This is a genomic window from Nocardia blacklockiae (assembly GCF_015477355.1).
Taxonomy (GTDB): Bacteria; Actinomycetota; Actinomycetes; order Mycobacteriales; family Mycobacteriaceae; genus Nocardia; species Nocardia blacklockiae.
Genome location: NZ_JADLRJ010000001.1, coordinates 919,188 through 1,146,854, shown reverse-complemented (window position 1 = coordinate 1,146,854; position 227,667 = coordinate 919,188). Strand labels below are relative to the sequence as shown.

Below are 227,667 nucleotides of genomic sequence, written 5' to 3'. Positions count from 1 at the left end.
TGCTGCCCAGGTACCACAGCACGAAAACCAGCACGGCCACATAGGGAATCAGCGTCCAGGTCCATCCCGCCACCGCCACCACGCCGCCCACGACCAGCGCGCCGCCCACCGTCACGCGGGTCATCGACTCGGCGAACGACAGCGGCAGGCCCAGGGCCAGCACCGAGGTGTTGATGCCGTGCTCGGTGTCCTCGGGCACGTCCTCGGCGGTGTTGACCGAGAAGATGCCCGTCAGGGTCAGTCCGAGGCCGAGAATGGCCAGCAGCGCGGGGATTTCGATGGGCCGGTCGTACATCCGCACCACCACCAGGCCGGGGAACACCATGGTCCCGATGTAGGTCCACGGGATCTGCCAGAACCCGCCGGACTTGAAGTGCCACGGCGGCAGCGAATACTGCAACAGCAGGAAGGTGCCCAGCGGGACGATCAGCAGCAGATCGTAATGCCCTGTCGCCCAGGCGATGTAGACCCCGCCGAGCAGGATGAAGGCCGTGGTCAGATAGATCTGCCACGCCACGAACCGCACACCCAGATCGCGCACCATGCGCGCGAACTTCGACTTGTACTCCATGTCCACCCAGCGGTCGGCCAGGCAGTTGGCGACATGCAGCAGCTGGATGGCCGCGGCGAGGATCAGCGCCGCGACCAACATCGGAACATTCCAGATCTCCGCGCCTGCGTGGGCGCTGAACAAGACGTCGGCCACCATCACCGCGCCGGACATGGGCGCGATCTCGGGGCGGGTGAGCCAGAGCGCGTAGTTGAACTTCGTGGGCAGCGGCAGCGGCCTGCCCTCCTCGCCGGGACCGGCGGTGAAGACGCGCCGCAACTGCCCACGTAGCGTGGCGTCGTCGCTCCGGGTGGTGGCCATAGGCGATTCCTAACCGTCGTTCGCGAATTCGGGTGCGGCCGTGGCCGACACACCGAGCAGCACCGCAGTGTAGTGATCCGGCGCGGTCCCCGTGCCGGAATGCCGACCGGTCTCCATCACGCGACCCGGTCGGCGACGATGAGCAGGTACTGGAAGCTGCCCTCGCGGTAGGCGGTGAGGAACGGCTCCTCCACCCCGGTCGCCAGTTCCGAATGCGTGCGCAGCTCCCAGTACGGGATGGTGGCCGCGGTCAGGTCGGTGACGCGCACCGGCACCAGCTTGTTGGCGGCCAGCGCCTTGAAGTACTCGCCGCGCGGGTGGATGTTGCAGGTGTAGTGGGCGTCGATCGCGCTCACCGCCGAGGACCGGCCGCCGATGACGTCGTTGGAGCAGCCGGTGATGCACACGTAGCGCCCGCCCGGCCGCAACACGCGGGCGAATTCGGCGTACAGGTCGTACAGGTCGACGTACATCGTGGTCTCGTTGGTCCACACCCCGCGCATCGACCCCGCCTCGAAACCGGTGTCGAGCATGTTGCGCAGGTGGAAGCGGACCCGGTCGGCGACGCCGCGTTCGGTGGCCTGGTCGTTGGCGAAGCCCACCTGGTATTCCGAGATCGAGACGCCGTCGACGCGGCAGCCGAACCGGGCGTGGGCCATGATGCTGGTGCCGCCGCGCCCCGAGCCGGCGTCGAGCAGCCGATCCTCGGGCCGCACCGTGCCGAATTGGTCCAGCAAATAATCGGCCTGCGCCGTTTCCAGCCGGTGTAATTCGTCGACCAGCCGCTGCTGTCGGGTTTCCGCCGGGCCCTCCAATACCTGCGGATCGTAATCGCCGATGCCGTAATGGTGGTGGTACAGTCCGTCGACCTCGCCCAGCCGCACATTGATTCGGTCGTCGTTGGGATTGTTGTTCCAGTAGTCGGCCACTGCGCGCTGATAGGGAGTGCGCAAGACATTATCGGTCGCCGAGTCCAGCATCGACATCGCCGCCGTCCTTTCCACTGTTCTCGCTGGCGGGAATTGCTTGTATTATGCGCGTGGTACCGGATCGTTGTACGGGGGTTTGGAGAATTCGATGACCGTGAGTTCTGTCGCCGAGTTCCGGCGGGTATTTTCGGCCGACCGGGCGGAAAGCACACGAAAATTGTCGTTCGCGCGCGCGTTCCGGCTCGCGCGGACCGTGCACCGGGTGGAGGTGATGCCGCTCGGTGCGGGAGTGATGACGGCGTCGGTAGTGGTCAGCGCGCATTCCTGGAGCGAGGTGCGCTCGGTGCGGATGCTCGTCACGATCGTCGTCCTCACCTCCTACGTGCTGCTCACCAATGTGGTGAACTGCCTGGCCGATCGCTGGCTCGACACCGATTTCAAATCGCGGCTGTCGCGGGCGGTGACCGAACTCGGCGTGCGGCGCGTGCGGGCGTGGGTCTTCGCCTGGGTCGCCGTCATCGCGGCGGGCGTGGCCTGGCTCGTTTTCGAGACCGGGCACTTCGATCTCGTGCTGATCATGGGTATCGGGGTCGTCTTCTCCTTTCAGTACTCGCTGCCGCCGCTGCATTTCAAAGGCGCCGGGATATGGCAGATCCCCGCGGTTCTCGTGATGGTGACCCTCCTTCCCGGAATCGCTCTGGTGCGCACCTACGACCGGCCTCTGGAATGGCCGGTACTCGCCGCGCTGCTCGGGCTCGCCCTGACGGTGAATTCGGTATTCATCGTGAATGCCGCGGAGGACGTTCCCGAGGATGCCGAACACGCCATCGTCACTGCGCCGCGCGCGCTCGGCTTGTTTCCGGCATTCGTCGTCGGGCTCGCGCAACTCGTGCTCGGCGCGGCCGTGTTCGTGGCGGCGACCGTGCCGTCGGCCGGATATTCCTGGACATATATTCCGTACCTCGCGGCGGTGGCCGTCGGCGCGGTATATCTCGGGCGGCTCGTCGCCGGTGTGCGCGGCAAGACGCCGGAGGCGGCGATCGAGATCGTGCGCCGCGCGACCTCGTTCGCCGTGCTCGCGATGCTCCTCTCCTGGGCGGCGGTGCTGCCCGCCGCCGCGGTCTTCGCGAATCGGTGAAAGCCCATGTCCCCGCCCCCCGCAATGCTCAGATGGTGGTTTTCTCCGCGTGCCGCCGTGCCCGGGCGATATTGCGGCGGAAGAACGGCCGCATGAAATCCTCGGGCAGATTGGCCCAGCGCAGCAGAAAGGCGGTCAGCGTGTCGGTGGTGATGTGGGTGCGGCCCCGCTCCATGCCGCGAACCGCCGCCTCACCCACCTTCTCGGCCGGCAGCGGCTTGATGGTGCCGGTGATGGCCTTGGTCTCCGGCGGCTTGCGCAGGTTCTCCCGCGCCAGCCCCGGGGTGTCGGTGTCGGCCGGATAGAGGATCGACACCGCCACCCCGGCCGGCTCGACCTCGTAGCGCAGGCACAGGCCGAGCTGGCGGATGCTCGCCTTGGTCGGCGCGTACGCGCCGTAGCCGGGGATGCCGAGGAACGCCGAGGTCGAACTCAGCAGCAGCACATGGCCGCTGCCGCGGTCGAGCATGCCCGGCAGCACGCTGCGCACGGCGTGCACCGCGCCGAGGTAGTTGGCGTCGGCCTGCACGGCGAACTCGTCGTCGTCCAGCTCGGTGAACAGCCCCGGCAGCGTGAGACCCGCGCAGCAGGCCAGCACGGCGCAGCCGCCGTGGCGTTCCTCGAGTTCCGCGATCGCCGCCGCCAGGCCCGCCCGGTCGGTCACGTCGGCGGCGCGGTGGTCGGCGCCGAGCCGTTCCGCGGTCTGCCGCAACGGTTCCGGACGCCGGGCGATGATCGACACCCGCGCGCCGCGGCGGGCGAACGCGGCGGCCACGGCGGCGCCGATGCCCTCGGAGCCGCCGGTGACGATGACGTGCTCGCCCGCCCAGCGCGAGCCGCTCATGCCGGTGCCGCGAGCACGCCGAGGCGGTCGCGCCAGGCTTGGTAGGCGGCGGCGGTGCCGTCCTGCAGTACCTCGGCGAAGGCCTTGTCGATCAGCGCCGCGGCCTCGTCGATGGTGCGGCCGGTGTAGGCGCGCACGGCCGCGTGGGTGTGCGGGATGGCGCTGTCGGCCTGCTGCCGGATCTTGGCGACCATGGCCGCCCCGGCCGCCAGCGGCTCGCGGAACTGCGGCACCCGGGCCAGGATCGCCTCCAGATCGCTCACCTCGACACCGCCCGCGAAGGTGGTCGCGATGCCGATGCCGCTCCACAGATCCGCGTGTCGGCTCGCGTCGAACTCCTCGACGAGCTTGGCCACCCCCTCGGGCGAACCGCCGCTGACGAACCACAGCGCCCGCCCGATGCCCTGGTCGGCGGCGCGCCGCAGCGGCGCGTGGTCACCCATCCAGCGCGGGTACCGGTCGTCCACGTAGTGGCGGCCGATGTACTTCTCGGTGCGGAAGAAGGCGTTGTAGAAGCCGTACCCGTCGATCGCCAGCCAGCGATACGACGGATGCTTCGGAAACACCTTGCGCCAGAACGGCCTCGGGATGCGGCCCAGGGCCAGCCCGACACCCACGTACATCGTCAGGTCGTGTTTGGCGGCGGGCCCGGCGATCAGGTCGTGCGCGCGCCGGCCGAACGGCGTGATCGAATCGACCGCCGCCAGCCCGGTGGCCGCGCCCTCGAACGCGAAGCCGTGGTACTGCGACGGCAGGGTCTCGATGTGCGCGATGAGTTCGTCGTTGTTCTTGCTGCGGACGGCGACGTCGATGCTGCTCGCCAGATGCGTGGCGACGCGCTCCAGCTCGGCCTTGGTCGCCGGGCTCGGCGCGGCGAACCCGGGCCGGCCCAGCGGCGGCACGTCGGCGCCGGTGCCCAGCAGCACCGACCGTATCGGTCCGATCATCGATGGCATGGGATCCTCGATTCTGTTGCTGCGGTGCGGGATCGGTCAGGAGGGCGCCGCCGCCGGTTCCAGCGGGGCGGGTTCGGCGGCCGGCGGCGCCGCCGCCGGGGCGGGTGCGCGCTGGGCCAGCCATTCGCGGATATTGCGCGACCACCAGAAGAGGCCGCGGCTCGCGCACACGATCACCAAAGCGAAGAACAACCCGAAGGAGACGTTGAGCGCCATCAGGATGCCGTACACGATGCCCACCGACGCGCCGAAGACGATCTGGTCGCGCTTGGCGAACGGCGAGGTCGCGGGGTCGGTGATCATGTAGTTGGTGTAGAGCACGAACGCGATGCCGGTGATCGGCAGCAGCGCCGCGATGATCGAGATGTCCGGGTCGAGCGCCCCGCGCACCACGGCCTGCAGCACGAACGCGCCCAGCCAGGCCATGATCAGCGGCGTCTTCTTGGTGAGTTTGGCGTTGAGCATGGTGCCCGCCATCAGCAGGCCGATGACCAGCAGCGCGTCCGCCGCGCCCTGCACGTTCTCCACGAAGTGGTACGGGCCGACCACCGCGATCTCCGGGAACACCAGCAGCGCCACCACGATCCCGAAGTTCGACGGGTTCATGAAGTGCTTGACCTTGCCGTTGATCTTCGCGCGCAGCACCCACTTGGTGCCGACCGCGACGGTGATGCCGAACATGATCGGCAGCCACTGGTCGGCGGCGTACATCAGGAAGTTGAACGCGACGCCGGTGATGTGAGCCGGCATCAGGAACACGAACAAACCGCGGAACCCGTTGCCGCGGTAGCCCGCCGGCCGCCGGTAGGCCCACGCCGCCAGCGTCTCGAGGATCAACTCCACGGTGTAGGCGGTCAGCGCGGCCAGGATCGGCCACAGCCACGGCTGCTCGAAACCCAGCCACAGGAAGCCGATGACGTTGAAGAACGTCAGCGACGCCGCGAAGTTGCGCAACGCCAGATAGCGCGGATCGCGGCCTTCCTTGTTCACGCCCAGCCACTTTCGCCGCCAGGCCTGGAATCCGGTCGGCGGCGTTTCGGCGGGCGCGGCGCCGTTGCCGTTGGTCTCGGCGGCGACCACGGCCGTGCCGTCGCCGCTGCCGTTGCCGTCGGAATGATGGCCGTTGCCTTGGACACTCATCAGTGCACCTCCCGGGCATCGGTGTCGAGGACGAGGGTGTGGGCGCCCGGCTGGAGCCGCAGCTCCTGGGTGTGCACGGCGCCGTGGTTGTCACGCCAGCTCAGCCGCACCGGGAGCGGGGTCGCGGGGTCGATGTCGCCGAGCCCGAGATGGATGTCGGTAGCACGCTTTCCGGCGTGCCCGCTGCCGCCGTCGAGCTGGGCGATGTGCGGCTTGCCGTCCGGGGTGGTCACGGTGACCTGTGCGCCGACGGCCGGGGAGCCCAGGATCGGCTTGCCCGCGAGGGTGGTGTCACCGGGCGCCGCGTTCGTGGGCGGGGTGAACAGCCGCAGGCCCATGTACCGGCCCGTGTCCGGAGAATCGTTGCGGTAGTACACCGGCGTGTCCCACTGGCGGGCGACGGCGAAGCTGAGCTTGCCGGTGCCCGTGGAATCGCCGATCGCGATGCCCCGGGTCGGGACCGCCGCGAAGATGTCGAGCGCGGGGGAGATGTTGGTGAACTTGCCGCTGTCGTCCTGGGCGAAGAACGCCATCCGGTTGTTGCCGGCCAGATCGCCCTTCGCGGTGAAATTCGGCCAGGCCCACGGGTATCGGGACAGCAGGTCGTTCATGGTGGCCATTTCCTGCACCTGCGGCCAGCGGGTGGTGTCGCCCTTGAACATGCCGTTGCTCTGCACGATCTGCGGGCGGCCGCTGTTGTCGAAGTCGGCGATCTTGGTGTCCCAGCACCAGCCGCTCCACGCCAGGCCCTGTTCGACGGCTCGGTTCTCGAACGGTGCCACGCCCGAGTTCAGCTGTGCGGCCGCGTCTTCCGTGTCCTTCGCGGTGTTGTAGAAGGCCAGGTTGCCCTCGATGATGCCCCAGCGCTGGGCGATGTTGCTGACGAACATGTCCGGCATGCCGCGCCCGGTGAGATCACCGAAGTCCACGCCCATGCCCTTGAACGAATCGTGCCCCAGCACGAAGGATTTGGGGTCGGTCGGGCCGCGCTGCCCCTCGGCCAGATCGAACTTGAAATGCCCGGGGGTGGACTTGTTGACGAACAACCGGTCCGGGCCCATGTCGTTGGCGACGTAGAGTTCGGGCAGCTGGTCGCCGGTGAGGTCCTGCGGCGCGGAGGCGATGGTCCAGCCGTTCTTCGCGTGCTCGGGGAAGGCGTCGAACACCTCCCGGAAGTCGGCGGTCGGTTCGCCGCCGCCGGTGCTGCGCTGCAGCGAGAGCAGGTGCGCGCCACCGGCATTGGTGGCCTTGGAGAACGATTCGTTGAGCGTGAGACTGTGCTCGCCGGTCGTGCCGATGAAGTCGCTGTCGGGGAAGTAGTTGCCGATGAAGATGTCGGGGTTGCCGTCACCGTCGAAGTCGGCGACCGAGGAGGCCAGGGTGAACCAGCGCGCGCCCTGGTAGCTGCCGTCGGGCGTGGCCGGCGGCTGCACCGTCTCCACCGGCCGGAAGGCTGCGTTGGTCAGCTGCTTGGCGCCCGCGCGGGGCAGGAACACGATCGGGGTGCGGCCACCGTAGTAGACCATCAGCCCCATCCGCCCGGAGTGGTCGAAATCGCCGGGGATGCAGCCGGTCGGGGCCATCTCGTCGTCGGTGGGCAGCGGGGCCGGGTCGAGCACGAAGGGCTGGTAGCGGCTGGTGTCGCTGTCCGGCGCGGGCGTCACGATCACGCTGTCGGAACGGGAGTCGACCAGGCACAGGTCGTCGTCTTTGCCGTTGCCGTCGATGTCGTTGATCGCCACCGCCGAGTTCACCGACGACATCCAGGCCACCACGTGCTCGTAGCGAGGCTCGATATTGCGGATCTTGCGTTCGGGCAGGCCCGGCGGCAGCGCGATCGGCATCTCGGTGAACTTGAACCTGCTCGCCAGCGGGGAGTTGGCGTCCTTCTCCACCGGCGCGACCATCGTCGAGTGCGCGGGGACGAACAGCGCGAGCATCATCGCCAGTGCCGCCAAGGGCACCAGCGCTTTTCGCAAGAGATGGGGTGGTAGCTTCACGACTGGCGCCCTTCTTCCGTCTGCATGCCGTCGAACACCCGCCGCACGGTGTCCAACGCCTGATCGAGCTGTTGTTCGGTGTGCCGGCAGTTGATGAAGAACCGCAGCCGGGCTTCGCCGGCCGGCACCACGGGATGTCCGATGGCGTTGGCCATCACGTTGTGTTCCAGCAGGTCCATCGAGGCGCGGACGGCGGGCTCGTCGGCGCCGGTGATGATCGGGGTGATCGGCGTGCCCTGCCCGTTGCCGGTGTCGAAGCCCAGCTCACCGGCCCGCCGATGGAAGTACCGCGCGTTGTGCCGCAGTGCGGCAACGCGTTCGGGCTCGTCGTGCAGCACCGCGAGGCCCTCGAGCGCGGCGGCGGCCGCCGACGGCGCGGGGGAGGCGGTGTACATGCTCAGACCGGACGCGGAGTACTTGAATCCGTCGACCAGCTCGCGGTTGGCGGCCAGGTAGCCGCCGACGCTGCCCAGCGCCTTGGACAGGGTGCCCATCCAGACGTCGACCGCGTCGCCGGGCAGGTCGAAATGCTCGCGCACGCCCAGGCCGCGCTCGCCGAGCACGCCGAACGAGTGCGCCTCGTCGATCATGATCGAACAGTCGTATTTCCTTGCCACCTCGATGATCTCGGGCAGCCGCACGATGTCGCCGTCCATGCTGTAGACGCCCTCGACGAGCACCATCGCCCGCTCGAAGCTGCGCCGCGACATCGACAGGATCGCCTCGAGCGACTCGGGATCGTTGTGGCGGAAGGTCACCCGCTTGCAGCCGGCCCACTCGGTGCCCGAGACGATGCTGTTGTGGATCAGCGAATCGCACACGGCGAGATCGCGTTTGCCGAGCAGGAACGCCACCGCGGCGGCATTGGTGAGGAATCCGCTGGAGGTCACGATGGCGGAGTCGGTGTCGTAGATGCGGGCGATCTCCGCTTCCAGCTCCCCGTACAGCGGCAGCTCGCCCGCGACCAGCCGCACCGCGGCGGCCGAGGTGCCGTAGCGGCCGATGGCCTCGGCCGCGGCGGCGTGCACGCGCGGCTCGGCGGCCAGGTCCAGGTAGCCGAAACTGCTGAAGTTCAGCATGTCCCGGCCCGCGAACCGGGTGACCGCGCCGCTGACGCCCTCGTGCGGCAGGTAGTAGGGATTCACGACGCCCGCGCCGCGCGCCCAGGTGTCGAAGCGCGCCCACTTCTCGGTGGCCTCCACCACGCCCGGGTGGTCGCGGAAGTCGGTGCGCGGGGTCGGTCTCGCGGTCGCCGGCGCCTCGGCCGTCGCGGTGGGCGCGGCGGCGGTGGCGGTCCCGTTGCCGCCGGGGTCGTGCTTGGACATCAGGGAGCGCGCCAGCGCGCGCGCATCGGTCGTCATGGGCGATTCCTCACGGTGCCGTCGGTTCGGTCGTTGCTTCTTCCTGGGCGATCTGCGCGGCGATCTTGGCGCCGAGCCCGCCCAGCGACAGTCCGGCGCCGATGGAGAGCACCGACATCTTCACCCCGAGGCTCTTCACCACCCGGGCGCCGAATTCCATCGCCATCAGCGAATCCAGGCCGAGTTCGCTGGTCGGGGTGTCGAGGTCCACGGTGTCGGCGTCGACGCCGAGCACGATCGCGAGCTGTTCGGCGAGCAGCCACGCCACCACCTCGCCGCGCTGGTCGGCGTCGATGGTGAGGATCTCCGCGCGCAGCGCCGCGGTGCCGCCCGCGCCGCCGCCGGCCGCGGCGACCAGTTCGGCGAAGCGCGGGGCCCGCGCCGAGGAGCGGTGCGCCAGCGCCCACTGCGCCCAGTCGATGTCGAGCACCGCGCACTGCGCGACGTCCAGCCGCAGCGCCTCCCACAGCAGCACGGTCGCGAAATCCATGTCCAGCGAGCCGTATCCGGTCATCTCCGCGTACCGCGATACCGCCCGCGAGTCGGCCATGCCGCCGTCGCCGCGCATGAAGCCCCAGTCAACCGACACCGCGCGGCGGCCCTGCGCGCGCCGCGTCCAGGCCAGCGCGTCGAGCACGGAATTGGCCGAGGCGTAACCCAATTGGGGCGACAGGCCCGCGATGCCGCTGGCCGAGGCGTACAGCACGAACAGGTCCGGTTCGATGCCGGCCGCGGTCAGCGCGCGATCGAGGTTCACCGCGCCCTGCACCTTGGGGTCGAAGATCTCCCGCAGCGACTCGGTGGTGATCTCGGGGATCTCGGTGTTGTTCACCACCCCGGCGGCGTGGATGACCCCGCGCAGCGGTGCGCCGCCGGCCTGGACGCGGGCGATCAGCGCGGCCACCGCGTCGTAGTCGGCGACGTCCACGCGTTCCTGGCGCACATCCACGCCCGCGCAGGTGAATTCGGTGAGTTGGGCGCGGGCGGCGTCGGTGGTGGCGCCGCGGCGACCGGCCAGCACCAGGTGCCGCGCGCCCCGGCGGACCAGGTGCCGCGCGGTGGCGAGACCGAACGCGCCGAACCCGCCGGTGACGAGATAGCTTGCGTCCGGGTCGATCTCGACCTCGGCGGGAATGCGGCGCACGGGCGGCCGCTCGTCGCGCAGATCCAGTACCACGCGCCCGACCTGCGCCGAGCGGGCCACCGTCTCGAACGCCTCGGTGAGCCGGTCGAGCCCGAACACGGTGTTGGGCAGCGGCGTGTACTCGCCGTGGTACATCGCGTCGACCACCCGCCGGGCGGCGTGGCGGACCTGTTCGGGCCGGTGCGCCAGGATGCGGTCGATGTCGACGGCGAAGAACGACAGGTTGCGGTCGAAGGGCCGCAGATCGATCGCTCCCGCGCCGTAGATGTCGGCCTTGCCGATATCGACGATGCGCCCGAATTCGCCTGCGACACGGAAGTTCTGCTGCAGGATCTCGCCCGGCGCGGAGCTGTAGACGACGTCGACGCCCCGCCCGTCGGTGAGCCGCAGCACCTCCTCGACGAAGCTGACCGAACGCGAGTTCAGCACCTCGTGCGCACCGAGTTCTTTCACCCGCGCGCGCCGCTCGGGGGTGCCGGCGGTGGCGATCACCCGCGCCCCCATCCGCAGCGCCACCTGCACCGCGGCCATGCCCATGCCGCCGGCCGCGCCGTGCACCAGCACCGTCTCGCCCGCCCGCACCCGGGCCAGTTCGCCCAGCCCGATCTCGGCGGTGAACAGCGGCATCACCGACGTGCAGTGCAGCGGGTCGAAGGTGCCGGGCGGGAAGATGTCCATGGCGGTGGTGGCGCCGGTGTCGGGGCGCAGTGTCACGAAGCGCCGCACGATTCCCGGTGCGACGACGGAGATCTCGTCGCCGGGCGCGATGCCGGTGACCGCGCTGCCGACGCGTTCGACCACGCCGTAGCCGTCCATGCCGATCTCGGTGCCGAAGAACGTGCCCGCGAGCTCCTTGTCGGTGAGCACGCCCAGCACCTTCAGCGTGTCCTTGTAGTTGAGGCCGACCGCCTGCATCCGGATCTCGATCTCCTCGGGACCGGGCGCGACTCGTTCGGTGGTGCGCAGCGCCAGCTCCGGCAGCAGCCGCGAGCGCGGAATGTCGAGCCGGTAGGACTGTTCGGGATCGGTGAGCGCGACGGGCTCGGCCCAGCGGGCGAGGTGGCCGCCGAGGGTGTGCCGCCAGCGGATCGTCCAGCACGCCCCGGCCCGCAGCGCCACCTCGTCGACGAGGGTGTCGGCGTAGACCTGTTCGAGCACGTCCGCGGCGGCGGCGGCCGGTTCGGTGTCGACGAGCCGCCATTGCCCGGCGGGCAGTTCGTTGAGCAGCTCGCGGCGGCCACCGGCGAGCGCGGCGTGCTCGAGGCGGGCGAACCGGTCGATGGGCAGGCACAGCGCGTTCTCGGTGACGACGACGCCGCGGATCTCGGCGACCACGCCGCTCGCCGCTTCGGTGCTCGAATCGTCCAGCGACAGTGCCTGTTTGACCGCCTGGGCGACGCGTGCCAGCGCGTCGACGTTGTGCATGCCGTCCAGGTCGGTGCCGGCGACCACCACCAGGCGCAGCCGTTCGACGTCGGAGCGGGTGAGCTTGCCGCGCAGCAGGTCGAGCAGTTGCGGGGCGGTCAGCGCCGTGTCGTGTTCGCCGACCGTCACCAGGTCGCTGGTGCGGGTGCTGGCGATCTCCTTGGCGCGCTGGGAGATCTCCGCGCCGAGGTTGATCACCACCAGCGCCTCGGTGTCGGTGGCCGGTGCGGGCGCGGGGTCGGCGGCGTCGGAGACGATCTCCCACACCGGCTCGTAGTACAGCTCGTCGAGCTGCTCGGACAGCGGGCGGCGCGGCGTGAGGGTGCGGAACTGCACGCCGGTCAGGCTCAGTGCGACCGCGCCCGCGACGGAGGCGAGACGGATGTCGGCGCGCAGCGGGTCGGACGCGTCCCGGGTGACCACGACCATCGGGTCGGCGGGCAGCGGACCGGTCCACCGCACCCGCCCGATCGCGGCCGGGACGACGACGTCGGGCTCGGCCGAATCTTGCTGCGCCGCGGTCGCGGCGTACAGGGCGGCGAAACACTGCAGCGCGGCGTCGATCACCGCGGGGTGGGCCAGGTGCCGGTGGGCGGGGTCCGCCGGCGGTGAATCGAGTTGCGCGACAACGCCGTCCGGTCCGACTCGCACCGTGCGCAGCAGCCGGAAGGCGGGTCCGTAGGTGAGTCCGTGCTCGGCCATGTTCTCGTACAGTGCGTCCGCGGCCACCTCGGCGGAGTGCGCGGGCGGGGTCAGGTCCACGGTCGCGGCGTCCACGTCGGCCTCGACCAGGCGGCCGTGGGCGTTGACCGTCCAGTCCTGGCCGCCCGCCGGTTTCGACCGGATCGTGAACCGGCGCGTCGTCTCCTCCACGGCGATGCGCAGCACGGGCACGTCGTGCTCGTCCACCACCAGCGGGCTCACGAATTCGACCGATTCCAGGCCGAACGCGTCGCGTCCGGTCCGGGCGGCGACGGCGCTGAGCGCCGCGTCCAGGTAGGCGGCGCCCGGCAGCACGACCGCGCCGGCGACCACGTGGTCGCGCAGCCACGGCAGATTCGCCACCGACAGCGACACCTCCCACTCCGGCGCGGCCGCGGCGAGCCGGTCGCCGAGCATGGCGTAGCCGTCCGGGGTGCCGAGCCGGTCCAGCCGAGTCTCCGGTTCCTGGGTCCACACGTGCCGGCGCTGCCACGGGTAGCGGGGCAGCGCGGCGTGCGGCGGGGCCGGGTCGAGCGGGCGGGGCAGCCGCTCGGCGTCGAGCGAGCCCGCGCGATACAACTCGGCGACGGCGGCGCGCAGGTTCTCCCGATCGTCGCCGCCGCGCGCCAGGGTCGGTATCACCGCGCCCGAAAGTCCTTGCTGGAGCAGGATTTCCCGGATGCTGCCGCCCAGCACCGGATGCGGCCCGACCTCGAGGAACACCCGGTGCCCGTCGTCGAGCAGGGCGGCGACGGTGTCGGCGAAGCGCACCGAGTCGCGCACGTTGTGGCACCAGTACCGCGCGTCCCAGTCCCGCTCGGTCGCCGGTGCGGCGGTCACGGTCGAGTACACCGGGACGGTGGTGTCGCGGGCGCGCAGCGCCGAAAGGGCCGTGCGCAGCTCGCCGAGGATGGGATCCATCAGACGGCTGTGGTAGGGCACCTCGACGCGCAGCGTGCGCGCGAAAACGCCGTCGGCCGTAAGCTTTTCGGCGATCGCGGCGAGTGCTTCCGCCGGTCCGGCCAGGGTCACCGCCGAGGGGCTGTTGATCGCGGCGACGTCGACGCCGTCGGCCTCGCTCAGCAGCTCGCGCGCCTCCGCCTCGGGCAGGCCCACGGCGAGCATCGCGCCGCTGCCGGCGGTGGTGGCCTGCAGCCGCGAGCGGTGATAGCTGACGGTCACCGCCTCGGTGAGCGTCAGCGCGCCCGAGACGTAGGCCGCCGTCACCTCGCCGACGCTGTGGCCGACCACCACCGCGGGCCGGATGCCGTGCTCGGCGAGTTCCGCGGTGAGCGCGGCCTGCAGCAGGAAGTTGGCGGGCTGGGCGATCTCGGTGCGGGTGACGCGGGAGTCGTCCTCCTCGCGCAGCAGCTCCGCCAGCACCGACCAGCCCGCGAGTTTCTCGAATTCCCGGTCGATCTCACGGGCCAGCGCCGCGCCGGGGCCGTCGGCGCGCAGCAGCTCGCGTCCCATGCCCCACCACTGCGGACCCATCCCGCTGTAGACGAACACCGGGTCGGTGCTGCCCTCGGCCACCGCCCGCGCCGGGGCCTGCCCGCCCCCGGCCGCGAATTCGGCCAGCTGCGCGCGCAGGTCGTCGCCGTCGGCGTAGCGGAACGCGGCGCGCAGCGGATGGTGCGCCCGGCGCACCCACGCCGCGGCGGTGAGCCGGTCGACCGGCTCCGTCCCGACCGCGAGCTCCGCGGCCAGCGACCGCAACGCGGTCTCGCTACGCGCGGACAGCGGGAAGATCGGCAACCCGCCCGCAGCACCCGCGGTGTCGCGCCGCGGGTCCCGGTCGGTAGCAGCGGACGTTTCCGCCCGCGCCGTGAAAGCCGGTGCGGGACCGATCAGTACGTGCGCGTTGGTGCCGCCGTAGCCGAAGCTGTTGACCGCCACCAGCGGCCGCCGCAGCGGCTCGGCGGCCATCGGCACCCGCAGCCGCAGGCCCTCGAAGTCGATCTCCGGATTCGGGTTGTCCAGGCGCACCTGGGGCGCGACGGTGCCGTGGTACACCGTGAGCGCCGCCTTGATCACCCCGGCCACGCCCGCGGCCGCCTCGGTGTGCCCGATGTTGTTCTTCACCGAGCCCACCGGCAGCGGCTCGGTGCGCCCGGCCACCGCGCCGTAGACGTGCCCCAGCGCCGTCAGCTCGATGGGGTCGCCGACCGGGGTGCCGGTCCCGTGCGCCTCGACGTAGCCGATCTCCTCCGGCGCGATCCCGGCCAGGGTGTGCACCCGGCGCGCGAGTTGTTCCTGCGCTTGCGGATTGGGCACCGGGATGGCCAGGGTGCGGCCGTCCTGGTTGACGCCGCTGCCGCGCACCACCGCGTAGATGCGGTCGCCGTCGCGCACCGCGGCGTCCAGCGGCTTGAGCAGCACCGCGCCCGCGCCCTCGCCGCGCCCGTAGCCGTCGGCCGCGGCGTCGAAGGACTTGCAGTGCCCGTCGACCGCCAGGAACCGGCCCTTGCACATCGAGATGAACGTCTCCGGCTGCAGCATGGCGTTGGTGCCGCCGACGATCGCCGACTCGCACTCGCCGTCGGCCAGCGCCCGCACGGCCTGGTGCAATGCCACCAGCGACGAGGAGCACGCCGTGTCGATCGTCATGGTCGGGCCGCGCAGGTCCAGCAGGAACGCGATGCGCGCCGAGAGCAGGGTGTGCGAGGAGCTGGTCGGGGTGTGGCTATTGATCGCGTGCCGGACCACGTTGCGGCCCACCGCGTTGTCCATCATGAAGCCGCCGACGAACACGCCGACATCACGCCCGCCGACCCGGCCGGCCGCCCCGCCGTCGTCGAGCGCCTCCCACGCCACCTCCAGCAGCAGCCGCTGCTGCGGGTCCAGGATCGAGGCCTCGCGCTGGGAGATCCCGAAGAAGTCGGCGTCGAACTCCCACAGCGACTGGGTGAGGAACCCGCCGTGCCGGGTGTACATGCGGCCCGGCGCCTCCGGGTCGGGATCGTAGAACTTGTCCAGGCTCCAACGGTCCGGCGGGACCTCGACGATGCCGTCACCCTGTCGGATCAGGAAATCCCAGAAGGTGCCCGGACCGTCGATGCCGCCGGGAAAGCGGCAGCCGATCCCGACGATTGCTGCATCGGACATTGCGCGGTCCTCTGAATATCTGCACCCGATCGGGGCGCGGCCGTACGACTGAGCAAAATAATGTTCGGAACGATAGGTCAGCATAGATTCGAAGATCGGAGAAATGGGCCAACTTCGGCGAAAGAGCTTGTCCGACATGGCAAGTAGGCATGACAACGGCCGATCACGGTGTTATTCGACAGGGCCGTGACACTGTTATTCGCAGGTGACATCGTTATATGTCCACCCACTGCCGGGAAGTCGCGGCCGCCGATTTCGCCGATAACAGCGTCATTGCTGCTCATTACATTGTTATCGCACCGATGACATTGTTATGGGGGTACTTTCGCGGCCATGCACTCCGGTGAATTCACCCTCGACCCGGCCGCCGAGCCCATCGCCGGCCCGGAGTGGTTGCGCGCCTTCGTCGATCGCTACATCGCCGGGTGGAACAGCGCCGACCCGGCGGCCGTCGCGGCCTGCGTCACCACCGACACCCGCTGGCTGGACCCGTCCGAGGAACACCTCATCGTCGGCCGCGACGGCGTGGCGAAATTCGTCGCGGACACCGTCCGGTCCTTCCCGGACGTGTCCTACGACCTGGTGTTCGAGCCCACCGTCACCGCCGACGCCCGCGCGGCGATCGTGCCCTGGCGGATGACCGGCACCCACCTCGGGCCCATCGACCCGCCCGGATTCGCCGCCACCGGAAAGAAGTTCGACCTCATGGTGGTCGACATCTGGCAGTTCCGCGACGCACTGATCTGGCGCAGCAAGGCCACCTGGGACCTCAACGAGCTGCTGCTGCAGCTGGAACTGCTGCCCAAGCGCAACGGCTTCGCCGAGCGCTTCCTGGCCAGGATGCAGCGCACCGGCGCCCGGCTGCGGCGCTCCCGCTGAGCGCCTACGTCAGCGGCATCGGGTCCGGCGCGGGCGCGAGCACGCGCTGCGCGACCCGGGCCACGGACTGCTGCACGCGAGCCGGATCGGCGCCCATCCCGATCAGGATGTTGACGATGGAGGGCAACAGCACTTCGCTCAGGCCCTCGTCGCCGTACAGCCCGGCCATGTCGAGCTGGATGAAGCCGTAGAGGCCCGTCCAGAACTGCGCGGCGGCCGTGCGGGCGTTCGTCGCCCGGATGAGCCCCGCGTCGAGGGCGCGCTGGGTCGCGCGCACCACGTGGTCGAAGCTCTCCGCGAAGTTCTCGAAATCGGAGTCGCCGGAACCGGACAGGATGTTGCCCCGGTTGAGCTTGACCTCCGCCTTGGGCGACTCGGTGGCATACATCAGCCGGAACAGCTCCGGCTTGCGCAGCGCCTCGTCGCGGAAGATGAAGCCCAGCATCAGGATGTCGGTGATCGGGTCGTCGCTGATCGCGCACTCCGACAGCCGCGTGTTGAGTTGAGCGAAGCCCACCGAGCCGACCGCGCGCAGCAGTCCGGGCATGCCACTGAAGTTCGAATAGATCGCCATGGTCGATACGTCACATATCCGCGAGACCCGCCGCACCGTCAGCGCGGGGAGTCCCTCCGTCGAGAGGAGTTGGATGGTTGCTTCTATCAAGCGTTCTCGTAGCGACGACACCGTGAGGGATGCCGTCCGTGTTCCGGTCATGCTGCCACCTGCAATTCGTCGGCGGTGATGTCCTTCCAGCGAGCGGCGCCACCGCGCTGTATCACCGAACCCTCATCCACAAATCCAACCCGTCTACCTGTTACCGGTCGGTAGCGTACGAGATAGCGGACCGGGGGAAGGTCGATTTCGCGCGAATCACCCGATTGATTCGGTTAATAGGGGTAACGGTTACCGCTCAGCGCGCGGCGTCGAGCAGCCAGTGCCGCAACCACGCGGTGGCCGTGGTGCCGCCGCCGTCGACCACGTAGGACGGATACTCCTGGTGCACGCGGGAGCTGTAGAACTCCTCGAGCTCCTGCTGGCGCTCCTCGTTCGCGGGATCGCTGAACTGGCTCTGCAGCATCGGGATTCCGCCCGCGGCCATCAGATCGTCGATGATCGACTGCGCTTCCAGCTGGTAGCGGCTCGCCAGGTCCAGGTCCGGCGCGGACAGCTGCGCGAAGAACCCGGCGATGCGCGTGGCGAAATCGTCCGGGGGAGTGGAGCAGTAGAGGTCGCCGACCGCGCAGATGCTGCGCACCCGCGGTGTCAGCCAGCCGAATCCGCCGATGCGCGGACCGCCCGCGCCGGCCCCGGCGACGGGTGGGCCGACCGTCGGATCGGTCGGCGAGCGTCGCGGATCGGCCAGCAGCCCCACCGCCGCGACCCGGTCCGGCGGCACGACGCTCAGGCCGGTGCCGATCTGCGCCGCCAGATCGCCCGCGGCGTCCGCGCCCTGGCTGTAGCCGATCAGCGCGATCTTGGTGGCTCCGCAGGCGCGCGACATGTCGGCCACCAGGCCGCGCGCGTTGTCGACCGCCTCCTGCTTGGAGCGGCCGTAGACCTCGCCCTCCCAGGGCAGTGCGGTCGCCGCGTAACTGACGTAATCGGTGCGCACCGTATCGGGCAGGCCGTCTGTGACGGTGGCCAGCATGCCCTTGCGCGGCTCCTCGCGGGAGGTCTCCCAGGTGCCGGGCACCGCCACCACGTAGAGATTCGGGCACTCGCCCGGCGCGGCCTGCGCCGCGGGCGTCCCGGTGGCCGACACGAGCGTCGCCGTGATCGCCGCCGCCGACGCGAGGGCACCGCAGCTTTTTCGAAGAGACACCGCCGAACTCCTTGTGTCGCAGAACCTTTCACGGCGAGACGGGTGTCGAGCGCGCGGTGTCCGCAGTGCGCGAACGCCTGCCGGGACGTGCTCGCGAAATCCCCTGCCGCCTCGACGGTAACCGAGAGCACCGCCGCCCGGGGCCGGGTTCACCGAGATGTCACGAACCGTTGCCGGGCCCCTACCGTCGTCCGAGACGGCCGCCGCGGCGCTCAGGCGGTGGCGGCGGCCTGCGCCGCGCCCGCGCCCATGGCCTGTTCGAAGTGCGTCACCACGCGCTCGTGGAACATGCCGAACAGATCCTCGAACAGCGCCACCTGCGCATCCGACGGGCCGGACGCCGAATCCCACACCGCCGCCAGCGCCCGCCACATCAGCACGTGCAGATCCGGGCCCACCGCGTAGTACGCCGCGATGGCCGCGGGCACCTCGAGGATCATCTCGCCGATGGAGTTGAGCACCGCGCGCTGCATGCTGTGGCCCAGCGCCGAGAGCAGCGTGCGCACCAGGGCCAGCTCCCCGGCCAGCAGCGCGGGCAGATTCGGGGTCGCCTGGCGGGCAAGCGCTTCCAGGTCGTCGATGGACCGCTCGAGCACCGCGGGATCGACGCCGTGCGGCGCGGCGGTGTAGGTGAGCAGCGCGTCCATCACGATCTGCCGCTGCATGGTGACGATGTCGCGGAACATCTCGACGGCGAGTTCGGGGCGGGGCAGCGACAGCCGGAACAGCCTGCGGTACACCTCGACACCGCCCTCTTCGCGCACGTCGCGGATGGTGAAACCCTTGCCGCGGTGCGCCTCGACGAATCCGTGCGACTCGAGCCGGCCCAGAATCAGTTGCGCGGTCGCGCGATTCATCGCGAATTCCTCGGCAACCTGGCGAACGGAGGGCATCAGGTCGCCGGGGGTGTACTCGCCCACAGCAACCCGGCGCGCCAACTCGTCGGCGACATCGGCGACGACCGTCTGCGCTCCCATTGATCTCTCAGCCCTTTCGATGTGGTCGGCCCCGAACACTTTTGGGTTACGTCCCAGACAGTCTAAGCTGTGCTGTGCCGAACTGCACGTGCGTAGCTGCGGGCTGCGTGCACAATGGGGTGATCGATGTCTTTTCGTCGCGTCGGCGACCGGCCTGAGAACGAGCGCGCGGGTGCCGGTCGCGGCTGGAGCCGCGCGTCCCGGCCGGATGGTAATCCGCCGGGGCACCGGATGATTCGCAGCGCCAAGCTGGCGTCGCTGCCGGTGGCCTTCGCGGGCCGCCGGGCGGCCGGGCTCGGCAAACGCGCGCTCGGGCGCTCGGCCGCGGAGATCGAGCGAGATATCCAGTTGCGCACCGCCCAGCACATCTTCGAGGTGCTCGGCGAATTGAAGGGCTGCGCGGCGAAACTGGGGCAGATCCTGGCCATCTACGAACTGGCGCTGCCGCCCGCACTCGCCGAGCCGTACCGCACCGCGCTGAGCCGGCTGCAGGATTCGGCGCCGCCGATGCTGCCGCGCACTGTGCACGGCGCCATGGCGGAAGCCTTGGGCGCGGACTGGCGCGACCGGTTCCTGGAGTTCGACGATCGCCGCGCCGCGTCGGCCAGCATCGGCCAGGTGCACCGGGCGGTGTGGCACGACGGCCGCCCGGTGGCGGTGAAGGTGATGTACCCCGGCGCGCGGGCGGCGGTGCGCAGCGACCTCGACGAGTTGCGCCGGATCTCCGCGCTGGCCTCGGTTTTCGCGCCGGGCGCCGACATCGCGTCGCTGACCGAGGCGCTGGCGGCGTCGGTGCACGCCGAACTGGACTACGCGGCGGAGGCCGACCACCAGCGGCTGTTCGCCGCCGCCTACGCCGACGAGCCGGATTTCGTGGTCCCGCGGGTGGTGGCCCAGCAGGGCGACGTGGTCGTCTCGGAATGGCTCGACGGCGAACCGCTGCCCCGGCTGATCGCCACGGGCCGCCAGGCCGAGCGCGACCGGGTGGGCATGCTGGTGCTGCGCTTCGTGCTCTCGTCGTGGCAGCGCACCGGACTCCTGTACTGCGACCCGCACCCCGGCAACTTCCGGGTGCTGCCCGACGGGCGGCTCGGCGTGGTGGATTTCGGTGCGTGCTCGCCGTTTCCGCCGCCGGGGTTCCGCGAGGCCGTCTCGGGGATCGGCGAGGCGCTGGTCAACGGCGGCATCCCGGAGCTGGAGGCCGCGATCCGCGACCACGGCTTCATCGACCCGGGCCGCGAATTCGACGTCGCCGCCCTCGCCGCGCAGCTCGAGCCCATCGTGGAACCGTTGCTGCGCCCCACTTTCCGGCTGTCGACGCGCTGGCTGCGCAAGCGCACGCTGCGCGCCCTGGACCTGCGCCTGACCAATGTCAACCGCGAACTGACCATGCCCGCGGACTACACCCCGTTCGCGCGCTGCGTGCTCACCGCGGTCGGGCTGCTGTGCCAGCTGCACGTCGAGGGACCCATCAGCGCCGAAATCCTCACGTGGTCACCGGAATTGGCCGATGTGATGGACCGCTATCGGGCCCGCACACCCGCCCCGGTGAACCTCGACGAGGAACGCCGGCGGCGGAAGCGGGCGGCCTCGGCGGAGGCCACCGGCTGAGCGCGGGTGCGCGGCGGCTCAGTACTTGCCGAACAGCACGGCCGCGTTGTGCCCGCCGAAGCCGAACGAATTGTTCATCGCGAACTCGACATTGGTGTAGCGGGGCTTGTCGCGCACCACGTCGAGTTCCACCTCGGGGTCCTGGTTCTCCAGGTTGAGCGTCGGCGGCACGACCTGGTCGCGCAGCGACAGCACCGAGATCACGGCCTCCAGCGCGCCGACCGCGCCCACCGAATGACCCAGCGCCGACTTGGGCGCGTACACCGAGGGATGCGTGCCGATCGCGGCCGCGATGCCCTTGGCCTCGGCGAGGTCGCCGATCGAGGTGCCGGTGGCGTGCGCGTTGACGTGGTCGATGTCGGCGGGGGTGACCCCGGCGGTCTCGATCGCCCGGCGCATCGCGCGGGCGCAGCCCAGGCCCTCCGGATCCGGCGCGACCATGTGGTAGCCGTCGGCGGTCAGGCCGGCGCCGAGCAGCCGGGCCAGCGGCTTCGCCCCGCGTGCCAGCGCGTGCTCCTCGGTCTCGAGGACCAGCAGCGCCGCCGCCTCGCCGAAGACGAAACCGTCGCGGTCGCGGTCGAACGGCCGCGAGGCGCGCTCGGGCTCGTCGATGCGCGAACTCAGCGCGCGCGCCATCGTGAACCCGGCGATCGCCATCGGATTGATATAGCCCTCGACGCCGCCCGCGACGATCATGTCGGCCTCGCCCAGCACGATGGTGCGCCAGGCGTGCACCAGCGCCTCGTTGCCCGACGCGCAGGCCGAGACCGGGGTGACCACGCAGGCGCGGGCGCCGATGTCCAGCCCGACCACGCCGGAGACGCCGTTGGGCATGCTCATCGGCACCGCGAACGGCGACACCTTGCGGTAGCCGCCCGCGCGCATGGCGTCGTTGGCGTCGACGATGGTGTCGGCGCCGCCCAGACCGGTGCCGATGCACACGCCGAGCCGGTCCTTGTCGACCTCCGGCTCACCCGCGGTGGCCCACACGCGCTTGCCCATGGCGTACGCCATCTGCTGCACGTAGCACATGCGCCGCTTGCGGACCCGGTCCAGATCGGTGGTCGGGTCGTGGACGAGTTTGCCGCCGATGGTGCTCGGTAGGCCGGCCTCGGTGATCTCGGGGTCCGTGAGCGCCCGGATGCCGCTGGCCCCCGAAAGTAGGCCCTGCCAGCTGCTTTCGGTGTCGGCGCCGATGGACGTCGTGATCTCCACCGCCGTGACCACGACATCGCGGAAACCCCCGGAGCGGGTGGAGAAGTTCTCGAGCTTGCCCACGTTCTGCTAGTCCTCACTGTCGGTCCCTGCAAGCGCGAATACGGCAGCATCGGCGGACGCGACGACCTCGTTGTCGATGGCGTACTACACCGGCGCCCAATCCGCCGGTGCAGGAGAACGGATCGCGTGCCCGGTCAGCCTACAGCCTGCGGTCCCGTCCCTCCGCCCGGCGAAACGCGGGCGCGCTGGGCCGTCTCCGGCGCGTCCCCGGCGGGTCGCGATGCTGGAGGTTTGCCCCGGCCGCGACGTGGAATCCCGCCGATACCACCGGGCCGGTGACGGTCCGCACGGGCCAGGGGAAGGGCGTGCCCGAGATGGTGACGACCGCGATGTCGGAGCTGTTCCACAGCCAGATGGAGAATCCACACCCCGAGGCGCCGCCCGGGTCGGGTATTCCGGCCGCGCTGTTGCGGCACCTTGTCTGGCTGCATCTGGCGGCCACCGCGATCGCGATCGTGTGCTGGGTGCAGATGGTGCGCAAACGCGGCGGCGGCCGGGTCCGCACGGTCCACGTCGTGATACTCGCCCTGCTGCTCGGCCTGTCCTCCGCGGGCGCGGGCCTGCTGCTCGGCGCGGCGCTCGAGTAGCGGGCCTCAGTCCATGGCCGCCCGGACGGTGCGCAGGTCGGCGAGGAATTCGGCGTAGGCGGCGTCGCGGTCGGGGGAGCGCAGCACCGCGGAGGGATGCACCGTCGCGACCGCGCGGCGCGCGCCGAGGGGAAGCACCTGCCCGCGCTGCTTGGTCACGCGGAACGACGGATCGATGACCGCCTGCGCCGCGATCGCCCCGAGGCACACCACCAGATCGGGTGCGATGCGGTCGAGTTCGGCCTCCAGCCACGGTCGGCACGCGGTGACCTCGGTGCGGCCGGGCTGCTGGTGGATGCGCCGCTTCCCGCGCTCGGTGAACTTGAAGTGCTTGACCGCGTTGGTCAGATACACCGCGTCGCGCTCGATGCCCGCCTCGGCCAGCGCCCGGTCCAGCAGGCGGCCCGCGGGCCCGACGAACGGACTGCCCGCCACGTCCTCCCGGTCGCCGGGCTGCTCGCCGACGAGGACGACGCTCGCGGTCTCCGGCCCGGCCCCGAAGACGGTCTGGGTGGCGTGGCGGTAGAGGTCGCAGCCGCGGCACTCGCACGATGCCCGGCGCAGGGTCGCCAGATCGGCGCCCTCGGGGATGTAGTCGCTGGCGGTCATGGCCGGGTCCTCCCTTGTCGGCTGCCGTCGCGAATACCCGGGCCGATGCCAGGGAAACGGGGGGAGACGTAACCGTTCCGTGGCCGCGGGGCAGCTAGACGTAACCTTCGATAACACGTAACCTGCGGGTAGGCCCGGTCACAGCCGTCCGGGCCGGGGATCACACGAAACGAGTACCTCAATGGCGCGGCATGTCGACGTACTGATCATCGGCGCGGGCCTGTCCGGCATCGGAATGGCCTGCCACCTGACCCGCGAGCGGACCGGGCGCAGCTACGCGATCCTGGAGCGGCGCACCGCCGTCGGCGGGACCTGGGACCTGTTCCGCTATCCGGGCATCCGGTCGGATTCCGACATGCTGACCTTCGGCTACGGCTTCCGGCCCTGGCACGGCACCAAGGTGCTCGCCGACGGCCCGCACATCCGCCGCTACATCGCCGAGACCGCCGACGAGTACGGCGTCACCCCGCACATCCGGTTCGGCCGCAAGGTCACGCGGGCGAATTGGTCGGAGGCCGAAGGCATCTGGACGGTGACCGCCCTGGACGAGCGGACCGGCCACACCGAGACCTACACCAGCAACTTCCTCGTCGGCTGCACCGGTTACTACGACTACGACAACGGCTACCGCCCGGAGTTCCCCGGCGAGGAGGACTTCGGCGGCCCCATCGTGCACCCGCAGCACTGGCCCGAGGACCTGGACTACCGCGGCAAGCGCGTCGTGGTCATCGGCAGCGGCGCCACCGCCATCACCCTGGTCCCGGCGATGAGTGCGGACGCCGCGCACGTCACCATGCTGCAGCGTTCGCCCACCTACATCACCGCGCTGCCCGCCGACGACCCGGTGGCGGTCGGCCTGAACTTCGCGAAGGTGCCCGCCGCCGTCGCCTACAAGCTGGGCCGCGCGCGCAATATCGCCCTGCAGCGCGCCAGCTTCCAGCTCTCCCGCAAGAACCCGGCGCTGTCGCGCAAACTGCTGCTGGCCGCGGTCCGCGCCCAGGTCGGCCCGGGAATCGACATGCGGCACTTCAGCCCCAGCTACGACCCGTGGGACCAGCGGCTGTGCGTGGTGCCCAACGGCGACCTGTTCAAGGTGCTGCGCAGCGGCCGCGCCGACATCGTCACCGACCGCATCGCGACCTTCACCGAGACCGGCATCCGGCTGGAGTCGGGCGCGGAACTGCCCGCCGACATCGTCATCAGCGCCACCGGCCTGCGCGTGCAGATGCTGGGCGGCGCGACGCTGGAACTGGACGGCGAGCCGGTGTCGGTGCGCGACCTGGTCGCCTACAAGGGCACGCTGCTCGGCGGAATCCCCAACGCGATGATGGTCATCGGCTACACCAACGCCTCGTGGACGCTGAAGGCGGACCTGGCGGCCGAGTACTTCTGCCGCCTGCTCAACCACCTGCGCGACCACGGGCTGTCCCGCTTCGTCGCGGTCCCCGAACCCGCTGACATCTCCCGCGACTCGCTCATGGGCGGCGCGCTGACCTCGGGCTACATCGCGCGCGGCGACGCGGTGATGCCGCGGCAGGGCACCCGCGGGCCCTGGCGGGTGATCAACAACTACTTCCGCGACCGGGCGCTGCTGCGCAAGGGCGCGCTCGACGACGGCGTGCTGCGCTTCTCCCGCACGGCCGCGGCGCCCGAGACGGTCGCGCGGACCCGCTCGGCCTGACCGGGATCCTCCAGGTCGAGGGCCATGGGCCCTAGCGACCGGCGCCGACGCGGCGCACCGTGAGAGCGGGTGCCCGTGTCTCCGGCGACTGGAGGAAGTCATGAACACCCTGGAGCGACAACTGCTTTCGTGCCTCGACGCGCTGCGCGAACTGCCCAGCCCCGGCAACGTCCGCAGCGTGCGCCGGGCCGTACTCGCGCTGCGCGGGGCCGCCGACGAGCTGGACCCCGCGCAGCCCTACGAGCAGGGCGTCCGGCAACTCTACGAGTATGTCGACAGCTCGAGCCGGGAGGCGGTCGCCGACCGGATGCGCTGGCTGTCCGGGGCGCGCGCGGAGTACGAGAACGCGCTCGCGGCGGAGCTGGCGGCGGCCCGGCGGGGCGGCTCGGTGTACGCGCTGTCGTGCCGCCGCGACGCACTCGGCCGTCTCGGCGCGGACCTCGAGCAGCTGCCGCCGGAACAACGAGAACCGTTGCGCGCCTTGCTGTCCTACGTCTACATGAAGAACCGGGAGGCCTTGGACCTCGCGGTGTGCAGCGACTGGGGCGCGCCCGCGCTGCGCTACCGACTGGAGCGCGGACACCCGGACCGGACCGATCCCGAACGCTCCGGTCAGATCGTCGGTATCTCGCCGCGGTCCGAGGTGAAGTGACCCGCGCGCAGTTTCGAGGCGAACACCGCGGCTTGGGTGCGGCGTTCCATGCCGAGTTTGGCGAGCAGGCGGGAGACGTAGTTCTTGACGGTTTTCTCGGCGAGGAACATGCGTTCGGCGATTTGGCGGTTGGTGAGTCCTTCGCCGAGCAGGTCGAGGAGTTTGCGTTCCTGGTCGGTGAGGGCGGCGAGGGGGCCGTCGGGTTCGGTGCTGCGCCGCAGCCGCTCCATCAGGGCCGCCGCGGCCCGGTTGTCGAGCAGTGAACGGCCCGAACCGACCGCTTTCACGGCGGCGGCGAGGTCCATTCCTTTGATGTCCTTGACGACGTAGCCGCTGGCCCCGGCGAGGATGGCGTCGAGCATCGCTTGTTCGTCGGTGAACGAGGTCAGGATGAGGCAGCGCAGGTCGTCGAGTCGGGAGAGCAGGTCGCGGCACAGTTCGATGCCGTTGCCGTCGGGCAGGCGGACGTCGAGGACGGCGACGTCGGGGCGTAGTGCGGGGATGCGGGCCAGGGCGTGCGCGACATCGCCGGCCTCGCCGACGACCCTGAGTTCCGGGTCCTCCTCGAGCAGGTCGATGAGGCCGCGCCGGACGATCTCGTGGTCGTCGACCAGGAACACCTTGATCATGGTGCGTTCCAATCCCGTTGCAGTGGACCAGCTCACGATAGAACGCGCGGGCGCGACGGGATAAGGCCGAAGGTCACCTGATGACCGATTCGCCCGGGGGGTGAACCGCCGCGTAGACGTGGCAGGCGGGGCAGGCGTTCCGGCCTGGCACCCGGCGGCTTCACCACCTCGGGCAGAATGCCGGGGGGCAGCCCGACCCGTCCAGCATCCTCCGCGGCCACGGCGTGGCGGGCGGGCCGAATGTCGGCAGTCGGGGAGCCGAAGGTCCCTGCGGTCTACCGCGGCACGGTCACCGGATCGGTGCAGCTCCCGGGGGTGTCGACCAGCGAACAGGCGCCGGGGCCGCGGGTGGGGCGGTAGTCGGCGGGCACCCCGCCCGCGCGGGTGAGGGCGGCGTAGGCGGCCACGGCGTCGGTGGGCCGGCGGGTCAGGCTCGGGTCGGTCAGCACGTCGACGGTGTAGAGGCCGAAACGCGGTGTGTAGCTGCCCCATTCGTAGTTGTCGGTGATGCTCCAGTAGTTGTAGCCCATGACGTTCATGCCGTCGGCCTTCGCGCGCTGCAGCCAGTACACGGTGTCGCGCAGGTCGTCGGCGCGGGTGTAGCCGTCGGCGCGCGGCGCGCCGTTCTGGGTGGGGATGCCGTTCTCGACGATGTACAGCGGTTTGCCGGGGAAGCGGTGCGCGTAGTGCTCCAGCGCGTAGTAGATGCCCTCCGGTTGCAGCGGCATCGTCCACAGCGCCTCGGGGTCGGGCACGTTCGCCAGCAGCGTCTGCGGGGTGAAGCCGTAGTAGTAGTCGATGCCGATGTAGTCGAGCCGGTCGGCGATGGGCTCGACGATCTGCCCGTTGACCACACCCTCCGCCACCCCGGCGACGTAGGCCACGTTGCTGGTCACCTGCGCGCCCGGCTGCACCCGGTGGATGTGGTCGTAGATCCCGTTGTGCGCGGCGATCAGGGCCTGCTGCATGCCCGGGAGGCCGGCCGGGTCCAGGCCGCCGTTGCGGGTCTCGTTGACGAGATAGAACGTCGGCTCGTTGAAGGTGACCCACAGCGGATCGCGGGAGGCGTAGCGGTCCACCACTTTTCGCGCGTTGGCCAGCCAGTCGTCGAGCATGGCCGGATGGCCCCAGCCGCCCCGGTCGGCGGCCCAGCCGGGATACACCCAGTGGTCGAGGGTGAGCATCGGGCGCAGGCCGGCCGCGGCCATGGTGTCCAGGACGCTGTCGTAGAAGGCGAAACCGTCCTCGGACCACTCGCCCGGCCGAGGCTGCACCCGCGCCCACTCGACGCTGATCCGGTACACGCCGACACCGAGTTCCGCGGCCAGGCCGATGTCGGCGGGGTAGCGGTGGTAGAAGTCGACGGCGTCGTGATAGCGGTCGTAGTCCGGGTGCGCGTCCACGTAGCGCCGCCAATTGCTGTCCGGCGCAGTGCCTTCGCACTGGAATCCGGCGCTGGCCACGCCCCACAGGAACTCCGGCCCGAGCGGCGGCACGGTCGCCGGCGGGGCCGGGCGGGCGGCGGCCGACGGTGCCGGGCCGGCGAGCGCGGCGGCGGTGCCGGCCGCGAACAGACCCAGCGCGTGACGGCGGCTGAACGGGCGCATCGGACTCCTCTGCGTTGCTGTGCGGACGGGATCGTCCGGCAACGCTAACCGGATCCCCGTGCCGACCGGGTGACCACTCGGGAAGTGTCGCCATTCCGAACCGTAACTGGTCGCATGTCCATCTGTTGCCGCCCGGGTGGGACCGACGTGTCGGTACGCCGGGCTACGGTGGAGCCCATGACGACGCATCTGACGCACTGGGGAGCGTTCGAGGCCGCCGGCGACGGGGAGCGGCTGACCGAGGTGCGGCCGTGGCGCGGCGACCCGGAGCCGATGCCCCTGATCGAGAACGTCGCCTCCGCGCAGCACCACCCCACCCGCATCGATCGTCCCCATGTGCGCCAGGGCTGGCTCGAGCACGGGCCGGGCGCGCCCCGGCGCGGCGCCGAGCCGTTCGTGCCGGTGTCGTGGGAGCGGGCGTTCGAGCTGCTGTCGGGCGAATTGCGCCGGGTGTACGGCGAATTCGGCCCGGAGTCGGTGTACGCGGGCTCCTACGGCTGGGCCAGCGCCGGGCGCTTCCACCACGCCCAGAGTCAGGTGCACCGGTTCCTCAACTGCCTCGGCGGCTACGTGCGCCACGTCAACAGTTACAGCCTCGGCACCTCCACGGTGCTGCTGCCCTACATTCTGGGCGACATGTACACCCTGCTCGGGCACACCACGGCCAAGTCGGTGCTGGCCGAGCACACCGAGCTGGTGGTCGCGTTCGGCGGCCTGTCGCCGAAGAACGCCGCGGTCGGTCCCGGCGGGGTGTCGCGGCACAACGCGCGCGCCTGGGTCACGGCGGCGCGGGCCCGCGGCTGCTGCTTCGTCACGGTCGCCCCGCTGCGCGACGACACGGCGAGCGAGGCGCAGGCGGAATGGCTTGCGCCCCGGCCGAATTCCGACGCCGCGCTGATGCTGGCGCTGGCCCAGGTGCTGGACGCGGAGGACCTGGCCGACACCGCCTTCCTGGACCGGTACACCGTCGGCTACGACCGCTTCGCGCGGTATCTGCGCGGCGAGACCGACGGCGTCGTGAAGGACCCGGCATGGGCGCAAACGCTCACGGGCATCCCGGCGGACCGAATCCGCGCGCTCGCGCGCGAGATGGCGGGCGCGCGCACCCTGATCACGGTCAGCTGGTCGCTGCAACGGGCCCGCTACGGCGAGCAGCCGCTGTGGCTGGGCGTCGTGCTCGCGGCCATGCTCGGCCAGATCGGCTTGCCGGGCGGGGGTTTCGGCCACGGGTACGGGTCGGCGGCCAATGTCGGGGAGCCCACCCGGCAGCTGCGGGTGCCGCACCTGCCCCAGGGGCACAACGGCGTGGCGACGTTCATCCCGGTGGCGCGCATCGCCGACATGCTGCTGAATCCTGGTGCGCCCTACCGGTACAACGGTCAGGATCTGGTCTACCCGGACATCCGGCTGGTCTACTGGGCGGGCGGCAACCCGTTCCACCACCACCAGGACCTGGCCCGGCTGCGCGAGGCGTTCACCCGCCCGGAGACGGTGATCGTGCACGACCCGTTCTGGACCGCGACCGCCCGGCACGCCGACATCGTGCTCCCGGCCACCATGACCATCGAGCGCGACGATTTCGGCGCCGGCGACAACGACCGGATGTTCTTCCCGATGCCCGCGCCCACCCGCCCGCACGGCGAGGCCCGCGACGACTACGCCGTCTTCGCCGAACTGTCCGAACGGCTCGGCGTCGGCAAGGAATTCACCGAGGGCCGCACCACGGGCGAGTGGCTGCGGCACCTGTACGAGCAGTGGCACGCCGAGCTGGGCGAGCGCGGCCGCGGGCTGCCGGATTTCGACGAGTTCTGGGCGGGCGAGGGGCTGGAGCTGCCGGTGGCCGACCCGGCGCAGGTCGTCTTCGCCGACTTCCGCGCCGACCCCGAGGCGCACCCGCTGACCACGCCTACCGGCCGCATCGAGATCTTCTCCGACACCATCGCCGGCTACGGCTACCCGGACTGCCCGGGGCACCCGGTCTGGCTCGAGCCGGAGGAATGGCTCGGCTCGCCCGCGGCGGCCCGGTTCCCGATCCAGCTCGTCGCCAACCAGCCGCGCACCAAACTGCACAGTCAGCTCGACGTCGGCGCGCACAGCCTGTCGGTGAAAATCGCGGGCCGCGAACCGGTTCGGCTGCATCCGGACGAGGCGGCGGCGCGGGGACTGTGCGACGGCGACATCGTCCGCCTGTTCAACGACCGCGGGTCCTGCCTGGCCGGGCTGGTGATCGACGCCGCCGTGCGGCCGGGCGTGGCGCAATTGTCCACCGGCGCCTGGTACGACCCCGACCCGAACGACCCGAGCTTCTGCCGGCACGGCAACCCGAATGTGCTGACCGCCGACCGGCCTTCGTCCACGCTGAGCCACGGCTCCACCGGGCAGCTGGCGCTGATCCAGATCGAGGCGTTTCGCGGGGAGCTGCCGGAACTCGCGGTGCTCACGCCCCCGGCCGTCGCAGGGCGCGGGTGATCACCGTGGCGCACAACGAGAATCCCGATCGCCGCACCGTCACTCAGATAGCGGTCGAGGCCACCCTGGACGACCTGCAGGCCCGCTACGACCGGTCGGTCGGCACGCTGCGCGCGGCGGTGAAGGACTTCGTCGACACCGGCGCCGTCCCCGCCGCCGAGGTCCGGGCCGCGGGCGCGTTCGTCTACCCGGAACTGCGGATCAGCTGGGACGGCCGGGCGGAACCGAAGAACCGTTCGCGGGCCTGGGGCCGGCTCACCCGCCCGGGCGTCTACCGGACCACCATCACCCGCCCGGCCCTGCTGCGCCGCTACCTCACCGAACAGCTCACGGTGATCGCCGAGGACTACGACATCCACATCGAGGTCGGTCCCTCGCAGCAGGAGATCCCGTTCCCGTACGTGATCGATGCCGCCGCGCTCGGGCTGGACAGGTCCATGAGCGCCGATCTGGCCCGCTACTTCCCGACCACCGACCTGGCCGAGGTGGGCGACGAGATCGCCGACGGCCTGATCGACACCAGCGGCCCGCTGCCGCTGAGCCATTTCGACGCGCTGCGCACCGACTTCTCGCTGGCCCGGCTGCGGCACTACACCGGCACGCCGCCGGAGCACTTCCAGCCGTTCGTGCTGTTCACCAACTACACCCGTTACGTCGACGAATTCGTGCGCTGGGCAAGGGATCTCATCGCCGATCCGGCCACGCCGTTCGAGGCGCTGTCCTGTGCGGGCGGCGCGCTCGTCACCGCCGAGACCGGTGACCGGGACGCGATGGTGGACGACGAGGCCTGGAAGAAACACCAGATGCCGGCCTGGCACCTGATGTCGTCCACCGGGCAGGGCATCACGCTGGTGAACATCGGCGTCGGCCCGGCCAACGCCAAGAACATGTGCGACCACCTGGCCGTGCTGCGGCCGCACGCCTGGCTGATGATCGGCCACTGCGGCGGGCTGCGGGAGAGCCAGGAGATCGGCGACTACGTCCTGGCCCACGCCTACCTGCGCGACGATCACGTGCTGGATCCCGTACTGCCGCCCGACATTCCGATCCCCAGCATCGCCGAGGTGCAGCGCGCCCTCTACGACGCGACCAAGCAGGTGAGCGGCATGCCCGGCGAGGCGGTGAAGCAGCGCCTGCGCACCGGCACCGTCGTCACCACCGACGACCGCAACTGGGAGCTGCGGTATTCCGCGTCGGCGCTGCGTTTCAACCTGAGCCGCGCGGTCGCCGTCGACATGGAGAGCGCCACCATCGCCGCGCAGGGCTACCGCTTCCGTGTTCCCTACGGCACCCTGCTCTGCGTCTCGGACAAGCCGCTGCACGGCGAGATCAAACTTCCCGGCCAGGCCAACCGCTTCTACGAGGGCACCGTCTCCGAGCACCTCCAGATCGGCATCCGCGCCGTGGAACTCCTGCGCGCCGAAGGCGACCGCCTGCACTCCCGCAAACTACGCACCTTCAACGAGCCGCCGTTCCGCTGACCCGGGCCGTGGACTCCGGCGCCCGGAAGCCGCCGAGCTTCTCCTCGAGCAGTTCGGCCAGCCGCAGCGGGGTGCGGTCCTCGAACATCGGACCGATGAGCTGCACTCCCACCGGCAGCCCCTCGGGCGAAAGTCCCGCCGGAACGGCGGTCGCGGGCAGGCCGGGCATGGTGGCCGTACCCGCCCACACGACCTGGTCGAAGTACGGGTACTCGACGCCGTCGATGTCGACGCTCCGGTCCTCGAGATCGCCGTTGTGGTTGTGCGGATAGGCGGGAGTGGGCGTGACGGGGCAGACCACGGCATCGAACTCGGCGAAGAGCCGCCGCCAGGCCCGGCGGTGGAGTTCGCGGCCGTGGTCGGCCTCGACCCAGCCGCGGTGGCTGAGCACCATGCCCCGCAGCCGCGCCGCCGCGAGGCTCCGGTCGTCGGCGGGCAGGGCGGCGGCCCGGGTCCGCAGCTGTTCGTATTCGTCGAAGGGAAGACTCGCGGCGGCGGTCGACAACATGAGCCGCATGTAGAGCGTCGCCGCCTCGGCCTGGTCGGGCAGCAGCGGGCTGTGCCGTTCGACGCGGGCGCCCGCCTCGGCGAGCGCCTCGGCGACCCGGTGCACGCCCGCCCGCACCGCCGCACCGGTCGGAATGAGCGGATGTTCCTCGACGACCAGCACCCGGAAATCGGCCGGCCGATCGTGGCGCGCGGGCGGCAGCGCGAGGTTGTAGGCGAGGCCGTGGGTGAGCGGGTCCGGGCCGGCCATCACGTCGAGCAGCAGCGTGAGGTCGCGGGCGGTGCGCGCCATCGGACCGACGACGGCGAGGTCGGGATCGACCGGCAAGGCCGGCCCGGGCGGCGCGACCATGCCGCGAGACGCCACCAGACCCACTGTCGGTTTGTGCGCGTAGATGCCGCAGAAATGCGCGGGCGTGCGCAACGACCCGGCGAGGTCGGAGCCGAGCGACAGCGCACCGAATCCGGCCGCCAGCGCCGCCGCCGAGCCACCGGACGACCCACCCGGCGTACGCGTGAGATCCCACGGATTGTTGGTGGTGCCGTAGATGTCGTTGAAGCTCTGGATATCTCGCAGCGTCACCGGCACATTGGTCTTGCCGAGCACCACCGCACCGGCCGCCTTCACCCGCGCCACCTGCACCGCGTCCTCGGCCGGCACGTAGTCCCGGAACCGCGGTATGCCCCACGTCGTGGGCAGCCCGGCGATGTCGTAGCACTCCTTGACCGTGATCGGCACCCCGAGCAGCGGCCGGTCCTCCCCCTGGGCACGCGCCCGGTCGGCGGCGCGCGCGGCGGCCCGGGCATTCTCGAAGTCCGGCACACAGATCGCGTTGATCGCCTCGTCGTCGCGCTCGATGCGAGCGATCGCCTCGTCGGTCAACTCCGCCGAGCTCACCACACCGGCCCGCAGGGCGGCCACGATTTCCTCGGCCGATCGAAAGTTCCATTCCATGTCTGCGAAGGTATTGGCACGCGCCCGGGGGCATAAAATGTTTCTTCACGCAAAGGGGAAATGCGAACGAAGCGGTCGTCGGCTCGAATCAGCGAATTCTTTCCACATCACCCCAGGTAGCAGGCCTGAAGGTGTCGAAATTGACCAGCGCTAGCCACGAAATGCCATTTCGCACAACGGGACACATGTCACAACCGATTTCCCGAAATCCCTCACAACCCGAGTTTCGTGACAGCGTTGTCCTCCAGCGGATTGGCCGTGCGGATGTAGCCGTGCACGGTGCGAGGATTGGACCAGCGACCCTGCCGCATGATCTCGCGGTCGCTGGCCCCACCGAGAGCGGCCTGGGTCGCGAACCCGGCGCGCAGCGAGTGCCCGGAGAACAGATCCGGGTTCAGCCCCGCGCGCGCGGCATAGCGCTTCACCAGCTCGGCGACGGCCCGCCCGGACATGGCCTCGGAACCGATCCCGCCGTGCCGCGAAATCGTCGGGAACAGCGGCAGATCCGGGTCGGTGAGGGTGGTGCCGGTGAAGGCGTGACAGCGGTGGATGGCGCCGTCCGCGGGCGCGGCCTCGGCGAGCCACGTCCGCAGGCCGTCGGTGCCGCGCTGGAAGTGATTCTCGCGCAAGCGCATCCAGTCGGCGAAGGCGCACACCGGGCAGGTGCGCGGCCGATGCCCCCGGGGCAGGGCGACGCGCTGGCCCGCGGCGCCGGTCGGATCGGTCTTGGTGGCGGGCAGCTGGATCAGCAGGATCGGCTCGCCGGTGGCGTGGTCGAGGTCGACCCGGACGTCGGCGATCCGCAGTCCGGCGATCTCGCTGCGGCGCAACGCTCCCGCGAAACCGACCAGCAGCACCAGCGCGTCGCGGCGGCGGGCCGGTTCGGTCGGCCAGCCGGGCGTCGGCAGACCGGCGAGCAGCTGCTCCAGGGTGTGCAGCAGTACCGGGCGCTTGCGATTGGGCTGCGTCCGGCGGGTCCGGCGGATACCGCGCAGTGTCAGCCGGACGACGTCGGTCCGGGTGGGGGAGGGCAGCCCGTTGGCGGCGTGCACGGCGGCGATGGCGGCGCTCTTGCGTTCCAGGGTCGCCGCGCTGAACGCCCATTCGCCGCCCGCCTTGCGGGTGTCGGCGGCGGCCGCGAGATACACCGCGACATCCAGCGGGTCGGCGGGCAGCGCCTGTCGCCCCTCCGCCGCGCACCACGCCGACCACGCGATCCAGTCGGACCGGTACGCGCGCACCGTGTTCGGCGACTGCGAGGCCTCGAGATACCGCCGCAGCGCGCCCGCCTGGTCGTCGTCGAACCGCTCCCGCACCAGCCGCAACGCCGCCGCGTCCACGAGCACACTGCGCACGCCGCGCCGCAACTCGGTGTGCACGACCTCGGGCACGGCACTGCTCCCGCCTTCGCCGGCGGCCGGTTCCGCTGACATACTCATCGCCCGCGACAGTACCGCGACTGCGGCGTCGCACGCTGAAACCACGCGCGGGACAGCCGATTCCGATTCGCGCACCCCTAGTGGGAGCGCGCTCGCGGCCGTGCGGTCCGTCCGCCGGTGCGGCGCGACAGGGCGACTCCGACGAGGCACACGGTCCCGCCGAGCAATCCCCACGCCGTCGGAATCTCACCGAGCAGCGCCCAGGACAGCAGAATCGAGATCGCCGGGACGGCATAGGTGCTCGCGGTGAGACGACCCGCGTCGGTGCGATGCAGCGCGTAGGACCAGGCGGTGAAACCCAGTGCGGTGGGGAGCAATCCGAGATAGACGCCGTCGGCGACGACCCGTCCGGGCGCGGCCGACAACTCGGCGACCAGTTGCCCCGCCCAGGGCAGCAGCGCGACCGTGCCGATGAGGCAGCCGAGCCAGATCGCGGTCAGCGCGTCCACATACCGCAGCGCCGGCTTCTGCACCAGCACGCCCGCCGCGTACAGCACCGCGGCGACCACACACAGCAGCACCCCGAGCCCGTCGCGGTGACCGGCCCCGCTGGACACCGCGATGATCGCGACACCGGCCAGCGACAGCACCGCCCCGATCAGCAGCGAACGCGTCAGCCGCTCCCGGAACAACACGGCCGCGCCGAACGCGACCAGCAGCGGCGCGAGATTCACCAGCAGCGCCGCCGTCCCAGCGTCCACGTGCAACTCCGCGGTATTCAGCGCCACGGTGTAACCGGCCAGCCACAGCACCGCGTACGCCGCGACGAGCAGCAACGCCCGCGGCGACCGCGGCACGCGGCGCGCCACGCCCCGCCGCGCCAGCACCGGGATCGTCAACGCCACGGCGGCCACCGCGAGCCGCAGCAGCGCCATCGGCGCGGGCGAAAGATGCGGCCCCGCATCGCGAATCGCGACGAATGCCGACGCCCACAGGACCACCGCCACCAGCGCGGCCCCCGCACTGCCGAGATCGGGGCGGCCACGCCGGGACGCGGGTTCGGACAACGAGTCGGCCACCTGGGTCACGCCAGTGATCGTCGTCGCCGACCCGGGAACGCGACAAGCGAATTTCGGACTCGTCGTTCCATGTGCGGACGGGGAAGCGGTATCGGTACGAGCTGCGAAGGTCACCACGCCATCGTCACGCGAGGCATCGGACAGCACAAGCGATCATAACGACGCATCTGTTAAGCACAGCTGTACGATCGACGTATGCTCGACCTCACCAGACTGCGGTTGCTGCGCACCGTCGTCGCCACCGGTTCCGTGCGCGCCAGTGCCGCGGCGCTCGGGTACACGCCCTCGGCCGCCAGCCAGCAACTCGCCGCGCTCCAGCGGCAGACCGGGCTGTGCCTCGTCGAGAAGTCCGGCCGCGGTATCGAACCCACTCCTGCCGGGCGCGCCCTCGCGGCGGCGTCGGACCGGCTGTTCGAGGAACTGAGCCGCCTCGACGGTGTCGTCGGCGACCTGCGCGCCGGACGGGTGGGCAGCCTGTCGATCGGCTACGTCGCCTCGGTGGGCGCGACCTGGCTGCCGCCCGTCGTGGAGGCGCTGCGCGGCGAGTTCCCGGATCTGCGACTGGAACTCCGGCTGGCCGAGGCCGGTGCCGGGCGATGCGACATCGAGATATTCATCGAGGACGAGACCGTGAAACCGCCTGCGGGCGTCCAGGTTCGACGTTTGCTCGCGGATCCGTACGTGCTGGCGGTGCGCGCCGACGACCCGCTCGCCGCGCGCCCGGACGTGCCGCTGGGCGAACTCGCCGACCGCTCGTGGATCGACAACGAGCCCGCCGACGGCCCGTGCCGGCGCATCCTGCTCGACGCCTGCGCGCACGCGGGCGTCACCCCGCGCTTCCAGGTGCAGACTCCCGACTACGGCACAGCGTTGCCGATGGTCGCCACCGGCATCGGCATCACGGCGTTACCCCGGCTCGCGGCGCGGGACCTGCCCGGCGGAGTCGTCGCCGTCCCGCTCACCGCACCGACGCCGGTTCGGTTCGTCGGTATCTCGGTGCGGGACTTCGTCGCCCAGCACCCGGCGGCCCAGCGCACCCTCGCCCTGCTCGCCGAACTCGCCGAGCGCTCGGGCCGGGATTGACTCCGCGACGGGTCGGGATCAGGTGGCGGCCAGCAGGATCTGCTCGGACTCGGCAGGACGGAGGCCGTCGGCCCGGTCGGCGAAGTAGCGGGCGGTCAGCTCCGCCGACGAGATGTGCTGCGCCGTGGCGAAACCGGCCGCCGTGGCCAGCGCCACCATCTCCTCGGGGGTGAAGAAGCTGACGAACGGGGTGCCGGAGGATCGGGCGCCGTCCTCGGCGAAGCGGCGCAGGCGCTGCTCGTCCGGGCCGACGAGATCGATCGGCAGCATGAAGGTGGTAGCCAGTGTCGAGCCGGGCGCGAGCGCCGAGATCTGCCGCAGCGTCGCGATATTCGCCTCCCGGGTGAGGTACATGGACACCCCGGTCGAGGCGACGACGGCCGGGCGATGCGGATCGAACCCGGTCGCCGCGAGCCGCTCCCACCACGAGTCCACCTCGAAATCCACCGGCACCAGCCGCAGCCACGGCGGCACACCGAACCCCAGCTCCGCCAACCGCTGCCGCTTCCACGCCTGCGGACCCGGCTGATCGACCTCGAACACCGTGAGCCGCGCGGCGAGGTCGGGACGCCGCTGCGCGAAGGTGTCCAGCCCCGCGCCGAGGATCACGTACTGGTCGACGCCGCGCGCCGCCTGCTCGGCCACCAGGTCCTCGATGAATCGGGCACGGGCGAGCACCCCCGCGCGCATCGGACCGGTGGTGACCGGGTCCATATCCGGCCGCCGCTGCCAGTCGTCCTCGGGATCGGCCAGCCGCAGCCCCACCTCGTCCTCGAAAACGTAAGGCGCGGAATCGTTCCGCAGGTGCACGGCACGCCACAGCGCCACCCGCACCGCGGTGTGCTCCGGCCCGACCTGCAAGTCCTCGGCCACGAAGATCACTCCTTCCCGGGCGCCTGCAGGCTCCACAGTCGCCCGTCCGGATCGCGGACGGTCATCTCCTGGGTGCCGTAGTGGGTCTGCTCGAAGTCGCTGACGATCTCGACGTCCGCGCCCGGCCGCTGGTCCGTGCCGGCGACCTTCAACACCAGCTGCGTGCGCGGCTCCTGCGTGGGTGCCACCTCGGCCACGAACACGTAGGGACCGTCACTGTTACGAAACTGCCCCGAGTTGTGGTCCGTCTCGAACTCGACCTCATACCCCAATCCCTGCAGGAATCTGGCCGTTTTGCCCCAGTTGTGGGTCTCCAGGAACACGGCCTCGATGCCCTCGGTCGTCATATCAGTCCTTTCCGCTGTCGGTCTGCCGCTGTGCGTCGTCGAGGTAGTCCCGCAGCGCCGCGGCGACCAGTGCCGACAGCGACATGCCCGATTCGATCGCCTGCAGCTTCACCTGCTTGATCAGCCCGATCGGCAAGTAGACGTTGAACTGCTTCACTTCCTCGTCCGCCACACGCAGAGGCTAGCATGCTAGCAAGCTAGCGCGCGAGTGGACATCGAGAAGACCTACGGACCGAATCGGTACGGCTGTACTACCGAGCCCAGTTTTTGTCGACTTTCGTAGTTGTTCCGTAGCGTTGGATGCGACCAAACGTAAACGAAATATTCGCGACGTCATTCATGAAAGAGGGAGGAGCTAACCTCTGATAAGGTTCACTTATCGGAGGTCAGGCCACAACCAGACCGCAAGCGCCCCACCGCGTTTCGTTTCGTGTCGTTACGTTGGATTCGACGAAACCAACGCTACGATTCCCCGGTGTCGAACGTATGCAGCTACCCGGGATGCTCGCGATCCATCACACGCAACGGCGGACCCGGCCGGCCGTCGGAATACTGCGACCACCCGGACCACACCCGATGGCGGGCCTGGCGGGAACGACAGCGCCGCCAGCAGGAGGCCGAGACACCGGCCGCGAACGTCACTGTGACGCAACAGGGTCCGGTGACGACCGCGCGCCTGCGAGCCGACGAACTGCTCACACAGTTCCGCTCCCTGGCCGATCAACTGGGTGGCACGCTGCAGGCCGCGGTCGCGGAACTGTCCACCCTGGCCGACCCCGCGGTGGCGGAAGCGCAGGTCCAGGCGGTGCAGGCGGACGCGGCGCGGCGCATCGCGGAGGCCGAGATGGCCACCGTCGCCGCCGAGCAGGCCCGCCGCGAGGCCGAAGCGGCCAGGGACGCGGCCGAATCCGCCGCCGAGGACGCCGCCACCGCCGCCGAGCAGGCGGAGGCCCGCATCGCCGAGGCCCTGGCCGCCCGCGACGACGCCCTCGCCGAGGTCGGTCGTGTCACCAAGCAGGCGGCCGACGACGTGTTCGCCGCCCGCACCGAGGCCGAAGCGGAGGTCCGGACCGCGCGCCGGGAGGCCGCCGAGGACGTGGACCGCGCCCGGGAGCAGGCGGCCGAGGAGATCGCGCTGGCCCGGCAGAAGGCGGCGGCGGATATCGAGCGAGCCAAACGCGAAGCGGCACAGCAGGTCACCGCGTCGGCCGCGGAACGGGACCTGGCCGTGCAGCGGGCCGCCGACGCCGAACGCGCCATCGAACGCGCCGAGGCGGCCGTCGCCGAACGCACCGAGGCCCTGACCGAGACCCGCGCGGAACTGAACCGGGTCCGCGACGAACTCGCCACGGTCCGCGCCGAACTGGCCGACACCCGCCGCCTCGCCGCCGCCGACCTCGCGACCCTGCGCACCGAACACGCGACGGCGTTGGAGAAGGCCCGCGCCGAAACGGCGGAACGCCTGGCGGCCCTGGACGACGCCCGCGCCCACATCCTCGCCCGCGCCGAACGCGCCGAACGGCAATTGGACGAGCTGCTCTCGACCACCGCACGACAGTCGGCCGCCACTGCCGTGGAGACATAGCGTAAACCCCACGCGCGCAGTGCCTTCGGTCCTCGAACCGCCGCATTCGAGCTGCGCGGCCGCCGCCGACCGGGTTGACTGTCACCATGACCTCGGCACACCGGAACAGCAGTTCGGAACGATCGTCGGAGGCGGGGGAGGTGCGCTCGCCGCACGAGTTGATCGTGGTCACCCGCGGCGCCACCGCGCCGATCGATTTCGTCGCGCTGGACGCCACGCGTTCGGCCGAGGACCGCTTGGCCGCGCTGCTGCCGGACGATCTGGCACTCGTCCGGATCTTCGGCGCCGGGGACCGGTTGCAGCACACGCTGTACGGGACGCCCGCCGAATCCTCCGGTGCCCGCTTCCTGAACTACTTCGTGGTGCGCGGCGCCGACCGGACCCCGGCCGCGGATCTGACGGCGCTGGCCGCCCGGCTGCGCGCCGACGACGCGGTGGCGGCCGCCTACGTGAAACCACCCGCGGAACCGCCGATCGACTCCCGCGTCGCGGTGATCCGCTCACAGGCGGTCGCGCCGCCGGTGACGCCCGAATTCACGGTCCGCCAGGGCTATCTCGACGCCGCGCCGAACGGGATCGACGCGCGCTGGGCGTGGACACAACCGGGCGGCCACGGCACCGGCGTGCGCGTGGTCGACGTCGAGGGCGCGTGGCGATTCACCCACGAGGACCTGCGCGAGAACCAAGGCGGGGTGATCGGCGGCGTTCCGTCCCCCGACCTGGGCTGGCGCGACCACGGCACCGCGGTGGCCGGGGTGATCAGCGGCGACGTCAACACCTTCGGCATCACCGGGATCGCGCCGGAGGCGAGCATTCGCGCCGTGTCCATCTTCGGCCCGGGCTCGGCCTCGGCCATCCGGACCGCGGCCGACGCCCTGGGCCCCGGCGACATCATCCTGCTCGAACTACACCGTCCCGGACCGCGTTTCGACTACGCCAACCGCCCGGATCAGCGCGGCTACATCGCCGTCGAATGGTGGCCCGACGACTGGGCGGCGATCCGCTACGCCGTCGACCGGGGCATGATCGTGGTCGAGGCCGGCGGCAACGGCGGCGAGAACCTCGACGACCCGCTGTACGACACCCGGCCCGCGGAATTCCCGGCCTCCTGGACCAACCCGTTCCAGGGCGGCCCGGCGGACTCCGGCGCGGTGCTGGTCGGCGCGGGCGCGCCGCCGCCGGGAACGCACGGCCGCGACCACGGCCCGGCCCGCTCGCGGCTGGCGTTCTCCAACTACGGCACCCGGCTCGACACGCACGGCTGGGGCCGCGAGGTGACCACCACCGGCTATGGCGACCTCCAGGGCGGCCAGAACGAAGACTATTGGTACACCGACGTTTTCAGTGGCACGTCGAGCGCCTCGCCGGTCGTGGTGGGCGCGGTCGCGAGCTGCCAGGGCGCGGCCGCCGCGAGCGGGACCCGGCTCACCCCCGACCAGATCCGCACCCGGCTGCGCGCGTCCGGCTCACCGCAGACCGACGCACCCGGCCGCCCCGCCACCCAGCGCATCGGGGCCCTGCCGAATCTCCGCGATCTCCTCGGCGGCACACCGTAATCGGGCTCGCCGTCAACGAATAGCGAGCGCGACGAGCTGCGTGATCTGCTCGTCGGAGAAGTTGTTGTCGCTGACCAGGACGAGCGTCCGTTCGCCCGAGGGCAGGTTCGGTCCCCACGTCATGCCCTCGACATTGTCGACCTTAGGCACTCCGACATCGGCGAGGTCGACCAGCAGCCGCTTGGTCACCGGCCGCGCCTGCCCCAGCGGCGCGTCGAGAATGTTGGTGGCGCCGGTGAGGTCGGCTTCGTAGACCCGGACCCGGTTCCCGGCCCCCTCGACGTAAGCGCGTTCCAGCACCAGGTATCTCGCCGGATCGAAGGGCGTGGACGCGAGCACGGCCGCGATGCCATTGGAGCCGTCGCCCTCGGCGAAGACGGGGTCGAGGGGATAGGCGTACTGCCCGAGTAGCTGACCGGACCGGGCCTGCACGGTGATCCGGGTCAACCCGCCCGCGGTGGGCGTGGGAGTCGGCCCGTCCTGCAGCAGCGGCTCTTCGACGGTACTCACCAGCAGCATGCCGCCGGCGGCGAAGGTCGCGCCCTCGAGCGCGGAGTTGCGGCGCGGGCCCGAATCCGGGCGCATGCGTTCGTTGTCGGGTATCGGCAACTCGCCGCCGAACGAGCCGTCGGGGTGGGCGATGCGGATCGAGGGGTCCGCGAGCACGCCGTCGCCGCGCTCACCCTCCTGCGTCCAGACGTAGTCACCGGTCCACGGATCGACGCGCAGATCCTCGGGATCGACACCGTTCGCCGGGTACGTCCCGCCGTCCGCGGTGAGCAGCGGTTGCGTGCCGGTGAATTCGACCGGTTCGACACCGTTGTCGTTCACCGGGATTCGCGCCGTATAGAACCGGGCCGGATTCTTCGCCGAGCGGTCGTCGCTGATGAGCACGTACTCGCCGGTGCCGTGGGAGTAGTCGATACCGGACAGCCCGCCGACGGTGGTGCCCGCGAAGCTCAGCCCGTACGGCACGATCTGCTCCCCGAGCAGCCGCACGGGCGGCGTCACCGGCTCGGCCCGCGCCGGAATGGCAGTGGATGCCAAGGCGCACAACGTGAACAACAGCGTGTGACCGGACCTGCCCATGCCCGACAACATATCCGCATCGCCGCCGCCGCGCCCGCCGAGACCTCACCCGCCCGGCGCGGTGATCCGGCGCAGGCCCGCGGCCAGGTCCCGCCCGGTCGGCGCCCGGTCGGGATCGATGAGGTATTGCGCGGCGACGCCGGTGAGCAAGGCCTGATACAGCGCGCCGACACCGCGTGTGGCGTCGGCGTCACCCTCGTCCGCACCGGCGAGAAGCCGGGCGAGACCGGACCGCGCCTCGTCGAGATTGGCCGCCAACTGTGTCCGGACATCGGGATCGGCGAGCGCGTCGAAAGTGGCCGTCCACATCCCGCGGTGCGTGGCGATGGTCGCCAGCACCACGTCCCAGCGCGCGGCGAAGCGCTCCCACGGATCGCCTCCGGCGTCACCTAGTCGCGCGAGCGCGTGCTCGAGATCCACCCCCCATTCGCGGGTCGCCTCCGCCAGCGCGGCGGTGAGCAGCGCCTCCTTGGTGCCGAAGTGGTAGCCGATGGCCGCCATGCTCACCCCGGCGGCCGTCGAGATATCGCGCACCGTCGTTCGCGCATAACCCTTCTCGACCAGACACCGGCGCGCACCGGCCAGCAGATCCTCGCGATTGCCCATGCGACACAGGGTAGCGCATACGCCTCAGACAAATGTCTTGCGCGTTTGCCCAAATCGGTTGTACGGTTCTGGGCATGCGGCAGAGCACCAACCGAAACGTCCTGATCTCCGGCGCCAGCATCGCCGGTCCCGCCCTGGCCTTCTGGCTGCGGCGCTACGGATTCACCCCGACGATCGTCGAGAAGTCACCGGCCCTGCGCGAGGGCGGGCAGGCCATCGATGTGCTCGGCACCGCCACCGAGGTGGTGCGGCGCATGGGCCTGCTCGACCGGGTGCACGAGCTGAGCACCGGCAAGCGCGGCACCTCCTACGTCGACGCCGACGGCCGGGTGCGGGCCAGCGTCAGCAGCGAGACCTTCAACGGCGTCGGCGCGCACGGCGACACCGAGATCCAGCGCGGCGACCTGGCCCGCGTGCTCTACGAGGCCACCCGCGACGACGTGGAATACCTCTTCGGCGACTCGATCACCGCCCTGGCGCAGGACGAGCACGGCGTGCGAGTGACCTTCGACCACGCTGAGCCCCGCACCTTCGACCTGGTCGTCGGGGCCGACGGCGTCCACTCCCACACGCGCGCACTGGTTTTCGGCCCGGAGTCGCGGTTCCTCCGGCACATGGGCTACTACATCAGCATCTTCACGGTCCCGAACTTCCTCGAACTCGACCACTGGGAGCTGGACTACAACACCCCCGGCAAGATCGCCGGCGCCTACAGCGCCCGCGAGAACACCGAGGCCAAGGCGATCTTCGCGTGGGCCTCGGACCCGATCGACTACGACTACCGCGACGCCGCGCAGCAGCGGCGCCTCGTCGCCGACACCTTCGCCGGCCAGGGCTGGCAGGTCCCGCGCCTGCTCGACCACCTCGACACCACTCCCGACTTCTATTTCGACGCGATGGCGCAGATCCGCATGGACACGTGGAGCGAAGGCCGCGTCGCCTTGGTCGGCGACGCCGGCTACTGCGCCTCCCCGCTCTCGGGCCAGGGCGCGGACCTGTCCCTGGTCGGCGCGTACACCCTCGCCGGCGAATTGGCCGCCGCCGCAGGCGATCACACGGTGGCCTTCACCCGCTACGAGCAGCGGATGCGGCCGATGGTCGACGCCTGCCAGAAGTTCGCCGAGGGTGTCGGCGCCTGGTACGCGCCCGCGAGCAACGCGATGATCCGCTTCCGCAATCTCAACGTGCGACTGCTGCCGTACCTGCCCTGGCGCGGCCTGATCGGCGGCGCGCCGCAGAAGGTCGCGCGCACCATCCCCGCCGCCGACTACGCCTGAATCCGGTCGGCGCCGCCCGCTGTGGCAGGCTCGGCGCATGGTGCCGCAGCGGCGTGGAGTATTGGTGACGGGGGCATCGCGGGGGATCGGGCGGGCGATCGCGACGGCGTTCGCCGAGAGCGGCGACCGTGTGGCCGTGCACTACTCGTCGCGGCGCGCGGACGCCGAGCGAACGCTCGCGGACCTGCCGGGCGACGGCCATGTGCTGGTCGGCGGCGACGTGGGAACCCCGGCCGGTGCCGAGGCGGTCGTCCGCACGTCCGTCGACGCGCTCGGCACGCTCCACGTCCTGGTGAACAACGCGGCGATCAACCTGCCGCACCCGTTGCCGGACACCGACTTCGAGGAGTGGCAGCGGGTGTGGCGGCAGACCGTCGACGTCAACCTGCTCGGCACCGCGCACGTGTCGTACTGCGCGGCGCGGCACATGATCGACCGGGGCGTGGCGGGCCGCATCGTGAACGTCGGGTCGCGCGGCGCGTTCCGCGGCGAGCCGGACCATCCGGCCTACGGCGCCACCAAGGCGGCGGTGCAGGCACTCGGCCAGTCGCTGGCGGTCGCGCTGGCTCCGCACGGCATCGCCGTCGCGTCGGTGGCTCCCGGATTCGTCGCCACCGAGCGGGTCGCGCACCGTGTCACCGACGCCGTCAAGGCGCAGAGCCCGTTCGGCCGGGTCGCCGAACCGTCCGAAATCGCCGCCGCCGTGCGCTATCTCGCGTCTGCGGAGGCGACCTGGAGTTCGGGGGCCGTCCTGGATGTCAACGGTGCTTCCTACCTGCGCTGAGATACGTCGTCGGCCGTCAGCACGACCGGCGCGCCGCCGGCCGGCACATTGGTGATGTTGCGGATGCGCCCGTGCTCGCCGCTCACCCCGGGCGGCAGCGACAGCCGATACCGCGACAGCACCTCGCGCAGCACGGCCGTGCCCTCCATGAGCGAGAATCCCGCGCCGATGCACCGGCGCACGCCGCCGCCGAACGGCAGCCAGGTGTGGGCGGCGACGCTGCCGTCGAGGAAGCGCTCGGGCCGGAAGCTGTCCGCGTCGGGATAGTTGTCGGGCCGCTGGTGCGCGAGCACGATCGAGGTGGAGACGACGGTGCCGCGCGGCAGGTCGAGTCCGCCGATGGTCAAGTCGCGGGTGAGCCGCCGCACCGCGCCGCCGATGACCGGACGCCGCCGCATCGCCTCCTTCAGCACCGCCTCGAGGTATTTGTCGTCGCCCTCGGCGGCCGCCCGGCGGGCCCGGTCCTGCACCTCGGCGTCGGCGGCGAGTTCGTGGCACGCCCACGACAGTGCCGACGCGGTGGTCTCGTGCCCGGCGAGCAGCAGGGTGATGAGCTGGTCGCGCAGTTCCGCGTCGGTGAGCGGCGTGTCGGCCGGGTCGTCGCCGGAGCCGACGGCCAGCAGCCGCGACAGGACGTCGGCGCGCTGATCCAGGTCCGGGTGGCTGCGGCGGCGGGCGATCTCGGCGTAGAGCAGGGCGTCGATGGCGTTCTGGTTGTCGCGGAAGCGTTTCCACGGGCCGTACCGCTGCAGCCGCGGATACTTCCAGCCGAAGAACACGATCGGGTTGATGTCGATGATGGTGCGCAGCAGCGGCGCGAGTTCGTCGCGGCGGTGCTGGTCGGTCATGCCGAACACCACCTGCATGATCACCTCGAGGGTGAGCTCGTTCATCCGGTCGAGGGTGGGCAGCGTGGCGCCGGTGGGCCAGGCGTCGACCTGCGCCTTGGCGATCGCCTCGACCAGCGCCCGATAGCCGCGCAGCGCCGATCCGGTGAAGGCGGGCATCAGCAGCCGGCGGGCGCGGGCGTGCTCGGCCTCGTCGGTCAGCAGCAGCGAATGCTCGCCCATGATCGCGCCCAGCACCCGATTGCCCTCGCCCGCATGCAGATCCGCCGGATCACCGGCGAAGATTTCGCGGATGTGCTCGGGCCGCGAGAACACGACCAGCGTCTCGGCGTACGGCGGGACCATGCGCACGGTGAACACGTCGCCGTAGCGGCGCGCCAGCGCGCTGACGTAGCGACCCCGCCACCGCGTGTACAGCACGGTCTGGATCACCCTGGGAAGCCGGGGCCCCGGCGGATACACGCTGCTCACGAGCCGTCCTTCCGATCTGCCGCCGCGATGCGGCACAGCGCGGCGAAACGCTGTGCCTACCACGGTAACCCGTCGGTCAGGGGCACAGCGCGTGTCCCAGGATGCGATCGGTGTCCACCTTCGACTCCGCGACGCTACCGGTCATCGACACCGTCGCCGCGCGACCCTCGGCGGTGGCCGCGGAGATCGCGAGGAATCCGTGGATGCCGCCGAAGTGGCCGACGAACTGTGCGCCGCACGGCAATCGGCCGTACATCAGGCCCAGGCCGTAGTTCTGCACCCCGGCACCGGCGGGCCCGCCGTCGAGCATCTCCCGCAGCCGCTGCGGCGGCACCACCCGCCCGTCGAGCAGCGCCGAATAGAACCGGTCGAGGTCCGCGCCGGTGGACACCAGCCCGCCCGCGGCCCACGGCACCGACGGCTCGATGCGCGAGGCCTCGACGCGGCGGCCGTCGACGTCGGCGTACCCGGACGGGTGCGGATCGCGCAGGTCCAGCTCGCCCGCGGTGGGCAGGTAGGTGTTCCGCAGTTCCAGCGGCACGAGAATCCGGTCCCGCAGTTCGTCGACATAGGGTCGTCCGGTGATCTGCTCGACCAGCATGGCGGCGACGATGTAGTTGGTGTTGGTGTACTCGTATCGGCTGCCGGGCGGGAATTTGGCGGGGAGCCGCAGGGCGAGAGCGACTTCCTCGGCTGGGGTGAAGGTCCGCCCGGCCTGCGCGGCGCGGTTCTCGTCGACCTCCGGATCGTCGGTCAGTTCGGGCAGCCCGCTGCGATGTGACAGCAACTGCCGCACCGTGATGACCCGCCCGTCGACACCGTCGCCGGTGAGCAGCCCGGGCAGATAGGTGTCGACCGGCGCGTCGAGCGCGACCTTCCCGGCATCGACCAGCTGCATCACGAGCACGGCGACGAAGGACTTGGAGATGCTGCCGACCCGCACGTACTGCGGCGGATCGACCGGAATCGGTTGTCCGGTCCCGACATTCGCCACGCCCGCCGTGACGGTCACCGGACGCCCGCCGTCGGAGAGCGTGGCCAGCGCGCCGACCGCCCCGGCGCGCAACAGCTCGTCCAGATCGCCGCGCACCGTCTCCACCCGCGTGACGGGTGCGGGATCGGAGGTGGGGCCGGTGGTCTCGCCGGCACACCCGGCGACGGCGAGCGCCGCCACGGCGCACAGCAGGAAACTGGAACGCATGGACCGACGGTAGAGACATCGCCGCCGCGGCACATCCGGCAGAACCCCGAATTTCACCCCGATCCGCGCGCGATATTCCGGTCTGCGGCTTCCCGCGTCGGTGACCCGACGATAATGCCGCAAATTTTCGGTTATCTACCGATTCGAGTCATATCATTGTGCTATGCCTACACTCCGAATTGCCGGGCGCACCGACGTGTTCGCCGGTGACTCGTGGCTGTCGGCGCTCGCGATCGGCACGGCGTCGGCGGCGCTAGGGGTGCTGATCATCTTCTGGCCCGACAAATCCGTGCCGGTCGCGGGCGCGCTGTTCGGGGCCTGCCTGCTGCTGTCGGCGCTGTGGCAGCTGACCGTCGCGTTCCGGGCGCGCATCGCCACCGGCCTGCGCGTCCTCGAATTCGGCACCGCGCTGCTCGCGCTGCTGCTGGCGATCTGGTGCCTGCAGAGCGGTGATTGGGCGGCGGTGCTGGCGCTGGGCATCGGCGTGGGGTGGGCGATGCACGGCATCGTGCAGGCCATCGTGGCGGTGTGGACCGACCGACTGCCGCACGGCGGCCGTTACGAGGCCTACGGCCTGCTGCTGGTGCTGGCGGGTGTGCTGCTGGTGACCTGGCCGATCGAGACGCTCGCGGGCCTGTCGGTCCCGGTGGGCCTGGGCCAGATCCTGCTGGGCGGCACGGAGATTCGGATGGCGGTCCGCTTCGACCGGGCCCTCGCCCGGAACGAGGCGGTCGGCATTCACGGGCTGCTGCGCACCCAGCCCAAGACGGGCTGATTACCGGCATTCGCCGCGAATTCGCATTCCGCAAATACCGCGCGAACACGATTGCCGCGGGTAACGTTCGGGAGGTTCGTGCGATTGGTGTCCGATCGCGCGCCCCTACGGCGTCGCCGGTCGGCAGTCCGCCGAGGAGGCGTGCGCATGGTGCAAATGGACGGCGAACTCACCGACGCGCTGATCCGCACGCGCCGGTTCTTCACCCGCACCGAGGTGTCACCGGACCAGCGGACGCTGTATCAGGTGGGCGGCCGGCAAGCCGACGAGTTCTACCGCGACCGGTGGTCGCACGACAAGGTGGTGCGCTCCACGCACGGAGTCAACTGCACCGGATCGTGTTCGTGGAAGGTGTATGTCAAGGATGGCATCATCACCTGGGAGACCCAGCAGACCGACTATCCGTCGGTCGGCCCGGACCGCCCGGAGTACGAGCCGCGCGGCTGCCCGCGCGGCGCGGCGTTCTCCTGGTACACCTACTCGCCGACCCGCGTGCGCTACCCCTACATTCGCGGCGTACTTCTCGAGATGTACCGGGAAGCCAAGGCGCGCACCGGGAATCCCGTGGCGGCGTGGGCGTCGATCGTCGAGGACCCGGAGGCGGCGCGGCGCTACAAGAGCCTGCGCGGGCGCGGCGGACTGGTCCGCACCACCTGGTCGGAGGCCACCGAACTCGTCGCCGCCGCCCACGTGCACACCATCAAGGCCTACGGGCCGGACCGGATCGCGGGCTTCTCGCCCATCCCGGCGATGTCGATGGTGTCGTTCGCGGCGGGCTCGCGGTTCGTGTCGCTGCTGGGCGGGGTGATGCTGTCGTTCTACGACTGGTACGCCGACCTGCCGGTGGCCTCGCCGCAGGTGTTCGGCGACCAGACCGACGTGCCCGAGTCCGGGGACTGGTGGGACGCCGGCTATCTGATCATGTGGGGCTCGAACGTCCCGGTGACCCGGACCCCGGACGCGCACTGGATGGCCGAGGCGCGCTATCGCGGGCAGAAGGTGATCGCGGTCGCGCCCGACTACGCCGACAACGTGAAGTTCGCCGACGAGTGGCTCGCCCCGCACCCCGGCACGGACGGCGCGCTGGCCCTGGCGATGGGCCACGTCATCCTGCGCGAATTCTTCGTCGACCGCGCCGAACCGTACTTCCGCGACTACGTGAAGCAGTACACCGACCTGCCGTTCCTGATCCGGCTCGACCGCGACGGCGAGCAGTACCGGCCCGGAAAGTTCCTCACCGCAGCCGATCTCGCCGACTCCGCCGGGCAAGAGCACGCCGAGTTCAAGCCGGTCCTGCTCGACGCCGACGGAGAACCCGTGGTGCCCAACGGTTCCCTCGGCTTCCGCTACGGCGACGAGGGCGCCGGGCGATGGAATCTCGAACTGGGAGACAGTGATCCGCTGCTCACCGTGTACGGCGGGGACGCCGTGGCGGTGCGCCTGTCCCGCTTCGACACCGCCGACGGCTCCGCGCGCCCGCTGTCGCGTGGAGTGCCGGTCCGCACGGTCGGCGGCCACCTGGTGACCACGGTCTACGACCTGATGCTCGCCCAGTACGGCGTGCACCGCCCCGGCCTGCCGGGGGAGTGGCCGACCGGATACGACGACGCGGCCCAGCCGGGCACACCGGCCTGGCAGGAGACGATCACCGGTGTCAAGGCCGCGGTCGCCGCGCGCATCGGCCGCGAATTCGCCGCCAACGCCGCCGAATCGCGCGGTCGCTCGATGATCATCCTCGGCGCGGGCACCAACCACTGGTTCCACTCCGACACCATCTACCGCACCTTCCTGGCGCTCACCACGCTCACCGGCTGCCAGGGCGTGAACGGCGGCGGCTGGGCGCATTACGTCGGCCAGGAGAAGTGCCGGCCGGTGACCGGCTGGGCGCAAATCGCGAACGCGCTGGACTGGTCGCGCCCGCCGCGGCAGATGATCCAGACCGCCTACTGGTACCTGCACACCGACCAGTTCCGCTACGACCCGTTCGCCGCCGACACCTTGGCGGGCGCGGCGGCGGGCGGGCGGCTCGCGGGCAAGACCACCGCCGACCTGATCGCGCTGTCGGCGCGGCTGGGCTGGATGCCCTCGTACCCGACCTTCGACCGCAATCCACTGGAGCTCGCCGACGAGGCCGAGGCGGCGGGCGTGCCGGTCGCCGACCACGTCGTCGCGGAGCTGAAGAGCGGCCGCCTGCGCTTCGCCTGCGAGGATCCCGATGCGCCGCAGAACTTTCCGCGCGTGCTGAGCGTGTGGCGGTCGAACCTGCTGGGTTCCTCCGCCAAGGGCGACGAATACTTCCTGAAACACCTGCTGGGCGCGAATTCGTCGCTGCGCGCGGAGCAAGCGCCCCCGGAAGCCCGCCCGCGCGAGGTGACCTGGCACGACGAGGCCCCGGTCGGAAAGCTGGATCTGCTCCTGACCCTGGACTTTCGGATGACCAGCACCACCCTCTACTCCGACGTGGTGCTGCCCGCGGCGACCTGGTACGAGAAATACGACCTGTCGACCACCGACATGCACCCGTTCGTGCACTCGTTCTCCCCGGCGATCGCCCCGCCGTGGCAGGCCCGCACCGACTGGGACGCCTTCCAGGGCATCGGAAAGGCGTTCAGCCGCTTGGCCTTCGACCATCTCGGCAAGCGCACCGACGTGGTGGCCGCGCCGCTGCAGCACGACACCCCGGACGAACTGGCCAACCCGCACGGCGTGGTGCGGGATTGGCGGGCCGGGGAGTGCGAGCCGATCCCGGGCCGCACCATGCCGAAACTCGTTGCGGTGGAACGCGACTACCCGGCCGTCGCGGCGAAGATGGCGGCCCTGGGCCCGCTGCTGGACTCGCTCGGCGCCACCACCAAGGGCGTCACCTTCGACGTGCGGCGCGAGATCGAGTATCTGGCCGACAAGAACGGCACCGTCCGCACCGGCCCCGCCGCCGGGCGTCCCGCTCTGGTCCGCGACGTCGACGCGGGCGAGGCGATCCTGGCGCTGTCCGGCACCACCAACGGCCATCTCGCGACGCAGGGCTTCCGAACCCTGGAGCAACGCACCGGCACCCGGCTCGCCGACCTGGCCGCCGAGCACGAGGGCAAGCAGATCACCTTCGCCGACACCCAATCCTCGCCGGTGCCGGTGATCACCTCGCCGGAATGGTCCGGCTCGGAGTCCGGGGGCCGCCGGTATTCGCCGTTCACGCTGAACGTGGAGCGGCACAAACCCTGGCACACACTCACCGGGCGGCAGCATTTCTACCTCGACCACGACTGGATGGCCGAGGTCGGGGAGCAGCTGCCGGTGTTCCGGCCGCCGCTGAACATGACCGCGCTGTTCGCCGAACCCACCCTGGGCTCGACCGGCGAGCACGGCCTCACGCTGCGCTATCTGACCCCGCACTCGAAGTGGTCGATCCACTCCGAGTACCAGGACAACCTGTTCATGCTGAGCCTGTCGCGCGGCGGGCCGACGATCTGGCTGTCCGACCGCGACGCCGCGAAAATCGGTGTCGCCGACAATGATTGGATCGAGGCGGTGAACCGCAACGGGGTCGTGGTGGCGCGGGCGGTGGTGTCGCACCGCATGCCCGAGGGCACCGTGTACATGCACCACGCCCAGGACCGCGTGGTGGACGTGCCGATCGCCGAGACCTCGGGGCAGCGCGGCGGCATCCACAATTCGCTGACCCGGCTGCTGATCAAACCCACCCATCTGATCGGCGGCTACGCCCAATTGTCCTATGCCTTCAACTATCTCGGCCCGACCGGCAACCAGCGCGACGAGATCACCGTGATCCGCCGCCGCGGCCAGGAGGTGCGCTACCGATGAAACCCATGGCGCAGCTGGCGATGGTGATGAACCTCGACAAGTGCATCGGCTGCCACACCTGCTCGGTGACCTGCAAACAGACCTGGACCAACCGCGCGGGCGTCGAGTACGTCTGGTTCAACAACGTGGAAACCCGTCCGGGACAGGGGTATCCGCGCACCTACGAGGATCAGCGGCGCTGGCGCGGTGGTTGGACCCTGGACCGGCGCGGGCGGCTGAAACTGCGCGGCGGCGGGCGGCTGCGCAAGCTGCTCACCATCTTCGACAACCCGATCCTGCCCGAACTCGCCGACTACTACGAGCCGTGGACCTACGACTACGACACCCTCACCAGCGCGCCCGTGCAGCAGCACCCGCCGGTGGCGCGCCCCAAGTCGCTGATCACCGGCAAGGACACCAAGGTCACCTGGTCGGCCAACTGGGACGACAACCTCGGCGGCGCACCGGAACTCGCGCGGCGCGACCCGCTGCTGGCGAACCTGAGCGAGAAGGTGCGCTTCGAGTTCGAGCACACCTTCATGTTCTACCTGCCGCGCATCTGCGAACACTGCCTCAACCCGTCGTGCGTGGCGTCGTGCCCGTCCGGCGCGATCTACAAGCGCAGCGAGGACGGCATCGTGCTCGTCGACCAGGATCGCTGCCGCGGCTGGCGGATGTGCGTGTCCGGCTGCCCGTACAAGAAGGTGTACTTCAACCACCGCACCGGCAAGGCCGAGAAGTGCACGTTCTGCTTTCCGCGGGTGGAGGTCGGGCTGCCGACGGTGTGCGCGGAGACCTGTGTCGGGCGGCTGCGCTACATCGGCCTGATGCTCTACGACGCCGACAAGGTGCTCGACGTCGCCGCGACGCCCGACGAGCGCGACCTCTACGCCGCGCAGCGCGACGCGTTCCTCGACCCGAACGACCCGGAGGTGGTGGCGGCGTGCGAGCGCGCCGGCATTCCGCAGGACTGGATTCTGGCCGCGCAGCGCTCACCGGTGTACGCGCTGATCAACACCTATCGGGTGGCGCTGCCGCTGCATCCGGAATACCGGACGGTGCCGATGGTGTGGTACATCCCGCCGCTGTCGCCGGTGGTGGACGTGCTGCGCGACACCGGCCACGACGCCGAGGACGACGGCAACCTGTTCGCCGCGATCGAGGCGCTGCGGATCCCGGTCGAATACCTGGCGGAGCTGTTCACCGCCGGTGACGTCGCGCCGGTGGAGGCGGTGTTGCGGCGGCTGGCGGCCATGCGCAGCTATCTGCGCGACATCAATCTGGGCCGGGAGACGCGCCCGGAGATCGCCGAGCGGGTCGGCCTGAGCGCCGAGCAGCTCTACGACATGTACCGGCTGCTCGCGCTGGCGAAATACGAAGAGCGCTATGTCATTCCGCCCGCGCACGCCGAACAGGGACACGACCTCGAGGAACTCGCCACCGGGTGCAGCCTGGACTACGACGGCGGCCCGGGGATGGAGGGGTGGGGGCCGTTCGGTGAGAGCTCCGGCGGCGTGACGCCGGTCGCGGTGGAGAACTTCCGGATGCTGCGCGACCGGCAGACCAGCGACACCGACGCCGCGCCCGTCGGCAAGGCCGCCCGGATCAACCTGCTGAACTGGGACGGCCGCGGCACCCCGGAGGGCCTGCTGCCGCCCAGAACCGAAGGGAGGCACCGCAAATGACCCTCGACGACACCCGGCGCGCCGCCGCCTGGCAGGCCCAGTCGCTGCTGCTGGGCTATCCGGATCGCACGCTGCTGGATCGCCGTCCGCTGCTGCGGCGGGTGGCGCAATCCCTGCCCGCCGCGGTCGGCACCCCGCTGGGTTCGGTGCTGGACCACCTCGACGCCACCCCGCCGCTCGCGCTGGCCACCGACTACGTCGACACCTTCGACCACCGCAAACGGTTCAGCCCGTACCTGACCTACTTCCTCTACGGCGACACCCGCAAACGCGGCATGGCGCTGCTGCGGTTCAAGCAGGCCTACCGGGCGGCCGGACTGGTGCTCGACGACGGGGAGCTGCCCGACCATCTCGCCGTGGTGCTGGAATTCGCTGCCGCGCACGCCGAGTCGGGCCACCGGCTGCTGATCGAATACCGGGCGGGGGTGGAGTTGATGCGGCTCGGCCTGCGTGACGCGGGGTCGGCGTGGGCGGGCGTGCTCGATTCGGTTGTCGCGACGCTGCCGCCGCTGCCCGGCGGCGACCGGGACGCGGTCGCCCGCCTGATCGCCGAGGGCCCGCCGGGCGAGGAGGTCGGTCTGGAACCGTTCGCGCCGCCATCGTACATGCCCGAGCCGATCGGAGGACGCCGATGACGCTGAGCGCCGCGGACATTCTGCTGTGGGTCGCCGTGCCGTACGCGGCGCTCGGGATCTGCGTGGTCGGCCACGTGTGGCGGTATCGCTACGACAAGTTCGGCTGGACCACCCGCTCGTCGCAGCTGTACGAGAACCGGCTGCTGCGGCTGGGCAGCCCGCTGTTCCACTACGGGATCGTGCTCGTGGTCCTCGGGCACGTGCTGGGCCTGGTGCTGCCGGAGTCGTGGACCGACGCGGTCGGGGTGAGCGAAAGCACGTATCACATAGTGTCTTTCACGCTGGGCACCGTCGCCGGTGTGGCGACCGTGCTCGGCCTGGCCATCCTGATCTACCGGCGGCGCACGGTCGGCCCGGTGTTCTCGGCGACCACCCGCAACGACAAGATCATGTACGTGCTGCTGGGCGTGACCCTGGCGCTGGGCCTGGGCACGACGCTGTACTACACGCTCACCGACCAGGTGCACGACTACCGGCAGGACGTCGCTCCCTGGTTCCGTTCGCTGTTCTACTTCCGTCCCGAACCCGAACTGATGACCGACGCCCCGCTGGGCTTCCGCCTGCACGCGTTGGCGGCCTGCGCCCTCTTCGCCTTCTGGCCCTTCAGCCGGTTGGTGCACGTCTGGTCTGCTCCGGTCGGCTACCTCACCCGCCCCTACATCGTGTACCGGAGCAGGGACGAGGCGTTGGGCACCCACCGACCGCCGCGCGGCTGGGAACGCGTGGGGCAGTAAATATCTCGGTTGCGTTCAAGCGTCTGTCAGCGGAAGCTGTCGGCGTGCGCGGCGGCCCAGTCGGCGAAGGTGCGGGGCGGGCGGCCGGTGACTCGTTCGACGGTGTCGCGGACCACGGACTCGTCGATCGCGCCGTCGACGTAGAAATCGAAGAAGGCGTCGACGTACTCCGGCGAGGTGGTCGCCAGCATTTCGGCGCGCGTCTCGTCGTTGCTCAGTTCCACGCACGTCAGCGGGCGCGACAGCACCTGGCCGAGGATGGCGATCTGCTCGGCGGGCCGCAGCGCCTGCGGTCCGGTGGGCCACAGGATCTCGCCGCGGTGGTGGTCGGTCGTCAGCGCTCGCGCCGCGACGGCGGCCAGGTCGGCGGGATCGAGCACGGCGATCGGGACGGTCGGGAACTGCGCCCGGACCACATCACCGGCACGCAACTGCGGCAGCCAGCGCAACGCGTTCGACATGAACGCCGACGGCCGCAGGATCGTCCAGGACAGCCCGGAGTCGGTCACTTCCTGCTCGGAGGCGGCCATGTAGCGGGTGACGGCGTTGCTGTCGTGACCGGTGCCCGCCGACGTCCCCGACAGCAGCACGATGTGCCGCACACCCGACTTCGCCGCCGCAGCAACGACTCCGGGGTAGCCCGGCAGGACGAACGCGGCCCGCACACCGTCGAACGCGTCGGCCAGGGACTCAGGGGCGGTGAGATCCCCGGCTACCGCGTCCACACCGGACGGCAGGGCCGCTCGCGCCGGATCGCGCACCAAGGCGCGCACGGACTCACCCGCCTCGGCGAGGTTCGCGACGAGTGCGGAGCCGATATTGCCGGTCGCGCCGGTCACCAGAAACATTGCCGTACCTGTCTTTTCACTTGTCATGCCGGGTGTCTGCTATTGCTGCGGCCACTGCGGAGGCGGCTGCTGCTGGCCGGGGAACCCGGCGGGTGGCTGCCCGCCCATCGGGGGTTGCGGCCAAACGTTCGGGGGCGGGGGCGGTTGCTGTGGCCACCCGCCCGCACCGGGCGGCTGGGCGCTCGCAGGTCCGGAGGCCGAGGCGAAGACGAGCGCGCCGATGGCGGCGAGGGCGGCGAGCGCTGCGGGAATCAGCAGCCACGCACCGTGATTCAGCAACGCGTCGATATCGCTGACGTCGATGATGTTGAAGAGGTAACCGAAGCTCGGAGCGGCGATCATGCCCGCCCCGACCGCGGCGATCACCCGCCCGGTCGGCGGCCGCGCTCCGGAGAGCAGCACGATCCCACCCGCTCCGGCAACGATCACGGAGAGGAAGGAGATCACATCAGACCAGAAGAAATGCCCGAGACCGATCATCCACCAGATGGTGCGCACCAGGAACAGGAACGCCGCCACCAACACCGCCACGGCCGCCAGCATGTCGGTGGAGCTGCGCGTGCCGCTCGGGCGCTGTGGCCCCCACCCGGGCGTCGGCTGCCACCCCGGCCCTCCACCAGCCGCGCCCCATCCCTGGCCGGGCGGCCCCGCCGGGTTGTTCGGCGGCGGTCCGGGCGGGAACGGTTGGCCCATGCGTAGCACTCCCTCGTTGAACGGCGACTCGAAGCAGACTATGCGATCCCGGCGGCCGAGGCGGCGTGAGCGCGACGAATCGCGGTAGGCGTTACGATCGCGCTGTGCTCCAGGTATGCCTGAACGGCGCGCGCCGGCGAGCGGACTGCCCCGGCCTTCCGGTCACCGCGGCGGAACTGGCCGTCGCGGCCCGCGCCGCCGTGGACGCCGGAGCCGAGGATATTCATCTGCACCCCAAGGATTCCCACGGCCGCGACACCCTCAACGCGGCCGCGGTCGCCCAGGTGCTCGACGCGGTGCGAACCGCGGTCCCGGGCATCCCGGTCGGCGTCACCACCGGCGCCTGGGCCGAACCGGATCCCCACCGCCGCGCCGAAGCCGTCCGCGCCTGGACCGTCCTCCCCGACCACGCCTCGGTGAACTGGCACGAACCCGGCGCGGACCTGGTCGCCGCCGCCCTCCTGGATATGGGCGTAGCCATCGAGGCCGGCCTGTACTCCGGCACCGACGGCCCGGACCACTTCCGCCGCTCCCCGCACGCCCCCCACGTCCTGCGCATCCTCGCCGAGGTCGTCGACACCGACCCCGCCACCGCCGAACCCGCCGCCCGAGCCCTCCTCGCCCAACTGGGCGCCGACCTCCCCGCCCCCGTCCTCCTCCACGGCGAAAACGAAAGCGCCTGGCCCGTCCTCCGCCTGGCCGCCCGCCTCAACCTCGACACCCGCATCGGCCTCGAGGACGTCCTCCACGACGAGGACGGAAAACCCGTGCAGGACAACGCAACCCTCGTCCAAGCCGCCCGCGCGGTAATCACCACGCACACCTAACGGTCCGGCCACCACACCGCCCACAGCAGCACCAGCCCCGGAACAGCGACCACAACGACAAACCCCACTGTCATCACGAGCGAATCGCCCAACGCGTGAAAGACATTCGCGGCGAGACGATCTCCACATCGGCGGCGTGCATCACCGCGTTCAGCATGAGAACGCTCAAATGCTCCGGGGATGGCGTGATCACGGCGTCGACATCGGCCGACCGTACCTGATCGACGATCGGGATGAAGGACGGCTCCGGCCAGACCACGGAGTAGCCGAGATGTCGCGCCAGTCTCTGGACCTGGGCGCGGTCCCACGCAAGTGACCTGCTGACATCCGGATCGACATGCCCTAGCGCGGTTGGTCGCGGCCGCATCGGCGCTCCTTCGTGAGTGTGGTCGGGAGAAGCCACTACTCGGATGCAGATGCGGAAATGTCGATGTTCCGGTTGTGGCTGCACCAATGCTTCTCGCAGTTGGCGTTCCGCTCCACGGGAGTCAAGGAGAACCTATGATGCGTTCATGCGACGGGACAGACTCATCGAAGTTCGGAAGTCCGTTGGCAAGAACCAAGAGCAGATCGCGGAAGCTGTGCGGGTCGACCGCACTACAGTCGGAAAATGGGAGCGGGGCGAGAGCACGCCGCAACCGAACCAGCGCGCGGCGTACGCTGAGGCGTTGGGCATCACCGTTCAAGAGTTGAGCGCGATGCTGACGAGCATCCCACAGGGAGAAGGCGAGATGCCCGCCTGGTTGTCGACCTATCTGGGAATGGAACAGAGCTCCACCCGTATCCGGGCATATGAGCCTCGGTGCGTGTACGGCCTCCTGCAGATCACGCCGTATATCGAGGACATCGTGAGTCACGTCAGCTACGACGGGGTGTCGCCTTCGTACATTCAGCGCACTGTAGAGACGCGGCACAACAGGCAGAAGCGTGTCCTCAGTGGCGAAGTCGAGTTGGATCTGGTGCAGCCGGAGTCGGCGCTCAGGCTCCGAATCGGAACTCCGGCGGTCATGCAGGAGCAGCTACAGACGATGGTCGAACTGTCAGAACTTCCGAACGTCACACTTCGAGTGACGACGTTCGATGCCGGGCAGTACGAAGCGCGAAGGCTCGGCGGGTTCGGCATCTTGTACCACCCTTGGGGGACTCCTCAGGTGCATATAGAGGGCTACGGGGGCGGCAGATTCATCAACGATGCCGAGGAAGTGAACTACTTCCAGGGCGTGTTCGAACACGCGACGCGCGTGGCGCTGACTCCGACTGCCACCCGGAAGTTCATCGCCGGTTTGGCGAAGGAATGGAGAGAAAAGTGAACGCAGAAAATCTCGAATGGCGAGTATCGAGCTTCTCGGACAACGGAACTTGCGTAGAGGTGGCAGGCTTGCCCGACGGCGGCGTGCTGATCCGCAACTCCAATGCCCGTGATGTCGGGACGCTCGCGTTCACGCGGGCAGAGTTTTCCGCCTGGATCAGGGGGTGCGCCACCGGAGAGTTCGACGACCTGGTGTAATCGGCGAGCTCACGCTGAAACTCCTGTGGCGGAGCTCAATCCAGATCATCTTCGCCGACGGAGGCGCGGAGACAGCCCTGTCAGCGTTCGGAGCCTGCCTGCACCGGCACCTCGGCCGCGGAGAGGCTGCGCAGGTCCCGGAAGGCCCCGGAGAGATGCGCGTCCAGACCGTCCGCGGGTTCGTCGAGCCAGGCTTGGACCGCGTGTTGATAGGCGGCCCAGCCGGTCCGGGCGGCCAGGCCGGCCGGACCCGCATCGATGCCGCGCTGTCGCAGCGCCTCCGCCACGGCATCGGTGAGCCATGCGTGCTTGGCCAGCTCGCGTTCGCGCAGTGCCGGGGTGACCGCGATGACTTTCCATCGGGGATCGGAGAACGGGCGGTTGCGTTCCAGATTCCGAGCGGTCTTCCGGAAGGCGCACAGCAGCACCTCGAAAGGGCTCAGTCCCTGGGGCGCTTCGGCAATCGCCTGCATCAGCGCGGTCCGTAGGTCGGCTTCGCCGTCGAAGAGCACCTCGCGTTTGTCGGGGAAGTGCCGGAAGAAGGTGCGCTCGTTGACTCCGGCCCGGGCCGCGATCTCCGCCGCCGTGGTCTGGTCGAACCCTTGTATCCGGTACAGCTCCAGGGCCGCCTGTTGCAGGCGGCGACGCACCTCTGCTCCGCTTCGTGGCATTCTCCGAGCCTACCGCGATGTGTCAGTGACTGGCGTCACGTTGCGTCAGCGACTGGCGCTACGGGTAGTGTCAGTCACTGGCACTACTTGATGCCAGTGAATGGCATAAAACGGAGGTTCCATGCACGTCTTCGTCACCGGCGGCTCCGGCCAGACCGGACCCGCCGTCGTCACCGAACTCATCCAGGCCGGCCACACCGTGACCGCGCTGGCTCGCTCCGACTCCGCCGCTGCCCGGCTGGAATCGTTGGGCGCGACACCGCATCGTGGCTCGCTGGACGACCTCGACAGCCTGCGTCGCGGCGCGGCAGCCTCCGACGGCGTCCTACATATGGCCTATGGGGGCGACTACGCTGATCCCGATGACCTCATCCGCCGCGACTGCGCCGCGATCGAGGCGCTCGGGCAGCCGCTGGCCGGGTCCGGTAAGCCGCTCGTCAGCACCTCGGGCACCTTGGTCACCAGGGCCGGACGGGTCAGCACCGAGCAGGAGGCACCGGACCCCGATTCGGTCGCCGCGTTCCGCATCGCGGGCGAGCGGACCTGCCTGAGCCTCGCCCGGACGGGTGTGCGAGCCAACGTTGTGCGACTCGCGCCGACCGTGCACGGACCCGGCGACTACGGATTCATCCCGGCTCTCATTGCGGCCGCGCGCAGAGCGGGCGTCTCGGCCTACATCGGCGACGGCGCCAATCGGTGGCCGGCGGTCCACCGCGCGGACGCCTCGGTCTTGTTCCGGCTGGCGCTGGAGAAGGCTCCCGCCGGCAGCGTGCTCCACGGCGTCGGCGAAAGCGCGGTCACGATCAGAAGCATCGCGGAGCAGATCGCGCACATGCTCGACATCCCCACCGTGTCGCTGACCCTCGAACAGGCCGCCACGCATCTCGGAAACCCGTTCCTGGCCCGATTCTTCTCCCTCGACGTCCCGGTCTCCAGCGCACACACCCGCGGGCTGCTGGGGTGGACGCCCGAACACGCGACATTGCTCGACGACATGCGGACCGGCGACTACTTCACTCCACAGGCCAGCATCCGGGCCGACCAGGTATGGCTGCCGCACGGCTCGCACGAGCGCTGAAAGCCCTTATGGCGGAGCTCCATCCAGGTCGTAGGCGGTGGGGTGGTGGGGTTGGTACAAACCGATCTCACCCGCGCCGGGGACTCTCAGGGTGGTGACGGTGCCCCAGCCTGCCTCGGTGATCTCGCCCGTGAATTCGACGCCCGCAGCGGTGAGTTCAGCGATCGTCGCGGGGAGGTCGTCGCACATCAGGTACAGGTCGAGGCGGCCGCTGCCGGGTTCGTCGGAGGGGTGTACGGCCAATTCGGCGGGTGGGGAGCGGAAGATGAGCCAGCCGTGGCCGGCGTCGACGTTCGGGAGGCCGAGGACGTCGCGGAAGAAGGCTCGGGCCCGGTCGGGGTCGGTGGCGTGGATGATGGTGTGCGCACCGGTGATCATGGGTTCAGGCTACTGCTCACGGCCTGAATGTCGTGCTGTGCGGGCAGCGCGGCGCGGCACCGGTCGCTCAGCGCGCGAACGGCTTCGACGAGTTCCGGCGGCTCGTGGACGGTGAAGTCGACGTCCAGTGAGGTGATCATCCAGGTCAGCGACCACGGCGAGTCGGCGCCCACGTGCAGCAGGCAGGAGGTGTCGTCGACTGCCTCGAGGACGCCCATGCCTGGCCAGATCCGGTCGGTGAGTTCGGCGGCCGGGCGGTGCAGCGTGACCGTCGCCCGCCACGTCCACGCCTCCTCGGACAGCCGCCGCGACAGGTAGGCGACGACGTCGCCGCCGGGCAGCTCGCGCGGCGTGAAGCGCGGACCGGTCGGCGTCTTCGGCCGCAGCCGGTCCACCCGGAACGAGCGCCAGTCCGCCCGTGCCACATCCCACGCGACCAGATACCAATGCCGCCTGACATTGACCACCGCGACCGGCTCGGTGTCCCGGATCGTTTGCCGCCCAGCGTGATCGGTGTAGTCGAAGCGCAGCCGCTCGCGCCGGTCACAGGCCTCGGACAGGGCGATCAAGGTCTCGGGATCGACCCGCGGCGCGTCGTCGCCCACCCGCACCAGCGAACGCTGCAACGTGGCGAGCCGGTGCCGCAGCCGCGACGGCAGCAATTGCTCGAGCTTCGCCAGCGACCGCAGGGACGCCTGCTCGATCCCGGCGACGGTGCCACCGGCGACCGTGCGCAGCCCGACCGCGACGGCCAGCGCCTCCTCGTCGTCGAGCAACAGCGGCGGCACCGCCGACCCCGCACCCAGCCGATATCCGGCGGTGCCCTGCTCGGCGTGCACCGGATAACCCAGCGCCCGCAGCCGTTCGACGTCGCGGCGCACGGTCCGGGCGCTGACGCCGAGCCGTTCGGCGAGGTCCGTACCCGAACGGTCGCGCTGTTCCTGCAGCAGCGACAACAGTCGCAACAGACGAGCGGAGGTCTCGAGCATGACCCCAGCATGCCGCACACTTAGGACCGATACCGGCCTAACCGCCCGTTAGCGTGCCGGTATGACCGCTCTCCAGCCCTTCCGCATCGCCGTCCCGCAACCCGCTCTCGACGACCTCGCCGCCCGCCTCGCCGCCGCCCGCTGGCCCGCGGAACTGCCCGGCGTCGGCTGGGAGTACGGCATTCCGACGAGCTACGTCCGCGAACTCGCCGAGTACTGGCGCGACGGCTTCGATTGGCGACGACAGGAGGAAGCCCTCAACGCGCACCCCCAGTTCGTCACCGAAATCGACGGGCAGCGAATGCATTTCACGCACGTCCGCTCGGCGCAGCCGGACGCGCTGCCCCTGGTGCTCGTGCACGGCTGGCCCTTCGCCGACTTCCGGAACCTGATCGGCCCGCTCACCGACCCCACCGCGCACGGGGGAACCGCCGCCGATGCGTTCGACGTGGTGATCCCGACTTTGCCCGGCTTCGGTTTCTCCGGCCCGACGCGAGCGCCGGGGGAGGCCGCGACGGAACGCTCCGCCGAACTGATCGCGCAACTCATGGCGCGACTGGACTACCCGCGCTACGGCATCCAGGGCGGCGACGCCGGATCCTTCATCGCCCCGCAGGTGGGCCGCATCGACACCGAACACGTAGCCGGCGTCCACCTCAACGACCCGATCACCATCCCCGCCTGGGACGACGACGGCTCGGACTACAGCGCCGAAGACCGGGAGACCCTGGCCGAACTCCAGAACTGGAACAGCTCGCAGACCTCCGGCTACGCGAGCATGCACGCCACCCGCCCGCAAACACTCGCTCCCGCGCTCAACGACTCACCCGCGGGCCTGCTCGCCTGGGTCCTCGACGTCGTACACACCTACATGGACCCGTCCAAGAGCCTCCCCGACGAGGCCATCGACCGCGACCTGCTCCTCACCGACCTCAGTATCCTCTGGTTCACCGAAACGATCGGCTCCTCGATGCTGCTGTACAAGGAATCCCAGCAGTGGGGCGCCGACCTCCCGAGTTCCGGCGTCCCCACCGGTGCCGCGGTCTTCCCGAGCGCCCGCACCCTCCGCGGCCTCGCCGAGAAGCAGCACAACATCGTGCACTGGTCGACCTTCGACCGCGGCGGTCACTTCGCCCCCATGGAAACCCCGGACCTGCTCCTGCAAGACCTGCGCACGTTCTTCCGCGAACTGCGCTGAGCAGGACTCCGTGCTCAGGCCGACGCGGGGAGATCCCACTGCCCGGTGGCGGTGAAGCGTTCCAGCGCCGCCCGCGGCTCCCGCAGGTCCCAGCCCTGCGCGGACACCCAGCCGTCGTCGAAGTAGGTGTCCGCATAGGGCGAGCCCGAATCACCCTGTACGACAACTATCGTGCCGCGCTGCCCGGCTTCGCGCAGGCGCGCGGCCAGGTGCAAGGCCCCGTACAGGCAGGTGCCGGTGGACGGCCCGGCGGCGCGCCCGGTGACCGCACGCAGATATCGCATGGTCGCGACGCTCGCCGGGTCGGCGACGGGAATGACCAGATCGATCACGTCGGGATCGAACGCGGGCTCGATGCGCGGCCGCCCGATGCCTTCGATCCTCGACGGCATCCCGGTGGCGAAGTCGGGACAGTCGGCGACCCAGCCGGGGAAATACGCCGAATGCTCCGGGTCCACGACGGCTAGGCGCGTGGCATGTCCGTGCTTGCGCAGATAGCGCCCGATCGCCCGGGAGGTCGCTCCGGTCCCGACGCCGACCACGATCCAGGTGGGGACCGGGTGCCCGCCGCGTTCGCAGTCGCGCAGGATCTCCGGCGCGAGGCCCGGCTCGCCGCGGTCGACCGCGGCACCCGACGCACGCAGATGGTCGATGTAGTAGCCGCCGGTCTCGGCCGCCAGTTCGGCCGCCTTCTCGTACACGGCCAGCGGCGGCTCCACCAGGTGACACGTCCCGCCCTGGTCTCGAATCCGGGCCAGCTTCGCCGGCGCGGTCCGACGCGGGACGACCGCCGTGAAGGACAGCCCGAGCAGCGCGGCGAAATGTGCTTCGGACACAGCCAGATTGCCGCTCGTCGCGTCGATCAGCGCGGTGCCCGCGCTGATCCGTCCGCGTCGAAGCCCGTCGGTGATGAGGCTGCGCGCGAGACCGTACTTCAAGCTTCCGGTCGGCCGCCGCGACTCGTCCTTGATCAGCAACGAGACCGCGCCGTCCCCCGGAAGCGGGAACCGATACATCGGAGTGGGCTGCTCGGCCGCGCGAGTGCGCGAGAGGGCGGACAATGCCGATCGCGCCCACGCGCCCGGGCCGGGCCCCGACTCGAGCTCGCTCACCACGACGGCAGTGTATCGGGCGGCGTCACCGGGCGACCCGCCTCAGCGCACGAAAACCGTTGCGCGGTCGGCCATGTCGAGCAGGGGCTGGGGCAGGATGCCGAGGACGAAGGTCGCGGCGGCGGAAACGGTGATGACCGCGGTGGTCACCGGCGGGGTGACGATCCGCGGCGCGTCGGCGGGCGGGTCGGTGAAGAACATCAGCACGATCACGCGGATGTAGAAGAACGCCGCGATCGCGCTGGCGATGACACCCACGATCACCAGCGCGGTCGCGCCGCCGGTGGCCGCGGCGGAGAACACGGCGAACTTGCTGACGAAACCACTGGTGAGCGGGATGCCGGCCATCGACAGCAGGAACAGCGCGACGATCGTCGCCAGCCAGGGGGAGCGGCGGCCCAGTCCCGCCCACGCGGACAGCGCGGTGGCCTCGTCACCGTCGGCGTCGCGCACCAGGGTCACCGCGGCGAACGCGCCGACCGTCGTGATGCCGTAGGCGGCGAGATAGAACAGCACCGACGACGTGCCCGCGGAGTTGGCGGCCACCAGCGCGGTGAGCAGGAAACCGGCATGGGCCACAGACGAATACGCCAGGATGCGCTTCATGTCGGTCTGCGTCACCGCCATGATCGCGCCGATCAGCATCGTGGCCAGCGAGATCGCCGCGAGGATGGGCCGCCAGTCGTCGCGCAGGCCCGGCACCGCGACCTGCAACAGCCGCAGCAGGGCACCGACCGCCGCGATCTTCGTGGCCGCCGCCATCAGCGCCGTCACCGGGGTCGGCGCCCCCTCGTACACGTCGGGCACCCAGGACTGGAACGGCACCGCGCCGATCTTGAACAGCAGCCCGACCGCCAGCATCGCCACGCCCAGCAAGGCCAGTGTCTGCGAGCCGGTGTCGCGGGCCGCCACGTCGGCGATCCCGGCGAAGTTCACGGTGCCCGCGTACCCGTACAGCAGCGCCATGCCGTAGAGGAAGAACGCCGAGGAGAACGCGCCGAGCAGGAAGTACTTCAGCGCCGCCTCCTGCGACAGCAGCCGCCGCCGGCGCGCCAGCCCGCACAGCAGATACAGCGGCAGCGACAGCACCTCGAGCGCCACGAACATGGTCAGCAGATCGTTGGCGGCGGGAAACAGCAGCAGCCCGCCGACGGCGAACAGCGCCAGCGGAAACACCTCGGTGGTGGTGATTCCCGCACGCGCCGCGGCGATCTCGTCGGAGCTGCCCGGCACCGCGGCCGCCTGCGGGGTGAACGCGTCGACCGGCACGGTGGCACCGGCGGCTTGGGCCGCGGCCCGGCTCCACGTCCCCGGCCCCTCCCGGCGGACCCGCCGCAGCAGCGGATCGATGCCGCGCTCGGCCACCAGCAGCAGGCCCAGGATCGACACCACCAGGATGGCGCCCTGCAGGAACAGCGCCGCGTTGTCCACGGCCACCGCGCCGACGACGGCGGTCGTGCTCGTTCCGGCCAGGCCGATCACCGCGCCCAGCGCCACCCCGAGCCCGGCGAAGGCGAGCACCAGTTGCAGCCAGTACCGCCAGGAGCGCGGTGCGAACGCCTCCACGATCACCCCGGCGACGGCGGCGGCGAACACGATCAGCATCGGCGACAATTCGCTGTATTCGATCGACGGCGCCGAAACCGTCGCGGCGAGAACCTGATTCACTGGTCAGTACCTCCGCGGAGAGGGGTGCGGGCGAAAATCATTTGTGCGCACCGCCGTTCGGCGCGACGGCGGCCTCCTGCCGGGGCAGCGTCGGCGCCGGGTCGTGCTTGCCGATGGTGGTGAGCGTGGTCGCCACGGCCGGATTGATGCGGTCCAGCACCGGTTTCGGGTAGGCACCCAGGAACAGCAGCGCCACGATCAGCGGCGCGACCACCACCAGTTCCCGCGGCAGCAGGTCGGTGAGCCGTTCGTTGCCCTCCTTGACCGGCCCGGTCATCATCCGCTGGTACAGCCACAGCACGTAGAGCGCCGCCAGCACCAGCGCGGCGGTCGCGAAGATCGCCGCCACCGGGTAGCGGGTGAAAGTGCCCACCAGCACCAGGAATTCGCTGACGAACGGCGCGAGCCCCGGCAGCGACAGCGTCGCGAGCCCGGCGATCAGGAAGGTCCCGGCCAGGATCGGCGCCACCTTCTGCACCCCGCCGAACGCGGCGATGGCGCGGGTTCCCCTGCGCGACACCAGGAATCCGGCGAGCAGGAACAGCGCGGCGGTGGAGATGCCGTGGTTGACCATGTAGAGGGTGGCGCCCGCGCCGCCCTGGTTGGTCATGGCGAAGATGCCGAGGATGATGAACCCGAAGTGCGAGATCGAGGTGTAGGCGATCAGCCGCATGACGTCGGTCTGCCCGATCGCCAGCAGCGCCCCGTACACGATGCCGATCACCGCGAGCGTGCTGATCAGCGGCGCGTAGGTGGTCGACGCCGACGGGAACAGCAGCAGGCAGTAGCGCAGCATGCCGAAGGTGCCGACCTTGTCCACCACCGCCATCATGAGCACCGCGCTGGCCGGGGTGGCCGAGACCGCGGCGCCGGGCAGCCAGGTGTGCAGCGGCCACAGCGGCGCCTTCACGGCGAACGCGAACATGAACCCGAGGAAGATCGCGTTGAGCACCGCCGGGCCCGCGCCGAGTTCGCCGGAGTTCGCGGCGGCCATGACGGCCCGGAAGTCGAAGGTCCCGCCGCCGTCGACGCCGAGGTTCTCCCGCGCGGTGAGCATGTACAGCCCGATCACCGCGGCCAGCATGATGAGCCCGCCGAACAGGTTGTACAGCAGGAACTTCACGGCCGCGCGGGCCCGCTGCTGCCGCAGCGCCGCGTCGTCGGTGCGGGGTCCGAAGCCGCCGATGAGGAAGTACATCGGGATCAGCATCACCTCGAAGAACACGTAGAACAGCAGAATGTCCAGCGAGGTGAACGAGATCAGCACCATGGCCTCGACGATCAGCGTGAGCGCCACGTAGACGTGCGCGACCCGCTGCCCGGTGCCGACCTCGCGGTCGTCGCGCCACCCGGCCAGGATCAGCAGCGGCACCAGGGCGGCGGTCAGCAGCACCAGCACCAGCGCGATGCCGTCGACGCCGAGGGTGTACCCGGCCCCGAAAGCCGGTATCCAGCGGTGCGATTCGACGAGCTGGAACTGCGCCCCGCCCGGTTCGAACCGCACCGCCACCACGATCCCCACCACCAGGGTGGCGACCGCGACCGCCAGCCCGGCCGACCGCGCCGCGGTCCGCCACGCGGCGGGCAGCACGAGCACCAGCACCGCGCCCGCCATGGGCAGCACCCACAGCGTCGTGAGCCACGGGAAAGAGTTCACAGCAACCTCACCGCCAGCAGGGCGGCGACCACCAGGGCCGCGCCGGTGAACATGGACAGGGCGTAGGACCGGACGAAACCGGTTTGCACGCGCCGGATTCGGGCCGACAGCCCGCCGATCACGGCGGCGGTCGTGTTGACCAGGCCGTCGATGCCGCGGTTGTCGACGAACACCAGCGACCGGGTCAGGTGCCGCCCGGGCCGCATGAACGCCGCCTCGTTGACGGCGTCGCCGTAGAGGTCGCGGCGAGCGGCGCGGGTGAGCGCCGACCCCTCCGGCGCGGTCTCGGGCACGGTCCGCGCGTACCGGGAGTAGGCCACCCCGACCCCCGCGGCGACCACCGCCAGCGCGAGCACGGTGATCGCCCACGCGGGAATCGCCGCCTCGCCGTGGTGGACGCCGACCACCGGCTCCAGCCAGTTCTGCAGCGAGGATCCCAGCACCAGCAGCCCGCCCGCGCCGACGGACCCGAAGGCCAGCAGGATCATCGGGCCGGTCATGACGGCGGGCGATTCGTGCGGGTGCGCGTCCTCGTGCCAGCGCCGCTCGCCGAAGAAGGTCAGCAGCATCACCCGCGTCATGTAGAACGCGGTGATGCCCGCGCCGAGCAGCGCCGCGATCCCGGTCACGACGCCGCCGACGCCCCCGAAGGCGAAGGCGGACTCGATGATCCGGTCCTTGGAGAAGAACCCGGAGAACGGCGGCACCCCGATGATCGCGAGGTAGCCGAGCCCGAAGGTGACGTAGGTGATCGGCATGACCTTGCGCAGCCCGCCGTAGCGGCGCATATCGGTCTCGTCGTTCATCCCGTGCATCACCGAGCCCGCGCCGAGGAACAGCCCGGCCTTGAAGAAGCCGTGCGTGAGCAGGTGCATGATGGCCGCCGCGTAGCCGATCGGCCCGAGCCCGGCCGCGAGCACCATGTATCCGATCTGGCTCATGGTGGAGGCGGCGAGTGCCTTCTTGATGTCGTCCTTGGCGCAGCCGATGATCGCGCCGAACAGCAGCGTCACCGCGCCGACCGTCATCACCGCCGCCCGCGCGCCGGGCGCGAGGTCGAAGATCGGTCCCGAGCGCGCGATCAGGTACACGCCGGCGGTCACCATGGTGGCGGCGTGGATGAGCGCCGACACCGGCGTCGGGCCCTCCATCGCGTCCCCGAGCCAGGACTGCAGCGGCACCTGCGCGGACTTGCCGCACGCGCCGAGCAGCAACAGCAGCCCGAGGGCGGTGAGCGTGCCCTCGCTCGCCTGCGGCGCCCCGGCGAACACCTGCCCGAAGTCCACCGACCCGAAGGTCGCGAACATGACGAACAGCGCGATCGCCAGCCCCATGTCGCCGACCCGGTTGACCACGAACGCTTTCTTGGCCGCCGTTGCGGCGGAAGGCTTCTCGTGCCAGAAGCCGATCAGCAGGTAGGACGCCAGGCCGACGCCCTCCCAGCCCAGATACAGCACCAGGTAGTTGTCGGCGAGGACCAGCACCAGCATGGCCGCCAGGAACAGGTTGAGGTAGGCGAAGAACCGGCGGCGCCCCGGATCGTGGCTCATGTAGCCGACCGAGTAGAGGTGGATCAGCGACCCGACCCCGGTGATCAGCAGCGCGAAGCACATCGACAGCTGATCGAGCCGCAGCGCGAAGTCGGCCTGCAACCCGGCCACCGGCACCCAGCCGAAGAAGCTGTGCGCGACGGGCCGGTCCGCGGCGGCGCGGCCGAGCATGTCGAAGAACGCCCAGCCCGCCACGGCGAACGAGGCGAGCGCCGTCGCGCAGCCGAGCCAGTGCCCCCAGGTATTGCTCGCGCGCCCGGCCAGCAGCAGGATCACCGCTCCGGCCAGCGGCAGGGCCGGCAGCAACCAGAGCGTCAGTGTGGTACCCACGTCAGTACTTCAGCAGGTTGGCGTCGTCGACCGAGGTCGAGCGGCGGGCGCGGAAGATGGTCATGATGATCGCCAGGCCGACGACGACCTCGGCGGCGGCGACCACCATCGTGAAGAAGGCGTACACCTGCCCGTCCAGGTTGGCCCGCTCGCGGGCGAAGGTGACGAAGGCCAGATTGACCGCGTTGAGCATCAGTTCGATGCACATGAACACCACGATCGCGTTGCGCCGCACCAGCACACCGGCCGCGCCGATGGTGAACAGCAGCGCGGACAGATACAGGTAGTTGTCCGGATTCACCGCAGAGCCTCTCTCTCAGCCGTGCGTGGGGTTGTCGTCGGAACCGTTGTCGCCGTTGCCGTTACCGCCCACGCCGAGCGCGGCCGCCTCGGTGTGGGCGCGGCGGCGGCGGTGGCGCAGGATGGTGCTGACCGACAGTTCGGCGAACGAGCCGTCCGGCAGCCGGGCCGGCACGTCGACCGCGTTGTGCCGCGCGTACACGCCGGGCACGGGCAGCGGCGTGACCTGCTTGCCCTCGCGCACCCGGCGTTTCGACAGCTCCCGCTGATCGGTGCGGGGGCCGAAGCGCTCGCGGTGCGCCAGCACCATGGCGCCGAGGGTGGCGGTGATCAGCAGCGCGCCGGTCAGCTCGAAGGCCCACACGTAGCGCACGAAGATCAGCTCGGCGAGCGCCGCGATGGTGTCGCGGCCGAAGCCCGGCCCGACCGGCGCGGCCGCGTCGTCGTGCACGCCACGGGCGATGCCGGCGATCAGCAGCGCCCCGAAGCCCAGCCCCGCCACCACGGCCGCGACGCGGTGCCCGCGCAGCGTCTCCCGCAGCGACTCCGCAGAATCCACGCCGACGAGCATCAGCACGAACAGGAACAGCATCATCACCGCGCCGGTGTAGACGACGATCTGCACCACGCCCAGGAACAGCGCGTTCTGGGCGATGTAGAAGACCGAAAGCGTGATCATGGTGGCCGCCAGGCACAGCGCCGAGTGCACGGCCTTGCGGGCGCACACCATGCCCAGCGCGCCCGCGACGGCGACGACCGCGAGCACCCAGAACGTCACGGCCTCTCCGGTGGTGGTGCGCGTGACCGCGTCGGCGGCAAAGGAATTCATCGTGACGCTCCTTCCGGGACCGTCGGCATGCCGAGGTCGGTCCGGCGCAGCCCGGTGTCCTGCGGCGTGCCCGGCGCGGCCGGGACGTTGCCGAGGTAGTAGTCCTCGTCGGTCGCGCCCGGGTACGCCGGATGCGGCGCGGACTGCATGCCCGCCTCCAGCGGGGCGAGCAGGCGGTCCTTCTCGTAGATGAGATCGGCGCGGCTGTCGTCGGCCAGTTCGTACTCGTTGGTCATGGTCAGCGCGCGGGTGGGACACGCCTCGATGCACAGCCCGCAGCCGATGCAGCGCAGGTAGTTGATCTGATAGACCCGCCCGTACCGCTCGCCGGGGGAGAAGCGTTCCGCCTCGGTGTTGTCGGCGCCCTCGACGTAGATGGCGTCGGCGGGGCAGGCCCAGGCGCACAGCTCGCAGCCGATGCACTTCTCCAGCCCGTCCGGGTGGCGATTGAGCTGGTGGCGGCCGTGGTAGCGGGGCGCGGTCGGTACCTTCTCCTCGGGATAGAACTCGGTGTTCTTCTCCTTGAACATGGTCCCGAAGGTGACCGCGAATCCGGCCAGCGGCTCCAGCAGGCCCGGCTTGGGGGTCGCCCGCTCGGGCTGCGGCGGGATCGGCGGCACCGGGAATCCCGCGTAGGGCTCGGCGGCGGGTTCGGCCTCCGCGCGGCGGTCGTCGCCCTTGTGCCCGGCGCGCAGCATGACGCCGATCAGCAGCAGCGACAGCACGATCCCGCCGATCACCAGCCCCGCGGTCTGGATATGAACCCCATTGTCCTGCAAGACCTTCAGCGACGCGACCACCATCACCCACAGCAGCGACACCGGGATCAGCAGCTTCCAGCCGAGGTTCATGAACTGGTCGTAGCGCAACCGCGGCAGCGTGCCGCGCAGCCAGATGAACACGAACAGGAACAGCCAGATCTTCGCGGTGAACCACAGCAGCGGCCACCAGCCGGAATTGGCGCCGGCCCACAGGCTCAGCGGGAACGGCGCGTGCCAGCCGCCGAAGAACATCGTGGTCGCCAGCGCCGACACCGTGCCCATATTGATGTACTCGGCCATCATGAACATGGCGAACTTCAGCGACGAGTACTCGGTGTGGAAGCCGCCGACCAGCTCGCCCTCGGCCTCGGGCAGATCGAACGGCGCGCGGTTGGTCTCGCCGACCATCGACACCGCGTAGATCAGGAACGACGGCAGCAGCAGGAAGACGTTCCAGGTGCCCCACTGACCCGCCACGATGCCCGAGGTCGACATGGTGCCGGCCAGCAGGAACACCGCGGCGAAGCAGGCGGCCATGGCGATCTCGTAGGAGATCACTTGCGCGGTCGAGCGCAGCCCGCCCAGCAGCGGGTAGGTCGAGCCCGACGCCCAGCCGGCGAGCACGATGCCGTACACGCCCACCGACGCCATCGCCAGGATGTAGAGCACGCCGACCGGCATGTCGGTGAGCTGCAACGGAGTTCGCGTCCCGAAGATCGAGACCTCCGGGCCGAGCGGGATCACCGCGAACGCCATCACCGACGGGATGAGCGCGATGATCGGGGCCATGATGTAGATGGGTTTGTCCACGATGGCCGGGATGATGTCCTCTTTGAGGAGCATCTTCGCGCCGTCGGCCAGCGATTGCAGCGTGCCGCGCGGCCCGACCCGGTTGGGGCCGACGCGCATCTGCATCCAGGCGACCACCTTGCGCTCGATCAGTACGCCGAGCAGCGGGATGGTCAGCAGGAACACGAAGATCCCGACGGACTTCAGCAGAATCAGCCACCAGGGGTCGTGACCGAACGAACTCAAATCACTCACGGTGGTCCTCCCGTCGGATGCGCACGAGGTGGCCGGGGGTGGCGGCGAGCTGCCGGTGCACCGCGGACCCGGGCGAATTGAGTGGCAGCCACGCGACCCGGTCGGGCATCTCGGTGATGGCCAGCGGCAGCGTGACATGCCCGTGGTCGGTGCTCACCCGCACGGGATCGCCGGTGGCGGCGCCGATCTCGTCGGCGGTGGCGCGCGACAGGCGCACGACCGGCGGGCGCGCGGTGCCGGCCAGATTCGGCTCCCCGTCCTGCAATCGGCCCTCGTCCAGCAGCATTCGCCAGCCCGCCAGGACCGCGGTGCCCGGCGCGGTGTGCGGCGGGGCCTCGGGTTCGCGCGCGGGCGCGGGATTCGGCTCCCCGTCCCAGGCGCCCAGCTCGGCGAGTTCGGTTCGGGCCGAGGCGATGTCGGGCAGGCGGAGCGGGGCGCCCATCTCCTCGGCGATCGCGTGCAGCACGCGGTGATCGGCGAGCTGCGCGGCGGTGCGGCGCACGGTGGGGTCGGCGAGCGCGACGTCGAACGGCCGGGTGCGGCCCTCCCAGGTGAGGAAGGTGCCCGCCTTCTCCATCGTCGAGGCCACGGGGAACACCACGTCGGCGCGTTCGGTGACCTCGCTGTGCCGCAACTCGAGACTGACCACGAAGCGGGCGGCGTCGAGGGCGGCGCGCGCGGCCGGCGGGTCGGGCAGGTCGGCGATCTCGACACCACCGACCACCAGAGCGCCGAGATGCGCTGCGGCCGCGAGGATCTCGCTCGTGTCGCGCCCGGGCTCGGCGGGCAGGTCGTCGACATTCCAGGCCGCCCGGAGCTGCTGGCGCGCCCGGGAATCGGCGACCGGCCGGCCGCCGGGCAGCAGTCCGGGCAGCGCGCCCGCCTCGAGCGCCCCGCGTTCCCCGGCGCGGCGCGGAATCCAGGCCAGCGCCGCGCCCGTCTCCTCGGCCAGGCGCACCGCGGCCGACAGCGCACCGGGTGCGGCGGCCAGCCGCTCGCCGACCAGGATCACCGCGCCCGGACGACGCAGCGACTCCGCGAGATCGGACGTCCCGCCCGTGGTCTCGGGCTCGCGCGAGGCTCGCAGCGATTCGAGCACGTGCGCCTCGCGCCCGGGGGCGGCGGACACCAGCGTCCCCGACATCCGCTCCAAACCCCTTGTCGCATAAGGCGCGACGGAATACACCCGCAGCCCGCGCCGGCGCGCCGCCTTCCGCAGCCGCAGATAGACGATCGGCGACTCCTCCTCGGGCTCGAACCCCACCAGCAACACCGCCGGTGCCGCCTCGAGCGCCGCGTAGTCGACGGTCATGCCCTGGCCCGCCACCCGCGCGGCGAGGAATTCCGCCTCCTCCGCCGAATGCGCCCGCGCCCGGAAGTCGATGTCGTTGGTACCCAAGGCGACTCGCGCGAACTTGGTGTAGGCGTAGGCGTCCTCGAGCGTGACGCGCCCGCCGACCAGCACGCCCGCGTTGCCGCGCGCGGCGGCCAAACCCTCCGCCGCCCGCGCCAGCGCCTCGGACCAGGAGGCCGGTGCCAGCGTGCCGTTCCAGTCGCGGACCAGCGGTGTCGTCAGCCGATCGGCCTCGGTGGCGTAGTTGAACGCCCACCGGCCCTTGTCGCAGTTCCACTCCTCGTTGACCTGCGGGTCGTCACCGGCCAAGCGCCGCAGCACTTTTCCGCGGCGGTGGTCGGTGCGTTGCGCGCAGCCCGACGCGCAGTGCTCGCACACCGCGGGCGAGGACACCAGGTCGAACGGCCGCGCGCGGAACCGGTAGGCGGTGCCGGTGAGCGCGCCGACCGGGCAGATCTGCACGGTGTTGCCGGAGAAGTAGGAGTTCATCGGCTCGCCGTCGGCGATGCCGACCTGTTCCAGCGCGCCGCGATCCATCAGCTCGATGAACGGGTCGCCCGCCACCTGCTGGGAGAACCGGGTGCAGCGCGCGCACAGCACGCAGCGTTCGCGGTCCAGCAGCACGGCCGCGGACAGCGGAATCGGTTTGGGGTAGGTGCGTTTCACGCCCTCGAAGCGGGATTCGGGGCGGCCGTTGGACATCGCCTGGTTCTGCAGCGGGCATTCGCCGCCCTTGTCGCACACCGGGCAGTCCAGCGGGTGATTGATCAGCAGCAGCTCCATCACCCCCTCCTGCGCCTTGTCGGCGGCGGGGGAGGTGAGCTGGGTCCGCACGACCATGCCGTCGGCGACGGCCATGGTGCAGGAGGCGACCGGCTTGCGCTGGCCCTCCACCTCGACCAGGCACTGCCGGCAGGCGCCGACGGGGTCGAGCAGCGGATGGTCGCAGAAGCGGGGGATCTGGATGCCGACGAGTTCGGCGGCGCGGATCAGCAGCGTGCCGGCGGGCACGCTGACGGTGGTGCCGTCGATGGTGACACTCACCAGATCCTGTGGCACCACGTCGTTGTCGTCGGTACGGACGGTGGCAGTCATCGGGCTCCTTCGGCCGTCTCCGCCCACGCGGTGCAGCGGGCCGGATCGAACGGGCAGCCGCCGAGCCGCAGGTGCTCCTCGTACTCGGCGCGGAAGTATTTGAGCGAGGACACGATCGGGCTCGCCGCGCCGTCGCCGAGTGCGCAGAACGACTTGCCGTTGATGTTGTCGGCGATGTCGAGCAGCTTGTCCAGATCGGACTCGGTGCCCTGGCCGTTCTCCAGGCGCTGCAGCAATTGCACCAGCCAGTAGGTGCCCTCGCGGCACGGCGTGCACTTGCCGCACGACTCGTGGGCGTAGAACTCGGTCCAGCGCAGCACCGCCCGCACCACGCAGGTGGTGTCGTCGAAGATCTGTAATGCCTTGGTGCCCAGCATGGATCCGGCCGCCGCCACGTTCTCGTAGTCCAGCGGCACGTCGAGGTGCTCGTCGGTGAACAGCGGCGTGGACGATCCGCCGGGCGTCCAGAACTTCAGCCGATGCCCGGCCCGCACACCGCCGGCGTAGCCGAGCAGTTCGCGCAGGGTGACCCCGAGCGGCGCCTCGTACTGGCCCGGCCGGGCCACGTGCCCCGACAGCGAATACAGCGTGAAGCCGGGCGATTTCTCGCTGCCCATGGACCGGAACCAGTCGATGCCGTTCACCAGGATCGGCGGCACGCTGGCAATGGATTCCACGTTGTTGACCACCGTCGGGCAGGCGTAGAGCCCGGCGACCGCCGGGAACGGCGGGCGCAGCCGGGGCTGGCCGCGACGGCCCTCCAGCGAATCGAGCAGCGCGGTCTCCTCGCCGCAGATGTAGGCGCCCGCGCCGGCGTGCACGATCAGTTCCAGGTCGTAGCCGGAGCCGAGGATGTCGTGGCCGAGATAGCCGGCGTCGTAGGCCTCCCGCACGGCCTCCCGCAGCCGCCGCAGCACCGGCACCACCTCGCCGCGCACGTAGATGAACGCGTGCGAGGCCCGGATGGCGTAGGCCGCGATGACCACGCCCTCGACCAGCACGTGCGGCGTGGCCAGCATGAGCGGAATGTCCTTGCAGGTACCGGGTTCCGACTCGTCGGCGTTGACCACCAGGTAGTGCGGCTTGGTCACCCCGTTCGGGCCCGGGCCCTGCGGGATGAAACCCCACTTCATGCCGGTGGGGAAACCCGCGCCGCCGCGGCCGCGCAAACCCGCGTCTTTTACAGTGGCGATCACCTCGTCCGGCTGCATCCGCAGGGCCGCGGCCAGCCCCCGGTAGCCGTCGTGGCGGCGATAGGTCTCCAGCGTCCAGGACCGCGGCTCGTCCCAGTATCGGGTCAGAACGGGTGCGAGAGTCATTGCGCCCCTCCGGATTCGTCGGCGTCCCGCGCGCTGCGCAGTCCCGCGAGGGTGGCCGCGCCGGGTTCGCCGTCGTTGGCCCCCGGCCGCTCGTCGGGGAAGCCCGCGAGCAGGCGGGCGGTCTCCCGGAAGGTGCACAGCGGCGCGCCGCTGCGGGCGGCGGTGACCTGCTCGCCCCGGCGCAGCGCGTCGACCAGGGCGCGGGCCGACTCCGGGGTCTGGTTGTCGAAGAACTCCCAGTTGACCATCACCACGGGGGCGTAGTCGCAGGCGGCGTTGCATTCGATGTGCTCGAGGGTGACCGCGCCGTCGGTGGTGGTCTCCCCGTGCTGAATGCCCAAGTGCCGCTTCAGTTCCGCGAAGATCTCGTCGCCGCCCATGACCGCGCACAGCGTGTTGGTGCACACGCCGACGTGGTAGTCGCCGGTCGGGGTGCGGCGGTACATGGAGTAGAAGGTGGACACCGCGGTCACCTCGGCCTCGGTCAGGCCGAGTTGTTCGGCGCAGAAACCGATCCCGGTGCCGGAGACGTAGCCCTCCACGCTCTGCACCAGGTGCAGCAGCGGCAGCAGCGCCGAGCGCGGCTGCGGATAGCAGTCGATGATCGACTTGGCCTCCACCTCGAGCCGGTCGTGCACCTCCTTGGGATACGGGACCGGGCGCGTGGTCAGGCGCAACAGGACTTCGGTCATCGATCGACACCACCCATCACCGGGTCGATGCTGGCGACCGCCGCGATCACGTCGGCGACCATGCCGCCTTCGCACATCGCCGCCACCGCCTGCAGATTCGTGAACGAGGGATCTCGGAAGTGCACCCGGAACGGGCGGGTGCCGCCGTCGGAGACCATGTGCACGCCGAGCTCGCCGCGCGGCGACTCCACCGCCGTGTACACCTGGCCGGGTGGCACCCGCATGCCCTCGGTGACGAGCTTGAAGTGGTGGATCAGCGCCTCCATGGAGGTGCCCATGATCTTGCCGATGTGCTCGGGGGAGTTGCCCAGGCCGTCCGGCCCGAGTTTCAGGTCGGCGGGCCAGGCGATCTTCTTGTCGTCCACCATGACCGGGCCGGGCCGCAGCTTGTCCAGGCACTGCTCGACGATCTTCACCGACTCCTTCATCTCGTTCACCCGGATGAGGTAGCGGCCGTAGCAGTCCGCGCCGGTGTCGGTCATGACGTCGAATTCGTAGTTCTCGTAGCCGCAGTAGGGCTGGGACTTGCGCAGGTCGTGCGGCAGGCCGGTGGAGCGCAGCACCGGGCCGGTGATCCCGAGCGCCATGCAGCCCGCCAGGTCGAGATAGCCGACGCCGCGGGTGCGGGCCTTCCAGATCGGGTTCTCGTTGAGCAGCAATTCCATGTCGCGCAAGCGTTTCGGCAGCAGCGACACCAGCTCGCGGACCTTCTGGACCCCGTTGTCGGGCAGGTCCTGGGCGACGCCACCGGGCCGGATGTAGGCGTGGTTCATGCGCAGCCCGGTGATGGTCTCGAACACGTCGAGGATCAGCTCGCGCTCGCGGAACCCGAACAGCATCGGGGTCAGCGCGCCCAGTTCCATGCCGCCGGTGGCCAGCGCCACCAGGTGCGAGGAGATCCGGTTGAGTTCCATCAGCAGCACTCGGATCACGGTGGCGCGCTCGGGAATCGCGTCGGTGATGTCGAGCAGTTTCTCCACGCTCAGGCAGTAGGCGGTCTCGTTGAAGAACGGCGAGAGGTAGTCCATCCGGGTGACGAAGGTGACGCCCTGCACCCAGTTGCGGAATTCGAGGTTCTTCTCGATGCCGGTGTGCAGGTAGCCGATGCCGCAGCGGGCCTCGGTCACCGTCTCGCCCTCGATCTCGAGGATCAGCCGCAGCACGCCGTGCGTGGAGGGGTGCTGCGGGCCCATGTTGACGACGATGCGTTCCTCGGCGGCGCCGCCCAGTGCCGCGCGCACGTCGTCCCAGTCCTGGCCCGCGAGCGTCACGACGCGTTCCGGCGGCGCGGAATCGCCGGGGGCGGAACCGGTCCGGTCGCGCTTGGTGTCGATGTCGTTCATCAGCTGTACGCCCTCCGCTGGTCCGGCGCCGGGATGCGGGCGCCCTTGTACTCGACCGGGATGCCGCCGAGTGGGTAGTCCTTGCGCTGGGGGTGGCCGCGCCAGTCGTCGGGCATCGTGATCCGGGTGAGCGCGGGGTGGCCGTCGAACAGGATGCCGAAGAAGTCGTAGGTCTCCCGCTCGTGCCAGTCGGTGGTGGGGTACACCGAGAACAGCGAGGGGATGTGCGGGTCGGCGTCGGGCGCCGCGACCTCGAGCCGCAGCCGCCGGTTGTGGGTGATCGAGACGAGCGGATACACCGCGTGCAGTTCGCGGTCGGTGTCGTCGGGGTAGTGCACGCCGCTGACGCCGAGACACAGCTCGAAGCGCAGCGCGGCCTCGTCGCGCAGCGCCTGGGCGACGCGGGGTAGGTGCTCGCGCCGCACGTGCAGGGTGAGTTCGCCGCGGAACACCACGATCTTCTCGATCGACTCGGCGAAGACGGTGTCGGACAGCGCTTCTCGCAGCGCGGCGACCAGTTCGTCGAAGTAGCCGCCGTACGGTGCGGGGGTGCCGCCCGGCATGCTCACCGAGCGCACCAGGCGGCCGTAGCCGGAGGTGTCGCCGGTGCCGCGCACGCCGAACATGCCGCGGCGCACGCCGATCACCTCGTCGCCGGGTTCGGCGCGCTGATCCTGTTCGGCGCGCTGCGCCTCGTCCTCGGCCGTCATCGCAGCAGTCCCGTCATCTGGATGGTCGGGGTGGCGGCGAGAGCCGCCTGCTCGGCCGCGCGCACGGCCTCCTCGCGGTTCACCCCGAGCGGCATCTCCTGGATCTTCTCGTGCAGTTTCAGGATCGCGTGCAGCAGCATCTCCGGCCGGGGCGGGCAGCCGGGCAGGTAGATGTCCACGGGCACAACGTGATCCACGCCCTGCACGATGGCGTAGTTGTTGAACATGCCGCCGGAGGAGGCGCACACGCCCATCGCGAGCACCCACTTCGGCTCGGTCATCTGGTCGTAGACCTGCCGCAGGACAGGGGCCATCTTCTGGCTCACCCGGCCGGCGACGATCATCAGATCCGCCTGGCGCGGCGAGGCGCGGAACACCTCCATGCCGAAGCGGGCGCTGTCGAAGCGCCCGCCACCGGTGGCCATCATCTCGATCGCGCAGCAGGCCAGTCCGAACGTCGCGGGCCACAGCGAGCCCTTGCGCATGAAACCGGCGAACTGTTCGACCGTGCTCAGCAGGAACCCGCTGGGCAACTTCTCCTCGAGACCCATTTCGGACTGACTCGCTTCCGTGCTGGTCCCGGGTCCCGGTCGGCCGGGACGGCGGGATGACTGCTTCGGGGGCTGTGCGACGGGGGCGTGGCGGCGGCTAGTCCCAGCTCAATCCGCCCCGCCGCCACTCGTAGGCGTAGGCGACCGAGACGTTGAACAGGAACAGCGCCATCGCGGCGAGACCGAACACCCCGAGGGCGTCGAAGTGCACCGCCCACGGATACAGGAACACGATCTCGATGTCGAAGATGATGAACAGCATCGCGGTGAGGTAGTACTTCACCGGAAAGCGCTGTCCCGCAGCGTTTCCCGGACCGCCGGCGACGGCGTGCGGCGTCGGCTCGATACCGCACTCGTAGGCCTCGAGTTTGGCCCGGTTGTGGCGCTTGGGGCCGATGACGGCCGCCAGCAGCACGGAGATCACCGCGAACGCCGCCGCGATCGCGCCCAGCACAAGGGTCGGAACCTCGGTATTCACAACTGCACTACCCCTCTCCCTTGCGGACACAGACGGCAGCTGCCGAGGCGGGCTGACATCGTCGTCTGCCGGGCCAGTCGCACCCCAGGGCAATGCTCAGCGGGGGTGCGGACGACGGGGGAACCGAACGGACGGGTTCATATCCTCGCCCGCACTTGTGTGAGCTAGGGCACAGCCTACAACCGATCTTTCTGAATGCATGCCGTTTGCGGGCGGCGTTTGATCGAATTCGGAACTATCACTTATGACCGAATCGACGGAATACCGTCGTCACATGACGGCAGGCAGCGCGGGTGCGGGCGCGTTCGCGGTGTCGGCGAGCGTGCGGGCGAAAGCGTGGATGCGGCCGCTGTCCCGATCGCGGTGCCAGATCAGCGCGACGCGGGAATCCGGGATGCCGTGCACCGGAACGCAGGTGGTGTCCGGCCGCTTGTGGTAGGCGGCGGTGGTGTCGCACAGCAGCAGCCCGCCGCGCCCGGCCGCCACCGCGGCGATCGCCTCCTGCGTGGTGGAGACCGCCGGTCCGGCCGGGATCTCGCGGCCGTCGGGGGTGCGGCGCGGGGCGTGCGCGTCGCGCCAGTATCGCGGTGCGGTGTCGGCGATTCCGATGAGCGGGCAGTCGGCGAGGTCGGCGGCCGCGAGCGCGTCGCGGGTCGCGAGCGGGTGCCCGATCGGCAGCACCAGCACCTGCCGCCGGGCCGGCAGGACGGGCCCGACGATCAGGTCCGGCTCCGCGATCGGCAGCAGCGCGAGGGCGGCGTCGACGTCGTGGCGGCGCACCGGCCCGAAGGGGTCGGCGTACGGGATCTCGATCAACTCGACCGTGCAGTCGGGATGCCGCTCGCGAAAGGCCGTGACGGCGGCGAGGATCCGCTCGTCCGCGCTGCCCTGGAAGCCGACCCGCAGCACCCCGCGCACTCCGCGGGCGGTCGCACACGCCGAGTCCAGGGTCGCGCGCAGCCGGTCGTAGGCGGCGCGCAACTCGGGAAACAGCTGCTCGCCGAGCGGGGTCAGGGCGACCCGGCGGCTGGTCCGCTCGACCAGCCGCCCGCCGATGCGGTGTTCGAGGGACCGCAGCAACTGCGAGACCCGGCTCTGTGACACGTACAGCCGGGCCCCGGCGCGGCCGAAGTGCAACTCCTCGGCCACCGCCAGGAAGGCTTCCAGTTCCCGCAGTTCCATGCCGCTTCCGCGTCCTTCCTCGGTCGATGAGTCCGACTAATAGAAGGATGAGGACATCGCCGTTGTTCCGGGCGGTCGCCGCGGGTTGGCTGGCGATATGACGGAAACAGCCACGGTGGGAGTCGAAACAACTGCCCCACAACATCTTTCGCTACGCGGCCGGGCCGCGGTGGCGGTGCTCGCGGTGGGCACCTTCACGGTCGTCACCTCGGAGATGCTGCCGGTCGGCCTGCTGACGCCGATGAGTGACGCGCTGGGCGTCTCGGGCGGCCTGACCGGGCTGGCGCTGACCATCACCGGAGTGCTGGCGATGACCGCGCCGCTGCTGATGGCCGCACTGGGCGACCTGGATCGGCGACCGCTGCTGCCGGTGTTGCTGCTCGTCGTCGCCCTCGGCAACGCGTTGTGCGCGGTGGCGCCGAACTTCGCGGTGCTGGTCGCGGGCCGCGTCCTGGTCGGGACGGGCATGGGCGGGGTGTGGGCGATCTCGGGCAGCCTGGCCGTGCGGCTCGTACCGCCGCGCGCGGTCGGCCCGGCCACGTCGGTGATCTTCAGCGGCATCGCGATCGCGTCGGTGCTGGGCGTTCCCGCCGGCACCTATCTCGGCGCGCTGATCGGCTGGCGCTACGCCTTCGCGGCGGCCGCGGCGCTGGCCGCGCTCGTCGCCGTGGCAGCGTATGCGTTGTTGCCCGCGCTGCGGCCCGAACGCGGGGTGGCCCTGGCGGAACTGCCGCGCCTGCTGGCCGAGCCGCGGCTGCGCACCGGCATGCTCGTGGTGGTCCTGCTCGTCGGCGGCCACTTCGCCGCCTACACCTACATCCGCCCGGTGCTCGAGCAGCGGACGAACGCGAGCGCGGGCACGATCAGCGCACTGCTGCTGAGCTACGGAATCGCCGGAGTCCTGGGAACTTTCCTCTTCGGCACGATTGCATCGCGGGCACCTCGGCGGGCGGTGCTGATCATCTGCGCCGGACTGGCGGCAGCGGTCGCCGCGCTCGTCCCGGCGGGCGGCTCGCTGGTAGCGTCCGCCCTCCTGCTCATCCTTTGGGGAGTGACCTACGGCGGAGTGTCGGTCAGCACTCAGACATGGACGCTCGCCGCCGCACCGAACTCGAGGGAACCAGCCTCGGCCATTCTCGTCGCGGTCTTCAACGGCTCCATCGCCCTCGGCGCCCTGTGCGGCGGCCGCGCGGTCGACGGATCGGGCCCGGCCGCGGCGCTGCTACTCGGCGCGGTACTCGTAGTGGGAGCGGCGATCACAGCCCTGGCAGGCGCAGCGCCCCGCGGGCTTCACACCCGACCCTGAAACACGGCAACACAGTTCCCGGCTCACGCCACCGCGCGGTCGCGCAGCAGACCGGTCACCGCCTCGGTCAGCTGGAACGGATCGATCGGATGCGAGACCGCCGCCTCGGCCCGGGACCAGTTCGCCAGCCAGGCGTCGTCGGCGCGACCGGTGAGCACCACGACGGGCGGGCAGTGGTCGAGTTCGTCCTTCAACTGCTTGGCCAGGCCCAGCCCGCCCGTCGGGGCCGCCTCGCCGTCGAGGATCGCCAGGTCGATGCCGCCGGCGTCCATCTGCTCGACGAGCACGGGCGCGGTGGCGACCTCGAGATACTCGAACGGCGGCAGGTCGGGTCGGGGCTGCTTGCCCAGCGCCAGCATCACCTGCTGGCGGGTGTCGGATTCGCTCGAGTACACGAGCACCCGCAGCACGGCGGGACGGTTCGCTTCGGCCACTTCCGCATGCTACGTCCGCGGCGGTCACCGGCGCGGCAGGTTCGCCGACTGCGGTCGCGCGCGTCGGAAGACCTGACCGTCAGGTTGATCGTTCGGGCCGCATTCTTTGCTGGTCGCCGTCGCCGAAACGCGAGATCCTGATAACCATCCAAGGGCACGGACGGGCGGTGGCAACCTATGCGAATCTCGGAAATCCTGCGCAAGAAGGGCAGCGACGTGGTGACCATCGCGCCGGACGCACCGGTGCGCGCACTGCTGGCGCTGCTCGCCGAACGCAATGTGGGCGCGGTGGTGGTGTCGGCGGACGGCCGCGCCTTGGACGGCATCGTCTCCGAGCGCGACGTCGTTCGCCGGTTGCACACGATCGGCGCGGACCTGCTGGACCGTCCGGTCGCCGACATCATGACCACGGTGGTGCACACCTGCTCACCCGACGACCGGGTGGAGACGTTGCGCACCACCATGACCGAGCACCGCATCCGGCACCTGCCGGTCCTGCGGCGCGGCCGGATGGTCGGCATCGTCAGCATCGGCGACGTGGTGAAGAGCGCCCTGTCCGAGTTGCAGCACGAGCGCGAACATCTCGAGCAGTATTTGCTCGGCTGAACCGGCGCGCGCCGCCCGGATGCGGCAGGATGGGAACGCGGACAAAGTTCCCGCGCAGCCGTTTTCGGACATCGTTCCCGGAAACGAGCGACTTGTTTCCGGATGGCGACCATGGTGGATCTCAGGCTGACCGAGCGCTTCCTGGCCGCCGCACGGGCCGGTGGGGGCGGTGCCGCGGGCGCGTGCACGGCGTGCGTGCGGGTGCTGCCGGTGCAGCGGGCCGCGATCGTCATCGACGAGTACCACGCCGGTGTGCAGCCGTGGTGGACCAGTGACGAGGTGGCCGCCGGGGTGGAGGCGGTGCAGGCGACCGTCGGCGAGGGCCCGGCGGTGGAGGCGCTGGCGACGGGCCTGCCGGTGCCGGTGGCGGATCTGTCCGCCGGCTGCGAGCGGTGGCCGGTCTTCGCCGACGCGCTGGCGCGCACCCGCGCGTCCGGGTCGATGATCGCGATGCCGTTGCGGCTGGGCACGATTCGCTTCGGCGCGCTGGATCTGTACCGCGCGAGCCCCGGCGGGCTGGACCCGCCGACGGTGTCGGCCGGGCTGCACGTGGCCCGCCTGATCACCACGCAGGTGGCGCTGGCCCGGGCGGCCGCGGCGCCCGGCGGCGACGCGCGGTGGCTGGAGCAGCCGCTGTCCAGTCGCGCCATTCACCAGGCGGCCGGCATGGTGGTCGCGCAGCGCGGCGTCCCCGTGCCCGACGCCTACGCGCACCTGCGGGCCCACGCCTTCGCGCACGGGCAGTCGCTGGCGGAGGTCGCCGCCGCGGTGGTCGCGCGGCGCATTCGCTTCGATCCCGAGTGAGGCGGCTCAGGACAGGATCTCGTCGGTGTCCACGGTGCCGTCCACGACCGCGGCCGCGAGTTCGGCCAGCCGCCCGCCGTTTTCGAGCGCGTGGGCGCGCAGCCGCCGGAACGCCTCGGCCATCTCGAGGCCGCCGCGCTCGGCCAGCACCCCCTTGGCCTGTTCGATGACGATGCGCGCGGAGAGCGCCGCGGGCAGCCGCGCCGGGAGCGGTTGCGGCGCCACGGCGTGCTGGGTGATGCCGATGCCCGCCACGTCGGCCAGCGCCTGCCCGGCGCGCAATCCGGCCGTGTCGAGCGCGCCGGGCGCCGCGGCGAGGACGGTCAGCGCGCCCGCCTCGCGGCTGCGGCAGCGCAGTGGCAGCGCGCAGGCCGACAGGTAGCCGAAATCCACGGCCCGCTGGCAGAATTCGGGAAACCGGCGCCGGGTGTCGCGCAGATCGGGCACGCTGGTGGGCAACCCGGTGCGGAAGGTGCGCCGGGCGGGGCCGTGCAAGGCCTCGACCTGCAACAGCTCCAGCAGCTCGGGCCCCTCGCTGGTGGAGGCGAGCAGGTGCAGGTCACCGCGATGGTCGGCGAGGAACAGCCCCGCGTCGGCGGCGCCGGTCACGCCCGGGCACGCGTCGACCAATTGCTGGGACAGCTCGATCACGTCGAAGTCGCCGGCCAGCTGGCCGACGGCGGACACGAGCGTGACCAGCAGGGCGTGTTCGTCGTCGAGTACCGACCCCATCAGGCCTCCCGGGCTGAGCGCAGCGGCCGAGTCGAGCAAGACCAGGCTCACCGCCGCCCGCGTGGGTGGCGCAGCGGAGCCACGAATTCCATGGTTGCATCCCGAGGCCACCGTTGTCGACCGTCGTTGACAGCGAAAGGGCACGAATTGTCCAGGGATTCGGGGTAATTCGGCTACCGGAGCGGTCGTAGGATCGATGGGCCCGGCTGACGCGAGATCCGACCGGCCCGACGGACGCCGCGGCGTCCGCGATGCGGGGGTGATGCAGGGATGTCCGACGGCGACGCGCTGGTCCCGGCGTTGGGGCGCTTGGTATCGCGGTTACCCGAGGCGCCGAACCGCTCGGACGCGCTGTCGGAACTGATGGGCACGGCCACCGACGTGCTGGCCCTGTCGGGGGCCGCGGTCACGCTGGTCGAGGACGGCCGGTGCGAGGTGGCCGGAGCCCTGCCGGGCGAACTGATGGAAGTCGCGGCGGCACAGCAGGATTGCGCGCGCGGCCCCGGACTCGACGCCTTGCGCCAGGGCACGCCGGTGGCGGTGCCCGATGTGCACCGGCACCGGGAGCGCTGGCCCGAGTACACCGGCGCCGCCGTGCGGCACGGCGTGTCCGCGGTGGTGGAACTGCCCCTGCAGCTGGGTGCGGTGCGCCTCGGCGTGCTGGGCCTGTACGCGCCCGCGCCCCGGGAGTGGACGGCGGCGGACCTCTCGCTCGGCGCCCTGCTGGCGGGCCTGGCCGCCAACCATCTGCTCACCACCGACCGCCTGCGCCGCCAGCAGCAGCTGACCGATCAGCTACAGCACGCGTTGGATTCGCGCATCGTGGTGGAACAGGCCAAGGGCGTCATCGCGGGCGCGCGCCGCATCGGCCCGGACGCCGCCTACGATCTGATCCGCACGCACGCGCGCCGGCACCGGATCGGCGTCCACGAGGTGGCCCGCGGCATCGTCGAACTCGGCCTGCGGCTGTAAGGGGACCGGTAGACTGGGCCGCGGCTCCCGAATCCCCTGCCCCCGGACGGGAGTTCCTTCCCGGCACGCGTCCATGACCTCGACGGCGGGATCCGACACCGTCTCACGTGTGGGGGCAATCGTGGCCGTTCTCGTACCCTGTCGCGCCGCCGTCCCGGACCTCGATGCCGAACTGGTGCGCCGCGTCGGCAGCGGCGACCGGGAGGCCTTCGACCAGCTGTACCGCCGCACCCGCCCGATGGTGTTCCGGCGGGTGCTCGCGGTGGTGCGCGACCCGGGCTACGCCGAGGAGACCTGTCAGGACGTGTTCATCCAGGTGTGGCGCAGCGCCGCCGGATTCGACGAGCGGCGCGGTTCGGCGGCGACCTGGCTGCGCACGCTGGCGCACCGGCAGGCGGTGGACCGGGTGCGGCACGAGCGCGCCAGCTCCGAGCACGATCACGCCTGGGGCGTCAGCGACTACCGCCCGCCGGTGGACTCGGTCGTGGAGGAGACCCTGCGCCGCCACGAACTGCGTTGTGTGCGAACGGGTCTGGGCGCGCTGACACCGCTGCAACGGGAGTCGCTGGTGCTGGCGTTCTATTTCGGTTTCAGCTATCCGCAGGTGGCCGACCGGCTCGGCGTCCAGGTGTCGACGGTGAAATCGCGCATCCGGGCCGCGCTGGCCCGGCTGGAATCGGCACTGGCGGAAACAACGGTCCGGTAGCTACCGCAACGCGGGGATATCGGATTTTCATCAGGTCGTAACAGCGAAAACCGCTGCCGACCGGAAGTTTCGGAGGCACAATTTCGTCGGGCGGATCATCCGATTCCACCGGCTCGCGGTCGATAGCACCGCTGATCGGGTGGGGTCCGAGATGCGCTGCGGCCCTCGGACCTCACCGCCCGGCATCGGCTGCCGGGTCGGGTTGGTCCGCCGACCACGGGCTGCGCACCGGACCGGCCGGGTCCGGTTGCGGCAGCGAGTAAATGCGTCGGTAAAAGGCTGGTGTGGTGTAATTCAGGCCGCCCCGCGGAATTTACGTCATATAGGCCGGAAAAATCCCGAGCCGACCGGAAAATATCTGATCGCGACTTTCACCGGTGCCGTTTCGGCGCGGCTGTCGCGGGCCGCCGCCGGACCCCGTGCGGTCCCGCGGCGGCGACTCGTATTAGGGTGCGTGGCGCAGCTCGAGGGCCGGCGCGGCCGGTCCGTGGACGTAGAGGAAAACGTATGCGGCGCACCGCGATCACCGTGTTCACCCTGGCCGTTGCGCTCGCCTGCGGGGCGTGCGGGTCGTCGGACAGCGGATCGGACACCGCGACCGGCGGGTCGAGTTCGGCGCCGGCGTCGCGCGGGCCGGCCCAGCCGGCGAGCACGCCGTGCAACGAGCAGACGTGGCCGCAGGCGCTGCCCGACTTCCGCGGCAAGCCGCTCGGCGAGACCGTCGTCGGCGCGGGGCTGTGCTTCGCGATCGGTTCCATCACCGCCGCCGACGGCCGTGACGTGATGAACGACGCGGCCAGCCACACCACCGCGTGGACCATCACCGACCAGACGCCCGCGCCCGGCACCTCGGTCGCCGCGGACACCCCGGTGACACTGAAAGTCGACGCGGCCCAGTAATTCTCGCGGCCGGTCAGGGCGCGGCCGGGAAGACCACGGTGAACCTCGCCCCGCCCGCGGGCCCGTCGTCCACCCGGATCTCGCCGCCGTGGCGGTCCACCACGTCGCGCACGATGGCCAGTCCGAGCCCCGCGCCGCCCTCGTCGCGGCTGCGGGCGTCGTCGAGGCGCACGAAGCGCCGGAAGACCCGCTCGCGGTCGTCGGCCGGGATGCCGGGACCGTCGTCGCTGACCTCCAGCACGACCGTGTCGCCCGCGCGCCGCACCGCGACGCGCACCGTCGCGGCCGCGTGCCGCTGCGCGTTGTCGACGAGATTGCCCAGCACCCGGCCGATCTGGATGCGGCTGCCGAGCACGGTCGCCGGGGCGGCGGTGAGATCGGTCAGGACCGGGTGGGTGTCCCCGGCGCGGTGGTCGAGGTCGTCGCGGACGAGTTCGGTCAGGTCCACCGGTTCGCGGCGCGGTTGTTCGCCCGCGTCCAGCCGCGCCAGCAGCAGCAGGTCGGCGGCGAGGTGTTCCAGGCGCACCGAATCGGCGATCAGGCCGTCGACCTCGAGCAGGTGCGGATGGGCCTGGGCGACCTCCAGCTGGGTGCGCAGGCTCGCGATCGGGCTGCGCAACTCGTGCGCGGCGTCGGCCACGAACCGCCGCTGCCGTTCCGAGGCCTGCTCGAGCGCGGCGAGCGTGGCATTGGTCGTCGACGCCAGCCGGGCGATCTCGTCGTGCGAATTCGGTTCGGGCACACGGCGGCTCAAGTCGCCGCCCATGATCTCGGCCAGTTCGCTGCGGATGCCCTCCACCGGGCGCAGCGCGCGGCGGGTGACCAGCCACGTGACGCCGCCGACCAGGGCCAGCAGCGGCGCCAGGCCGAGCAGCATCGCGTTGCGCGCGCCGGCCACGGCCTTGTCCGCGGTGGCGAGCGACGCGCCCGCGTAGACGGTGACCGGTTCCCCGGCGGCGGTGGTGGTGCCGAGGGCGGCGACCCGGAAGTCGTGGCTGCCGGTCTCCTCGTCGGCGACCGGGAGCCGCATATTGTGCAGCGTGAACGAGTTCGCGGGCGCGGCGCTCACCGAATGCGTGTGTGCTACCGGCTTTTCGTCGTCGTCCTCCGGTTCGTCCTCGTCGTCGTCCTCGTCTTCTTCCTTCTCCTCGGCCGCGGCGGCGAATCGCGCCATGGCCGGTTCGCCCCGCAGTTCGTCCTCCGCGGCCAGCACCCGCCCGTCGGCCGAGATCACCTGCACCGGTTGGGTATCGGCGTCGGGCAGCTTGAGTTGCGCGGGATCGGTGCCGCGCGCGAGCTGGGATTCGACGTTGCGCGCGGTCATCTCCGCCTGCAGGCTCGCGCTGTCGATCAGAGTGTGCCGCAGCACCGCCAGCACCGCGGCGCCCGCGGCGATCAGCCCGACGGCGACGACGGCGGTGGCCGCGGCGGTCGTACGGGCCCGGACCGACCGCAGCAGGCGGGGCCGCCACCGCGGCATCGACCGCCACGACACCTCAGGCACGGTCGGCCACCAGCCGGTAACCGGCGCCGCGCACCGTGGTGATGGACCGCCGCCCGAACGGGGTGTCGATCTTGCGGCGCAGCGTGCTGATGTAGACCTCGACGATGTTCGGGTCGCCGTCGTAGGCGAAGTCCCAGACATGTTGCAGGATATCGGCTTTCGACACGATCTCGCCGGCCCGCACCGCGAGCTGCTCGAGCACGGCGAACTCCTTGGCGGTCAGCACCACCTCTTCCTCGCCGCGGCGGCAGCGGTGCGTGTTGGGGTCCAGGCTCAGGTCGCCGACGCTGAGCACCGGCACGCCGCCGCGGGTGCGACGACGCAGCAGCGCGCGCAGGCGGGCGAGCAGGACCACGTAGGAGAACGGTTTGCGGAGGTAGTCGTCGGCGCCGGTGTCCAGGCCCTCGGCCTCGTCGTACTCGCCGTCCTTGGCGGTCAGCATCAGCACCGGCGTCTCGTGCCCGGCGGCACGCAGCGCGGCGCACACCTGGTAGCCGTTGCGGCCCGGCAGCATGATGTCGAGGACGATCACGTCGTAGGTACCGGTGGTGGCCAGGTGCAGCCCGTCGGTGCCGTCGTAGGCGACATCGACCGCGAAGCCCTCCGCACTCAGGCCCTTGGCCAGGGTGTCGGCGAGGCGCTTCTCATCCTCCACGATCAGCAAACGCATGGGGTCAGCCTGACAGATCGATCCTGAAGCCGTTTTCAGGTCGGTTCAGGTTGGCTTCAGGCCGCTGCTGCGAAGGTGGTGCTCGCGTCGCAGATCATCACTGCCCCAGGAGGTTTGACATGGAACTCGTTGCTCGCGGTATCTGGAGCGGGTTGCGCTGGATGCTCGTCGGCGCCGTCGCGATCGCGCTCATCGGCGGCGGCGTCGCGCTGGCGTCCCTCGGCACCGGCGGGACCGCGGCGGCGGCCGTGCGGACCGATCAGGTCCGCACGCAGGCGGATCCGTCGGTGACCCGCGACCAGGCCACCGCCAAGGCGCTCGAGGCGGTCCCCGGCGGCACCGTGCTGTCCGCCGAACCGGACACCGAGCGCGGGACCACGGTGTGGCAGGTCGACGTGCGCGGCACCGACGGAATCGAGTACGAGGTACAGGTCGACGCGGGTTCCGGGGCCGTGCTGGGCACCGACCGCGACGACGACTGAACCAGCCGAGCGGCGCGGCGGTCCGGGCGAAAAGCTCGGGCCGCCGCGCTGTTTCGCGCATCGGTAGCTCGATTGGTGCGGGATGCGCGTGCACCGGTTACCGTATTCGTGAGCGCGGGCGTGCCGGCATCGCGGTCGGTGTGGCGGTCACAGCGGGAGGGAGTTCGTCATGAGCACGTGCACGGTGAAAGCGAGGGAGTCCCAGCGCATTTCGGCCGAGCACCGGCGTAGGCGCCTCGGTACTAGAACCGCGCACGCGAGGCCCGGCAGACGCCGCTCCCGGCGTGCACAGCCGACATCTCCGCGCATTTGAGCTGTCTCGAAGCCGAATTCGGTGATCCGCCGGATCCGGCGATGCCCGCGGCGCCGCACGAACATCGGCTCACCGGCGGCCCGCAGCACGCGGCGTGGCGTGCCGCGCTGGCGGACTGCCGCCCCACCAGAATCGGCCGTCCCGCCGCGTCGGAGCTGCCGGAAGAGCCGGTCGTCCACGCCTTCACGCTGCCCGAGTCGCTGGCCGATCGGCTGCGTGCGCAGGCGGCTCGCATCGGCCTGACCCTCGACCGCATGATCGTCTCGGCCTGGGCCCTGGTGCTGAGCCACGTCACCGCCAGTGCCGACGTGCTCTTCGGCACCTCCGCGGCGCTGTCGACGTCCGGTCCGGGCAGCGCGGCGACGATCGGCGCGATCCTCCCCGTACGCGCCCGGCTGCGCCCAGGTGACACCCTCGCGGGCTTCGCCAACGGCCTGCACGCCGCCCACGCCGCGCTCCTCGCACACGGCCCGGCCACACTGCGCGACCTCGAGCACCTCGCCGGGATGGGCGAATTGTTCGACACCGCAGTGCTTTTCGCGGACGTCCCGCTCGCCCTCGAGGCCCCGGAAACTCCTGGCGCGCGGCAGCATTCGACGCAACCCCACGTCCCGACCGACCGGCGCTACGCGGTCCTGCTCGTTGTGGACACCCGTGCCGAGCGCCCGGCGTTCCGCCTGGTGGTGCGCGCGGACCAGGTGGCCTGGTTCGGCAGCCCCGCCCAGTGGTGGGATCGCTTCTACGCCGCCTGTACGGCCTTCGCGGTCGTCCCCGGGCGCACGGTCGCGGCGACGGACCTGCTGCCCGGCGACGAGCGGCACCGGGTGCTCGGCTGGAGCCGCGGCGGCCCGCACGACGACACCGGCGTGCTCGTGCTCGACGCGATGCTGCGCCCGACCCCGCCGATGGTCGCCGGTGAGATCTACCTGACCGGTGACGAAGCCGACGCGCTCGCCCCCCGCTCCGGCGCGGTGGCCGAGCGCGTCGTCGCCTGCCCGTTCGGCCCGCCCGGCGCCCGCATGTACCGGACGGGCGCTTACGCTTGGTGGGATCGCCTGGGCGTCATGCACTTCCACCCGAAGGGCGAGCGCCGGCCCTGATCGAGACGACAGGTAGCGGCGTCCTCGGTGCGGCGCTGCTCACTTCCCGGCGGCGCGTGCCAGCTCCTCGGGATAGCGTGCCCCGGCGACCGCCTCGGCGGGTGCGGCGGCCTCGATCCGCGCGAGATCCGCTGCGGTCAAAGCGATATCGACGGCCGCGACATTCTGTTCCAGGTAGGTGCGCCGTTTGGTCCCGGGGATCGGCACCACGTCCGCGCCCCGGCTCTGCACCCACGCCAGCGCCAATTGCCCTGCGGTGACGCCCTTTTCCGCCGCCAGCTCGCGCAGCGCCGCGACCAGCGCCAGGTTGCGGTCGATGTTGCCGTCGGCGAAGCGGGGGAGCCGCCGCCGCATGTCGTCGGCGGGCAGATCCGCGGTGGAGGTGATGGCCCCGGTGAGGAAGCCCCGGCCCAGCGGCGAGAACGGCACGATGCCGATGCCCAGCTCGCGGCAGGTCGCCACCACCTCGGACTCGATGTCGCGCGTCCACAGCGACCATTCGCTCTGCAGCGCGGTCACCGGGTGCACGGCGTGCGCGCGCCGGATGGTCTCCGGCGACGCCTCGGAGATGCCGAGGTAGCGCACCTTGCCGGCGGTCACCAGCTCCGACAGCGCGCCCCAGGTCTCCTCGACCGGCACGTTCGGGTCGACGCGATGCTGGTAGTACAGGTCGATGTGGTCGACGCCGAGCCGGGCCAGCGACTCGTCGGCGCACTGCCGGACGTAGGCGGCGTCGCCGCGCGCGCTCATCGAGCCGTCCTCACCCCACACGATGCCGAACTTGGTGGCGAGCACCGCCTGGTCGCGACGATCCGAGATCGCGCGGCCGACGAGTTCCTCGTTGACACCCGCGCCGTACACGTTCGCGGTGTCAAGCAGCGTGACGCCCAGATCCAGCGCGCGGTGAATGGTGGCGATCGCTTCGTCGTCGTTGTCGCGCACGCCGTAGGCCGAGCTCATGCCCATGCAGCCGAGCCCCTGCGCGCCGACGGTCAGTTCGCCGAGTTTCCTGGTCGCGATCATGCGGGGAGATCCTCCTTGATAACGCCGAAGGTGAGCGTCGCGCTCACCGGTTCCGACGCTACGACCTGGAGTTCGCTCCAGGTCAAGTCTCCCTCGCTCCGGCGTGTTCTTGGCCGGAATCTGCCCGAGATTCCGGCCAAGAACCGGCCGGAACGCGTTACTAGAGTGCGCCCGATGCCGGGCGCGAATCAGCGGGCGCTTGCATCACCTGCTGCCACCACGACGAGAGTGGACTCGGTTCGGGCCAGACGACGGCCTCGTCGGGCGTGGTTTCGTCGTCGTCGCGGACGACGGCCGGGGTGAATTTCGAGCGGACAGGCATCACGGTTCTCCTCCGGAAACAGTGTCGAGCTCCGAAAGCCGCACTGTTACACGGGTTCCCGGGAGCTCGAACCTCCGGCCCACGACATTGTGAGCAACCCAGATCTTTGTCAGCAGAAGTGATCTTTTTCTATCAGATTTCGCTATATTGCGCAGCCACAACGCCATACGTGACCGAGAAAAAGTGAGCAGTGTTACTCGTCGAGCAAATCGATGAGCCGGGTCAGGGCGGTGGTCAGCACGGCTCGCTCCTCGGCCGCCAGCCCGTCCAGGGCGGCCGCGAAGCGCTGGATGCGGGCCGAGGTCAGGCCGTTGACCAGGGCGTGCGCCGGTTCGGTCGCCGTCAGCAGCTGTGCGCGCCCGTCCACCGGATCCGCGGTGCGTTCGACGTAGCCGACCTTCTCCAGGCCGGAGACGATGCGCGACATGGTCGGCGCGGTGACCCGTTCGGCCGCGGCCAGGTCGCCCAGCCGCATCGGGCCGGTCCGCACCAGCGAGGCCAGCGCGGCGGCGGAGCCGGGACTGAGCGACCCGAGGTCGCCGGAGCGGCGCAGCAGCCGGCTGATCCGGCCGAGGGACAGGTAGAGATCGGCCGCCTCGGCGAGCTGCTCGGCGCTGCGCGTGCGCTCCTGCTGGATCATCCTGACTTCGCTCCTACCCGAGTCGAGGCCGTGTCGGAATTGTCCGAATCGACACGGTCCGTTTCAGCAAGTATGCCCTCGCGGTCGGCTTCGGCGAGTTCCTGCCGCTCGTCCACGACGTACCTGCCGCCCGCGAACCAGGATGCGATCGAACCGACCAGCATCATCAGCGCCGCGCCGAGGAACACCACCACGAGGCCGGAATGGAACGGACCCGAGATCAGATTCGGGAAGAATTCCTGGCCGGTGAGCACGTCGGCGTGGACGCCCGGCTGCTCGAGGGTGCCGGTGGGACCGAGCAGTTCCTTGAACGGGTTGTAGCCGAGGAAGGTGGCGAACAGGCTGCCCACGGGCGGCATGTCGGCCAGCTGCCCGGCCACCTCGGCGGAGACGCCCTGGCTGCGCAGTCCGGAGTCCATCGCGCCCGGCAGCGTGCCCGAGAGCCCGACGATCATCAGCGAGAAGAAGATGCCGATCGACAGCGCCATGCCGCCGTTCATCAGGGTCGCGCGCATGCCCGAGGCGACGCCGCGCTGCGCGGCCGGCACCGCCGACATCACCTCCGCGGTGTTGGGCGAGGCGAACATGCCCGAGCCCAGCCCGTTGAACAGGATGATCAGCGCGAACACCCAGTAGTCGAAGTCGACCGGGATCACCACCAGCAGCACGAAGGTGACGGCCACGATCGCCAGCCCGCCCGCGGCGAACGGCCGCGCGCCGTAGCGATCCGACAGCCAGCCCGAGACCGGGCCCGCCGCCAGGAAACCCACGGTGAGCGGCAGCATGTAGATGCCGGCCCACAGCGGCGTGGACTCGTAGTCGAAGCCGTGCAGCGGCAGCCAGATCCCTTGCAGCCAGATGATGAGCATGAACTGCAACCCGCCGCGCCCGACCGAGGACATCAGGCTGGCGAAATTGCCCAGCGCGAAGGTGCGGTCGCGCAGCAGCGACATCTGGAACATCGGCTGCCGCACCTTGGTCTCGAGGTAACAGAACGCCGCCAGCAGCGCGACGCCGCCGAACACGGCCGCGAGTACCCACGGGTTGGTCCAGCCGGTCTTGGAGCTGCCGTGCGGCTGGATGCCGTAGGTGATGCCGGTCAGCAGCGCGGTGAGGCCGAGCGCGAAGGTCAGCGTGCCGGGCAGGTCGAGCGAGCCGGGCGTGCGCACGCCGTTGTCGTGCAGCGACCGGTAGGACCAGACGGTGCCGACGATGCCGAAGGGCACGCTCACCCAGAACACGGCCTTCCAGTCCCATTCGGCGAGCAGGCCGCCGATCAGCAGGCCGAGGAAGGATCCGGTCACCGCCGCGACCTGGTTGATGCCCAGTGCCACGCCGCGCTGCCGGGCGGGGAAGGCGTCGGTGAGGATCGCCGACGAATTCGCCATCAGCATGGCCCCGCCGACGCCCTGCACGATGCGCCACACGATCAGCCACAGCGCGCCGCCGCCGAGGTCGAACGGGTCGAACGAGAGCGCGATCGCCGACACCGTGAACACGACGAAGCCCAGGTTGTAGATGCGGACCCGGCCGAACATGTCGCCCAGGCGCCCGAACATCACGACGAGCACCGCGGAGGTCAGCAGGAAGCCCATGATCAGCCACAGCAGATAGCTGACGTTGCCCGGCGAGAGCGGGTTGAGGTGGATGCCGCGGAAGATGGCCGGCAGCGAGATGATCACGATCGACGAATTGATGGTGACCATCAGCATGCCCAGAGTCGTGTTCGACAGCGCCACCCATTTGTAGTGCGGGTGGTCGTGGTCCACGCGGAGCCGGCGGCGGATGGTCCGGACGTCGTCGACGTCGACACCACCGGTGGGTTGAGCGGAAGCCAAGAGTGTCCTTCCAGAGTGGATCGAGCGGACGGAACCTCAGCCAAATATAGTTGTAGCTCGCTAACTAAATAAATACGGCGACGGATGGAATAGGTCACATCCCGGTGACGAGCTACTTCGAGACGGACGCGGGCTCGAACGCCTGCGCGCCGACGTGCCCGGAGTCGAGTAGGTGGCTGACGAACAGCCGGGCCGCCGGTGTCGGCGTGCGGGTGGTGACCGCATGCCAGGGCCGGTCGAGCGGGGTGCCGTCCACCGGCAGCAGTTCCAGCGCCCCCTGCGCCAGGTCGCCTTCGATGGCGTCGCTGTGAATCAGCGTGACGCCCAAGCCTTCTCGCGCCGCCGCCAGGACCGCGCCGTGTGATCCGAGAGTCAGTGTGGGCGGGCGGATCTGGAGCCGGTCCAGCAGCGCCAGCGTGGTCTCGCGCGTACCCGAGCCGTGCCCGCGCAGCAGCCAGGTGGCGGTGAGCGGGTCGGGGCAGTGGCCCGGCGCGCCCACCACGACCAGACGGCTGGGACGGCGGGCCCGGACCACCAGTTGCGTCTCGCGCGGCGGGCGCCCGGCGATCACGAGATCCGTTTCGTGGTGCAGCAATTCGAGGAACAGCAGGTCCCGCGGCTGGATCGAGAGACCGACCTCGATGTCGGGGAAGCGGTCGCGAAACGACACCAGCGGCCGCAGCAGCACGTACTCGCCCGCGGTGGCCACCACGCCGATGCGCAGGCGGCCGGTTTCGGCGCGGCGGACCGCGGCCTGCGCCTCTTTTATCAACCCCAGGATGCTGCGGCAGTATTCGGCGTAAACCCGGCCGGCCTCGGTGAGCGCGATACCGCGCCCGGATTTGGCGATCAATTTCGCGCCCAGCTGTTTTTCGATGTGCGCGACAGCCGCCGAGGCGGCCGCCTCGGTGATGTGCAGTTGCGCGGCCGCGCGCCGGATGCTGTTGTGCCGGGCCACAGCGAGAAACGTTTCCATTCGGACCGCACTCACCGTTCCCATCGTCAGACGGTAGCAAACTCAACGATTCGTTTGAGCGAGACGAGAAACAATCGAATTGTTCGGCCGCAGTGGCCCGTTCATGCTGGATCTGCACGGCGCCACCCCGGGTCAACAGGAGGAACGATGGCCGACGAATCCACCCGCGACCGCTGGGATCCGGGCGTTCAGTCCTATGCGTCGATGGGTTACTACGACGCGGACTACGAGCCGAAGGACACCGACGTGCTCGCGGTGTTCCGGGTGACGCCGCAGCCGGGCGTCGACCCGATCGAGGCGTCCGCGGCCGTCGCGGGCGAATCCTCCACGGCCACTTGGACGGTCGTGTGGACCGACCGCCTCACCGCGAACGATCTCTACCGCGGCAAGTGCTACCGGGTGGACGAGGTGCCGGGGCGCCCGGGGGAGTACTTCGCGTATGTCGCCTACGATCTGGATCTGTTCGAGGAGGGGTCGATCACCAATCTCACCTCCTCGGTGATCGGCAACGTCTTCGGATTCAAACCGCTGAAAGCGCTGCGGCTCGAGGACATGCGTATTCCGCTCGCGTACGTCAAGACCTTTCCCGGCCCGCCGCACGGGACGGTGATGGAACGGGAGTATCTGAACAAGTACGGACGGCCGCTGCTGGGCGCGACGGTGAAACCGAAACTCGGCCTCTCCGCGCGCAACTACGGCCGGGTGGTGTACGAGGCCTGCAAGGGCGGACTGGATTTCACCAAGGACGACGAGAACATCAACTCGCAGCCGTTCATGCGCTGGCGCGACCGTTACCTTTTCGCGATGGAAGGCGTGAACCGGGCTATCGCGGAAACCGGTGAGTTGAAGGGTCATTACCTCAATGTCACCGCCGCCACGATGGAGGACATGTACGAGCGCGCGGAGTTCGCGAAATCGCTCGGCAGCGTCATCGTGATGATGGATCTCACCGTCGGCTACACCGCGATGCAGTCGATGTCGAAGTGGGCGCGGCGCAACGGCATGCTGCTGCATCTGCACCGCGCCGGGCACTCCACCTTCACCCGGCAGAAGACGCACGGGGTCAGCTTCCGGGTGCTGGCCAAGTGGTGCCGTCTGATCGGCGTCGACCACCTGCACGCCGGCACCGTGATCGGCAAGCTCGAGGGCGACCCGCACACCGTGAAGGGCTTCTACGACACGTTGCGCGACAACCACATTCCGGCGAATCCGCGCAACGGCATCTTCTTCGACCAGCACTGGGCGAGCCTGCCCGGGGTGATGCCGGTGGCCTCCGGCGGCATCCACGCCGGGCAGATGCACCAGCTGCTCGACCTGTTCGGCGACGACGTGATCCTGCAGTTCGGCGGCGGCACCATCGGCCACCCGATGGGGATCGCCGCGGGCGCCGAGGCCAACCGGGTGGCGCTCGAGGCGGTCGTCAAGGCGCGCAACGAGGGCCGCGATCTGCTGAAGGAGGGGCCCGACGTGCTGAGGCGGGCCGCGGAGGGCTGCCGTCCGCTCGACGCCGCCCTCACCACGTGGGGCGACGTCACCTTCGAGTACACCTCGACCGACGCCCCCGACGCCGTGCCCACCGCCAGCCACTGAGAGGTCTCGTCATGTATCTGCGTCAGGGAACGTTCTCCCACCTGCCCCCGCTGACCGACGCCGAGATCGGCGGGCAGGTGCGGTACGCGCTGCTGAACAACTGGCCGGTGTCGATCGAGTACACCGACGATCCGCATCCGCGCAACGTGTACTGGGAGATGTGGGGGCTGCCGCTGTTCGACCTGGACGAGCCCGACGGCGTGCTCGCCGAGCTCGACCTCTGCCGGAACACCTTCCCGCAGCACTACATTCGCGTCAACGCCTACGACGCGAGCTACGGGCGGCAGACCACGGCGCTGAGCTTCCTGGTGCAGCGCCCGCCGTCGGAACCGGGTTTCCTGCTGACCCGGGCCGAGTCCGACGACCGCCGCCAGCAGTACGGCTGGCAGCCCTACGCGACCGGGTCGCCCGCCGGCCGGCGCTACGGCGCGTGAGGTGGCGCGGGTGGTAGCGGAAAGGCAACCGGCACAGGACGATCGGGCACCCGGCGGATTCCGGATGTATCGCCCGGGGGAGAACGGGGCGGCATCCGGGCGCGCGCCGACCGGCGAGGCGACGCCGGAGCCCGTCGACGACACCCCGGAAACCCTGGCCGAGGATGCGCGGCTGGACCTTTCCTCCGACCTCGCAGGCGAACTCGTCGACCGCACCCTGGCCCGCCTCGACGCCGAGCTGGTCGGCCTGGCCTCGGTCAAACAGCGGGTCCGGGAGATCGCGGCCCTGCTCCTGGTCGAACGCGCCCGCGAACGCTTCGGCCTCGACACCGCCCGCCCGACCATGCACATGAGCTTCACCGGCGGTCCGGGCACCGGCAAGACGACGGTGGCGCTGCGCATGGCGGAACTGCTGCACACCCTCGGCTATCTCCGGAAACCCAAGGTGCACAGCGTGACCCGCGACGATCTGGTGGGTCAGTTCATCGGTCACACCGCGCCCAAGACCAAGGAGGCGCTGGCTCGCGCCGCCGGGGGCGTGCTGTTCATCGACGAGGCCTACTACCTGTTCCGGCCGGAGAACGAGCGCGACTACGGGCAGGAGGTCATCGAGATCCTGCTGCAGGAGATGGAGACCGAGCGCACCAGCCTGGTGGTGATCTTCGCCGGCTACCCGGACCGGATGGAGACCTTCTTCTCCGCGAATCCCGGCCTGTCCTCGCGGGTCGCGCACCACATCGAGTTCCCCGACTACACCCACGAGGAGCTGCTGTCGATCGCGGAACTGATGACGGCGGACCTGCACTTCCGCTTCGACCCCGACGGCCGCGCCGCGTTCGCGAAGTATCTCGAATTGCGGATGGCGCGACCGCGATTCGCCAACGGGCGCAGCGTCCGCAATGCCCTGGACCGCTGCCGGCTGCGCCAGGCCAAGCGGCTGGTGGAACTGCACCGGCCGCTGGGTCGCGCGGATCTGATCACGCTCACCGCCGCGGACGTCTACGGCAGCAGCGTCTTCGCGGACGCACACGACGGATCACCGTGAGGAGTTGACCGGCGCCATGCCCGAGGGACTGAAGACGCTCACCCGGTACACGATCGAGCAGGAGCACCGCCACCCCGGCTCCTCCGGCGAGTTCTCCGCGCTGCTGAACGTGCTCGCCACGGCGACGAAGACCATCGCCAATCGGGTCACCCGGGGCCGCATCGTCGGGTCGCTCGGCGCCCAGCCCGCCGACAGCCTCCCGCCGACCGTGCATCGCCGCCTCGACGCCATCGCCGACGACATCATGGTCTCGGAATCCCAATGGACCGGGCCGTTGTCGGCGCTGCTGTCCGAGCAGCGGTCCGAGTTCCACCCCGTGCCCACCGAGTATCGCCGCGGCAAGTACCTGCTGGCCTTCGACGCTCTCGACGGTGCGTCGAATATCGACGTGAACCTGCCCGTCGGAACGATTTTCAGCGTGCTGCGCGCACCCGACGAGGATCGGGCGCCCGAGGCCGCGGACTTCCTGCAACCCGGCGTGCGCCAAGTGTGCGCCGGGTTCACCCTCTACGGCCCGGCCACCATGCTGGTGCTCACCACGGGCAGCGGCGTGGACGGTTTCACCCTCGACCGGGAGATCGGCGCGTTCGTGCTCACCCACCCGCGCATGCGGATCCCCGACGACACTTCAGGTTTCGCGATCAACGCCGCCAACGAGCGGTTCTGGGAACGGCCGGTGCGGCGCTACGTGCACGAATGCCTCGAGGGCGCGGAGGGGCCGCGCGGCCGCGACTTCAATATGCGGTGGGTGGCGTCGCTGGTCGCCGACACCTTCCACATCCTCACCCGCGGCGGAATCTACCTGTACCCCTACGACACTCGCGAACCCGAGCGCCCGGGGCGGGTGTCGCTGCTGTGCGGGGCCAACCCGATCGCCTTCGTGGTCGAGCAGGCGGGTGGCGCCGCGACGACCGGCGGCGAGCGGGTGCTGGAGGTGCCGCCGCGCGCGCCGCACCAGCGGGTGCCGATCATCTTCGGGTCGCGCAACGAGGTCGAACGGATCGTGCGCTATCACCGCGACCCCGACGCGGGGCCGCTGTTCGACGCCTCGCTGTTCGGTTCCCGCTCGCTGTTCCGGCCCGCGCCGCACTGACGGGAGAGGTCATGTCGCTGAAGCATCCCGTGGTCGCCATCACCGGGTCCTCCGGTGCCGGGACCACCAGCGTGACCCGGACGTTCCAGGAGATATTCCGCCGCGAGGGCATCAAAGCGGCCATCGTGGAAGGCGATTCGTTCCACCGGTTCGACCGCGACGCGATGAAGCTGGCGATGGCCGAGGCCGAGCAGAACCGGGATCTGCATTTCTCGCATTTCGGCCCGGAGGCGAATCTGCTGGAGGAATTGGAGACGCTGTTCCGCGATTACGGCGAAACCGGTGTCGGGCTGGCGCGGCGCTATCTGCACGACGAGGGTGAGGCGAAACCGTACGGGCAGGAGGCGGGCACCTTCACGCCCTGGGAGGAACTGGACCCGGGCAGCGACCTGCTGTTCTACGAAGGCCTGCACGGCGCGGCGGTGACCGATGTCGTCGACGTCGCGAAATACACCGACCTGCTGGTGGGCGTGGTGCCGATCATCAACCTGGAGTGGATTCAGAAGGTGATCCGCGACAAGACCGAGCGCGGATACTCCAGCGAGGCCGTGATCGACACCATCCTGCGCCGCATGCCCGACTACGTGAAATTCATCTGCCCGCAGTTCTCCCGGACCTACGTCAATTTCCAGCGGGTGCCGACCGTGGACACCTCGAATCCGTTCATCGCCCGCACCATCCCGACCGCGGACGAGAGTTTCGTGGTGATCCGCTTCGCCGACCCGAAGGTGATCGACTTCCCGTATCTGCTGTCGATGCTGCACGACTCGTTCATGTCGCGGCCGAACTGCATCGTGGTGCCGGGCGGGAAAATGGATCTGGCCATGCAGCTCATCTTCACGCCGCTGATCCTGCGTCTGATGGACAAGCGGCCCAAGCGAAAAGCGTGACCCCGCTCATTTGCGCCGAGTCGGCACCTCGATCGCGTCGGGATGGTCGTGCACCCAGCGCGGATCGGCGAACCACGTGTACGCCGACACCAGCGCCGACCCGACCACGGCCGTGTACAGCATGTCGCGCCCGTCCACGACGAGACTGATCGACCCGCCGATGACCGCGCCGAAGGCGAAGGAGAAGTACAGCACCGCGTACCCGAGCCAGTCGCGCGCGCTGCCGCCGGCGAGGTGGCGCTCGATGCCCTGCGCGAGTTTCACCAGCGTGCCGGTGACGTAGGTGAGCGGCACCGACACCTCGCCGTTCTTCACGAACGAGGTGTTGAGCGCGCCCATGCCGAACGCCACGAACAGGATCGGCGCCAGGCCCAGGTTCCGGTCGTGGTGGGTCAGGACGCGGTCGGTGACGGCCGCGAGCGCCAGCGCGATGGTGGCCAGCACGGTCGCGCCGTGCGGGTGGTTGCGCCACCAGTGCCGCCGGCAGACCGACGCCACGATCACGCCGACGACGAAGCAAACGATCAGCGCCAGCGCGCCGCCGGCGAGGGTGTAGTCGCCGAGGAAGTTGCCGAGGATGGCGCGCTCGGTGTTTCCTGTCATGAAAGTGACGAAATAACCGGCAGAATGGGTGTAGGCGGCGGCGCCGACGAAGCCCGCCAGCATCGAGAGCACCGCGGACAGCCGGGTCTCCAGGTCCCAGAACCGGGTGGGCGCGTCGGTCGGTGTCGAAGTCACAGCGACAGGCTAGCAATATATGCACAGTCGTGCATGAATCGCGCTTCCCAGGTGTGTGAATTCACGCTCGGTCGGTAGGTGTCGGTGGCAGAACTTAAGGTGGCCACGGGCCGCGCCGGGTGCGGTGCCAGTAGGGAGGCTGTCGGTGCGGGTCACATGGGATCAGGTGTTCGCGTGGCGGCTGCGCAGGCAGCTGGTGAGCCCGCGCGGCGAGGGGGACGCGGTGGCGGTCGCCGAACGACTGGGCGGCATCCAGGCGCAGGTCACCTCGGCGGCGGAAACCGCTGCGGCGCTGCGGCATTCGTCCGCGCCGCCGGGTGGGGTGGTGCGGGCGCTGGAATCGGGCGCGCTGGTCAAGACGTGGGCGATGCGCGGCACCCTGCACGCGGTGACCCCCGCCTTCGCCCGCGCCGTGCTGCCGCTGCTCGCCTCGGCCCGCACCTGGGAGAAGCCGAGCTGGCAGAAGAACTTCGGCGCGTCCCCGGCGGAGGTGGCCGCGCTGGCGGAGGCGGTCGGCGAAGTCCTCGACGGCGCGGTGCTCACCCGCGCCGAACTGGTCGAGGCGCTGCTGGCCGACGCCCGCTTCCACGCGCTGGGGGAGCAGCTGGCCTCCGGCTGGGGCGCGTTGCTGAAACCCCTGGCGTGGCAGGGCGTGCTGTGCCACGGCCCCGCGCGCGCCACCAACATCACCTTCACCGCGCCGACGCATTTCGTCCCGGGCTGGGGCCCGCTGCTCGAGCCCGAGGCCGCCGCCCCGCACGTCATCACCACGTACCTCGGCGCCTACGGTCCCGCCACCGAAGACGCGTTCAGCGCCTGGCTCCTGCGCGGTGCACTGTCCAAAAAGACCGTCCGCCAATGGTTCACCGACCTCGGCGACGCACTCACCGAGGTCGACGTGGAGGGCCGCCGCGCCTGGCTCCGCACCGAGGACGCCGAGGACCTGGCCACCACCACCCCCACCACCGCCACCCACCTCCTGGGCCCGTTCGACCAGTACATCCTCGGCCCGGGCACCAACGACACCGCCCTCCTCCCCGCCGAACACCGCGCCCGAGTCAGCCGCACCGCAGGCTGGATCTCCCCCTTGGTCCTCACCGCCGGCCGCATCACCGGCACCTGGACCACCGAAGCCGACACCCTCACCCTCACCATGTTCGACAACACCCCACCACCCCTCCCCGCCCTACAGGAAGAAATAGCGGCAGTAGCCCGAGCCACCGCCCAACCCGCCCTGCGCCTCTCGGCCGGAAGAGACGCATGAGAGCGACTCAGGCGTGGGAAGTCGGGGTGAGGTAGGGCGACAGGGTGGTGTGGGTGATGGTGCGGCCGAGGTCGAAGGCTTGTAGGAGGAGGGGTTCGGCGCGGGCCACGCGGCCTACGGTGGGGGAGCCGGCGGGTGGGCGGATCTGGAGGATCGCGGGGTTGTCGGTCATGGTTTGTTCGTCGCGGTGGTGCTGGTCGGCGCGGGCGAGCCAGCCGTCGACCACGCCGGGGGCGTGCCGGGACAGGAAGCGGGTGACCACGCGGCGTTCCAATTCCGAGGGGGCGCTGGGGTTTTCGTCGGCGCGGCGGGTGCGCAGCACCAGGGCGTGGGTGGCTCCCTGGGCGAGAGCCGTGCGGATGGGGACCGATTCGGACATGCCCGCGTCGACGTAGCGGCGGTCGGCGAGCGGCACCGGCCGTCCCGCGAGGATCGGCATGCAGGTGCTGGCGCGTAGGGCGCGTTGCAGCGCGGAGACGTCGGTGAGGTGCGGGTGCAGGTCCACGGCGGCGCCCGTCGCGGCGTCGGTGCCGATCGGGTGGAAGGTGACGGGGTTGGCGAGGATGGCCGGGAAGTCCATCGGCACGAGCCGTTCGTACACCGCGTGCACGAGATACCGGGTGTCGACCACGCGCCCGCCGCGCAGCGCGCGAGCCGGGGCGATGACCCGCCGCACCACGTCGGCCTGCCACGCCCGCCGCGACCGGTTCGCGCGCCCGCACAGCAACCAGGCGCCGTTGAGCGCACCGGCCGACGACCCGTACACGGCATCGAAGTACCGCAGCACGCCCAGGTCCTCGAGCGCCGCGACCATGCCGTGCGAATACACCCCGCGCGCCGAGCCGCCCTCGATCACCAGGGCGAGCCGGGCATCGTCGCCGCGCTCTCCGGGCGCACTGCCCTCGGCCTGCCGGTGGGCGATGAGTTCGCCCACCGCCGAGCGGTTGTCGCTGTCCGGCACCGGCGCCTCCACGTCTCGAAACGATCGCATTTCTGTCTAGCACATGCGCTCGGAGACAGAGACCGCGTGGCGGTTGGCTCGGTGCGGGCCGCCCCCAGGGGGATGGGGTCGGGCGGCCCGCGTGGTCAACAATGCCGTGTCACCGGCGGTCGACCCCAGGGACTTTCGTCCTCTACCCGGTGGCCGGAAGGCCGTTGGTGCCGACCGGTAGCCTGCTGTCATGCTGACCGGACCGGGCACGCGGCTGATCGACACGGTGGCGTGGGTGCTGATCGAGCACGGCCGAATCCTGTGCGCCCGACCGCGCGGCAAGGACGTCTTCTTCATCCCCGGCGGCAAACGTGAGGGCGCGGAGACCGATCTCGAGACCTTGCTGCGCGAGATCGACGAGGAGCTGACGGTCGCCTTGCTCCCCGCCACCGTCGCCCACGTCGGCACCTATGAGGCCGGATTGCCCGGCGCGACAACAGGTCTGGTCCGCATGGCCTGCTACACCGCCGACTACACCGGCACTCTCGCACCGAGCAGCGAGATCGCCGAGATCGCCTGGTTCGATTACAGCGACCGTGCCCGGGTGCCCCCGGTCGACCAGTTGCTGTTCGACGATCTCGCCGCCGCCGGCCGCCTGCCCGGCTAGCGGTCTCAGTCCGGCAACAGCGGCACCGACAGCCCCTCACCGCGACCGAGCAGCGCGGCACGGGTCACGGTGCCCGCGCCGAAACGGTCCCGCAGCCGATCCAGCGTCGCGTCGAGGGTGGCCTCGGGCCGCGCGTCGAGCGGAAGGGTGAGCTGGCGCGGGTCGGCATCCTCGAGATTGGTCAGCGACAGGCCGATGAGGGTGAGCCCGCGCTCGTCGATCATCGGCAGCGCCTGCGACAACAAGGTCCGCGCCGTGCCGACGATGACCGTGCCGTGATCGGTCGCCTCGGCGAGGGTGTGGGAGCGGGTGGCGCGGGTGAAGTCGTCGAAACGCAGGCGCAGCACCACGGTCCGGCACATCCGGTCCGCGGCGCGCAGGCGGTGACCGAGCCGGTCCGCCAGGCCGTGCAGATACGCCTCGATCTCGGCGGGCGTGCGGTGCCGACGGCCCAGCGCCCGCTGCGCCCCGATCGACCGGCGTCGCCGCCCCGTGTCGACGCGGCGCGGATCGCGGGCCCACGACAGCGCGTGCAGGTGCCGCCCGGCCGCCGGGCCCAGGATCGACGACAGCCGTTGTTCACCGAGTTCGGCGAGCTGACCGATCCGGGTGATGCCGTGATCGTGCAGCGTGGCGGCCGTGACATCGCCTACGCCCCACAGTCTTTCGACCGGCAGCGGATGCAGGAAGTCGAGCTCGCCGTCCGGCGGCACCTCGAGCAGCCCATCGGGTTTCGACACGGCGCTGGCGACCTTGGCCAGGAACTTGGTCCGCGCCACCCCCACGGAGATCGGCAGCCCGACCCGTTCCCGGACCTCGCCGCGCAGCTTGCGCGCGACGTCGACCGGCGCACCCGCGATCCGCCGCAACCCGCTCACGTCGAGAAACGCCTCGTCGATGGAGATGCCCTCGACCTCCGGTGTGGTGTCGCGGAAGATCTCGAAAACCGCCTTGCTGGCCTGCGCGTACGCCGACATGCGCGGCGGCACCACGATTGCGTGCGGGCACAACCGCAGCGCCTGCCCGGCGTTCATCGGCGTCCGCACCCCGAGCGCCTTGGCCTCGTAGCTGGCCGCCAGCACCACGCCGCCGCCGACGATCACCGGTTTCCCGCGCAGTTCGGGCGCGTCCCGCTGCTCGACCGAGGCATAGAACGAGTCCAGATCGGCATGCAGTATGGATGCTTCTCGACCACCGGACACGAACATATGTTCGCATACCCATCGGTCTATTGTCTCGGGCTCCCCGCCGGGAGATCAGCCGTTGGGCAGAATCACCGCGCGGCCGTTGATCTTTCCGGCGTGCAGCCGCTCGTAGGCGAGCGGCGCCTCCTCCAGCGAATAGGTTTCGACGTGGACGTCCACCGCGCCGGCGCGGGCCAGATCGAGCACTTCGCGCAACTCGCCGCGGCTGCCCCAGTACGGCGCGGTCACGGCGACCTCGAAGGGCAACGCGCCGAAGCCGACCGGCAGGGTGCCGCCGCCGATGCCGACGATCGTCACGTCGCCCTCCATCGCGACGCACCCGCCCGCGGTGGCGGTGGTCGGGGCCGCGCCGACGAAGTCGAATACCGCGGTGGCGCCGCGACCGCCGGTCAGCTCCTTGACCCGGTCCGCGGCTTTCGCGTCGGACATCACGGTCTCGTGCGCGCCGACGGTGCGGGCGAGTTCCAGCTTCTCCTCGGAGACGTCCATCGCGATCACGCGGGCGGGACTCAGCGCACGCAGCAGTTGGATGCCCACGTGCCCGAGCCCGCCCGTGCCGATGACCACGGCCGTCGACCCCGGCACCAGCTTCGGCAGCGACCTCTTGATGGCGTGGTACGGCGTGAGACCCGCGTCGGTCAGCGGCACCGTCCGCACCGGGTCGAGTCCGTCGAGCGGTTCCAGGTGGCGCGCGTTGTCCACGATCATGTACTCGGCGATGGCGCCGGGCGCGCCCAGTCCGGGCGGGAAGATGCCCAGTTCGGCCGCGCGCAGGCAGTAGTTCTCCCTACCGGCGGCGCACGGCGGGCAGGAGCCGCAGCCCCACGGCCCGTACACGGCGACCGAATCGCCGACCGAGAATCCGGTGACACCGTCGCCGAGCGCCGCGATCGTCCCCGCGCCCTCGTGCCCGAGCGTCAGCGGCAGCGGATACGGGAAGTCGCTCGCCGGCCACGACATCACCGCGATGTCCGAATGGCAGACGCCCGCCGCGGATACCCGCAACAGCACCTGGCCGGGCCCTGGCTCCAGGTCGGGCACGGTGACCAGTTCCGGTGCGGCGCCGATGGTTCGATACTGCACAGCCTTCATCGCGAGACCCTCCGTCGTCGGGGTAGTCGATCGGATCCACAGGCTCAGCTCGATCGCCTCCGATCCTACGGGCTGTGACACGGCGGCCGCGGAAATGCCGGGGCGAACACCTCGACCCCGCTCGCAACAATTAGAACGCGTTGCGGGCTCGAAACCGCACATCGTCGGTCGCCGCACGCGGGTCCTATACCCAGTGACAAGCCCACTTCTGCCGCCGCCACTCGATTTGACGACGCGCAGGCGCTAGTCTAAATCTGAAACGTGTTCTAGTGTGTGCGGCGAGGCTTTCCAGCGCCGGAAGACAAGAGGAGTCCACCAGGCCATGCGTACCGAGATCTGCGAACGACTGGGTATCGACGTCCCCATCTTCGCCTTCACCCATTGCCGCGACGTCGCCGCGGCGGTCAGCAACGCCGGCGGGCTCGGTGTGCTGGGCGCGGTCGGCTTCACCGCCGAGGAGCTCGAGGTCGAGCTGGCCTGGCTCGACGAGCACGTCCAGGGCGTCTACGGCGTGGACCTGGTCATCCCGTCCAAGTACGAGGGCAAGGGCATCGACGGCCTGTCGCCCGAGGAACTCGAGGCCAAGCTGGGCGAGATGGTCCCGCAGGGCCACCGCGACTTCGCCGAGAAGATCCTGTCCGACCACGGCGTGCCGCGCCTGCCCGAGGGCGAGCACCACAACCAGCTGCTCGGCTGGACCGCCACCACCGCCGCCCCGCAGGTCGAGGTGATCCTGAAGCACCCGAAGGCGAAGCTGGTCGCCAACGCGCTGGGCACCCCGCCCGACGACGTGATCAAGCAGGTGCAGGACTCCGGCCGGCTGATCGGCGCGCTGTGCGGTTCGGTGAAGCACGCCCTCAACCACAAGAACGCGGGCCTGGATTTCGTGGTCTGCCAGGGCACCGAGGGCGGCGGGCACTGCGGTGAGATCTCCTCGCTGGTGCTGTGGCCGCAGGTCATCGACGCCGTCGGCGACATGCCGGTGCTGGCGGCCGGCGGCATCGGCAACGGCCGCCAGATCGCCGCGGCCATGGCGATGGGCGCGGCGGGCGCCTGGACGGGTTCGCTCTGGCTGACCGTCGAGGAGGCCAATGTGCCGCCCGCGCAGATGCAGACCTACATCGAGGCCTCGAGCCACGACACGGTCCGCTCGCGGTCATGGACCGGCAAGCCGTGCCGCATGCTGCGCAACGACTGGACCGACGCGTGGGAGTCCGCCGAGACCCCCGACCCGCTGCCGATGCCGCTGCAGATGATGGTCGCCCTCGACGGCGTCAAGCGCGGCCACCGCTACCCGGAGGCGGCCAAGGACGTCAACTTCAACCCGGTGGGCCAGGTGGTCGGCCTGATGACGAAGGTGGAGCGCACCGCCGACGTGATCCAGCGCCTGATCGAGGAGTACCTGGAATCCTGCGAGCGGCTGAACAAGCTCAACAACGTCTGACCATTCGGTCGTGGGGCCCGGCGGACGCACCGCCGGGCCCCACGCTCGTTCTCGCGGCTCAGCCGGGCGGGTTGCCTTTCATGACGACACGCTGTCCGTCCCAGTGGAATTCGACCTGCGTGTGGGTGCCGTCCGGGCAGGCGTTGCAGCTGCCGGGCGTCTTGTAGTCGAGGACGACGGTGTCGTCGGTGGTGGCCGCGGCGGCCAAACTCGTGAAGCCGCGCGCCTTTTCGGTGGCGGTGCCCAGATACGTGCCGCGGTGGAACAGCAGGGCGTGTTCGGGGGAGCTGCCGGTGGCGCCGGCGATGGTGACGATCGCCGTGGACAGCGTCGCGCAAGGATCGAAATTGCCGCGGAACGTGGCCGGGTCGGTCGCCCACGGCGCCTGGGTCGCCGGCTCGGGCGGCAGGCCCGCGACCGCGGCCCGGACGGCGGGCGCTGCCAGGTCGACCCCGCACCGCAACGGCGGCGCGCTCGGCGAGGAGCTCGCCGCGCTCGTCGGCTCGCCCGGGCTGCCCGACGCCTGGCACGCGGTGAGCGCGCCGACGGCGGCGACGGCCGTCGCGGCGACGGCGATGGTTCGCAACACTTCTCGTTCACCTCCGGGGTGGCGGATGCCGCTGTCGAAGCGCGGCGGCCTCGCCAGTATCGATCCCGAAACCGTTCGGCGACAGACCCCGAGACCGGGGTGGTGTGACTCCGGTTACTGAATCCGGTGTCGGGCTTGCTGTTTGCTCGAACCGTTGACACTGTGATGTCCCGAGATGAGAAGTGCATACGGGGAGCCGTCGTGGCGCGGCCGAAAAGTGATACTGCCCTTGGTGTTCGCGTATCTGCTGCTCGTGGCGGCATGGGTCGCACGCGCCGTTGCTGGAGGGTCGCGCTGCCGCTGCGCCGGCAGCGACTGCTGCGCAAATCAGGGAGATAGCGCATGATTTCCCTGGTACTACAGCGGCATTCGGGACGGTGTGTGGTGAGCGCTAGCAGTGACAAGGTCGTCGGAGAGCACCGGGAGGCGTCGTGGTGAAACGGTCCTCCCGCAGCAGCGGCGCGCGCCGCGTACTCACGTTGGTCGCACCGGTTCTGGTGGCCGTCGTGCTGGCCGTGGGCTATGTGCTCATCGACGAGATGGGCAACAAGGACAGCGGTAAACCCGCGCCCGCCGGCAGAACGGCCGTGGCGGGCAAGGACGTTCCGCAGCAGTTCGCGAAACTCGTTGTCGCGCCGGAGGCCCCGATGAGCGGCTACAGCCGCGAGAAGTTCCCGCACTGGGACACCAACACACCGGAACACGGATTCGGCCCGGATTACACGCAATACGCGAAATGCGAGACCCGCGACGTCATGCTGCTGCGCGACGCCACCGGCCCGGTCACGCTCGACGCGAAGACGTGCAAATTCACGGTGGGCAAGGACGGCGGCTGGCGCGACCGGTACGGCATTCTCGATCGGAAGACGGGAAAGCTGAAGGACTACAAGTTCACCAGCGACCCGTCGGGAATGGACGCCGACCACATCGTCGCGCTCGCCGAGGCCTGGCGTTCCGGCGCCGCCGACAAGGACGAGGCCACCCGCCGCAATATCGCCAACGACGCGGAGAATCTGGTGGCCGCCGACCCGTCGGCCAATCGCTCCAAGGGCGACCAGGATCCCTCGGACTATCTGCCGCCGGGCGAATACCGGTGCACCTATATCGACCATTACATCAAGGTCAAGATAAAATACGCGCTGAGTGTCGATTCCGACGAGCAGTCCGCACTGCGTACCGCGGTGGACGACTGCGTGCAGCGAGGAGAATTCAGATAAGCGACATCATCGAGATCACCGCCAAGGCCGCCGTCATGACCGAGGAGGAGGGGACGGTGTCCGGTGATCTCGATGTCCGCGTCGACGACAAGGGCCGGGGCCAGGTCCGCTACCGCGATACCGGCTCCTGGTACACCATCGGGAATCTCGACGGCGAGCCGCCGCGCACCTGGTCCTCCGCCACCGAACTCGCCGCCGCCATCGAGGCCGGCCGCGGCGAGCGCGACGCGGCCGGCAACACGATCCCCTTCGAGGCGTAGCGGCGGCTAGGCGATCCGCTCCGCCCGCTCCTTGACCCCTGCCGTCATTCCGCCGAACCCCCGCCGCAGCGCCCCGCCCAGCAGCCCGGTGACCAGCGGCCGCAGCCAGCCGCCGATCTCGAAGTGCGAGGCGTAGCGGCAGCGGCCGTCCGGCAGCGGCGTCAGCGTGTGTGAGCGCAGGCTGTGCAGCGCGCCGAGGGGCACCGGCTTCATCGAGTAGCTGAACTCGGTGCCGGGGGTGTGCGTGCGGATCCACTCGCGTTGATGCATCGGCTTGGCGCCCACCAGTCGCACGCGCATATCGATCGGCGCGCCCGGTTCCAGCGTGGTGCGGCAGTCGGCGACGAACGGATTCCACTCGCCGTACGCCGCGAAGTCGGTGAGCACCTTCCACACCACCTCGGCGGGCGCGTCGATGTCCACGGTGTCGTCGATCGTGAAGGTCATGCGACGACAATACTGAAACCTGTTCCAGTTCGCGCCGGTGTGACCCAACCGTCAAGTAAAACGAACGGTCATTCTTGACAAGCCCCGAACGCCGGGTGAACACTGAGAGGCAATAAGTGGAGCACCTACCTCCTCTTAGGAGGTTGTCGTGCCGGCTCCCGACACGTTGACAGTGAAGACCGCGATCACGCTGCGGCGCAACGCCGTTGCCGCGCACGACCCGCCCGCCGCCGAGTGCATGAAACAACGTCGTTTCTCACAGAAGGCAGCCTGCGATGACCATCCTCACGACCCAGCAACCCACCGTCGTCTCCCTGCGTGACCCTCGCGCGCAGGACCCGGCGCTCACCGGCGCCAAGGCGGCCGCGCTGGCCCGCGCCGCCGGCCGCGGACTTCCCGTACTGGACGGATTCGTCCTCACCACCGCCTGGACCGAACAGGCCCGGCCGCCGGAGATCGAATGGCGGCGGCTGTCCATCGGCGGCACGCGAGCGCTCGTGGTGCGCTCCTCGTCGACGGCCGAGGACGGTGCCGAGCAGTCGCTCGCGGGACTGTACACCTCCGTGCTGGATGTGCGCGGCTGGACCGATTTCTCCGAAGCGGTGGGCCGGGTGCGGGCGTCCGGCACTCAAGTCGCGGATTCCTCGGGCGGCGGCGCGATGGCGGTGCTGGTGCAACCGTTCCTACCCGCGGCGTGGGGCGGGGTCCTGTTCACCGCCGACCCGATGAGCGGCCGCCGCGACCGCATGGTCCTGACGGCGGTCCGGGGCGGCCCCGATGCCGTGGTCTCCGGCAGCGCCGCCGGGTGGACCGCCTCGCTCACCCGGCGCGGACGCTTGCGCACGGTACTCACCGCCGATGGACCGGAATTGCCGATCGGGCTGCGGCGCAAGGTCGTTCGCCTGGCCGCGCGGGCCACCGCGGTCTTCGGCGGCCCACTGGACATCGAATGGGCCGTCGACGCGTCCGGCCGGGCGGTACTGCTGCAGGCGCGACCGATCACTGCCCTGCACGGCCCCGGCGAGGGCCCGATCTTCGGTCCCGGTCCGCTGGCCGAGACGTTCCCCGAACCGCTGCGCCCGCTGGAACAGGACCTGTGGCTGACGCCGCTCGCCGACGGGCTGCGGGTCGCGCTGGAACTCACCGGCACCGCGTCCGCGCGTCGGCTGCGCACCTCACCCGTGGTGACCACGGTCGCCGGGGTGCCGGTGGCCGACCTCGAACTACTCGGTGCGATCGCCCCTCGAAAAACGTTGCTGCGCTGGCTCGATCCGCGCCCCGGAGCCCGGCGTCTGGGCGCGGCCGTGCGGGTGGGCCGACTGGCCGCCGCACTGCCGGAACTCGCCCGGCAGACCTGCGCGCGAGTGGACGGCGACCTGGCGGAGGTGCCGCCGGTCCAGCAACTCGGAACCAGCGGTCTGCTGGACGTGTTGCAGCACACCCGCACCGCGCTCACCGCGGTCCACGGCTACGAAGCGCTGGCGGGCATGCTGTTGCGTGACCGCCGCCCCGCCCCGACCGCGGCGGCCATGGCATTGTCGGCGCTGGCCGAGGCCCGCGCGGCCGGGCTGACCGACGATCAAGCAGTGGCCGAGTTCCCTGTGGTGCTGGCCTTGTCGCCGCCGCGCATCGGGCCGCCCGCGGCGCTCCCGGAGGTGGTGCTCGATGCCGAGCTGCCCGAGGGTGTATTCGCCGAACTCGCCGTGGCGCGCGAGGCACTGCGGTTGCGGGCGCGCTGGATCCAGGAACTCGCGGCCCGCGTCGCCGCGGAACTCGGCGCGCGACTGACCGCGACCGGCTTGCTGGCGGAGCGAGACGCGGTGGCGCTGTTGCGTTTCGACGAGTTGCGCGCGGCCGTGACCCGCCGGGTCCTGCCCGCCGACCTGCTCGACCGAGCGACACCGGAACCGCTCGCGGTGCCGACGGAATTCCGGTTCGCCGACGGCGTCCCGGTGGCGGTGGCCCGCGCGGCGCAGTCCCCGGAGCACGGTGTCGGCGCGGGCGGCGGCAGCGGACGCGGCGTGGTGCACATCGGGCATCGGCCGCCGCCCGGCTCGGTGCTCGTGGTCCGGCACCTGGACCCGCGGCTCGCCGCGGTGGTGCCGGGGCTGGCCGGACTGATCGCCGAAACCGGCAGTCCGCTCAGCCATCTGGCGATCCTGGCCCGCGAGCACGGCGTGCCCGTGGTGGTCGGCTACGCCGACGCCACGCGGCGCCTGCCCGACGGGGCCGAGGTCGAACTCGACGGACGCACGGGCGCGGTGCGGATCGTGCCGGAATCGATGGAGGTGCGGTGATGGTGCGCAGACTCGGTGTGGTGCTCGCCCTGGGCACGGTGCTGGCCACGGGCGCTTACGTTTTCGTCTATCTGTATCGGTGGGAGTGGAATCGGGCCATCATGTCGGCGACGCTGTTCCTCGCGGCCGAGGTCGCGCTGGTGGCCATGCTGCTCACCAATCGCCTGCGGGCACTGCAGGAACGTCCGGTCCCGGTGGCGGACGAGGGGCGCACCGCGCGCATCGTCCGCGCGGCCACACCTCCCGCCCGGGTGAACTTCGCCTGGCTGTCCCGGCCGGACCGGCTGAACGTGTTCGTCCCGGTGCTGCTCGCGGGCGGGGTGCTGCTCACCGGAATCGCCTGGGTGGTCGAGCGACTCGCGCGCGTCACCGCGAAACCGGTGGCGACCCGGCGCATCGTGTCGCGGCTGGAGCGGCTGGCACTGCCGCCGGAGGGTTTTCTCGCGCCGATCGACGACGGCACCCGGCTGCTGCGCGGCCCCTTGGTGCGGTAGCCGTGTGCACGCGAACCGTGCTCGTCCTGGCCGCGCTCGCGGTGGTGGGCACTTTTGCAGTGGTGGCATTGGCGCAGGCCATGCAATTCCACACCGACCGCGGCGGTGCGGGCAGCCGGTCGGTCATCACCTTCGACGCGTGGGCCCGATCGGGGACGCCGGCCGAGGATCCGGCGCTGACGGTGTGGAAACAGTGCCGCAGCATCGTGAATCACGTTCGGGTGCTGGACGGTCCGGTCGAGCGTGACGGCACCTGGACCGTCACGCTGGAACCGGCGCTCGGCACGCACACCGAACGCCGATTCGTCGGCTGCCTGCGCGATCTCGGGGTGGACGGCATCACCGGGCAGCTGCTGAACGCCCGGCGCACGCCGTCCTGACCGGCTGCGTCAGGCGGGCCCGAACGCGAGCGTGACGTTGTGGCCACCGAAACCGAAGGAGTTGCTGAGCGCGTAGGAGATTCGCTGCGAGCGCGCCTGCCCGTGCACGATGTCCAGGTCGACACCCGGATCCGGATTCTCGAAATTGAGTGTGGGCGGCACGATCCGGTCGCGCAGCGTGCACAAGGTGAGGATGGCCTCCAGCGCGCCCACCGCGCCGATCGAATGCCCGAGCGCGGACTTCGGCGCGTACACCGACGCCTGCCCGGTCACGGTGGCAATGGCAGCGGCCTCCGAGGCGTCGCCGACCGGTGTCGAGGTGGCGTGGGCGTTGACGTGATCGATGTCGGCGGGGGTGAGGCCCGCCGCGGCGATCGCCTTGCGCATGGCCCGGGCCGCGCCCGCGCCCTCGGGTTCGGTCCCCGTGATGTGGTAGCCGTCGGAGGTGATCCCCGCACCCAGCACCCGGCCGTCGATCCGGGCGCGCCGGGCGCGGGCGAACTCCTCGGACTCGAGCACCAGCAGCGCGCCGGCCTCGCCGAAGACGAACCCGTCCCGGTCGCGGTCGAACGGCCGTGAGGCGCGGGCGGGTGCGTCGTTGCGGGTGCTCATCGCGCGCATCATGGCGAAGCTGGCGATCGGGACGGCTTCGATATAGCCCTCGACGCCCCCGGCGATCACCACGTCCGCCTCGCCGGTGGCGATCAGCCGCCACGCGTGCGCGATCGCCTCGGCGCCCGACGAGCACGCCGAGGTCGGGGCGTAAACGCCTGCCTTGGCACCGAATTCGAGCCCGACCCGCGCCGCGGAACCGTTCGGCATCACCATCGGCACGGTCAGCGGCGGCACCTTGCGGTATCCGCCCGCGCGCATGGCATCGACGGCGGTGATGAAGGCGTCGCCGCCGCCGAGGCCGGTGCCCACCGCGACGCCGAGGCGCTCGCCGTCCACGTCGGGCTTGCCGGCGTCCTCCCACACCTGCCGGGCCAGCACCAGCGCCAGCTGCTGGACGTAGGAGTGGCGGCGCTGTTCGAGGCGGCTCAGGTGTTCGCCGGGCCGCTGCTTCAATTTGCCGCCGATGCGTACCGGCAGGTCGTAGTCGGTGACGAAGTCGTCGTCCAGCGGGCCGATGCCACTGGCCCCGTCGAGCAGGCCGGACCAGGTGGCCGCGAGGTCGGGGGCCAGGCACGTGGTAGCGGCCATGCCGGTGACGACCACGCCGCGGGTCGTTTGTGTAGCAGTCGGTACACCCATGGGTGTCATGGATACCTGTAGCGACCGCTACAGTCAAGCGGTGCCCCGACCTCTCGACCAGGCTCGTCGCGACGAGCTACTAGCCGGCGTCATCGCCTACATCGGCGAATACGGCCTCACCGAACTGTCCCTGCGCCCGCTCGCCGACTACCTCGGCACCAGTTCGCGCATGCTGATCCACTACTTCGGGACCAAGGAGCAGATGCTGGTGTCCGCGTTGGAAACTCAACGCCCCGACATCCCCGGCATGTTCGCCGACGTCGACGACCTGGACGGCCTGCGCCGGCGGCTGATCGAGTCGTTCTCCGTGAACACGACGGGGGATTGGGTGAGCAGCACGCGGGTGCTGCTGCAGGTGCTCGGCGTCGCGGCGGTGCCCGGCAGCCCGTTTCGCTCGTATGCCGAGGACACGGTGCACGTCCTGGTGAAGGCGTTGACCGATGTCCTGCGCCGCCTCGACCCCGAGCTGTCCGACCCGGAATCGACTGCGACGGTGCTGGTTTCGGGGATTCGAGGCCTGCTTCAGGACCGTCTCGTCACGGGTGACAACACGCGCGTCTCGAAAGCCGCACGGCTGCTGATCAACCGCATTCTGGCGACTAACCCGTAGCGAGGCCCGAGTCGCGCAGGGCCTCGGCCAACGGCTCGAGAACGGCCGGGGTGTGCGGCGGCGGCAGGTAGATGATCGCCAGTTCGAGGCCCAGGCTGCCCAATTCGGCTGCCCAGTCGACGATTTCGCCGGGTCCGAGATCCGGGTCCAGACGCCGCTGGGCGGAGAGCAGGATCTCCTTCGGGTCGCGGCCGATGTCGGCGCAGTGGGCGGCGAGCACGTCGCGCTTGCGGGCGAATTCCTCCGGGGTCCCGGCGACGAAGTTCCAGTGCTGGGCGTAGCGGGCGGTGATGCGCAGGGTGCGCTTCTCGCCGTTGCCGCCGATGCAGATCGGGGGATGCGGGCGCTGTGGGCCCTTGGGTTCGTTGCGGGCGGCCTTCAGTCGATAGAACTTGCCGTCGAAGTCGGTGGTCTCCTGGCTCAGCAGCCCGGTGAGCACCTGGCAGGCCTCCTCGAACCGGTCGAGGCGTTCGGTGATGCTGCCCAGTTCGATGCCGTAGGCGCCGGACTCCTCCTCGTTCCAGCCCGCGCCGATGCCCAGTTCCAGGCGACCGCCGGAGATGATGTCGAGGGTGGCGGCCATATTCGCCAGCACGGCGGGATGCCGGTAGTGCACGCCGGTCACCATGGTGCCGAGCCGCAGCCGTTCGGTCGCCTGCGCCAGGGCGGTCAGGGTGGTCCAGCCCTCCATGCACGGCCCTGTCGAATCGGAGAAGATCGGGTAGAAGTGGTCGAAGGTCCACCCGGACTCGTAGATGTCGATGTCGTCGGCGGCGCGCCAGACAGCCAGCATGTCGGCCCAGGTGGTGTCCTGCGGAGAGGTCTTGAACGCGAATCGCATGGGTTGAGCCTAGGAGTTGGAGTGCGCTCCAGGTCAAGTGCGAATCGCCGGGCGGGGATTTCTGTGCTCGTGGGTTCAGCCGACGTGGGTGCGGTTCGGTAGGCGGCCGAATATTCGATGGAAGACGTCTGCCGCGTGACTGGTGGGTTCGGGGGCAGCGGGAGTGAAGTGGTAGGTGCGGGCGCCATCGGTGCCGTGGCCGGCGCGCAGGAAGAGATCGGTGGCATGGCCGGATCGGTAACGCTGCTGGGCGAATTCGTAGAGATGGGTGACGAAAACAACCCCGACGCCGGTGGCGAGGAGCCCCTCGAGGAGCGGGCCGACGATGCGGGTGGCGTCGTATTCGCTGGTGGAGGAGAACGATTCGTTGCACAGCAGCAGCGAGTTCGGGCCGATGCGGTCGATGATCCGGCTCATCCGCGCCAGTTCGTCCATCAACTTGCCGTGTGACATGGTGCGGTCCTCGTCGGTGACGAAGTGGGTGAACACCCCGTCCCGCACGTCGGCTTCGAAAGTGTCGGCCACGACGTACATGCCCGCCTGCATCATCAACTGGGCGGCACCGACAGCGCGCAGCAGGGTGGTCTTCCCGCCGCTGTTGGCGCCGGTGAGCACGATGAGGGAACGCCCCGTGGCGTCGATGTCGTTGCCTACCACCGGCTGATCGGAGGTCAGGCACAACGTGACGTCACGCAAACCGGCGCAGCGCAGTCGCGGCGAACCGGCCGGGTGCGGGGTCGGCAGGCACAGGGGGAGCCCGGCACCGCGGAGGCGGTCGTGCAATGTGAGGCAGCCGAGATAGAAGGCGAGTTCGGTGCGCAGGCGGCGGAAGAAATCCTGCACGTGGTCGGCGGCATCGGCGACGACATCGGCAATCACGGCCACCGCGCGGTCGTACAACTGTGCGACAGGATCGAATTCGGGATCGGGCTCGTCGGTGACGCGGAAGACGTGACGATTCCGGCGATCGAATCCGAATCGGCGGCGGCGGATCGGTGCGTGCAGCACGATGTCCGCGAGTTTGTTGGATGTGCCCAAACCAGCGCTGATGTGCACGCCGTAGTCGAAATCCATGGTGGCCAGGTGTGCTTCGACGCTGTCGAGATAGCGGTTGTCGAGTTCGGCGGTGATGGTGGCCATCAGCGCGGTGAAGCCGGGTGCCCGGAACAGGTGGCCATCGCGGTCGCAGGTGGCCCGCAACTGCCGCAGCAAGGTGATCAGTTCGGTGAGCGGTTCCAGTGCGAGCAGCAGTTTCCCGCGTGCGCGATGGGCCGGGCCGACTGTGCGGCGCGCGATCTCGGTCGCCCGGGCCGCGATCCGATAGAGCTCGCGCACCAGGGCCGGCTGGGCTCGGCAGTCCGCCAGCACGGTATGCCGGTAATGGATCACCTCGGGATCGGTCACCGGTGCCGCCAGCATCTCCCGAACCGCGTTCCGGACGAAGGGGTCGTCGAACGCCGTGTCGCACAAGGATCCGAGACCGAGATCGTCGAAGGTGTTCTCCCCGATGGTGGTTGGGCGAGCGTGGTGGGTTGCCGGGTGGAGGAGGTTTACCTGCATGCGGTGATCCTGGCGGTGACGAGGTCGCGGGTCAGGCCGAAGCGCTCGGCGAGGACCACGGCGTGGGCGTGGCCATCTGCCGGGCGGCGCTCGATGCGGAATGTGCGCCGGGACGGATCGTCGGGGTCGGTGGCGGCGACCATGCTCACGGTGCCGGGACCCGTCTCGGCCAGTTCGTCGAAGAAGGTGACCCACACCGCGACCGTGCCGCGCTCGACGATCCGATCGAGGACATCGCGACCGATCCGCACAGCATCGGCGGTGCTGGTCGAGCTGAAACTCTCGTTGAGAACGATCACGCTGTCGGCGGTGGCCGCCTCGAGCGTGTCCCGGATACGCGACAGTTCCTCGGCGAGGCGTCCGTCGGGATCGGTTGCCTGCTCGGCACGTTCGAAATGCGTGCACAACCGGTCGGCCAGCGGCAAGCAGGCAGTGCGAGCGGGGACCGGACAGCCGAGCCCGGCGAAATAGACCAGCTGGCCGAACGCGCGGGCAAAGGTCGTCTTCCCACCCTGATTCGGACCGGTCACCACCATGACCCGTTCCCGACCCGACAACCGCAAGTCGTTGCACACCACCTCGGCGTCGCCGCGTCGGCGGCGGGTGAGCAGCGCGAGGTCGAAGCCGTCCTCGGCGTGGATCGGCGCGCCCCGAACTGCCAACCGGGGCAGGCACATTGTCCGTGTGGTGTCGCCGATGCGGTCCACGAATGCGAGAAAGGTCAGATAGAACTGGATCTCTCGATCGAACGCCAGTACCTCGGCGGCGGCGAACTGCTCGTAGTCGCGGGCGAATTCGGTGAGGCGTGCGAAGGGGAGGGGGTACAAGGCGGCGACATGGTCGAGGATCTGCTCCTCCATGTGATTGTTGTCGTCCCATTCCCAACGTGGCCGTGGTGGCTGTGGCGCACCGACGCCGAAGCGCGAGAACAGCTTCGCGATCGTCGCGCTGTAGTCCGGCGTGGTGTCGACCGGGCTCACTTCGAGGGTGCGGTCGACGATCCGCACGCTGTAGCGCACCTCGCCCAAGGCTTGCCGCACCTGGCGCACGGCCGTGGTGAGACGGCCGAAATCAGGCCCGTCGACATAGGCGGAGACGAACTCGCGCCATCGGATCAACGCACGGGAATTCAACGGGAGGACCGCCAGAGCCGCGGCGAATCGGGTGACGGTTTCGACGTATTGGGCGGCGGCGCTGAGCTGCCACCACTGCCGTTGACATCGGTGATGCAGGCGGTCCTGCGCGGCCAGCCGTTGACGCATATTCCGCATGCCGGTCGCGAAGGCGTGGAACACCTCTCGCGCCGAGCCGTCGGTCAGGTCGGCGAAGACTTCCTGGCGGTAGCGCACCGTGTCGATGTCACAGACCGGCCGGCGGAACCAGGCCCGTAGCCGATACTCGTCGGCACCGAGGATCGCGGTGAGTATCGGCTCGATATGGAGATCGGTTGCCGCGGCCGCATCGACCACCATGTCAGCTGTCGGCACTGTCGTGACCGGCCACAGCAATCCGGCATCAGTCATATCCCCACCCTCCATCAGTGGTCACGGCCGTCCGCGCGGCGGCAGGAGCGGCTCGGACGGCCCTGTCGCACGGTAGAGAAATACCTTACCGGCCGTCAAGTAATCTGGCTGTTGCACACGGCGCGCAGCTTTGCCCGCCGCCGCGGGGTGCGGGGCGGGTGCTGCGGGTCTGGCGATGGTCAGCCCGGCGCTAGGTTCGGGCCTTCGGTGGCGGAGCCCGGTGGCCGGGCGAGGTAGTCGCTCGGGTGGTGGTACCTGTTGAGGCGTGGCCGCCGTCTCGGGTCGACATGTGCCGGAGGTATCCATTCGGTGCGACCGGCGTGGCGGTGGCCTGCCGCAGCGGCGTGGGCCTTCCAGTCCTTCGCGGTCGTGCCCGCGAGGCGGTGGTGCGGTTCGCAGGCGAAGGTCAGTTGGTCGGCATCGGTCGCGCCGCCGTCGGCCCACTCCGTGCGGTGGTGGGTCTGGCAGAGGTAGCCGGGCTTCGCGCAGCCGGGGAAGGTGCAGCCGATATCGCGGGCGTGCAGCACGATTCGTTGATCCGCCGACGCGATCCGCTTGCTGCGGCCCAGGTACAGCGGCCGCCCCGTGTCGCGGTCGAACAGCGCGAGATAGTGATGGGCGTGCGAGGCCAGCCGCAGCGCCGTGCGCATCGGCAGCAAGGTCCCGCCGCCCGTGGTGACCGGCATGCCCACCACCTCGACGTCCGGAGCGGCGGAATCGTGTTCGGCCACAGCGGATTCCAGCTCCTGCAGAGTCATGGACACGATGACCGTCACCGGCAGGCCGCGATGCTGCCCCAGCCGGCCGGACGCGATACTGTCCCGCAGAACCGTTTTCAGGGCATCGTGCTGGCGCTGTCCGGCCGTGCGGGAATCGCGCTCCCGCGCGGCCTCGTCCGGCTCCGCGTCCACGACGGGAGCATCGTCCTCGGGGTTGCACATCCCTGGCTTGGCGTACTTGGCGAACGTCGCCTCCAGATACGCCCGCAGTTCCGGGTCGGCCCACATCGTGCACCGGCTCATCAAGTCCGGCCCCTGGCGACCCAGGGTGAAACCGCGTCGCCGGGCCCGGTCGCTGTCGGTGAAGGTGCCGTCCGGGTTGATCAGGGCTTCGAGTTTCGTCGCGACCTGCCGCAACTGGTCGGGCCGCAGCTCCCGGGCATAACCGGCCAGGAATGCCTCGGCCTCGCACCACGTCTCGGCGTCCACGGCGGCGGGAAGATGCGCGAGCACTTCCCGTACGACTCTGACGTGCGCGGCACCGATGGCCCCCTCGGCCTGCGCGGCCGCTGTCGCCACGAGCCGCGGCTCGAGTACCTGCCCCGCGAGATCGGTACGGTGCGCCAGGTCGTCGGCCGCCCGCCACCGCGCCCGCGCCTCGGCCGGCGTAATCCGCAACCCCTCGGCCAGAGTGTCGACGAGGTTGTTGGTAGCGAACTCGGCATTCGACCACTGCTCGGCCATCTGCGCGACCAACTCCAGCCCCACGGCGGGAAGCGCCCGCGCCACCACCTCGAGCCGCCGCAACATCGACAACCGAGCAGAGTTCGACAGCGCATCGGTACGCACCGCCGCCACCTGCGCCGCCGCAGCCTGCAACGCCTCCATGGCCGTCTCTACGGCAGGATCCCCGATCACCTCCACCATCGAACTCATGTTCGAACAGTATCAACGATCGAGAGCGACGCGCTAGCGAAACATTATGCGAGACAAGGTGTTCGGAGTGTCAGAGTGGAAACGAGAGACTTCACATCAGAACGGGCCGTGGTCTACCTGAAGCGCTGCCAGGCTCCCTGGATGAGGCTGTGCGAGCGCACACTATTCGAAACGACCGAACCGTCCAGCTTTGATAGCCGCCGCGAAGGCAGCCCACTCAGCGGCCTCGAAAACCAGCGCGGGGCCGGTCGGGTTCTTGGAGTCGCGCACGCCGACCTGCCCGGTGCCGAGGTAGGCAACCTCCACGCACGCGTCCTTCCCCGTGCTCCGGCTGCTCTTGAACCATTCCGCCGCGGATAGGTCGACACTCACGCTTCGTACTCCTCTGCAATCCTCGCCAATAAGGCCCTGGAGGCCGACTCGTCGAACGCAACACTCTCGATCGCCGACAATGCTGCGCGGTACTGCTCGATTTCCTCGGCCTTATCCAGATACAAAGCCCCAGTGTAACCTTCGACGTAAACGACGGGCGGCTCGCTGAGCGCCGGATTCACGTGCTCGGGGAACTCGAGAAGCACGAACGGACCGGCTTCGAGGCCTGAATGGGCACCCACGGAGAACGGGACGATTCTGAGCGAGATGTTCGGACGATGGCTGATCTCGATCAGGTGCCGCAGCTGTGCGGCCATGACATCACGTCCGCCCACGATGTGCCGTAGCACGGCCTCACTCAGCAGCACTCGGAGATTGAACTGTTCGCGCGACTCCGTAAGGCGCTCTTGACGTTTTCCCAGTAGTTCGACATGCCGCACGGTGTCCGTCTCGGCCAATGGTGGAACACTGATCTGCGCCATCGCTCGTCGATAGTCGGCTGTTTGAACCATGCCCGGCAACAATGTCAGTTGAAACGATGTGACTTGCCGCGCCGCCTGTTCGAGCCCGATGAACAGATCGACGTTGGCGAAGATCGCGTCGCTGTAGGACTGCCACCATCCGGTTTTGCGAGCCTCCTCCGCCAGCCACAGCAGCGCGCGCACGTCGTCCTCCGAGGCGCCGTAAGCATCGCATAGGGCCCGGATCACCATCTTCTTGACATAGGAAACCTGGCCGTTTTCCAAGCGCCACAACGTTTGTGAGCTCATCTCCGCCATCTTGGCCGCCTTGTCGCGGGTGAGCCTCGCCCGCGTCCGCAGCGTGACGAGCCGGCGAGCCAACAGCCTGCGTGGAAGTGTGGTCGTCTGCGTTGTCACATTGCCGCCTTCGTTAGCAGGACTACGGGTCACTCCAGTTGATCTGGAAGGATCTTATCTGAGATCAATTGTTTTGTTATGTCTACATTTTCCGCCCGGTCAGTGGTGTACTCGGAGTGTGCCGGGTGGTCGGATCCGAGGCGGCTCCAACCCTTTTCGAGCACGTCAGTACAAGAATCACGCCGACAAGCGAGGGGATAACCATGGAGGGTTACGGGAAGGGTCGGGAGGTGGTCGTGACGCTGCCCGAGGTGTGCGGGAAGGCCGATGTGGGGCTGGCGCATGAGGTGATGCGTGGGCATTGTGGGTGTCGGGTGGGGCGGTGTGTGTGGAAGACCGCTGCGTATCGGACGTTGGTTGCGGCGGGGAAGGTTGTGCCGCAGGGGATGTCGCCGCGGGAGCGGGCTGCGGTGCGGGGGATTGTGTTTCGGCCGGGGGCCGTGGAGCTTATTTCGGATGGTGGGCCTGATGCCGAGACTTTGGGGGAAGTGCTGGACAAGCTGTCGGCGTTGGCGTTGCCGACCTCTGGGGAGGTGTGCGGGTGAGTGGGGTGGGGGAACGCTCGACGGAGGCGGGTGGGTGGCAGGCGGTGTGGCGGCTCGATCGGCATCGGATTCGGATGATGGCGGTGCGGAGGGTGGGTGGTGGGGAGGTGTTGTTGTCGGTGGGTGTGGGGGAGGTTGCGCCCGATCTGGCGCAGGTGCGGGAGTGGTTTCCGGAGTTGTCGGGGCTGTGGGATGCGGTGCGGCATGAGTACTGGGCGGGATTCATTGCGGCGCAACGGGAACCGCGCGCAGGCGCGATAGGGGAGATGGCCCCCGGTGCCGTGAGGAAGCCGACGGCCTCGATCTCGGCGAACGAGCAGATGGCTGGCGAACCGGTGGCTGAGCAAATTGCTGCCGATCAGGCGAGAGGGCTGATAGCACCTGGTGCGGTCAGCGAGGCGGCAGCCTGTGGAGCGAACCGGGCAACCCCCGGACCGGCACGGATATACGCGCTCACCGTGCGTGCGGCGCGTGCGGGATATCTGCTCGTGCACGGCCCCGCCGCACCCCACGATTGGATCCTGCTGGATGCCGAGGACGGTGTGCCGCTGTACGCGGCGGCGAACCTCGAGTTGATCGAGCGGTGGCTGGCGCGGTGAGTGAATCCGGGGATCACGGCGAGCGGAAACCTGGTGCCGGTGATGAGCTGCTGGTTCGATACGGTTTCGGGGTGATGTGTCGTTTCGGCGGGCGCCCGTCGGGAGGGCTGTGAGGCGAGTTGTGAAGGTTGCGCGGATGGGTGAGAGTTCGATCGCGTGGGTCGACGGGGCCGTGGTGACCATCGATCAGCGTGCGCTGCCGCACGAGGTGCGGGAGTTGCGGATCGAGACCGTCGACGAGGTCATCGAGGCGATCAGGACTCTCGCCGTGCGTGGCGCGCCGGCGATCGGGGTGACGGGGGCGTTCGGGGTGGTGTTGGCCGCGCGTACGTACGGCGGTGACCTCGAGAAGGTGCGGGTGGAAGCGGAGCGGATCGCGGCGGCGCGGCCCACGGCGGTGAATCTCGCGTGGGGTGTGCGGCGGGTGCTCGCCAAGGCGCAGGAGGGCCCGCAGGCGGTGCTCGACGAAGCGCTGGCGATGCTGGACGAAGACGGCCGGGTGAACCGGGCCGCCGCCACCCACGCCGCGGACCTGGTGCAGCGGCTGTGCCCCGACCGCCCGCTGCGGCTGCTCACGCACTGCAACACCGGCCGCCTCGCCACCACGGCGTTCGGTACGGCGCTCGGCGCGATTCGCGTGCTGTCGGCGCGCGGGGCCGTCGCGGACGTGCTGGTCGACGAGACCCGCCCGCTGCTGCAAGGCGCGCGGCTCACCGCGTGGGAACTCGCCGAGGCCGGGATTCCGCATCGGCTGACGATCGACTCCGCCGCGGCCTGGGCCATGGCTACCGGACAGGTCGACTGTGTGCTGGTCGGCGCGGACCGGATCACCGCCGACGGCTCGGTCGCCAACAAGATCGGCACCTACGGGTTGGCGGTCGCCGCGGGGCGGCACGGGATTCCGTTCATCGTCGTCGCGCCGGAGTCGACGCGGGACCCGGGGACCGCCACGGGCGCGGAGATCGTCGTGGAGGAACGGAACGCCGGAGAGGTCACGCATGTCGGCGGTGTCGCGACCGCGCCCGGCGGCACCGAGGTCTTCAACCCCGCCTTCGACGTCACCCCGCCGGACCTGGTGACCGCCGTGGTCACGGAGAACGGGGTTGTCGGCGAGGTGAATTCGCAGACCACCCTGTCCGTGGCGGAGGCGGAGAACGAGACTGGCGAGCCCTCTTCATGGGCGAGCGGCACCCGCATCGCCGCCCTCGCCCGCGAGCTCTACGCCCGGGGCTGGATGCCGGGTACGGCGGGCAACATCTCCGAACGCACGGGGGATTCGGCTGTGATCACCGGCAGCGGGCTGTCCAAGGGCGAACTCGCCGCGAGCGACATGGTGACCGTGAGAATCGCGGACTCCCAACAGGTTTCGGGCACCCGACGTCCCTCGGCGGAGACCGCCATCCACACCGCCGTCTACCGGTCCACCGACGCCGCGGCCGTGGTGCACGTGCATTCGCCGCACGCCACCGCGCAGTCGGTCGGCGCGCGAAAAGCGCTGCGGTTCACCGGGTACGAACTGATCAAGGGCCTCGGCGCGACGGAAACCGTTGACATCCCGGTGTTCGAGAATCACGCTGACGTTCCGCGCATCGGTGCCGACATCGAGCGTCATCTCGCCGCGCACCCGGACGCACCGCCGGTGCTGTTCATCGCCGGCCACGGCATCACCGCGTGGGGCGCGAGCCTGGCGCAGGCCCGCGACCGCGCGGAATGCCTGGAGGCGATGTGCGAGCTGGCGACGCGCACCGGTCGCCGCGAGATCTGACCACCGAGTTCCGAGGAGAACGACAATGACCGTCCTGCAGATCATGGCCGACAGCGACGCCGGGGAGGTGCGGCTGCGCACCGACGAAACCGACACCATCGCAGCGGAATTGGCGAAACGCGGCATCGTCTTCGACCGCTGGCCCACCCTGGACGCCCTGGACGCGTCGACCTCCACCGCGGAGATCCTCGCCCACTACGACGACCGCATCGCCGCACTCAACGCCGACGGCCGCTACAAGCACATCGACCTGGCCCGCCTGCAACCCGACGCCACCGACCCGCAATGGCCCGCCAAAGCCGCGGCGGCACGCGGCAAGTTCCTCGCCGAGCACCGCCACGCCGAGGACGAGGTGCGCTTCTTCGCCGCCGGTCGCGGCTGCTTCTACCTGCACCTGGAACCGGAGGTGGTGGCGGTGGTGTGCGAGGCCGGCGACCTCGTCTCGGTGCCCGCCGGGACCCGGCACTGGTTCGACATGGGCACCCGGCCCGACTTCGTGGCCGTGCGGTTCTTCGAGCAGGAGGACGGCTGGGTCGGCGACTTCACCGGCGACGAGATCGGCTCGCGTTTCCCGACTCTCGACGAACTCGTCGCGGCGGCATGATCGAGGCGATCGTCCTCGACATCGAGGGCACCACCAGCCCGACCGGTGCGGTGCGGGAGGACCTGTACGGCTATACCAGGCAACATCTTCCGCGCTGGCTGGCCGGGAACCGCGGCGGCCCCGCCGACGCCGTGATCGACGAGACCCGGGAACTCGCCGGGCGTCCCGACGCCGACCCGGACGAGATCGCCGAAATCCTGCGCGGCTGGCTGGATTCCGATGTGAAGGCCGCACCGCTGAAAGCAGCACAGGGGCACATCTGCGCGCAGGGATTCCGCAGCGGAGAGCTGCACGGGGAGTTCTTCGACGACGTGCCGCCGGCGCTGCGGGCCTGGCAGGCCCGGGGCATCGCGCTGTACGTCTACTCGTCGGGTTCGGTGCGCAACCAACAGGATTGGTTCACCTACGCCCGCGCCGGGAACCTTGCCACACTGATCAGCGGCTGGTTCGACCTGGCCACTGCGGGCGGCAAACGGGAGGCGGGCTCCTACGACAAGATCGCGGGCGCGATCGGCGTCCCGGCGTCGCGGATCCTGTTCCTGTCCGACCACCCGGACGAACTCGACGCCGCCGTCGCCGCGGGCTGGCAGGCGCTCGGCGTCACCCGCCCGGGCGAACCGAACGATCCACGGTCCCCGCACCGTTGGATCGAATCGTTCACCGAGGTCGAGCCGTAGCCCTCGGAACGGCACCCGATGCGTATTGGCACCGTGTGCCGTTCCGATTCACACGGCCGAGGCCGTGGCGCGCGTGATCAGGTGTTCCACCAGCGTCATCAGCACGGTGCGGCACGACCCCCGGTCGCGGGCGTCGCACAGCACCACCGGGACGGTGGGGTCGAGGTCCAGCGCGTCGCGGACCTCCTCGGTGGTGTAAACCGGCGCGTCGTCGAAGCAGTTCACGGCGACCGTGAACAGCAGGCCGCGACGCTCGAAATAATCGATACCGGCGAAAGAGCTTTCCAGCCGCCGGGTGTCGGCGATGACGATCGCCCCCAGCGCACCGCGGGCCAGTTCGTCCCAGAGGAACCAGAACCGGTCCTGTCCGGGCGTGCCGAACAGGTACAGCACCAGATTGCGGTCGATGGTGATGCGGCCGAAGTCCAATGCCACCGTGGTGGTCTTCTTGCTCTCCACGCCCGACATGTCGTCGATGCCGGTGGACAGTTCGGTGATGAGTTCCTCGGTACGTAGCGGGGGGATCTCGCTGATCGAGGACACCATCGTGGTCTTGCCGACGCCGAAGCCGCCGGCTACGAGGATCTTGACCGATGCGGCGAGCGGCGCCGCTGACATCGTTTCAGGCACGGTGTGTTTCTACAGCTTTCGGATTCCGTCGAGTACTGCTCGCAAGACATTGAGGTCGCCGGGGCCCGCGTCGGTGCGGGCGGGCACCCGGAAGGTCAGATGCCCCTCGCTGATCAAATCACCAACCAAGATCTTGGTGACAGCCAGGGGCAGTCTCAGGGTCGCCGATACCTCGGCGACCGATTGCGGAATCCGGCAGCGCCGAACGATTTCCGCGTATTCCGGCTCGAGGCGCCGCAACGGCGGGGCCGAGTCGACCGTCGCCACCACGGTGAGCATATCCAGGTCGTGTCCGGCTCCCATGGTGCGGCCCCGCGTCACGGCGTACGGTCGGACCAGCGGGCCCGCCTCGTCGTCGAACCACGGTTGCCCGAAGCGCGTCATGACGATCTGTGCTCCACCTACTCCGCGCCGGCGCGTGCGTCGGTCGACAGGTAGCCGCCGACGCGTTGCACCGTCAGATTCATTTCGTAGGCGACCATACCCAGGTTGGCGCTCTCGTTGGCCTGCAATGCGATACATGCGTTGTCCCCCGCGGCAGTGACGAACAGCACAGCGCGGTCGAGTTCGATGACCGCCTGCCGCACCCCGCCCCCGTCGAAGCGGCTGCCGGCGCTGCGGGCCAGTCCGTACAGCGTCGCCGACATGGCGCCGAAATGCTCGGCGTCCTCGCGGCTCATGGAATTGGATCGGCCCAGCAGCAGTCCGTCGGTGGAATGCACCACCGCGTACCGCACACCGGCGAGGCGCTCGACGAGATCGTCGAGCAACCAGTTCAGATCACCTGTGTTGGAAGAGGTCACCTTCGCCTTCCTGTTCGTCCTGGGTGGCGGTGCGGCCGGGATCGGCGCGCCGCCCCTGTCGGGTCCCATTCTCTATGGCCGACATGAGATCTCGGGCCTGCTCGGCGGAACGCGCGCGCTGCGGGCCGGTGTCGTCGTCGGGCCGCTCGGCCAGCTCGGGGGCGAGGCTGGCCTGGCGCCGCCGCCGGGGTAGCGGGGGCCGGGAGTCGGTGCCGGTGTAGCGCGCGGGCGACGGGCGGGGCTCCTCCGTGCGCGGGCGCGCGGGCGGCAGGGTCGCGACCGGCTCCGGGACCGTCTCGGCCTCGAGGACGGGCAGCTGGCCGGTTTCGGGCCGCTCGGTGCGCCGGACGACAGCCCGCTGCGGGAGATGGTCGGCCAGCGGGGCGTCGGTGGTGATCAGTGCGGTCGGCACCAGCACGATGGCCCGGGTGCCGCCGTAGTCGGAGTCGGTGAGGCGCACCGAGATTCCGTGCCGCGCGCTGAGCTGCGCGACCACGAACAGACCCAGGCGGGAATTCTCCGACAGCGTCGCGACGCCGAAATCCGGTGGGCGGCGCAGCATCTCGTTGAGGCGCTCGCGGTCCTCCTCGGACATGCCGACGCCCTGGTCGCTGATCTCGACGATGACGCCCTTGCCGACCAGGTTGCCGGTGATCTCCACGCGCGACTGCGGCGGGGAGAAGGAGGTGGCGTTGTCGACCAGTTCGGCCACCAGGTGGATGAGGTCGCCGACGACGGTGCCGATGATGAACACCTGCGGCAGCCGCGTCATCCGCACGCGCGTGTAGTCCAGGGTCTCGCCGACGGCGCTGCGCACCAGCTCCACCAGCGGCACCGGGCGTCGCCACTGCCGGCCGGGTTCGCCGCCGCCGAGGATGATGAGGTTCTCGGCATTGCGGCGTTCGCGGGTGGCGAGGTGGTCGAGGCGGAAGAAGGTGTCCAGCAGCGCCGGATCCTCTTGGCGCTGTTCGGCTTCGTCGAGGATCTCCAGCTGCCGATGCACCACGATCTGGCTGCGGTGGGCGATGTTGAGGAACACCGCGCGCACGCCCTCGCGGGTGCGGGCCTCGGTGATCGCGGCGGCCACGGCGGCGGTGTGCGCGCGGTTGAACGCCTTGGCGACCGAACCGATCTCGTCGTGGCCGAAGTCCAGCCGCGCGGCCGCGGTCTCGGGGTCGACGTCCTCGCCGGCGGCGAGTTTGCGCATGGTCTCGGGCAGGCTCGTCTCGGCCAGCGTGAGCGTTTCGGTGCGCAGCCGCCGCAACCGCCCGATGAGCCGGTTGGCCAGCCACAGCGAGACCAGGAAGGCGGCCACCGCGATCACCAGCGCGCCCGCGCCGCCGAGCAGGGAGTTGCGGGCGCTGGCGTCGGCGGAGTCGTAGGCGGCGCGGTCGGCGAGGTCGTTCTGCACCTGCCACAGTTGCAGCAGCTGGGCGTCGATGTGGTCGGCGGCCGCGCGCCACTCGGCGAGCGACATCGGAAGGGGCGGCGGGGCACCGGGTTTGGCCGAGCCCGGGTGGATGAGGGCTTCCTCCATCGCCGCCAGCTGTTGCCAGGCGGGCGAATTCAGGATGGACTCGACCAGCTGGGTCTGGCTCTTCGAGAGGTCGGCCGCCAGCTGCGGCAGTTCGCTGCGGTAGTAGCCCACCAGGTTCTGGTATTCGGCGGCGAGCGGCTGCGGCAGGCCGGGGCCCGCGGCGGCCGCGGTGAGCGCGTCGGCGCGGGAGACGGCCTCCATGGCGCGCAGGATGCGCAGCGCGCCGGCCAGGTGCAGCGCCATCGTCGCGTCGGGGGCGTCGGCCGCGACCAGGGCCGTGCCGACGGCGACGCCGCCGAGCAGGCGCGAGTAGATGCCGTAGGCGTCCGGCAGCGGCATGGCGCCGGAGTCGATCCGGCCGCGGATGACGGGCAGTTGCTGTTGCAGCGTCGCGAAATTGCCGAGGTCGGCGTCGACGCGGTCCCAGCCGGCGTCGTTGAGCTGGGTCTCGGTGGTGGCGAGGTCGCGCAGCGCGGCGTCGAGCCGCTGGCGCGCGGCGCCGAGTGCGGCCCGGTCGGACTGTTCGCCGGAGAGCTGCCACAGCGACAGCATGCGCTCCTGCTCGACGGCCGCGATCATCTCGCGTGTGTGCTTGTTCCCCGATTCCAGGACGGTGGCGAATTCCTTGTCCCGCTGGCCCTCCCGCAGCAGGTATCCCGCGGCGCCGACGCCGATCACGAGTAGGGCGAGACTCGGGACGAGTGCGATCGCGAGAATGCGGGACCGGACACCGAGCCTGCCTCTCAACATCGCCACAACGTAACCGGTAGGGCAGGTCGTTGTGGCGGAATTCCCGTTGAGCGGGACTGTAATTGACAAATCGGCGCGTTATGTGCTTGCGGCCGAATGGGATCGGTGGATACGCCGTCGGTTTCGGAATACCCGATAACGTGCGCGCCTACCGTTCGGATTTCGGAGTGCTGTGTCACCGGGTGCGCGCGGCTGTTTCCTTCCGGAATGGCGGAGAATTTCGGTGCCGAGCAAACGGCGGCCGCGGGGTTGCCGGAGGGGAACGGCTGTTGTGACTGTCAACGGTCCTCGCCGAGGTGGTAGGCGTGGACCCGGCCGCGCGGTAGATTGTCTGTATCCCGTGGTTACTGACAAGTAGGAGACGAGAATGCCCGTGCCGGAAGCCGCCGTATTCGAGCGCCTGCGGGAGTTCGCGGCCGTAGACACCGCCGTCGAGCACGCGACGCGCCAGATCACGGAGGTGTTCACCGGTCGCGCGCTGGGCGAGGTGCCCGTGGGCACCGCCGCCGACGTCACCGCCGCCTTCGCCAAGGCGCGGCCCGCGCAGCAGAGCTGGGCCGCCCGCTCGCCCAAGGAGCGCGCCGCCGTGCTCGAGCGCTACCGCGAGTTGGTGGTGCAGAACCGCGAATATTTGATGGACGTCATCCAGGCCGAGACCGGCAAGGCCCGCTGGGCGGCGCAGGAAGAGATCATGGGCCTGATGTTCGCGGCCCGCTACTTCGCCCGGGTCGCGCCCGCGCTGCTCGCGCCGCACAAGGCGCCGGGCGCGTTCCCCGTGCTCAACCGCGCCGCCGTGCGCACCCAGCCCAAGGGCGTGGTCGGAGTGATCGCGCCGTGGAACTATCCCATGCTGCTGTCGATCGGCGACTCGATCCCGGCGCTGCTGGCGGGCAACGCGGTGATCGTGAAGCCGGACAGCCAGACCCCGTACTCCTCGCTGGCGAACGTGGAACTGCTGTGGCGCGCGGGGCTGCCGAAGGATCTGCTGCAGGTGGTGCCCGGCCCCGGCACGGTGGTCGGCACGGCCATCGTGGACTCCTGCGACTACCTGATGTTCACCGGGTCCTCGGCCACCGGCAGCGCGCTCGCGCAGCAGTGCGGCAAGCGGCTGATCGGATTCTCCGCCGAACTCGGCGGCAAGAACCCGATGATCGTCACGCGCGGCGCGAATCTGGACAAGGCGGCGAAAGCCGCTGTGCGCGCGTGTTTTTCGAACGCCGGGCAGCTGTGCATCTCGATCGAGCGGCTGTATGTGGAGCAGGCGGTCGCCGAGCAGTTCACGCAGAAGTTCGTCGCGGCGGTGCGCGCCGCGAAACTCGATGCGGCCTACGACTATTCGGCGGAAATCGGCTCGCTGATCTCCGAGGCGCAGCTGGAGACGGTGACCAAGCACGTCGCCGACGCCACCTCCAAGGGCGCCAAGGTGCTCGCCGGGGGCAACGCCCGCCCCGACATCGGCCCGCTGTTCTTCGAACCGACCGTGCTCGCCGACGTGACCGACACCATGGAGTGCGGCCGCAACGAGACCTTCGGGCCGCTGGTCTCGATCTACCCGGTCGCCGATGTCGAGGAGGCGATCGCGCGCGCCAACGACACCGAGTACGGACTGAACGCGAGCGTGTGGGCGGCGAGCAAGGCCGAGGGCGAGCACATCGCCGCCCGCCTGCACGCCGGAACCGTCTGCGTCGACGAGGGCTACGCCCCGGCCTGGGGCAGCACCGGCGCGCCGATGGGCGGCATGGGCATCTCCGGCGTGGGCCGCCGCCACGGCCCCGACGGCCTGCTGAAGTTCACCGAGCCGCAGACGGTGGTGGTGACGCGGTTCCTGAATCTCGATGCGCCGTGGGGTGTTCCGCAGGAGCGGTGGCAGCCGTTCCTGATGGGTGTGGCGCGGGCGATCCGGTTCCTGCCGGGGCGGTGAGTTCCTGCGTGCGTTCCAGTCCGGACGGGCCGAAGACCACTCCGTTGCGCCACGCGCCGCGTTCGAACAGCCGCAACAACGGTGTGGCGACGAAGGTGGTCACGATCGTCATCAACGCGAGAATCGTGTAGAGCTCGCTCGTGATCAGGCCGGCGCTCAGGCCGATGTTGAGCAGGATCAGTTCCATCAGGCCGCGGGCGTTCGCCAGAGCGCCCATGGCTCCCGATTCCAGCCACCCGATGCCTTGCCAGCGCGCCGCGAGCGCGACCGCGCCGAATTTCCCGGCGAACGACACGACCACCACGACCGCGGCCATGATCAGCAACTTCGGTTCGAGGATGAGGCTGAGTTCGGTATTGAGCCCCGAGTAGATGAAGAAGGCCGGTAGCAGCAGGTGGGCGACGAGCGGTTCGAATCGGTCGCGGATCGTGTCCAGCAGCTCCCCGCGGGGCAGCACCGCGCCCGCCACGAACGCGCCGAAGACCGAGTACACGCCCACGTAGTCGGTGAACCAGCTGCCCAGCAGCACCACCAGTAGCACCGTCGTCAGCGCACCGAGCGGGATACCGCCGCTGCGTTCGTCGTCGCGGGCCACCCGGGTGTGCAATCGCGCCAGTACCGGCCGCGCGACGAAGACCATGAACAGCAAATAGGCGACACCGCCGCCGAGTGCGAGCAACGCACCGGACATGCTGTCCTTGGTGGTGGCCACGACCGTCGCGAGCAGCACCCAGGCACAGGCGTCGTCGACCGCGGCGCACGACAGCGACATGGTGCCGAGCCGGGTGGCCGCCAGACCCGAGTCGTAGATGATCCACGCCAGCATGGGGAATGCGGTGATCGCGACGGCCGAGGCGATGAACAATCCGCCCTGCCAGCCCCCGACCTCGCTCGTGAAGTAGCCGCCGGATCGCACCATCGCCCAGCCGAGCAGCCCGCCGAGCAGCATGGGCAGGCCGACGCCGGCCGCGGCGGTGGCGCCCGCCTCGCGCAGGTGCGATCCCAGGATGTCCAGCTTGAACGAGGTGCCGACCAAGAACATGTACAGCACCAGGCCGAGCTGGCCCACCACGTAGATGGCGGTGAGATTCGGATGCGCCGTCGTGGTCGTGCCGACGGTCAGGGTCGTCGGGAACAGCCAGTGCTGCGCGGCCGGCCACGCCCAGCCGAGGACCGAGGGCCCGAGCACGAAGCCCGCGACCATGATCGCGACCACCCGCACCTGTCCCAGCCGCCGGAACAGCGGCCAGAGCAGGCGGCAGGTGACGAGGATGATCGCCACCTGGAGGAAGAGATGCGTCGTTATCTCGAGCAGCGAGGGTGCCACGGTCGCCGCTCCTACACCGCTACGGAATCGACGGTCGACGCCGTCAGGAAGTCGCGCAGCCGGTCGGCGTAGATCGTTGCGCCCCAATCGTTGTCGAGATTGCTCGCGACATGGTGGGTGCCGAGCAGGGCGCCCGCGCGGTAGTGCCGCACGACGGGATGCAAGTAGCTCGACGCCGGGCTCGCGTCGGCCAGTACCGGCTTCCCGTCGAAGTGGGTCACCGCGTCCGGGCCGTACTCCAAGGTGACCATCAGCATGTCGTCGTCGGATCCGGCCTGCCAGAAATCGGGGTGCCGGACGGGAACCTCCTCGTAGTACTCCGCCCGCCCCGCACCCGGTATCCGGACGGCGTCGGCGAGTACCCCGAACTGTTGCCAGAGGGCGGACGAACGGTTGACGCGTGCGAGGATCTCCGCGGCCAGATTCGCGACGGAGGGGTCGATCTCGCGGTGCGGCCACGGTACGCGGTGATATCGCTGCTCCAGCACATGGAAGAGCGCCCGCGCGCCGTAGCGGAAGCCGTGGATGAAGCCGTTGGTGCCCTTCTTGAAATCCAGCTGCTGGGTGAGCGTCCCGGCGAAGTACATGCCCGGCTGATCCACCGACTCGTACGCTCCCGTGAGCGCCGGGAACCTGCCGTTGTCGGCCAGGGCTGGTCGCGCCGACACGTCGAACAAGGAGGTGTCGAAGCGGAACCCCGTGCACAGGATCACGCGGTCGTAACCGATGTGCACGCTGCCTCGGGAGAAGATGAACTCCACGTCGTAACCGGCGCCGGACCGCCTGATGCCGGCGATCTTCGCGTCGACGATCGCGTTCTGCGACTTCAGCTGATAGGTGTCGAGGAAGTTGTTGTTGACCGCCCGGAGATGACCGACGAAGTGGGTGTTCCAGGCGAGTCGCACGGGGTTCGGCCCGGCCACGTGGATGACCGCCGCGACCGGCGTGAGGTGGTCGGCGGTCTCGAATGCCGAATTGCCTTTGCCCACGACGAGAACTCGCTTGTCGACGAACTCGGCCGGATCGGTCGAGACGGTGGCATAGTTGTCCGCGAGTTCGGCGCCGGGGATCGCCGGCAGCTGCGGTTGGCCGACGCCGGTCGCGATGACGACGCGCGGGGCCCGGTACGTATTGCCCGCCTCGTCGGTGGCCCGGAAAGTGTCGCCGTCCCGCGCGAGTTCGACCACCCGGCAGCCGAATTCGATGGTCAATCCACACCGCGCGGCGAATTCGCGCAGGTAATCGAGCATGTCGTCGGCATGCGGGAAGTAGCTGTCGCTGAATCGCGTGAACAGCAGCTCCGGATCGTCCGACAGCAGCGAATTCCAGTCCATGCGCAGGTTGATCTCGGCGTCGGTCGTGCCGGTGTAGCGCTTGTTGATGGAGATGAGCCGGCGATGGCGCGGGAAGGTGGCGAAGGAGTGGCCCGGGGCCGCGGCTCGTTCCAGGACGATGTAGTCGCGTCCGGCCTGCTGGAGGAGATGGGCCAGTTGCAATCCGGCCGGCCCCGCGCCGATGATCAGATGGTCGGTGACGTGTTCGGACACGATCGTCCTCTCTGGAAGATGTTTGACGAAATGCGTTGCACCCGAATCCGATCGGGTGACCTCACCCGATGCGGACCCGCAGGTGACGGAGGGTGCGGAGGGTCGCCGAATGGAAGTATTCGGGCTGCCCCGCGAGTGTGAACGTGATGCCGCTCTCGTGGACGAAGCGCAGGAACTCCGCGATCCACTCGACCGCGATCTGGGCGCCCACGCAGATGTGCGGACCCCAGGCGAAGGCGAGGTGCGGATTGGGTGTCCGGTCCAGTCGGATCACGTCCGGGTCGGGGAAGACGGCCGGGTCGCGGTTGGCGGCGGCCATCAGTGTCACCACGGTCTGTCCGGCCGAAATCGAGGTGTCACCGAGGCGGGCACCGACCACGGCGGCGCGTGAAGTCGCCTGTGCGGGACTGATACAACGCAGGAACTCGTGTGCGGCTGTCCGATACGAGCCGCTCGATGCCGGAGCGGCCAGCTGCGTCGTCAGCTCCGGATCCTCGGCGAGAGCGAGGACCACGCTGCTGACGGCCGCCGCCGAGGTGCTGAATCCGGCGTTGTAGACCCCGGCGATCGTGTTCTGCACGTAGGACTCCGGCATCCGGCCGACGCGGGGGTGGCGTTGCAGGTCCGCTATCGCGCCCTCCGGTTGCGGCGTGGCGAACCACTCGGCGACCGCGGCACGCAACATCCGGGTCGCCGCCGCTCCCTCGGGAGCCCGGGTCGGATCCAGGCCGCTGTCCATGCTCCTGGTCAGGCCGACGAATATCGGCCGATAGGTGTCGACGGTGAAGTGTTCGATACCGAGCACGTAGTTGATCAGCCCCAGGGCAACCGGCTCGGCGACCGCGGTCACGAGATCGAACGGCGCACCGCGCGGTATCGACTCGACAGTCGCCTCGATCTGCCTGCGGGCGACCGATGCGATCTTCCTGGGTTCGCGGCCGCGCAAGGTGCGCAGCACAATTCTGCGCAGTTCGGCCTGGTCGGGTGGATCCTGGGTCTGGATGTTGACCGAACCCTCCGGGATGTCGACGCCGACCCGCCGCCGGTCGCGCGCGTACACCTGATGGTTGCGCAGCACTTCCTTGCAATCGTCGAACCGGGTGACGACCCAGGACTCGAGACCGTCGTGCCAGAAGACGGGTTCGGTCTCGAGCATGTGCCGATACAGCGGAAAGGGGTCGGAAATCGTGTCGGGATCGAGTGGGTTCCAAGCAATCTTGGTGGTCACCGAGGACTCCTGGGCGGTAGCAGACAATGCGCACGCCGGTCGGGCCGAGGCGATGCTCGGCCCGACCGGCTCGTGTTCTAGACGGCGACGTGGTCGTAGCTCATCGCGCACCTCCTTCCCGGGGTTGTGGCATATCCTCCGAAACGTCGTCCCGGAGGGTGATTTCGGATTCTTCGATGCGGCCCCGTCGGAATACCCACGAATGGTCGAATGGGAGTTGCGGACGAAGGCCCCAGCAGTGGACAAGGTCCGTGAGACGGCTCATGAACAACCTGTTCTCGATAATTCGGATCTCCGCTGTACGTAGTGAACACAAGGGTTTGCCGGGTCGCCATGCGCGGTGTTCGAAAACGCGGTCGAGGCAAGGTTTTTCGGTGCTTTGCCGATGTTGCCGACGGTCGCGCCGTCCGGTGGATCGATACAGATGAGCGGACTCGTCCGAAGTGTTCCTGTGTGTTAGCTACCGAGTTGGCCGCTGGTCACGGGCCGCTGCGGGAGTGACGTCCGGACCGGACGGTGTGACCGGCGGCGGTCGTCGGTGTCAGCTCCGGGAATGCGGTGCGGGGAGGTTTACGCAAGTTTCCGGAAATTGCTTGCCTGGGGCTCGTGGTCCTACGCTCGGTCCGAAAGAACGGGTGGGAGGGCGGGGCGACGTGGCGCGGCTTATGATTCTGGATCCGACGGGAAGCGACAGCGAGAATGCCGTCCGCACGGCCGTTCGGGATTTCGGCAACGTGCTCGTCGTGTGTCACACCGGTTTTCGTGCGCCGGAGTGTGTCGACGCTCCGGGCGTAGTCGCGATCGGTGTCGACTTCGCCGACCGGACGGCGGCACTCGCCCGAATCTCGCAGGCGGCGAGGGAGTATCGGGTCGACGGCGCGGCGACCTTCAAGGAATATCTCGTGCCATTCCTGAATCGGCTTTGTGCGGCGTTGTCGCTGCCCGGGAACGATCCGTCGCATCCGGACGCGGCGCGAAACAAGGTGACCATGTCGGAGCGCTTCGCGGCGTGCGGTGTGTCCGCGCCGGCGACTCGAGCCGTGTGCACCGCGGGGGAGCTGCCGGCCCTCCTCGGTGGGACACTGCGTTTCCCGGTCGTCGTCAAGCCCGCGGAGCGAGCGGGGTCCGTCGGGGTACAGGTGCTGCGCACGGCGGCCGAACTCTGCCCGGAGCCGGACGGCACGCCGGTCGATGCGCTCTCGCCCTACGGATTCCCGCTCGACAACCGGGTGCTCGTGCAGGACTGCGTCGACGGCACCGAGTACAGCGTCGAGTCGGTCACGCGCGACGGTGTGACACGGCACCTCTGCATCACCGAGAAGACCACGACCACAGGAGCTTTCCGGGTGGAGACCGGGCACTGTGCGCCGGCGCCGGTGGACCCGGCACGGGAACGGCGCCTGCTGGCCGAGGCGACCGCGGCGATCCGCGCGGTCGGCATCCGCAACGCGGTATCGCACACGGAACTCATCGTGGACGGGAGCGGGACGTGCTTCGTCGTCGAGGTGGCGGCCCGTCCGGGCGCGAGCACGATCGGCGTGCTCGCGCGGCTGGCGACGGGTATCGACTTGGGCGAGTTGGTAATTCGGACCGCTCTCGGCATCGAGAACGCTTCCCCGCCGGGCCGTCGGGAGGCCGCGGCGTCCCGGCTGCTGCTGCCGCCCCGCGGCGGCCGGCTCGTCGCGGTGCACGGCATGCCGGCGGTGGGCGGTGACGTGCGCGCGGTGGTGCACACCAGGCCACCGGGAACCGTGCTGCCGCCGCCGACGTCCAACTATGCGCGAGTCGGCTACTTCATCGTGGCCGGCGCGGACGCGCACGCCGCGAACCGGCGCGCCGACGAACTGCTGTCGCAGGTGGCTGTGGAGGTGGAGCCGTGCTGATCGAGATGTCGGGTCGATAGCTCATGTCTGCCGGTGCACGCGCGGGTTCCGCCGCCCCGAACCCGCTGCGGGTGAAGGACTTCCGCCGATACTTCGCTGGAACATCGATCTCGCTGCTCGGCAGCGCGATGAGTCCGGTCGCCCTCTCGTTCGCGATACTGCAGTCCTCGCACAGCGCGGTCGACCTCGGTCTGGTACTCACCTGCCGAACCGTGCCGCAACTGGTTCTGATACTTCTCGGCGGCGCGTTCGCGGACCGGTTCTCCCGAGCGGCGATTCTGCTCTGGTCGAATGCGGGCGCCGGGCTGACTCAGGGCGTGGTGGCGCTGCTGCTGCTCACCGGCCGATACGATCTCGTCGCGATCATGGCACTGAGCTTCGCCAACGGCGCGCTGGTGGCATTCGCCGGGCCCGCGACGCGCGGGATCGTGCCGCAACTGCTGGACACGAGCATGTTGCGCAGAGCCAACTCGTTGCTGGTGTTCTGGCGGAACTCGACGAAGGTGTGCGGGCCGGCGCTCGCGGGCGTGCTGACGGCGAGCATCGGTGGCGGGTGGGCCATCGCCTTCGACGCGCTGACCTACGGAATCGCGGCCGTGTGTATGGCGTCGCTGAGCCTCCCTCGACCGATAGCGGGCGGCAGGCGCCTGAGTGCCGAGATCGTCGAGGGCTGGGGCGAGTTCCGCGCGACCACCTGGGCGTGGACGGTGGTACTCGGTGCGGGTGTTACCAATCTGCTTTTCGTCGGCGTCTGGAACGTGCTCGGCCCGATGATCGCCGATCGCACCTTCGGCGCCGCCGGCTGGGGCGTGGTGCTGGGCGCACGGGCGGTCGGGGTGATCGTGAGCAGCGCGGCCATGTACCGGGCGGCCCCGCGCCGTCTGCTGGCGGTGGGGCAGATCAGCACGGTCCTGGGCGCGGCGCCGCTGCTGGCGCTCGGCCTGTTCCCGCAGTTCGGCGTGGTCGCCGGCGCGGCATTCGTGGCGGGTGTCGGATCCGGGATCTTCGGGCCGGCATGGGAAACGTCGTTGCAGGAGCACGTCCCCCGCGAGCTGATTTCGCGGGTGTCGTCGTACGACGATCTGGCCTCGTTCGCGGGCGTGCCGATCGGTCAATTGGCAGCCGCGCCATTGGCTCTCGCCTGCGGGTTCTCTGCCGTCGCGACAGGCGCCGGGGCGATCTGGCTGACGGTCGCGCTGCTGCCGCTGCTCAGCCCCGCTGTCCGGCAACTGACTCATGGAATATCCGGCGCCGTCGCGCCGTCGGGCCGCTCCGAATGAAGGTGGGAAAGTGAAGAAGGTCTTGTTGATCGGGTTCCATCCCGGATACGCGGAGGTATTCCGGAATTGGGACGGCCATGTCGCCTATGTGCTCGACGAGCCGGAGTTCGTCCGGCGCGATCCGGCCGCATACGACACTCCGAATGTTGTCGAGGTTCGTACCGCGGCCTACCAACAATCGGACGACGCGGTCGATCTCGCCGTGGCATGGCATGCGGAGGTCGGCTTCGATGCCGTCGTTCCGTGCTGGGAATATTCGGTCACCGCGGCGGGCCGGATCGCCGCTGCCATGGGTTTGCGCCATCCGGGCGCGCGTGCGGTCTCGGCGTGCACGAACAAATTGTCGCTGCGACAGGAAGCGGCGGTATCGGGCATCGATCAGCCGCGGTTCGCGCCGGTGCGGTGCGCCGCCGACGTCGAGGCATTCTTCGAGGGGCGGCCGGTGGTCCTGAAGCCGACAAGCCGCCGTCAGTCGGTCGGTGTCGTCGGCATCCACGACCGAACCGAGATAGACGAGGCCTGGCAGACGTGCACGGCGGCCACGGAGCCGCGAGGAGTGGTGTCGCGATCACTGAACTGGGACTACCTCGTCGAGGAGTTCGTGGCCGGCCCGCACGTGTCGGTGGAGACGCTGGTGCAGGACGGAAATGTCGTCTGGGAGAACGTGACCACCCTGGTTACCCCGGCGGGCGACCGCCGGTTCCCGATCATGATGTTCGTCGTTCCGGCGGAGGTGTCGCCCGCGCAGCGCGCGCGAGCGCTGAAGGCCGCGCGCGCCTTGGTCGGTGGTCTGGACGCCGCGCACGGTCTGTTCCACTCCGAGTGGATCATCGAGGGCGAAACGCCCCGGCTGATCGAGTGCGCGGCGCGGGCTCCCGGCATCATCCCGGCCCTGGTGGACAAGACCTACCGGTTCGACCTGCACCGCGCCTATGTCCAAGTACTGCTGGGTGAGGAGCCGCAGGTGCGCAGCGCAGCCGACCAAGTGGCGGCGATCCGCTATTTCCATCCGCCGGCCGGTGTCATCGCGGAGGTGCACGGAATGGATCGGCTTCTGGCCCACCCTGGCGTGCTGGGCGGCCGGCTCGATGTGGCCGCGGGCGACCGTGTTCCGTCGTTCGAGGATTCGTGGTCCCGGGCCGGCCAGTACTGCGTGGTCGGGCGCGACCACGAGGAACTCACCGCGGTGATCGACGAGGTCGAGAGCGGCCTGCACTTCGTCATGGCCGCGGCCACCGAAGCGGTGGGCGGGTTGTCGTGACGGCGAGCAGGGAAACGATGCCGGTCCTGCGCGATCTGCCCGTGGGCGGCGAGGGTTGTCTCTGGGACGAGCGAGTCGACCAGGGCGTGGTGCGATTCCGGGGCCGGACGTTGACGATCGCGGTGCCGAGGTCGTCGGGCGTGCTGTTCCCGACCGACGGGGGATTGAGCCTCCTGGCGGCATTGGACGGGAACGAGTCGATGCCGATGGGCGGGCCCGCGGCGCTGGATATCGGCTGCGGCTCCGGGCTTTACACGCTGGCGATGCTGGCCGCCGGTGCCGACCGGGTGACGGCCCTGGACGTGAACCCCGCCGCCGCGGCCGTAGTGCGCGCCAATGCCGAACGCAACGGTTTCGATCCGGCGGCGGTGGAATGTGTGACGGCCGACCTGGCCGACTTCCGGCCCGGCCGGACCTACCGGGTGATCATGTCGAATCCACCGCATCTGCCGCACGGCTCCGGCGATCCGGCGCTTGCCCGGCGTCCCGACTGGACGGCCCTGGTCGGCGGCCCGCGCGGCCGGGAACTGTTCGACACCATCGTGAACCGCGCAGCGGACCTGCTGGATCCGGAGGGCGTGCTGTACCTGGCGCATTCGTCGCTGTGCGGCGTGCCGGAAACCGTCGACCGGATGGCCCGGCTCGGCTTCGGTCATCGGGTGCTGGGGTTGCTCGAGCTCGATATTCCCTGGCGCGCATTGGATTCGGTCGCATCGTCGATTCGGGCCGAGCTGTCGAAATTGCGGGAGGCGGGTGTGGCGGACTTCGACAGCAACAGGTTCCGGCAGTACGCTGTCGCCTTCTCTCGCTCCGAACGGGTGTTGTACGGCGACGGGTACTGATCGGCGCGCCGGGGAGCTGTTTTCTGAACGGCTTTCGACGGCGATCAGTATGGGTGTGCTCGGGCGGCCCAGCGGGGGGACAGGTCGCCCGACCTCGTCGCGGGGAACGAGATTCGGTGGGGGTCGCCGTCGGAGGTGTAGCGGCGTTCGGGGTGTTCGGCGAGGCGGTTGAGCCAGTAGGCCGAGTCGAAGGGGACTTCGGCTCGGCCGGAACGGATTCGGGGGATTGCCGCGGGGTCGAGCGGGCCGTAGGGGGAGGGTGCGGGTTCGGAGCCGACGAGCATGACCGCGTCGAAGGTGTACGAGGTGCCGTCCCAGGTGCCCGCGGTGGCCAGGGCGGGGTCGGCGGGGGAGATGCCGAGGGGCAGCGCCATGGTGCGGACCGGGGCGTTCGGGACGGCTCGGCGGATGGTTCGCAGGTTGGACGCCAGTTCGCGCTGGACGCCGGTGGCGTCGAGGGTGCCGAGATTCGCGTGGGTGGCGGTGTGCGCGCCGAGGTCGTAGCCGTGGGCGGCGAGCCAGGGCAGGGCGCGGGGGTCGTTGCCGAAGGCGTCGTCGTTCACGTAGAACGTCGCCGTGGCGCGGAAATCCGGGTGCTGCGCGGTGAATTCGGTGAGGATGCCGACGACCGTGCCGGGGGCCGGTGCGCCGTCGGGCGCGAAGGCGACCTGGCTGACGGTGGAGTCGTCGAAGGTCAGCACCACCGGGTGGGTGCCCGCGGGGAGGTCGATCTCGCCCGCGCTGTACTGCGCGGCGGTGACCGGGCGGTAGCCCTCGCGATAGAGCCGGTCCAGTTCGGCGCGGAACTCCTCGGGCGTCTGGTCGTACTCGCCGGCCGGGGCCGGGCTCAGCTGGTGGTACATCAAGATCGGCACCTCGCCCAGTTCGTCGGCCGCGACGGCGGCCGGGTCGGGGGCGGGCGCCGGTGGTAGCGGTGGCGGCGCGGCGGCGGGGGCCGCGGGACGGGACGCGGTGCAGGCGGCCGCGGCCAGCAGGACCAGGACGGACAGGACGACGCGACACATCCTCACCATCACGTCAATGTTACGTACTGCCAACGATTTTCGTGCGTGAGTAGGAAAGCCGGGCCGAACCGCCTCGTCGGCAGGGATATTGGGGAGGCGTCTAACGAAAGCTGGTGTGTGCGTTGCTGAAACGTGTCCCGAGGCAGGATCGCCGACGGGTGGCGGTGCTGTCGGTCCTGGTCGTCGCGGTGTTGCTGGTGCTGGGTTCGGTGGTCGGCGCGGTGCGGGCGGAACCGACGGGCCTGATCATGAACGGTCTGCCGGCCGGTCCGGTCGGCGCGGATGCGCTGGGTTCGCTGGAGCTGTCGGTCGACGCCGGGGACCAGGATCCGGGGTCGCTGCGGCTGACGCTGGACGGCGAGCAGGTGACGGGTGAGGTCGCCGGGACCACCGTGCGGTACCGGCCCGCCGGTCTGGCCGACGGCGCGCACACCTTCACCGCCGAGAGCGTGCCCGGCGGGCTGTTCGGCTGGATGCGCACCGGACCGGGCGTCTCGCGGACGTTCACCGTCGACACCGTGCCGCCGGACCTGGAGGTGCCGCCGCTGCCGCCCGTGCCTTCCTATCGGCAGGCCGTGACGGTCCGAGGCAAGGCTGTCGGCGCGGACCGGGTCACGGTCGGAACAGCTTCTGCGACACCGGATTCCGACGGGTCCTTCGCGCTTACGGTGCCGCGCGCACCGGCCGGGATGAGCGTCGTCGCGGTCGATGCCGCGGGCAATGCGACGACGCGGCCGATCGGCACGACGGTGTCGGTACCGCGGATCAAGGCGGTCCACGTCACCGCGTACGGCTGGGCCGACGAGGGGCTGCGGTCGGGCGTGCTGGCACTGGCGCGCGAGGGCCGGATCAACACCGTCGAACTCGACATCAAGGACGAGGACGGCGTCGTCGGCTACGCGTCGGAGGTGCCGCTCGCGCGGCAGTCGGGGGCCGCCGCGAACATCTACGACGCGCGTGCGGCGTTGAAAACGTTGCACGACATGGGAATACGGGTCGAGGGCCGGATCGTGGCGTTCCGCGATCCGGCCGTCGCGGGCTGGGCGTGGGGCAGCGGGCACCAGGACTGGGTGGTGCAGGACGCGGCGGGCGGGCCCTACTCGAGCGGTTACGGGGCCATCGCCTTCACCAACTTCGCCCACCCCGACATCCGCCGCTACAACATCGATCTCGCGACCGAGGCCGCGCGGCTGGGCTTCGACGGGGTCATGTACGACTACGTGCGCCGCCCCGACGGCCCGCTGTCGGGTATGCGGTTCCCGGGCCTCGCCGTGTCGCCGACCGATTCGATCGCGCGGTTCCTGAAGGAGAGCCGCGATCCCGTGCGCGACGCCGGGGCGTGCCTGAGCGCGGCCGTGTTCGGGATCGCCGCCACGCGGCCCGACCAGATCGCGCAGGACATCCGGATGATGGCGGCGAACGTGGATTACGTTGCGCCGATGGTGTATCCGTCGCACTGGGGTCCCGGGGAGTACGGGGTGGCGAACCCGAACGCGCAGCCCTACGACATCGTCGCGCGGTCGCTGCGGGACTTCCGCACGCAGACCGAGGGCACCGGCGCCAAGGTGATCCCCTGGCTGCAGGACTTCAGCCTCGGCGTGAACTACGGCGACGCCGAGGTGCGCGCCCAGATCGACGCGGCGGCCGCCGACGGCATCGACAGCTTCCTGCTCTGGAATGCCGCGAGCCGATACCACGCCGGTGCGATCGTCCCCGATCACTGACCGGCGTGGTTCGTGGTGCGGGCGCGGTGTTACCCGGCCACCGACCGGCGTCGTTCGTCGTCAGGCGCCCAGGTCGGCGCCCGTGCGCGGCGGGTCGGCGTCGAGCGCCTCGACCTCCGCGTCCGACAGCAGCCGGGAGCGGATGAGGAACCGCACGCCCTCGGGCGCCTCCAGCGAGAACCCGCTGCCGCGGCCGGGCACCACGTCCACGGTGAGGTGGGTGTGGCGCCAGTACTCGAACTGGTCCGCGCTCATCCAGAACGGGGTGTCGCCCGGCAGCCGGCCCAGCAGCACGTCGGCGGCGCCCACCCGGAACTCGTTGCGCGGGTAGCACATCGGGGAACTGCCGTCGCAGCAGCCGCCGGACTGGTGGAACATCACCGGCCCGTGCCGCTCCACCAGCTCGGCGAGCAGCCGCGCCGCCGCCTCGGTGATGTCGATGCGGGCCGGGACGGCGGCCATCAGAAGAACCCGAGCTTCTTGGGCGAGTAGCTGACCAGTAGGTTCTTCGTGTTCTGGTAGTGGTCGAGCATCATCTTGTGATTCTCCCGCCCGATGCCGGACTTCTTGTACCCGCCGAACGCGGCGTGCGCGGGATAGGCGTGGTAGCAGTTGGTCCACACCCGGCCGGCTTTGATGGCGCGGCCCATCCGGTAGGCGGTGTTCATGTCGCGGGTCCACAGGCCCGCGCCCAGGCCGTAGAGGGTGTCGTTGGCGATCTCGAGCGCCTGCGGGACGGAGTCGAACGTCGTCACCGACACCACCGGGCCGAAGATCTCCTCCTGGAAGATGCGCATGTCGTTGCGTCCCTCGAAGATGGTGGGCTCGATGTAGTAGCCGTTCGGGTAGCCGTCGACCTTGCGCGCCTCGCCGCCGGTAAGGACGTTCGCGCCCTCCTTGCGGCCGATGTCGATGTAGGACAGGATCTTCTCGTACTGGTCGTTGCTGGCCTGCGCGCCGATCATGGTGCTGTCGTCGAGCGGGTTGCCGCCCTTGATGTTCCGGGTGCGCTCCACGCAGCGGGCCATGAACTCGTCGTAGATCGACGAGTGCACCAGCGCCCGCGACGGGCAGGTGCACACCTCGCCCTGATTCAGCGCGAACATCACGAAACCCTCGACCGCCTTGTCGAGGAAGTCGTCGTCGGCGGCGGTGACGTCGGGCAGGAAGATGTTGGGGCTCTTGCCGCCCAGTTCCAGCGTGACCGGGATGATGTTCTCGCTGGCGTACTGCATGATCAGCCGGCCGGTGGTGGTCTCGCCGGTGAACGCCACCTTCGCCACCCGCGCGCTGGACGCCAGCGGCTTGCCGGCCTCCACGCCGAAACCGTTGACCACGTTGACGACTCCCGGCGGCAGCAGGTCCGCGATCAGCTCGATGACCAGCAACAGCGACACCGGGGTCTGCTCGGCCGGCTTGATCACCACGCAGTTGCCCGCCGCCAGCGCGGGCGCGAGCTTCCAGGCGGCCATCAGGATCGGAAAGTTCCACGGGATGATCTGGCCGACCACGCCCAGCGGCTCGTGGAAGTGGTAGGCCACGGTGTCGGCGTCGACCTCCGACAGGCTGCCCTCCTGCGCGCGGATGACGCCGGCGAAGTAGCGGAAATGGTCGACGGTCAACGGGAGGTCGGCGGCCAGGGTCTCGCGGACCGCCTTGCCGTTCTCCCAGGTCTCGGCGACGGCCAGCCGCTCGAGGTCGGCCTCGATGCGGTCGGCGATCTTGTTGAGCAGATTGGCGCGGTCGGTCGTGGAGGTCGCGCCCCAGCTGTCGGCGGCGGCGTGCGCGGCGTCCAGGGCCAGGTCGATGTCGGCGGCCGTGGATCGGGCCACCTCGCAGAAGGTCTCGCCGTCGACGGGCGAGGGATTCTCGAAGTAGCGGCCCTCGACCGGAGCCTTCCAGTCGCCGCCGATGAAATTGTCGTAGCGCCGCGCGAAGTCGACGATGCTGCCGTCGGTGCCGGGCTTGGCGTAGATCATGATGCTCGCTTCCTGTGCTACCTGACCGTGGTGACGCGGCAACTATGAGACGAGCCGGTTGGCGGGAGGTTGGCGGCGGGCGGTCGGCGGATCAGCCGCGCAGCGCGGCGTGCAGCCGGGCGGTGACGAGGGCGCGGCGGGGGTCGCCGGGCGGCAGCAGGCGCAGCGCGTGTTCGTGGATCTGCGCGTCGTCGGGGCGGCGCGCGCCGAATTCGACCGCGTGCGTGGGTGATTCGCTGTTCAGGACGGCCGTGCGCACGCTGACGTCGAGGTACTCGCGCCACTGCGCGATGCCGGGGGTGTCCGAGCCGGGCAGCAGCGGGCCCCGGTACAGGCGCAGCGCGGTGGCGACGTCCCCGGCGGCGACCGCGTCGAGCAGATCCACCGCGTCGCACGCGATCGGCCGGGCCAGCATGTAACGGCGGCTGGTGATGTCGCCCCCGGTGGCGTTGCGCAGGTGTGAGACGTCGGCTTTGAGCGTCGATGCCGACACCGGGCGGTCGCCGTATACGGCCGCGTGCAGGCGCTGGGGGGTGTAGCCGTCGGGTTCCAGGGCGAGCAGCGCCAGGATCTCGATCTGCCTGGGCCGCAACCGGATCGGCGTGCCGGAGCGAGTCAGCACCGCGTCGCCGAGGCATCGCAGGCGGATCGCGGCGGGCTCGGCGGGCGCGTCCTCGGCGGGCAGTCGCGATTCGATCGCCGACACCAGCGCCCGCACCGTCGACAGGGCGAGCGGGTGCGAGCGATCCCAGGTGGTGGACAGGTCGAGCACGCCGAGCCGGCGGCCGTCGGGCGCGTGGATGGGCGCGCAGTAGCAGACCCAGCCGTGCAGGGCGGCCACCAGGTGCTCGGCGGAGAACACGACGCTGGGCTCGCCGGTGCGCAGCGCGAGCGACAACGCGTTGGTGCCCATGTGGGTTTCGTCCCAGCGGCCGCCGGGCGCGAAGTTGACCTGTTCGGCGCGGCGGCGCATCAGCCGGCCGCCGCAGGACCACAGGATGGTGCCGCGCTCGTCGGTGACCGCGGCGACGAATCCGGAATCGTCGGCGATGCTGTGCAATTCGCCGGCCAGCTCGGTGACCGGGATGCGCAGCGGCGACCGCGACCAGCGGGAGCCGAGTTCGGAGTCGTCGGCGGGGGCGGCGCGGCAGTCGGGGTCGACGGTGGGCAGCGAACGCCGCCAGGACTGCACGACCTCGCTGCGCAACACCGTCCGCCCCGCCGGCGCGGTGTGGGCCGACGCCCAGCGCGCCCACTCCCGCTCCAGCACGGCACGCCGCTGGGACAGAGTGCGCAGCTGGGGCATCGCGACCTCGCATCCGGGAGAAGTGCCTGCGCTCTCATGATTGCGTACCCGGGGATGGCGCGCGGGGACTTTCGCGTCCCGGACGCCCTACTTGTTGAAGAAGATGCCTCCCACATCGGCGTTCTTGATGGGGGTGTCGCCGTTGCGCTGGTTGCCGCACAGGAATTCCACCGCGGCCATCGTCAGGTCCACCTGCGTGCCCGAGGGCTCGTGGTCGTCGCCGGTCTGCTGCTTGACGAATTTCGTGACGGTGGTGCGCTTGGTGTCCTGATCCTGCTTCACGTAATCGCTGCACGGCGTGTCGCCGCCCTTGTTGAGGGCCTTCTCGACATCGCTGCACCCGGTGAGAAGCGCTGCGGCGACGGCCAATCCGGCGGCGGCTGCGACGGACCAGCGCGGGGATTTCATCTGGCTTCTCCTCGGGAGTCGTGCCGGGAATGTCCCGGCCGGTGGAATTCTCCGGTCAGCCTAGAGGTATCCCGATTTCCGCCCGGCAACCCAGGGCGGGGAAATACGCGGGTCGGCGGATGTCAGTGCCCTGCTCGCGCGGCCAGCAGCTCGCCGAACATCCGGGTGATCCGGCTGCCGAGATCCGGGGCCGTGGTGCCGAGTTGGGTCGCGCGCTTGGTGAGTTGGCCGTCGAGGGACAACGACGCCAGGCCGTGCGCCATGCTCCACACCGCGACGGCGACCGCGTCGGCCTCGGCGGCCGGGAGCGCGCCGTCTCGCACGATCTCGGCGATGGCCTCGGCGAGCACCGTGAAGGCGGCGTCCCCGGCGGCGCGGGCCTCGGGGCTCTTCTCCGGCTGCACCAGTTCCGGGCGGAACATCAGCCGGAAGTAGGCGGGCTGTTCCTCGGCGAAGCGCACGTAGGCGTCGGCCAGGGCGGTGAGGCTGTCGACGGGGGAGGCGGCGCTGTCGCGGGCGGCGGTCAGGCGCGCGGTGAGCGCCTCGAAGCCTTGTGCCGACAGGGCGGCCAGCAGCGCGGCACGGTCGGCGAAATGGTGGTACGGCGCGCCGGGGCTGACCCCCGCCTCGCGCGCCACCCGGCGCAGGCTTACCGCCGCCAGGCCTTCGGTGGCGATCAGCTGCAGGCAGGCGCGCAGCAGCTCCTCGCGCAGCGCTCCGTGGTGGTAGCGGTCCTTGGTCGGCGGCATGTGCCGAGCGTACGGGGTTGACAGCGGGGGTTCGCGCAATCTATACAGTGATTACATTCTGAACACTGCTTAGATTGGAGTCGTCATGCCGGATCTTGTTCTGGTGACCGGGGTTTCGGGGTATCTGGGAGGCCATGTCGTGGGCGATCTGCTCGCGCACGGCTACCGGGTGCGCGGCACCGCCCGCACGGTGACCACCGAGCTGGCGGCGCGGCTGCCCGGGGTGGAACTCGTGGCGGCGGAGCTCGGCCGGGATGCCGGCTGGGCGGAAGCCGTCGCGGGCTGCCGTTACGTGGTGCACACCGCGTCGCCGTTTCCTTCGGGCGCGCCCGAGCACGAGGACGAGCTGGTGCGCCCGGCCGTCGACGGGACGCTGCGGGTGCTGCGCGCCGCGGCGGCGGGCGGCACGATGGAGCGTGTCGTGCTGACCTCCTCGATCGCGGCGGTGCGGGTCGGGCATCCGGAAGGGGTGTGCACCGAGGCCGACTGGTCGCGAGTGGAGGCGTGCGACGCCTACGAGAAGAGCAAGACACTCGCCGAGCGGGCGGCGTGGGACTTCGTCCGCGAGACTTCGGCATTCGAGCTGGTCGCGATCAATCCCGGGATGATTCTCGGTCCGGTGCGGCAGCCGTCGGTCGGGACGTCGGTGGCGGCGGTGCAGATGCTGCTGGCCGGGGCCATGCCGGGGGTGCCGCCGATCGGATTCGCCACCGTCGACGTGCGGGACGCGGCGGCCGCGCACCGGCTGGCACTGACGGTGCCGGAAGCGGCGGGGAATCGCTATATCTGTGCGGGCGAACAGGTTTCGATGAAACAGATGGCGCAGGTGCTGTCCGCCCGGTATCGCGTCGCGACGCGCACGATTCCCGGGCCGCTGATCCGGCTGGTGGCCCGGTTCGACGACTCCGCGCGGACCGCCGCGCGGTATCTGGGGCGGCGGGAGCGGGTCAGCGCGGACAAGGCGCGACGCGAACTCGGTTGGGCGATGCGGCCGTTGGCGGACACGCTGTTCGACACGGCGGAGAGCTTGATCGATTACGGGCTCGTGGCGGATCCCGGGCGGCCCCGGCGGGGTGGTCCGCGGCGCGAAGCCGTTGCGGCGTAGGGGCGGCGGCCATGTTGGTCACGGCGGCTGTCGTCGCGCTGGTCACGGTGCTGCGGCGCAGGTTTCGCGGCAGTGCGGGCCTGCGCTCGGCACGGGCGGCGACGGTGCGGCGGGTGCGGATGCTGCGGCAGGCGAACGGTGCCGCGGTGGCACGGAGGCTGGCCGCGGGGGCCGGGGCGCTCGTGCTGCTGGGTGCGACGATGTCGACTCTGTCGTGCGTGTTCTGAGCGGGTCGGTCCCGGCGATTCCGCTACCAGCGATCACCGGATGGCTGGTTCGGGGCGCGGGGCACCGATAGTGTTTGCCCCCATGGAGTTCAGTACGCTCGGCAACACCGGTTTGATCGTCTCGCGCATGGCTTTCGGGGCCATGACCTTCACCGCCGGGAACAGTGATATCGGTGCGGTCTACAAGGTGGGGGCGGAGCTCGCGGACGAACTGGTGGGTCGTGCGCTGGAGGCGGGGATCAACTTCTTCGACACCGCCGACGGCTACGCGGGCGGCGAGTCCGAGGTCCTGCTCGGGCGGGCGTTGCGGTCGCGGCGCGACGACGTCGTGATCGCGACCAAGGTGGGATTCCGGACGGGGGAGCCGCTGACGCAGGCCGGGTTGTCGCGCCGGCACATCCAGTGGTCCATCGACCAGAGCCTGCGGCGGCTGGGCACCGACTGGGTGGACGTCTACATCGCGCACAAGGAGGACCCCTTCACGCCGCTGGAGGAGACCCTGGCCGCGCTCGACGAGGTGGTGCGATCGGGCAAGGCGCGCTACCTCGGCTTCTCCAACTGGTCGGCGTGGAAGGTGGCGGCGGCCGCGGAGATCCAGTGCGCCAACGGTTTCGCGGCGTTCACGCACGGGCAGATGAATTACTCGCTGGTCGGGCGGGACGTCGAACGCGACGTGATCCCGATGATGCGGCGCTACGGTATGGGCCTGACCGTGTGGAGCCCGCTGGCCTCGGGTTTCCTCAGCGGCAAGTACACCCGCGAGTCGCTGAGCGACCCGGACAACCGGCTGGCCGGATTCGACATCCTGCCGCTGGACAAGGACAAGGGCTTCGCGCTGGTCGACCGCATGCGGGTGATCGCCGACAAGCACGACGCGAGCGTCGCCCAGGTCGCGCTGGCGTGGCTGCTCGCACAGCCCGCGGTCACCAGCATCCTGCTCGGCGCCTCGAAACTGCGTCAGCTCGAGGACAATCTCGGCGCTCTCGAGGTGCGGCTGAGCGCGGACGAGGTCGGCGAACTCAGCGACGCCATGCCCCCGGCCGCGGTGTACCCGAACTGGTTCATCGAGAGCATGCAGGACCAGCCGGCCACGCAGGCGCTCACGCGGGGTTGATCGCGGTGACGAGGGGCGCGGCGGTTCCCCCGGCCGGGGGTGCGGGTGCACCGGTGCGCCGCTAGTCTGCGGCGGTGGATCTGTCGGAGTTGAGCGGTTCGGTGTCGTCGGTGACGGATCGGCTGGGCGAGGTCTCGCCGCAGCCGCCGCTGTGGGTCGTGGTCGTGACCGGGGTCGCGGCACTGGCGCTCGTGCTGTATCCGCCGGTGTGGCGGGTGCTGCGCACCGTGGTCACCATCGCGCACGAGGTCGGGCACGCGGTGGTCGCGGTGCTGACCGGGCGCACGCTGCGCGGGATCCGACTGCACTCGGACACCTCGGGCGTCACGGTGTCGCGCGGAAAGCCCTACGGGCTGGGCATGATTCTCACGACCATGGCGGGTTATCCGGCCCCCTCGCTGGTCGGGCTGGGCTGCGCCGCGCTGCTCGGGATGGGCCGGTTGACCTTGATGCTGTGGCTGGTGGTGGCCGCGCTCGTGGTGCTGCTGCTGGTGATCCGGAACCTGTTCGGCTTCCTCGCGGTCGTGGTCACCGGGGCGGTCACGCTGGCGGTGTCCTGGTACGGGACCGTGGTGTGGCAGGGCGTATTCGGGTGCGCGGTGGCGTGGTTCCTGCTGTTCGGCGGCTTGCGCGCGGTGGCGGAACTGCAGCGGGTGCGCGTGCGCGGCGACGGCTCGGACGCCGATCAGCTCGCCCACCTCACCCGGCTGCCCTCGCTGCTGTGGGTGCTGGTGTTCGCCGCCGCCTGCCTGGCCGCCCTCATCGCCGGCGGCAGCCTGCTGCTCGGGCCGCTGCCCGCGCTGCACACCGCGTGACTACGCCGGAGGGAAGCCCGCGGCCCCGGCGCGCCAACGCTGCGCTTCGGCCGTATTGCCTTGGCGCTCCAGCACTTCGGCGAGGCCGGCCATGGCCCGGACGTCGCCGTGGTCGGCCGCGGCGCGCCACCAGCGTTCGGCGTCGCTGAACTCGCCGCGGCGGAACCGGACCACGCCGAGGTCGTAGGCCGCGCCGGCGTGGCCGAAACCCGCCGCCTGACTCCACAGCGCGCAGGCCTGCTCGACGTCGCCGCGGCCGTGCATCGCGACCGCGAGATCGTAGAGGGCGGTGCGGTAGCGGCTCTGGTCCGTCGGCGCGGGCACCGTGTGGACCTCCACCACCAGTTCGCGGAAGTCCGGCGGGCCGATGCCGCCGCTACAGCGCAGCAGCGGGTGACCGTTCTCCGCGCGGTCGATCACCACGCCGTAGTTGCCGGTCCACGACCGAGTGGCCCCGGCCGCGTCCATCCACACCGGGGTCACCGTGATCCAGGCGTCCGGACCGGCGGCGCACACCTCCAGGCACGCCCCGTTCGCCATGGCGTCGGGCCACACGTCGACACCGTGTAATCGCCTGCCCTGCAACACGACATGCCCGCCCAGCACCGACAGGCCCATGCCCAGCCCCAGCAGGCCCGGCGGGGGTGCGGTGGCGTGCAGGGTGAGGGTCACGAGGGTCGGGTCCGGGCCCAGCGCCTCGCGGTACATCGGATACGCCAGGGCGCCGCCGACCTCGACCGGTTGCGTATCGGCGTACCGCTCGGCCAGCGGCGTCCGGTCGTAGTCATCGTAGGGAGACGGCCCGGTCATCGCGTCCGCCTTTCGCCGGATACTGCTCGGGTGGAGTCGGCCAAACGGTAGCGCATACGGCACGCAAGGCGCGCGCAAGTCCGGTGCAATCGGCCACCGGCACGCTCGAATTCATGACGGAGACATTCGATGTGGTGGTGGCCGGCGCCGGGCCGGTCGGGCTGATGCTGGCCTGCGAGCTGCGCTTGGCCGGGGCGCAGGTGCTCGTCGTGGAGCGGCTCGCGGAGGTGGACCAGACGCTCAAGGCGGGCGCGATCAACCTACCGACCGCCGAGGCGTTCTACCGGCGCGGGTTGCTGCCCGAGCTGAGTGCGCGGCACGCACGGAAGATCGAGCAGTACAACGCTTTTCGCGCAACACAGGGCGAGGAGCCGGTCCGGCGGGTGGTGGCGGGACATTTCGCCGGGATCTTCCTCGACGCGTCCCTGATCGATCTCGACGATCCGCGGTTCGCCGGGATCGGCCCGGTCGGCGACGCCTGGTTCGTCACGCAGCAGGACGTCGAGCAGATCCTCGGCGCGCGGGCCGCCGAACTGGGTGTGGAGATCCGCCGCGAGACCGAACTGACCGGGTTCACCGACGACGGCGACTGCGTCACGATCTGGTTGGGCGACACCGTGATCCGGGCCGGCTGGCTGGTCGGCTGCGACGGCGGCCGCAGCCTGGTCCGCAAACTCGCCGGATTCGACTTCCCGGGCCTGGACCCGCTGATCACCGGGCACCAGGCGGTCGTGGAAATGACCGACACCGAAGGGCTGCGGCCGGGCTGGAACGCCACCGAGCACGGGATCTACGCCTACGGGCCGATGCCGGGGCGGTTCCTCACCGTCGAGGTCGACGGGCCGCCGCAGGACCGCGACGCGCCCGTCACCGCCGCGGAACTCCAGGCGAGCCTGCGCCGGGTGTCGGGTGTTCCGGTGCGGGTCACGGCGGTGAAGTCGGCGACGCGGTTCACGGACAACACGCGGCAGGCGACCGATTACCGGCGCGGGCGGGTGCTGCTGGCCGGGGACGCGGCGCACGTGCATTCGCCGTTCGGCGGGCAGGGGCTGAACCTCGGCATCGGCGACGCGGTGAATCTCGGCTGGAAGCTGGCGGCCGTGGTGGCGGGCTGGGCGCCGGCCGGGCTGCTGGGCACCTACACCGCCGAGCGGCATCCGATCGGGGCGTGGGTGCTGGAATGGACCCGGGCCCAGGTGTCGGTGATGCGGCTCGACGCTCGCAGTCGCGCGATGCGGGCGGTGGTGGCCGAGCTGCTGGCGACCCGCGACGGGGCCACCACGGTCTACGCGAAGATCTCCGGCGTGCTGCACCGCTACGACCTCGGCGGCGGGCACGAACTGGTCGGGGCGGCCGCGCCGGACGTGGAGTTGTCCGACGGCACGCGGCTGGGCGAGCACTGCGGCGACGGCCGCGCCGTGCTGCTCGACCTCGCCGATTCCGCCGAGGTGCGGGCGGTGGCCGCGCCCTGGGCGGCGCGCGTGCGCGTGGTGACCGCGAAACCCGCTCAGCCGCGCGATCTTTCGGCGATGCTGGTGCGACCGGACGGCGTCGTCGCCTGGGCGAGCGACACCGGGGCCGACGGGCTGGCGGCCGCGCTGCTCCGCTGGTTCGGCAAGCCCACGTCGTAGCGGTCAGTCCTCGCTGCTGGCTCGGTCGCCGAGGTACCGCAGCAAGGCCGGGTCGGTGGACACCAGCCGGTCCACCTCCGTGCCGCCCGCGCAGTCGTACAGGCCCACCACCACCTGCTGCGCGCGGCGGCCGAGCACCCGCCAGATGCCGCCGGAACCCGTCCAGCGCTCCAGGACGGCGACGGCATCGGTCTCCTCGGCCACGGCGGATCCTCCTTCAGCGCAGCGCGGGCACGACCTCGCGCTCGAACAACTCGATGCCGGAGGTGTCGTAGGCGGCCTCCGGGAAGTTCAGGATGGCGTAGCCCAGGCCCAGATCGCGCACGCGACTCAGGTTTTCCACGATCTGCTCGGGCGTGCCGACCGCCGCGGTGCCGCGGAACAGCTGATTCACCTGTGCCTCAGCCTGTTCGGCGCCGGTGAACGGGGCCAGCCGCGCGATGTAGGCGGCGATCCGGTCCTCGACCTCGGCCTCGGTGCGGCCGATCGCCACGTTGAAGTTCGCCGAGCGCACGATCGCGTCGAAGTCGGTGCCGACGTCGGCGCAGTGCTGACGCAGGATCTCCGACTTGTGCGCGAAGCCCTCCGGGTCGCCGCTGAAATTGGTGTAGTCGGCGTACTTCGCCGCGATGCGCAGCGTCTTCTTCTCGCCGCCGCCGGCGATCCACAGCGGAATGCCGCCCTCCTGCACCGGCAGTGGGCGCACGATCGCGCCGTTCACCTGATAGTGCTTGCCGTCGAGGGTGGCCGAACCGGTCCGCCACGCCTGCCGGAAGATCTGCACGCCCTCGTCCAGGCGACCCAAACGCTCACCGGCGGAAGGGAATCCGTACCCGTAGGCGCGCCACTCGTGCTCGTACCAGCCGCCGCCGATGCCCATCTCGACGCGGCCGCCGGAGATCAGGTCCACCGTCGCGGCCACCTTCGCCAGGTAGGCCGGGTTGCGGTAGCTGATCGCGGTACACATCTGGCCCAGCCGGATTCGGGAGGTGACCGCGCCGAACGCCGACATCAGCGTCCACGCCTCGTGGGTGGCCTCCTCGGTCGGCACCGGCACGGTGTGGAAGTGGTCGTACACCCACAGCGACTCCCACGCGTCGCCCGCGTCGGCGCGCTGGGCCAGATCCCGCATCACCCCCCACTGCGCCGCCGGGTCGATGCCGACCAGGTCCAGCCGCCAACCCTGCGGGATGAAAATGCCGAAGCGCACGAACGTCTCCTTCACGTGTCGACCGGGTCGCGACGGTGCGGCCGCGATGCCGCTGTCCACTGTCGCGACTCGGCGGCGCGGCGGCAACCGTTACGCGCCCGGCGCGTCCAATCGCCGCCGCGCCGGTGCCCGAGCCCGGCAAATCGCCCGCATCCGGTGTCGTTCGCCGCCGGGAAACCCGCGCGACCCCGATTTTCCTCGCGGTGTGTCGAACCGTCACCGGGCCTTGCGTGTTGTTCAATCGGTGCCGTTGAGGTTCCAGCGAACGAGCGAAAGGTAGTGAACATGGCTCTTCCCACCATGACCGCCGAGCAACGCAACGCTGCGCTGGCCAAGGCGGCCGCGGTCCGCAAGGCCCGCTCGGAGCTGATCGAGGAGGTCCGCAAGGGCAAGCTGTCGCTGTCCAAGGTCCTCGAGCGCGCCGACAAGGAAGACCTGGTCAAGAAGACCAAGGTCGCGGCCGTCATCAAGGCCCTGCCGGGCATCGGCCCCGTGAAGGCCGCCAAGCTGATGGACGAAGCGGAGATCCCCGCCGACCGTCGGATCGGTGGCCTCGGCTCGCGTCAGCGGGCCGCGCTGCTCGAGGCTGTGAAGAACTAGAACTCGCGGCGGCGCTCAGCAACCGAATCCCCACGGACCTGCACGAACAACCGTGATTTGGACCTTGCGATCGGATCCGATAACCTTGCTGAGCACCACCGGTCCGGGTGGCGGAATGGCAGACGCGCTAGCTTGAGGTGCTAGTGCCCTATTAATGGGCGTGGGGGTTCAAGTCCCCCTCCGGACACAGGTAGTACAGCACGGACGGTAGTGAGCTTCGGCCACACCGTCCGTTTCTATTTCTGGCGCTCGAGTGCTCTGTCGACCGCTTGTTCCAGTTCGAGCTGCCACTCGGACGACCTCGCGTGGTCACTCAGCGAAATCTCACAGTGCGGGACTCGGCTCGAGATCGCCGATCAGATGAGCGAGTAGCGCCTCCTCGTGCACAACGACTCGGTGTTGTAGGTACAGCTCACGTAGACGCTCCAGCTCGACATCCGGATCCTCTCGGGGTTCCACGGCAACCTCGGACCCTACATACCGGCTGTAGGTGCGAGCGTCGTAGCGCCACAGCGTGGCTGCCGGTGCGGCCACTCGCAGGTTTTCCACGATGGTGAACCCCGCTTCGTCGATATCCGCGCGAACCGCGATCGGGCAACCGGCCAGCGCTAGCCCGGAGACCAGGTCGATGGCGGCGAGGGACGCCTGCCCGTCGGTGCATACCATCGGCGGACAGTCCCGGCCGTATCGGTCGGCGGCGGCTTCCACCACGGTCACGTTCTCACAGACGAAGACGCGCGTACGGGGGGCAGCCGACCACGGTCCGGTGAGCGATCGGAGCGTGAGCCACAAAGGTTCTCCGGTGGGACCGCTCCACCGGGCCGCCGTAATGTCGCCGCGCAGTGGAAGATTGAGGGTCAACACCCGGGAAGACACTCCGTCGCATCGGACACCGGCCGCGGCCCAGGCTGCTCGCCAGTCGCGGCCCGGTCGGGACGCTCGCGGTAGATCGTGCACGTGGGCGATCAGGCGAGCGACCGCGCGGCCGAGGTCTTCCCGATAGTCCAATGCGTGAGCGTTGTCGAACACTGTCGCCGCCAACTGCGCCAAGCGCGTGTCAGTGCCCGGTGCGGGCAATGCGTGCCACGTCCTGAGCACCCGGTCGGCGAAGTCCGCCAGTTCGCCGGTCCCGCCGCGTGGCAGGCGTGTTTCGGCCAGCCACGCGGTTACCCGGTTCGCGTCGATGCCTGCACGGACCAATTGGCCTGTGACGTCGGCGATCTCGGCCTGGGCGGCGTCACGCCGGATAGCGCGTTCGCGGCGTTCGTCGGTGAGTTCCCGGCCGTCGAGTGTTTCGATGAACCGGCGCACGGTGAACCCGTGGTCAGCCAGCGCCGCGGCGAGGTCTTGCAGCCGGACCGCCCGGCCGGACACGTCCCATCGAGTGCCCAGCAGGCGGGCAACCTGGCTGCGCTGGGAGTCGTCGAGATCGACTCGCAGCGTTCCGATTTCGGTGCGATGGCCGCGCCGGGCCCGCTGTCGGATCGCGTCGAGCACGAGGACCGGTCCCGGCATCCGCGCCCACGCGCTCAGTCCGGATGGCAGCGATGCGGAGTCACTCGTCGCCATCACCGAATCCGAATAGCTCGCCGGTAAGTTCGATCGAGGGCCTCGTGACGCCGAGCCTGTCCACATCGACCAAAGTCAGGTCACCGCCGCACCACAGGTACGGCATGGCGTCCACGCCGGGCAGATGTTCCTGTCGGGCCAGGTCGTAGATCGCGGCGGCGGGAACGGTGGAGTAGTTGCACCATTCGTCGTGCGCGGTGAGCATGATGTCGAGTTCGAAGTCGACGGTCAGTCCCATGAACGACGCCTTGATTCCGGCATCGACACCGGTCATCGCCTCGTCGAGCCACACCCACCGCGGGGCGTGGGGGCCAGCGGCGTCGTAAGCCACCACCGCCGCGGCGAACAACGGCTGCGAGAGCAGCACGACCTTCTCCCCACCGGACTTTGCGCCGTGCTTGGCGGCATCGAACGCGGTGAACCTGCTCCCGGAGCCCGGCCGGTATTCGAGGGCCAGGCGCAGCCAGCTGCGGTAGTCGAGTGCGAGGGTCAGGTGTTCCTCCCAGTCCACCGCGCCCTCGGCGACCGCCTCGCCACGGGCCTCGTCGATCCGCCGAGCCAGGAACGCGCGCACCATATCCTGGCTGCTGGCGGATAGTTCGTGGTAGCCACGACCGAGTGCGGTGACGACGGCGCTGGCATCCGAGTCGGCGGGATCGGCTTCCCACACCACTCGCACCACATGTCCCTGCCGAGTGGGATGGCGGGCGAGCTGTTCGTTGATCCGGGCGAAGGTGCGATGGGTGTAATCGAGCCGCTCTTTCAGGTGTTCGATGAATGTCGACCCGAGCAAGGTGGTCAGCACCTGCTGCTGTTCGGCATCGAATCCCGCCCGCTGTTCCCGAACGCGGTCAGCGAGCGCGTCGGCCGCCTGGTGCGGTGACAGCCATCCGGTCGACGGCTCGGCCAGGACTTCGACCCGCTGGATCCCCGCCGGTTCGTCCTCGTCGTCGCGCACATGTGCGTCACGGTTGGGGAGCAGTACCTGCCGGAGTTCTTCGAGCCGCCGGTTGCACCGCAGCCAAGCCTGGTCTTCGTCGTGGGGCTGTGCCCGTACTTGCAATTCCCGGCGTACTGCCGTGGCGAATTCCCGGGCGAGCTGGATACTCCGGCGTTCCGGTATCGAGAATCCGAGGGGTTCGGGCAATCCCGCGTCGAGCGTCTCCCACAGGGCACCGAGTGCGGTATCGCGCTTGGTCTCGGCGGCGGCGCGGCTCTCCTCGTGCCGGTCGAGAGTGTCCTCGGCATGCTGGACCGCGACTTTCGCGTCGGTGAGCTCGTCGGACAGCTTCCGGATCCGAGTCGCGAGCCGATCTCCCTCCTCGACCAACTGCGACTTGCGTTGCAGGAGAACCTGTTTGTCCGTACCGAGTGACTCCTCCGCGGTTCGCAGCCGCACGGTGGCCTCGTGCACCTTGCCGCGCCGCGAGGTCGCTTCGTCAGTCGCCGACCGCAGGGCTTCCTCCCGCCGCGCTAGTTCACGTTCGGCGACCGCCTGCGCCGTTTCTCGCACGATGAGCAGCCGCAGTGCGGACTCCACTTTGTCCAGACCCCTGCGAAACTTGCGCAGCGCGGTGGCCTGATCGTCCAGGTCGCGCAGTGCGAAGCGGTGCGTGCCCGCGTATTCTGCGAAGTCCGCCCACGCTTGGTCACGGTGGGTCAGGTCTCCGTCATGGACTCGGCGTTGTTCGTCTCTACCGACGCGGCAATCGGTACGGCGGCGTAGTCGTTCGCCCAGCCGGACGACGTCGTTGCCGAGGTCACGTTCCGCGGCGGCCGGGATGGCCTGTCCTTCGGCATCGAGCGCGAGCAACGCCTGATCGACCTCTGACAGCTCGGTGTCCACCTCCGCCAGGGCACGTTCGAGATCGGCTAGTTTCGTTGCCAGACGGTCGATTTCGCGGGCCTTATGCGCCGCACGGGCGGCCGCACCGATGTACGAGGCGGGGTGTGCGGGCTCGGCCCGCCCGGTGAGCCCGCCCAAGCGCCAGCTGCCGTCCTCGGCGAGCCAATCGCCACGGTGATCGGCAGGACGGGAGCCAGCGGGCAACCATGCGATGCCGGACAGGATGCGCCGCACAGCATCCGCTGGGACCCCTCCGGCGGAGTCCGGCTCCAGGACGGCCAGCAAACCGCGGTCCGTGTGCTGGCCGACGGATACCTGGATGTCGGCGATCAGTACGCCCTCCTCCCACTCGACGGATCCCGACGGACTGATCCAGGCGTCGAGTAGCCCGGATGCGGCCAGCGCCGCCTCCAATCGATCGAGCTGCGCAGATTCGATGCCATCGGCGGGGTTGACCAGTCGCCACAATGGCGCACCGGCGGCCGCGTCGAGCGGGGGCCGCTCGCGGCGCCTCCAGCCACGCGGTGGCAGCGGATCGGCGTCGGTCCATGCCCGCACCCGCTCGAGGTCGGCAGAGACCTCCGAAAACCGCTGCGCGAGAGGCTCCCTCCGCACCATCGCCGCCGTACGGCGACGCGCCGATTCGTCCACGGCCGCGGCGACATGTGCCCTCATACTCTCGACGACAGAGGCGGTCGGGTGGATCCTCCCGGTGTCCGCGTCGATCAGTGTCAATTCCGCGACCTGATCACACCAATTCGCGATACGTTCGTCCGGGCATACCGCGACCGTGGCCGATGTCCCCCACGCCTGAATCCTTTCGCGGAGGGTATGCGCCCTGGTCTGGACCGCTCCATCGGCCTCCACGACCTCGTTCTCGGCCGTGCTCAGATCTTGTTCGGCACGCCGGAGTTCCTGTTCGGACTGCTCCGCGGCGCGCACAGCCCGCTCGTGCGTGCGATGCAGCGAACTCAGGTGTGTGAAGCGTTCCTGCCGGGTCGAATGAGCGGCGGCGAGCGCATGGATGTCACGTTCGGGAAGGTGCCGAGCAACGGCGCCGGTCAGTCCGGATGGCTCCGCGGAAGCCGTCAACGTGGTACACGCCGCCGCGAACTCGTCTGCGGCACCGAGAGATTCGGCGGCCGCCTCCTCGGCGGCGAAGCGTGCGCCCGCGACGTTATCCGTCTCCCTGTCGACGACGGAATCGGCCGAGGTGGCGTGCTCGGTGAGAATTCCCACTTCGCGGCGCAGACTGTCCACTCGGCCGGCGGCGGCGACGGCATCCTCGTACGCCTTCGATTCCAGCAGCTCGGTCAGCTGGGTGTCGCAGTCACCCTTGTGCCGCTCGGACTCGGACTTGTCGGCCTCGGCGCGGCGCGCATCGGCCCGAGCGGACGTCAGGGACTTCTCCGCCTCGTTCTTGGCACGGGTGGTGTTGTCGAGAACCGTTGTCGCCGAGACGAAGTCGTCCGAACGTCGGCGCATTACCACGCGCGCCCACGGCCGCCAGCCGTTGCGCACGAAGTCGGCGACGGTCGTTGCGGCGGCCTCGGTCTGTTCCACCGCGCGACGAAGCTGTTCCAGGTGTTCCCAGCCGTCGGCGAGCTGCTTCACCTCGTTCGCGGCCAGGGGCGGCAATGCGTCGCGCAGCGCCTCGGCCAGGCTGGCAGGGTTGAGTCGTTCCCCGAGCTTGGGTTTGCGCAGCTGTTTGAGCAACTCGGTCAGATTGTCGTAGGACTCGCCGGTCAGCTCGAACAATTCCTCGGCCAGGCGAGCGCGGTACGCGGCAGCCGACGTTGGCACCGTGACGCCGTCGATCTTCTTGAGGTCCTTCAGCTCGAGCGCCCGCCCGCCCGACAGCAGGGAAAAGTCCTTGCCCGGCCGCTGCCCGCTGACAAAATGCCACGGATGGACCGATGCGGTCCCGGTTCCTGCCCGGGCACTGGCGCCCATGCCGCATACGAAGTAGCGAGACTCGCCGATTTCCGTGCGCCGGCCGAATTCGACCCAGGCGTACCCCAATCCGGAGTCGGTCTTCTCGCGTGGATCGTCCCCGTCGCCGGTGGGCAGCAGATTGAACCGCATTGTCCGATGTTGCGAACCGAACGGATCCAGAACCGATGCGCCGATCTCCCCGCGCAGCAGCATCAATGTGGTCAGTTCGAGCACCTTGGTCTTGCCGGCGCCGTTGCCGCCGCGCAGTACCAATCGTCCGTCGGCGAACCAGAATTCGGCGTCGTCGTACTCCCAGAGATTCGTGATTCCGACTCGCAGCGGTTGCCATCTGGATCGGACCGGCTCCGGCAGGCCGCCAGTGGTAGCCGCCTCCAGCCATGCCCGTCCCACATGCCCTGTCTCAGTGGTCGTCGCGGCCATCGTCCCCATCCTCGGTCGTCCCCGCATCCAACCTCTCGGTTACCGAAACTACTCGTGGATTCCGGAATCTCGCAGCAACCGGGGACAATCGCCACCAGCCGTGGCGCTCGGACGGACGTACCAGATCGAGCGCTCGCAGCAACTCCTCGCCTCGTTCGCGAACCGCGCGATCGCTGTGCAATTCCTTGGTCATCGCCTTCGGATATCGAGCGCGGACCTCGGCCGCCGCGCGATCGAACTCGGCCTCCGCGACGTATCCCTGCTCGTCGCCGTGGCGCTGCAGCTCCTCCAACATCATCAGGGTCGCGAAATCCACTGCGCGCAAACGGGGAAACGGCAGATCCGTATCGGCCTCTTCGGCGGCGATCAGAGCCAGGCCTTCCGCGCGCTGCTCGACCGTCCATCCCGTCATCTCCGCACACCATGCGACGATGCGGGTACGCTGCCCGACCGCGTAGTTCTGTTCGGCCTCGGTCAGGTCGGCATACAGGCACGCCGGAAGCTCGACCAACCGGCGCATCACCCCGAACCTGGCCGCCGACTCCGCGGTGCTACTCACGTCCGCCCCGATGTGCCGTTCGGACAGCGCGGCGGTAAGCGCCGCCGGATCGACCATGCGCAACAACAGTTCTCGATCGACCGCGTACGCGCCGCCGACCGCGTTGCGGCGATGCGCCCACCCGTCACGCAGGTCACCGGCGTCTCGATCGATCGGCCGCAGCGCGCCGGCGGCCACCAGAAGTTCCACCGCCTGTGCGAACAATCGCCTGTCACCGAACTGGTCCGGTTCATAGGGCGCCAATCCGGCGTCGGGGTGCGCCGCCAGCGCACGGGCCCGATCGGACAGATCTTGGATGGTAGTGATGTCATCGGCGTCCTCGGCGGCTGCCGCGGCAAGAATCGCCAGCACCAGCACCCGCCGATGCGGCCGGTCGTACCCGGGCGGAGCGACCACCACATCACCCAGCGGCAGGCGGAACAGCCGGGCGGCGGATTCCGTCACCACCAGTCGATACCCCAGCCTGGAAGCGAACCACTCGATCAGCACGCCCCGGTGGTGGCGTGCTCGCACCAACGCGAACAGTTCGGGATGCCGACGGCGGTCCAGCACAGGATGTGCGAGCAGACCCGTGAAGGCCCGCTGCCGCTCCGCAAGGTCGCGACTCACGGTGCCGGCTCGAGTTCGAAGTGCCAGTTGACCGTGATCAGCCGCCCGCGCGGATCGGCCAGCGCCGCGACCGATCCGTCCGGCGGCGGTGTCAATGTCACCTGCCAGCGACCGTCCTCGGTGACAGCCGAGCGCGCACCGGATGCATCCTTCCTGCGAGCCACGCCGAACAACTCGAGCAGGAAGTCCAGCTCCGGCTCGCTCAGCGCGTCCCATGCCGCCAGCGATGTTCCGGATCTGGATCGCAACGCCGCCGCCGCTTCCTTCCGCGCCGCGACCGACGCGGCTCGGGCCTTGCGCGCCGCCGCACGGCCCACCGACGTATTCAGGCCCTGCGGCCGTCGGCCGACCGCCGCGCGTGTGCCTTGTTCCCGGAACCGTGCTGTGACCGGTGCTGCCGGAGCCTCCCGCCACGACGTGCCGTGATCGGCGGGAAGATCCGCAGCAAGGAGCAGATGACGCGCCGAGAATATGCCGACCGCCGTATCCCACATGCGCCACGCCGAATCCTCGTCGGGTGCCCGTTCGATAGCGCGAGCCAAACGCAGCAACTCCGCCCGGCGGGTCACCGCTCCACCAGTGTCCATCAAGATGTGCATATTGCGAGCCCACGGCGCCACCAGATCCCGCAGCTGCCGACGCAGCCGGCGAGCTTGGGCGTCCGGACCGGTGAACCACCGCTCCAGCGTCGACCACGTATGCGTCCACCGCTGCCCTTGGGCCATGACGATCTCCTCGGAGACGTCATCGGCCAGCGCCGCACGCGCACAAGCCCGCCACACCTGGTTACTCAGTGCAGGAGCGAGGTCACCGATCAACGCTGCGATCCGTGGTGTGTGAACATCGACCTGCTCTCCCCACATGCCCACATACGCTTGCAGCGTGCGCCACAACAGATCCTGCTTCTCCGGATCGGGCCCGCCGGACAACGCGTGCGCGAGGCTGCGCTGCCAGGTCCGCGCCGCTACCGCCATACCGTTCTGCAAGACGATGATTTGCTGAAACTCCGCCGCTGCAGCGGGATACGCGCGCTCATCGATCGCCGCGGAAAACATCCGTAGCCGATCGTGAATCGCACGAGGCGCCAAAGTCAGATCGGCGGCATTGTCCTCGTCCGCCCGCAGCTCCTGCGTCCAGAACAGATGCAGGCGCGCCGCGGCCGGAGTGAGCTGGAACCGATCGCGCCGCCGCAGGAAATCCTCACCGGTCCGGGCCGGCTCCTGCCACCTCGTCAGAACTCCCCACCGCACCAGTCGATCCAACCGGCCATCGAGATTGAACTCGTCCGCCGATAACAAGGACTCGGCGACGGCCGGGCCCGCACAATCGGCGACATGACGGCGCAACCGGACCAGCAGCTCATCGAACGGCACACCGGTCAAACTCGTATCCTGTGCCTCCAGCATCACATCGACGACCGCCCGATACTGCGCCGCGAACCGCGACACCAAATAGGCAGGCACCATGTCGGCCCCAGGCAGATGTGCCGCCCAGGGATCATGCAAGCCGAACTCCGGCAACTCCTCATCATCGGAGACCACAAGGACAAGGATAGGTGTCCACGACTCCATGCCCCTGCGGATTCAGCAACCGCTCGAACCAAGGTCCGCACACGAAGCTACGCACCGAATAAACTTGCATCGAGCGCGATTTGGGCTCGATTGCCACATCCACGCTTCACCGGCGTAGGGGTTCAACTCGCCCACGCCGACGCGACCACTACGCCCACGGTCAGGGTTTGTCGCTACCGCGCGGAATCTCGCTCGGCGGCTTCGTCGACGGCGTAGGCTGTCGGATCAGCCCGCGCTCCCGTTCTGCAGCTTTCAATACTGTCCGCAAGAGTGCTTGCGCGGCCGCGTGATTCAACCGGCTCGGCCGGCACCGCAACCACCACCTCATTGCGAGGACCGTCGTCGCGGTTGTCGCTTGTCGCGTGCAGCAGCGCTGGCTCGGAGGGGCACGAATCCCGACCTGCGTGATGGGGTGCGGCAGAAAGTTAGCAGTTCTTCTGGTGGAGGGCGTGTGCGTAATGGCCAAGTCCCTCCAGACGGCGAAGGTAGTGAAAGCAGTTGCTCTGCAATAGCGTTCGCTTGTCTGACAACGATTCGAGTTGGGTCTGTGGGCGGGTGGGGGTCGCCGTAGCATCGGCAAAATTTCGGGCGGATATGGCGTAGCTGCTGGTCAGTGGGTGCGGGAAGTGTCGGGTCCGGTCGGCGGTGGGTGATGAGTACCGGCCTGCGGGGGCGGCCGCGAATCAGGCGGGGCAGTAGTCGGGCGGTACCGGCGTCCCGGTACACGGTTTCCAGGACGTGTTCGTGGTGGGCGGCGGTGCGGCGGCGAGCGCGGGGTTTGACGCCTTTGGGATTCACCCGGGCGCACCGGCCCGGCAGGTCGAGGTCTTCGATGTTGAGCTGGAGCAATTCCTCTGTGCGCGCGCAGGTTTCGTACAGCATCCGCGACAGTGTCTGATCCTGCAGGCCGACGTCGCGGCGGGCGATGAGCCGGTCGATCGCGGTCCGCGAGCGCACGGGTGTCTGCGAATCCCGCGGGGGTCGAGCGCGCGGCCGATGCTGGCACCCGGGTGCGGTCAAGTCTTGCTCACGGCACCAGGACAGCCATTTCGCGACCGCGGCGCGCGTTCCAGGTGTTGACCGCCGGCTGGCCCCAGAGAGTTTCGAGGGCTGCGCCGATCCCGTCGTCGATGACCGAGTCCAGGGCCCGGCGGGGCCGGGCAGTCCGTCCGGCTCCTCGAGCGTGGCTATCATCCGCCCTGCCCGCAGCGCCCGCCGATACCGTCCGAAACGTCCTGGGCGCACTGCTCGGCAAGTCGTAACCGACACGCCCGCAGGGAAGGCGCGCGCTCGGGATCGCGGATCCGGTCGCGTGGTCCCGTTTTCGCGGTACTCTGGTCTCGCCCGCTTCCCGTGTCGGCGGTGTCTTCTCAAATACCTTGTTTCACAGCTGCTTTCGAGTTCGGCCGGACCGATGACGGAGGTACCGTGCGACTGTTCTCTCGGATTGTTTGCGTTGTGCTGGCCCTCGGGGGCTGGGTGACGGCGGTGCCCGCGGTGGCCGCGGCGGACGGTTCCTACATCGAGTACACCGGCGATCTCACGAACAACACGCCGTTCCGGATGGTGCTCATCGGCAACAATCTCGATCACGGGTTGTGGTCCACCTTGCCGCCGCGGGAGCTGCCGCCGGGCGGGACCGTGCGGTGGGCCTCGCACGGCACCGGCATCATGGTCGGCACCGAGGGCTACGCCAGCTACCGCATCGAGCAGCGCGGACTCCCGGTGCAGCCGTACGCCTACCTGCATTGGAATCTGCCGTACGTGGGCGACAACAGCTTCGACACTTACACGTTCACCCACTACAACCTGGAGACGAGGTTCGGGTACGGCCCGCAAGGCCCGAAGGTTAACGCCTACTACACCATCAGCTGCCGTTACCCGAACTGCCGCGAGTTCGGGTAGCGGGCTCAGGGGAGTATGCGGCCGGTGCACTCGCCGAAGGTGAGGGTGGTGCCGGATGGGCCCGGGGCGGTGGCTCGCAATGTCACCTCGTCGCCGTCGCGGAGGAAGGTGATTTCCGTGCCGTCGGTGAGGGGGAGGGGGTCGGTGCCGCCCCAGGATATTTCGAGGAACGAGCCGCGTTGGTGGCGGGCGGGGCCGGAGATGGTGCCGCTGGCGAAGAAGTCGCCTGCGCGCAGGGTCGCGCCGTTGACGGTCAGGTGGGACAGCATTTGCGCGGCGGTCCAGTACGTTGTCGCGTAGGGGGCGGTGGATACCGTTTCGCCGTTGAGTACGACGTCGATGGTGAAGTCGAAAGCCCAAGGGGGAGAGGTGGAATCGTCGAGGTAGGCGGCGAGGGGTACCTCGCGTGGTGGGGGCGCCACCCGGGCGTGGTCGAGGCAGGGCAGTGGGGTGACCCAGGCGGCGATCGAGGTGGCGAAGGATTTTCCGAGGAACGGGCCCAGGGGTACGTACTCGAAGGCCTGGATGTCGCGGGCGGACCAGTCGTTGGTCAGGACCAGGCCGAAGATGTGGTCGGCGGCGGCGCCGAGCGCGATTTGTCCTTGTGGCACGGGCGATCCGAGGACGAAGCCGACCTCGACCTCGATGTCGAGCCGACGACTGGGCCCGAAAGTGGGTGTCCCGTCGGGTTCGGGGCGCAGGCCCTTGGGCCGCGGGATGTCGGTGCCGCTGGGTACGATGGTGCCCGCCCGGCCGTGATAGCCGATGGGCAGGTGTTTCCAGTTCGGCGTCAGCGGCGGCTGCCCGGGGCGGAAGATCCGGCCGACGTTGGAGGCGTGGAACTCGTTGCCGTAGAAATCGACGTAATCGGCGACGGTGAACGGCAGGTGCAGCGTGCAGTCGGTCAGTGGAACAGCCTCTGCCACAATGCTTTCGGTCGCGTCCGGGTCCTCCACGGCGTGCGCGATCCAGGTGCGCACCCGGTCCCACGTCGCGCGGTCGCGAGTCAGCAGGACGTCCAGGTTCCCGGTGTCGACGGCCGCGAGATCGGCGGGCGAGGCGTCGGTGTGCCGGAGCAGTGCGGCGGCGTTGAGCACGTGGTCGCCGAGTCGGACGCCGAGCCGCGGGCCGGACGTCGCGGTCGAATACGAGCCGTAGGGCAGGTGGGTGCTGCCGAAGCCGGTGGTGGCGAGCTGGTCGGCCGCGGTCATCGGATCGCCTCCGCGAGTAGGGATTCGGCGATGCGAATCGGTGGTTCGGTGCGTGCGCGGACGTCGTCGACCGAGACGTCCGGAGCGAGTTCGAGCAGGAGCAGTCCCTCGGGGGTGACATCGAGGACCCCGAGGTCGGTGATGATCCGGTGGACCACCGCGCGGCCGGTGTACGGCAGCGTGCACTCGCGGACCAGCTTGGGCGTGCCGTCCTTGGCCACGTGTTCCATCAGGACCACGACGCGGCGCGCACCGTGCACGAGATCCATCGCGCCGCCCATGCCTTTCACCATGGCGCCGGGGATCATCCAGTTCGCGATGTCACCGGCGGCCGACACCTGCATGGCGCCCAGGATCGCGGTGTCGATCTTGCCGGCGCGGATCATGCCGAAACTGGTCGCGCTGTCGAAGAACGACGCGCCGCGCCGGACCGTGACGGTCTCCTTGCCCGCGTTGACGAGATCCGCGTCGATCCCGTCCGGGTCCGGGTAGGGGCCGACGCCGAGGATGCCGTTCTCCGAGTGCAGCACCAGTTCGACGTCGTCGGGCACGAAGTTCGGGACCAGCGTCGGCAGGCCGATGCCGAGATTGACGTAGTCGCCGTCGCGCAGCTCGGCGGCCACGCGGGCGGCCATCTGCTCACGGGTCCAGGGCATCAGCCGGCCTCCTTGGTACTGAGGGTCACGGTGCGCTTCTCGATTCGCTTGTCCGCCACCTGTTCCGGGGTGAGCGGGACGACGTGGTGGACGTAGACGCCGGGGGTGTGGATCTCGTCGGGGTCCAGCGCCCCGGCGGGCACCAACTCCTCCACTTCGGCGATGGTCACCCGCGCGCACATCGCCACGAGCGGGTTGAAATTGCGGGCCGATCTGCGGAAGACGAGATTGCCGTGCCGGTCGCCCTTCCAGGCGCGCACCAATCCGAAGTCCGCGACGATCGCCCGTTCCAGCACATGTTCGGCCTCGTCGAACACCGCGACCGGTTTCGGCGGCGACTCGACGAGCACGGATCCATCGGCGGCGTATTTCCAGGGCAGGCCGCCGTCGGCGACCTGGGTGCCGACACCGGTGCGGGTGTAGAACGCGGCGATGCCCGAACCGCCCGCGCGCAATCGCTCGGCGAGGGTGCCCTGCGGCGTCAGCTCGACCTCGAGTTCGCCCGCCAGGTACTGCCGCGCGAACTCCTTGTTCTCGCCGACGTACGACGCCACGATCCGGCGCAGCCGCCGCGCGCCGAGCAGCACGCCCAGACCCCAGTCGTCGACGCCGGCGTTGTTCGACACGACCTCGAGGTCGCCGGTCCCCGCCGCCAGCAACGCGTTGATCAGCACCGCGGGAATCCCGCTCAGCCCGAAACCGCCGACGGCGACGGTGGATCCGTCGGCAATCCGGCCGACCGCCGCCGCGGCGGAGTCACACACCTTGTCCATGCCCGTCCTCACCCGACCGTCCGGCCGGCCCAGGCCCAGGCGTAGACGCCGTCGTCCGCGGCGGCGCCGCCCTCGCCGAGTTCCAGCGGACGGAAGGTGTCGACCATGATCGCCAGCTCGTCGAAGCTCTGCACCCCGATCGAGGCCTCCGTCGCGCCGGGCTGCGGGCCGTGCGCGTGGCCGCCCGGATGCAGCGACACCGAGCCGACGCCGATCCCGGAGCCCTTGCGCGCGGCGTAGTCGCCGTCGGCGTAGAACATCACCTCGTCGGAGTCGACGTTGGAGTGGTAGTACGGCACCGGGACCGACTGCGGGTGGTAGTCGACCTTGCGCGGCACGAAATTGCAGATGACGAAGTTGTCGCCCTCGAAGACCTGATGCACGGGCGGGGGCTGGTGGACCTTGCCGGTGATCGGCATGAAGTCCGCGACGTCGAACGTGTACGGATACAGGCAGCCGTCCCAGCCCACCACGTCGAACGGGTGCTCGGCGTAGACGAACCGGGTGCCCACGATCGCCCCGCCGGCGCGGTGCTTCACCAGCACCTCGACATCCGTGCCCGCGGCGAGCAGGGGACCGTCGGGGCCGTGCAGATCGCGCTCGCAGTAGGGCGCGTGCTCGAGGAACTGGCCGAAGCGGGACAGGTAGCGCTTGGGCGGCGCGATGTGGCCGTTGCCCTCGATCGCGTACAACCGGCTCACTTCCGCAGGCACCCAGCGATGGGTGGTGGCTCGCGGGATGACCACGAAATCACCTGTGCGATACGGCAATACGCCGAACACGGTTTCGACGACGCCGCCGCCCGACTCGACGTACACGCACTCGTCGCCGATCGCGTCGCGGTAGTACGGCGACGGCGCGGCCGCGACGACGTAGGCGATGCGCACGTCGCCGTTGGCGAGCACCAGGCGGCGGCCGGTGACGGCGTCGATGCCGCCGACCTCGTCGCCGAACAGGTCGTGCAGCCGCAGGTGACGCGGCTTGAGCGGGTGGTTCGGCACGGTCGACTGATCCGGGAGGTCCCAGACCGTACTGCCGACGATGGCCGAGGGGATCGTGCGGTGGTACAGCAGCGAGGAGTCCGAGGAGAAGCCCTCCTCGCCCATCAGTTCCTCGTAGCGGAACCGGCCCGCCTCGTCGCGGAACGCGGTGTGCCGGGTGTCCGGCACACCGCCCACGCGTCGGTAGTACGCCATGTCGAATCCCTCGATGTTCGATAAACGGTTATTGAGTGATCTATTATCGACCATGCTGCGCTACAGTGTGAGCCATGTCAATCCCACCCGTCTTTGCCGCACTCGTCGACGACGCCGCCATCTACCCGCCGGGGTCGCTGCCGCTGCCCGCGGCGGTCGTCGCGCACGCCGTGCATCGGCGGTCGTCGCTGCGGGAGCTCGTGGGGCCGTTCGTGGTCGGCGCCGGTGATCTCGCGGCGGCCGCCGAGGCGGCTACGGCCGAACTGTTTCCGGAGGGTCTGGGGGTGAGCGTCGTGGTCCCGGGGCCGGAGGCCGTGGGCGCGACGCTGGAGTCGGCGGGGCGGTGTCGCGTGCTGGCGCTGGAGGTCAAACTCGATGGCTCCCGGGCGCTGGCGCCGCAGGTCGCGGAGATCGCGGGGGTGGATCGCGGGGATGTGACCACCTATGTCGAGGTGCCGCGGCCGGGCCATCCGGAGTGGGCCGAATTGCTCGCCGCCGTCGCGGACGCCGGGATGCGGCTCAAGTTCCGCACCGGCGGCACCGAGGCCGCCGCGTTTCCCAGCGAGACCGAGGTGGCGGGCTGGATTCGCGATGCCGCGCGCGCGTCGACGCCGTTCAAATGCACTGCGGGACTGCACCATGCGGTGCGGCACACCGACGCGGCCACCGAGTTCGAGCACCACGGGTTTCTCAACATCCTGTGTGCCGCGGCGGCCGCCGCCGCAGGGGCCGAGGTGGATTCGCTCGTCGCGATCCTGGGCGAGCGGGACGGGAGAGCGCTCGCCGTCCCGGCGCAGCGGGCGCTGTTCGCGTCCTACGGTTCGTGCAGCGTCACGGAGCCGTACGACGATCTCGCGACGCTCGGGTTGCTGGGGGACGGTGTGGCCGGGAGTGAACAATGACAGCCGTGACACGCGCTGAACCGAACGACGGTGCCCAGACCCTGGAACGCGGCCTCGCGGTGCTGGTCGAGCTGGGCCGGCATCCCGAGGGGCTGACCACCGCGCAGGTCGCGGCGGCCTGCGGGCTGCACCGATCCATCACCACGCGGTTGCTGGTGTCGTTGCAGCGCACCGGTTTCGCGCAGCGCGACGAGGGCGGGGCGTACCGGGTCGGTCCCGCGGTGGGCGAACTGCTCGGGCTCTCGCGTCCCGGGTTGCGGGAGGTGGCCGCGCCCGTGCTCGAGCGTCTCGCGCGGGCCGTCGACGCCACCGCGTCGCTGGTGGAGGTGATCGACGGGTACGCGGTGACCACGTTGGTGGCCGAGCCGCCGAGTGACGGGCCGCGGTTCTCCTACCGGCTCGGCAATCGCGACCCCCTCGATCGCGGCGCGGGCGGGGTGGCCGCGCTGGCCTCGGGGCCGCCGCGCGCGGGTGAACCCGACCGGGTCGGCGCGGCGCGCGCCGACGGCTTCGTCACCACGCACGGCGAGCTCAACCAGGGCGCGCACGCCATCGCCGCGCCGCTTCCGGGCTGGGGGCGGCTCGCCGCGGTCAATATCGTCACCAACCGGGAGTCCGTCGTCGACGCCGCGCGGGATCCGCTGCTCGACGCCGTCCGCGACATCGGCGCGCACGCCGCGGATTCGCTGCCCGACGCCGCGCCCGCAGTCCGGTAGCGCGCCCTGCCGACGTGCCCGCAGTGCAGTAGCGCGCCCCGCCGACGCGCCCGCAGTGCGGTAGCGCGCCTTGCCGACGTGACCGCAGTGCAGTAGCGCGCCCTGCTGACGTGCCTTCAGTGCAGTAGCGCGCCCAGCCGACGTGCCGCGTCGACGACGGCCGCGCCGAGGGCCGCCTCGTCGTCGATCTCGAAGACCGAGACGCCGATCGTGGTTCGGGGCCCGCCGCGGCGGTTCGGGACCGGCGCGGAGACACCGAACACCGTCGCCACCACCTCGCCGCGGGTGACGGCGTAGCCGCGGGTGCGCGCGGCCGCCAGCTCCGGGCGCTCGCCTGGGGTGGGCGGGAGGTCGATCAGCATGGCCAGGCCCGCCGAGCCGCGGTCGATGGGGTGCACCTGGCCCGGCCGGAAGGCCACGTGCACCTGGGCATTACGCGGTTCCACGACCATCAGTGCCCGCACCTCGTCCGCGCCCTCGCGGATCACCAGGTGGACGGTGGCGCGGGTGCGCTCGGCGAGTTCCTCCATGACCGGGCGCGCCACGGTGCGCAGATCTTGGTCCACCGGCTCGGCCAGCGTGACCAGGCCCGCGCCCAGCGTGACGCGTTTGCCGTCGTCGCGGCGGCAGAGGCGGTGGGCCTCCAGCGTGCGCACGAGCCGGTGCGCGACCGTGCGGTGCACGCCGACGGCATCGGCGATCTCGGTGATCGTCAACCCGTGCACATGCCCGGACAGCACCTCGAGAATTTCCAGTCCGTGATGCAGCGTCTTCGACATTCCGGAGTCGAGTTCCGCCGCGGGTTTGCGCTCGTTCGCCGTATCGGCGCTGTGGTTCATATCGACTTTCTTGACTTCTGTGAGCGGGGACACCTACTCTGCATACATATCGCACACTGCGTGCGATTATCGCACGGCAAGCGGTGACGATCAACCCGCTTCCGGCCGTGCCGAATTCGAGGAGAAATCGATGACTAGGGAGCAGCCCGCAGTGCCGGCGCCGTCGACGATCGCCGAAGTACATCAGCTGTACGGGTGGCAGAGCCGGTACATCGACGGCGGCCGGGCCGCCGACTGGGCCGCGACCTTCACCGCCGACGGTGAATTCCATTCGCCGAGCTATCCCGAGCCGGTCGCCGGGACGGCCGCGCTGACCGAGTTCGCCGCCGCGTTTCGTGAGGGGGCGCGCGCGGCGAACGAGGTGCGCAGGCATGTCGTCACCAACATCGCTGTGCTGCAAGAAGATTCGGAGACGCTGACGGTCGGCGCCTACTTGCAGATCGTCGCCACGGCGCCCGGCGAGGCCTCGCGGCTGGTGCGGATGACGACGCTCGAGGACCGCCTCGAACGCACCGGCGGCCGGTGGCTGGTCGCCCACCGCCGCGTGTCCCGCGACGACACGCCCTGGCCGTAGGCCCCGGCCACTTTTCGCATACGAGAGAGGAACACCGATGAGCACCACGGCGCAGCACAATCCCGGGCGCACCGACCCGACGCCGATGAGCGCGCACTACCCCGAGATGGCGGGCAAGGCCGCCGTCGTCACCGGCGCCGCGCAGGGCATGGGGGCGATCTTCGCGGCAGGCCTGGCCAGCCGCGGGGTGTCGGTGCTCGCCGCCGACATCAACGAGGAGCAGGTGGTCGCCACGGCGGACCGGCTCAACGGTGAACTCGCCGAGGGCGCGCTCGCGGGGAAGCCGGGCCGGATCGTCGGCGTCGGCGCGGATGTCACGGTGGCCGCCGACCACGAGGAACTCGCCCAGCGGGCGCTGCGGGAGTTCGGGCGGATCGACTTCTGGATCAACAACGCGGGCGTCTTCCCCTTCGCGGAGGCGGCCGACATCTCGCCCGAGCAGATCGGCGCCACCCTGCGCGTGAATGTCGAGGGGGTGTTGTACGGGGCGCAGGCCGCGGCGCGGCACCTGCGGCCGGGCGGCGCGATCGTGAACATGTCGTCGGTGTCGGCGGTGCGGGTGCGCAAGGGCCGCGGGGCGTACTGCACCTCGAAGGCCGCCGTCGCGCATCTCACCGAATCGCTCGCGGTCGAGTTCGGCGACAAGGGGATTCGGGTCAACGCGCTGGCTCCCGGCTACATCGACACCGAGATGACCCGCTGGGTCCAGGACGATCCGGCCGCGCTCGCGCGCGCCCTCGACGCGGTGCCACTGCACCGGCTCGGCGCACCGGAGGAGGTGCTCGGGCCGCTGCTGTTCCTGCTGTCCGACAGCGCCCGCTACGTCACCGGGCACAGCATCGCGGTGGACGGCGGGTCCCGGCATGTCTGATCGGCCGAGGTATCCGGCGGTCGTCCTGATCACGGGCGCGGCCGCGGGAATGGGCGCGGCGCACGCGCGGGCGCTCGGGGCGCTGGGCAGCCACGTCTGCCTGGCGGACGTCGCCGACACCACCGCTCTCGCCGCCGAGATCACGGCGGCGGGCGGGTCCGCCAGCGCGCACCGCCTCGACGTCGCCGACCGGTCCGCTTGGACGCGGGTGGTCGACGAGATCCGCGACGCGCGCGGCGCGCTGGGCGGGCTGGTCAACAACGCGGGCATCTCGCGGCGGCTGGAGTTCATGGACACCCCGGACGACGTCTGGGAGAAGACGTTGCGCGTCAACCTGTTCGGGGCCTTCTACGGGATGCGGGCCGTGGCGCCGCTGATGCGGGACTCCGGCGGCGGTTCGATCGTGAACATCTCCTCGATCGCCGGGCAGATCGGCTACTTCTCCCCGGCCTACTCCGCGAGCAAGTGGGGACTGACCGGGTTGTCCAAGTCGGCGGCCGGCGGGCTGGTGCGGTGGGGTATCCGGGTCAATTCGGTGCATCCCGGATTGGTGGGCACCGCGCTGGTCAGCGGGTCGAGCGGGTTCGTGGAGTCGTCGCTGCGGTCGGTGCCGATGGGGCGCATGGGCGCGGTCGAGGAGATCACGGACGCGGTGCTGCACCTGCTGTCCGACCGCTCGAGCTACATGACCGGCAGCGAGGTGACCGTCGACGGCGGACTGGTCGCCAACGGCCTGTACCACCGCATCGTCGCGGAAACCGAAGGGAGCCTGTGATGGACGACGAGTTCGACGTCGTCGTGATCGGCGGCGGCGGGGCCGGTCTGGCGGCCGCGGTGTCGGCGGCCGAGGACGGGGCGTCGGTGCTGCTGTTCGAATCCGAGCGGGAACTCGGCGGCTCGACCCAGCTGTCGGCGGGACTGTTCACCGCGGCCGGCACCAGCGTGCAGCGGGCGCTCGGCATCGAGGATTCGGCGGAGAGGTTCTTCCAGCACTACATGGACCTCAACCAGTGGACGCTGCGGCCGGGCCTGGTCCACACGTTCTGCGCGCACGCCGGGCCGACGCTGGAATGGCTGCTCGGGCTCGGCGTGGAGATTCCCGCGGCGGTGTCGGGGAACGCGCACCAGCCGGGGCTGACCCGGGCGGGCGTGGAGGACGTGTGGCGCGGGCACGTGCCGAAGGACCAGGGGTACGGGCTGGTGCAGGTGCTGAGTCGGGCCGCGCGTGAACGCGGGATCGAGGTGGTGCTGGGAACGCGGGTCGAACGGCTGCTGGTGCGCGACGGCCGGGTCGCCGGTGTGGTCGCGGACGGAGTCGAGGTGCAGGCCGGTGCCGTGGTCGTCGCGTCCGGTGGCTTCGCGCAGGATCCGGGCTTGGTGGACAAGCACTTTCCGGCGGCGCGGGCCGCGGGGGAGTCGCTGTTCGTGGTGGCCGCGCCCGGCAGCCGCGGTGATCATCTGCGCCTCGGCGCGCAGGTCGACGCGGCCGTCACCGGGCACGGCTGGGGGCTGCTCATGCCGACCGTGTACTTCCAGCGCTTCCATCACTGGCAGTCCGGATTCCCGCCCGCCGCCCGGATCTACGTCGACAAGACCGGGCGGCGGTTCATGGACGAGGACGCCTCCTACGCCGTGTCCACCGGCATCATCGACCGGCACGGCGGCTACGGCTGGATGATCTTCGACGAGAAGGCGAGGGTGAATCTGCCGCCCGGCTACACCGATTGGATTCCCGAGCGCGTCGTGGCGGAGGTCGCCGCCGGTCGCACGGCATGCGCGAGCGACCTGACCGGACTCGCCGCAGCCATCGGCGTCCCCGCGCCCGCCCTGCGTGCGAGTATCGAACGCTGGAACGCTCAGCTGCCCGCGGGCGCGGACGACGAGTTCCGCCGCCACGTCTCGCTCGCGGCGAAGGGCGTCGACACCCGGCTGGACCCGATCGCCGCGGCGCCGTTCTACGCGGCCCGGATCCTGCCCGCCGAACTCGTCTGTACCCATACCGGTCTCGAAATCGACTCGCGCGCAGCGGTTCTCGATACCACCGGACAGCCCGTCCCCGGGCTCTTCGCCGCCGGGGAGGCCGGTGGCGGCGTGCTCGGGCAGCGCTACGTGGGCGGCGGCAACGCCGTCGCCAATGCTTTGACGATGGGACGCCTCGCCGGCCGCAGCGCCGCGAACTCCCACAGGAACACCTGAGGAACCGACATGTTGGGAAACGAGCTGATGCCGCAGGCCGAGCACCGCACCGCACCGGAGCACACCGGCGCCCGGTCGTCGGTGCGGGTCGTGCGGGCGGCCATCGTCGGCACCGTGGTCGAGTACTACGACTTCGGCATCTACGGATACATGGCGACCGTCGTCGCCACCCTGTTCTTCGTCTCGGAGAACGACACGGCCGCGCTGCTGGGCACGTTCGCCGCGTTCGCGGTCGCGTTCTTCCTGCGGGTGCCGGGCGGGATCTTCTTCGGGCACATCGGCGACAAGTACGGCCGCAAGAGCGCGCTGTCGTGGACCATCCTGCTGATGGTCATCGCCACCGTGATAATGGGTCTGATGCCCACCTATGTGACGCTGGGCGTGTGGGCCACCGCGGCGCTGGTGCTGGCCCGCTGCCTACAGGGTTTCGCCGCGGGCGGGGAACTCGGCGGCGCCAACGCGTTCGTGTCGGAATCGGCGCCGGCGCGCTGGCGGGCCACCCAGACGTCGATGGTCAATTCAGGCACCTATCTCGGCTCGCTGGTCGCCTCCTTGGTCGCGCTCGCGTTGACCTCGCTGTTCTCCCACGACACGATCCTGTCCTGGGCGTGGCGCATTCCGTTCCTGCTGAGCATCGTCATCGGCGTGGTCGGCATCTGGATCCGCAATCGTATGGAGGACACCCCGCAATTCGAGGAACTCGCGGAAAAGGGTGAGACGAAGAAACTTCCGGTCGTCGAATTGCTGAGCACGTCCGGCGGGGCGGTCTTGAAGATCGTGTTCCTCGGCGCGCTCATCACCGGCGGGTACTACATCGCCTCGGTGTACGCCGCGACGTATCTGCAGACCGCGGGCGGGCATTCGTCCACCCTGGCATTCCTGTCCACCTCTCTCGCGCTGGTGCTCGGCGTGATCACACTGCCTATCGCCGGTTACCTCGCCGACCGGTACGGCCGTAAACCCGTGCTGTTCACCGGAAGTATCGCCGCTGCCATTCTCGGCGTGCCGATGTTCGTGCTGATGTCCGGCACGGGCGCCTGGCAGGCGGTGGTGGGCCAATCGGTGTTGTTCGTCTGCGTCTCGATCGTGAACGGCGCATCCTATGTGACCTACGTGGAGATGCTGAAGGCCTCGGTCCGCTACAGCGGCCTGGCCCTGGGCAACAACATCACCAACATGCTGCTGGGCGGAACGGCCCCGTTCATCGCTACCTATCTCATCGACCTCACCGGCAATTCCCTCGCCCCCGCAGGCTATTTTGTCTTCACGGCGCTGCTCACGCTCGGCACGGTGTTCTTCGTGACCGAGACCAAGGGCGTCGAGTTGCGGGTGGATTGACGGCCGCGCCCGACGAACTCAGCGGCGTTGTCGCGCACTGAGTTTCAGTTCTCGCGTACCCGGCGGCGCGCGGTGAGCAGCAGGTCGTCGAATTCGCTGCGTTCGGCCGCCGAGGTCGGGGCCAGGCGGGCGAGGTCGGCGATGAGCTGCTGGGCGAGCACGCGCAACTTGGTGTTGGTCTCCTGCGAGCGCCAGCGCAGCACCCGGAACGCCTGGTCGGCGTTGAGGTCGTAGACCCGCATCAGCACGCCCTTGGCCTGCTCGATCACCGCGCGGGCCTCGACCACGTCGGGCATGGTGTCGTCGAGGACCTGGCGGCGTTGTTCGGCGAGCGCGTCGGTGAGGTCGATGTAGTAGCCGGATGTGCCGACCACGCCGCCGGAGTCGTCGAGCAGCCGCTCGGCCACCACCACGACCTCGTGCACGTGGCCGGCGGTGTCGAGAAACCGGTGCCGGCTCGACAGCGGCTGCCCCGATTGCAGCGAGTAGGCGATGGCGTCGGCGACCCGGGCGCGGTCGTCGGGATGGTTGTGCTCGAGCAGCAGGTGGGTGGTGGGCCGCACCGCGCCGGGCTCGTAGCCGTGCATGCGCGCGAGCTCGTCGGACCATTCCCAGCGCTGATCGGCGAACCAGAACCGGAAGCTTCCGGTAGCCTGACGCCGCGCCGCGGTGACACTGCCGGACACGTCACCGGCCCTGGGTGGTTCACCGAGATCGGCCACGCCGCGATCCTACCCGCGGGCGTACGTACGGCCGTTTGCGCGGGCCGGGGGCGGGTAGCGCTCAATGAGCAGGCCGGTTCCGACCGGCGAACCGTGTGTGGTGATCGACGGACCGGCCTGCGCGCACGGGACGAGGTGAACGGACGCGGCGCCCGCGGTGTCGCACTGACGTGGAGAACATATGACCGACGCTGGAATCGGCTGGACTCGAACAGATTTCGAGAACTGTTCGATCGTCCGGCCCTGCGGAGAACTGAATATGCTGACGTACCGGAACCTCCGGGACGATCTGGTGAAGTACGCCGTCGACCAGCCGCGCGCGGTCGTGGTGGAGGTGGACGATCTGACGGTGGCCACCGACTCGCTGCTGACCGCGTTCAGCAGCGCCTGGATGTGCATCGATACCTGGCCGACGGTGCCGCTGCTGGTGGTGGCGGAGTCGCCGGCGCAGCGCGGGCGGTTGCGGTCGAGTGTGGTCGACCGGTTCGTGCCGGTCTTCGACACGCAGGCGGCCGCGGTGGCGAGCCTAGCCGCGCAGCCGACCCGTCGCCGCGCCATGCTGCGGCTGGCGCGCAATCTCTCGGGCGGGCGGCGGGCGCGCCGGTTCGTCAACGTGACGTGCGAGCGCTGGGGTGTGCCACGGCTGCGCGCCGATGCCGGGCTGGTGGCGACCGAGCTGGTGGAGAATTCGCTGGTGCACGCCGACAGCGCCGACGACATCGAGCTGCGGCTGGAGCTGCGCAAGGGACGGCTCACCGTGGCGGTGTCGGACTCCGACCCGCGCGAGGCGGTCCTGCGCGAGCCGGGCGCCGACGCGCAGGGGGCGGGGGGTCTGCACGTCGTGGCACGGCTCGCGCGGGCGTGGGGTTGTGCCCCGCGCTGGCCGGCGGGGAAGGTGGTGTGGGTGACGCTGCCGATGGCCGCGGTGCGATTGACCCGCTGACGGCGCGCTGTTGTCAGACGATCGTCCGGTCGGCGCGCACGACCACCAGTTCCTCGTGCCGCTGACCGGGTTCGATCAGTCCGGTCGATTCCAGCCATTCGGCGCGGGCGTGCAGGACCGGACCGAACTCGATGGTCTCGCGCGCCACGATCGCCGCCTTCAGGCCGCCGTCGCGCAGCAGGTCCACCGTCTCGTCGGCGCCGCACAGCGCCGAGTGCACGATCAGCGCCGTGCCGCGCCGGTGCAGCAGGTCGGGCAGCATCCGGCACAGCGGGTCCAGCACCGCGCGGCCGTCCGGCCCGGCCTCCCAGGCGCGGGCGGCCCCGCGTGCGGGACCGAGGTCGGGGCCCGGCACGTAGGGCGGGTTCGCCAGCACCGCGTCGAAGCGGTCACCGCGGCGCAACACGCGCGCGAACTCGCCGCATCGCAGTTCGATCCGGGCGCGCCGCACCCGGCTGTTGACCCACGCCGAGGCCAGCGCCGAACGCGAAACATCCACGGCCGTCACATGTTCGGCTCCGTTGCGCAGCGCCTCGACGGCCACCGCGCCGGTGCCGGTACACACATCCAGCACCCGGCCGCCGCGCGGAATCGCGGCCGCGGCCAAGGCCCGCAGGAGCAGCATCGTGTCCGCTTGGGGCCGGTACACACCCGGCACGCGAAAAGAGATCATGGTCGCCGAATAGCCCGGATGGCCGCGATCAATCCCGGGATTACGCGCCTCGGGCCCGGGTAAGCGCCGAAGTATCCGGGCCGTGCCGTGCCGAAAGGGCGCGGTACGCGCTGTTCGGTGACGGAAGGGAGGTGCGGGCGATGGCCGAACCCGCCCATCTGATCGTCGTCGGCGCTTCCGCCGGGGGTGTCGCGGCTTTGCGCGAATTCGTCGGTGGTCTGCCGGTGGATCTGTCGGCCGCCGTGTTGGTCGTGACGCATCTCCCGCCCAACGGGCCCAGCGTGCTGGCGACCATCCTCGACCGGGCCGGGCCGCTGTCGGCGATCGCCGCCGAGGACGGCCGGGAGCTGACGGCCGGAATGATCTATACCGCGGTGCCGGATCGTCATCTTCTGGTGTCGGACGGGCGGATTCGGCTCTCGCTCGGACCCACCGAGAACCGGCATCGGCCGGGCATCGACGCGCTGTTCCGGTCGGCAGCCGTCGAATGGGGGCCGCGCGTGGCGGGTGTCGTGCTGTCGGGTGCGCTCGACGACGGGGCCGCCGGTTTGGCGCTGATAAAGGCGCGCGGCGGGCTGGCGGTGGTGCAGGATCCGACGGAGGCCGACTACCGCAGCATGCCCGAGAGCGCGCTGGCCGCCACCGCCGTCGACTATGTGCTGCCCGCCGGGAAGATCGGCATCGCGCTGCACTCCGACATCCTCGACCGGGCGCTGGCGTCGGCTCCGCCGGTCTCCGCGCTGGATCGGCTCGAGGCGCGCATCGATGCCGGCGAACAAGGGGGTTCGGAGGAGGTGACGGCGATGACGCAGCCGTCGGGGATGGCGTGTCCGGATTGCGGCGGTGTGCTGTTCGTCGTGGCCGATCCCGAGCGGTTCCGCTGCCGGGTCGGGCACGCCTGGACCGGCCGCGCATTGCTGGCCCAGCAGGATCTCGAGGTCCAGCAGTCGTTGTGGACGGCGCTGCGGGCGCTGGAGGAGAAGCGCCAGCTCGCCGAGCGCATGCGCGCCGGTGCCGAACAGCGAGGTCAGCCCCGCCTGGCGGACCAGTACGCCGCGCAGAGCAATGAGCACACCCGCGCGGCGGAGGTCATCCGCCGCCTGCTCTATCAGCCGGACGACGCATGACCCGCGGCCGCTCTCCTAGTCGGTCGATGTGCTCGCCAGCGCGCGCAGGCGGGAGTCGAGTTCGCTGCGGTAGAAGTCGATGAAGCCGTCGGGATCCGGGCCGGCGTTCTGCATGACGAGGTGGTCGAAACCGGCCTCGACGTAGGGGCGGGCGGCGGCGAGGAAGTCGTCGGGGTCTGTGCCGCAAGCGAATTGGGTGCGAATGTCTTCCTTGCGCACGGTGGTGGTGGCCGCGGCGAAATTGACCGGGTTGGGCAATTCGCTCATCACCTTCCAGCCGGTGAGCGCCCAGCGGGAGGTGTCGAGGGCGGCCTGGGCGCCGGTGTCGGCGTCGGGGGCCCAGGCGAGCGGGACCTCGGCGTAGCGGGGGCCCTTGCCGCCGGATTCGCGGTAGTGGTCGACGATCTCGCCGCGCGGCTCGGTGGCGAACAGGCCGTCGCCGAGTTCGGCGGCGAGGTGGGCGGCGGAGGTGCCGCCGGCGGCCACGGCGATCACCGGCGGCTCGTCGGGCAGGTCGAACACCCGGGCGTCGGACAGTTGCAGGTATTCGCCGCGGTAGGACTGGTAGCCGCCGCGCCACAGCAGGCGGATGATCTCGAGGGCCTCGCGCAGCCGCTGCTGGCGCACCCGCGCGGAGTCGGGGAATCCGGTGCCCACCACGTGCTCGTTGAGTCGTTCGCCCGAGCCCACGCCGAGGGTGAACCGGCCGTCGGAGGTCAGGGCCAGGGTGGCCGCGGCCTGCGCGATGATCGCCGGGTGGTAGCGGACGGTCGGGCAGGTGACGCCGGTCGCCAGGCCGATGCGCTCGGTGCGCGCGGCGATGGCCCCGAGCACGGTCCACGCGAACGGCGAGTGGCCCTGGTTGTCCAGCCAGGGGTGGTAGTGGTCGCTGATCTCGACGAAGTCGAATCCGGCCTCCTCGGCACGCACCGCCTGCCGGACGAGTTCCTTGGGCCCGAACGCTTCTGCCGCCAGCTTGTATCCGATCTGCACCGCAACCTCCTCCTGTCAGCAGGCCTGTCCTGTCGTCCCCGACCTACCCGGCGTCCCGGACAGCAAACCGCCGGCGCGGGCGGGCGCGGGCGAATCGGCGGAGCGGGTGTGACGGCGATAACAGATCGGCCGCGACGGGCGACATCTCCACCGAGGGCAGAACGAAGACGGCAGGGGGAACAGCCGTGGACACATTGGGGACATTGGTCGAGCGGACGCTCGAACGTACCTTGGTCGGGTACGACCGGCGGGCGGTCATCGCGAGCGTCGACACACCCAGTCAGTACGTGCAGTGGCGGACGTTCGGCAGATCCGAGATCCCCGACGGCCTGAGCGTGGAGGTGTCGGATCCGGGGCGGCTGTCGCGGACGCGGTGGTGGCGCCGCCGGGCCGAGGACGGCGCGCTCCCGGCGCTGCCGCTGACCGAGGACCAGGTGGCGACGCTCGCACACCTCGGATTCCGCAGGGGCAGACCGGGTTACCGCTGCGACGTCGCCGTCGCGACGACCGACCACGACCAGGTCGCCGACCTGCTCGTGATCGTCCTGCAGGACGTGCTCGACGTGACGCACCCGGTTCAGGTGACCGTCGAGGTCTTCTGAGCGATCGCCCGCGCGAGCAGACCGATCCGGTGTGCTCGGCGGGTCGTCGCGCGCCGGGCGGAGGCGGCTGTTACGATGGGTCGCGTTCAGTTCAGCGGCCGATCGGCCCATCGCTCGAACGCCTCCCTTCCCTCGAATCCCGAATAGGGTATCTGTAACTCTGAGTTACACATAAATTGTGAGCGCGCGGATCTCGAACCCGAGCAACGCTGTGCGGGGTCAGTGGGCGGTGCGCCAGGCTCGGGAGGTCAAGAGGCGCATGCCGTTGAGGCCGACTATGACTGTGGAGCCCTCGTGGCCGGCTACGCCCAGGGGGAGGGGGAGGTCGCCGAGCAGGTCCCACGTGACGAGGACGGCGATGAAGGTGGCGGCGATGGCCAGGTTGGTGGCGACGAGGCGTTTCGCGCGGCGGGCCAGGGCGAGGACGGTGGGGATGGTGGTCAGGTCGTCGCGGACCACCACCGCGTCGGCGGTGTCGAGGGCGAGGTCGGAACCGGTGCGGCCCATGGCGATTCCGGTGTGGGCGGCGGCGAGGGCGGGGGCGTCGTTGATGCCGTCGCCGACCAAGGCGACGCGGTGACCCGCGGCTTCCAGGGCGGTGACGGCGGTGACCTTGTCCTGGGGGAGCAGGGACGCGCGGACGTCGGTGATGCCCACGCGGTCGGCGAGGGTGCGGGCGGCGCGGGGGTTGTCGCCGGTGAGCAGGATCGGCGGGGTCCCGGTGAGGCGGGTGAGGGTCGCGACGGCCGCGGGTGCGGCGGGGCGGAGCCGGTCGGTGGTCGTCAGCACGCCCGCGAGCGTGCCGTCGATCAGGACCACGACGGCGGTGTGGCCCGCGGACTCGGACTCGGCCAGCACGGCAGGCGGTTCGGTGGTGTCGAGGAGGTGGGCGGGGCTGCCGACCTGTACGTCGTGGCCGTCGACCAGCGCGCGCACCCCGCGGCCCGGCAGCGCCGCGAAATCCGTTGCGGCGGGCAGGATCAGGCCGCGGTGCGCGGCCGCCGCGACGAGAGCGCGGGCCACCGGGTGCTCGCTGGCGTGTTCGGCCGCGGCGGCCAGGGTGAGCAGCCGGTCGCCGTCGGCGGCCGGGCTCAGGCTGTGCACGCCGGACAGTTCGGGCGTGCCGAGGGTGAGGGTGCCGGTCTTGTCGAACGCGACGGTGGTGACGGTGCCGAGCCGCTCCAGCACGACCGCCGATTTCACCAGCACGCCGTGGCGGCCGGCGGTGGCCATCGCGGCGAGCAGCGGCGGCATGGTCGCCAGCACCACCGCGCACGGCGAGGCCACGATCATGAACGTCATCGCCCGCAGCAGCGCCGCCCGCGGATCCGCGCCGAATGCCAAGGGCAGCAGGAAAACCGCGAGCGTGGCCGCGACGACCCCGGCCGAATACCACTGCTCGACCTTCTCGATGAACAGCTGCGCCCCGGCCTTGGTCGCCGAGGCCCGCTCGACCATGGCGACGATGCGGGCGACGACGGAGTCCGCGGCGGCGCGGTCCACCCGCACCCGCAGCATCCCGGTGCCGTTGACGGTGCCCGCGAAGACCTCGTCGCCGACGTGCCGGGGCACCGGCAGCGGCTCGCCGGTGATCGAGGCCTGATCGACCTCGCTGTCGCCCGCGAGCACCGTCCCGTCCGCGCCGATCCGCTCGCCGGGGCGGACCACGATCACCTGTCCTGGGACCAGGTCGGCCGCGTCCACCAGGCGCTCGCCGCCGTCGTCGAGCACGCTGGCGCGGTCGGGTGCGAGGGTGAGCAGGCCACGTACGGAGTCGGCGGTGCGCTGGGTCAGGACCGCCTCGAGCGCACCGGAGGTGGCGAAGATGACGATCAGCAGCGCGCCGTCGAGAATCTGGCCGATCGCGGCGGCCCCGAGCGCGGCGACGATCATCAGCAGATCCACGTCGAGCGTCTTCTCGCGCAACGCGCGCAGGCCCGCGACCGCCGGTTCCCAGCCGCCGCCGACGTAGCAGCCCAGGTACAGCGACCACCACAGCCACGCCGGTGCGCCGGCCGCGTGGGCCAGCAGCCCGGCGGCGAACAGGACCGTCGCGAGGGCGGCCCAGCGCACCTCCGGCAGTGCCGACAGGCGGGTGCGGGCGGCCCGCGCGGGCGCGGCGGGCGGCCGGTCGAGCAGCGGTGTGGTCATGGTCGAACTCCGTTCTCGCGCCGACTGTACAGGAACACATGAAGACGTCTTCATGTAATCCCCGGGGCGGTACAGTAGCGGCTGTGGGACACGGAGTCCAGGGCAGAACGACACCGCCGGCGCAGCTGGACGCCGACTCGGCGGCCACGGTCGCGGCCACGCTGCAGGCCTTGGCCACGCCGAGCCGGCTGCGCATCCTCACGCGGCTGCGGCACGGCGCGTGCTCGGTCGGCGATCTGGTGGCCGCGGTGGAGATGGAGCAGTCGGCGGTCTCCCACCAGTTGCGGCTGCTGCGCGCCATGGGCCTGGTCACCGCGACGCGCCAGGGCCGCAGCATGATCTACGACCTCTACGACAATCACGTGGCGATGCTGCTGGACGAGGCGGTCTACCACATCGAGCACCTCGGCCTGGGCCTGGACGACCCGGCGGACTCCGCCTGAGCGCGGCGTCTCAGTATTCGGGGAGCAGGCCGTGTTCCATCGCGAAGACCGCGGCCCCGGCGCGGGTGCGGCGGCCGGTCTTGTCGTAGACGTGGGCGAGGTGGTGGCCGACGGTGCGTTCGGAGACCACCAGTTCCGCGGCGATCTCACGGTTGGACAGGCCGCGCGCGGCCAGCCGCAGGACCTCCACCTCGCGTTCGGTGAGTCCGCACGGCAGGTCGGTGCGCGGTTTCTGCAATCCGGCCGCCGCCACGACCGCCGCGCAGGCCTCGCGGTCCAGGCGCCCGGCGGTGGCGAGCAACTCGCGGGCGGCGGCGTCGGGGGAGTAGGCGGCGCGGTGCGGGCGCGATTCGGTGAGTGCGGCGAAAACGTCCGCGGCGGCGAGGATTCGGGCGGCTCTGGTGCTGTCGCGCCCGCGGATGCCGCGATGGTAGCCGCTGCCGTCGAGCCGTTCGTGGTGGCCCGCGGCGGTGTCGGCCAGATCGGCGAGCCCGGGGCAGCGGCGCAGCACCCGTTCGGTCCAATAGGTGTGCAGGCGAACGCGTTCCCAGTCGCCGGGGCCGAGCGGGCCGAGGTGGTCCCAGATCGCGCTCGACACCCCGGCGCGCCCGATGTCGTGCAGCAGCGCGGCGGCCCGCAGCGTCTCGCAGTCCTCGGCGGGCATCCCGCACAGTTCGGCCGCGGTGCCGGCGAGGTCGGCGACGTGGCCCGAATGTCCCAGCAGCCAGCGGCCTTTCAGGTCGACCACGATCGCCAGGGCCAGGCACAGCCGCAGCCGTTCGCCGGGGCGCACGTGCAGCGGCACCCCGGGTTCGGTGTGCACGACGGTGGCCAGCACGTCGGGCACGTCGAGGCAGTCCCACACGGCCGCGGCGTCGGCGGTGAACAGCGCCACCACGTCCGGGTCCAGGTGGCCGCCGGCGCGGCGGCGCAGTTCGGCCACCGCGCCGGCGCGGCCGCGGTCGGCGGCGGCCAGCACCGCCTGCTCGGCGACGTGCACGATCCGGCCGGTCAGCGAGATCTGTTCGCCGCGTAGGCGTTCCGGCGCGCCGAGCCCGTCCCAGCGCTCCTTGACCTCGGTGAGCGCCACCACCGCGGCCTCGGGCAGGCCGAGGCGGGGACCGAGGGCGCGGCTGACCTCGCACACCGAGCGGACCGCCGCGGCGGCGTTGTCGGGCACGATCGCGGCGAACCGCTCGCGCAGTCGCGGCTGCGCCCGCGGCGCCCACGCGCCGAAGCGGGCCAGCTGGCCGACGAAGACCTCGGGGTCGCCGGGGTCGGCCACGTGCAGGGCGCGCTGGAAGGCGACGTCGTCGGCGAAGGCCGTGGCGTTCTCCGGCGCGCGGCTGGTGCAGCCGACCGCGCCGAGCAGGGCGGCGTGGAACACCGTGCGCCGGTCGGCCTCCGTCAGCCCGGCGCGCTCGGCCAGCGCGGTAGCCACCAGGCAGGTCGCCAGGCCCTTCTCGAAGGGGGCTCCGGTGGCCAGGTCGGTGGTCAGCGACAGCGCGCCCAGCACCTCGGTGACCCGGATCGGGTCGGGCGGAAACCTCACTCTCCCACCGTAGTTCGCGCCGGGCACGGGGTCGTCCGAACCGCGGCGGCGCAGCGGGCCGCGGGATAGGTCGATCGACCGATGCGGCCGCACCGGCGCGGCGGCGACGATGGGTCGCGATGCTCCGGTTCGACCCCTGGAGGTGCGAATAGCCAGGCGCAACAACCGGTCCCGGCCATTCCGGCCGAGTCCGTCCGCATTCGTTCCCGCCTCGCCGCGGCCGTCCGTGCCCCGGTGCCCGGCGTCTATACCTCTTGAAGGAAATCCCATGTCCCGAAACTTCCGGCGCCGCACCACCGGCGTGCTCGCCGCAGCCGGCGCCACGGTGCTGCTCGGCACGGTGGGCGGCCTGACGGTGCCCACCGCGCACGCGTCCAGTCACCGTGAGGCGCCGTTGATCGCCGCGGATCCCGCCGTCGACAACACCGACGTCTACGCTTTCGTCAGCCCCGACAAACCCGACACGGTGACCATCGTCGCCAACTGGTTCGGGCTGCAGGAACCCAACGGCGGCCCCAACTTCTACCCGTGGGCCACCGACGCGAACTACGACATCAACATCGACAACGACGGCGACGCGAAACCCAACATCAGCTACCGCGTCACCTTCGCCACCGAGGACCGCCGCGGCACCAGCACGTTCCTCTACAACAACGGGCCGGTGACCAGCCTCGACGACGAGAATCTGCTGTACCGGCAGAACTACACGCTCTCGGTCAGCCACGGCGCCGACGACTGGCGCCCGATCGCGCAGGGCCGCGCCGCGCCGTCGGACACCGGTCCGGCGTCGATACCGGACTACGCGCCGCTGCGCCGTCAGGCGACCCAGGCGCTGCCGGGCGGCGGTTCGGTCTACGCCGGGGCGGCGGAGGATCCGTTCTTTCTCGATCTGCGGGTGTTCGACCTGCTCTACGGCGGCAACCTGGCCGAGGTGGGCACCGACACGCTCGCGGGGACGAACGTGAATACCGTTGTGCTGCAAGTGCCGATGCGCGATCTGGCGCTGAAGAACGATCCCGGCCGCAATCCGGTGATCGGGGTGTGGAGCGACACCGAGCGGCACACGCTGCAACTCACGCCGGGCGGCGCGACGCCGGTCGGGGCGTCGGTGCAGGTGTCGCGGCTGGGCAATCCGCTGGTGAACGAGGTGGTGGTGCCGACGGGGCTCAAGGACGCGTTCAACGGGCTGGCACCCGTCGGGGACGCCGGGGTGCCGCAGGTGGTGCAGCGCGTCACCGATCCCGAACTGGCGCAACTGATCCAGTCGATCTATCACGTGCCCGCGCCGGCCGCGCCGCGCAACGATCTGGTGGAGATCTTCCTCACCGGGATCGCGAAACGGGCGCCGACCCTGGACGGCAGCGTGCCGCCGATCCAGGCGGACCTGAACTCGCAGGTGCTCAACGCCGACGCGCACCCCGGCTCGTTCCGGCCCGCGGAGATGTTGCGGCTCAACATGTCCGTGCCGGTGACCGCGCGACCCAACCGGCTCGGGGTGCTCGGCGGCGATCTACAGGGCTTCCCGAACGGGCGGCGGCTGGCCGACGACGTGGTGGACATCGAGGTGCAGGCGATGGAGGGCGCGGCGCAGACCGGCAAGCTGGTCGACGCGCTGGCCACCGGTGACAAGGTCGACGCCAACGACGTGGCCTTCGCCGACACCTTCCCGTATGTCGCGCTGCCCGCGCGCGCCACGAAGGCCGCGGGTGCGGCGGTGGGCGGCAGCGCTCCGGCGGCGGGGTCGACCGATGGTGGGAGCACGCCGTGGATGCCCGCCGCGGTCGGCGGGGCCGGTGCGGCGGCGGTGGTCGCGGCCGGCGGCTGGATGCTGGTGCGCCGCCGGAGCGACCGGTAGCGGCCGCGGCGGTGGCGGGGTCGGCTCGTCGATTCCGCCACCGCGCGCGGCACTTGTCCGTGCTCCGTTCCCGGAGGTCTGATATGAGCGAAAAGCCTTCTCGCACAATAAAGAATCCCGAACTGGTCCTCCTCGCGGTGGTCGCCGTGATCGTTGCCGCGCTGGGGCTGGTCGCGGTGCTGCCGGACGGTCCGCCGCCCGCCGCGGCCGCGCCGGTCGATCCGCTGTCGGCGCGGATCGCGCAGTTGCGCCAGGAGCTGGATCGGCTGCCCGGCAACGCGGCCGGGTGGGCCGCGCTGGGCGGCGCCTACGTCGAGCGGGCGCGGGTCAGCGGTGATCCGGCGAATTACGGCAGCGCGCAGGACGCTCTGGATCGGTCGCTGGCGCTGCGGCCCGAGGACAACGCCGAGGCGCAGATCGGGCTGGGTGCGCTCGCGAACGGCCGGCACGACTTCGGCGCGGCCCGCGGGCACGCCGAGCGGGCGGTCGCCCAGCGGCCCGGCAGCGCGGACGCCTACGGGGTGCTGGTCGACGCGCTCACCCAGCTCGGGGACACCGCCGGGGCGACGGCGGCCGTGCAGCGGATGCTGGAGCTGCGGCCCGGGGTGCCCTCGTTCACCCGCGCGGCCTACGACCTGGAGCTGCACGGCCGGGTCGAAGACGCCCGCGTGGCGCTGGAGCGGGCGCTCACCGCGGCGAGCAGCGCCGACCAGACCGCGTTCTGCCGGTATCAGCTGGGTGAGATCGCTTTCGGCACAGGCGGTCTCGACGAGGCCGAGACGCACTACCGGGCGGGTCTGCTCGCCGCGCCGGACAACCCGGCGCTGCGTCAGGGGGCGGCGAAGGTGCGGGCAGCGCGGGGTGACGTCGAGGGCGCGCTCGAAGGGTACGCGGAGTTGACCGCGAGGTCGCCGCTGCCGGGCTATCTGGTCGAATACGGTGAACTGCTGGAGGCGGCGGGCCGCTCGGAGCAGGCGCGGGAGCAGTACCGCGCGGTCGCCGCCCGGTTCGATCGGCTTGCGGCGCAAGGGGTTACCGATTACGTCGAGTCCGCGCTGCTGGCCGCGGACCACGGCGACCCGGCCGAGGGGGTGCGGCTGGCGCGGCTGGAGTACGGTCGCCGCGGCACCGTCGTCACCGCCGATGTGCTGGCCTGGGCGCTGCACCGGGCCGGGCGCGACGCGGAGGCGCTCGGTTTCGCCGAACAGGCCGCCGCCACGGGCTGGCGCGACGCGACGGTCGCCTATCACCGCGGCATGATCCTCGCGGGCCTGGGCCGCCCGGGGGAGGCCGCCGCGGCGCTGACCGACGCGCTGCGCACCAATCCGCACTTCTCGCCGCTGCACGCGCCGCGGGCGCGGCAGACCCTGGCGGGTCTGACCGGGCCGTGACGGATTCCGCGCCCTGCGAAAGCGCTTCGGAGGGCGCGGGATTCGGCGTGCGGGGAGAACTCGGGACCGGCGCCGCGACGCATATGTGCGTAGTTGCGCACATGATGTAGAGTTCGGTGTCAGGACGCCTGAGAGTCGAGTGGAGGGTCCGGGTGATCGAGGTCTTGCGGCGGCGGGAATTCCGGCGGCTGTTCACCGCGCAGGTGGTGGCGCTGGTGGGGACGGGATTGTCGACGGTGGCGCTGGGCCTGCTCGCCTACGATCTGGCCGGCGGCGCGGCGGGCGCGGTGCTCGGGACCGCGCTGGCGATCAAGATGGTGGCGTATGTGGCTGTGGCGCCGGTGATCTCGGCGCTGGCCGAGCGGGTGCCGCGGCGGCCGCTGCTGGTGTCGGCGGACGCGGTGCGGGCGGTGATCGCGCTGGCGCTGCCGTTCGTGACCGAGGTGTGGCAGGTGTACGCGCTGGTGTTCGTGCTGCAGTCGGCGTCGGCGACGTTCACCCCCGTGTTCCAGTCGCTGCTGCCGGCGGTGCTGCCCGATCCGGCGGAGTACACCCGCGCGCTGTCGCTGTCGCGGCTGGCCTACGACCTGGAGTCGCTGCTGAGTCCGGTGCTGGCGGCGGCGCTGCTCACGGTTGTGGGGTATCACGCGCTGTTCGCCGGGACCGCAGCGGGTTTCGTCGTGTCGGGGCTGCTGGTGGTCACCACCCGGTTGCCGCGCGGGGCCCCGGCCGAGCCGTCCGGCGCGCTGATCGAGCGGATCACCCGCGGCGCGCGGATCATGCTCGACCGGCCCGCGCTGCGCGGGCTGCTGGCGATGAATCTGGCCGTGGCGGCGGCGACGGCCCTGGTGGTCGTCAATACCGTGGTGTACGTGCGGGATTCGCTCGGCGGGTCCGGTGCGGGGGTGGCGGTGGCGCTGGGCTGTTACGGCGGCGGGTCGATGGTGGTGGCGCTGGCGGTGCCGCGGGTGCTGCGGGCGGTGTCCGATCGAACGCTCATGCTCACCGGGTGCGCGGTGCTGCCGGTGGGGTTGCTCGCGGCGGCGGCGACGGCGCTGCTGCGGCACGGTCCGGGCTGGATGTTGTTGTGCGTCACGTGGATCGCGCTGGGCGCGGGCACCTCGATGATCAACACGCCGTCGGCGCGGCTGCTGCGCGCGCAGGCGACACCGGTGACGCGGACCGCGGTGTTCACCGCCCAATTCTCGTTGTCGCACGCGTGTTTCCTGCTCACCTACCCGCTGGCGGGGTGGCTGGGCGCGGCGGCGGGGCAGGCGAGCGCGGCGGCGGCGCTGGCGCTGGTGGCTACACTGGCAGCCAGCACGGCGGCGCGGGTGTGGCCCGCGGCCGTCCCGGCGGAGTCGCGGACAGCGGTGGCGGAAAGGCGGTGACGAGATGGCCGGCAGCGCACCCGCGGACCCGCCCGCCGCGCCGAGCCTGGTCCATCCCGTCGCACCCGATCAGGTGCATCTCGAGGCCGCCACCGCGGCCTTCCGCATGCTGTCGGATCCGACCCGCCTGCACATCCTGTGGCTGCTGGCCCGCGCCGAGGCCGATGTCGGCGCGCTGGTGCGGGCGTGCGGCGCGTCGCGCACCGCGGTCAGCCAGCACCTGGCCAAGCTGCGCTTCACCGGGATGGTGGAGACCCGCCGCGAGGGCCGCCGGGTCGTCTACCGCATTCGCGACGGCCACCTCGCGCGGCTGGTGCGCGAGGGACTCAACCACGCCGACCACGTCGTGACGGGCGAGCCGCCGCACGGCTGACAGTCGTCACCGGTCGATAACCTGGCGGTCATGTCGGTCGCGCATGCTGACGCCTTCCGATGATCGAAAGGTAAGGCGCACGCATGGAGCTGTTGGAAGTGGTCGCGAACATTTTCACCACGATGATGTCGGTGCTGAGCGGCAGCGCCGCCTGAGCGGCGCGCGGCCGGTTCAGCCGGGCGCCTGCACGCGGGTGAGCGCCGAGCGCTGGCGCAGGGTGAATCCCAGGCGCTCGTAGAGTTCGATGGCGGTGGTGTTGCGGGCGAGCGCGTGCAGGAACGGGGTCTCGCCGCGGGCCCGGATGCCCGCGCCGACCGCGCGGATCAGGCGGGTGGCGAGGCCGCGGCCGCGGAACCGGGCGTCGGTGCAGACGGCGCTGATCTCGGTCCAGCCCGGCGGGTGCATCCGCTCCCCGGCCATCGCCACCAGTTCACCGTCGACTCGGATGCCCAGGTAGGTGCCCATTTCGATGGTGCGGGGAGCGAACGGGCCGGGCTGGGTGCGGGCGATCAGGGCGAGCATCTGCGGGACGTCGGCGGCGGTGAGGACGGTGAGGTCCGGATCGGCGGCGACGCGCAGGGCGCTGCCGTCCATCTGCACCGAGTCCAGTTGCTCGAGCACCGTCCAGCCGGGCGGCGGCGTGTGGCCGAAGCCGCGCAGGCCGGTGACTCCGCCGGGGCCGAGCAGTGCGGCCAGATCGGCCCAGTCCTGGTCGTCGAGGGCCGGCGGGTGGCCGACGAACGGGGCGACCTGCGGGTCGTAGCGTCCGATGCGGCCCACCCAGTCGGCGAAGCGCCGGTGTTCCCCGCGCAGGGAGGCCCGCACCGGGTCGTCGAGGGGGTGTAGCGCGGTGCCGGTTTCGAGGGTCGACTCACTGGTCACCGCATGCTCCTCCGGTCGTGTAGCGGTCGGGCGACCAGTCGACGCTAGCGAGGCGGGCGGGCGCGGGCAGCGGTTGCGCTCACCGCGATTCGGAGAGCTGTCTTGCTGGAATTGGTTCGCCCGCAGGCTATTTCCCCGTGCTCGAGGTGATCGGAACCGTTGACAGGCGGTGTCCCGGGCGCGGACTTCGCGGCTGTCCGCCTCGGTGACCACGCGGTATCCCCAGCCGGGTGCCCTCGACATCGATGGGCGGGCGGTGGCTCAAGTGTTTCCGGAAACGTCGGTGCGGCCGGGGGCGGCGTTGTGGCGGAGGACTGTTCGCGCCTGCACAGAAACGGGAGACGATGGCACCGACGACCACACTGCATCTCGGGGTCGCGCTCGAGGGGGCGGGCTGGCATCCGGCCGCCTGGCGGGAACCGAATTCGCGGCCCGCCGAGTTGTTCACGCCCGGCTACTGGACCGATCTGGTCACCACCGCGCAGCGGGGGCTGCTGGATTTCGTGAGCATCGAGGACAGCCTGGCGGTGCCGGGGCCGCGGGACCCGGCGGACGAGGCGGCCGTGGGCCTGGTGCGGGCCCGCCTCGACGCGCATCTGATCGCCGCGCGGGTCGCGCCGGTGACCCGCGGTATCGGGCTGATCCCGACCGTGACCACCACCCACACCGAACCGTTCCACGTCGCCACCGCGCTGGCCACGCTCGACTACACCTCGCGCGGCCGGGCGGGCTGGCAGGCGCGGGTGTCGGCGACCGCCGCCGAGGCCGGTCACTTCGGCCGCCGCCGCGTCGAGGACCTGTCGGCGGCCGAGATCGCCGCCGCGCGCGCGACGGGCGAATTCCCCGCGGCCGTGCGCGAGTTGTTCGACGAGGCGGCCGACGTGGTGGAGGTGGTGCGGCGGCTGTGGGACAGCTGGGAGGACGACGCGGAGATCCGCGACGTCGCCACGCGCCGCTTCATCGATCGCGGCAAACTGCACCGGGTGGACTTCGCGGGCCGTTTCTTCAGCGTGCGCGGTCCGTCGATCACCCCGCGCCCGCCGCAGGGGCAGCCGGTGGTGACCGCGCTCGCGCACGCCCCGCTGATCTACGAATTCGCCGCGCGCGCAGCCGATCTGGTGTTCGTCACCCCGGGCCGGTCCGCGGGCCCGCGACCGATTCTCGACCAGGTCGCCGCCGCCGCGGAGCGGGTGGGGCGCGCGGGCGAACCGCTGCGGGTGTATGCCGACCTGGTCGTGTTCCTCGACACCGCGACCGAGACCGGACCGCGGCGGCTGGCGCGGCTCGACGAGCGCGCCGGGACCGAATTCGCTTCCGACGCCGCGATTTTCGCGGGCAGCGCGGAGACGCTCGCGGAGCTGCTGGTCGACTGGCACGGGCAGGGCGTGGACGGGTTCCGGCTGCGGCCCGGCGTCGCGGTCGACGATCTCGGCGCGATCGCGGACCGGCTGGTGCCCGCGCTGCGGCGGCGCGGGGTGTTGCGCACCGGCTATCCCGACGGCTCGCTGCGCACGCTGCTCGGCCTGCCCGCCACCGTCCCCAATCGTTACGCGACCGCCTGAGCGAGGCCATCCATGAGCACTTCCCGTAAGCAGGTCATCCTGGGCGCCTACCTCGGCGGCGTCAATCATCACACCGCGTGGTGGCATCCCCGGGCGGGCAGCCAGATCGACTTCGGCACCTTCGAGCACACCGCCCGCACTGCCGAGCGCGGCCGGTTCGACTTCTTCTTCCTCGCCGAGGGCCTGGCCCTGCGCGAGCGCGCCGGGGAAATCTTCGATCAGGACATCATCGGGCGGCCCGACACCTTCACCGTGCTGGCCTCGCTCGCCGCGGTCACCGAGCATCTGGGGTTGGCGGGCACGATCAACGCCACCTTCAACGAACCCTACGAGCTGGCGCGGCGGTTCGCGAGCCTGGACCACCTCTCCGGCGGGCGCGCCGCCTGGAACGTGGTGACCTCCTTCGACGCCTTCACCGGGCAGAACTTCCGCCGCGGCGGCTTCCTGGACCCGGCCGACCGGTACGTGCGGGCCGAGGAGACGCTCAACGCGGTTCGGACGCTGTGGGATTCGTGGGCGGACGGCGACCTCGTCGCGGATCGGGAGTCGGGCCGGTTCCTGGCGCGCGCGGACGCGGGCGCGTTCGCGGTGCGCGGCAGCCAGTTCGACATCTCCGGCCGGTTCACCGTGCCGCGCAGCCCGCAGGGCCGGCCGGTGATTTTGCAGGCGGGTGTGTCGCCGCAGGGGCGTGATTTCGCCGCCGCCAACGCCGACGCGATCTTCTCCCCGTACGGGAAGCTGCCCGAGGCCGTGAAGTTCTACCGCGACATCAAATCTCGCGCGGTGGCGGCGGGGCGGGCGCCCGGCGACATCAAGATCCTGCCGTCGGCCAGTTTCGTACTCGGCGACACCGAAGCCGAGGCGGTGGAGAAGTCCCGGGAGATCAGCCGCGAGCAGGTGACCGGGCAGACCGCGCTGATCCTGCTCGAGCAGATCTGGAACCGCGACCTGTCCGGCTACGACCCGGACGGCCCGGTGCCCGACATCGATCCCGATCCCGACGCGCCGCCGATCATCCAGGGCCGCGCCTTCGTGCACCAGGACCGCTTCGCCACGGCGGCGCGGCTGCGGGAGGTCGCGGCCGCGAAGCGGCTGTCGCTGCGCGAGGTGGTGATCGACCAGTTCGAGCGCGGCCCGCTGGTGGGGACGCCCGCGCAGGTGGCCGCGCAGATCGATGCGTTCGTCCAGCAGGACGGCTCCGACGGGTTCATTCTCGGTTCCCATCTGGTGCCGTGGGGGCTCGACGAATTCGTGGACCGGGTGGTGCCGCTGCTGCAGGAGCGCGGCGCGCTGCGCGCGGACTACACCGGAAACACGTTGCGCGACAACCTCGGTCTGCCCGGTGTGCGGTCGGGAGCCGCTGTCGCGACCGACGTCTGACCGCCCGAGGTCCGGCCGTTGGTCCGCGCGTCCGGTGCCGATCGGCCCTGCCGCGGCGGCGCGCGCCGACCGACGGCCCGGCGGCAAGTGACCTTCGGCCATCTTCTCCGGGGCGCCCGGCGCGCGATGCTGAAATCGGCAACGGAGTCGAAAGGTCATGAAGGTGGCCGGTTTCGAGGGAGAGACGATGGGCAGGCAGCATCCCGATCGCGATACGGTGCGCGCGGCGCTGGCGCTGGCGGTGCGCGCGCCGTCGGTGCACAACACCCAGCCGTGGCGCTGGGAGGTGGGGCGGGACACGGTGCAGCTGTTCGCCGATGCCGCGCGCCGGCTGCCGCACACCGATCCCGACGGCCGCGACATGATCCTCAGTTGCGGTGCGGCGCTGCATCATCTGCGGGTGGCCGCGCACGCGTTCGGCTGGCGCACGGTGGTGCGGCGGCTGCCGGATCCGCGCGATCCCGACCATCTGGCGGCGGTGGAGTTCCACGCGGCGACCCCGGCGGCGGCGGCGATGCGGCTGGCGCGCGCGATTCCGCGCCGGCGCACCGATCGTCGGCAGTACACCTGCTGGCCGGTGCCCGCGGAGTACGTGTCGGCCGTGGTCGCGGCGGGCGCCGCGCACGGGGTGCCGGTGCGCGATATCGGGGAGGGGCCGGCGCGGGTGCGGCTGCTGTGTGCGTTCGAGCAGGCGGCGTGGGCGCACGCCCGCGATTTCTCCTACGGCGCCGAGCTGGCGCAGTGGAGTGGCCGCCACGGCAGCGCCGAGGGTGTCGCGGCGGGCAGCGCGGTGCTGGCGACCGAGCCGACGGTGCGGCCGTTCTCCAATCCGGGGCTGCCCGCGGCGGTGGTGCGCGATCCGCGGGCCGCCGACCGGATGCTGCTGCTGAGCACCGCGGCCGACGACCGGCTCGCGCAGCTGACGGCGGGCGAGGCGGCGGGGGCGGTGCTGCTCACCGCGACGGTGTTCGGCCTGGCGACCTGCCCGCTGACCGAACCGCTGGAGGTGGCGGGCACCCGGTCGGCGATTCGCGCGGAACTGCTGGGCGGCAGCGCTTTCCCGCAGTTGATCGTCCGGATCGGCTGGGCGGCACCGGGTTCGGGACCGGTGCCGGCGACCGCGCGGCGGCCGCTGGATCAGGTGGTGGTGTGAACGGGTCAGCGCGCCGGTGACTGCCCGGCGCGCAGTTTGGACGCGTAGACCGCGGCTTGGGTGCGGCGTTCCATGCCGAGTTTGGCGAGCAGGCGGGAGACGTAGTTCTTGACGGTTTTCTCGGCGAGGAACATGCGTTCGGCGATTTGGCGGTTGGTGAGTCCTTCGCCGAGCAGGTCGAGGAGTTTGCGTTCCTGGTCGGTGAGGGCGGCGAGGGGGCCGTCGGGTTCGGTGCTGCGCCGCAGCCGCTCCATCAGGGCCGCCGCGGCCCGGTTGTCGAGCAGTGAACGGCCCGAACCGACCGCTTTCACGGCGGCGGCGAGGTCCATTCCTTTGATGTCCTTGACGACGTAGCCGCTGGCCCCGGCGAGGATGGCGTCGAGCATCGCTTGTTCGTCGGTGAACGAGGTCAGGATGAGGCAGCGCAGGTCGTCGAGTCGGGAGAGCAGGTCGCGGCACAGTTCGATGCCGTTGCCGTCGGGCAGACGGACGTCGAGCACGGCGACGTCGGGCTGTAGTGCGGGAATGCGGGCCAGGGCGTGCGCGACATCGCCGGCCTCGCCCACGACGGTCAGCTCCGGATCCTCCGACAGCAGGTCGATCAGGCCGCGCCGGACGATCTCGTGGTCGTCGACCAGGAACACCTTGATCATGATGCGTTGTCACTTCCTCGCTGGGGGACGGCGAACGCGCCGGCTCCAGTGTGCGCGCCCGGCCGCGGCGGCGGTAGACCGCGGCCGCGTCGGGAGCGGTTCAGGCGCGGCGGATCTCGAAGGTGTCGGCGAGCGGGCGGCGCGGTGTCGGCGGCCGCGGCGGCTCCCCGCCGGGCGCGGTGCCGATGCGCAGCACCACCTGCGGCACGCTCGCGCGGGGCAGCAGCGCGGCGATCGTGCGGCGGGCGGCGGGCAGTTCGGTGATGTGGGTGAGCGCGCAGGTCGCCAGGCCCGCGGCCGTGCATTCGAGCAGCACCGCCGAGAGCGCCTCACCGGTGTGCAGCCAGATCAGGGGGCTGTCGGCGGTCGAGGCGAGCACCGCGAGCTGAGCGCAGTCGGCCACCTCGGCGCGGCGCGCGGAGTGCGGTGCGGCCGGGAAGGCGCGGGCGACGCCGACGCGGGCGGCTTCGGCGGCCGAGGGCAGCGCGTGCGGCGGAATTCCCTCCGCGGGCTCGGAATGTCCTGCCCACCACCGCAATTCCTGCTGATACAGCATGTCGTAGCGGCGGGCGGCGGCCGCGTGGGCCGAGGCGCGGGCCAGCTGCGGTCGGGCGTCGTCGCCGAGGGCGTCGAAGGTGAGGTCGTGCGGGGTCACCAGGCGGCGCAGCGCGGGCGCGAGCGCGGGCCAGTCGACCGGGGGCAGCAGCGGCAGGCGGTCGGTGTGGCGGCGGCGCATGGCCGCGGCGCGCACGGCGATGCCGGCGGGCGGGTCGGGCCAGGGCCGGAATTCCAGGACGGCGAGGTGGCCGGGGTCCGCGCGGTCGGGCAGGCGGTGGGTGTCGGTGTGCCAGCCGCGGGCGGCGAAGCCGGTGCGGGCGTGGTGCAGGACCGCGCCGCAGCTGATGATCTGCTCGCGCCCGTGCGGGTCGGCGGCGGGCAGCTGCCGGTCGGGGTCGGTGCGCAGGTGTAGCCGGGACCCGTCGAGCACCCAGCGCCAGGGCTGGGTGTTGTGGACCGAGGGCGCGCGACCGGCCACCTCGAGGACCGCCGCGACGGTCCGGTGGTCGGGGAGCTGGGTCACGGTGAGGGGTTCGCCGTCGGTCATGCCCCGAGTGTGGTCGCGGGCGCGAGGCGCGGGAACGGTCTTCGGGCTCGCCGGGGCGGGCCGATGGTCACTTTCCCGACGCCGCGGGTTATCGCCTCGACCGGGGGTTGTGCGATGGACCGCGACGATTTTGTTTTGCGCACGGCTCGTTGGCTACTCGGTGGAGAACGCACTGCCGACCGAGAACTCCCACCACAGCGGGAAGGAAACCCGACAATGCTGATGCTCACCCCCACCGCCATCGACGTGGTCCGCACGATCACCTCCGCGGAGGGCACCCCGCAGGACGCCGGTCTGCGCATCTTCACCGACGACGGCGCCGAGACGCTGCAGCTGGCGCTGGCCGCCGAGCCCGCCGCCGACGACCAGGTGATGACCGCGGAGGGCTCGCGGATCTTCCTCGACCAGCAGGCCGCGGCCTTCCTGGACGACAAGATCCTCGATGCCGGCGTGGACGGCAACGGCCAGAGCAGCTTCGTGCTGGGCACCCAGGGCCAGGCCCCGGGCGCCGAATAGTCAGGCCGCGCCCGGCCGGTCCGGGCGTTCGCCGCCGCAGTAGCGGACGGCGAAGCGGCGCAAGATCTCGCCCGGTGCCGTGATCGACTCGCGGTGGCCCAGGGCGATCAGGTCATCGGCCTCGTCCGGGTCGAAATATCCCGCATGCCGGTATGTTTCGATGCGCAGGGCGAGGCCGTCGCCGTCCAGTTCGGGATGGAACTGGGTGGCGTAGACGTGGTTTCCGGTGCGAATCATCTGCACCGGGCAGTCGGCGGACCCGGCCAGCAGCACCGCGCCGGGCGGGACGTCCTGGCAGGATTCCTTGTGTCCCACGAAGGCCCGGAACGAGCGGGGCAGCCCACGCAGCAGCGGGTCGTGCCGGGCGGCGTCGGTGAGTTCGATGGTCTGCGCGCCGGGGGTCTCGGCGTAACGGTCGCGGTTCACCGCGCCGCCGAGGACGTCGGCGAGAATGCCGAGCCCGTAGCAGGCGCCCAGGTAGGGGTGGTCGCGGCGGACGATCTCGGCGACCAGTTTCTTCAGGACCGGTTCGAAGCGGCGCTGGTAGTCGTATTTCGCGTCGTCGGGGTCGCTGACGTTGCTGGGGCCGCCGCCGACGATGACCGCGCAGTAGTCGTCGAGGTCGAGATCGGGCAAGTCGCGGTCCATGTGGATGCGGACCAGGCGGCCCTCGCCCAGTCCCGACATGCGTTCGACGGCCCGGAATTCGTCGTCGGCGGCCGAGTGTTCGGGCCGCAGCTGCAGCAGCAGGCACGGTGGGGGCATGGTGTCGATTATCGGGCCGCGGCGCGTTCAGGCGGTGGTTTCCACGCCGGTGGCGATCTTCGGGAAGGGGCTGGCGGCCTCGAGCTGGTAGGCGAGGTCGAGCAAGTCGCGTTCGTGGCCGCGCGGGGCGCACAGCTGCACCGAGCCGGGCAGGTTCGCGCCGGTCAGCCCGTGCGGCACGGCGATCGCGGGCCCGCCGCCGACATTGTTGAACGGGGTGAAGCCGACGTAGTCGATGAGTTTGGCGAACAGTTCCTCGAAGGGCTGGGCGGGTGAGTGCTCGCCGATGCGCGGCGCGGGATGCGAGAGCACGGGGGTGAGCAGCGCGTCGAACTCGGCGAAGTGCGCGTCGTAGAGGGCGGTGCCGCCGCGCAGCCGCCGGATCGCGGCCGGGACCGCGGCGGGGTCGCGCAGCACCTTGCCGGCCAGGCCGCGGGTGAACGGGTCGAGTTTCCAGGGACGGAACGTGGTGGGGTGCAGCAGGGTCGACGAGGCGGACAGCAGCACCGCGAACAGCGCCCAGTAGGTCTTGAAGTCCTCGACGAAGTCCGGGTCGACCGCGAGGCGGGTCTCGGTGATCTCGTGGCCGGCCGCGGCCAGGGTGCGCAGCGCGGAGTCGAGCACGGCCTCGGTCTCGGGGTGCACGCCGCGGCCGAGGATGTCGTGGCGGATGACGCCGATGCGCAGGCGGCGTTCGCTGGGGCCCTCGACGAGTCCGATGGGCGGCAGGTGCGGGGCGGGGCGGAAGCGTTCGGCGGCGGCCAGGTAGTGGGCGGTGTCGCGGACGGTGCGGGTGAGCACGCCCTCGGTGACGAGGTTGACCGGCAGCTGCCGGGCGCCGGGCTGGTCGAGCAGCCGGGCCCGGGTGGGTTTGAGCCCGACCAGTCCGTTGACGGCGGCGGGGATGCGGATCGAGCCGCCGCCGTCGTTGGCGTGGGCGATCGGCACCGCGCCGGAGGCGACCAGGGCGGCCGAGCCGCCGGAGGAGGCGCCCGCGGAGTGGGCGAGGTTCCACGGGTTGCGGGTGGCGGGCCGGTCGACGTATTCGGTGCTGGCGGTGAGCCCGAATTCGGGCAGGGTGGACTTGCCGAGCAGCGCGAAGCCCTGGCCGAGGAATTGCCGGGCCGGGCCGCTGCTGCGGCGGGCGGGTTGCGGGCGGAAGGCGGCGGAGCCGTGGCAGGTGGGCAGGCCGGCGGCGTCGGTGTTGTCCTTGACGAAGGCGGGGACCCCGGCGAACGGGCCGTCGGCGACCGGGGTGCGGCGGGCGCGGTCGAAGCATTCGGCTTGCACGGCGTGCAGGTGCGCGTCGGCGCGGCGCACGCGCTCGACGGCGGCGTCGAGCACCTCGCGGCGGTCCAGGCGCCCGGCGCGCAGTTCCGCGGCCAGGCCGACGGCGTCGTGGTTGCCGAGGGCATCGTCGGTGAAGGTGTGGATGGTGTCGGTCATGGCTGCATTGCCCTCCGGGGTGAGACGCGTGCCCGTCGACTTTATGCCCGGAACCGGTTCTGGTACACCCGGGTACCGGTCGGGCCCGGTGCGTCCGCGCCAAGGCAGAAAGTCACCGGCGGCAAGGACTTTCCACTCTGCCGCCGGTGCCGCCGCCCTCGTTTACTGGGCACACGACCGCCTCCGGGCCCACGCGGACAGGAACGGGATCCACGCCATGGACATTCGCACCGATTCCGCAGCGCCCCCGAATTCCGGCCCGACGCGGCTGGCGCGGGTAGATCCGGCGCAGCTGGCCGCTCTGGTGGAGCGGGCGAAAAACGCCCGCCGGCGCGCCGAGGAAGCGCGCCAGCGGGCCCTGATCGCGCGCGAGGTGGCCGAGACGGCCTGTGCCCGCATCCGACTACGTCGCATCGCCGCGCTCACCGAACGCCCGGGGCGGGGGAATCACCGTGGGCGGCCGGGGCGCCTCCGTGGCTCTGTCGGCTCGGCGAAATGCGGTGTGACGGAAGTGTTCCCGCCGAAGGACAGCACCAGTTCGGCGGCGATCGCGGCGAGTTTGACGTTGCGGCGGTTGGAGACTCCGCGCAAAATCTCGAAGGCGGCGTCGCGGTCGCAGTGCCGCTGACCCATCAGGATGCCGACCGCCTGGTCGATCACCGACCGCGAGCCCAGGGCCGCGCGCAGCTGTTCGGTGAGCGCGTTCTGGCGGGTGGCGTCGATCGACAGTTTCAGCAGTACGCCGAGGTGGTCGGCGATCATCGCGACCTCGCGGCGGGTGTCGGTGTCCACCCCGCCCGGCGCGCGCCCGTAGACGCTCAGGGTGCCGAACGCGTCCTCGCCGCTGCTCAGCGGCCACACGTCGTGGGCGGCGAAGCCCTGTGCGCGCAGCCGGGTGACGTAGCCGCGCCAGCGTCGTTCCCCGGCGAGGTCGGGGATCGAGACCTCGCGGCCCGTCTCGGTCGCGGCCCGGTAGGGCCCGGGTTCGTCGGCGTGGCTCGCCTCGTCGGCGAGCAGGTCGCGCAGCCGCTGCGAGGCTCCGGCCACGGTGGTGTCCGCGGACAGGGTCACCCCGACCATCGGCCGGCCCGGCAGCATCTCGGCGACGATGTCGGCGATGTCGCGCGGGCGGTCGAGAATGGTGTCGTCGGCGAGCAGCAGGGTGGTCAGTTGTGCCATCCCCACGGCGAGTTCATCGGTCATCGAGTGCCTCCCGGGCCTCGACGGGCGGAATCGGTGTCAGCACAACCGGTATCCCTCCTCTACGATACGGTGCGCGAGTTCGGGCAGCGAGGCGCCGTCGGCGAAGGCCCGGGCCCGCATCAGCACCAGGGCGGTGTCGACGGTGCACGCGTTCTGCGCGGCGACCATACCGACGGCCTGGTTGACGGTCGTGAGGTAGTCCGCCTCGTCGAACAGCACCCCGCCGGGGGTCGTCTCGTCTCCGCGGGGGGCGTCGGCGCCGAGCAGCACCTCGTTGGCCAGGACGTCGGCGATGCGCCCGGCGGCCGCCACGGCATCGGCGGGCGGGCGCGCCCGGTCGGAGTACACGCACAGCGCGCCGAGCCGGCCCGGTCCGGCGACCAGGGGTACGGCCACCACCGACCGGATGCCGAGATCGTGTGCGGCCGTGCCGTATTCGGGCCAGCGCGCGGCCAGGCCCGGTTCGTCGACGACGACGTACGCCAGGCCGTCGAGGACGTCGCGGGAGGGGCCGCGCCCGACGACGGCCTCGAGGTCGTGGGCGGCGCGCGAGCGGTCGTCGGAGGCCGCGGTGAGCAGTTCCTGGCGCTGTTCGTCGAACAGGGTCAGCGCGGTGCTGCCCAGGCCCAGGTCGTCGGCGACGGCGGACATGAACGGCGGGCGGGCCGACGCGGCGCCGCTGGCCGACCAGCGCTGCACGTGCAGCGCGTAACGCCAGTACAGGCGGGCGCAGGCGCGGTGGCGGCGTTCGATCTGGTGGTGCAGCGCGGCCATCCGCTCCCGGAACGGCTGCATGGACCGCGGCGGTTGAGCGGCCTGTTGTTCGTAGCGTGCCGCGACCGCGGCGGCGCGGGCGGCGCATTCCATTTCGTGGACGTAATTGCGCCACTCGTTGTCCGCGTTGTCGTGGGCATGCGCGGAAGCCGACATCGGCTCAGCCTAGCGCGTTCGGTGACCCGCCGCGACGGCACACCACGGTCTGCTAATTGTGTTGTGCCGCAGGCTTTGCCGGGGGCGACTCCTCCATCAGCAGCACTACGCCGTCGCGCACGCTGTCCATCGGCGTGCAGGTCACCGCGCAGACGATGGAGCGGCCGATCCGGTTGACGGCGGGAATGTGCACCGGCCCGCAGCGCCGGCCGGTGCGCAGGCATTCCTGAATCGCATCGTGCAATTGCTCGGTCGGCAATCCGAAATCGAGCGCGGTGAAAAATTGCTGGTACACCTCGTCGGCGCGCAGGCCCCACAATTCCTCGGCGCCGCGATTCCAGCTGCGCACCCGCAGCTCGCCGTCGAGCACCACCACACCGGCCGCGACGCTGGACAGGATGCCTTCGAGGAACGAGCGGGTCTCGTCGAGTTCGGAACTGCGGATGCGCAGCTCCTCGTTCATCGTCTCGAGTTCCTCGTTGCCCGATTGCAGTTCTTCGTTGGTGGTTTCGAGTTCCTCGTTGGTGGACTGCAATTCCTCGTTGGTGGTTTCCAGCTCCTCGATACTGGACTGCAATTCCTCGTTGGTGGTTTCCAGTTCCTCGTTGGTGGACTGCAATTCCTCGTAGGCGGTCTCGAGCTCCTCGCGCTTGACCTTCACCTCGAGCGACAGGCGGGTGGCGACGGTGGTGTCGACGAAATTCACGACAACACCGGTATACGGCCCGTCGCCGCTCCACAGCGGTTGCACGTGCACGTCGTAGAACTGGGTGTCGTCGGGACCGATGCGGCGTTCCACGGCGTTGACCCGGATGACGCGGCGCTCGGCGACGGCCTGGTCGATCAAAGACCGCAATTCGACCGGGCGGTAGGAGATTTCGAGTTCGCTCAGCGGCCGCCCGATGTCGTGCGGGGTGAGTCCGAACTGGTTGCGCATCTGGGCGTTGGCGACGGTGACCTTGCCCTCGGTGTCGATGCCGACCGTCGCGAACGGGGCGGTCTCGAGCGCGAGTTCGGTGACTTGGCGTCGTTTCACGAAACCCTGCACCTCCTGGCCGAGGCCGATGTCGAGGCGGGGCGGAGCGGGGGCGGGCATGGTGCCGGTTTCCCCGGCGCGCCGGCGGAAGATCCGCTGACGCATGTTGGCGACCTCGAAGCGGTCGCCGTCGGACAGCAGCATCTCCGCCTTGCCCAGGAACAGGAAGCCGCCCTCGCGCAGCGCGAAGTGGAATCGGTCGAGGATCTGGGTCTGGGCCTCGACGTTGAAATACATCAGCGTGTTGCGGCAGATCAGCAGGTCCAGCCGGGAGATGGGGGCGTCGCGGGTGATGTCGTGGCGGCCGAAGATGACCCGGCGGCGCAGATCGGAGCGGAACACGAACTTGTCGCCGTTGGGCTCGAAGTAGCGGTCGCGCAGCTCGTTGGACAGCGGTTCGAGGGTCTTGGCGCTGTACATGCCGCTGCGCGCGTCGCGCAGGGCCTCCTCGTCGACGTCGGTGCCGTAGATCTTCACCCGCTTGACGGCCTCTTCCAGGCCCAGCACCTCGGCGAACGCGATCGCCAGCGAATAGGCCTCCTCGCCGCTCGAGCAGCCGGCGCTCCAGATCCGGATCTCCTCGTTCGGTTCCACGCTGGCCAGCAGTTCGGGCAGGATCTCACGCTGCATGTACTGCCACGCGTCGACGTCGCGGAAGAAGCTGGTGACGTTGATGAGGATGGTGTTGAACAGGTAGCGGAACTCGTCGGCGTTGCTCTCGAGGTGGTCGCGGTAGTCGTCGTAGTCCTCGATGCGCACCTCCTGCATCCGCTTGCGGATGCGGCGAGCCAGCGAGGAGCGCTTGTAGCCGGTGAAGTCGAAGCCGCGCGAGTCGCGGATGAAGATCAGCAGTTCCTCGAGGCCCGTGTCCACGGTGGCGTCGATCTCGCCGGTGTCGGCGTCGATCCGCTCGTCGTTGTCGCTCATGATCCCTTCCGCTCGACCAGGCCGCACACGACCCCGGCGATCTCCTCCACCGGCAGCACCAGGTCGACCGCGCACCCGCGGATCGCCGCCTCGGGCATGCCGCGGAACTCCGCTTCCTCGGGATCCTGCACGATCACGGTGCCGCCGCGCGATTTCACCGCGGCCACGCCCATGGCGCCGTCGCTGCCCGAGCCGGTGAGCACGCACGCGATCGCGCTCGCCCCGTAGGCGCCGGCCACCGATTCGAACAGCAGATCCGCCGACGGGCGGACGAAGTGCACGAGCTCGCTGCTGGACAGCGCGAGCCTGCCGTGCGCTCCGACCAGCAGATGGTAGTTGGGGGGAGCGACGTAGATGGTGCCGGGTGCGGCCTGTTCGCCGTCGACGGCCAGCCGGACCTCGAGCTCGGCCCGCCGGCCCAGGACACCGGCGATGATGGTGTCGTGGCGCGGGTCGAGGTGCTGCACGACCAGCACGGGCACCGGGAAATGCGCCGGTAGCCCGCCCAGCACGCGGGTGAGCGCGGTGATGCCGCCGGCGGAGGAGGCGATCGCCACGATGCCGTAGTCACCGGCCGCCGGCGGGCCGACGGGGGCGTTCGCCGCGCCGGTCATGTCGGGCGGCCGCCGCGTGCGGCACGGCGGTGGGGAGGAGGGCATCCGGGCACGGAATCAGCCTAGCGCGAGTATGTTTGCCCGACGGGCAGGGCCGGGCGCGGCGCGGCGCGCGCCCGGGCCGCGATCGTGGGCGTGGAATAGTGTGGCGGACAGTCTTTTTCGGCGGCGCGGCGGTCGTGCACGCCGTGCGGGCGCCTCAGCCGGCGAGTGCCGCGGCGAACAGCGGCCAGGAGTTGTGCAGATCCTGCTGCCAGTAGCCCCAGGAGTGGGTGCCGTGCGGTCGCAGCTCGACGGTGGCGGGAATGTTCAACTCCCGCAAGCGATCCCGGAGCTGTTCGGTGCAGCGGCCGGCGATGGCGTCGAGCAGGCCGCCGACGACGAGCTGGTCGATCAGTTTGGCGCGGTCGGCGTGGATGCCGGGGCCGTCGAGGGTGTCGAGGGGGCCGGGCGCGCCGTTGCCCGAGGCGATGTAGAGGGCGGTGCCGCGCAGCTGCTCGGCGTGCAGGTAGGGGTCGTGCGCGGCCCACGCCGGATCGGTGGGCGGGCCCCACATGTTGAGGGTGTTGCCCTGGGTGCCGGTCACGATGGTGTCGACCATGACCTGGCCCAGCGGGTCGCTGGTGCGCGCGCAGCCGCTGTAGGAGCCGATCGCGCGGAACACCCCGGGCGCGGAGATGCCCAGTTGCAGCACCGAGATGCTCGCCATCGACGGTCCCGCGACGGCGGCGGCGCCGGTGCCGCGGAAGGCCGAGTCGACGACGGCGGGCAGCTCGCGGGTGAGGTAGGTGGCCCAGCGCTGGCGGCCGTGCACGGGGTCGTCGGCGCGCCAGTCGGTGAAGAAGCTGCCCGCGCCGCCGGTGGGCATGACGACGGTGACCTGTTTGTCGGCGAAGAACTCCAGGATGTCGGTCCGGTTGAACCAGTTGCCGCCGCTGCGCCAGTCGCCGGTGGTGGTGCCGCCGTCGAAGCCGTTGAGCAGATACAGCGTGGGCGCGGGCCGGGTGGGGTCGGCCGCGGGCTGCACGGCGACGTCGAGGGCGCGTTCCATCGCCGCGGAGTGCACGGTCAGATCCAGGACGCGCCCGGGTCCCGGGTCGGCGGCGACCAGGTGGGAGCCGTCGGGCGCGGGCCGGGCCGCGGCCCACGCGCGGGCGGCGGGGGCGAGGTCGGGCGGGTCGGCGGCCGCGGGGCCGGTCGCGCCCGCGAGCGCGGCGGCCAGCAGCAGCGCGGCCGCGCGGCGCCGACCGCGGTGTGCCGCACCGACATTCATGCCGCCTCCCAGCCGGTCTGGTCGTGGTGGCGACGCTAGGTCGGGGGCGCGGGGGCGGGCAAGACGCGCGGGCCATATTTGGGATGCGCGGGCGCGGATCCGGTCGCGGCGCTGGGACGCGCCACAACACGGGATGTCGCGGGGGATTGGGCGCACGCTGCGGCCAACGCGTGGGGCGCGGGGCGGGCGATGGTAGGAAGGGGGGCGTGTCTGCAGCTGGTGACGAGAGCCGAGCCGAACCCGTGTCCCGCGCCGTGTCGGAGGTGGTGGATCTGGTCAGCACGCTGATCCGATTCGATACCTCCAACACCGGCGAACTGGAGACCACCAAGGGCGAACGCGAATGCGCCGAGTGGGTGGCCGAGCAGCTGCAGCAGGCCGGCTACACCACCGAGTACGTGGAATCGGGCGCCCCCGGCCGCGGCAACGTGTTCGCCCGGCTGCCCGGCGCCGATTCCGGTCGCGGCGCGCTGATGCTGCACGGGCACCTGGACGTGGTGCCGGCGCAGGCCGCGGACTGGAGCGTGCATCCGTTCTCCGGCGCGGTGCGCGACGGCTACGTGTGGGGGCGCGGCGCGATCGACATGAAGGACATGGTCGGCATGATGCTGGCGGTGGCCCGTCAGTTCAAGATCGAGGGCACGGTGCCGCCGCGCGATCTGGTGTTCGCGTTCCTGGCCGACGAGGAGAACGGCGGCCGCTGGGGTTCGCAGTGGCTGGCCGACCATCGCCCCGATCTGTTCGACGGGGTGAGCGAGGCGGTCGGGGAGGTCGGCGGCTTCTCGCTGACCGTGCCGCGCCGCGACGGCACCGAGCGGCGGCTGTATCTGGTGGAGACCGCGGAGAAGGGGCTGGGCTGGATGCGGTTGCGGGCCAAGGCCCGCGCCGGGCACGGCTCGTTCCTGCACGAGGACAACGCGGTGACCATCCTGGCCCAGGCGGTGGCGCGGCTGGGCACCCACACCTTCCCGCTGGTGCTCTCCGATTCGGTGGCGGAGTTTTTGGCGGCGGTGAGCGAGGAGACCGGCATCGAGTTCGATCCGGGCAGCCCCGACATCGAGGGCCAGCTGGCCAAGTTGGGCACCATCTCCCGCATCATCGGCGCGACGCTGCGCGACACCGCCAATCCGACCATGCTGCAGGCCGGGTACAAGGCCAACGTGATCCCGCAGACCGCCGAGGCGGTGGTGGACTGCCGGGTGGTGCCGGGACGGCAGGCGGCGTTCGAACGCGAGGTCGACGAGCTGATCGGCCCGGACGTGGAGCGGGAGTGGATCACCAAACTCGACTCCTACCAGACCACGTTCGACGGGCACCTGGTCGACGCCATGAACGACGCCATCCTCGCGCACGACCCGAACGGGCGTACCGTGCCCTATATGCTCTCCGGCGGCACCGATGCGAAGGCGTTCGCCCGCTTGGGGATTCGCTGTTTCGGTTTCGCGCCGCTGCGGCTGCCGCCGGAGCTGGACTTCTCGGCGCTGTTCCACGGCGTGGACGAGCGGGTCCCGGTCGACGCGCTGGAATTCGGCACCCGGGTCCTGGAGCATTTCCTCCTGCACAGCTGACGATTCGAAAGGACGGTCTCGTGCCCGACTACTCCTACAATCCCTACGCCGCGCTGCCGCAGCTACCGGCGTTCACCGTGACCTCCGAGGATGTCACCGACGGACAGCCGTTCGGCAACGACCAGGTCAGCGGCGTGTTCGGGGCCGGCGGCAAGGATGTGTCGCCGCAGCTGTCGTGGTCGGGGTTCCCGGCGGAGACGAAGAGTTTCGCGGTCACGGTGTTCGATCCGGACGCGCCGACGGCGTCGGGGTTCTGGCACTGGGCGGTTGCCGACATCCCGGCCTCGACGACCTCGCTGGAGCGCGGCGCGGGCAGTGCGGGCGGCACGCTGCCCGCGGGGGCGGTGGCGTTGCGCAACGACGGCGGGTTCGCCGGGTTCGTCGGGGCCGCGCCGCCGGCCGGGCACGGCTATCACCGCTACTTCATCACCGTGCACGCGGTGGACGTGGAGTCGCTGGGCATCGACGCGAGCGCGAGCCCGGCGTTCCTCGGGTTCAACCTGTTCTCCCACGCGATCGGCCGCGCGCAGATCGTAGCCACCTACGAGGTGAACTGACCACACGTCGACGGTGCGGCCCGGGCTCGAATGTGCCCGGGCCGCACCGTTTTTGCACGCGATGCAAGTGTGCGCGGGATGCTAGCGCAGGTCGACGACGCCGTCGGGGACCGGGTCGCCGTAGAGTTCGGCGATCTCGGCGGCGTATTTGGTGGCGATCGGGCCGCGCTTGAGTTTGAGGGTGGGGGTGATCTCCTCGCCGCCGGGTTCCCAGGCCTGGGCGAGGACGCGGAAGCGTTTGATCTGCTCGACGCGCGAGAGGCGGGTGTTGCCCGAGACCACCGCGGCCCGGATCTCGTCGATGATCTCGGGGCGGGCGGCCAGGTCGGCGACGTCGGCGTCGGGGGTGTCGAGGGCCTTGGCGCGCACCGCGGCGGTGTCGGGGTCGAGCACGATCAGCGCGGTGATGTAGGGCTTGCCGTCGCCGATCGCCACCACCTGCCCGACCAGTGAGGACGCCGCCTTGACCGCGTTCTCGATGTTGGTGGGCGAGAGGTTCTTCCCGGCCGCGCTGATGATCAGTTCCTTCTTGCGGTCCACGATGGTGACGTAGCCGTCGCCGTCGATGGTGGCGACGTCGCCGGTGTGCAGCCAGCCGTCGGCGTCGAGGGCCTCGGCGGTCTTCTCGGGCATGCCGCGGTAGCCGCGGGTGACGATGGCGCCGCGCACGAGCAGTTCGCCGTCGCCGTCCAGGCGCAGCTCCACCCCGTCGAGGGCGCGTCCCACCGAGCCCGGGCGCGGGGAGTCCAGTTCGGTGAAGGTGCCCACGCCGGTGGTTTCCGACATGCCCCACACCTCGGTGACCGTGAAGCCCAGCCCGAGCAGGTATTCCAGGGTTTCGGGCGGGATGGCCGCGGCGCCGGACGCGGCGACCTGCAATTCGTCCAGGCCTAGCGCGGCACGCAGTTTCGACAGCACCAGCGCGTCGGCGAGCTTGTGCTGGGCGCGCAGCACGGGACTCGCCGTACCGCCGCCGAGCCGGGCCCGCGCGGCGTCGACGCCCACGCCGATCGCCCAGCCGGCGAGCGCCTTCTTCACGGGGCTGGCCTCGGTGGCCAGTTTCGCGTCGATGCCGGCCTTGATCTTCTGCCACACCCGCGGCACGCCGAAGAACGCGGTGGGCCGGGCGTCGGGCAGGGCGGCGGCGATCTCGCGCGGGTCGGGCACGCACGTGATGGCGACGCCGGTGAACAGGTTCGCGCAGTGCCCGGAGATGCGGTCGGCGACGTGCGCGGCGGGCAGGTAGGACACCGCGCGGTCGTCGATGCCGACCGTCAGCGGCCCGCTCTGGGTGAGCCCGGCGATCTGGGCGACGATGTTGGCGTGGGTGAGCTCCACGCCCTTGGACGGGCCGGTGGTGCCGGAGGTGTAGATGAGGGTGGCCAGGTCCTCGGGGCGCACGGCCCGCCACGCGGCGTCGAAGTCGAAGTCCTCGGCCGGGTCGGCCTCCACGTCGACCAGGGCCAGGGTGCCGCTCGCGGCGCCGTCGACGAGCACGACGTGCTCGAAGTCCACCCCCGAGCCCTGCACGGCGTCGAGGAACGCGCGCTCGGTGACGACGACCCGGTTGCCGGCGTTGCCGAACACGTGCGCGAGCTGTTCGGGGGAGCTGGTGTTGTACACCGAGAACGGTGCGGCGCCCAGGTGCAGCGCGGCGGTGTCGACGAGGTTGAACTCGGGCCGGTTGGTCAGCATGAGGCCGACGGTGTCCCCGTGGCGCACACCGAGTTTCGCCAGGCCCGCGGCCAGGGCCCGCACCCGGCGGTCGTAGTCGGCCCAGGTGAGCTGCTGGGTGCCGCCGACGGTGCGCAACGCCACCTGGTGCGGGCGCAGGGTCAGGGTCTGCTGGAAGGCCTCCGGCACGGTGGTGACCGTGGCGCCGGACTGATGGGTGTAACCGATGTCTGTCGTCATGTCCCTTGTTCCCGATCGCGGTACGGACCGAGCCACGGGGACGCTCCGCCAGGGACAACGGCGCGCACTCGACGTGGCGGAGATCGGGAGACGCTCGGGGCTGGCGTCGCGTCACCGAGTGACGCGGCTCACCCATCCTATCGGTGCGATGCCCGGAATGTGCCGTATCCGGCGGGCCGTGGAGCGTGACGCGGGTGCGTCACGCTCGGCGGCGGCGGGGTTCAGCCGGTGACGGGGATCGCGGGCACCGCGAGCGCCGGAGCCGGCGGGGCGGGGGTCAGGCGCAGCGCCGCGGGGTCGGCGACCGGGCACGAGGGCAGCGCCGCGGCGGATTCGGCGTGCAGCTCCGGCAGCCAGTGCCCGCGGAACTCGCGTTTGGACTGCATGTAGGCGCGGGCGCGTTCGCTGCGCGGGGTGGTGACCAGCTGCACGGGGTCCACGGCGATGCCGGCCTCGCGCACGGCGCTCATCTTCTCGGGGTTGTTGGTCAGCAGCCGCACCGACCGCAGTCCGAGCGCGTGCAGGGCGGCGGCGACCGGCGCGTAGGAGCGGCGGTCGGCGGGATAGTCGAGATCGCGGTAGCTGGTGAAGGTGTCCACGCCGTGGCGTTCGCTGTAGCCCAGCCCGCGCGCCTTGGCGATCAGGCCCGAGCCGCGGCCCTCCTGCTCGAGGTAGACCAGCACGCCCGCGCCCTCGGCCTGGATGAGGTCCATCGCCATCTCGAGCTCGGGGCCGCAGTCGCAGTCGTCGCTCCCTAGCGCGTCGCCGTAGAGGCAGCGGGAGTGGATGCGCACCAGGCAACCGTCGGCAACCGCACCGAACAGCAGCATCGTGCCGCCGTCGCGCGGGTCGCGGAGTTCGCGCACGCGCACCGTCAGCTCACCGCCCTTGCGGCGCAGTCGGTGTGCGGCGTCGTCCGGGTGGTGCCCGGCGTCGTCCGCGCCGTATCCGGTCTCATCCAGCTGGGCTGTCAAATGCTCCTCCGAAGGATCGCAGGTCGTACCTGGGGCGGCCGGCGGCGCGCCTGCGCGCGGGCCGGCGACGGTGTGCGTCGAGCGCGATGGCAGCAGACGATAGCCCCTCCGCGGCCGCGCCCGCGCACCGGCTCGCGGTGTCGGGCAAACACTCGGCGTCACCGCGGCTCGGCGCGCAGCACGGCGTCGCCGGCGAGTTCGACCATGCGGTCGACGTCGGCGGCGGTGGGCATGGCGTCGGAGACCTCGCCGGTGGATTGGGTGGCGGCCATCGCGGCGGTGGCCCACACGAAGTCCGCGGCGCCCGCGCGGCGACCGTTCGCGCCGACCACACGCCGGGCCAGCGCGGCGACGAACGCGGCGGGCGCGCCCGGAGAGTTCTTCAGCGCCACCGGGAATCGGCCGATGTCCAGGTCCAGGTCGTCGGCGCGGACGCGGGCGGCGAAGCCCTCGGCGATGCACACGGTGCGCGCGCCCAGCACGCGCAGCCGGCGCACGAGTTCGTCGTCGTCGACGGCGTGCGGGTCGGTGGCCGGGGCCAGCGCGGCCAGTTCGCGGCGCGCGCCGATCAGGTAGTCCAGCGCGCCGAAGTGGCGGTAGAACCGCTGCGGTCCGTCCACCCCGGGCACGGGCTGCACCAGCAGCCGCGGCCGCGGGGCGCGGGCGACCAGGTCGAGGGCCTCCTCGATGACCGCGGGGGGCGGCTCGAAAGTCAGTAGCACGGCGTCGGATTCGGCCAGGGCGTGGCGGGCGGCGGGGGTGTGCAGGTCCTCGGGGGTGAGGCGGACGCGTTCGTTGGGGCAGGCGATGTTGAGCGGTTCGCCGCTGCTGGTGACCAGTACGACGGCCACGGGGGTGGCGGCGTCGGGGACCACGCGCACCAGGTCGGTGTCGACGCCTTCGGCGCGCAGGTGGTCGAGGATGCGGCGGCCGCGGGTGTCGTCGCCGACGGCGGCGATCAGGCGCACGTGCAGCCCGAGCCGGGCGGCGGCGACCGCGCGGTTGAGGCCCTTGCCGCCGGGCCGGTCGGCGAAGGTGCCCTTGGCGGGGTCGTCGGGGGCGGGGAAGTGGTCGATGATGCTGCAGATGTTGTCCAGCACGGCGTCGCCGATGACGGTGACGGTGCCCGCGCGGCCGTCGGCGGCCGGGCCGGCCGGGCGCGGGGACAGCGTCGAGGCGTAGCCCGAGGCGGTGGCCAGGCGCTGCGCCAGCAGGGTGAAGGCCTCGAATTCCAGCCGGCCGCGCAGCTGGCGGGTGGTGGGAGTCGGTGCGGCGGTGTCGGATCCGGCGGCGCGCAGCAGCGCGGGCCAGTGCGCGCTGAGGTAGTCGCGGCGGCGGCCGAGGTCGGCGGCGTAGAGCTCGGCGGCGTCGACGGTTTCGGGCAGCTCCTCGCGCAGCAGGCCCAGCGACAGGCCGACGTCGACGATGAGCCGGGGCGCGGGCGGCAATTGCCGGGCCAGATCGCGCACCACGGGCAGCACGGCCTCGGCCGGGTCGGTACCCGACAGGTGCGCGTGCTGGCGGATGGCGTACAGCTCGAGCAGGGGGCGCACGTCGATTTCGGTGCTGCGCAACCGTTTCGGGCTCAGGCCCGCGCGCTTGCACAGCCGGGCGAGCACGGTGCGCACGGCGGCGACCGTCGCGTCCTGTCCCGCCATCGGGGCAGCCACCTCCGTCTGGTGCGCAGTGATCGTCGTGGAGACGATAAGCGAAACCGCCGGACATTGCGCGGTTTAGCGACCACCCGTTCCGGCTATCAATAACCTATCGCGGCATTTGCCCCATGGGAACCGGCAAGTGACGCTCTGGGGTCGGCGTTTCGTCGCCGAGGCGTCCAGGAGGTTCTGATGGCGGGAGCGACCCTCCGCACCGATCACGCGGACAACGACGCCGCATTCGCAACTTCTCGGCTACCGACGCCGGGGCAGTGGGTACCCCTCCCGGGACGACACGGTTACCGTGCGTCCACGGTGCGGCGACCCGAGAGGAGACAGCCGTGACCATCGAAACGACCGACTGGGCCATGATCAGCGACCGGACCCCCGAGCATGCCTTCCGCGTCGACGGGTTCGGGGCGGCGGTGTGGCGGCTGACCTGGCTACCCGAGCACCGGCTCACCCAGGCGCAGGCGCTGGCCGGGATGGAACTCGACGAACTGCTCAGCGACCCCGCCGCGGTGCACGACGTGGTGGCCCAGCGCAGTGTCACCGAGCGCGCGAGCGTGCTGGGCGTGCGCTACGAGCAGGCGGTGATCATGCTCTCGCGCCGCATGATCGAGCGGCTGCGCCGCCATTCCGGGGGCCGCACCCGCCGCGAGGCCGAACCGGTGCTCTCGGGCGCGGGCCGGCGGCGGTTCGCGCCGGAGCGGGCCGAGGAGCCGCGCCGCCTGTTCGGCTGACCCGGCGATTTCCGGCACGCGACGCAAGCCCGCGGCAACCGCGGTCGGCGCGGTCAGGCGCGGGTCTTGTGGGCGGCGCCGACGGCGTCGGTGATGCTGGCGTAGCCGTGGGCGCGCAGCCGCTGGGCCAGGCCGCGGTGGATGCGGCGGGTCCACAGCGGGCCGCCGTAGATGAAACCGGTGTAGCCCTGCAGCAGGGTGGCGCCGGCGAGAATGCGTTCGAAGGCCTGGTCGGGGGTCTCGATGCCGCCGACGGAGATCAGGACCAGCTTGTCGCCGACGCGGGCGTAGAGCCGGCGCAGCACGTCCAGGGACCGCTCGGCCACCGGCGGGCCCGACAGGCCGCCCGCGCCCATCGCGTCGACCTCGGCGGCGGGGGTGGCCAGCCCGTCGCGGCGGATGGTGGTGTTGGTGGCGACGATCCCGGCCAGGCCGAGTTCGACGGCCAGATCGGCGGCGGCGTCGATGTCGTCGTCGGATAAGTCCGGGGCGATCTTCACCAGCACCGGCACCCGCACGCAGTCGAGCACGGCCCGCAGCAGCGGCCGCAGCGATTCCACGGCCTGCAGATCGCGCAGGCCCGGCGTGTTGGGGGAGCTGACGTTGACGACGACGAAATCGGCGAGCGGCCCGAGCAGGGTGGCGCTGGTGGCGTAGTCGTCGGCGGCCCGCGCGGCGGGGGTGATCTTGGTCTTGCCGATGTTGGCGCCGATCGGCACGCCGCCGGGGCGGCGGGTGCGCAGGCGTTCGGCCGCGGCGGCGGCGCCGTGGTTGTTGAATCCCATCCGGTTGATCAGCGCCCGGTCGGCGGGCAGCCGGAACAGTCGCGGCGCGGGGTTGCCCGGCTGGGCCTGCGCGGTGACGGTGCCGATCTCGGCGTAGCCGAAACCCAGTGGGCCCCAGGCGTTCACGCCGGCGGCGTCCTTGTCGAACCCGGCGGCCAGGCCCAGCGGCGCGGGGAATTCCACGCCGAACGCGGTGGTGCGCAGGATGGGGTCGTCGACTACGGTCGCCTTGGCCACCAGCGCGCGCAGCGGCGGGATCCGGGTCGCCAGCCGCAGCGCGGCGAAGGCCAGGTGGTGAATGCGCTCGGGCGGCAGCAGGAACATCAGTCGCAGCAGGAGGGAGTACATGCCGGTCACATCCCCGGATTCGCGACGGGGAAGGTGGTTTTGCGGCGGCGCAGCAGCACCTTGCGGCTGCCGTCGGTGTAGGCGCGCACCCGCGAGAGTTCCCAGCCGCCGAATTCGGCCTGGATGGCCAGCCGCATCGACGCGGTCACCCGGGTGACGTCGGGCGGTAGTCGTAGCGGGACGTATTCGTATTCCCCCTCGTCGCTGGTCTCCTCCCACTCCGCGGGGAACGACCTGCGCTGCGAACGATGCGCCGAGGCCCGAGTCATCACTGCCCTCTCTTCCTCTCGTCCGCGCCGATCCGCTGCAGACCGTCGCCGGTCGCGGATCCCACGAACATCTCGCCGGTGCGGTCGTCGATGGTCAGCGCGTTCGGCTGGCGCACCGTCGGGACGCGGCCCACTTCCTCCGGTATACCTGTCGACAGGTCGTAGCCGGCCACTTCGTTGCTCGCGGTCAGCGTCACCCACACGGTCTCGGACCGCTGATCGTAGGCGATCGCGTAGGGCGAAGAGCCTACCGGGAAGCGCTGGCGCAGCACGAGCGGATCGGCGGTGTAGACCAGCAGCGCACCGCCGGCGGTGTCGGTGACCAGCAGCCGCCCGAAGTGGTCGGCGGCCACGGTGGTGGCGCCGGCGCCCGCGCGCAACGCCAGCCCGGGCTCGCCGTCGCGCAGATCGAGCTGGGTGAGGCTGGTCTGGGCGCGGTCGAGCACGGCGACCGCGTCGCCCGCGGCGGCCAGCCCGTCGATTCCCGACAACCCGGACACGGTCTGCAATACCTGCCCGTCGGCGGCGAGGATCTCCACCCGGCCGTCGGCCAGCCCGACCGCGACGGTGCCGTCGCCGCGGCGCGCCGCCGCGCGGGCCTCGCCGTCGAGCGGGGTGGCGCGGGTGGCGGCGGTCAGGGTGTCGATGTGGATCAGCTGCCGGCCCGCGGCGGCGAGGACCTGCCCGGGCGCGCCCGCGGCCAGCGCGGTGGCGCGGGCGGGCAGGGTGAGCGTGCGGGCGGGCGCGACGGCGGCGGGGTCGAGCAGGTGCACGGTGACGCCGTCGGCGTCGAGGACGGCCACCCGCCCGCCGGCCGGTTCGGCCAGCAGCGCCGCGACGGGCGCGGCGGGGGTGACGGTCCCGGCCGGAGTGGCGGCCGGTGCGGGGGCGGCCGCGGCGCTCGCGGGGGCGGCGGCGGGCGCGGCGGCATCGGTGTCGTCCTTCGACGAGCAGCCCCCGAGGGCCACCGCGGACGCCGCCAGCACCACGGCCGTCGTGCGCCGCCATCCGCCGGCCGACCGGTTCCCGCCGCGACCGCCCATACCCCGAACTCCTCACTCACACCGACTAGCGACGACTCATGCGTGCGTCTTCATCTGACCATGGTCGCGGACCGGGCGGGTGCGCCGGGGTCTTTCCGCGCGCCGATTCCGATGACACGACATCCGCGCCGTTCCGGTTGTCGGTGACCGGGGTTACCGTGGACAGTGCACAGCCGCCGATCCAGGGAGCCGGGTTGAAAACAGACCATACGTCTGGATTCTTGGTGGAAGACATTACCGTCGGCCCGTTCGCGCACGGGTTCGGCCGCACCGGCGAGGGCCGGCCGTTCGCCTTCCGCACCGTCGAGGCCGCCCTCACCCTCGAGATCTACCGCCCCGGCACCGCCACCGTGCCGGGCCCCGAGGACGTCGTCGCGGTCGCCACCGCCGCAGTCACCGACATCGACCTGGGCGACGCGCGCAGCCTCACCGCCGCCGTGCGCGACCTGATCGCCGCCGCCACCCCCGTGCCCGGCGCCGCCGAGCGCGAGGCCACCACCGCGCGCACCCTGCTCGGCCGCCTCAGCGCCGTCATCGACAGCCGGTAAACCGTTGCGCCGCAACCCTTTCCGGCGACACCCGCGGCATACGCGGTGATCGGCGCGCCGCATGACAGACTGTAGGAGAACTACCGGTAACTTTCGACGACGGTGAGGACGCAGATGGCATTGCGACGATCGGCCGCGGCGGCGTTGCCGCTGGTGGCGCTGGCCGTGCTGGCGGGGGCGTGCGGCAACGACCCCGACGAGGCCTCGGTGGCCGCGGCCCGCTCCTCGGCCTACGCCGCGCTCACCTCCTCCGCGCAGGCCGCCGCGACCAGCAGTGCCCTCCGCCCGCCGCTGCCCACCGCCGCCCAGCTCGACGCGCAGATCAAACGCGCCCTCGACCCCGCGCTGCCCGACACCGACCGCACCGCGCTGATCGAGGATGGCGAGGCGTTCAAGGACGCCATCCCCGACATGTACCGGGCCATGCAGGACAACCCGCACGCCGTCTACGGCGTCACCGACCCGGTGTTCGACAACCGCGACGGCACCCTCACCGCCACCATGCGCCTGGACAAGGACGGCACCGGCACCAACGTGCGCACCACCATCGTGCACTTCGTCGACAAGGACGGCGTCTGGAAGATCTCGCGCACCGACCTGTGCGGCATCCTGCGCTCGGCCGACTACAAGACCGCGGCCTGCGGCTGAATCACCGCGCCGTGGAACAGTTCTCGCTGCGGTGGGGCCGGTTCGTGCACCGCCACCGCTTCCTGGTGCTGGCCGCCGCCGTCGCGGTGGTGGCCCTGTCGGGTCTCTACGGCCACGACCTGAACGCGCGCCTGACCCAGGGCGGCTGGTTCGACGAGCGCAGCGAATCGGTGGTGGCCTCGAAACTGGCCGACGACACCTTCGGCCGCGACCGCGACGCCGACGTCATCGTCCTCTACACCGCCCCGCCCGGCCACACCGTCGACGACCCGCCGGTCCGCGCCGCGGTCACCGCCGCCCTGGCCGAGTTGCAGGCGAGATACCCCGACCGCATCCAGAAGATCGACAGCTACTTCGACGGCTCGATGATGGGCCAGTTCGCCGACGCCTCGCGCACCCACGCCTTCGCCAGCATCGGCCTGCGCGGCGCGGACACCGAATCGGTGAACAACTATCTCGCCATCGAGGACGCGCTGGCCGCCGGGACCGCGGGCGGCGGGCCGGGCGGCACCACCGTGCAGCTGGCGGGCCTGCAACCGGTGGTCGAGGGCATCAACATCGGCATGCAGCGCGACATCCACCGCGCCGAGCTGATCGCGCTGCCGCTGGTGGCGGTGCTGCTGTACTTCGTGTTCGGCGGCGTGGTGGGCGCGCTGCTGCCGGTGCTGATCGGCGGCATGACCATCCTGGGCAGCCAGGGCATGATGCGCCTGCTGACCGGCTACATCGACGTCAACGTCTTCGCCAGCGCCGTGGTCACCCTGGTGAGCCTGGGCCTGGCCATCGACTACGGACTGTTCGCGGTGACCCGCTTCCGTGAGGAACTGGCCGCCGGGCGCGACGTGGCGGAGGCCACCGCGCGCACCGTGGCCACCGCGGGCCGCACGGTGCTGTTCTCCGCGGCGATCATCGCGGTCAGCCTGGGCGCGCTGTTCATCTACCCCAACGGCGTGCTGCGGTCGGTGCCCTACGGCGGGATCAGCTCGGTGCTGCTGGCCGCGCTGCTGTCGGTCACCGCGCTGCCCGCGGCGTTGAGCATCGTAGGCCGGCGCATCGACCTGTGGGGCTGGGGACGGTTCGCGAGCATCCGCACCGCCGAGCAGATCGACAACGGGTTCTTCGCCAAGCTGGCGGTATTCGCGATGCGCCGCCCCGCCCGGGTCATCGTCCCGGTGGTGCTGGTGTTGCTGGCGCTGCTGATCCCGTTCCGCCACATCGAGTTCGGGGGCCTGAGCGAACGGTATCTGGCCGACGACGCCCCCGCGCGGGTGGCGCAGGAGAAGTTCGACGCCCTGTTCCCCGAATTCCGCACCGAGCCACTGAAATTGGTGGTGGTCGGAGCGAATCCCCAGCAGCTGTCCGATATCCGCTTCCACGCCAACTTCGCGCCGGGACTGACCGGTCCGTTCGAGGCGTCGGCGCCGACCACCGGCGGGGTGAACGTGCTGTCGACCGGGCTGGTCGACGACCGCGACGCGGACGCGGCCATCGCGGCGCTGCGCGCGATCGAGCAGCCGCCCGGTGTGCGGGTGATGGTCGCGGGGGTGCCCGCGCTCGAACGCGACACCATCCACGGCCTGATCGCCGGATTGCCGCTGCTGGCGGCGATTCTGGTGGGCGCGGCGGTGGCGCTGATGTACGCGGCGTTCCGGTCGCTGGTGCTGGCGGTGAAGGCGGTGGTGATGAGCGCGCTCAGCCTCGGCGCCACCCTGGGCGTGCTGACGTGGCTGTTCGTGGAGGGCCACGGGGCGGCGCTGTTCCATTTCACGCCGGGGCCGCTGATGTTCGCGGTGCTGGTGCTGATCGTGACGGTGCTGTTCGGGCTGTCCACCGACTACGAGGTGTTCCTGCAGTCGCGGATGGCCGAAGCCCGCGCGGGCGGCGCGCCGCCGCCGGAGGCGATCCGCTACGGCATCGCCCACACCGGCGGCGTGATCACCTCCGCGGCCGCGATTCTCATCGTCGTCACGGGCGCGTTCGGATTCTCGGATCTGGTGCTCATGAAGTACATCGCCTACGGGATGATCGCGGCGCTGGTGCTCGACGCCACCGTGATCCGGATGCTGCTGACCCCCGCGGTGCTGAAGCTGGTGTGGCGCTGAGCGTGGCGTGTTGCAACCGGAGCACGGTGCTCCGTTAACCTGGGGGACGTGACCAACGACGGGGATACGCAGCAGACGACAAGCCACGGCAAACACGCGGCACCGGACGGCGCCGGCGTGCATCCGCTGATCGATCTCGCCAGGGATCCCAACCCCGGCGTCCCGGATCATGCGCGCCCGGACGAGGACGACGACGACCAGCAGGACCCGGTAGCCGCGCGGAACACACCGCGGCACACCCTTTCACGTCGCAGCACACCGGCTCCGGGCGGGACAGGCGCTGTCCCGCCCGGAGTTTCGTGTGTTCGCGGCCGAAAGCGCGCGCCGGGTGCGGGGTTTCGCGGTCAGCCGCGGATCGGGAGGACCAGCTGCGCGCCGGTGCGGGGATGGTCGAACACCTCGACCGGGTGCTGGTAGACCCGGGAGAGCAGGTCGGTGGTGAGGATGTCGCGGGGCGGGCCCGCGGCGGCGAGGCGCCCGGCGTCCAGGACGGCGACGCGGTCGGCGTAGGCGGCGGCGATGCCGAGGTCGTGCAGCACCACCACGACGGCCGCGCCCTGTTCGGCGCGGCCGCGGGCCAGCCGCAGCACCTGTTCCTGGTGGCCGAGGTCGAGGGCGGCGGTCGGTTCGTCCAGCAGCAGCGTGGCGGTGTCCTGGGCGAGTACGCGGGCCAGGGCGACGCGGGCGCGTTCGCCGCCGGACAGGGCCGGGAAGGGCCGGGCGGCAAGGTGTTCGGTGTCGGTGGCGGCCAGCGCGGCGGCGATCGCGGACTCGTCGTCGTCCTGGCGGTCGGTGCGCGCCCAGGGCGCGCGGCCCATGGCGACCACTTCGCGGGCGGTGAACGGGAAGCCGACGGTGTGGTTCTGCGGCAGCACCGCGCGGCGGCGCGCCATGTCCACCGGCGACCAGTGCGTGAGCGGCCGCTCATCCAATTCGACTGTGCCGGTAGCGGGTTCGAGTTCCCCCGATAGCGCCGCCAGCAGGGTGGACTTGCCCGCGCCGTTGGGGCCGACCAGGGCGAGGATCTGTCCGGCGACGACGTCGAGGTCGACGTGGTCGAGTACGCGCCGCGCGGTCGCGCGGTCGACGCTGACCTGCCGCGCCCGCAGGGTCACCGCGCCGGGCGCGGGCGGCTCGGGCAGGCCGTGCGGGCGCGCGAAAACCTGTGCGAGAGTAAGTCTCAGCTTGCTCATGCCCAGCCTCCCGAGCGGGCGCGGGTGCGGCGCAGCAGCCAGAAGAAGAACGGGCCGCCGACCAGCGAGGTGAGCATGCCCAGCGGCAGGTCGGCATTGGCGACCAGGGTGCGCGCGCCGACGTCGGCGGCCAGCAGCACGATCGCGCCGAGCAGCGCCGAGAGCGGGATGAGCACGCGGTGCGCGGGCCCGACGAGCATGCGCACCAGGTGCGGCACGATGAGCCCGACGAACAGGATGATCCCGGTGAACGCCACCCCCGCGGTGGCGAGGATCGCGACGACCACGATCACGTTGCGCCGCAACCGTTCCACGTCCACCCCCAGGTGCCGGGCGGCGGACTCGCCGAGCGCCAGCAGGTCCAGGCGCGGCGCCATCAGCACGGCGGCGGCCAGCCCCAGCGCGGTCAGCGGCGCGACCACCGCCACCGCCTGCCAGGTGGCGCCGTTGAGGCTGCCCAGCTGCCAGAACACGATCTGGTCGCGCGCCTCCTGGGAGGCGGTGAACAGCAGGAACGCCATCAGCCCGCCGGTGAACGCGTTGACCGCGACGCCGGTGAGCACCAGCGTCACGGTTTCGGTGCGGCCGTTGGACCGCGACAGCAGATACACCAGCAGCGTCGTCGCCAGTCCCGCGACGAACGCGCCGCCCGCGACCGACCACGCCGCCGCGAACGCCCCGCCGACGACGATCACGATGCCCGCCCCGACCGCGGCCCCCGCCGACATCCCGATGACGCCGGGTTCGGCGAGCGGGTTGGCGAACACGCCTTGCAGCAGCGCCCCGGCGGTCGCGAGCGCCGCACCCACCAGCACCGCCAGGACCACGCGCGGGAATCGCACCTGCCACAGCGTCACGTCCCCGGCGGGATGGGCGGGCAGCGGGCCCCAGTCCAGTCCGAGGCGGTGGAAGACGCTGCCCGCCACCTCGAGCGGGGTGGTCGGCACCTGCCCGACTGCGGCCGAGTACATCGCCAGGAGCAGCAGCACGACGACGGATGCCGCGAACAGGGCCGACACCTTCGACCACCGCCGCGTCCGCGCCGCGCGGGCCTGCTCGCCGCCGTCGGCCACGGCGAGGGTGTCCCGCGGTGTCGTTTCCGGTGCCGGACTGCCGGTTTCGGGGTCGGTCATGCGGTGGGCCGGCCGTAGACGGCGTCGCGCAGGGCCGCCAGGACGTGGCCGGTGTTGGGGCCGAAGCTGAGCAGGGCGGCGTCGGACATGTCGACGACGCGGCGGTTGCGGCCGGCGGGGGTCTGGGCGACGCCGGGGATCTTGGTGAGGCCGTCGACGCCGCCGATGGAGGACAGCCCGTCGGTCATCACCAGGAACACGTCGGGCGACGCGGCGATCATGGCCTCGCTGGTGATGGGGGTGAACGGTGCGGTGAGGCCTGCGGCGGTCCCGGCGTCGGTGCCGCCCAGGGCGGTGACCAGGGTGTCCGCGCCGGAGCCGGGTCCGGCCATCATGGTGATCGCGGTGCTGCGCAGGTACAGGAACGCCATTTTCAGCGGCGGCTGCTGGTGGGGTACCGCGGCGGTGGCGGCGGCGATCTCCTCGGTGGTGCGCTGCGCGAGCTTGCGGCCCTGTTCGGGCACGCCCAAAGCGGCGGCGACGGCCTCGATCTGCGGCCCGGTGCCCGCGAGGCTGCGGTCCGGGTCGAAGTAGACCACGGTGATGCCGAGGGCTTTGAGCTGGTCGCGCATGGCGGCGGTGGCGCTGACGGTGTCGGTGAGGAACACCGAGGGTCGCAGCGCGGCAACGGCTTCCACGTTGATGCTGCCGTTGCCGCCGGCGACGTTGGGCAGCTGCTGCACCGCGGGGAACGCCGCGGAGGTGGAGCGGCCCACCAGGTTCCGGCCGAGGCCGAGCGCCCACACGGTCTGGGCGAGGGTGCCGTAGCGGTCGACGGCGATGATGCGGCTCGCGTCGGTGACGGTGACGTCGCTGCCGTCGTAGGAGTGCACGGTCGCGGGCAGCACGGGGGTGGGCGCGGGTCCGATCGGGACCGGGTCGAGATCGGTGAGGGTCGCGGTGGCGGGTCCGCGCTGCCCGGAATCGCTTGGGGTGGTAGCGGATCCGCATCCGGTGAGGGTGGCGGCGAGCGTCACCGCCAGTCCGGCCAGCAGCCACCGCATCCACCGCCGCCCTGCCGGTATGCCTCGCGCACCGTTGCCGTGGGGAACGCCGCTCTCGCGCTGCAGCACGCCGCTGTCGCGTCGGCGCGCAGGCCCCACAATTCCACGGCGCCGCGGCGTGCTGGGCCGTCTGCCGGAGGCGGTCGCCGCTGGTGCGGTGGCCGCCGCCCCGATCGTGGCCTCGGGGGTGCTCGGCGGGCGGGAGGCGGGGGTGCGGGCCGCGGCGAGGCTGGTCATGTAGGCAAGCCTAAGAGGTGCGGTGCGGCGGGTGTGCCCGGGCCGCCGCTCAGCCGCCGCTCACGTCGTCGAGGGCGGCGGCGATCGCGCGCGGCAGCTCCAGGGTCTCGGCGGCGAGGATCCCGGTGAGCTGGGCGATGTCGCGGGCGCCGACGATCATGCTGGCGACGCCGGGCCGGTCGCGGATCCAGGCCAGCGCCACCGCCAGCGGCGAGGTGCCCAGCCCGTCGCCGGCGGTGACGAGCGCGTCGACGACGCGGGTGGCGTGCTCGTCGAGACGCTCGCGGATCTCCGCGGCGGTGTCCTCGTCGGCGCCGCGCGAGTCCGCGGGCACCCCGTCGCGGTATTTGCCGGTGAGGATGCCCCCGGCCAGTGGCGCGGACGCGATCAGCCCGACCCCGTGATGCTCGGCCGCGGGCACCACGTCGCGTTCGACCCCGCGCGCCAGCAGCGAGTACGGACCCTGCGCGGCGGTGATCGGCGCGGCCGAGGCCAAAGTGGCCAGCTGCCAGGCGTTGTGCCCGCGCACCCCGGCGTAGCGCACACGGCCCGAGCGCACCGCGTATTCGACGGTGGCGGCGATCTCGTCGAGCGGGGTGCGCGGATCCCACGCCGCCACGCTCCACAGATCCAGGTAGTCGGTGCCGAGGTCGGCCAGGGTGCGGTCGAGCTGACGCATGAGGGTGCGCCGGGAGGCGTCGACGGTCCAGCGCACCTCCGTCGCCGGCGCCCCGGCCGGGTCGGTCGCCCCCGTCACCGCGGCCAGACCCGCGCAGCCGCTGATCACCAGGTCGTCGCGCGGCACCAGTTCCCCGATCAGCCCGCCCAGCATCCGCTGCGCGGAGCCGCCGTGATACGCCGGGGAGGTGTCGACCAGGGTGCCGCCGGTTTCCACGAACGCCACCAGCTGCACCGCCGCCTCGTCGGCGTCGGTCTCCCTGCCCCAGGTGTGGGTGGCCAGCCCCATGCGCGAGACCCGTAAGCCGCTGCGCCCCACCGCCCGCTGTTCCATCACCGTGCCCGTGCTTCCGTCACACGCAAGAGCCTAGGGCCCCAACCGCTTCGAGTCCGGCTGCGGCACCCCGAACCGCCGTGCCGATCCGCACACACCGCCGAGCCGCGGCGGTCGCGACGCCAGCTCGGACAGCGGGCGCGGCGGGGGGTAGGGTCGCTGCCGGACTCCGCCGGGCCCCGATTGCGCCCGGCGACAGCGGATTCGGCATGTGATGGAGGTGGCGTGGGCGCGTCGATGACGTGGGTGCAGGCGCTGATACTGGGCGCGGTGCAGGGGCTGACGGAGTTCCTGCCGATCTCCTCGTCGGCGCATATGCGCATCGTGTCGGGGGTGTTCTTCGGCGACGACGCGGGCGCCTCGTTCACCGCGGTCACCCAGCTGGGCACCGAGGCCGCGGTGCTGGTGTATTTCGCCAAGGACATCTGGCGCATCCTGTGCGCCTGGTTCGGCACCGTGTATCTGCGCCTGACCGGGCGCGCCGAGCAGCGGGTGCCGCTGGCCGAGCAGGTCACCACCCAGCTGCCGGTCTACACCGGCGGGCCCGCGCCGGCGCCGGTGCTCGACCCGGACGCGCAGCGCGAATTGGACTATCGCATCGGCTGGTACGTGATCGTGGCCACCATCCCGATCGGGGTGCTGGGTTTCGTGTTCAAGGACGCGATCCGCACCGGCGCCCGCAACCTGTGGCTGATCTCGACGATGCTGATCGTGTTCGCGCTGGTGATCGCGGCCGCGGAGTACTACAGCAGCCAGCGCCGCCCGCTCGAGCAGCTCACCACCCGCGACGGGCTGGTCATGGGCCTGGCGCAATGCCTGGCGTTGATCCCGGGCGTGTCGCGCTCGGGCGCGACGTCCTCGGCGGGGTTGTTCATCGGCCTGACCCGCGAGGCGGCGGTGCGGTTCTCGTTCCTGCTGGCCATTCCCGCGGTGGTGGCCTCGGGGCTGTTCAGCCTGCCCGACGCGTTCGAACCGGCCGGTGAGGGCCTCAACGCCTCGGGCGCGCAACTGCTGGTGGCGACGGCGGTGTCGTTCGCGCTCGGGTACGCGTCGGTGGCGTGGCTGCTGAAGTTCGTGGCCCGGCATTCGCTGAACTGGTTCGTCGGCTACCGGATCGTGCTGGGGCTGGTGCTGCTGGGCCTGCTGGCCGGTGGCGTGGTGTCGGCGACGTGACCGACCGTTCGCGCCGCGCGGTGGCGCCGCACCCCCCACTAGGCTGGGTTACATGACGGTG

General features: G+C 70.6%; 206 protein-coding genes, 1 tRNA gene and 1 pseudogene (2 of these 208 running past the window's edge). 90 read left to right on the top strand and 118 right to left on the bottom strand.

The genetic code is table 11. The annotated features are described in order from the left end of the window. Window positions 1-871, bottom strand: partial view of a hypothetical protein gene (locus IU476_RS05035; RefSeq protein ID WP_195096965.1) — the 5' portion only. Its footprint begins 140 nt before the window's first position; only the first 871 of its 1,011 coding nucleotides appear in the window; it begins with the start codon at window positions 869-871; the stop codon falls past the left edge of the window. A gap of 116 nt (window positions 872-987) precedes the next feature. Then, a complete protein-coding gene (locus IU476_RS05030) occupies window positions 988-1,857 on the bottom strand; it encodes a geranyl diphosphate 2-C-methyltransferase (protein ID WP_195096964.1) in 870 nt (289 codons plus the stop codon). 91 nt (window positions 1,858-1,948) lie between these two features. Here IU476_RS05030 and IU476_RS05025 point away from each other — a divergent pair, with 91 nt between their 5' ends. After that, entirely contained in the window at window positions 1,949-2,938 is a 990-nt protein-coding gene (locus tag IU476_RS05025; protein ID WP_195096962.1) for a UbiA family prenyltransferase, read from the top strand. A 28-nt stretch (window positions 2,939-2,966) separates the two neighbouring features. On the opposite strand, the gene IU476_RS05020 is transcribed toward IU476_RS05025, so the two are convergent. From IU476_RS05020 to IU476_RS04995, 6 genes are read right to left on the bottom strand one after another with little or no spacing between them, the layout of a single operon-like run. Then, on the bottom strand, window positions 2,967-3,782 hold the full coding sequence (locus tag IU476_RS05020; protein ID WP_195096960.1) for an SDR family NAD(P)-dependent oxidoreductase: 816 nt from the start codon (window positions 3,780-3,782) through the stop codon (window positions 2,967-2,969). Beyond that, window positions 3,779-4,729: a DUF1702 family protein gene (locus IU476_RS05015; RefSeq protein WP_195096949.1), complete on the bottom strand. Its 951-nt coding sequence runs from the start codon at window positions 4,727-4,729 to the stop codon at window positions 3,779-3,781. The genes IU476_RS05020 and IU476_RS05015 overlap by 4 nt, the downstream gene beginning before the upstream one ends. A 45-nt stretch (window positions 4,730-4,774) precedes the next feature. Continuing rightward, window positions 4,775-5,878, bottom strand: a complete 1,104-nt coding sequence (locus IU476_RS05010) for an enediyne biosynthesis protein (RefSeq protein ID WP_195096946.1) — start codon at window positions 5,876-5,878, stop codon at window positions 4,775-4,777. After that, window positions 5,878-7,878: an ASPIC/UnbV domain-containing protein gene (locus tag IU476_RS36985; RefSeq protein ID WP_324193870.1), complete on the bottom strand. Its 2,001-nt coding sequence runs from the start codon at window positions 7,876-7,878 to the stop codon at window positions 5,878-5,880. The genes IU476_RS05010 and IU476_RS36985 overlap by 1 nt, the downstream gene beginning before the upstream one ends. Further along, entirely contained in the window at window positions 7,875-9,239 is a 1,365-nt protein-coding gene (locus IU476_RS05000; RefSeq protein ID WP_195096942.1) for an aminotransferase class I/II-fold pyridoxal phosphate-dependent enzyme, read from the bottom strand. Before IU476_RS05000 ends, IU476_RS36985 begins: the two co-directional genes overlap by 4 nt. A gap of 10 nt (window positions 9,240-9,249) precedes the next feature. Beyond that, a complete protein-coding gene (locus IU476_RS04995; protein WP_195096937.1) occupies window positions 9,250-15,618 on the bottom strand; it encodes a type I polyketide synthase in 6,369 nt (2,122 codons plus the stop codon). A 333-nt stretch (window positions 15,619-15,951) separates the two neighbouring features. On the opposite strand from IU476_RS04995, the gene IU476_RS04990 reads away from it, so the two are divergent. After that, window positions 15,952-16,497: an ester cyclase gene (locus tag IU476_RS04990; RefSeq protein ID WP_195096931.1), complete on the top strand. Its 546-nt coding sequence runs from the start codon at window positions 15,952-15,954 to the stop codon at window positions 16,495-16,497. A gap of 4 nt (window positions 16,498-16,501) precedes the next feature. Here IU476_RS04990 and IU476_RS04985 read toward each other — a convergent pair whose 3' ends face one another. The 3 genes from IU476_RS04985 to IU476_RS04975 form a co-directional block, all read right to left on the bottom strand. Further along, window positions 16,502-17,212 carry a TetR/AcrR family transcriptional regulator gene (locus tag IU476_RS04985; RefSeq protein ID WP_195096929.1) on the bottom strand — a complete coding sequence of 237 codons (711 nt, stop codon included), beginning with the start codon at window positions 17,210-17,212 and terminating at the stop codon, window positions 16,502-16,504. A gap of 196 nt (window positions 17,213-17,408) precedes the next feature. Next, window positions 17,409-18,320 carry a cutinase family protein gene (locus tag IU476_RS04980; protein WP_438943967.1) on the bottom strand — a complete coding sequence of 304 codons (912 nt, stop codon included), beginning with the start codon at window positions 18,318-18,320 and terminating at the stop codon, window positions 17,409-17,411. A gap of 212 nt (window positions 18,321-18,532) precedes the next feature. Further along, a complete protein-coding gene (locus IU476_RS04975; protein ID WP_195096926.1) occupies window positions 18,533-19,297 on the bottom strand; it encodes a GntR family transcriptional regulator in 765 nt (254 codons plus the stop codon). A gap of 231 nt (window positions 19,298-19,528) precedes the next feature. Here IU476_RS04975 and IU476_RS04970 point away from each other — a divergent pair, with 231 nt between their 5' ends. After that, a complete protein-coding gene (locus IU476_RS04970; RefSeq protein ID WP_228823000.1) occupies window positions 19,529-20,908 on the top strand; it encodes an ABC1 kinase family protein in 1,380 nt (459 codons plus the stop codon). Between the two features lie 18 nt (window positions 20,909-20,926). Here IU476_RS04970 and IU476_RS04965 read toward each other — a convergent pair whose 3' ends face one another. After that, a complete protein-coding gene (locus IU476_RS04965; RefSeq protein ID WP_195096924.1) occupies window positions 20,927-22,186 on the bottom strand; it encodes a KasA/KasB family beta-ketoacyl-ACP synthase in 1,260 nt (419 codons plus the stop codon). A 275-nt stretch (window positions 22,187-22,461) separates the two neighbouring features. On the opposite strand from IU476_RS04965, the gene IU476_RS04960 reads away from it, so the two are divergent. Then, window positions 22,462-22,773 (top strand): hypothetical protein, encoded by a 312-nt coding sequence (locus IU476_RS04960; RefSeq protein WP_195096921.1) that lies wholly within the window; start codon window positions 22,462-22,464, stop codon window positions 22,771-22,773. 6 nt (window positions 22,774-22,779) lie between these two features. Here IU476_RS04960 and IU476_RS04955 read toward each other — a convergent pair whose 3' ends face one another. Continuing rightward, complete coding sequence (locus IU476_RS04955) at window positions 22,780-23,382, bottom strand: UdgX family uracil-DNA binding protein (RefSeq protein ID WP_195096918.1); 603 nt, start codon at window positions 23,380-23,382, stop codon at window positions 22,780-22,782. Window positions 23,383-23,563: 181 nt separating this feature from the next. Between IU476_RS04955 and IU476_RS04950 the strand changes: the two genes are divergently transcribed. Both IU476_RS04950 and IU476_RS04945 read left to right on the top strand, forming a co-directional pair. After that, the gene (locus tag IU476_RS04950) at window positions 23,564-25,063 is read left to right on the top strand and encodes a flavin-containing monooxygenase (RefSeq protein ID WP_195096907.1); all 1,500 of its coding nucleotides are present in this window, start codon (window positions 23,564-23,566) and stop codon (window positions 25,061-25,063) included. A 100-nt stretch (window positions 25,064-25,163) separates the two neighbouring features. Then, window positions 25,164-25,715 (top strand): hypothetical protein, encoded by a 552-nt coding sequence (locus tag IU476_RS04945; RefSeq protein WP_195096904.1) that lies wholly within the window; start codon window positions 25,164-25,166, stop codon window positions 25,713-25,715. On the opposite strand, the gene IU476_RS04940 is transcribed toward IU476_RS04945, so the two are convergent. Both IU476_RS04940 and IU476_RS04935 read right to left on the bottom strand, forming a co-directional pair. Beyond that, window positions 25,676-26,344, bottom strand: a complete 669-nt coding sequence (locus tag IU476_RS04940; RefSeq protein ID WP_195096900.1) for a response regulator — start codon at window positions 26,342-26,344, stop codon at window positions 25,676-25,678. The two genes, IU476_RS04945 and IU476_RS04940, sit on opposite strands and share 40 nt — an antisense overlap. A 275-nt stretch (window positions 26,345-26,619) precedes the next feature. Further along, window positions 26,620-27,951, bottom strand: a complete 1,332-nt coding sequence (locus IU476_RS04935; protein WP_195096898.1) for a family 1 glycosylhydrolase — start codon at window positions 27,949-27,951, stop codon at window positions 26,620-26,622. 177 nt (window positions 27,952-28,128) lie between these two features. Between IU476_RS04935 and IU476_RS04930 the strand changes: the two genes are divergently transcribed. Further along, complete coding sequence (locus IU476_RS04930) at window positions 28,129-30,420, top strand: molybdopterin guanine dinucleotide-containing S/N-oxide reductase (RefSeq protein WP_195096897.1); 2,292 nt, start codon at window positions 28,129-28,131, stop codon at window positions 30,418-30,420. 5 nt (window positions 30,421-30,425) lie between these two features. Beyond that, window positions 30,426-31,901, top strand: coding sequence for an AMP nucleosidase (locus tag IU476_RS04925; RefSeq protein WP_324193869.1), 1,476 nt, complete (start codon window positions 30,426-30,428; stop codon window positions 31,899-31,901). On the opposite strand, the gene IU476_RS04920 is transcribed toward IU476_RS04925, so the two are convergent. The 3 genes from IU476_RS04920 to IU476_RS04910 all read right to left on the bottom strand — a co-directional run bounded on the left by IU476_RS04920 (window position 31,879) and on the right by IU476_RS04910 (window position 35,830). Beyond that, window positions 31,879-33,363, bottom strand: coding sequence for an amidase (locus tag IU476_RS04920; RefSeq protein WP_195096896.1), 1,485 nt, complete (start codon window positions 33,361-33,363; stop codon window positions 31,879-31,881). The two genes, IU476_RS04925 and IU476_RS04920, sit on opposite strands and share 23 nt — an antisense overlap. Before the next feature lie 212 nt (window positions 33,364-33,575). After that, window positions 33,576-34,796, bottom strand: a complete 1,221-nt coding sequence (locus tag IU476_RS04915) for a site-specific integrase (RefSeq protein WP_195097513.1) — start codon at window positions 34,794-34,796, stop codon at window positions 33,576-33,578. A gap of 83 nt (window positions 34,797-34,879) precedes the next feature. Beyond that, on the bottom strand, window positions 34,880-35,830 hold the full coding sequence (locus tag IU476_RS04910) for a DMT family transporter (protein ID WP_324193868.1): 951 nt from the start codon (window positions 35,828-35,830) through the stop codon (window positions 34,880-34,882). 186 nt (window positions 35,831-36,016) lie between these two features. Here IU476_RS04910 and IU476_RS04905 point away from each other — a divergent pair, with 186 nt between their 5' ends. Then, window positions 36,017-36,904, top strand: coding sequence for a LysR family transcriptional regulator (locus IU476_RS04905; protein ID WP_195096891.1), 888 nt, complete (start codon window positions 36,017-36,019; stop codon window positions 36,902-36,904). Between the two features lie 18 nt (window positions 36,905-36,922). Here the strand turns inward: IU476_RS04905 and IU476_RS04900 are convergent, their stop codons facing one another. From IU476_RS04900 to IU476_RS04890, 3 genes are read right to left on the bottom strand one after another with little or no spacing between them, the layout of a single operon-like run. Next, on the bottom strand, window positions 36,923-37,765 hold the full coding sequence (locus tag IU476_RS04900) for a class I SAM-dependent methyltransferase (RefSeq protein WP_267466382.1): 843 nt from the start codon (window positions 37,763-37,765) through the stop codon (window positions 36,923-36,925). A gap of 17 nt (window positions 37,766-37,782) precedes the next feature. After that, window positions 37,783-38,124, bottom strand: a complete 342-nt coding sequence (locus tag IU476_RS04895; protein WP_195096886.1) for a VOC family protein — start codon at window positions 38,122-38,124, stop codon at window positions 37,783-37,785. Between the two features lies 1 nt (window position 38,125). Next, window positions 38,126-38,296, bottom strand: coding sequence for a ribbon-helix-helix protein, CopG family (locus tag IU476_RS04890; protein WP_195096884.1), 171 nt, complete (start codon window positions 38,294-38,296; stop codon window positions 38,126-38,128). 303 nt (window positions 38,297-38,599) lie between these two features. Here IU476_RS04890 and IU476_RS04885 point away from each other — a divergent pair, with 303 nt between their 5' ends. Together IU476_RS04885 and IU476_RS04880 are read left to right on the top strand one after the other, a co-directional pair. Beyond that, on the top strand, window positions 38,600-39,709 hold the full coding sequence (locus IU476_RS04885; RefSeq protein WP_324193867.1) for a coiled-coil domain-containing protein: 1,110 nt from the start codon (window positions 38,600-38,602) through the stop codon (window positions 39,707-39,709). Window positions 39,710-39,795: 86 nt separating this feature from the next. Beyond that, window positions 39,796-41,265, top strand: a complete 1,470-nt coding sequence (locus IU476_RS04880) for a S8 family peptidase (protein ID WP_195096881.1) — start codon at window positions 39,796-39,798, stop codon at window positions 41,263-41,265. 12 nt (window positions 41,266-41,277) lie between these two features. On the opposite strand, the gene IU476_RS04875 is transcribed toward IU476_RS04880, so the two are convergent. Together IU476_RS04875 and IU476_RS04870 are read right to left on the bottom strand one after the other, a co-directional pair. Next, window positions 41,278-42,354, bottom strand: coding sequence for an esterase-like activity of phytase family protein (locus IU476_RS04875; protein WP_195096878.1), 1,077 nt, complete (start codon window positions 42,352-42,354; stop codon window positions 41,278-41,280). Between the two features lie 45 nt (window positions 42,355-42,399). Continuing rightward, entirely contained in the window at window positions 42,400-42,960 is a 561-nt protein-coding gene (locus IU476_RS04870) for a TetR/AcrR family transcriptional regulator (RefSeq protein WP_195096876.1), read from the bottom strand. 74 nt (window positions 42,961-43,034) lie between these two features. Here IU476_RS04870 and IU476_RS04865 point away from each other — a divergent pair, with 74 nt between their 5' ends. Continuing rightward, window positions 43,035-44,237, top strand: a complete 1,203-nt coding sequence (locus tag IU476_RS04865) for an FAD-dependent monooxygenase (protein ID WP_195096874.1) — start codon at window positions 43,035-43,037, stop codon at window positions 44,235-44,237. A 64-nt stretch (window positions 44,238-44,301) separates the two neighbouring features. After that, entirely contained in the window at window positions 44,302-45,021 is a 720-nt protein-coding gene (locus IU476_RS04860) for an SDR family NAD(P)-dependent oxidoreductase (RefSeq protein ID WP_324193866.1), read from the top strand. On the opposite strand, the gene IU476_RS04855 is transcribed toward IU476_RS04860, so the two are convergent. Both IU476_RS04855 and IU476_RS04850 read right to left on the bottom strand, forming a co-directional pair. After that, window positions 45,009-46,340, bottom strand: a complete 1,332-nt coding sequence (locus IU476_RS04855; RefSeq protein WP_195096869.1) for a cytochrome P450 — start codon at window positions 46,338-46,340, stop codon at window positions 45,009-45,011. The genes IU476_RS04860 and IU476_RS04855 overlap by 13 nt on opposite strands. Before the next feature lie 76 nt (window positions 46,341-46,416). Next, window positions 46,417-47,541: a serine hydrolase domain-containing protein gene (locus tag IU476_RS04850; RefSeq protein WP_195096867.1), complete on the bottom strand. Its 1,125-nt coding sequence runs from the start codon at window positions 47,539-47,541 to the stop codon at window positions 46,417-46,419. A gap of 163 nt (window positions 47,542-47,704) precedes the next feature. Between IU476_RS04850 and IU476_RS04845 the strand changes: the two genes are divergently transcribed. The 5 genes from IU476_RS04845 to narI all read left to right on the top strand — a co-directional run bounded on the left by IU476_RS04845 (window position 47,705) and on the right by narI (window position 55,168). Further along, on the top strand, window positions 47,705-48,316 hold the full coding sequence (locus IU476_RS04845; RefSeq protein ID WP_195096865.1) for a DUF308 domain-containing protein: 612 nt from the start codon (window positions 47,705-47,707) through the stop codon (window positions 48,314-48,316). Between the two features lie 147 nt (window positions 48,317-48,463). Next, window positions 48,464-52,135, top strand: coding sequence for a nitrate reductase subunit alpha (locus IU476_RS04840; protein WP_438943966.1), 3,672 nt, complete (start codon window positions 48,464-48,466; stop codon window positions 52,133-52,135). Then, window positions 52,132-53,799: a nitrate reductase subunit beta gene (narH, locus tag IU476_RS04835; protein ID WP_195096863.1), complete on the top strand. Its 1,668-nt coding sequence runs from the start codon at window positions 52,132-52,134 to the stop codon at window positions 53,797-53,799. The genes IU476_RS04840 and narH overlap by 4 nt, the downstream gene beginning before the upstream one ends. Then, complete coding sequence (narJ, locus tag IU476_RS04830; RefSeq protein ID WP_195096861.1) at window positions 53,796-54,434, top strand: nitrate reductase molybdenum cofactor assembly chaperone; 639 nt, start codon at window positions 53,796-53,798, stop codon at window positions 54,432-54,434. Before narH ends, narJ begins: the two co-directional genes overlap by 4 nt. A gap of 2 nt (window positions 54,435-54,436) precedes the next feature. After that, the gene (gene narI / locus IU476_RS04825) at window positions 54,437-55,168 is read left to right on the top strand and encodes a respiratory nitrate reductase subunit gamma (protein ID WP_438943976.1); all 732 of its coding nucleotides are present in this window, start codon (window positions 54,437-54,439) and stop codon (window positions 55,166-55,168) included. A 26-nt stretch (window positions 55,169-55,194) separates the two neighbouring features. Here the strand turns inward: narI and IU476_RS04820 are convergent, their stop codons facing one another. Both IU476_RS04820 and IU476_RS04815 read right to left on the bottom strand, forming a co-directional pair. Next, window positions 55,195-56,016: an NAD(P)H-binding protein gene (locus IU476_RS04820; RefSeq protein ID WP_195096857.1), complete on the bottom strand. Its 822-nt coding sequence runs from the start codon at window positions 56,014-56,016 to the stop codon at window positions 55,195-55,197. A 39-nt stretch (window positions 56,017-56,055) separates the two neighbouring features. Continuing rightward, window positions 56,056-56,709 carry a hypothetical protein gene (locus tag IU476_RS04815; protein ID WP_195096854.1) on the bottom strand — a complete coding sequence of 218 codons (654 nt, stop codon included), beginning with the start codon at window positions 56,707-56,709 and terminating at the stop codon, window positions 56,056-56,058. A 104-nt stretch (window positions 56,710-56,813) separates the two neighbouring features. Between IU476_RS04815 and IU476_RS36980 the strand changes: the two genes are divergently transcribed. After that, window positions 56,814-57,536 (top strand): 3-keto-5-aminohexanoate cleavage protein, encoded by a 723-nt coding sequence (locus IU476_RS36980; protein WP_195096852.1) that lies wholly within the window; start codon window positions 56,814-56,816, stop codon window positions 57,534-57,536. Between the two features lie 73 nt (window positions 57,537-57,609). On the opposite strand, the gene IU476_RS04805 is transcribed toward IU476_RS36980, so the two are convergent. Then, entirely contained in the window at window positions 57,610-57,903 is a 294-nt protein-coding gene (locus IU476_RS04805; protein WP_195096843.1) for a hypothetical protein, read from the bottom strand. 145 nt (window positions 57,904-58,048) lie between these two features. On the opposite strand from IU476_RS04805, the gene IU476_RS04800 reads away from it, so the two are divergent. Both IU476_RS04800 and IU476_RS04795 read left to right on the top strand, forming a co-directional pair. Beyond that, on the top strand, window positions 58,049-58,846 hold the full coding sequence (locus IU476_RS04800; protein WP_195096841.1) for a helix-turn-helix domain-containing protein: 798 nt from the start codon (window positions 58,049-58,051) through the stop codon (window positions 58,844-58,846). Beyond that, a complete protein-coding gene (locus IU476_RS04795) occupies window positions 58,843-59,043 on the top strand; it encodes a DUF397 domain-containing protein (protein ID WP_324193865.1) in 201 nt (66 codons plus the stop codon). Before IU476_RS04800 ends, IU476_RS04795 begins: the two co-directional genes overlap by 4 nt. An 80-nt stretch (window positions 59,044-59,123) precedes the next feature. Here IU476_RS04795 and IU476_RS04790 read toward each other — a convergent pair whose 3' ends face one another. Next, window positions 59,124-59,714, bottom strand: coding sequence for a TetR/AcrR family transcriptional regulator (locus IU476_RS04790; RefSeq protein WP_195096836.1), 591 nt, complete (start codon window positions 59,712-59,714; stop codon window positions 59,124-59,126). Window positions 59,715-59,835: 121 nt separating this feature from the next. Between IU476_RS04790 and IU476_RS04785 the strand changes: the two genes are divergently transcribed. Next, the gene (locus IU476_RS04785) at window positions 59,836-60,792 is read left to right on the top strand and encodes an SDR family oxidoreductase (RefSeq protein ID WP_195096834.1); all 957 of its coding nucleotides are present in this window, start codon (window positions 59,836-59,838) and stop codon (window positions 60,790-60,792) included. Window positions 60,793-60,798: 6 nt separating this feature from the next. Here IU476_RS04785 and IU476_RS04780 read toward each other — a convergent pair whose 3' ends face one another. Together IU476_RS04780 and IU476_RS04775 are read right to left on the bottom strand one after the other, a co-directional pair. Further along, window positions 60,799-61,170 carry a VOC family protein gene (locus IU476_RS04780; RefSeq protein ID WP_195096833.1) on the bottom strand — a complete coding sequence of 124 codons (372 nt, stop codon included), beginning with the start codon at window positions 61,168-61,170 and terminating at the stop codon, window positions 60,799-60,801. Then, window positions 61,167-62,159 (bottom strand): helix-turn-helix transcriptional regulator, encoded by a 993-nt coding sequence (locus IU476_RS04775; protein ID WP_195096832.1) that lies wholly within the window; start codon window positions 62,157-62,159, stop codon window positions 61,167-61,169. The genes IU476_RS04780 and IU476_RS04775 overlap by 4 nt, the downstream gene beginning before the upstream one ends. 61 nt (window positions 62,160-62,220) lie before the next feature. Here IU476_RS04775 and IU476_RS04770 point away from each other — a divergent pair, with 61 nt between their 5' ends. Next, window positions 62,221-63,357, top strand: coding sequence for an epoxide hydrolase family protein (locus IU476_RS04770; RefSeq protein WP_195096831.1), 1,137 nt, complete (start codon window positions 62,221-62,223; stop codon window positions 63,355-63,357). 14 nt (window positions 63,358-63,371) lie between these two features. On the opposite strand, the gene IU476_RS04765 is transcribed toward IU476_RS04770, so the two are convergent. From IU476_RS04765 to IU476_RS04700, 15 genes are all read right to left on the bottom strand, one after another. Continuing rightward, window positions 63,372-64,472, bottom strand: coding sequence for a PLP-dependent cysteine synthase family protein (locus IU476_RS04765; protein ID WP_324193864.1), 1,101 nt, complete (start codon window positions 64,470-64,472; stop codon window positions 63,372-63,374). 39 nt (window positions 64,473-64,511) lie between these two features. Then, entirely contained in the window at window positions 64,512-66,137 is a 1,626-nt protein-coding gene (nuoN, locus tag IU476_RS04760; protein ID WP_195096830.1) for an NADH-quinone oxidoreductase subunit NuoN, read from the bottom strand. 37 nt (window positions 66,138-66,174) lie between these two features. Next, window positions 66,175-67,794, bottom strand: coding sequence for an NADH-quinone oxidoreductase subunit M (locus IU476_RS04755; protein WP_195096829.1), 1,620 nt, complete (start codon window positions 67,792-67,794; stop codon window positions 66,175-66,177). After that, window positions 67,791-69,674: an NADH-quinone oxidoreductase subunit L gene (nuoL, locus tag IU476_RS04750; RefSeq protein ID WP_195096828.1), complete on the bottom strand. Its 1,884-nt coding sequence runs from the start codon at window positions 69,672-69,674 to the stop codon at window positions 67,791-67,793. The genes IU476_RS04755 and nuoL overlap by 4 nt, the downstream gene beginning before the upstream one ends. A gap of 1 nt (window position 69,675) precedes the next feature. Beyond that, on the bottom strand, window positions 69,676-69,975 hold the full coding sequence (nuoK, locus tag IU476_RS04745) for an NADH-quinone oxidoreductase subunit NuoK (protein ID WP_040748232.1): 300 nt from the start codon (window positions 69,973-69,975) through the stop codon (window positions 69,676-69,678). Between the two features lie 15 nt (window positions 69,976-69,990). After that, the gene (locus tag IU476_RS04740) at window positions 69,991-70,803 is read right to left on the bottom strand and encodes an NADH-quinone oxidoreductase subunit J (protein WP_195096826.1); all 813 of its coding nucleotides are present in this window, start codon (window positions 70,801-70,803) and stop codon (window positions 69,991-69,993) included. After that, a complete protein-coding gene (gene nuoH, locus IU476_RS35890; protein ID WP_438943965.1) occupies window positions 70,800-72,608 on the bottom strand; it encodes an NADH-quinone oxidoreductase subunit NuoH in 1,809 nt (602 codons plus the stop codon). Before nuoH ends, IU476_RS04740 begins: the two co-directional genes overlap by 4 nt. Next, on the bottom strand, window positions 72,601-75,057 hold the full coding sequence (locus IU476_RS35885) for an NADH-quinone oxidoreductase subunit G (protein ID WP_228822998.1): 2,457 nt from the start codon (window positions 75,055-75,057) through the stop codon (window positions 72,601-72,603). The genes nuoH and IU476_RS35885 overlap by 8 nt, the downstream gene beginning before the upstream one ends. Further along, on the bottom strand, window positions 75,054-76,376 hold the full coding sequence (nuoF, locus tag IU476_RS04730; RefSeq protein WP_195096822.1) for an NADH-quinone oxidoreductase subunit NuoF: 1,323 nt from the start codon (window positions 76,374-76,376) through the stop codon (window positions 75,054-75,056). Before nuoF ends, IU476_RS35885 begins: the two co-directional genes overlap by 4 nt. Beyond that, window positions 76,373-77,068, bottom strand: coding sequence for an NADH-quinone oxidoreductase subunit NuoE (gene nuoE, locus IU476_RS04725; RefSeq protein ID WP_195096820.1), 696 nt, complete (start codon window positions 77,066-77,068; stop codon window positions 76,373-76,375). The genes nuoF and nuoE overlap by 4 nt, the downstream gene beginning before the upstream one ends. Continuing rightward, complete coding sequence (gene nuoD / locus IU476_RS04720) at window positions 77,065-78,411, bottom strand: NADH dehydrogenase (quinone) subunit D (protein WP_195096818.1); 1,347 nt, start codon at window positions 78,409-78,411, stop codon at window positions 77,065-77,067. Before nuoD ends, nuoE begins: the two co-directional genes overlap by 4 nt. Then, entirely contained in the window at window positions 78,411-79,121 is a 711-nt protein-coding gene (locus IU476_RS04715; RefSeq protein WP_195096816.1) for an NADH-quinone oxidoreductase subunit C, read from the bottom strand. The genes nuoD and IU476_RS04715 overlap by 1 nt, the downstream gene beginning before the upstream one ends. Next, window positions 79,118-79,672, bottom strand: coding sequence for a NuoB/complex I 20 kDa subunit family protein (locus IU476_RS04710; protein ID WP_187688724.1), 555 nt, complete (start codon window positions 79,670-79,672; stop codon window positions 79,118-79,120). Before IU476_RS04710 ends, IU476_RS04715 begins: the two co-directional genes overlap by 4 nt. 97 nt (window positions 79,673-79,769) lie before the next feature. Then, on the bottom strand, window positions 79,770-80,150 hold the full coding sequence (locus IU476_RS04705; RefSeq protein WP_195096814.1) for an NADH-quinone oxidoreductase subunit A: 381 nt from the start codon (window positions 80,148-80,150) through the stop codon (window positions 79,770-79,772). Between the two features lie 270 nt (window positions 80,151-80,420). Next, on the bottom strand, window positions 80,421-81,332 hold the full coding sequence (locus IU476_RS04700; protein WP_195096812.1) for a LysR family transcriptional regulator: 912 nt from the start codon (window positions 81,330-81,332) through the stop codon (window positions 80,421-80,423). Window positions 81,333-81,429: 97 nt separating this feature from the next. On the opposite strand from IU476_RS04700, the gene IU476_RS04695 reads away from it, so the two are divergent. After that, entirely contained in the window at window positions 81,430-82,638 is a 1,209-nt protein-coding gene (locus IU476_RS04695) for an MFS transporter (protein WP_195096810.1), read from the top strand. Between the two features lie 23 nt (window positions 82,639-82,661). On the opposite strand, the gene IU476_RS04690 is transcribed toward IU476_RS04695, so the two are convergent. Continuing rightward, the gene (locus IU476_RS04690; protein ID WP_195096808.1) at window positions 82,662-83,072 is read right to left on the bottom strand and encodes an Rv3143 family two-component system response regulator; all 411 of its coding nucleotides are present in this window, start codon (window positions 83,070-83,072) and stop codon (window positions 82,662-82,664) included. 177 nt (window positions 83,073-83,249) lie between these two features. On the opposite strand from IU476_RS04690, the gene IU476_RS04685 reads away from it, so the two are divergent. After that, window positions 83,250-83,678: a CBS domain-containing protein gene (locus IU476_RS04685; protein WP_195096806.1), complete on the top strand. Its 429-nt coding sequence runs from the start codon at window positions 83,250-83,252 to the stop codon at window positions 83,676-83,678. Between the two features lie 111 nt (window positions 83,679-83,789). Beyond that, window positions 83,790-84,482, top strand: a complete 693-nt coding sequence (locus IU476_RS04680) for a GAF and ANTAR domain-containing protein (RefSeq protein WP_195096805.1) — start codon at window positions 83,790-83,792, stop codon at window positions 84,480-84,482. Between the two features lie 6 nt (window positions 84,483-84,488). Here the strand turns inward: IU476_RS04680 and IU476_RS04675 are convergent, their stop codons facing one another. Further along, complete coding sequence (locus IU476_RS04675; RefSeq protein ID WP_195096802.1) at window positions 84,489-85,214, bottom strand: GAF and ANTAR domain-containing protein; 726 nt, start codon at window positions 85,212-85,214, stop codon at window positions 84,489-84,491. 270 nt (window positions 85,215-85,484) lie between these two features. Here IU476_RS04675 and IU476_RS04670 point away from each other — a divergent pair, with 270 nt between their 5' ends. From IU476_RS04670 to IU476_RS04660, 3 genes are all read left to right on the top strand, one after another. After that, window positions 85,485-86,186, top strand: a complete 702-nt coding sequence (locus IU476_RS04670; RefSeq protein WP_195096800.1) for a GAF and ANTAR domain-containing protein — start codon at window positions 85,485-85,487, stop codon at window positions 86,184-86,186. Window positions 86,187-86,307: 121 nt separating this feature from the next. Further along, entirely contained in the window at window positions 86,308-86,892 is a 585-nt protein-coding gene (locus IU476_RS04665; protein ID WP_324193863.1) for a sigma-70 family RNA polymerase sigma factor, read from the top strand. Window positions 86,893-87,399: 507 nt separating this feature from the next. Then, a complete protein-coding gene (locus tag IU476_RS04660; protein WP_195096796.1) occupies window positions 87,400-87,792 on the top strand; it encodes a PASTA domain-containing protein in 393 nt (130 codons plus the stop codon). 13 nt (window positions 87,793-87,805) lie between these two features. On the opposite strand, the gene IU476_RS04655 is transcribed toward IU476_RS04660, so the two are convergent. Both IU476_RS04655 and IU476_RS04650 read right to left on the bottom strand, forming a co-directional pair. Then, window positions 87,806-89,296 carry a sensor histidine kinase gene (locus IU476_RS04655; protein ID WP_324193862.1) on the bottom strand — a complete coding sequence of 497 codons (1,491 nt, stop codon included), beginning with the start codon at window positions 89,294-89,296 and terminating at the stop codon, window positions 87,806-87,808. Continuing rightward, on the bottom strand, window positions 89,289-89,966 hold the full coding sequence (locus IU476_RS04650; RefSeq protein WP_195096794.1) for a response regulator: 678 nt from the start codon (window positions 89,964-89,966) through the stop codon (window positions 89,289-89,291). The genes IU476_RS04655 and IU476_RS04650 overlap by 8 nt, the downstream gene beginning before the upstream one ends. 119 nt (window positions 89,967-90,085) lie before the next feature. Between IU476_RS04650 and IU476_RS04645 the strand changes: the two genes are divergently transcribed. Together IU476_RS04645 and IU476_RS04640 are read left to right on the top strand one after the other, a co-directional pair. Beyond that, the gene (locus tag IU476_RS04645) at window positions 90,086-90,448 is read left to right on the top strand and encodes a PepSY domain-containing protein (protein WP_195096792.1); all 363 of its coding nucleotides are present in this window, start codon (window positions 90,086-90,088) and stop codon (window positions 90,446-90,448) included. Window positions 90,449-90,802: 354 nt separating this feature from the next. Then, window positions 90,803-91,861 carry a condensation domain-containing protein gene (locus IU476_RS04640; protein ID WP_195096789.1) on the top strand — a complete coding sequence of 353 codons (1,059 nt, stop codon included), beginning with the start codon at window positions 90,803-90,805 and terminating at the stop codon, window positions 91,859-91,861. Window positions 91,862-91,900: 39 nt separating this feature from the next. On the opposite strand, the gene IU476_RS04635 is transcribed toward IU476_RS04640, so the two are convergent. From IU476_RS04635 to IU476_RS04615, 5 genes are all read right to left on the bottom strand, one after another. Beyond that, window positions 91,901-92,884 (bottom strand): aldo/keto reductase, encoded by a 984-nt coding sequence (locus IU476_RS04635; protein WP_195096787.1) that lies wholly within the window; start codon window positions 92,882-92,884, stop codon window positions 91,901-91,903. Between the two features lie 160 nt (window positions 92,885-93,044). Next, window positions 93,045-93,206 carry a hypothetical protein gene (locus tag IU476_RS04630; protein ID WP_195096785.1) on the bottom strand — a complete coding sequence of 54 codons (162 nt, stop codon included), beginning with the start codon at window positions 93,204-93,206 and terminating at the stop codon, window positions 93,045-93,047. A gap of 193 nt (window positions 93,207-93,399) precedes the next feature. After that, complete coding sequence (locus IU476_RS04625; protein WP_195096783.1) at window positions 93,400-93,846, bottom strand: MarR family winged helix-turn-helix transcriptional regulator; 447 nt, start codon at window positions 93,844-93,846, stop codon at window positions 93,400-93,402. Next, window positions 93,843-95,558, bottom strand: a complete 1,716-nt coding sequence (locus IU476_RS04620; protein WP_195097500.1) for an MFS transporter — start codon at window positions 95,556-95,558, stop codon at window positions 93,843-93,845. The genes IU476_RS04625 and IU476_RS04620 overlap by 4 nt, the downstream gene beginning before the upstream one ends. Window positions 95,559-95,796: 238 nt before the next feature. Beyond that, on the bottom strand, window positions 95,797-96,684 hold the full coding sequence (locus tag IU476_RS04615) for a LysR family transcriptional regulator (RefSeq protein WP_228822997.1): 888 nt from the start codon (window positions 96,682-96,684) through the stop codon (window positions 95,797-95,799). Window positions 96,685-96,807: 123 nt separating this feature from the next. Between IU476_RS04615 and IU476_RS04610 the strand changes: the two genes are divergently transcribed. The 5 genes from IU476_RS04610 to IU476_RS04590 all read left to right on the top strand — a co-directional run bounded on the left by IU476_RS04610 (window position 96,808) and on the right by IU476_RS04590 (window position 101,712). Further along, entirely contained in the window at window positions 96,808-98,250 is a 1,443-nt protein-coding gene (locus IU476_RS04610; RefSeq protein ID WP_195096781.1) for a form I ribulose bisphosphate carboxylase large subunit, read from the top strand. A gap of 11 nt (window positions 98,251-98,261) precedes the next feature. Further along, entirely contained in the window at window positions 98,262-98,684 is a 423-nt protein-coding gene (locus IU476_RS04605; protein ID WP_195096779.1) for a ribulose bisphosphate carboxylase small subunit, read from the top strand. Window positions 98,685-98,748: 64 nt separating this feature from the next. After that, on the top strand, window positions 98,749-99,729 hold the full coding sequence (locus tag IU476_RS04600; protein ID WP_195096776.1) for an AAA family ATPase: 981 nt from the start codon (window positions 98,749-98,751) through the stop codon (window positions 99,727-99,729). A gap of 16 nt (window positions 99,730-99,745) precedes the next feature. After that, window positions 99,746-100,822, top strand: coding sequence for a class 1 fructose-bisphosphatase (locus IU476_RS04595; RefSeq protein ID WP_195096774.1), 1,077 nt, complete (start codon window positions 99,746-99,748; stop codon window positions 100,820-100,822). Window positions 100,823-100,833: 11 nt separating this feature from the next. Next, window positions 100,834-101,712 carry a phosphoribulokinase gene (locus tag IU476_RS04590; protein ID WP_195096772.1) on the top strand — a complete coding sequence of 293 codons (879 nt, stop codon included), beginning with the start codon at window positions 100,834-100,836 and terminating at the stop codon, window positions 101,710-101,712. A 6-nt stretch (window positions 101,713-101,718) separates the two neighbouring features. Here the strand turns inward: IU476_RS04590 and IU476_RS04585 are convergent, their stop codons facing one another. Beyond that, window positions 101,719-102,450, bottom strand: a complete 732-nt coding sequence (locus IU476_RS04585; protein ID WP_324193861.1) for a YoaK family protein — start codon at window positions 102,448-102,450, stop codon at window positions 101,719-101,721. Between the two features lie 145 nt (window positions 102,451-102,595). Here IU476_RS04585 and IU476_RS04580 point away from each other — a divergent pair, with 145 nt between their 5' ends. Next, window positions 102,596-103,714: a winged helix DNA-binding domain-containing protein gene (locus IU476_RS04580; RefSeq protein WP_195096771.1), complete on the top strand. Its 1,119-nt coding sequence runs from the start codon at window positions 102,596-102,598 to the stop codon at window positions 103,712-103,714. A gap of 7 nt (window positions 103,715-103,721) precedes the next feature. Here the strand turns inward: IU476_RS04580 and IU476_RS04575 are convergent, their stop codons facing one another. Beyond that, on the bottom strand, window positions 103,722-104,675 hold the full coding sequence (locus IU476_RS04575; protein ID WP_324193860.1) for a patatin-like phospholipase family protein: 954 nt from the start codon (window positions 104,673-104,675) through the stop codon (window positions 103,722-103,724). A 220-nt stretch (window positions 104,676-104,895) separates the two neighbouring features. On the opposite strand from IU476_RS04575, the gene IU476_RS04570 reads away from it, so the two are divergent. Continuing rightward, window positions 104,896-105,312, top strand: a complete 417-nt coding sequence (locus IU476_RS04570) for an NUDIX hydrolase (protein WP_195096769.1) — start codon at window positions 104,896-104,898, stop codon at window positions 105,310-105,312. Window positions 105,313-105,317: 5 nt separating this feature from the next. On the opposite strand, the gene dinB is transcribed toward IU476_RS04570, so the two are convergent. Further along, window positions 105,318-106,520 (bottom strand): DNA polymerase IV, encoded by a 1,203-nt coding sequence (gene dinB, locus IU476_RS04565; protein ID WP_195096768.1) that lies wholly within the window; start codon window positions 106,518-106,520, stop codon window positions 105,318-105,320. A 48-nt stretch (window positions 106,521-106,568) separates the two neighbouring features. Next, window positions 106,569-107,609, bottom strand: a complete 1,041-nt coding sequence (locus IU476_RS04560) for an NAD(P)-dependent alcohol dehydrogenase (protein ID WP_195096762.1) — start codon at window positions 107,607-107,609, stop codon at window positions 106,569-106,571. Window positions 107,610-107,931: 322 nt separating this feature from the next. Here IU476_RS04560 and IU476_RS04555 point away from each other — a divergent pair, with 322 nt between their 5' ends. Next, window positions 107,932-109,053 (top strand): NAD(P)H-dependent flavin oxidoreductase, encoded by a 1,122-nt coding sequence (locus IU476_RS04555; RefSeq protein WP_195096761.1) that lies wholly within the window; start codon window positions 107,932-107,934, stop codon window positions 109,051-109,053. A gap of 58 nt (window positions 109,054-109,111) precedes the next feature. Here the strand turns inward: IU476_RS04555 and IU476_RS04550 are convergent, their stop codons facing one another. Continuing rightward, window positions 109,112-109,642, bottom strand: a complete 531-nt coding sequence (locus IU476_RS04550; RefSeq protein ID WP_195096760.1) for an LppP/LprE family lipoprotein — start codon at window positions 109,640-109,642, stop codon at window positions 109,112-109,114. Between the two features lie 431 nt (window positions 109,643-110,073). Between IU476_RS04550 and IU476_RS04545 the strand changes: the two genes are divergently transcribed. Together IU476_RS04545 and IU476_RS04540 are read left to right on the top strand one after the other, a co-directional pair. Next, complete coding sequence (locus IU476_RS04545) at window positions 110,074-110,859, top strand: HNH endonuclease family protein (protein ID WP_195096759.1); 786 nt, start codon at window positions 110,074-110,076, stop codon at window positions 110,857-110,859. A gap of 35 nt (window positions 110,860-110,894) precedes the next feature. After that, complete coding sequence (locus tag IU476_RS04540) at window positions 110,895-111,119, top strand: hypothetical protein (protein WP_195096758.1); 225 nt, start codon at window positions 110,895-110,897, stop codon at window positions 111,117-111,119. Between the two features lie 6 nt (window positions 111,120-111,125). On the opposite strand, the gene IU476_RS04535 is transcribed toward IU476_RS04540, so the two are convergent. Next, window positions 111,126-111,566: an SRPBCC domain-containing protein gene (locus tag IU476_RS04535; protein ID WP_195096756.1), complete on the bottom strand. Its 441-nt coding sequence runs from the start codon at window positions 111,564-111,566 to the stop codon at window positions 111,126-111,128. 275 nt (window positions 111,567-111,841) lie between these two features. Here IU476_RS04535 and IU476_RS04530 point away from each other — a divergent pair, with 275 nt between their 5' ends. From IU476_RS04530 to IU476_RS04520, 3 genes are read left to right on the top strand one after another with little or no spacing between them, the layout of a single operon-like run. Beyond that, window positions 111,842-113,863, top strand: a complete 2,022-nt coding sequence (locus IU476_RS04530; protein ID WP_195096754.1) for a PEP/pyruvate-binding domain-containing protein — start codon at window positions 111,842-111,844, stop codon at window positions 113,861-113,863. Then, window positions 113,863-114,357, top strand: a complete 495-nt coding sequence (locus tag IU476_RS04525) for a hypothetical protein (RefSeq protein WP_195096752.1) — start codon at window positions 113,863-113,865, stop codon at window positions 114,355-114,357. The genes IU476_RS04530 and IU476_RS04525 overlap by 1 nt, the downstream gene beginning before the upstream one ends. Before the next feature lie 2 nt (window positions 114,358-114,359). Then, window positions 114,360-114,737: a hypothetical protein gene (locus IU476_RS04520; RefSeq protein WP_195096750.1), complete on the top strand. Its 378-nt coding sequence runs from the start codon at window positions 114,360-114,362 to the stop codon at window positions 114,735-114,737. Between the two features lie 9 nt (window positions 114,738-114,746). On the opposite strand, the gene IU476_RS04515 is transcribed toward IU476_RS04520, so the two are convergent. Next, on the bottom strand, window positions 114,747-115,991 hold the full coding sequence (locus tag IU476_RS04515; protein ID WP_195096747.1) for a KasA/KasB family beta-ketoacyl-ACP synthase: 1,245 nt from the start codon (window positions 115,989-115,991) through the stop codon (window positions 114,747-114,749). A gap of 40 nt (window positions 115,992-116,031) precedes the next feature. Here IU476_RS04515 and IU476_RS04510 point away from each other — a divergent pair, with 40 nt between their 5' ends. Beyond that, window positions 116,032-116,601 (top strand): TetR/AcrR family transcriptional regulator, encoded by a 570-nt coding sequence (locus IU476_RS04510; RefSeq protein WP_195096744.1) that lies wholly within the window; start codon window positions 116,032-116,034, stop codon window positions 116,599-116,601. On the opposite strand, the gene IU476_RS04505 is transcribed toward IU476_RS04510, so the two are convergent. The 6 genes from IU476_RS04505 to IU476_RS04480 form a co-directional block, all read right to left on the bottom strand. Beyond that, window positions 116,591-117,442 carry an LLM class F420-dependent oxidoreductase gene (locus IU476_RS04505; RefSeq protein ID WP_195096742.1) on the bottom strand — a complete coding sequence of 284 codons (852 nt, stop codon included), beginning with the start codon at window positions 117,440-117,442 and terminating at the stop codon, window positions 116,591-116,593. The two genes, IU476_RS04510 and IU476_RS04505, sit on opposite strands and share 11 nt — an antisense overlap. A gap of 75 nt (window positions 117,443-117,517) precedes the next feature. Continuing rightward, window positions 117,518-119,002, bottom strand: coding sequence for a MutS-related protein (locus IU476_RS04500; protein WP_195096740.1), 1,485 nt, complete (start codon window positions 119,000-119,002; stop codon window positions 117,518-117,520). Then, window positions 118,993-120,525: a MutS-related protein gene (locus IU476_RS04495; protein ID WP_195096738.1), complete on the bottom strand. Its 1,533-nt coding sequence runs from the start codon at window positions 120,523-120,525 to the stop codon at window positions 118,993-118,995. The genes IU476_RS04500 and IU476_RS04495 overlap by 10 nt, the downstream gene beginning before the upstream one ends. Before the next feature lie 179 nt (window positions 120,526-120,704). After that, window positions 120,705-122,180 carry an HNH endonuclease signature motif containing protein gene (locus IU476_RS04490; RefSeq protein ID WP_195096735.1) on the bottom strand — a complete coding sequence of 492 codons (1,476 nt, stop codon included), beginning with the start codon at window positions 122,178-122,180 and terminating at the stop codon, window positions 120,705-120,707. 162 nt (window positions 122,181-122,342) lie between these two features. Continuing rightward, a complete protein-coding gene (locus IU476_RS04485) occupies window positions 122,343-122,552 on the bottom strand; it encodes a DUF397 domain-containing protein (RefSeq protein WP_195096733.1) in 210 nt (69 codons plus the stop codon). Further along, a complete protein-coding gene (locus IU476_RS04480; RefSeq protein WP_195096731.1) occupies window positions 122,549-123,430 on the bottom strand; it encodes a helix-turn-helix domain-containing protein in 882 nt (293 codons plus the stop codon). The genes IU476_RS04485 and IU476_RS04480 overlap by 4 nt, the downstream gene beginning before the upstream one ends. 541 nt (window positions 123,431-123,971) lie before the next feature. Here IU476_RS04480 and IU476_RS04475 point away from each other — a divergent pair. The 4 genes from IU476_RS04475 to mtnC all read left to right on the top strand — a co-directional run bounded on the left by IU476_RS04475 (window position 123,972) and on the right by mtnC (window position 127,620). Further along, window positions 123,972-124,574, top strand: a complete 603-nt coding sequence (locus tag IU476_RS04475) for a hypothetical protein (RefSeq protein WP_195096729.1) — start codon at window positions 123,972-123,974, stop codon at window positions 124,572-124,574. 136 nt (window positions 124,575-124,710) lie between these two features. Continuing rightward, on the top strand, window positions 124,711-126,339 hold the full coding sequence (mtnA, locus tag IU476_RS04470) for an S-methyl-5-thioribose-1-phosphate isomerase (protein WP_195096726.1): 1,629 nt from the start codon (window positions 124,711-124,713) through the stop codon (window positions 126,337-126,339). Between the two features lie 25 nt (window positions 126,340-126,364). After that, on the top strand, window positions 126,365-126,943 hold the full coding sequence (locus tag IU476_RS04465; protein WP_195096724.1) for a 1,2-dihydroxy-3-keto-5-methylthiopentene dioxygenase: 579 nt from the start codon (window positions 126,365-126,367) through the stop codon (window positions 126,941-126,943). Then, complete coding sequence (mtnC, locus tag IU476_RS04460; RefSeq protein ID WP_195096722.1) at window positions 126,940-127,620, top strand: acireductone synthase; 681 nt, start codon at window positions 126,940-126,942, stop codon at window positions 127,618-127,620. The genes IU476_RS04465 and mtnC overlap by 4 nt, the downstream gene beginning before the upstream one ends. Before the next feature lie 48 nt (window positions 127,621-127,668). On the opposite strand, the gene IU476_RS04455 is transcribed toward mtnC, so the two are convergent. Genes IU476_RS04455 through IU476_RS04440 form a run of 4 tightly spaced genes read right to left on the bottom strand, consistent with a single transcriptional unit; the run spans window position 127,669 to window position 131,340 of the window. Then, window positions 127,669-128,238 (bottom strand): GTP-binding protein, encoded by a 570-nt coding sequence (locus tag IU476_RS04455; protein ID WP_195097490.1) that lies wholly within the window; start codon window positions 128,236-128,238, stop codon window positions 127,669-127,671. Window positions 128,239-128,259: 21 nt separating this feature from the next. Continuing rightward, on the bottom strand, window positions 128,260-128,634 hold the full coding sequence (locus IU476_RS04450) for a DUF742 domain-containing protein (protein WP_195096720.1): 375 nt from the start codon (window positions 128,632-128,634) through the stop codon (window positions 128,260-128,262). Between the two features lie 17 nt (window positions 128,635-128,651). After that, window positions 128,652-129,053: a roadblock/LC7 domain-containing protein gene (locus IU476_RS04445; protein WP_195096718.1), complete on the bottom strand. Its 402-nt coding sequence runs from the start codon at window positions 129,051-129,053 to the stop codon at window positions 128,652-128,654. Next, the gene (locus IU476_RS04440; RefSeq protein WP_195096716.1) at window positions 129,031-131,340 is read right to left on the bottom strand and encodes a sensor histidine kinase; all 2,310 of its coding nucleotides are present in this window, start codon (window positions 131,338-131,340) and stop codon (window positions 129,031-129,033) included. The genes IU476_RS04445 and IU476_RS04440 overlap by 23 nt, the downstream gene beginning before the upstream one ends. A gap of 367 nt (window positions 131,341-131,707) precedes the next feature. On the opposite strand from IU476_RS04440, the gene IU476_RS04435 reads away from it, so the two are divergent. Then, window positions 131,708-133,261: a succinic semialdehyde dehydrogenase gene (locus IU476_RS04435; protein ID WP_195096714.1), complete on the top strand. Its 1,554-nt coding sequence runs from the start codon at window positions 131,708-131,710 to the stop codon at window positions 133,259-133,261. Window positions 133,262-133,346: 85 nt separating this feature from the next. Here the strand turns inward: IU476_RS04435 and IU476_RS04430 are convergent. From IU476_RS04430 to IU476_RS36975, 3 genes and pseudogenes are all read right to left on the bottom strand, one after another. After that, window positions 133,347-134,543 (bottom strand): annotated as a pseudogene (locus tag IU476_RS04430) (cation:proton antiporter); the annotation flags it as partial. 56 nt (window positions 134,544-134,599) lie between these two features. Then, window positions 134,600-136,135 carry an NAD(P)-binding domain-containing protein gene (locus tag IU476_RS04425; protein WP_195096712.1) on the bottom strand — a complete coding sequence of 512 codons (1,536 nt, stop codon included), beginning with the start codon at window positions 136,133-136,135 and terminating at the stop codon, window positions 134,600-134,602. Window positions 136,136-136,196: 61 nt separating this feature from the next. After that, the gene (locus tag IU476_RS36975; RefSeq protein WP_195096709.1) at window positions 136,197-137,363 is read right to left on the bottom strand and encodes a cytochrome P450; all 1,167 of its coding nucleotides are present in this window, start codon (window positions 137,361-137,363) and stop codon (window positions 136,197-136,199) included. 665 nt (window positions 137,364-138,028) lie between these two features. Here IU476_RS36975 and IU476_RS04415 point away from each other — a divergent pair. Genes IU476_RS04415 through IU476_RS04400 form a run of 4 tightly spaced genes read left to right on the top strand, consistent with a single transcriptional unit; the run spans window position 138,029 to window position 142,629 of the window. After that, window positions 138,029-139,246 carry an ATP-grasp domain-containing protein gene (locus IU476_RS04415; protein ID WP_195096707.1) on the top strand — a complete coding sequence of 406 codons (1,218 nt, stop codon included), beginning with the start codon at window positions 138,029-138,031 and terminating at the stop codon, window positions 139,244-139,246. A 23-nt stretch (window positions 139,247-139,269) separates the two neighbouring features. Next, complete coding sequence (locus tag IU476_RS04410) at window positions 139,270-140,526, top strand: MFS transporter (RefSeq protein WP_195096704.1); 1,257 nt, start codon at window positions 139,270-139,272, stop codon at window positions 140,524-140,526. A gap of 10 nt (window positions 140,527-140,536) precedes the next feature. Continuing rightward, window positions 140,537-141,787: an ATP-grasp domain-containing protein gene (locus IU476_RS04405; protein WP_195096702.1), complete on the top strand. Its 1,251-nt coding sequence runs from the start codon at window positions 140,537-140,539 to the stop codon at window positions 141,785-141,787. A 17-nt stretch (window positions 141,788-141,804) separates the two neighbouring features. Beyond that, entirely contained in the window at window positions 141,805-142,629 is an 825-nt protein-coding gene (locus IU476_RS04400) for a methyltransferase (protein WP_195096699.1), read from the top strand. 44 nt (window positions 142,630-142,673) lie between these two features. Here the strand turns inward: IU476_RS04400 and IU476_RS04395 are convergent, their stop codons facing one another. Beyond that, a complete protein-coding gene (locus tag IU476_RS04395; RefSeq protein WP_195096696.1) occupies window positions 142,674-143,663 on the bottom strand; it encodes a polysaccharide deacetylase family protein in 990 nt (329 codons plus the stop codon). Window positions 143,664-143,812: 149 nt separating this feature from the next. Between IU476_RS04395 and IU476_RS04390 the strand changes: the two genes are divergently transcribed. Continuing rightward, entirely contained in the window at window positions 143,813-145,378 is a 1,566-nt protein-coding gene (locus IU476_RS04390) for a putative glycoside hydrolase (RefSeq protein ID WP_324193859.1), read from the top strand. A gap of 60 nt (window positions 145,379-145,438) precedes the next feature. Here the strand turns inward: IU476_RS04390 and IU476_RS04385 are convergent, their stop codons facing one another. The 5 genes from IU476_RS04385 to IU476_RS04365 form a co-directional block, all read right to left on the bottom strand. Further along, the gene (locus tag IU476_RS04385) at window positions 145,439-145,840 is read right to left on the bottom strand and encodes a DUF779 domain-containing protein (RefSeq protein ID WP_195096694.1); all 402 of its coding nucleotides are present in this window, start codon (window positions 145,838-145,840) and stop codon (window positions 145,439-145,441) included. After that, on the bottom strand, window positions 145,840-147,360 hold the full coding sequence (gene adh / locus IU476_RS04380; protein ID WP_324193894.1) for an aldehyde dehydrogenase: 1,521 nt from the start codon (window positions 147,358-147,360) through the stop codon (window positions 145,840-145,842). The genes IU476_RS04385 and adh overlap by 1 nt, the downstream gene beginning before the upstream one ends. Before the next feature lie 88 nt (window positions 147,361-147,448). Beyond that, window positions 147,449-148,663, bottom strand: coding sequence for a transcriptional regulator (locus tag IU476_RS04375; RefSeq protein ID WP_195096690.1), 1,215 nt, complete (start codon window positions 148,661-148,663; stop codon window positions 147,449-147,451). Window positions 148,664-148,750: 87 nt separating this feature from the next. Then, window positions 148,751-149,071 carry a hypothetical protein gene (locus IU476_RS04370; RefSeq protein ID WP_195096687.1) on the bottom strand — a complete coding sequence of 107 codons (321 nt, stop codon included), beginning with the start codon at window positions 149,069-149,071 and terminating at the stop codon, window positions 148,751-148,753. Window positions 149,072-149,193: 122 nt separating this feature from the next. Continuing rightward, window positions 149,194-149,820, bottom strand: coding sequence for a TetR/AcrR family transcriptional regulator (locus IU476_RS04365; RefSeq protein ID WP_195096685.1), 627 nt, complete (start codon window positions 149,818-149,820; stop codon window positions 149,194-149,196). 85 nt (window positions 149,821-149,905) lie between these two features. Between IU476_RS04365 and IU476_RS04360 the strand changes: the two genes are divergently transcribed. The 4 genes from IU476_RS04360 to IU476_RS04345 all read left to right on the top strand — a co-directional run bounded on the left by IU476_RS04360 (window position 149,906) and on the right by IU476_RS04345 (window position 153,081). Continuing rightward, a complete protein-coding gene (locus IU476_RS04360; RefSeq protein ID WP_195096683.1) occupies window positions 149,906-150,925 on the top strand; it encodes an SDR family oxidoreductase in 1,020 nt (339 codons plus the stop codon). Between the two features lie 11 nt (window positions 150,926-150,936). Beyond that, window positions 150,937-151,152: a hypothetical protein gene (locus tag IU476_RS04355; RefSeq protein WP_195096682.1), complete on the top strand. Its 216-nt coding sequence runs from the start codon at window positions 150,937-150,939 to the stop codon at window positions 151,150-151,152. Window positions 151,153-151,234: 82 nt separating this feature from the next. Continuing rightward, entirely contained in the window at window positions 151,235-152,266 is a 1,032-nt protein-coding gene (locus IU476_RS04350) for an aldo/keto reductase (RefSeq protein ID WP_195096680.1), read from the top strand. 74 nt (window positions 152,267-152,340) lie between these two features. Further along, window positions 152,341-153,081: a M50 family metallopeptidase gene (locus IU476_RS04345; protein ID WP_195096678.1), complete on the top strand. Its 741-nt coding sequence runs from the start codon at window positions 152,341-152,343 to the stop codon at window positions 153,079-153,081. On the opposite strand, the gene IU476_RS04340 is transcribed toward IU476_RS04345, so the two are convergent. Beyond that, a complete protein-coding gene (locus IU476_RS04340) occupies window positions 153,082-153,891 on the bottom strand; it encodes a tetratricopeptide repeat protein (RefSeq protein ID WP_195097482.1) in 810 nt (269 codons plus the stop codon). 113 nt (window positions 153,892-154,004) lie between these two features. Between IU476_RS04340 and IU476_RS04335 the strand changes: the two genes are divergently transcribed. Next, complete coding sequence (locus IU476_RS04335; RefSeq protein WP_195096676.1) at window positions 154,005-155,522, top strand: FAD-dependent oxidoreductase; 1,518 nt, start codon at window positions 154,005-154,007, stop codon at window positions 155,520-155,522. Window positions 155,523-155,525: 3 nt separating this feature from the next. On the opposite strand, the gene IU476_RS04330 is transcribed toward IU476_RS04335, so the two are convergent. Further along, entirely contained in the window at window positions 155,526-155,726 is a 201-nt protein-coding gene (locus IU476_RS04330) for a hypothetical protein (RefSeq protein WP_195096674.1), read from the bottom strand. Window positions 155,727-155,739: 13 nt separating this feature from the next. Continuing rightward, window positions 155,740-156,732: an LLM class F420-dependent oxidoreductase gene (locus IU476_RS04325; RefSeq protein WP_195096672.1), complete on the bottom strand. Its 993-nt coding sequence runs from the start codon at window positions 156,730-156,732 to the stop codon at window positions 155,740-155,742. Window positions 156,733-157,017: 285 nt separating this feature from the next. Here IU476_RS04325 and mihF point away from each other — a divergent pair, with 285 nt between their 5' ends. Both mihF and IU476_RS04315 read left to right on the top strand, forming a co-directional pair. Beyond that, a complete protein-coding gene (gene mihF, locus IU476_RS04320; RefSeq protein WP_195096671.1) occupies window positions 157,018-157,332 on the top strand; it encodes an integration host factor, actinobacterial type in 315 nt (104 codons plus the stop codon). A 101-nt stretch (window positions 157,333-157,433) separates the two neighbouring features. Beyond that, window positions 157,434-157,519, top strand: a tRNA-Leu gene (locus IU476_RS04315). A gap of 137 nt (window positions 157,520-157,656) precedes the next feature. Here the strand turns inward: IU476_RS04315 and IU476_RS04310 are convergent. Genes IU476_RS04310 through IU476_RS04295 form a run of 4 tightly spaced genes read right to left on the bottom strand, consistent with a single transcriptional unit; the run spans window position 157,657 to window position 165,832 of the window. Further along, window positions 157,657-158,901, bottom strand: a complete 1,245-nt coding sequence (locus IU476_RS04310) for a DUF2399 domain-containing protein (RefSeq protein WP_228822995.1) — start codon at window positions 158,899-158,901, stop codon at window positions 157,657-157,659. Beyond that, a complete protein-coding gene (locus IU476_RS04305; protein WP_195096670.1) occupies window positions 158,888-163,123 on the bottom strand; it encodes a TIGR02680 family protein in 4,236 nt (1,411 codons plus the stop codon). Before IU476_RS04305 ends, IU476_RS04310 begins: the two co-directional genes overlap by 14 nt. Continuing rightward, window positions 163,104-164,291, bottom strand: a complete 1,188-nt coding sequence (locus tag IU476_RS04300; protein WP_195096669.1) for a DUF2398 family protein — start codon at window positions 164,289-164,291, stop codon at window positions 163,104-163,106. Before IU476_RS04300 ends, IU476_RS04305 begins: the two co-directional genes overlap by 20 nt. Beyond that, window positions 164,288-165,832 carry a DUF2397 domain-containing protein gene (locus IU476_RS04295; protein ID WP_324193858.1) on the bottom strand — a complete coding sequence of 515 codons (1,545 nt, stop codon included), beginning with the start codon at window positions 165,830-165,832 and terminating at the stop codon, window positions 164,288-164,290. Before IU476_RS04295 ends, IU476_RS04300 begins: the two co-directional genes overlap by 4 nt. Window positions 165,833-167,320: 1,488 nt before the next feature. On the opposite strand from IU476_RS04295, the gene IU476_RS04290 reads away from it, so the two are divergent. Continuing rightward, a complete protein-coding gene (locus IU476_RS04290; protein ID WP_195096667.1) occupies window positions 167,321-167,767 on the top strand; it encodes a hypothetical protein in 447 nt (148 codons plus the stop codon). 5 nt (window positions 167,768-167,772) lie between these two features. Here the strand turns inward: IU476_RS04290 and IU476_RS04285 are convergent, their stop codons facing one another. From IU476_RS04285 to IU476_RS04270, 4 genes are read right to left on the bottom strand one after another with little or no spacing between them, the layout of a single operon-like run. Next, window positions 167,773-168,978 (bottom strand): fumarylacetoacetate hydrolase family protein, encoded by a 1,206-nt coding sequence (locus tag IU476_RS04285; RefSeq protein ID WP_195096666.1) that lies wholly within the window; start codon window positions 168,976-168,978, stop codon window positions 167,773-167,775. Continuing rightward, window positions 168,975-169,634, bottom strand: coding sequence for a CoA transferase subunit B (locus IU476_RS04280; protein ID WP_195096659.1), 660 nt, complete (start codon window positions 169,632-169,634; stop codon window positions 168,975-168,977). The genes IU476_RS04285 and IU476_RS04280 overlap by 4 nt, the downstream gene beginning before the upstream one ends. Then, window positions 169,634-170,407: a CoA transferase subunit A gene (locus tag IU476_RS04275; RefSeq protein ID WP_195096657.1), complete on the bottom strand. Its 774-nt coding sequence runs from the start codon at window positions 170,405-170,407 to the stop codon at window positions 169,634-169,636. Before IU476_RS04275 ends, IU476_RS04280 begins: the two co-directional genes overlap by 1 nt. Window positions 170,408-170,415: 8 nt before the next feature. Continuing rightward, window positions 170,416-171,603: a homogentisate 1,2-dioxygenase gene (locus IU476_RS04270; protein WP_195096655.1), complete on the bottom strand. Its 1,188-nt coding sequence runs from the start codon at window positions 171,601-171,603 to the stop codon at window positions 170,416-170,418. 74 nt (window positions 171,604-171,677) lie between these two features. Between IU476_RS04270 and IU476_RS04265 the strand changes: the two genes are divergently transcribed. Together IU476_RS04265 and IU476_RS04260 are read left to right on the top strand one after the other, a co-directional pair. After that, window positions 171,678-172,505, top strand: a complete 828-nt coding sequence (locus IU476_RS04265) for a hypothetical protein (RefSeq protein ID WP_195096652.1) — start codon at window positions 171,678-171,680, stop codon at window positions 172,503-172,505. 5 nt (window positions 172,506-172,510) lie between these two features. Continuing rightward, window positions 172,511-173,221: an IclR family transcriptional regulator gene (locus IU476_RS04260; RefSeq protein ID WP_324193857.1), complete on the top strand. Its 711-nt coding sequence runs from the start codon at window positions 172,511-172,513 to the stop codon at window positions 173,219-173,221. A 116-nt stretch (window positions 173,222-173,337) separates the two neighbouring features. Here the strand turns inward: IU476_RS04260 and IU476_RS04255 are convergent, their stop codons facing one another. Then, window positions 173,338-174,060, bottom strand: coding sequence for an IclR family transcriptional regulator (locus tag IU476_RS04255; protein WP_228822994.1), 723 nt, complete (start codon window positions 174,058-174,060; stop codon window positions 173,338-173,340). Between the two features lie 130 nt (window positions 174,061-174,190). Between IU476_RS04255 and IU476_RS04250 the strand changes: the two genes are divergently transcribed. The 5 genes from IU476_RS04250 to IU476_RS04230 are packed head-to-tail and all read left to right on the top strand — an operon-like array spanning window position 174,191 to window position 179,039. Beyond that, complete coding sequence (locus IU476_RS04250; protein WP_195096648.1) at window positions 174,191-174,634, top strand: nuclear transport factor 2 family protein; 444 nt, start codon at window positions 174,191-174,193, stop codon at window positions 174,632-174,634. A gap of 37 nt (window positions 174,635-174,671) precedes the next feature. Continuing rightward, window positions 174,672-175,505: an SDR family NAD(P)-dependent oxidoreductase gene (locus IU476_RS04245; RefSeq protein WP_195096646.1), complete on the top strand. Its 834-nt coding sequence runs from the start codon at window positions 174,672-174,674 to the stop codon at window positions 175,503-175,505. Beyond that, on the top strand, window positions 175,498-176,280 hold the full coding sequence (locus IU476_RS04240; RefSeq protein WP_195096644.1) for an SDR family NAD(P)-dependent oxidoreductase: 783 nt from the start codon (window positions 175,498-175,500) through the stop codon (window positions 176,278-176,280). The genes IU476_RS04245 and IU476_RS04240 overlap by 8 nt, the downstream gene beginning before the upstream one ends. Further along, on the top strand, window positions 176,280-177,701 hold the full coding sequence (locus tag IU476_RS04235; RefSeq protein ID WP_195096642.1) for an FAD-dependent oxidoreductase: 1,422 nt from the start codon (window positions 176,280-176,282) through the stop codon (window positions 177,699-177,701). The genes IU476_RS04240 and IU476_RS04235 overlap by 1 nt, the downstream gene beginning before the upstream one ends. 9 nt (window positions 177,702-177,710) lie before the next feature. After that, window positions 177,711-179,039, top strand: a complete 1,329-nt coding sequence (locus IU476_RS04230; RefSeq protein ID WP_195096640.1) for an MFS transporter — start codon at window positions 177,711-177,713, stop codon at window positions 179,037-179,039. 44 nt (window positions 179,040-179,083) lie between these two features. Here IU476_RS04230 and IU476_RS04225 read toward each other — a convergent pair whose 3' ends face one another. Further along, window positions 179,084-179,761 (bottom strand): PAS and ANTAR domain-containing protein, encoded by a 678-nt coding sequence (locus IU476_RS04225; RefSeq protein ID WP_195096638.1) that lies wholly within the window; start codon window positions 179,759-179,761, stop codon window positions 179,084-179,086. Window positions 179,762-180,020: 259 nt separating this feature from the next. Between IU476_RS04225 and IU476_RS04220 the strand changes: the two genes are divergently transcribed. After that, window positions 180,021-180,704: an ATP-binding protein gene (locus IU476_RS04220; RefSeq protein WP_195096636.1), complete on the top strand. Its 684-nt coding sequence runs from the start codon at window positions 180,021-180,023 to the stop codon at window positions 180,702-180,704. A 13-nt stretch (window positions 180,705-180,717) separates the two neighbouring features. Here IU476_RS04220 and IU476_RS04215 read toward each other — a convergent pair whose 3' ends face one another. Beyond that, on the bottom strand, window positions 180,718-181,377 hold the full coding sequence (locus tag IU476_RS04215; protein ID WP_195096634.1) for a HemK2/MTQ2 family protein methyltransferase: 660 nt from the start codon (window positions 181,375-181,377) through the stop codon (window positions 180,718-180,720). A gap of 140 nt (window positions 181,378-181,517) precedes the next feature. Here IU476_RS04215 and IU476_RS04210 point away from each other — a divergent pair, with 140 nt between their 5' ends. Then, entirely contained in the window at window positions 181,518-182,504 is a 987-nt protein-coding gene (locus tag IU476_RS04210; RefSeq protein ID WP_195096631.1) for a chemotaxis protein CheB, read from the top strand. Window positions 182,505-182,519: 15 nt separating this feature from the next. Here IU476_RS04210 and IU476_RS04205 read toward each other — a convergent pair whose 3' ends face one another. Then, entirely contained in the window at window positions 182,520-183,497 is a 978-nt protein-coding gene (locus IU476_RS04205; RefSeq protein ID WP_195096629.1) for a TIGR03557 family F420-dependent LLM class oxidoreductase, read from the bottom strand. 185 nt (window positions 183,498-183,682) lie between these two features. Between IU476_RS04205 and IU476_RS04200 the strand changes: the two genes are divergently transcribed. Next, on the top strand, window positions 183,683-184,099 hold the full coding sequence (locus IU476_RS04200) for a TY-Chap domain-containing protein (RefSeq protein WP_195096627.1): 417 nt from the start codon (window positions 183,683-183,685) through the stop codon (window positions 184,097-184,099). 219 nt (window positions 184,100-184,318) lie between these two features. Here the strand turns inward: IU476_RS04200 and IU476_RS04195 are convergent, their stop codons facing one another. Beyond that, window positions 184,319-186,250: a heavy metal translocating P-type ATPase gene (locus tag IU476_RS04195; protein ID WP_195096625.1), complete on the bottom strand. Its 1,932-nt coding sequence runs from the start codon at window positions 186,248-186,250 to the stop codon at window positions 184,319-184,321. Between the two features lie 83 nt (window positions 186,251-186,333). Here IU476_RS04195 and IU476_RS04190 point away from each other — a divergent pair, with 83 nt between their 5' ends. Continuing rightward, window positions 186,334-186,693, top strand: a complete 360-nt coding sequence (locus IU476_RS04190; RefSeq protein ID WP_195096623.1) for an ArsR/SmtB family transcription factor — start codon at window positions 186,334-186,336, stop codon at window positions 186,691-186,693. Between the two features lie 10 nt (window positions 186,694-186,703). On the opposite strand, the gene IU476_RS04185 is transcribed toward IU476_RS04190, so the two are convergent. Beyond that, window positions 186,704-188,245 carry an HD domain-containing phosphohydrolase gene (locus tag IU476_RS04185; protein ID WP_195096622.1) on the bottom strand — a complete coding sequence of 514 codons (1,542 nt, stop codon included), beginning with the start codon at window positions 188,243-188,245 and terminating at the stop codon, window positions 186,704-186,706. Window positions 188,246-188,513: 268 nt separating this feature from the next. Here IU476_RS04185 and IU476_RS04180 point away from each other — a divergent pair, with 268 nt between their 5' ends. The 4 genes from IU476_RS04180 to IU476_RS04165 all read left to right on the top strand — a co-directional run bounded on the left by IU476_RS04180 (window position 188,514) and on the right by IU476_RS04165 (window position 193,255). After that, window positions 188,514-190,100 carry a DUF4331 domain-containing protein gene (locus IU476_RS04180; RefSeq protein ID WP_195096619.1) on the top strand — a complete coding sequence of 529 codons (1,587 nt, stop codon included), beginning with the start codon at window positions 188,514-188,516 and terminating at the stop codon, window positions 190,098-190,100. Between the two features lie 83 nt (window positions 190,101-190,183). Continuing rightward, the gene (locus tag IU476_RS04175; protein WP_195096617.1) at window positions 190,184-191,491 is read left to right on the top strand and encodes a tetratricopeptide repeat protein; all 1,308 of its coding nucleotides are present in this window, start codon (window positions 190,184-190,186) and stop codon (window positions 191,489-191,491) included. A gap of 152 nt (window positions 191,492-191,643) precedes the next feature. After that, window positions 191,644-192,882 carry an MFS transporter gene (locus tag IU476_RS04170; protein ID WP_195096615.1) on the top strand — a complete coding sequence of 413 codons (1,239 nt, stop codon included), beginning with the start codon at window positions 191,644-191,646 and terminating at the stop codon, window positions 192,880-192,882. Between the two features lie 4 nt (window positions 192,883-192,886). Then, the gene (locus IU476_RS04165) at window positions 192,887-193,255 is read left to right on the top strand and encodes an ArsR/SmtB family transcription factor (protein WP_195096613.1); all 369 of its coding nucleotides are present in this window, start codon (window positions 192,887-192,889) and stop codon (window positions 193,253-193,255) included. A gap of 171 nt (window positions 193,256-193,426) precedes the next feature. Here the strand turns inward: IU476_RS04165 and IU476_RS04160 are convergent, their stop codons facing one another. Further along, window positions 193,427-194,137 (bottom strand): GNAT family N-acetyltransferase, encoded by a 711-nt coding sequence (locus tag IU476_RS04160; protein WP_324193855.1) that lies wholly within the window; start codon window positions 194,135-194,137, stop codon window positions 193,427-193,429. Between the two features lie 344 nt (window positions 194,138-194,481). Here IU476_RS04160 and IU476_RS04155 point away from each other — a divergent pair, with 344 nt between their 5' ends. The 3 genes from IU476_RS04155 (at window position 194,482) to IU476_RS04145 (ending at window position 198,232) form a co-directional block, all read left to right on the top strand. Next, the gene (locus IU476_RS04155; RefSeq protein WP_195096609.1) at window positions 194,482-195,699 is read left to right on the top strand and encodes an LLM class flavin-dependent oxidoreductase; all 1,218 of its coding nucleotides are present in this window, start codon (window positions 194,482-194,484) and stop codon (window positions 195,697-195,699) included. A 12-nt stretch (window positions 195,700-195,711) separates the two neighbouring features. Beyond that, on the top strand, window positions 195,712-197,079 hold the full coding sequence (locus tag IU476_RS04150) for an NtaA/DmoA family FMN-dependent monooxygenase (protein ID WP_195096607.1): 1,368 nt from the start codon (window positions 195,712-195,714) through the stop codon (window positions 197,077-197,079). A 187-nt stretch (window positions 197,080-197,266) separates the two neighbouring features. Next, a complete protein-coding gene (locus tag IU476_RS04145) occupies window positions 197,267-198,232 on the top strand; it encodes an Acg family FMN-binding oxidoreductase (RefSeq protein ID WP_195096605.1) in 966 nt (321 codons plus the stop codon). A 5-nt stretch (window positions 198,233-198,237) separates the two neighbouring features. On the opposite strand, the gene IU476_RS04140 is transcribed toward IU476_RS04145, so the two are convergent. Beyond that, window positions 198,238-198,885: a response regulator gene (locus tag IU476_RS04140; protein ID WP_195096603.1), complete on the bottom strand. Its 648-nt coding sequence runs from the start codon at window positions 198,883-198,885 to the stop codon at window positions 198,238-198,240. Window positions 198,886-198,985: 100 nt separating this feature from the next. Further along, window positions 198,986-199,990, bottom strand: coding sequence for an Acg family FMN-binding oxidoreductase (locus IU476_RS04135; protein ID WP_195096601.1), 1,005 nt, complete (start codon window positions 199,988-199,990; stop codon window positions 198,986-198,988). 216 nt (window positions 199,991-200,206) lie between these two features. Between IU476_RS04135 and IU476_RS04130 the strand changes: the two genes are divergently transcribed. Then, the gene (locus IU476_RS04130; protein WP_195096599.1) at window positions 200,207-200,506 is read left to right on the top strand and encodes a hypothetical protein; all 300 of its coding nucleotides are present in this window, start codon (window positions 200,207-200,209) and stop codon (window positions 200,504-200,506) included. On the opposite strand, the gene IU476_RS04125 is transcribed toward IU476_RS04130, so the two are convergent. The 7 genes from IU476_RS04125 to IU476_RS04095 form a co-directional block, all read right to left on the bottom strand. Beyond that, entirely contained in the window at window positions 200,507-201,271 is a 765-nt protein-coding gene (locus tag IU476_RS04125) for a glutamine amidotransferase (protein WP_195096597.1), read from the bottom strand. It lies immediately after the preceding gene. A 27-nt stretch (window positions 201,272-201,298) separates the two neighbouring features. After that, complete coding sequence (locus IU476_RS04120) at window positions 201,299-202,717, bottom strand: amidase (RefSeq protein WP_195096595.1); 1,419 nt, start codon at window positions 202,715-202,717, stop codon at window positions 201,299-201,301. Window positions 202,718-203,164: 447 nt separating this feature from the next. Next, entirely contained in the window at window positions 203,165-203,920 is a 756-nt protein-coding gene (locus IU476_RS35875) for a GAF and ANTAR domain-containing protein (protein ID WP_228822991.1), read from the bottom strand. Between the two features lie 36 nt (window positions 203,921-203,956). Next, complete coding sequence (locus IU476_RS04110) at window positions 203,957-204,850, bottom strand: GAF and ANTAR domain-containing protein (RefSeq protein ID WP_195096593.1); 894 nt, start codon at window positions 204,848-204,850, stop codon at window positions 203,957-203,959. Between the two features lie 52 nt (window positions 204,851-204,902). Continuing rightward, a complete protein-coding gene (locus IU476_RS04105; protein WP_195096591.1) occupies window positions 204,903-206,813 on the bottom strand; it encodes a CheR family methyltransferase in 1,911 nt (636 codons plus the stop codon). Then, entirely contained in the window at window positions 206,810-207,472 is a 663-nt protein-coding gene (locus IU476_RS04100; RefSeq protein ID WP_228822990.1) for a chemotaxis protein CheB, read from the bottom strand. Before IU476_RS04100 ends, IU476_RS04105 begins: the two co-directional genes overlap by 4 nt. A gap of 154 nt (window positions 207,473-207,626) precedes the next feature. Further along, entirely contained in the window at window positions 207,627-208,700 is a 1,074-nt protein-coding gene (locus tag IU476_RS04095; protein ID WP_195096589.1) for an alpha/beta hydrolase, read from the bottom strand. 206 nt (window positions 208,701-208,906) lie between these two features. Between IU476_RS04095 and IU476_RS04090 the strand changes: the two genes are divergently transcribed. Together IU476_RS04090 and IU476_RS04085 are read left to right on the top strand one after the other, a co-directional pair. Continuing rightward, window positions 208,907-210,268, top strand: coding sequence for a M20/M25/M40 family metallo-hydrolase (locus IU476_RS04090; RefSeq protein ID WP_324193854.1), 1,362 nt, complete (start codon window positions 208,907-208,909; stop codon window positions 210,266-210,268). A 20-nt stretch (window positions 210,269-210,288) separates the two neighbouring features. Continuing rightward, the gene (locus IU476_RS04085; protein WP_195096587.1) at window positions 210,289-210,825 is read left to right on the top strand and encodes a YbhB/YbcL family Raf kinase inhibitor-like protein; all 537 of its coding nucleotides are present in this window, start codon (window positions 210,289-210,291) and stop codon (window positions 210,823-210,825) included. A gap of 81 nt (window positions 210,826-210,906) precedes the next feature. Here IU476_RS04085 and IU476_RS04080 read toward each other — a convergent pair whose 3' ends face one another. The 3 genes from IU476_RS04080 to IU476_RS04070 all read right to left on the bottom strand — a co-directional run bounded on the left by IU476_RS04080 (window position 210,907) and on the right by IU476_RS04070 (window position 215,371). Then, window positions 210,907-212,739 carry an AMP-dependent synthetase/ligase gene (locus tag IU476_RS04080; protein ID WP_195096585.1) on the bottom strand — a complete coding sequence of 611 codons (1,833 nt, stop codon included), beginning with the start codon at window positions 212,737-212,739 and terminating at the stop codon, window positions 210,907-210,909. A 221-nt stretch (window positions 212,740-212,960) separates the two neighbouring features. After that, a complete protein-coding gene (locus IU476_RS04075) occupies window positions 212,961-213,713 on the bottom strand; it encodes a GTP cyclohydrolase II (RefSeq protein WP_228822989.1) in 753 nt (250 codons plus the stop codon). Window positions 213,714-213,871: 158 nt separating this feature from the next. Then, window positions 213,872-215,371: a PfkB family carbohydrate kinase gene (locus IU476_RS04070; protein ID WP_195096583.1), complete on the bottom strand. Its 1,500-nt coding sequence runs from the start codon at window positions 215,369-215,371 to the stop codon at window positions 213,872-213,874. Between the two features lie 338 nt (window positions 215,372-215,709). On the opposite strand from IU476_RS04070, the gene IU476_RS04065 reads away from it, so the two are divergent. Continuing rightward, window positions 215,710-216,111: a hypothetical protein gene (locus tag IU476_RS04065; protein WP_195096581.1), complete on the top strand. Its 402-nt coding sequence runs from the start codon at window positions 215,710-215,712 to the stop codon at window positions 216,109-216,111. 53 nt (window positions 216,112-216,164) lie between these two features. Here IU476_RS04065 and IU476_RS04060 read toward each other — a convergent pair whose 3' ends face one another. Genes IU476_RS04060 through IU476_RS04050 form a run of 3 tightly spaced genes read right to left on the bottom strand, consistent with a single transcriptional unit; the run spans window position 216,165 to window position 218,556 of the window. Further along, window positions 216,165-217,244, bottom strand: a complete 1,080-nt coding sequence (locus IU476_RS04060) for a quinone-dependent dihydroorotate dehydrogenase (RefSeq protein ID WP_195096579.1) — start codon at window positions 217,242-217,244, stop codon at window positions 216,165-216,167. Window positions 217,245-217,249: 5 nt separating this feature from the next. Beyond that, the gene (locus tag IU476_RS04055; protein WP_195096577.1) at window positions 217,250-217,513 is read right to left on the bottom strand and encodes a DUF5703 family protein; all 264 of its coding nucleotides are present in this window, start codon (window positions 217,511-217,513) and stop codon (window positions 217,250-217,252) included. Beyond that, window positions 217,513-218,556, bottom strand: coding sequence for a YncE family protein (locus IU476_RS04050; RefSeq protein WP_195096575.1), 1,044 nt, complete (start codon window positions 218,554-218,556; stop codon window positions 217,513-217,515). Before IU476_RS04050 ends, IU476_RS04055 begins: the two co-directional genes overlap by 1 nt. Window positions 218,557-218,780: 224 nt before the next feature. On the opposite strand from IU476_RS04050, the gene IU476_RS04045 reads away from it, so the two are divergent. From IU476_RS04045 to IU476_RS04035, 3 genes are all read left to right on the top strand, one after another. Then, complete coding sequence (locus IU476_RS04045) at window positions 218,781-219,104, top strand: hypothetical protein (protein WP_228822988.1); 324 nt, start codon at window positions 218,781-218,783, stop codon at window positions 219,102-219,104. Window positions 219,105-219,218: 114 nt separating this feature from the next. After that, the gene (locus IU476_RS04040; protein ID WP_195096571.1) at window positions 219,219-219,752 is read left to right on the top strand and encodes a WKL family lipoprotein; all 534 of its coding nucleotides are present in this window, start codon (window positions 219,219-219,221) and stop codon (window positions 219,750-219,752) included. Window positions 219,753-219,763: 11 nt separating this feature from the next. Continuing rightward, entirely contained in the window at window positions 219,764-221,854 is a 2,091-nt protein-coding gene (locus IU476_RS04035; RefSeq protein WP_324193853.1) for an MMPL family transporter, read from the top strand. Between the two features lie 344 nt (window positions 221,855-222,198). On the opposite strand, the gene IU476_RS04030 is transcribed toward IU476_RS04035, so the two are convergent. The 4 genes from IU476_RS04030 to IU476_RS04015 all read right to left on the bottom strand — a co-directional run bounded on the left by IU476_RS04030 (window position 222,199) and on the right by IU476_RS04015 (window position 226,433). Further along, window positions 222,199-223,047, bottom strand: a complete 849-nt coding sequence (locus IU476_RS04030) for a heme ABC transporter ATP-binding protein (RefSeq protein WP_195096567.1) — start codon at window positions 223,045-223,047, stop codon at window positions 222,199-222,201. Next, window positions 223,044-224,018: a FecCD family ABC transporter permease gene (locus IU476_RS04025; protein WP_228823210.1), complete on the bottom strand. Its 975-nt coding sequence runs from the start codon at window positions 224,016-224,018 to the stop codon at window positions 223,044-223,046. Before IU476_RS04025 ends, IU476_RS04030 begins: the two co-directional genes overlap by 4 nt. Before the next feature lie 158 nt (window positions 224,019-224,176). After that, window positions 224,177-225,184: a heme/hemin ABC transporter substrate-binding protein gene (locus IU476_RS04020; protein WP_195097464.1), complete on the bottom strand. Its 1,008-nt coding sequence runs from the start codon at window positions 225,182-225,184 to the stop codon at window positions 224,177-224,179. Between the two features lie 286 nt (window positions 225,185-225,470). Further along, window positions 225,471-226,433: an aldo/keto reductase gene (locus IU476_RS04015; protein WP_195097461.1), complete on the bottom strand. Its 963-nt coding sequence runs from the start codon at window positions 226,431-226,433 to the stop codon at window positions 225,471-225,473. A gap of 225 nt (window positions 226,434-226,658) precedes the next feature. Between IU476_RS04015 and IU476_RS04010 the strand changes: the two genes are divergently transcribed. Both IU476_RS04010 and IU476_RS04005 read left to right on the top strand, forming a co-directional pair. Further along, window positions 226,659-227,606, top strand: a complete 948-nt coding sequence (locus tag IU476_RS04010) for an undecaprenyl-diphosphate phosphatase (protein ID WP_438943964.1) — start codon at window positions 226,659-226,661, stop codon at window positions 227,604-227,606. 52 nt (window positions 227,607-227,658) lie between these two features. Further along, window positions 227,659-227,667, top strand: the 5' end (the start) of a protein-coding gene (locus IU476_RS04005; protein ID WP_195096563.1) for a histidine phosphatase family protein. It continues 753 nt past the right edge of the window; 9 of the gene's 762 nt are visible here — the first part of the coding sequence; the start codon lies at window positions 227,659-227,661; its stop codon lies beyond the right edge, outside the window.

Coding starts and splice junctions, on each gene's coding strand:
- IU476_RS05030 (WP_195096964.1), bottom strand. CDS start 1,857: ATGTCGATGCTGGACTCGGCGACCGATAATGTCTTGCGCACTCCCTAT.
- IU476_RS05025 (WP_195096962.1), top strand. CDS start 1,949: ATGACCGTGAGTTCTGTCGCCGAGTTCCGGCGGGTATTTTCGGCCGAC.
- IU476_RS05020 (WP_195096960.1), bottom strand. CDS start 3,782: ATGAGCGGCTCGCGCTGGGCGGGCGAGCACGTCATCGTCACCGGCGGC.
- IU476_RS05015 (WP_195096949.1), bottom strand. CDS start 4,729: ATGATCGGACCGATACGGTCGGTGCTGCTGGGCACCGGCGCCGACGTG.
- IU476_RS05010 (WP_195096946.1), bottom strand. CDS start 5,878: ATGAGTGTCCAAGGCAACGGCCATCATTCCGACGGCAACGGCAGCGGC.
- IU476_RS05000 (WP_195096942.1), bottom strand. CDS start 9,239: ATGACGACCGATGCGCGCGCGCTGGCGCGCTCCCTGATGTCCAAGCAC.
- IU476_RS04995 (WP_195096937.1), bottom strand. CDS start 15,618: ATGTCCGATGCAGCAATCGTCGGGATCGGCTGCCGCTTTCCCGGCGGC.
- IU476_RS04990 (WP_195096931.1), top strand. CDS start 15,952: ATGCACTCCGGTGAATTCACCCTCGACCCGGCCGCCGAGCCCATCGCC.
- IU476_RS04985 (WP_195096929.1), bottom strand. CDS start 17,212: ATGACCGGAACACGGACGGCATCCCTCACGGTGTCGTCGCTACGAGAA.
- IU476_RS04975 (WP_195096926.1), bottom strand. CDS start 19,297: ATGGGAGCGCAGACGGTCGTCGCCGATGTCGCCGACGAGTTGGCGCGC.
- IU476_RS04970 (WP_228823000.1), top strand. CDS start 19,529: ATGATTCGCAGCGCCAAGCTGGCGTCGCTGCCGGTGGCCTTCGCGGGC.
- IU476_RS04955 (WP_195096918.1), bottom strand. CDS start 23,382: ATGACCGCCAGCGACTACATCCCCGAGGGCGCCGATCTGGCGACCCTG.
- IU476_RS04950 (WP_195096907.1), top strand. CDS start 23,564: ATGGCGCGGCATGTCGACGTACTGATCATCGGCGCGGGCCTGTCCGGC.
- IU476_RS04945 (WP_195096904.1), top strand. CDS start 25,164: ATGAACACCCTGGAGCGACAACTGCTTTCGTGCCTCGACGCGCTGCGC.
- IU476_RS04940 (WP_195096900.1), bottom strand. CDS start 26,344: ATGATCAAGGTGTTCCTGGTCGACGACCACGAGATCGTCCGGCGCGGC.
- IU476_RS04935 (WP_195096898.1), bottom strand. CDS start 27,951: ATGCGCCCGTTCAGCCGCCGTCACGCGCTGGGTCTGTTCGCGGCCGGC.
- IU476_RS04930 (WP_195096897.1), top strand. CDS start 28,129: ATGACGACGCATCTGACGCACTGGGGAGCGTTCGAGGCCGCCGGCGAC.
- IU476_RS04920 (WP_195096896.1), bottom strand. CDS start 33,363: ATGGAATGGAACTTTCGATCGGCCGAGGAAATCGTGGCCGCCCTGCGG.
- IU476_RS04915 (WP_195097513.1), bottom strand. CDS start 34,796: ATGTCAGCGGAACCGGCCGCCGGCGAAGGCGGGAGCAGTGCCGTGCCC.
- IU476_RS04905 (WP_195096891.1), top strand. CDS start 36,017: ATGCTCGACCTCACCAGACTGCGGTTGCTGCGCACCGTCGTCGCCACC.
- IU476_RS04895 (WP_195096886.1), bottom strand. CDS start 38,124: ATGACGACCGAGGGCATCGAGGCCGTGTTCCTGGAGACCCACAACTGG.
- IU476_RS04880 (WP_195096881.1), top strand. CDS start 39,796: ATGACCTCGGCACACCGGAACAGCAGTTCGGAACGATCGTCGGAGGCG.
- IU476_RS04875 (WP_195096878.1), bottom strand. CDS start 42,354: ATGGGCAGGTCCGGTCACACGCTGTTGTTCACGTTGTGCGCCTTGGCA.
- IU476_RS04870 (WP_195096876.1), bottom strand. CDS start 42,960: ATGGGCAATCGCGAGGATCTGCTGGCCGGTGCGCGCCGGTGTCTGGTC.
- IU476_RS04865 (WP_195096874.1), top strand. CDS start 43,035: ATGCGGCAGAGCACCAACCGAAACGTCCTGATCTCCGGCGCCAGCATC.
- IU476_RS04850 (WP_195096867.1), bottom strand. CDS start 47,541: ATGCGTTCCAGTTTCCTGCTGTGCGCCGTGGCGGCGCTCGCCGTCGCC.
- IU476_RS04845 (WP_195096865.1), top strand. CDS start 47,705: ATGCCTACACTCCGAATTGCCGGGCGCACCGACGTGTTCGCCGGTGAC.
- IU476_RS04840 (WP_438943966.1), top strand. CDS start 48,464: ATGGTGCAAATGGACGGCGAACTCACCGACGCGCTGATCCGCACGCGC.
- narH (WP_195096863.1), top strand. CDS start 52,132: ATGAAACCCATGGCGCAGCTGGCGATGGTGATGAACCTCGACAAGTGC.
- narJ (WP_195096861.1), top strand. CDS start 53,796: ATGACCCTCGACGACACCCGGCGCGCCGCCGCCTGGCAGGCCCAGTCG.
- IU476_RS04820 (WP_195096857.1), bottom strand. CDS start 56,016: ATGTTTCTGGTGACCGGCGCGACCGGCAATATCGGCTCCGCACTCGTC.
- IU476_RS04815 (WP_195096854.1), bottom strand. CDS start 56,709: ATGGGCCAACCGTTCCCGCCCGGACCGCCGCCGAACAACCCGGCGGGG.
- IU476_RS04805 (WP_195096843.1), bottom strand. CDS start 57,903: ATGCGGCCGCGACCAACCGCGCTAGGGCATGTCGATCCGGATGTCAGC.
- IU476_RS04800 (WP_195096841.1), top strand. CDS start 58,049: ATGCGACGGGACAGACTCATCGAAGTTCGGAAGTCCGTTGGCAAGAAC.
- IU476_RS04790 (WP_195096836.1), bottom strand. CDS start 59,714: ATGCCACGAAGCGGAGCAGAGGTGCGTCGCCGCCTGCAACAGGCGGCC.
- IU476_RS04785 (WP_195096834.1), top strand. CDS start 59,836: ATGCACGTCTTCGTCACCGGCGGCTCCGGCCAGACCGGACCCGCCGTC.
- IU476_RS04780 (WP_195096833.1), bottom strand. CDS start 61,170: ATGATCACCGGTGCGCACACCATCATCCACGCCACCGACCCCGACCGG.
- IU476_RS04775 (WP_195096832.1), bottom strand. CDS start 62,159: ATGCTCGAGACCTCCGCTCGTCTGTTGCGACTGTTGTCGCTGCTGCAG.
- IU476_RS04770 (WP_195096831.1), top strand. CDS start 62,221: ATGACCGCTCTCCAGCCCTTCCGCATCGCCGTCCCGCAACCCGCTCTC.
- IU476_RS04740 (WP_195096826.1), bottom strand. CDS start 70,803: ATGAATTCCTTTGCCGCCGACGCGGTCACGCGCACCACCACCGGAGAG.
- IU476_RS35885 (WP_228822998.1), bottom strand. CDS start 75,057: ATGACTGCCACCGTCCGTACCGACGACAACGACGTGGTGCCACAGGAT.
- nuoF (WP_195096822.1), bottom strand. CDS start 76,376: ATGACTCTCGCACCCGTTCTGACCCGATACTGGGACGAGCCGCGGTCC.
- nuoE (WP_195096820.1), bottom strand. CDS start 77,068: ATGACCGAAGTCCTGTTGCGCCTGACCACGCGCCCGGTCCCGTATCCC.
- nuoD (WP_195096818.1), bottom strand. CDS start 78,411: ATGAACGACATCGACACCAAGCGCGACCGGACCGGTTCCGCCCCCGGC.
- IU476_RS04715 (WP_195096816.1), bottom strand. CDS start 79,121: ATGACGGCCGAGGACGAGGCGCAGCGCGCCGAACAGGATCAGCGCGCC.
- IU476_RS04710 (WP_187688724.1), bottom strand. CDS start 79,672: ATGGGTCTCGAGGAGAAGTTGCCCAGCGGGTTCCTGCTGAGCACGGTC.
- IU476_RS04700 (WP_195096812.1), bottom strand. CDS start 81,332: ATGGAACTGCGGGAACTGGAAGCCTTCCTGGCGGTGGCCGAGGAGTTG.
- IU476_RS04695 (WP_195096810.1), top strand. CDS start 81,430: ATGACGGAAACAGCCACGGTGGGAGTCGAAACAACTGCCCCACAACAT.
- IU476_RS04685 (WP_195096806.1), top strand. CDS start 83,250: ATGCGAATCTCGGAAATCCTGCGCAAGAAGGGCAGCGACGTGGTGACC.
- IU476_RS04680 (WP_195096805.1), top strand. CDS start 83,790: ATGGTGGATCTCAGGCTGACCGAGCGCTTCCTGGCCGCCGCACGGGCC.
- IU476_RS04675 (WP_195096802.1), bottom strand. CDS start 85,214: ATGGGGTCGGTACTCGACGACGAACACGCCCTGCTGGTCACGCTCGTG.
- IU476_RS04670 (WP_195096800.1), top strand. CDS start 85,485: ATGTCCGACGGCGACGCGCTGGTCCCGGCGTTGGGGCGCTTGGTATCG.
- IU476_RS04660 (WP_195096796.1), top strand. CDS start 87,400: ATGCGGCGCACCGCGATCACCGTGTTCACCCTGGCCGTTGCGCTCGCC.
- IU476_RS04650 (WP_195096794.1), bottom strand. CDS start 89,966: ATGCGTTTGCTGATCGTGGAGGATGAGAAGCGCCTCGCCGACACCCTG.
- IU476_RS04645 (WP_195096792.1), top strand. CDS start 90,086: ATGGAACTCGTTGCTCGCGGTATCTGGAGCGGGTTGCGCTGGATGCTC.
- IU476_RS04640 (WP_195096789.1), top strand. CDS start 90,803: ATGCCCGCGGCGCCGCACGAACATCGGCTCACCGGCGGCCCGCAGCAC.
- IU476_RS04635 (WP_195096787.1), bottom strand. CDS start 92,884: ATGATCGCGACCAGGAAACTCGGCGAACTGACCGTCGGCGCGCAGGGG.
- IU476_RS04630 (WP_195096785.1), bottom strand. CDS start 93,206: ATGCCTGTCCGCTCGAAATTCACCCCGGCCGTCGTCCGCGACGACGAC.
- IU476_RS04625 (WP_195096783.1), bottom strand. CDS start 93,846: ATGATCCAGCAGGAGCGCACGCGCAGCGCCGAGCAGCTCGCCGAGGCG.
- IU476_RS04620 (WP_195097500.1), bottom strand. CDS start 95,558: ATGCTGATGGTCACCATCAATTCGTCGATCGTGATCATCTCGCTGCCG.
- IU476_RS04615 (WP_228822997.1), bottom strand. CDS start 96,684: ATGGGAACGGTGAGTGCGGTCCGAATGGAAACGTTTCTCGCTGTGGCC.
- IU476_RS04610 (WP_195096781.1), top strand. CDS start 96,808: ATGGCCGACGAATCCACCCGCGACCGCTGGGATCCGGGCGTTCAGTCC.
- IU476_RS04605 (WP_195096779.1), top strand. CDS start 98,262: ATGTATCTGCGTCAGGGAACGTTCTCCCACCTGCCCCCGCTGACCGAC.
- IU476_RS04600 (WP_195096776.1), top strand. CDS start 98,749: ATGTATCGCCCGGGGGAGAACGGGGCGGCATCCGGGCGCGCGCCGACC.
- IU476_RS04595 (WP_195096774.1), top strand. CDS start 99,746: ATGCCCGAGGGACTGAAGACGCTCACCCGGTACACGATCGAGCAGGAG.
- IU476_RS04590 (WP_195096772.1), top strand. CDS start 100,834: ATGTCGCTGAAGCATCCCGTGGTCGCCATCACCGGGTCCTCCGGTGCC.
- IU476_RS04570 (WP_195096769.1), top strand. CDS start 104,896: ATGCTGACCGGACCGGGCACGCGGCTGATCGACACGGTGGCGTGGGTG.
- dinB (WP_195096768.1), bottom strand. CDS start 106,520: ATGTTCGTGTCCGGTGGTCGAGAAGCATCCATACTGCATGCCGATCTG.
- IU476_RS04560 (WP_195096762.1), bottom strand. CDS start 107,609: ATGAAGGCTGTGCAGTATCGAACCATCGGCGCCGCACCGGAACTGGTC.
- IU476_RS04555 (WP_195096761.1), top strand. CDS start 107,932: ATGCGTACCGAGATCTGCGAACGACTGGGTATCGACGTCCCCATCTTC.
- IU476_RS04540 (WP_195096758.1), top strand. CDS start 110,895: ATGACCGAGGAGGAGGGGACGGTGTCCGGTGATCTCGATGTCCGCGTC.
- IU476_RS04535 (WP_195096756.1), bottom strand. CDS start 111,566: ATGACCTTCACGATCGACGACACCGTGGACATCGACGCGCCCGCCGAG.
- IU476_RS04530 (WP_195096754.1), top strand. CDS start 111,842: ATGACCATCCTCACGACCCAGCAACCCACCGTCGTCTCCCTGCGTGAC.
- IU476_RS04525 (WP_195096752.1), top strand. CDS start 113,863: ATGGTGCGCAGACTCGGTGTGGTGCTCGCCCTGGGCACGGTGCTGGCC.
- IU476_RS04515 (WP_195096747.1), bottom strand. CDS start 115,991: ATGGGTGTACCGACTGCTACACAAACGACCCGCGGCGTGGTCGTCACC.
- IU476_RS04505 (WP_195096742.1), bottom strand. CDS start 117,442: ATGCGATTCGCGTTCAAGACCTCTCCGCAGGACACCACCTGGGCCGAC.
- IU476_RS04500 (WP_195096740.1), bottom strand. CDS start 119,002: ATGCAGGTAAACCTCCTCCACCCGGCAACCCACCACGCTCGCCCAACC.
- IU476_RS04495 (WP_195096738.1), bottom strand. CDS start 120,525: ATGACTGATGCCGGATTGCTGTGGCCGGTCACGACAGTGCCGACAGCT.
- IU476_RS04490 (WP_195096735.1), bottom strand. CDS start 122,180: ATGAGTTCGATGGTGGAGGTGATCGGGGATCCTGCCGTAGAGACGGCC.
- mtnA (WP_195096726.1), top strand. CDS start 124,711: ATGGGTGAGAGTTCGATCGCGTGGGTCGACGGGGCCGTGGTGACCATC.
- IU476_RS04465 (WP_195096724.1), top strand. CDS start 126,365: ATGACCGTCCTGCAGATCATGGCCGACAGCGACGCCGGGGAGGTGCGG.
- mtnC (WP_195096722.1), top strand. CDS start 126,940: ATGATCGAGGCGATCGTCCTCGACATCGAGGGCACCACCAGCCCGACC.
- IU476_RS04455 (WP_195097490.1), bottom strand. CDS start 128,238: ATGTCAGCGGCGCCGCTCGCCGCATCGGTCAAGATCCTCGTAGCCGGC.
- IU476_RS04450 (WP_195096720.1), bottom strand. CDS start 128,634: ATGACGCGCTTCGGGCAACCGTGGTTCGACGACGAGGCGGGCCCGCTG.
- IU476_RS04440 (WP_195096716.1), bottom strand. CDS start 131,340: ATGTTGAGAGGCAGGCTCGGTGTCCGGTCCCGCATTCTCGCGATCGCA.
- IU476_RS04435 (WP_195096714.1), top strand. CDS start 131,708: ATGCCCGTGCCGGAAGCCGCCGTATTCGAGCGCCTGCGGGAGTTCGCG.
- IU476_RS04415 (WP_195096707.1), top strand. CDS start 138,029: ATGATTCTGGATCCGACGGGAAGCGACAGCGAGAATGCCGTCCGCACG.
- IU476_RS04410 (WP_195096704.1), top strand. CDS start 139,270: ATGTCTGCCGGTGCACGCGCGGGTTCCGCCGCCCCGAACCCGCTGCGG.
- IU476_RS04400 (WP_195096699.1), top strand. CDS start 141,805: ATGCCGGTCCTGCGCGATCTGCCCGTGGGCGGCGAGGGTTGTCTCTGG.
- IU476_RS04395 (WP_195096696.1), bottom strand. CDS start 143,663: ATGGTGAGGATGTGTCGCGTCGTCCTGTCCGTCCTGGTCCTGCTGGCC.
- IU476_RS04385 (WP_195096694.1), bottom strand. CDS start 145,840: ATGGCCGCCGTCCCGGCCCGCATCGACATCACCGAGGCGGCGGCGCGG.
- IU476_RS04375 (WP_195096690.1), bottom strand. CDS start 148,663: ATGCCCCAGCTGCGCACTCTGTCCCAGCGGCGTGCCGTGCTGGAGCGG.
- IU476_RS04370 (WP_195096687.1), bottom strand. CDS start 149,071: ATGAAATCCCCGCGCTGGTCCGTCGCAGCCGCCGCCGGATTGGCCGTC.
- IU476_RS04365 (WP_195096685.1), bottom strand. CDS start 149,820: ATGCCGCCGACCAAGGACCGCTACCACCACGGAGCGCTGCGCGAGGAG.
- IU476_RS04360 (WP_195096683.1), top strand. CDS start 149,906: ATGCCGGATCTTGTTCTGGTGACCGGGGTTTCGGGGTATCTGGGAGGC.
- IU476_RS04355 (WP_195096682.1), top strand. CDS start 150,937: ATGTTGGTCACGGCGGCTGTCGTCGCGCTGGTCACGGTGCTGCGGCGC.
- IU476_RS04350 (WP_195096680.1), top strand. CDS start 151,235: ATGGAGTTCAGTACGCTCGGCAACACCGGTTTGATCGTCTCGCGCATG.
- IU476_RS04340 (WP_195097482.1), bottom strand. CDS start 153,891: ATGACCGGGCCGTCTCCCTACGATGACTACGACCGGACGCCGCTGGCC.
- IU476_RS04335 (WP_195096676.1), top strand. CDS start 154,005: ATGACGGAGACATTCGATGTGGTGGTGGCCGGCGCCGGGCCGGTCGGG.
- mihF (WP_195096671.1), top strand. CDS start 157,018: ATGGCTCTTCCCACCATGACCGCCGAGCAACGCAACGCTGCGCTGGCC.
- IU476_RS04310 (WP_228822995.1), bottom strand. CDS start 158,901: ATGGCGACGAGTGACTCCGCATCGCTGCCATCCGGACTGAGCGCGTGG.
- IU476_RS04305 (WP_195096670.1), bottom strand. CDS start 163,123: ATGGCCGCGACGACCACTGAGACAGGGCATGTGGGACGGGCATGGCTG.
- IU476_RS04285 (WP_195096666.1), bottom strand. CDS start 168,978: ATGACCGCGGCCGACCAGCTCGCCACCACCGGCTTCGGCAGCACCCAC.
- IU476_RS04280 (WP_195096659.1), bottom strand. CDS start 169,634: ATGCCCTGGACCCGTGAGCAGATGGCCGCCCGCGTGGCCGCCGAGCTG.
- IU476_RS04275 (WP_195096657.1), bottom strand. CDS start 170,407: ATGGACAAGGTGTGTGACTCCGCCGCGGCGGCGGTCGGCCGGATTGCC.
- IU476_RS04270 (WP_195096655.1), bottom strand. CDS start 171,603: ATGGCGTACTACCGACGCGTGGGCGGTGTGCCGGACACCCGGCACACC.
- IU476_RS04265 (WP_195096652.1), top strand. CDS start 171,678: ATGTCAATCCCACCCGTCTTTGCCGCACTCGTCGACGACGCCGCCATC.
- IU476_RS04255 (WP_228822994.1), bottom strand. CDS start 174,060: ATGAACCACAGCGCCGATACGGCGAACGAGCGCAAACCCGCGGCGGAA.
- IU476_RS04250 (WP_195096648.1), top strand. CDS start 174,191: ATGACTAGGGAGCAGCCCGCAGTGCCGGCGCCGTCGACGATCGCCGAA.
- IU476_RS04245 (WP_195096646.1), top strand. CDS start 174,672: ATGAGCACCACGGCGCAGCACAATCCCGGGCGCACCGACCCGACGCCG.
- IU476_RS04240 (WP_195096644.1), top strand. CDS start 175,498: ATGTCTGATCGGCCGAGGTATCCGGCGGTCGTCCTGATCACGGGCGCG.
- IU476_RS04235 (WP_195096642.1), top strand. CDS start 176,280: ATGGACGACGAGTTCGACGTCGTCGTGATCGGCGGCGGCGGGGCCGGT.
- IU476_RS04230 (WP_195096640.1), top strand. CDS start 177,711: ATGTTGGGAAACGAGCTGATGCCGCAGGCCGAGCACCGCACCGCACCG.
- IU476_RS04220 (WP_195096636.1), top strand. CDS start 180,021: ATGCTGACGTACCGGAACCTCCGGGACGATCTGGTGAAGTACGCCGTC.
- IU476_RS04215 (WP_195096634.1), bottom strand. CDS start 181,377: ATGATCTCTTTTCGCGTGCCGGGTGTGTACCGGCCCCAAGCGGACACG.
- IU476_RS04210 (WP_195096631.1), top strand. CDS start 181,518: ATGGCCGAACCCGCCCATCTGATCGTCGTCGGCGCTTCCGCCGGGGGT.
- IU476_RS04195 (WP_195096625.1), bottom strand. CDS start 186,250: ATGACCACACCGCTGCTCGACCGGCCGCCCGCCGCGCCCGCGCGGGCC.
- IU476_RS04180 (WP_195096619.1), top strand. CDS start 188,514: ATGTCCCGAAACTTCCGGCGCCGCACCACCGGCGTGCTCGCCGCAGCC.
- IU476_RS04175 (WP_195096617.1), top strand. CDS start 190,184: ATGAGCGAAAAGCCTTCTCGCACAATAAAGAATCCCGAACTGGTCCTC.
- IU476_RS04165 (WP_195096613.1), top strand. CDS start 192,887: ATGGCCGGCAGCGCACCCGCGGACCCGCCCGCCGCGCCGAGCCTGGTC.
- IU476_RS04155 (WP_195096609.1), top strand. CDS start 194,482: ATGGCACCGACGACCACACTGCATCTCGGGGTCGCGCTCGAGGGGGCG.
- IU476_RS04150 (WP_195096607.1), top strand. CDS start 195,712: ATGAGCACTTCCCGTAAGCAGGTCATCCTGGGCGCCTACCTCGGCGGC.
- IU476_RS04145 (WP_195096605.1), top strand. CDS start 197,267: ATGGGCAGGCAGCATCCCGATCGCGATACGGTGCGCGCGGCGCTGGCG.
- IU476_RS04140 (WP_195096603.1), bottom strand. CDS start 198,885: ATGATCAAGGTGTTCCTGGTCGACGACCACGAGATCGTCCGGCGCGGC.
- IU476_RS04135 (WP_195096601.1), bottom strand. CDS start 199,990: ATGACCGACGGCGAACCCCTCACCGTGACCCAGCTCCCCGACCACCGG.
- IU476_RS04130 (WP_195096599.1), top strand. CDS start 200,207: ATGCTGATGCTCACCCCCACCGCCATCGACGTGGTCCGCACGATCACC.
- IU476_RS04125 (WP_195096597.1), bottom strand. CDS start 201,271: ATGCCCCCACCGTGCCTGCTGCTGCAGCTGCGGCCCGAACACTCGGCC.
- IU476_RS04120 (WP_195096595.1), bottom strand. CDS start 202,717: ATGACCGACACCATCCACACCTTCACCGACGATGCCCTCGGCAACCAC.
- IU476_RS35875 (WP_228822991.1), bottom strand. CDS start 203,920: ATGACCGATGAACTCGCCGTGGGGATGGCACAACTGACCACCCTGCTG.
- IU476_RS04110 (WP_195096593.1), bottom strand. CDS start 204,850: ATGTCGGCTTCCGCGCATGCCCACGACAACGCGGACAACGAGTGGCGC.
- IU476_RS04105 (WP_195096591.1), bottom strand. CDS start 206,813: ATGAGCGACAACGACGAGCGGATCGACGCCGACACCGGCGAGATCGAC.
- IU476_RS04100 (WP_228822990.1), bottom strand. CDS start 207,472: ATGCCCTCCTCCCCACCGCCGTGCCGCACGCGGCGGCCGCCCGACATG.
- IU476_RS04095 (WP_195096589.1), bottom strand. CDS start 208,700: ATGAATGTCGGTGCGGCACACCGCGGTCGGCGCCGCGCGGCCGCGCTG.
- IU476_RS04080 (WP_195096585.1), bottom strand. CDS start 212,739: ATGACGACAGACATCGGTTACACCCATCAGTCCGGCGCCACGGTCACC.
- IU476_RS04070 (WP_195096583.1), bottom strand. CDS start 215,371: ATGGCGGGACAGGACGCGACGGTCGCCGCCGTGCGCACCGTGCTCGCC.
- IU476_RS04060 (WP_195096579.1), bottom strand. CDS start 217,244: ATGTACTCCCTCCTGCTGCGACTGATGTTCCTGCTGCCGCCCGAGCGC.
- IU476_RS04055 (WP_195096577.1), bottom strand. CDS start 217,513: ATGACTCGGGCCTCGGCGCATCGTTCGCAGCGCAGGTCGTTCCCCGCG.
- IU476_RS04050 (WP_195096575.1), bottom strand. CDS start 218,556: ATGGGCGGTCGCGGCGGGAACCGGTCGGCCGGCGGATGGCGGCGCACG.
- IU476_RS04040 (WP_195096571.1), top strand. CDS start 219,219: ATGGCATTGCGACGATCGGCCGCGGCGGCGTTGCCGCTGGTGGCGCTG.
- IU476_RS04030 (WP_195096567.1), bottom strand. CDS start 223,047: ATGAGCAAGCTGAGACTTACTCTCGCACAGGTTTTCGCGCGCCCGCAC.
- IU476_RS04025 (WP_228823210.1), bottom strand. CDS start 224,018: ATGTACTCGGCCGCAGTCGGGCAGGTGCCGACCACCCCGCTCGAGGTG.
- IU476_RS04020 (WP_195097464.1), bottom strand. CDS start 225,184: ATGCGGTGGCTGCTGGCCGGACTGGCGGTGACGCTCGCCGCCACCCTC.
- IU476_RS04015 (WP_195097461.1), bottom strand. CDS start 226,433: ATGGAACAGCGGGCGGTGGGGCGCAGCGGCTTACGGGTCTCGCGCATG.